The organism is Brenneria tiliae, assembly GCF_023347575.1.
Classification (GTDB): domain Bacteria; phylum Pseudomonadota; class Gammaproteobacteria; order Enterobacterales; family Enterobacteriaceae; genus Brenneria; species Brenneria corticis.
Window position 1 is genome coordinate 169631 of sequence record NZ_JAKPCB010000103.1, and the last position, 230686, is coordinate 400316.

The 230686-nt window shown below is 56.9% G+C and carries 198 protein-coding genes, 1 tRNA gene, 2 pseudogenes and 1 other annotated feature (2 of these 202 cut by a window edge); of the genes and pseudogenes, 122 read left to right on the forward strand and 79 right to left on the reverse strand.

Annotated features, from left to right (window positions below):
- The 3 genes in view from artQ to artP are tightly spaced (at most 20 nt apart) and all read right to left on the reverse strand, a layout consistent with a single transcriptional unit that may run on beyond the window.
- Positions 1-690, reverse strand: partial view of an arginine ABC transporter permease ArtQ gene (artQ, locus tag MFP24_RS21645; protein ID WP_249232579.1) — the 5' portion only. Its footprint begins 27 nt before the window's first position; the window shows 690 of its 717 coding nt (coding positions 1-690); it begins with the start codon at positions 688-690; the stop codon falls past the left edge of the window.
- A gap of 11 nt (positions 691-701) precedes the next feature.
- A complete protein-coding gene (gene artJ / locus MFP24_RS21650) occupies positions 702-1433 on the reverse strand; it encodes an arginine ABC transporter substrate-binding protein (RefSeq protein WP_249232899.1) in 732 nt (243 codons plus the stop codon).
- A gap of 20 nt (positions 1434-1453) precedes the next feature.
- Complete coding sequence (artP, locus tag MFP24_RS21655) at positions 1454-2182, reverse strand: arginine ABC transporter ATP-binding protein ArtP (protein ID WP_249232578.1); 729 nt, start codon at positions 2180-2182, stop codon at positions 1454-1456.
- A gap of 283 nt (positions 2183-2465) precedes the next feature.
- On the opposite strand from artP, the gene MFP24_RS21660 reads away from it, so the two are divergent.
- Together MFP24_RS21660 and MFP24_RS21665 are read left to right on the forward strand one after the other, a co-directional pair.
- Complete coding sequence (locus MFP24_RS21660; RefSeq protein ID WP_249232577.1) at positions 2466-2789, forward strand: heavy metal-binding domain-containing protein; 324 nt, start codon at positions 2466-2468, stop codon at positions 2787-2789.
- A 48-nt stretch (positions 2790-2837) separates the two neighbouring features.
- Positions 2838-3695, forward strand: a complete 858-nt coding sequence (locus MFP24_RS21665; protein WP_283164133.1) for an N-acetylmuramoyl-L-alanine amidase — start codon at positions 2838-2840, stop codon at positions 3693-3695.
- An 18-nt stretch (positions 3696-3713) separates the two neighbouring features.
- On the opposite strand, the gene hcr is transcribed toward MFP24_RS21665, so the two are convergent.
- From hcr to MFP24_RS21680, 3 genes are all read right to left on the reverse strand, one after another.
- The gene (hcr, locus tag MFP24_RS21670) at positions 3714-4721 is read right to left on the reverse strand and encodes an NADH oxidoreductase (protein WP_249232576.1); all 1008 of its coding nucleotides are present in this window, start codon (positions 4719-4721) and stop codon (positions 3714-3716) included.
- A 13-nt stretch (positions 4722-4734) separates the two neighbouring features.
- Positions 4735-6387, reverse strand: a complete 1653-nt coding sequence (hcp, locus tag MFP24_RS21675) for a hydroxylamine reductase (protein ID WP_249232575.1) — start codon at positions 6385-6387, stop codon at positions 4735-4737.
- A gap of 176 nt (positions 6388-6563) precedes the next feature.
- A complete protein-coding gene (locus MFP24_RS21680) occupies positions 6564-7463 on the reverse strand; it encodes a LysO family transporter (RefSeq protein WP_249232897.1) in 900 nt (299 codons plus the stop codon).
- Between the two features lie 174 nt (positions 7464-7637).
- On the opposite strand from MFP24_RS21680, the gene MFP24_RS21685 reads away from it, so the two are divergent.
- Entirely contained in the window at positions 7638-9302 is a 1665-nt protein-coding gene (locus MFP24_RS21685; RefSeq protein WP_249232574.1) for an ATP-dependent endonuclease, read from the forward strand.
- A gap of 206 nt (positions 9303-9508) precedes the next feature.
- Here the strand turns inward: MFP24_RS21685 and cspD are convergent, their stop codons facing one another.
- Complete coding sequence (cspD, locus tag MFP24_RS21690; protein WP_009113240.1) at positions 9509-9730, reverse strand: cold shock-like protein CspD; 222 nt, start codon at positions 9728-9730, stop codon at positions 9509-9511.
- Between the two features lie 344 nt (positions 9731-10074).
- On the opposite strand from cspD, the gene clpS reads away from it, so the two are divergent.
- Entirely contained in the window at positions 10075-10395 is a 321-nt protein-coding gene (gene clpS, locus MFP24_RS21695; RefSeq protein WP_136165806.1) for an ATP-dependent Clp protease adapter ClpS, read from the forward strand.
- Positions 10396-10424: 29 nt separating this feature from the next.
- Positions 10425-12701: an ATP-dependent Clp protease ATP-binding subunit ClpA gene (clpA, locus tag MFP24_RS21700; RefSeq protein WP_136165805.1), complete on the forward strand. Its 2277-nt coding sequence runs from the start codon at positions 10425-10427 to the stop codon at positions 12699-12701.
- Positions 12702-12941: 240 nt separating this feature from the next.
- On the opposite strand, the gene infA is transcribed toward clpA, so the two are convergent.
- From infA to trxB, 5 genes are all read right to left on the reverse strand, one after another.
- Entirely contained in the window at positions 12942-13160 is a 219-nt protein-coding gene (gene infA, locus MFP24_RS21705; RefSeq protein ID WP_002211347.1) for a translation initiation factor IF-1, read from the reverse strand.
- A gap of 116 nt (positions 13161-13276) precedes the next feature.
- Entirely contained in the window at positions 13277-13981 is a 705-nt protein-coding gene (aat, locus tag MFP24_RS21710) for a leucyl/phenylalanyl-tRNA--protein transferase (RefSeq protein ID WP_249232573.1), read from the reverse strand.
- Positions 13982-14072: 91 nt separating this feature from the next.
- Complete coding sequence (gene cydC / locus MFP24_RS21715; RefSeq protein WP_249232572.1) at positions 14073-15812, reverse strand: heme ABC transporter ATP-binding protein/permease CydC; 1740 nt, start codon at positions 15810-15812, stop codon at positions 14073-14075.
- A gap of 1 nt (position 15813) precedes the next feature.
- Positions 15814-17580, reverse strand: a complete 1767-nt coding sequence (gene cydD, locus MFP24_RS21720) for a heme ABC transporter permease/ATP-binding protein CydD (RefSeq protein ID WP_249232571.1) — start codon at positions 17578-17580, stop codon at positions 15814-15816.
- 221 nt (positions 17581-17801) lie between these two features.
- Complete coding sequence (gene trxB, locus MFP24_RS21725) at positions 17802-18764, reverse strand: thioredoxin-disulfide reductase (RefSeq protein WP_249232570.1); 963 nt, start codon at positions 18762-18764, stop codon at positions 17802-17804.
- 527 nt (positions 18765-19291) lie between these two features.
- On the opposite strand from trxB, the gene lrp reads away from it, so the two are divergent.
- From lrp to MFP24_RS21755, 6 genes are all read left to right on the forward strand, one after another.
- Positions 19292-19786, forward strand: a complete 495-nt coding sequence (gene lrp / locus MFP24_RS21730; RefSeq protein ID WP_005967536.1) for a leucine-responsive transcriptional regulator Lrp — start codon at positions 19292-19294, stop codon at positions 19784-19786.
- Positions 19787-19900: 114 nt separating this feature from the next.
- Positions 19901-23158, forward strand: coding sequence for a DNA translocase FtsK 4TM domain-containing protein (locus MFP24_RS21735; RefSeq protein WP_249232569.1), 3258 nt, complete (start codon positions 19901-19903; stop codon positions 23156-23158).
- A gap of 174 nt (positions 23159-23332) precedes the next feature.
- Positions 23333-23944: an outer membrane lipoprotein periplasmic chaperone LolA gene (gene lolA, locus MFP24_RS21740; protein WP_249232896.1), complete on the forward strand. Its 612-nt coding sequence runs from the start codon at positions 23333-23335 to the stop codon at positions 23942-23944.
- Positions 23945-23951: 7 nt separating this feature from the next.
- Entirely contained in the window at positions 23952-25295 is a 1344-nt protein-coding gene (locus MFP24_RS21745; protein ID WP_249232568.1) for a replication-associated recombination protein A, read from the forward strand.
- Positions 25296-25401: 106 nt separating this feature from the next.
- Positions 25402-26697 (forward strand): serine--tRNA ligase, encoded by a 1296-nt coding sequence (gene serS / locus MFP24_RS21750; RefSeq protein ID WP_249232567.1) that lies wholly within the window; start codon positions 25402-25404, stop codon positions 26695-26697.
- 491 nt (positions 26698-27188) lie between these two features.
- A complete protein-coding gene (locus MFP24_RS21755; RefSeq protein ID WP_249232566.1) occupies positions 27189-28340 on the forward strand; it encodes an MFS transporter in 1152 nt (383 codons plus the stop codon).
- A gap of 1 nt (position 28341) precedes the next feature.
- On the opposite strand, the gene MFP24_RS21760 is transcribed toward MFP24_RS21755, so the two are convergent.
- Entirely contained in the window at positions 28342-29265 is a 924-nt protein-coding gene (locus MFP24_RS21760; RefSeq protein ID WP_249232565.1) for a LysR family transcriptional regulator, read from the reverse strand.
- A gap of 273 nt (positions 29266-29538) precedes the next feature.
- Between MFP24_RS21760 and MFP24_RS21765 the strand changes: the two genes are divergently transcribed.
- From MFP24_RS21765 to MFP24_RS21775, 3 genes are read left to right on the forward strand one after another with little or no spacing between them, the layout of a single operon-like run.
- The gene (locus MFP24_RS21765) at positions 29539-30843 is read left to right on the forward strand and encodes a cytosine permease (protein ID WP_249232564.1); all 1305 of its coding nucleotides are present in this window, start codon (positions 29539-29541) and stop codon (positions 30841-30843) included.
- Positions 30844-30889: 46 nt separating this feature from the next.
- Positions 30890-31999, forward strand: coding sequence for an S-methyl thiohydantoin desulfurase family protein (locus MFP24_RS21770; protein WP_249232563.1), 1110 nt, complete (start codon positions 30890-30892; stop codon positions 31997-31999).
- A gap of 8 nt (positions 32000-32007) precedes the next feature.
- Entirely contained in the window at positions 32008-33576 is a 1569-nt protein-coding gene (locus MFP24_RS21775; RefSeq protein WP_249232562.1) for a hydantoinase/oxoprolinase family protein, read from the forward strand.
- Between the two features lie 45 nt (positions 33577-33621).
- Here the strand turns inward: MFP24_RS21775 and pflA are convergent, their stop codons facing one another.
- The 4 genes from pflA to ycaO form a co-directional block, all read right to left on the reverse strand.
- A complete protein-coding gene (gene pflA / locus MFP24_RS21780; RefSeq protein WP_249232561.1) occupies positions 33622-34362 on the reverse strand; it encodes a pyruvate formate lyase 1-activating protein in 741 nt (246 codons plus the stop codon).
- Positions 34363-34625: 263 nt separating this feature from the next.
- Positions 34626-36911 carry a formate C-acetyltransferase gene (gene pflB, locus MFP24_RS21785; protein WP_249232560.1) on the reverse strand — a complete coding sequence of 762 codons (2286 nt, stop codon included), beginning with the start codon at positions 36909-36911 and terminating at the stop codon, positions 34626-34628.
- A 58-nt stretch (positions 36912-36969) separates the two neighbouring features.
- Entirely contained in the window at positions 36970-37827 is an 858-nt protein-coding gene (gene focA, locus MFP24_RS21790) for a formate transporter FocA (protein ID WP_249232559.1), read from the reverse strand.
- Positions 37828-38289: 462 nt separating this feature from the next.
- Positions 38290-40053, reverse strand: a complete 1764-nt coding sequence (gene ycaO / locus MFP24_RS21795; RefSeq protein WP_249232558.1) for a 30S ribosomal protein S12 methylthiotransferase accessory factor YcaO — start codon at positions 40051-40053, stop codon at positions 38290-38292.
- Positions 40054-40300: 247 nt separating this feature from the next.
- Here ycaO and serC point away from each other — a divergent pair, with 247 nt between their 5' ends.
- The 6 genes from serC to MFP24_RS21825 all read left to right on the forward strand — a co-directional run bounded on the left by serC (position 40301) and on the right by MFP24_RS21825 (position 47710).
- Complete coding sequence (gene serC, locus MFP24_RS21800; protein ID WP_249232557.1) at positions 40301-41386, forward strand: 3-phosphoserine/phosphohydroxythreonine transaminase; 1086 nt, start codon at positions 40301-40303, stop codon at positions 41384-41386.
- 115 nt (positions 41387-41501) lie between these two features.
- A complete protein-coding gene (aroA, locus tag MFP24_RS21805; protein WP_249232556.1) occupies positions 41502-42791 on the forward strand; it encodes a 3-phosphoshikimate 1-carboxyvinyltransferase in 1290 nt (429 codons plus the stop codon).
- Positions 42792-42975: 184 nt separating this feature from the next.
- On the forward strand, positions 42976-43662 hold the full coding sequence (gene cmk / locus MFP24_RS21810) for a (d)CMP kinase (protein ID WP_136165786.1): 687 nt from the start codon (positions 42976-42978) through the stop codon (positions 43660-43662).
- 108 nt (positions 43663-43770) lie between these two features.
- Complete coding sequence (rpsA, locus tag MFP24_RS21815) at positions 43771-45444, forward strand: 30S ribosomal protein S1 (RefSeq protein ID WP_136165785.1); 1674 nt, start codon at positions 43771-43773, stop codon at positions 45442-45444.
- A gap of 98 nt (positions 45445-45542) precedes the next feature.
- Positions 45543-45827: an integration host factor subunit beta gene (gene ihfB / locus MFP24_RS21820; protein ID WP_009113215.1), complete on the forward strand. Its 285-nt coding sequence runs from the start codon at positions 45543-45545 to the stop codon at positions 45825-45827.
- 242 nt (positions 45828-46069) lie between these two features.
- The gene (locus MFP24_RS21825; RefSeq protein ID WP_249232555.1) at positions 46070-47710 is read left to right on the forward strand and encodes a methyl-accepting chemotaxis protein; all 1641 of its coding nucleotides are present in this window, start codon (positions 46070-46072) and stop codon (positions 47708-47710) included.
- A gap of 128 nt (positions 47711-47838) precedes the next feature.
- Here MFP24_RS21825 and hisIE read toward each other — a convergent pair whose 3' ends face one another.
- The 8 genes from hisIE to hisG are packed head-to-tail and all read right to left on the reverse strand — an operon-like array spanning position 47839 to position 54919.
- Complete coding sequence (gene hisIE / locus MFP24_RS21830; protein ID WP_249232554.1) at positions 47839-48453, reverse strand: bifunctional phosphoribosyl-AMP cyclohydrolase/phosphoribosyl-ATP diphosphatase HisIE; 615 nt, start codon at positions 48451-48453, stop codon at positions 47839-47841.
- Positions 48447-49223 (reverse strand): imidazole glycerol phosphate synthase subunit HisF, encoded by a 777-nt coding sequence (gene hisF / locus MFP24_RS21835; RefSeq protein ID WP_249232553.1) that lies wholly within the window; start codon positions 49221-49223, stop codon positions 48447-48449. Before hisF ends, hisIE begins: the two co-directional genes overlap by 7 nt.
- Positions 49205-49942 (reverse strand): 1-(5-phosphoribosyl)-5-[(5-phosphoribosylamino)methylideneamino]imidazole-4-carboxamide isomerase, encoded by a 738-nt coding sequence (gene hisA, locus MFP24_RS21840; RefSeq protein ID WP_249232552.1) that lies wholly within the window; start codon positions 49940-49942, stop codon positions 49205-49207. The genes hisF and hisA overlap by 19 nt, the downstream gene beginning before the upstream one ends.
- 6 nt (positions 49943-49948) lie before the next feature.
- Positions 49949-50539: an imidazole glycerol phosphate synthase subunit HisH gene (gene hisH, locus MFP24_RS21845; protein ID WP_249232551.1), complete on the reverse strand. Its 591-nt coding sequence runs from the start codon at positions 50537-50539 to the stop codon at positions 49949-49951.
- Positions 50539-51606 (reverse strand): bifunctional histidinol-phosphatase/imidazoleglycerol-phosphate dehydratase HisB, encoded by a 1068-nt coding sequence (gene hisB / locus MFP24_RS21850; protein ID WP_249232550.1) that lies wholly within the window; start codon positions 51604-51606, stop codon positions 50539-50541. The genes hisH and hisB overlap by 1 nt, the downstream gene beginning before the upstream one ends.
- 15 nt (positions 51607-51621) lie before the next feature.
- Positions 51622-52692 (reverse strand): histidinol-phosphate transaminase, encoded by a 1071-nt coding sequence (gene hisC, locus MFP24_RS21855; RefSeq protein ID WP_249232549.1) that lies wholly within the window; start codon positions 52690-52692, stop codon positions 51622-51624.
- Positions 52689-54014, reverse strand: coding sequence for a histidinol dehydrogenase (gene hisD / locus MFP24_RS21860; protein ID WP_249232548.1), 1326 nt, complete (start codon positions 54012-54014; stop codon positions 52689-52691). Before hisD ends, hisC begins: the two co-directional genes overlap by 4 nt.
- Positions 54015-54019: 5 nt before the next feature.
- A complete protein-coding gene (gene hisG, locus MFP24_RS21865; RefSeq protein WP_009113207.1) occupies positions 54020-54919 on the reverse strand; it encodes an ATP phosphoribosyltransferase in 900 nt (299 codons plus the stop codon).
- A gap of 48 nt (positions 54920-54967) precedes the next feature.
- Positions 54968-55089: a sequence feature (His leader region), on the reverse strand.
- A 192-nt stretch (positions 55090-55281) separates the two neighbouring features.
- On the opposite strand from hisG, the gene MFP24_RS21870 reads away from it, so the two are divergent.
- Positions 55282-56109: an SDR family oxidoreductase gene (locus tag MFP24_RS21870; RefSeq protein WP_249232547.1), complete on the forward strand. Its 828-nt coding sequence runs from the start codon at positions 55282-55284 to the stop codon at positions 56107-56109.
- 76 nt (positions 56110-56185) lie between these two features.
- Here MFP24_RS21870 and MFP24_RS21875 read toward each other — a convergent pair whose 3' ends face one another.
- The 3 genes from MFP24_RS21875 to MFP24_RS21885 all read right to left on the reverse strand — a co-directional run bounded on the left by MFP24_RS21875 (position 56186) and on the right by MFP24_RS21885 (position 60708).
- Positions 56186-58093, reverse strand: a complete 1908-nt coding sequence (locus MFP24_RS21875) for a methyl-accepting chemotaxis protein (RefSeq protein ID WP_249232546.1) — start codon at positions 58091-58093, stop codon at positions 56186-56188.
- A 253-nt stretch (positions 58094-58346) separates the two neighbouring features.
- Positions 58347-59048, reverse strand: coding sequence for a response regulator (locus MFP24_RS21880; protein ID WP_249232545.1), 702 nt, complete (start codon positions 59046-59048; stop codon positions 58347-58349).
- A gap of 40 nt (positions 59049-59088) precedes the next feature.
- Entirely contained in the window at positions 59089-60708 is a 1620-nt protein-coding gene (locus MFP24_RS21885) for an ATP-binding protein (protein ID WP_249232544.1), read from the reverse strand.
- Between the two features lie 418 nt (positions 60709-61126).
- Here MFP24_RS21885 and MFP24_RS21890 point away from each other — a divergent pair, with 418 nt between their 5' ends.
- The 10 genes from MFP24_RS21890 to MFP24_RS21935 all read left to right on the forward strand — a co-directional run bounded on the left by MFP24_RS21890 (position 61127) and on the right by MFP24_RS21935 (position 71259).
- Positions 61127-62497, forward strand: coding sequence for a 2-hydroxycarboxylate transporter family protein (locus tag MFP24_RS21890; protein ID WP_249232543.1), 1371 nt, complete (start codon positions 61127-61129; stop codon positions 62495-62497).
- Between the two features lie 63 nt (positions 62498-62560).
- Positions 62561-63439 (forward strand): fumarylacetoacetate hydrolase family protein, encoded by an 879-nt coding sequence (locus MFP24_RS21895; RefSeq protein ID WP_249232542.1) that lies wholly within the window; start codon positions 62561-62563, stop codon positions 63437-63439.
- A gap of 76 nt (positions 63440-63515) precedes the next feature.
- Positions 63516-64559: a [citrate (pro-3S)-lyase] ligase gene (citC, locus tag MFP24_RS21900; RefSeq protein WP_249232541.1), complete on the forward strand. Its 1044-nt coding sequence runs from the start codon at positions 63516-63518 to the stop codon at positions 64557-64559.
- Positions 64560-64581: 22 nt separating this feature from the next.
- Positions 64582-64875 carry a citrate lyase acyl carrier protein gene (citD, locus tag MFP24_RS21905; protein WP_249232540.1) on the forward strand — a complete coding sequence of 98 codons (294 nt, stop codon included), beginning with the start codon at positions 64582-64584 and terminating at the stop codon, positions 64873-64875.
- Complete coding sequence (citE, locus tag MFP24_RS21910) at positions 64872-65747, forward strand: citrate (pro-3S)-lyase subunit beta (RefSeq protein WP_249232539.1); 876 nt, start codon at positions 64872-64874, stop codon at positions 65745-65747. Before citD ends, citE begins: the two co-directional genes overlap by 4 nt.
- Positions 65748-65788: 41 nt before the next feature.
- Positions 65789-67318: a citrate lyase subunit alpha gene (gene citF / locus MFP24_RS21915; protein WP_249232538.1), complete on the forward strand. Its 1530-nt coding sequence runs from the start codon at positions 65789-65791 to the stop codon at positions 67316-67318.
- Positions 67311-67874 (forward strand): citrate lyase holo-[acyl-carrier protein] synthase, encoded by a 564-nt coding sequence (gene citX, locus MFP24_RS21920; RefSeq protein WP_249232537.1) that lies wholly within the window; start codon positions 67311-67313, stop codon positions 67872-67874. Before citF ends, citX begins: the two co-directional genes overlap by 8 nt.
- Positions 67852-68751, forward strand: a complete 900-nt coding sequence (citG, locus tag MFP24_RS21925) for a triphosphoribosyl-dephospho-CoA synthase CitG (RefSeq protein ID WP_249232536.1) — start codon at positions 67852-67854, stop codon at positions 68749-68751. The genes citX and citG overlap by 23 nt, the downstream gene beginning before the upstream one ends.
- Before the next feature lie 127 nt (positions 68752-68878).
- Positions 68879-69625: a flagellar brake protein gene (locus tag MFP24_RS21930; RefSeq protein ID WP_498366396.1), complete on the forward strand. Its 747-nt coding sequence runs from the start codon at positions 68879-68881 to the stop codon at positions 69623-69625.
- Positions 69626-69891: 266 nt separating this feature from the next.
- A complete protein-coding gene (locus MFP24_RS21935; RefSeq protein WP_249232534.1) occupies positions 69892-71259 on the forward strand; it encodes an APC family permease in 1368 nt (455 codons plus the stop codon).
- Positions 71260-71629: 370 nt separating this feature from the next.
- Here the strand turns inward: MFP24_RS21935 and sbcB are convergent, their stop codons facing one another.
- On the reverse strand, positions 71630-73057 hold the full coding sequence (gene sbcB, locus MFP24_RS21940) for an exodeoxyribonuclease I (protein ID WP_249232533.1): 1428 nt from the start codon (positions 73055-73057) through the stop codon (positions 71630-71632).
- A gap of 266 nt (positions 73058-73323) precedes the next feature.
- Here sbcB and MFP24_RS21945 point away from each other — a divergent pair, with 266 nt between their 5' ends.
- The 11 genes from MFP24_RS21945 (at position 73324) to MFP24_RS21995 (ending at position 84738) form a co-directional block, all read left to right on the forward strand.
- Positions 73324-74271: a siderophore ABC transporter substrate-binding protein gene (locus MFP24_RS21945; RefSeq protein WP_438839195.1), complete on the forward strand. Its 948-nt coding sequence runs from the start codon at positions 73324-73326 to the stop codon at positions 74269-74271.
- Between the two features lie 21 nt (positions 74272-74292).
- Positions 74293-75255 carry an ABC transporter permease gene (locus tag MFP24_RS21950; RefSeq protein ID WP_249232531.1) on the forward strand — a complete coding sequence of 321 codons (963 nt, stop codon included), beginning with the start codon at positions 74293-74295 and terminating at the stop codon, positions 75253-75255.
- Entirely contained in the window at positions 75242-76249 is a 1008-nt protein-coding gene (locus MFP24_RS21955; RefSeq protein ID WP_407062049.1) for an iron chelate uptake ABC transporter family permease subunit, read from the forward strand. Before MFP24_RS21950 ends, MFP24_RS21955 begins: the two co-directional genes overlap by 14 nt.
- Positions 76246-77004 carry an iron ABC transporter ATP-binding protein gene (locus tag MFP24_RS21960; RefSeq protein ID WP_249232530.1) on the forward strand — a complete coding sequence of 253 codons (759 nt, stop codon included), beginning with the start codon at positions 76246-76248 and terminating at the stop codon, positions 77002-77004. Before MFP24_RS21955 ends, MFP24_RS21960 begins: the two co-directional genes overlap by 4 nt.
- A 98-nt stretch (positions 77005-77102) precedes the next feature.
- Positions 77103-77420: a PTS system regulator TmaR gene (tmaR, locus tag MFP24_RS21965; RefSeq protein WP_249232529.1), complete on the forward strand. Its 318-nt coding sequence runs from the start codon at positions 77103-77105 to the stop codon at positions 77418-77420.
- Positions 77421-77671: 251 nt separating this feature from the next.
- Entirely contained in the window at positions 77672-79954 is a 2283-nt protein-coding gene (locus tag MFP24_RS21970; RefSeq protein WP_249232528.1) for a ComEC family protein, read from the forward strand.
- A gap of 37 nt (positions 79955-79991) precedes the next feature.
- On the forward strand, positions 79992-81740 hold the full coding sequence (gene msbA / locus MFP24_RS21975) for a lipid A ABC transporter ATP-binding protein/permease MsbA (RefSeq protein WP_249232894.1): 1749 nt from the start codon (positions 79992-79994) through the stop codon (positions 81738-81740).
- Positions 81737-82726: a tetraacyldisaccharide 4'-kinase gene (lpxK, locus tag MFP24_RS21980; RefSeq protein WP_249232527.1), complete on the forward strand. Its 990-nt coding sequence runs from the start codon at positions 81737-81739 to the stop codon at positions 82724-82726. The genes msbA and lpxK overlap by 4 nt, the downstream gene beginning before the upstream one ends.
- A gap of 47 nt (positions 82727-82773) precedes the next feature.
- On the forward strand, positions 82774-82956 hold the full coding sequence (locus tag MFP24_RS21985) for a Trm112 family protein (RefSeq protein WP_009113194.1): 183 nt from the start codon (positions 82774-82776) through the stop codon (positions 82954-82956).
- On the forward strand, positions 82953-83705 hold the full coding sequence (gene kdsB, locus MFP24_RS21990) for a 3-deoxy-manno-octulosonate cytidylyltransferase (RefSeq protein WP_249232526.1): 753 nt from the start codon (positions 82953-82955) through the stop codon (positions 83703-83705). Before MFP24_RS21985 ends, kdsB begins: the two co-directional genes overlap by 4 nt.
- A gap of 139 nt (positions 83706-83844) precedes the next feature.
- On the forward strand, positions 83845-84738 hold the full coding sequence (locus MFP24_RS21995) for a YcbJ family phosphotransferase (RefSeq protein ID WP_249232525.1): 894 nt from the start codon (positions 83845-83847) through the stop codon (positions 84736-84738).
- A gap of 15 nt (positions 84739-84753) precedes the next feature.
- On the opposite strand, the gene elyC is transcribed toward MFP24_RS21995, so the two are convergent.
- Positions 84754-85539 (reverse strand): envelope biogenesis factor ElyC, encoded by a 786-nt coding sequence (gene elyC, locus MFP24_RS22000; protein WP_249232524.1) that lies wholly within the window; start codon positions 85537-85539, stop codon positions 84754-84756.
- 172 nt (positions 85540-85711) lie between these two features.
- On the opposite strand from elyC, the gene cmoM reads away from it, so the two are divergent.
- The 7 genes from cmoM (at position 85712) to MFP24_RS22035 (ending at position 96750) form a co-directional block, all read left to right on the forward strand.
- Positions 85712-86497 carry a tRNA uridine 5-oxyacetic acid(34) methyltransferase CmoM gene (gene cmoM / locus MFP24_RS22005; RefSeq protein ID WP_249232523.1) on the forward strand — a complete coding sequence of 262 codons (786 nt, stop codon included), beginning with the start codon at positions 85712-85714 and terminating at the stop codon, positions 86495-86497.
- Entirely contained in the window at positions 86494-87819 is a 1326-nt protein-coding gene (mukF, locus tag MFP24_RS22010) for a chromosome partition protein MukF (protein ID WP_249232522.1), read from the forward strand. Before cmoM ends, mukF begins: the two co-directional genes overlap by 4 nt.
- Entirely contained in the window at positions 87800-88528 is a 729-nt protein-coding gene (gene mukE, locus MFP24_RS22015) for a chromosome partition protein MukE (RefSeq protein WP_249232521.1), read from the forward strand. Before mukF ends, mukE begins: the two co-directional genes overlap by 20 nt.
- Positions 88525-92964, forward strand: a complete 4440-nt coding sequence (mukB, locus tag MFP24_RS22020; RefSeq protein ID WP_249232520.1) for a chromosome partition protein MukB — start codon at positions 88525-88527, stop codon at positions 92962-92964. The genes mukE and mukB overlap by 4 nt, the downstream gene beginning before the upstream one ends.
- A gap of 622 nt (positions 92965-93586) precedes the next feature.
- Positions 93587-95335, forward strand: coding sequence for a L,D-transpeptidase (gene ldtD / locus MFP24_RS22025; protein WP_249232519.1), 1749 nt, complete (start codon positions 93587-93589; stop codon positions 95333-95335).
- Positions 95336-95519: 184 nt separating this feature from the next.
- Positions 95520-96068: a peptidoglycan L,D-endopeptidase MepK gene (gene mepK / locus MFP24_RS22030; RefSeq protein WP_249232518.1), complete on the forward strand. Its 549-nt coding sequence runs from the start codon at positions 95520-95522 to the stop codon at positions 96066-96068.
- Between the two features lie 34 nt (positions 96069-96102).
- Entirely contained in the window at positions 96103-96750 is a 648-nt protein-coding gene (locus tag MFP24_RS22035) for an MBL fold metallo-hydrolase (RefSeq protein ID WP_249232517.1), read from the forward strand.
- A 16-nt stretch (positions 96751-96766) separates the two neighbouring features.
- On the opposite strand, the gene MFP24_RS22040 is transcribed toward MFP24_RS22035, so the two are convergent.
- The 6 genes from MFP24_RS22040 to pncB form a co-directional block, all read right to left on the reverse strand.
- Entirely contained in the window at positions 96767-97450 is a 684-nt protein-coding gene (locus tag MFP24_RS22040) for a nucleotidyl transferase AbiEii/AbiGii toxin family protein (protein ID WP_249232516.1), read from the reverse strand.
- Positions 97447-97743 carry a hypothetical protein gene (locus MFP24_RS22045; RefSeq protein WP_249232515.1) on the reverse strand — a complete coding sequence of 99 codons (297 nt, stop codon included), beginning with the start codon at positions 97741-97743 and terminating at the stop codon, positions 97447-97449. Before MFP24_RS22045 ends, MFP24_RS22040 begins: the two co-directional genes overlap by 4 nt.
- Before the next feature lie 126 nt (positions 97744-97869).
- Positions 97870-99060 (reverse strand): amino acid aminotransferase, encoded by a 1191-nt coding sequence (locus tag MFP24_RS22050; RefSeq protein WP_249232514.1) that lies wholly within the window; start codon positions 99058-99060, stop codon positions 97870-97872.
- Positions 99061-99296: 236 nt separating this feature from the next.
- On the reverse strand, positions 99297-100367 hold the full coding sequence (locus MFP24_RS22055) for a porin (RefSeq protein WP_283164132.1): 1071 nt from the start codon (positions 100365-100367) through the stop codon (positions 99297-99299).
- Between the two features lie 314 nt (positions 100368-100681).
- The gene (gene asnS / locus MFP24_RS22060) at positions 100682-102082 is read right to left on the reverse strand and encodes an asparagine--tRNA ligase (protein ID WP_249232513.1); all 1401 of its coding nucleotides are present in this window, start codon (positions 102080-102082) and stop codon (positions 100682-100684) included.
- Between the two features lie 180 nt (positions 102083-102262).
- Entirely contained in the window at positions 102263-103468 is a 1206-nt protein-coding gene (gene pncB, locus MFP24_RS22065; protein ID WP_249232512.1) for a nicotinate phosphoribosyltransferase, read from the reverse strand.
- Between the two features lie 233 nt (positions 103469-103701).
- On the opposite strand from pncB, the gene pepN reads away from it, so the two are divergent.
- From pepN to MFP24_RS22080, 3 genes are all read left to right on the forward strand, one after another.
- The gene (gene pepN / locus MFP24_RS22070; RefSeq protein WP_249232511.1) at positions 103702-106317 is read left to right on the forward strand and encodes an aminopeptidase N; all 2616 of its coding nucleotides are present in this window, start codon (positions 103702-103704) and stop codon (positions 106315-106317) included.
- A gap of 387 nt (positions 106318-106704) precedes the next feature.
- Positions 106705-107715, forward strand: coding sequence for a quinone-dependent dihydroorotate dehydrogenase (gene pyrD, locus MFP24_RS22075; protein WP_249232510.1), 1011 nt, complete (start codon positions 106705-106707; stop codon positions 107713-107715).
- Between the two features lie 171 nt (positions 107716-107886).
- A complete protein-coding gene (locus tag MFP24_RS22080) occupies positions 107887-108456 on the forward strand; it encodes a cell division protein ZapC (protein ID WP_249232509.1) in 570 nt (189 codons plus the stop codon).
- A 16-nt stretch (positions 108457-108472) separates the two neighbouring features.
- Here the strand turns inward: MFP24_RS22080 and MFP24_RS22085 are convergent, their stop codons facing one another.
- Complete coding sequence (locus MFP24_RS22085; protein ID WP_249232508.1) at positions 108473-109576, reverse strand: YcbX family protein; 1104 nt, start codon at positions 109574-109576, stop codon at positions 108473-108475.
- 96 nt (positions 109577-109672) lie between these two features.
- On the opposite strand from MFP24_RS22085, the gene rlmKL reads away from it, so the two are divergent.
- The 6 genes from rlmKL (at position 109673) to rmf (ending at position 117686) form a co-directional block, all read left to right on the forward strand.
- On the forward strand, positions 109673-111790 hold the full coding sequence (rlmKL, locus tag MFP24_RS22090; RefSeq protein ID WP_249232507.1) for a bifunctional 23S rRNA (guanine(2069)-N(7))-methyltransferase RlmK/23S rRNA (guanine(2445)-N(2))-methyltransferase RlmL: 2118 nt from the start codon (positions 109673-109675) through the stop codon (positions 111788-111790).
- Positions 111791-111793: 3 nt separating this feature from the next.
- Entirely contained in the window at positions 111794-113710 is a 1917-nt protein-coding gene (locus tag MFP24_RS22095) for an ABC transporter ATP-binding protein (protein ID WP_249232506.1), read from the forward strand.
- Between the two features lie 74 nt (positions 113711-113784).
- Positions 113785-115053, forward strand: coding sequence for a membrane integrity-associated transporter subunit PqiA (gene pqiA / locus MFP24_RS22100; protein WP_318011356.1), 1269 nt, complete (start codon positions 113785-113787; stop codon positions 115051-115053).
- Positions 115040-116683 (forward strand): intermembrane transport protein PqiB, encoded by a 1644-nt coding sequence (gene pqiB / locus MFP24_RS22105; RefSeq protein WP_249232505.1) that lies wholly within the window; start codon positions 115040-115042, stop codon positions 116681-116683. Before pqiA ends, pqiB begins: the two co-directional genes overlap by 14 nt.
- The gene (pqiC, locus tag MFP24_RS22110) at positions 116683-117246 is read left to right on the forward strand and encodes a membrane integrity-associated transporter subunit PqiC (RefSeq protein ID WP_249232504.1); all 564 of its coding nucleotides are present in this window, start codon (positions 116683-116685) and stop codon (positions 117244-117246) included. Before pqiB ends, pqiC begins: the two co-directional genes overlap by 1 nt.
- Positions 117247-117518: 272 nt before the next feature.
- On the forward strand, positions 117519-117686 hold the full coding sequence (gene rmf, locus MFP24_RS22115) for a ribosome modulation factor (RefSeq protein WP_009113168.1): 168 nt from the start codon (positions 117519-117521) through the stop codon (positions 117684-117686).
- Between the two features lie 95 nt (positions 117687-117781).
- Here the strand turns inward: rmf and uxuR are convergent, their stop codons facing one another.
- The 3 genes from uxuR to uxuA form a co-directional block, all read right to left on the reverse strand.
- A complete protein-coding gene (gene uxuR / locus MFP24_RS22120; RefSeq protein ID WP_249232503.1) occupies positions 117782-118561 on the reverse strand; it encodes a Uxu operon transcriptional regulator in 780 nt (259 codons plus the stop codon).
- Between the two features lie 179 nt (positions 118562-118740).
- Complete coding sequence (locus MFP24_RS22125) at positions 118741-120219, reverse strand: fructuronate reductase (protein WP_249232502.1); 1479 nt, start codon at positions 120217-120219, stop codon at positions 118741-118743.
- A 34-nt stretch (positions 120220-120253) separates the two neighbouring features.
- A complete protein-coding gene (gene uxuA, locus MFP24_RS22130) occupies positions 120254-121435 on the reverse strand; it encodes a mannonate dehydratase (protein ID WP_249232501.1) in 1182 nt (393 codons plus the stop codon).
- 448 nt (positions 121436-121883) lie between these two features.
- Between uxuA and MFP24_RS22135 the strand changes: the two genes are divergently transcribed.
- A complete protein-coding gene (locus MFP24_RS22135; RefSeq protein ID WP_249232500.1) occupies positions 121884-123185 on the forward strand; it encodes an MFS transporter in 1302 nt (433 codons plus the stop codon).
- Between the two features lie 14 nt (positions 123186-123199).
- Positions 123200-125584 carry a glycoside hydrolase family 31 protein gene (locus tag MFP24_RS22140; protein WP_249232499.1) on the forward strand — a complete coding sequence of 795 codons (2385 nt, stop codon included), beginning with the start codon at positions 123200-123202 and terminating at the stop codon, positions 125582-125584.
- A gap of 175 nt (positions 125585-125759) precedes the next feature.
- Here the strand turns inward: MFP24_RS22140 and MFP24_RS22145 are convergent.
- Positions 125760-125849: transfer RNA gene (locus tag MFP24_RS22145), tRNA-Ser, on the reverse strand.
- 271 nt (positions 125850-126120) lie between these two features.
- Between MFP24_RS22145 and MFP24_RS22150 the strand changes: the two genes are divergently transcribed.
- On the forward strand, positions 126121-126858 hold the full coding sequence (locus MFP24_RS22150; RefSeq protein WP_249232498.1) for a phosphatase: 738 nt from the start codon (positions 126121-126123) through the stop codon (positions 126856-126858).
- A 32-nt stretch (positions 126859-126890) separates the two neighbouring features.
- The gene (locus MFP24_RS22155) at positions 126891-127460 is read left to right on the forward strand and encodes a TorD/DmsD family molecular chaperone (RefSeq protein ID WP_249232497.1); all 570 of its coding nucleotides are present in this window, start codon (positions 126891-126893) and stop codon (positions 127458-127460) included.
- A 51-nt stretch (positions 127461-127511) separates the two neighbouring features.
- Here MFP24_RS22155 and MFP24_RS22160 read toward each other — a convergent pair whose 3' ends face one another.
- From MFP24_RS22160 to mdtH, 3 genes are all read right to left on the reverse strand, one after another.
- A complete protein-coding gene (locus MFP24_RS22160; protein ID WP_249232496.1) occupies positions 127512-128075 on the reverse strand; it encodes a lipoprotein in 564 nt (187 codons plus the stop codon).
- Positions 128076-128228: 153 nt separating this feature from the next.
- Complete coding sequence (gene grxB / locus MFP24_RS22165; protein ID WP_249232495.1) at positions 128229-128876, reverse strand: glutaredoxin 2; 648 nt, start codon at positions 128874-128876, stop codon at positions 128229-128231.
- A 157-nt stretch (positions 128877-129033) separates the two neighbouring features.
- Positions 129034-130239 (reverse strand): multidrug efflux MFS transporter MdtH, encoded by a 1206-nt coding sequence (gene mdtH, locus MFP24_RS22170; RefSeq protein WP_249232494.1) that lies wholly within the window; start codon positions 130237-130239, stop codon positions 129034-129036.
- A gap of 315 nt (positions 130240-130554) precedes the next feature.
- On the opposite strand from mdtH, the gene rimJ reads away from it, so the two are divergent.
- The 3 genes from rimJ to murJ all read left to right on the forward strand — a co-directional run bounded on the left by rimJ (position 130555) and on the right by murJ (position 133503).
- A complete protein-coding gene (rimJ, locus tag MFP24_RS22175) occupies positions 130555-131139 on the forward strand; it encodes a ribosomal protein S5-alanine N-acetyltransferase (protein ID WP_249232493.1) in 585 nt (194 codons plus the stop codon).
- 9 nt (positions 131140-131148) lie between these two features.
- On the forward strand, positions 131149-131787 hold the full coding sequence (locus tag MFP24_RS22180) for a YceH family protein (protein ID WP_249232492.1): 639 nt from the start codon (positions 131149-131151) through the stop codon (positions 131785-131787).
- A 177-nt stretch (positions 131788-131964) separates the two neighbouring features.
- Positions 131965-133503, forward strand: a complete 1539-nt coding sequence (gene murJ, locus MFP24_RS22185; RefSeq protein ID WP_249232491.1) for a murein biosynthesis integral membrane protein MurJ — start codon at positions 131965-131967, stop codon at positions 133501-133503.
- Between the two features lie 46 nt (positions 133504-133549).
- Here the strand turns inward: murJ and argS are convergent, their stop codons facing one another.
- Entirely contained in the window at positions 133550-135280 is a 1731-nt protein-coding gene (gene argS, locus MFP24_RS22190; protein WP_249232490.1) for an arginine--tRNA ligase, read from the reverse strand.
- 647 nt (positions 135281-135927) lie between these two features.
- Between argS and MFP24_RS22195 the strand changes: the two genes are divergently transcribed.
- The 3 genes from MFP24_RS22195 to MFP24_RS22205 all read left to right on the forward strand — a co-directional run bounded on the left by MFP24_RS22195 (position 135928) and on the right by MFP24_RS22205 (position 138183).
- Positions 135928-136476, forward strand: a complete 549-nt coding sequence (locus MFP24_RS22195; RefSeq protein WP_249232489.1) for a VOC family protein — start codon at positions 135928-135930, stop codon at positions 136474-136476.
- Positions 136477-136707: 231 nt separating this feature from the next.
- A complete protein-coding gene (gene cutC, locus MFP24_RS22200; RefSeq protein WP_249232488.1) occupies positions 136708-137466 on the forward strand; it encodes a copper homeostasis protein CutC in 759 nt (252 codons plus the stop codon).
- 174 nt (positions 137467-137640) lie between these two features.
- The gene (locus tag MFP24_RS22205) at positions 137641-138183 is read left to right on the forward strand and encodes a flavin reductase family protein (RefSeq protein ID WP_249232487.1); all 543 of its coding nucleotides are present in this window, start codon (positions 137641-137643) and stop codon (positions 138181-138183) included.
- 40 nt (positions 138184-138223) lie between these two features.
- Here MFP24_RS22205 and cmoB read toward each other — a convergent pair whose 3' ends face one another.
- From cmoB to MFP24_RS22225, 4 genes are all read right to left on the reverse strand, one after another.
- The gene (cmoB, locus tag MFP24_RS22210) at positions 138224-139195 is read right to left on the reverse strand and encodes a tRNA 5-methoxyuridine(34)/uridine 5-oxyacetic acid(34) synthase CmoB (protein WP_249232486.1); all 972 of its coding nucleotides are present in this window, start codon (positions 139193-139195) and stop codon (positions 138224-138226) included.
- A gap of 3 nt (positions 139196-139198) precedes the next feature.
- Positions 139199-139936 (reverse strand): carboxy-S-adenosyl-L-methionine synthase CmoA, encoded by a 738-nt coding sequence (gene cmoA, locus MFP24_RS22215; protein WP_249232485.1) that lies wholly within the window; start codon positions 139934-139936, stop codon positions 139199-139201.
- A 159-nt stretch (positions 139937-140095) separates the two neighbouring features.
- On the reverse strand, positions 140096-140491 hold the full coding sequence (locus tag MFP24_RS22220) for an MAPEG family protein (protein WP_249232891.1): 396 nt from the start codon (positions 140489-140491) through the stop codon (positions 140096-140098).
- A gap of 190 nt (positions 140492-140681) precedes the next feature.
- A complete protein-coding gene (locus MFP24_RS22225) occupies positions 140682-141494 on the reverse strand; it encodes a DUF72 domain-containing protein (protein ID WP_249232484.1) in 813 nt (270 codons plus the stop codon).
- 266 nt (positions 141495-141760) lie between these two features.
- Between MFP24_RS22225 and aspS the strand changes: the two genes are divergently transcribed.
- The 6 genes from aspS (at position 141761) to ruvB (ending at position 147074) form a co-directional block, all read left to right on the forward strand.
- Entirely contained in the window at positions 141761-143557 is a 1797-nt protein-coding gene (gene aspS / locus MFP24_RS22230; RefSeq protein ID WP_249232483.1) for an aspartate--tRNA ligase, read from the forward strand.
- Position 143558: 1 nt separating this feature from the next.
- Positions 143559-144002: a dihydroneopterin triphosphate diphosphatase gene (gene nudB, locus MFP24_RS22235; protein WP_249232482.1), complete on the forward strand. Its 444-nt coding sequence runs from the start codon at positions 143559-143561 to the stop codon at positions 144000-144002.
- 23 nt (positions 144003-144025) lie between these two features.
- Complete coding sequence (locus MFP24_RS22240) at positions 144026-144769, forward strand: YebC/PmpR family DNA-binding transcriptional regulator (protein ID WP_249232481.1); 744 nt, start codon at positions 144026-144028, stop codon at positions 144767-144769.
- A gap of 60 nt (positions 144770-144829) precedes the next feature.
- A complete protein-coding gene (gene ruvC, locus MFP24_RS22245; protein ID WP_249232480.1) occupies positions 144830-145351 on the forward strand; it encodes a crossover junction endodeoxyribonuclease RuvC in 522 nt (173 codons plus the stop codon).
- A gap of 93 nt (positions 145352-145444) precedes the next feature.
- Positions 145445-146062, forward strand: coding sequence for a Holliday junction branch migration protein RuvA (gene ruvA / locus MFP24_RS22250; RefSeq protein WP_249232479.1), 618 nt, complete (start codon positions 145445-145447; stop codon positions 146060-146062).
- Between the two features lie 7 nt (positions 146063-146069).
- Entirely contained in the window at positions 146070-147074 is a 1005-nt protein-coding gene (gene ruvB / locus MFP24_RS22255; protein WP_249232478.1) for a Holliday junction branch migration DNA helicase RuvB, read from the forward strand.
- 6 nt (positions 147075-147080) lie between these two features.
- On the opposite strand, the gene znuB is transcribed toward ruvB, so the two are convergent.
- Complete coding sequence (znuB, locus tag MFP24_RS22260; protein WP_249232477.1) at positions 147081-147866, reverse strand: zinc ABC transporter permease subunit ZnuB; 786 nt, start codon at positions 147864-147866, stop codon at positions 147081-147083.
- Positions 147863-148621, reverse strand: coding sequence for a zinc ABC transporter ATP-binding protein ZnuC (znuC, locus tag MFP24_RS22265; protein WP_249232476.1), 759 nt, complete (start codon positions 148619-148621; stop codon positions 147863-147865). The genes znuB and znuC overlap by 4 nt, the downstream gene beginning before the upstream one ends.
- 69 nt (positions 148622-148690) lie before the next feature.
- Between znuC and znuA the strand changes: the two genes are divergently transcribed.
- The 4 genes from znuA to MFP24_RS22285 all read left to right on the forward strand — a co-directional run bounded on the left by znuA (position 148691) and on the right by MFP24_RS22285 (position 153197).
- Positions 148691-149713: a zinc ABC transporter substrate-binding protein ZnuA gene (gene znuA / locus MFP24_RS22270; protein WP_249232475.1), complete on the forward strand. Its 1023-nt coding sequence runs from the start codon at positions 148691-148693 to the stop codon at positions 149711-149713.
- A gap of 12 nt (positions 149714-149725) precedes the next feature.
- A complete protein-coding gene (gene mepM / locus MFP24_RS22275) occupies positions 149726-151051 on the forward strand; it encodes a murein DD-endopeptidase MepM (RefSeq protein ID WP_249232474.1) in 1326 nt (441 codons plus the stop codon).
- 135 nt (positions 151052-151186) lie between these two features.
- Positions 151187-152158, forward strand: a complete 972-nt coding sequence (gene lpxM / locus MFP24_RS22280; protein WP_249232473.1) for a lauroyl-Kdo(2)-lipid IV(A) myristoyltransferase — start codon at positions 151187-151189, stop codon at positions 152156-152158.
- Positions 152159-152426: 268 nt separating this feature from the next.
- Positions 152427-153197, forward strand: a complete 771-nt coding sequence (locus MFP24_RS22285; protein ID WP_249232890.1) for an amino acid ABC transporter ATP-binding protein — start codon at positions 152427-152429, stop codon at positions 153195-153197.
- Between the two features lie 157 nt (positions 153198-153354).
- Here MFP24_RS22285 and pyk read toward each other — a convergent pair whose 3' ends face one another.
- Together pyk and MFP24_RS22295 are read right to left on the reverse strand one after the other, a co-directional pair.
- A complete protein-coding gene (gene pyk, locus MFP24_RS22290) occupies positions 153355-154797 on the reverse strand; it encodes a pyruvate kinase (protein WP_249232472.1) in 1443 nt (480 codons plus the stop codon).
- 194 nt (positions 154798-154991) lie between these two features.
- Positions 154992-155861, reverse strand: coding sequence for a MurR/RpiR family transcriptional regulator (locus MFP24_RS22295; RefSeq protein WP_249232471.1), 870 nt, complete (start codon positions 155859-155861; stop codon positions 154992-154994).
- Between the two features lie 366 nt (positions 155862-156227).
- Between MFP24_RS22295 and zwf the strand changes: the two genes are divergently transcribed.
- Together zwf and MFP24_RS22305 are read left to right on the forward strand one after the other, a co-directional pair.
- Positions 156228-157703, forward strand: a complete 1476-nt coding sequence (gene zwf / locus MFP24_RS22300; RefSeq protein WP_249232470.1) for a glucose-6-phosphate dehydrogenase — start codon at positions 156228-156230, stop codon at positions 157701-157703.
- Between the two features lie 120 nt (positions 157704-157823).
- Entirely contained in the window at positions 157824-158465 is a 642-nt protein-coding gene (locus MFP24_RS22305) for a bifunctional 4-hydroxy-2-oxoglutarate aldolase/2-dehydro-3-deoxy-phosphogluconate aldolase (protein ID WP_249232469.1), read from the forward strand.
- A gap of 66 nt (positions 158466-158531) precedes the next feature.
- Here the strand turns inward: MFP24_RS22305 and purT are convergent, their stop codons facing one another.
- On the reverse strand, positions 158532-159710 hold the full coding sequence (purT, locus tag MFP24_RS22310; RefSeq protein WP_249232468.1) for a formate-dependent phosphoribosylglycinamide formyltransferase: 1179 nt from the start codon (positions 159708-159710) through the stop codon (positions 158532-158534).
- A 162-nt stretch (positions 159711-159872) separates the two neighbouring features.
- Here purT and MFP24_RS22315 point away from each other — a divergent pair, with 162 nt between their 5' ends.
- On the forward strand, positions 159873-161909 hold the full coding sequence (locus tag MFP24_RS22315) for a S9 family peptidase (protein WP_249232467.1): 2037 nt from the start codon (positions 159873-159875) through the stop codon (positions 161907-161909).
- Positions 161910-161961: 52 nt separating this feature from the next.
- On the opposite strand, the gene MFP24_RS22320 is transcribed toward MFP24_RS22315, so the two are convergent.
- Together MFP24_RS22320 and MFP24_RS22325 are read right to left on the reverse strand one after the other, a co-directional pair.
- Complete coding sequence (locus tag MFP24_RS22320) at positions 161962-162114, reverse strand: hypothetical protein (protein ID WP_249232915.1); 153 nt, start codon at positions 162112-162114, stop codon at positions 161962-161964.
- A gap of 76 nt (positions 162115-162190) precedes the next feature.
- On the reverse strand, positions 162191-162421 hold the full coding sequence (locus MFP24_RS22325; RefSeq protein ID WP_009113126.1) for a DNA polymerase III subunit theta: 231 nt from the start codon (positions 162419-162421) through the stop codon (positions 162191-162193).
- 330 nt (positions 162422-162751) lie between these two features.
- Here MFP24_RS22325 and ftnA point away from each other — a divergent pair, with 330 nt between their 5' ends.
- From ftnA to MFP24_RS22355, 6 genes and pseudogenes are all read left to right on the forward strand, one after another.
- Complete coding sequence (gene ftnA / locus MFP24_RS22330) at positions 162752-163267, forward strand: non-heme ferritin (protein ID WP_249232466.1); 516 nt, start codon at positions 162752-162754, stop codon at positions 163265-163267.
- 258 nt (positions 163268-163525) lie between these two features.
- Positions 163526-163882 carry a YebY family protein gene (locus MFP24_RS22335; RefSeq protein ID WP_249232465.1) on the forward strand — a complete coding sequence of 119 codons (357 nt, stop codon included), beginning with the start codon at positions 163526-163528 and terminating at the stop codon, positions 163880-163882.
- 539 nt (positions 163883-164421) lie between these two features.
- On the forward strand, positions 164422-164673 hold the full coding sequence (locus tag MFP24_RS22340) for a type II toxin-antitoxin system Phd/YefM family antitoxin (protein WP_249232464.1): 252 nt from the start codon (positions 164422-164424) through the stop codon (positions 164671-164673).
- Between the two features lie 2 nt (positions 164674-164675).
- Positions 164676-165092 (forward strand): type II toxin-antitoxin system VapC family toxin, encoded by a 417-nt coding sequence (locus MFP24_RS22345; RefSeq protein WP_249232889.1) that lies wholly within the window; start codon positions 164676-164678, stop codon positions 165090-165092.
- A 14-nt stretch (positions 165093-165106) separates the two neighbouring features.
- Positions 165107-165219, forward strand: a pseudogene (locus MFP24_RS22350) (type II toxin-antitoxin system HicA family toxin); the annotation flags it as partial.
- A gap of 23 nt (positions 165220-165242) precedes the next feature.
- Positions 165243-165554, forward strand: coding sequence for a type II toxin-antitoxin system HicB family antitoxin (locus MFP24_RS22355; protein ID WP_249232888.1), 312 nt, complete (start codon positions 165243-165245; stop codon positions 165552-165554).
- A 59-nt stretch (positions 165555-165613) separates the two neighbouring features.
- On the opposite strand, the pseudogene MFP24_RS24300 reads toward MFP24_RS22355, so the two are convergent.
- Together MFP24_RS24300 and yczR are read right to left on the reverse strand one after the other, a co-directional pair.
- Positions 165614-165808 (reverse strand): annotated as a pseudogene (locus MFP24_RS24300) (N-acetyltransferase); the annotation flags it as partial.
- A 46-nt stretch (positions 165809-165854) separates the two neighbouring features.
- Positions 165855-167285 carry a MocR-like transcription factor YczR gene (gene yczR, locus MFP24_RS22360; protein WP_249232463.1) on the reverse strand — a complete coding sequence of 477 codons (1431 nt, stop codon included), beginning with the start codon at positions 167283-167285 and terminating at the stop codon, positions 165855-165857.
- A gap of 96 nt (positions 167286-167381) precedes the next feature.
- On the opposite strand from yczR, the gene yczE reads away from it, so the two are divergent.
- The 3 genes from yczE (at position 167382) to MFP24_RS22375 (ending at position 169969) form a co-directional block, all read left to right on the forward strand.
- Positions 167382-167996 (forward strand): membrane protein YczE, encoded by a 615-nt coding sequence (gene yczE, locus MFP24_RS22365; protein WP_249232462.1) that lies wholly within the window; start codon positions 167382-167384, stop codon positions 167994-167996.
- 129 nt (positions 167997-168125) lie between these two features.
- Complete coding sequence (locus tag MFP24_RS22370; protein WP_249232461.1) at positions 168126-169187, forward strand: malate/lactate/ureidoglycolate dehydrogenase; 1062 nt, start codon at positions 168126-168128, stop codon at positions 169185-169187.
- 86 nt (positions 169188-169273) lie between these two features.
- Positions 169274-169969 carry an extensin-like domain-containing protein gene (locus MFP24_RS22375; protein ID WP_249232460.1) on the forward strand — a complete coding sequence of 232 codons (696 nt, stop codon included), beginning with the start codon at positions 169274-169276 and terminating at the stop codon, positions 169967-169969.
- 18 nt (positions 169970-169987) lie between these two features.
- Here MFP24_RS22375 and MFP24_RS22380 read toward each other — a convergent pair whose 3' ends face one another.
- Entirely contained in the window at positions 169988-170179 is a 192-nt protein-coding gene (locus MFP24_RS22380) for a YdfD/YebW family protein (RefSeq protein ID WP_009113058.1), read from the reverse strand.
- Positions 170180-170340: 161 nt separating this feature from the next.
- The gene (gene rsmF / locus MFP24_RS22385) at positions 170341-171795 is read right to left on the reverse strand and encodes a 16S rRNA (cytosine(1407)-C(5))-methyltransferase RsmF (protein ID WP_249232459.1); all 1455 of its coding nucleotides are present in this window, start codon (positions 171793-171795) and stop codon (positions 170341-170343) included.
- Between the two features lie 372 nt (positions 171796-172167).
- Here rsmF and MFP24_RS22390 point away from each other — a divergent pair, with 372 nt between their 5' ends.
- From MFP24_RS22390 to MFP24_RS22415, 6 genes are read left to right on the forward strand one after another with little or no spacing between them, the layout of a single operon-like run.
- Positions 172168-174291, forward strand: coding sequence for a hydantoinase/oxoprolinase family protein (locus MFP24_RS22390; protein ID WP_249232458.1), 2124 nt, complete (start codon positions 172168-172170; stop codon positions 174289-174291).
- Positions 174288-176285 (forward strand): hydantoinase B/oxoprolinase family protein, encoded by a 1998-nt coding sequence (locus MFP24_RS22395; RefSeq protein ID WP_249232457.1) that lies wholly within the window; start codon positions 174288-174290, stop codon positions 176283-176285. The genes MFP24_RS22390 and MFP24_RS22395 overlap by 4 nt, the downstream gene beginning before the upstream one ends.
- An 18-nt stretch (positions 176286-176303) precedes the next feature.
- Positions 176304-177392, forward strand: coding sequence for an ABC transporter substrate-binding protein (locus MFP24_RS22400; RefSeq protein WP_249232456.1), 1089 nt, complete (start codon positions 176304-176306; stop codon positions 177390-177392).
- Positions 177389-178480 (forward strand): ABC transporter ATP-binding protein, encoded by a 1092-nt coding sequence (locus tag MFP24_RS22405; protein ID WP_249232455.1) that lies wholly within the window; start codon positions 177389-177391, stop codon positions 178478-178480. The genes MFP24_RS22400 and MFP24_RS22405 overlap by 4 nt, the downstream gene beginning before the upstream one ends.
- Positions 178480-179361: an ABC transporter permease gene (locus MFP24_RS22410; RefSeq protein WP_249232454.1), complete on the forward strand. Its 882-nt coding sequence runs from the start codon at positions 178480-178482 to the stop codon at positions 179359-179361. Before MFP24_RS22405 ends, MFP24_RS22410 begins: the two co-directional genes overlap by 1 nt.
- Positions 179351-180166 (forward strand): ABC transporter permease, encoded by an 816-nt coding sequence (locus tag MFP24_RS22415; protein ID WP_249232453.1) that lies wholly within the window; start codon positions 179351-179353, stop codon positions 180164-180166. The genes MFP24_RS22410 and MFP24_RS22415 overlap by 11 nt, the downstream gene beginning before the upstream one ends.
- Before the next feature lie 424 nt (positions 180167-180590).
- Here MFP24_RS22415 and MFP24_RS22420 read toward each other — a convergent pair whose 3' ends face one another.
- Positions 180591-183215 carry a PqiB family protein gene (locus MFP24_RS22420; RefSeq protein ID WP_249232452.1) on the reverse strand — a complete coding sequence of 875 codons (2625 nt, stop codon included), beginning with the start codon at positions 183213-183215 and terminating at the stop codon, positions 180591-180593.
- A complete protein-coding gene (gene yebS, locus MFP24_RS22425; RefSeq protein ID WP_283164129.1) occupies positions 183196-184482 on the reverse strand; it encodes a membrane integrity lipid transport subunit YebS in 1287 nt (428 codons plus the stop codon). The genes MFP24_RS22420 and yebS overlap by 20 nt, the downstream gene beginning before the upstream one ends.
- Positions 184483-184770: 288 nt before the next feature.
- Here yebS and MFP24_RS22430 point away from each other — a divergent pair, with 288 nt between their 5' ends.
- The 7 genes from MFP24_RS22430 (at position 184771) to MFP24_RS22460 (ending at position 191497) form a co-directional block, all read left to right on the forward strand.
- The gene (locus MFP24_RS22430; RefSeq protein WP_249232451.1) at positions 184771-185277 is read left to right on the forward strand and encodes a free L-methionine (R)-S-oxide reductase MsrC; all 507 of its coding nucleotides are present in this window, start codon (positions 184771-184773) and stop codon (positions 185275-185277) included.
- Between the two features lie 84 nt (positions 185278-185361).
- The gene (proQ, locus tag MFP24_RS22435; RefSeq protein WP_249232450.1) at positions 185362-186099 is read left to right on the forward strand and encodes an RNA chaperone ProQ; all 738 of its coding nucleotides are present in this window, start codon (positions 185362-185364) and stop codon (positions 186097-186099) included.
- A 19-nt stretch (positions 186100-186118) separates the two neighbouring features.
- On the forward strand, positions 186119-188134 hold the full coding sequence (gene prc, locus MFP24_RS22440; protein WP_249232449.1) for a carboxy terminal-processing peptidase: 2016 nt from the start codon (positions 186119-186121) through the stop codon (positions 188132-188134).
- Positions 188135-188373: 239 nt separating this feature from the next.
- Positions 188374-188619 carry a FeoA family protein gene (locus MFP24_RS22445; protein ID WP_249232448.1) on the forward strand — a complete coding sequence of 82 codons (246 nt, stop codon included), beginning with the start codon at positions 188374-188376 and terminating at the stop codon, positions 188617-188619.
- Positions 188620-188632: 13 nt separating this feature from the next.
- Positions 188633-188863, forward strand: a complete 231-nt coding sequence (locus MFP24_RS22450) for a FeoA family protein (protein WP_249232447.1) — start codon at positions 188633-188635, stop codon at positions 188861-188863.
- A 26-nt stretch (positions 188864-188889) separates the two neighbouring features.
- The gene (gene feoB, locus MFP24_RS22455; RefSeq protein ID WP_249232446.1) at positions 188890-191223 is read left to right on the forward strand and encodes a Fe(2+) transporter permease subunit FeoB; all 2334 of its coding nucleotides are present in this window, start codon (positions 188890-188892) and stop codon (positions 191221-191223) included.
- Between the two features lie 46 nt (positions 191224-191269).
- Complete coding sequence (locus MFP24_RS22460) at positions 191270-191497, forward strand: FeoC-like transcriptional regulator (protein ID WP_249232445.1); 228 nt, start codon at positions 191270-191272, stop codon at positions 191495-191497.
- A gap of 51 nt (positions 191498-191548) precedes the next feature.
- Here MFP24_RS22460 and potD read toward each other — a convergent pair whose 3' ends face one another.
- Genes potD through potA form a run of 4 tightly spaced genes read right to left on the reverse strand, consistent with a single transcriptional unit; the run spans position 191549 to position 195366 of the window.
- On the reverse strand, positions 191549-192592 hold the full coding sequence (gene potD, locus MFP24_RS22465; RefSeq protein WP_249232444.1) for a spermidine/putrescine ABC transporter substrate-binding protein PotD: 1044 nt from the start codon (positions 192590-192592) through the stop codon (positions 191549-191551).
- Between the two features lie 41 nt (positions 192593-192633).
- Entirely contained in the window at positions 192634-193410 is a 777-nt protein-coding gene (potC, locus tag MFP24_RS22470; protein ID WP_136167779.1) for a spermidine/putrescine ABC transporter permease PotC, read from the reverse strand.
- Positions 193407-194267, reverse strand: a complete 861-nt coding sequence (potB, locus tag MFP24_RS22475; protein ID WP_249232443.1) for a spermidine/putrescine ABC transporter permease PotB — start codon at positions 194265-194267, stop codon at positions 193407-193409. Before potB ends, potC begins: the two co-directional genes overlap by 4 nt.
- Entirely contained in the window at positions 194251-195366 is a 1116-nt protein-coding gene (gene potA / locus MFP24_RS22480; RefSeq protein WP_249232442.1) for a spermidine/putrescine ABC transporter ATP-binding protein PotA, read from the reverse strand. The genes potB and potA overlap by 17 nt, the downstream gene beginning before the upstream one ends.
- Before the next feature lie 409 nt (positions 195367-195775).
- On the opposite strand from potA, the gene pepT reads away from it, so the two are divergent.
- On the forward strand, positions 195776-197008 hold the full coding sequence (gene pepT, locus MFP24_RS22485; protein ID WP_249232441.1) for a peptidase T: 1233 nt from the start codon (positions 195776-195778) through the stop codon (positions 197006-197008).
- A gap of 61 nt (positions 197009-197069) precedes the next feature.
- Here pepT and MFP24_RS22490 read toward each other — a convergent pair whose 3' ends face one another.
- From MFP24_RS22490 to rluE, 9 genes are all read right to left on the reverse strand, one after another.
- Positions 197070-198191 (reverse strand): ribosomal protein uL16 3-hydroxylase, encoded by a 1122-nt coding sequence (locus MFP24_RS22490; protein ID WP_249232440.1) that lies wholly within the window; start codon positions 198189-198191, stop codon positions 197070-197072.
- Positions 198192-198257: 66 nt separating this feature from the next.
- Positions 198258-199712: a two-component system sensor histidine kinase PhoQ gene (gene phoQ, locus MFP24_RS22495; RefSeq protein WP_249232439.1), complete on the reverse strand. Its 1455-nt coding sequence runs from the start codon at positions 199710-199712 to the stop codon at positions 198258-198260.
- Entirely contained in the window at positions 199705-200397 is a 693-nt protein-coding gene (phoP, locus tag MFP24_RS22500) for a two-component system response regulator PhoP (RefSeq protein WP_249232438.1), read from the reverse strand. The genes phoQ and phoP overlap by 8 nt, the downstream gene beginning before the upstream one ends.
- 271 nt (positions 200398-200668) lie before the next feature.
- Positions 200669-202039 (reverse strand): adenylosuccinate lyase, encoded by a 1371-nt coding sequence (gene purB / locus MFP24_RS22505; RefSeq protein WP_249232437.1) that lies wholly within the window; start codon positions 202037-202039, stop codon positions 200669-200671.
- 219 nt (positions 202040-202258) lie between these two features.
- The gene (gene hflD / locus MFP24_RS22510; RefSeq protein WP_249232436.1) at positions 202259-202885 is read right to left on the reverse strand and encodes a high frequency lysogenization protein HflD; all 627 of its coding nucleotides are present in this window, start codon (positions 202883-202885) and stop codon (positions 202259-202261) included.
- Between the two features lie 936 nt (positions 202886-203821).
- On the reverse strand, positions 203822-204304 hold the full coding sequence (locus MFP24_RS22515) for a hypothetical protein (RefSeq protein WP_249232435.1): 483 nt from the start codon (positions 204302-204304) through the stop codon (positions 203822-203824).
- Positions 204305-204720: 416 nt separating this feature from the next.
- Complete coding sequence (gene mnmA, locus MFP24_RS22520) at positions 204721-205833, reverse strand: tRNA 2-thiouridine(34) synthase MnmA (RefSeq protein ID WP_249232434.1); 1113 nt, start codon at positions 205831-205833, stop codon at positions 204721-204723.
- Between the two features lie 95 nt (positions 205834-205928).
- Positions 205929-206375 (reverse strand): NUDIX hydrolase, encoded by a 447-nt coding sequence (locus MFP24_RS22525; protein ID WP_249232433.1) that lies wholly within the window; start codon positions 206373-206375, stop codon positions 205929-205931.
- Positions 206368-206991: a 23S rRNA pseudouridine(2457) synthase RluE gene (gene rluE / locus MFP24_RS22530; protein WP_249232432.1), complete on the reverse strand. Its 624-nt coding sequence runs from the start codon at positions 206989-206991 to the stop codon at positions 206368-206370. Before rluE ends, MFP24_RS22525 begins: the two co-directional genes overlap by 8 nt.
- Before the next feature lie 132 nt (positions 206992-207123).
- On the opposite strand from rluE, the gene icd reads away from it, so the two are divergent.
- From icd to MFP24_RS22605, 15 genes are all read left to right on the forward strand, one after another.
- Positions 207124-208377 carry an NADP-dependent isocitrate dehydrogenase gene (gene icd, locus MFP24_RS22535; RefSeq protein WP_249232431.1) on the forward strand — a complete coding sequence of 418 codons (1254 nt, stop codon included), beginning with the start codon at positions 207124-207126 and terminating at the stop codon, positions 208375-208377.
- A 94-nt stretch (positions 208378-208471) separates the two neighbouring features.
- Positions 208472-208786: a hypothetical protein gene (locus MFP24_RS22540; protein WP_136167856.1), complete on the forward strand. Its 315-nt coding sequence runs from the start codon at positions 208472-208474 to the stop codon at positions 208784-208786.
- Positions 208787-209171: 385 nt separating this feature from the next.
- Positions 209172-210392: a Zn-dependent hydrolase gene (locus tag MFP24_RS22545; protein ID WP_249232430.1), complete on the forward strand. Its 1221-nt coding sequence runs from the start codon at positions 209172-209174 to the stop codon at positions 210390-210392.
- Positions 210393-210750: 358 nt separating this feature from the next.
- Positions 210751-211725, forward strand: a complete 975-nt coding sequence (locus MFP24_RS22550) for a TRAP transporter substrate-binding protein (protein WP_249232429.1) — start codon at positions 210751-210753, stop codon at positions 211723-211725.
- Positions 211697-212200 carry a TRAP transporter small permease gene (locus MFP24_RS22555; protein ID WP_249232428.1) on the forward strand — a complete coding sequence of 168 codons (504 nt, stop codon included), beginning with the start codon at positions 211697-211699 and terminating at the stop codon, positions 212198-212200. Before MFP24_RS22550 ends, MFP24_RS22555 begins: the two co-directional genes overlap by 29 nt.
- Positions 212193-213476, forward strand: a complete 1284-nt coding sequence (locus MFP24_RS22560) for a TRAP transporter large permease (RefSeq protein ID WP_249232427.1) — start codon at positions 212193-212195, stop codon at positions 213474-213476. The genes MFP24_RS22555 and MFP24_RS22560 overlap by 8 nt, the downstream gene beginning before the upstream one ends.
- A gap of 3 nt (positions 213477-213479) precedes the next feature.
- Positions 213480-214235: an aldolase/citrate lyase family protein gene (locus MFP24_RS22565; protein ID WP_249232426.1), complete on the forward strand. Its 756-nt coding sequence runs from the start codon at positions 213480-213482 to the stop codon at positions 214233-214235.
- Positions 214235-215944, forward strand: a complete 1710-nt coding sequence (locus tag MFP24_RS22570) for a thiamine pyrophosphate-binding protein (protein WP_249232425.1) — start codon at positions 214235-214237, stop codon at positions 215942-215944. The genes MFP24_RS22565 and MFP24_RS22570 overlap by 1 nt, the downstream gene beginning before the upstream one ends.
- The gene (locus MFP24_RS22575; RefSeq protein WP_249232424.1) at positions 215941-217428 is read left to right on the forward strand and encodes an aldehyde dehydrogenase; all 1488 of its coding nucleotides are present in this window, start codon (positions 215941-215943) and stop codon (positions 217426-217428) included. The genes MFP24_RS22570 and MFP24_RS22575 overlap by 4 nt, the downstream gene beginning before the upstream one ends.
- Positions 217429-217454: 26 nt before the next feature.
- Positions 217455-218087: an RraA family protein gene (locus tag MFP24_RS22580; RefSeq protein ID WP_249232423.1), complete on the forward strand. Its 633-nt coding sequence runs from the start codon at positions 217455-217457 to the stop codon at positions 218085-218087.
- A 39-nt stretch (positions 218088-218126) separates the two neighbouring features.
- Positions 218127-219644: an ABC transporter substrate-binding protein gene (locus tag MFP24_RS22585; RefSeq protein ID WP_249232422.1), complete on the forward strand. Its 1518-nt coding sequence runs from the start codon at positions 218127-218129 to the stop codon at positions 219642-219644.
- A gap of 58 nt (positions 219645-219702) precedes the next feature.
- The gene (locus tag MFP24_RS22590) at positions 219703-220620 is read left to right on the forward strand and encodes an ABC transporter permease (RefSeq protein ID WP_249232421.1); all 918 of its coding nucleotides are present in this window, start codon (positions 219703-219705) and stop codon (positions 220618-220620) included.
- 1 nt (position 220621) lies between these two features.
- Entirely contained in the window at positions 220622-221509 is an 888-nt protein-coding gene (locus MFP24_RS22595; RefSeq protein ID WP_249232420.1) for an ABC transporter permease, read from the forward strand.
- Positions 221506-222489, forward strand: coding sequence for an ABC transporter ATP-binding protein (locus MFP24_RS22600; protein WP_249232419.1), 984 nt, complete (start codon positions 221506-221508; stop codon positions 222487-222489). Before MFP24_RS22595 ends, MFP24_RS22600 begins: the two co-directional genes overlap by 4 nt.
- Positions 222486-223295 (forward strand): ATP-binding cassette domain-containing protein, encoded by an 810-nt coding sequence (locus MFP24_RS22605; protein ID WP_249232418.1) that lies wholly within the window; start codon positions 222486-222488, stop codon positions 223293-223295. The genes MFP24_RS22600 and MFP24_RS22605 overlap by 4 nt, the downstream gene beginning before the upstream one ends.
- A gap of 8 nt (positions 223296-223303) precedes the next feature.
- On the opposite strand, the gene MFP24_RS22610 is transcribed toward MFP24_RS22605, so the two are convergent.
- Together MFP24_RS22610 and MFP24_RS22615 are read right to left on the reverse strand one after the other, a co-directional pair.
- Positions 223304-224227, reverse strand: a complete 924-nt coding sequence (locus tag MFP24_RS22610; protein ID WP_249232417.1) for a LysR family transcriptional regulator — start codon at positions 224225-224227, stop codon at positions 223304-223306.
- Between the two features lie 197 nt (positions 224228-224424).
- Positions 224425-224685: a hypothetical protein gene (locus MFP24_RS22615; protein WP_249232416.1), complete on the reverse strand. Its 261-nt coding sequence runs from the start codon at positions 224683-224685 to the stop codon at positions 224425-224427.
- Between the two features lie 387 nt (positions 224686-225072).
- On the opposite strand from MFP24_RS22615, the gene MFP24_RS22620 reads away from it, so the two are divergent.
- Entirely contained in the window at positions 225073-225330 is a 258-nt protein-coding gene (locus tag MFP24_RS22620; protein ID WP_249232415.1) for a hypothetical protein, read from the forward strand.
- Between the two features lie 110 nt (positions 225331-225440).
- Here MFP24_RS22620 and MFP24_RS22625 read toward each other — a convergent pair whose 3' ends face one another.
- Positions 225441-225986 carry an NADPH-dependent FMN reductase gene (locus tag MFP24_RS22625; protein WP_249232414.1) on the reverse strand — a complete coding sequence of 182 codons (546 nt, stop codon included), beginning with the start codon at positions 225984-225986 and terminating at the stop codon, positions 225441-225443.
- 104 nt (positions 225987-226090) lie between these two features.
- Positions 226091-227482, reverse strand: a complete 1392-nt coding sequence (locus MFP24_RS22630) for an NAD-dependent succinate-semialdehyde dehydrogenase (RefSeq protein ID WP_249232413.1) — start codon at positions 227480-227482, stop codon at positions 226091-226093.
- A 589-nt stretch (positions 227483-228071) separates the two neighbouring features.
- Between MFP24_RS22630 and MFP24_RS22635 the strand changes: the two genes are divergently transcribed.
- Complete coding sequence (locus MFP24_RS22635; protein WP_249232412.1) at positions 228072-230243, forward strand: sensor domain-containing phosphodiesterase; 2172 nt, start codon at positions 228072-228074, stop codon at positions 230241-230243.
- A 112-nt stretch (positions 230244-230355) separates the two neighbouring features.
- Positions 230356-230686, forward strand: partial view of a LytS/YhcK type 5TM receptor domain-containing protein gene (locus MFP24_RS22640; RefSeq protein ID WP_249232411.1) — the 5' end (the start) only. Its footprint extends 1415 nt past the window's final position; the window shows 331 of its 1746 coding nt (coding positions 1-331); the start codon lies at positions 230356-230358; its stop codon lies off the right edge, out of view.

Consider the following 230686-nt stretch of genomic DNA (forward strand, 5'->3'; position numbering starts at 1 on the left):
GGTTCTCAGTTCAATCCGTTTCAGAACGTACTGGCTGAACAGGGTGATCAGCAGATAAATGGCGGCGGCGATCACGTACCAGGTAAAGGGTTCCTGCGTCCGCGTGGCGATGCTTTTGGTTTGCAGCATCAGGTCATTGACGCTGATCAGCGAAACCAGCGCGGTGTCCTTCAGCAATACCAGCCACTGGTTGCCCAGCCCCGGCAGGGCGTGACGCCACATCTGCGGCATAATCAGGCGGATAAAGATAGCCGACTTGCTTAACCCCAGCGCCTGGCCGGACTCCCATTGCCCCTGCGGCACGGCTTTCAGCGCGCCGCGCAGCGTTTGCGAGGCATAGGCGGCATACAGCAGCGCCAGTGCGATCACGCCGCACAGAAACGGGCTGACTTCAAACATCTCGATATCCGCCTGCACCGGGATCTGCACCAGATACAGATCCAGGGTAAAGCCGTCCGCCAGCATCAGCAGCAGCTGGGAGGAGCCGAAATAGACGAACAGCACCACCAGAATTTCCGGCAGGCCGCGTAATAGCGTTACCAGCGCGGTACCGCACCAGCCGACCGCTTTCCAGCGGGCGGTTTCCCAGATGGCGAACAGCATGGCGAGGACAAGTCCCAGCGCCAGCGCGCAAACGGCAAGGCCGACGGTCATCCCGGCGGCGCTTACAAGAGGGTGAAATTCAATCATTGAGAGTCAGATTACTGCTGGAACCATTTTTGATAGATGGTCTGATAAGTACCATCCTGCTTGATTTTGCTGAGCGCGTCGTTGAATTTCTTCAACAGTTCATCGTTATTCTGACGAACCGCAATTCCCAGACCGACGCCGAAATAGCCTTTATCCGTCACCGGTTGACCGACCGCGGACAGGTTTTCATTCTGTTTCAGCCACTCGTTCACCACCGCGGTATCGCCGAACACCGCATCCAGACGGCCGTTTTTCAGGTCCAGAACGGCATTCTGATAGCTATCGTAAGGCACGGTGGTAATTTCGCTGTGCTTATCCAGCAGGTATTTCTGATGGGTGGTGCCGTTTTGTACCCCGATGCGTTTCCCTTTCAGCGCGCCAAGGTCGGCGGCTTTGCCTTTCTGGGCGATAAACAGCGCCGAGTTGTCATAATAGGGTTGGGTAAAGGCGACCTGTTTCTGACGTTCCGGGGTGATATCCATTCCGGCGATAACCGCTTCAAAGCGGCGGAATTTCAGCCCCGGGATCAGACTGTCGAATGCCTGGTTGCTAAAGGTGCAGGTAGCCTGTATCTCTTGGCACAGCGCGTTGGCCAGATCGATATCAAAGCCCTGGATCTTATTGCCGGCGTCAACGAACTCGAACGGAGGGTAAGAGGCTTCGGTGGCGAAACGGATGGTTTCCGCCGCGCCGGCGGAAACGCTGGCACCGGTGAGTAATAGTACGGCGATCGCTTTTTTCATCATGGTTTTCCTGAAATTAATCAATGTGATAAATAGCTGGCGAAGGCTGACGTCTGCGGCTGGGCAAAATGAGCGGCGTCCCCTTGCTCCACAATACGTCCGTTCTCCATATATACCACTCTGCTGGCCGTTTTCCGCGCGAACTCCACCTCATGGGTGACGATAACCTGGGTAATGCCGGTTTGCGTCAGCTCATGGATGATGCTCACTACCTGAGCGGTAATTTCAGGGTCCAGCGCGGCGGTGGGTTCATCGAATAACAGCACCTGCGGTTCCATCATCAGCGCACGGGCGATGGCGACGCGCTGTTGCTGTCCGCCGGAGAGATGAAGGGGATAGCGATCGGCGAAATCATTCAAACGCAAGCGGGTGAGCAGCTTGTCGGCACGGGCTTTGGCCTGATCTTTATGCAGCCCGAGCACGCGGCAGGGGGCTTCGATCAGGTTTTGCGCCACCGTCAGATGGGGCCAGAGGTTATATTGCTGAAAAACCATGCCCACGTTCTGACGCAGTTCGCGAATGGCGCCCTCGCCGGGAGCATGAGCGAAATCAAACTGATTGCCCGCAATCGCCAGCTTACCGGAACTCGGCATTTCCAGCAGGTTCAGGACGCGCAGCAGGGAGCTTTTCCCCGCGCCGCTCGGCCCAAGCAAAACCAGGGTTTCGCCCGCCGGGCAGGTCAGTGTAATGTCGAACAACGCCTGGTATGCGCCGTAGAAGCAGTTAATGCCGTTTAGTTGAATACTCATGCGTAAGAATTGAATAGCCATTGATGCCGCGAATGTTAACGTCGGCAGAATACTTATGCAATCGCCGTGGGTTAAAATTTGCTGATAAGCGAATTATTGCTTAAATAATAGCATAAAATACTGGCTTGACGGTGAGCGGACCGGGTTTGTCGGGGAGGAAATAAGCCGCGCGGATAATTAGCGTGCGGCAAGCATGGAAACGGACTATTTTAATCCCGCAGTTGCCCTGTAACAGAACGGTGATATAGGGTATTACGCCTATCAATAGTTCAAGGAGTCCACCATGCATTTGTCCACCACCCCCAATCTGGAAGGTTTTACCATTACGGAATACTGCGGCGTCGTCACCGGGGAAGCCATCCTCGGCGCCAACATTTTTCGTGATTTCTTTGCCGGCATTCGCGATATCGTGGGCGGACGCTCCGGCGCTTATGAAAAGGAATTGCGCAAGGCAAGGCAGATTGCGTTTAAAGAATTGCAGGAGCAGGCGGCAGATTTAGGCGCCAATGCCGTGGTCGGGATTGATATCGACTATGAAACCGTGGGTAAAGACAGCAGCATGCTGATGGTGTCCGTCAGCGGGACCGCGGTAAAAGTCGGTCGCTAGTCGCTGTTTAATCACTTCGCACGGAAAACCGACGCTCGCGGGAACATCATGACCAAATGCATCGCTATGCTGATGTTGCTATTGCTGGCCGGGTGCCAGTCAGCCTCCTCCCTGAAGGATCTCGGGCGCTATAAAGTCGATACGGCGCACCGGGCGCAGGCGCAGGAGTCGCGCATCCGTTTTCTGGTGATTCACTATACGGCGGAGGATTTTCCCACCTCGCTAAGCACGCTGACGGACGAACACGTCAGCGCGCATTATCTTATCCCCGCGCATCCGCCCCTTGACCGGGGTAAGCCGGTGGTGTGGCAACTGGTGCCGGAATCGCAGGCGGCATGGCACGCCGGCGCCAGCGGCTGGCGCGGGTTCACGCGTCTTAATAATTCGTCGATCGGTATTGAGCTGGAGAACGCCGGCTACCGGCGTACGCTCACCGGAGTAAAATGGACGCCGTTTCCCGCGGCGCAGATCGCCGTGCTGAGCGATATGGCCCGGCAGATCGTCGCGCGCTATGGGATAGCGCCGCGGGACGTGGTGGCCCACAGCGATATCGCCCCGCTGCGCAAGCAGGATCCCGGTCCGCTGTTTCCCTGGGAGCAGCTGGCGCGGGCCGGCATCGGCGCCTGGCCGGAGGCGGAGCGGGTGAGGTTCCATCTTGACGGCCGCGACCCCGCCCGGCCGGTTGATGCCGACCGTCTGTTGGCGAAGCTGGCGCGCTACGGCTACGAGGTGCGCGGCGATATGAGCGCTCGGCAGAAGCGGCAGGTTATCGCCGCCTTTCAGATGCACTTTCGCCCGCGGGATTACCGGGGAGAGGCGGATGCGCAGACGGAAGCCATCGCCGACGCCCTGCTGGAGAAGTATGCCGCGCCGCGAACGATAACGGCTGCGGTGACGCCGCCCTGACCGGCGGCGCGCGTCGTGTCAGGCCAGCACGGTATCCCCCTGTAACCGGCAGCTACAGGCCAGCACATAGCCCTGGGCGATCTCCTCCGGGGTCAGGGTCATGGTGCTGTCGGCGTGGTAGTCGCCGGACAGAATGCGGGTTTTGCAGCTTCCGCATACGCCCGCGCGGCAGGCGGCCAGCACCGGCGCCTTATTGGCCTCCAGCGCCGCCAGCAGGCTGACGCCCACCGGGACGCGCAGTTTTTGCAACGGACGGCTGATGGTGAGCGTAAGCTGGTCGCCGTCGTCATCCGGGGCGCCGTCGGCCACATGGAATCGCTCTTTAAAGAAACGCTCCGCCGGCACGCCGGCCTGCCGACAGAACCTCTCTACCTGCTCCATATAGGGCGCCGGACCGCAGGTCATCAGGGTGCGGACGGCGATATCCGGCGCCAGTTGCAATAGCCGCTCAGGGGTAATCCGCCCGGCGAGAAAACCCGGCGCCGCATCCTCCTCCGCCATTAGCGTCAGTTGCAGTCGCTCGGGGTAACGCCGCGCCAGTTCCCACCACTCGTCGGCAAAAATAACCTGCTGGGGATTGCGCACGTTAAAAATCACCCGCAGGTCGCTGCGCGGTCGATTGGCGAGCAGCCAGCGGCACATCGACATTATGGGGGTGACGCCGCAGCCCGCGGCCATCATCAGATAACGTTCGCCGGCGGCGCGCGTGCAGGTAAATTCTCCCTGCGCATCCGACAGCCACAGATAATCGCCCGGTTTCAGCTTTTGCGTCAGCCAGCGCGAACCGAGCCCCTTATCCAGCCGGCGCACCGTCAGCGTGATAAAGCGGCTAAGCCCAGGCGATGACGACAGCGTATAGGCCCGCAGCGTTTCAGGACTGTCGGCGATGCTCACCAGGGCATACTGGCCGGGCTGATAGGGATAGAAGTCGTGATTAATCAACGCTATTGTCCATACGTCCGGGGTTTCCTGAACGATCGAATACACCTGCATACGGTTGGGGCAAAGCGGTGTCGGCATGGTCATGACATAATCTCCATCAGGCGGCCAGAATGGCGTTCATATCCTGTTCGACCGTGGTGATGGCGCGCATGCCGAACTTCTCATTCAGGATCGCCAGCAGATTTTCGGTCAGGAATCCCGGCGCCGTCGGGCCGGTATAGATATTCTTCACGCCGAGGGACAGCAGGGTCAGCAGGATGACGATAGCCTTCTGTTCAAACCATGACAACACCAGGCTGAGAGGCAGGTCGTTGACGCCGCAGCCCAGTTTCTCCGCCAGTTTGACCGCCAGAATAATGGCGGCGTAGGCGTCGTTGCACTGGCCGACGTCCAGTAACCGCGGCAGGCCTTCCAGGGTGCCGAAATCCAGCTTATTGAAACGGTACTTGCCGCAGGCCAGCGTCATAATCAGGCAGTCGTCGGGAACCTTGACGGTAAAGTCGGTAAAATAGCTGCGCTCCGCGCGGCTGCCGTCGCAACCGCCCACCAAAAAGACGTGTCGGAGTTTCTTTTGGGCGACCAGGTCGATAACGGTATCGGCGGCGCTCAGCAGGGTTTCCCGGCCGAAACCGACGGTAATCTGATGTTCGATCTCGCTGTAAGGGAACCCGGCCAGCCGCTGCGCCTGGGCGATAACCGGGCTGAAATCATCCCCTTCCAGATGGTTGACGCCCGGCCAGCCGACAATGCTGCGCGTCCAGATGCGATCGCCGTAGTTGCCGACGTTGGGATCGATAATGCAGTTGGACGTCATGACGATGGCGCCGGGGAACTTGGCGAACTCCGTTTGCTGGTTCTGCCAGCCGCTGCCGTAGTTGCCGACCAGATGTTTGAATTTTTTCAGTTCGGGATAACCGTGCGCCGGCAGCATTTCGCCGTGAGTGTAGATATTGATGCCGCTGTCTGCGGTCTGTTCCAGCAGCATGCGCAAATCTTTCAGGTCATGGCCGGAGATCAGAATGGCTTTACCGGCAACGGGGCGCACGTTAACCGCCGTCGGCTGCGGATGACCGTAAGCCTCGGTTTCGCCGCGGTCGAGGATCGCCATAACGTTAAAGTTCATCGCGCCGATGCCCATGGCGTTGTTCAGCAGGGTGTCGACGTCGGTGGGTTGCGTACCCAGCCAGGCCATCAGGGTATGGTATTGCGCATAGATAGCCTCATCATACTGACCGAGAACGTGCGCATGCTCCATATAGGCGGCGGCGCCTTTCAGGCCGTACAGGCACAGCATGCGCAGACCGTGAACGTCGTCGCCCACGGCGCTTTTGTCATGGTCCAGCGCGAAGTCGGCCGCCTGGCGCAGCAGCGTCGGGATATCGTCGCCGGCCAGCCGCAGTTCCGCCATGGGATGCGTGACGGCAACGCGCGCGTCCAGCAAACGGCAGCGCGCGGCCAGCGACTGGCGCAGTACGATGGCTTCCCGGGCGTAGCCGATAATCCGCGGCGAGTCGAAGTTGACGTTGGTCAGCGTGGAGAAAAAGGCGCGCGGGGCGAAGCTGTCGATATCATGATCGACGATACCCAGCTCGCGGGCTTGCAGCGTCCAGGCCGACAGCCCTTGCAATACGGCGACCAGAAGGTCTTGCAGATCGGAGGTTTCCGCGCTTTTACCGCACATGCCCTGCGAGTAAGAGCAGCCATTTCCAGCCGGGGTACGAATGGTTTGTTCACATTGCACACAAAACATAATCACTTCCTTTTAAAGTTGCATTTTAAATGCTTGTTTTGAAGCATAGAGGGTCGCGCCATAGGGAAAAAGGCTTTTTTAACGCAACGTTAGGTAAAGTTGATTTAGCGCAATTTTGACGGCGGGCAATGAAAATGACTCTCAATCACCGCCCGAAAAGGGAAAAGCAAAAGCGGCTATGCGGAAAAAAACGCCATCAGGATCGGCGCGGCCAGGCTCAGCAGAAAACCGTGCACGATGGCGGCCGGCACCATATCCACCCCCGCGCTGCGCTGTAATACCGGCAACGTGAAATCCATCGAGGTGGCGCCGCATAATCCCAGGGCGCAGGCGCGGTTGCGCTGGATCAGCGCCGGGATCAGCATAATGGCCAGCAGTTCACGGGTCAGATCGTTAAAAAAGGCCGCGCTGCCGATAACCGGGCCTAACGCGTCGGTCAGCAGAATGCCCGACAACGAGTACCAGCCGTAGCCGGAGGCCATCGCCAGACCGGTTTTCAGCGGCAAATCGAGCGCCCAGGCCGCCAGCGCGCCGCCGGCAAGGGCGCTGACGCCGACCACCAGCGCGACCATCATGCCGCGCCGATTCAGCACAATCTGGCGCAGCGTCATGCCGCTGTTACGCAACTGTATTCCCACCAGAAACAGCAACAGTATCAGCGCGTACTCGCTGCCCTGACTGGCATGGCTCAGGCCGGACCACTGGGTTAACCCCAGCAGAAATCCGCCGAATACCACGCCGCACAGCCCGAGCGAGTCAAGGAGCATATGCAGCCGGGAGGGGAGCGTCTGCCGTTGATCGGCGCCACGCCACGGATAGCGTTTTTCCAATAACCACAGCGCCGCGATATTCGCCGCGACAATGCACAGGGTGCAGACGACGGCATAACGAAAAATCAGCAGCAGATTGCTGCCGAGATTATCCAGAAACGCCAGACTGATACCCATCAGAAACAGAATGACATACACCATCCAGCTCAGCAGACGGTTAATGGAGCGTAATGTTTTTTTGGCGCGCAGCGGCACCAGATAGCCCAGCATAAGCGGCAATAAAATAATTAATAACCCTGAATACATCACAGAATAGAGGTCCTTAGGAAGAAAAGCCGGTCGCTGGAGGGGAAAATGACATAATCTATTAAAATTAAACAAATTATCATCTTGAGTAAAGTCTTGTCTGGCGGCCTGACATCGGCTGCGGCGGGTTTTATTATTACATCCGGTGCGGCAAGGCGAAAACAGGAGACGTGGATGTACCTTGAAAGCGTAGAGATTCTGGGATTCCGGGGGATTAATCGGCTGTCGCTGGCGCTGGAAGATAATACCTTGCTGATCGGCGAGAACGCCTGGGGCAAGTCCAGCCTGCTGGATGCGCTGTCTCTGCTGCTGGCGCCGACGCTGCCGCTGTATCATTTCGACAGAGAGGATTTTCATTTTACGCCGGGTGATGAAACCAGCCGCGAGCGCCACCTGCAGGTTATCTTCACTTTCTGTGAAGCGGCGCCCGGACGCCATCTGGCGCCGCGTTACCGCACGCTTGAGCGCGTGTGGGTGGCAGGCGCGGAGTCGCTGCAGCGGATTTTTTACCGCCTGGAGGGCGAGGTCGACGAAAGCGAATCGGTCTTTACCTGGCGCAGCTTTCTTGATGCCGAAGGGCGCCCGATACCGCTAAGCGATATTGACGAACTGGCCCGCGAGGTGATCCGCTTGCACCCGGTGCTGCGTCTGCGGGATGCCAGGTTTATGCGACGTCTGCGTTCGGGAACCCTGGACGTCGCCGCGGACAACGGCAATGAAAAGCTGGCGCGGCAGTTTGAACAGCTGATGGGCGAACTGGCGCAAAATCCGCAGAAACTGACCGACAAGGAGCTGCGGCAGGGGCTGGCGGCGATGCGTCAATTGCTTGAGCACTATTTTTCCGAACAAAACGCCACGCTGAATGAGCGGCGGCATCATCGCCATGCGCGGGCGCATAACGGTAAATCCTGGCGCTCGCTGGACAATATCAACCGCCTTATCGCCGATTCGAACAACCGCAGCCGGCGGATTATCCTGCTGGAACTCTTTTCCACGCTGCTACAGGCCAAAGGCGCGGTGACGCTGGACCCGCATTCCCGCCCGCTGTTATTAATCGAAGATCCGGAAACGCGCCTGCATCCGATCATGCTGTCGGTGGCGTGGGGCTTGCTGATGCAGCTGCCGTTGCAGAAAGTCACCACCACCAATTCGGGGGAACTGCTGTCGCTGGTGCCGATGGAGCAGGTTTGCCGTCTGGTGCGCGAATCATCGCGCGTGGCGACCTATCGCATCGGCCGACAGGAGATGAGCGCGGAGGACAGCCGGCGTATTGCCTTCCATATTCGTTTTAATCGCCCTTCGTCGCTGTTTGCCCGCTGCTGGCTGCTGGTGGAGGGGGAAACCGAAGTCTGGATGCTGAATGAGCTGGCCCGGCAGTGCGGCCATCACTTTGCCGCCGAAGGCGTTAAAGTCATTGAGTTTGCCCAGTCGGGGCTGCGGCCGCTGCTGAAATTCGCCCAGCGCATGGGCATTGAATGGCATGTGCTGGCCGATGGCGACGACGCCGGGAAAAAGTATGCCGCCACGGCGCAAAGCCTGCTGGCGAGGCGGGGAGAAAGAGAGCGCGACCACCTGACCGTGTTGCCGGCGCTGGATATGGAGCATTATATGTACCGCGCGGGTTTCGCCCATGTCTATCACCGGGTGGCGCAACTGCCGGAAAAGGTGCCGCTCTCCATGCATAAAATCATTATGAAAGCGGTTCATCGATCGTCAAAGCCGGACCTGGCCATTGAAGTGGCGATGGAAGCCGCAACCATGGGCGGCGACGCCATCCCGCCGTTGATTCGCGGCATGTTTTCCCGGGTGCTGTGGCTGGCTCGCGGGCGCGCCGATTAGCGGTTGAACCACCGGCGGCTAAATACCGATTCAACCGGCGCGAGTCGGAAAAGGGAGCGGGGAAGCGTTGAGGCTTGATTTATTTTTTAGCGCCCCAACCTAGATTTCAAGGCGGTAAAGATAAAATGCCGGTCGAACGATCAGACCAGCATTTTTGTACTAACCTGAATAAAAATCGAAATTTTTTAGTTAAGGCACAGTGTTTATCAGGCGACGGTTTCGCTGACCAGGGGCACGATCAGACTTGCATGATTACCTTTCGGTCCTTGATGAACGTCAAACCTGACAACCTGTCCAGCCTTTAGCGTTCGGTATCCGTCCATTTGAATTGTCGAGTAGTGAGCGAAGATATCTTCACCGCCCCCTTCAGGACAGATAAAACCGAAACCCTTGGCGTTATTGAACCATTTAACAGTACCTGTCTCCATGCTGGACATCCTTCGCAAGAGTATTTTTTAGTAAGGTGAGGTTATTTGGTTAAAGTGAATACGAATTGATTAAAACCTCATCAATTCAACACTACACTGTAGTGAAATCGATCCCGGCGTCAAGCGATCCACATTTTAGCACCGGGGTCTTTGTGTCAAAGTTTGATGCAGATAACGCTATTGCCGGCTTTTATTCAGCGTTGCGTAGTGAATTCGAGGGATATGAGACAGTGGACCGCGCTTTCTGGCAACGATTTTGGTCCCCGGATGGTAAAACGAAAACCAGACGTGCTACTGTAAATACAGTTCGCTCCGATGATATTCAGATGACGTTTGGACAGACAATGGGAAACGATAAAACGTGGTCGCAATCAGAGAGCCTGACCGCCGATCAACATAAAGAAAAACTGCAACCGCCATCGATGTATAAAGTGTTATTGAACAACGATGATTACACGCCGATGGAATTTGTTATTGACGTTCTGCAAAAGTTCTTTTCTTATGATATTGAACGTGCAACGCAACTGATGCTGACGGTTCACTATCAGGGAAAGGCGATTTGCGGCGTGTTCAGCGCCGAGGTGGCTGAAACCAAAGTTGTACAGGTAAACCGTTACGCCAGAGAAAATGAGCACCCGCTGCTCTGTACGCTGGAAAAAGCCTGAAGTCAGGCAATTCATTGGGGGAGGGGCATATGCTCAATCAAGAACTGGAACTCAGTCTCAACATGGCTTTCGCCAGAGCGCGTGAGCACCGACACGAGTTTATGACCGTGGAGCATTTGCTGTTGGCTCTGCTCAGTAATCCGGCCGCACGTGAAGCACTGGAAGCCTGCACGGTGGATTTGACCGCGCTGCGTCAGGAACTGGAAACCTTTATTGAACAGACCACGCCGACGCTGCCGCAAAGCGACGACGAGCGTGAAACGCAGCCGACGCTGAGTTTCCAGCGCGTGTTGCAGCGCGCGGTCTTTCACGTTCAGTCATCGGGGCGCAGCGAAGTTTCCGGGGCGAACGTGCTGGTCGCCATTTTCAGCGAACAGGAGTCTCAGGCGGCGTACCTGCTGCGCAAGCATGACGTCAGCCGTTTGGACGTGGTGAATTTTATTTCGCACGGAACGCGTAAAGAAGAGTCCGGGCAGGCGCCAAACCCGGAAAATCCTGTTAATGAAGAGCAGGCCGGAGGGGAAGACCGTATGGAAAACTTCACCACCAATCTGAATCAGCTGGCGCGCGTTGGCGGCATCGACCCGCTTATCGGCCGGGACAGAGAACTGGAGCGGACCATTCAGGTATTGTGCCGGCGGCGTAAAAACAACCCGCTGCTGGTGGGGGAATCCGGCGTCGGCAAAACGGCCATCGCCGAAGGGCTGGCCTGGCGGATTGTGCAGGGCGACGTGCCGGAGGTGATGGCGGACTGCACGCTCTATTCGCTGGATATCGGTTCTTTGCTGGCCGGAACGAAATATCGCGGCGATTTTGAAAAACGCTTCAAGGCGCTGTTGAAACAGCTGGAACAGGATAAGAACAGCATCCTGTTTATTGATGAAATTCATACGATTATCGGCGCGGGCGCCGCCTCCGGCGGTCAGGTCGACGCGGCCAACCTGATCAAACCGCTGCTTTCCAGCGGCAAGATCCGCGTTATCGGCTCCACCACCTATCAGGAATTCAGCAATATCTTTGAAAAGGATCGGGCGCTGGCGCGCCGTTTCCAGAAAATCGATATCACTGAGCCGAGCGTGGAAGAAACGGTACAGATCATCAACGGCCTGAAGCCGAAGTATGAAGCCCACCATGACGTTCGCTATACGGCGAAAGCGGTGCGCGCGGCGGTGGAGCTGGCGGTGAAATACATCAACGACCGCCATCTGCCCGACAAGGCGATTGACGTGATTGACGAAGCCGGCGCCCGCAGCCGTCTGGTGCCGGTCAGCAAGCGCAAAAAAACGGTCAACGTGGCGGACATCGAATCCGTGGTGGCGCGCATCGCCCGTATTCCGGAAAAAACGGTGTCGTCCAGCGATCGCGACGTGCTGAAAAACCTGAGCGAGCGCCTGAAGATGCTGGTGTTCGGGCAGGATAAGGCGATTGAAGCGCTGTCGGAATCCATCAAGATGAGCCGCGCCGGGTTGGGGCAGGATCGCAAGCCCATCGGCTCCTTCCTGTTCGCCGGGCCGACCGGGGTGGGGAAAACGGAGGTCACGCTGCAGTTGGCGAAAGCGCTGGATATCGAGCTGCTGCGTTTCGATATGTCCGAGTATATGGAGCGCCACACCGTCAGCCGTTTGATCGGCGCGCCTCCGGGCTATGTCGGCTACGATCAGGGCGGCCTGCTGACCGACGCGGTGATTAAGCATCCGCACTCGGTGCTGCTGCTGGATGAGATCGAGAAGGCGCACCCCGATGTGTTTAACCTGCTGTTGCAGGTGATGGATAACGGCACCCTGACGGATAACAACGGCCGCAAAGCCGACTTCCGCAACGTGATCGTGGTGATGACCACCAACGCCGGCGTGCGGGAAACCCAGCGTAACTCTATCGGCATTATCCAGCAGGATAACAGCACCGATGCGATGGAAGAGATCAAGAAGGTGTTTACGCCGGAGTTCCGTAACCGTCTTGACGGCATTATCTGGTTCAACCATCTGTCCACGGACGTTATTCAGCAGGTGGTGGATAAATTCATCGTTGAACTGCAGGCGCAGCTGGATGCGAAGGGCGTATCGCTGGAAGTCAGCGACGAAGCGCGCGATTGGCTGGCGACCAAAGGCTATGATAAAGCCATGGGGGCCCGTCCGATGGCCAGGGTTATGCAGGAAAACCTCAAAAAACCGCTGGCTAATGAACTGCTGTTCGGCTCGCTGGTCGACGGCGGCTCGGTCAAGGTTGAACTGGATAAGGAGACGCAGCAGTTGACCTACGGTTTCCAGAGCGCGCAGAAGCATAAAGCGGAAGGCGCCGTTCACTAGGCCACCCCCTCCCGGCCTCCCCCTTGACAGGGGGAGGAGCTAACTCCCACCCCTGCGAAGGGGAGGGGTGGGGTGGGGTCAGGACACGACGGTTTGTCAGTAACAGCAAGGGTGATGCGCAGGCATCACCCTTTTTTTACGGATTGCCGCCTGAAACGCAAAAGCCCTTGCCGGTAACGGAAAGGGCAGCAGAGGTGGAACATCCTCGGATATCGCTGCGGTCAGCGACGGGCGAACCGGTTAACGGCTGCGGAAGACAATGCGGCCTTTGCTCAGGTCGTACGGGGTCAGCTCTACAGTGACTTTGTCACCCGTCAGGATGCGGATATAGTTTTTACGCATTTTACCGGAGATATGAGCGGTAACCACGTGCCCGTTTTCCAATTCAACGCGGAACATGGTATTGGGCAGCGTATCAAGCACGGTGCCTTGCATTTCAATATTGTCTTCTTTGGCCATCGAATCCTCTAGGTGTAACTACCTTTGTTTTTAACCGGCAAGATAATGCCGAAAAACCCGCATTATGTAAAGAAGCGTTGGTAAACCGGGCATTATTTATCAACGATCGCCATCTATCACGGCATCGGCTGAGCCAGCGTTTGCGGCCGCCAACAGCCATCGGCCACCGGATTGTCCCGCAGCTGAAAAAGCAATTGCAAAAAACGATCGCGGGGAATTTCACACACCCCTAATGAAGCGGTATGGGCGTTCAGTACCTGACAGTCGATCAGGTAACCACCGTGACGAATAAAATGTTGTTGGAATGTCAGCAACGCATATTTGGATGCATTGTCGGTGCGGCTGAACATTGACTCGCCGCAAAACAATCCACCTTGCGCAACGCCGTACAGCCCGCCGACAAGCGTGCCATTCTGCCACACTTCGACGGAATGTGCTTGTCCTGACTGATGAAGTTCGCCATAAGCCAGAATAATTTCCGCGCTGATCCAGGTTCCGCCCCCGCGTTCATCGGCACAGGCGGCGATCACTTCATTAAAAGCGTGGTTGATGGTGACCTGAAAATCGTGCTTGCGCAGAAATCTCCGCATGCTGCGGCTGAGATGAAATCCCCCTGGAAACAGCACCGCCCGCGGGTTGGGCGACCACCATAAAATGGGCTCGCCGGGAGAATACCAGGGAAATATCCCGTGCCGATACGCCGCGCCGAGGCGTTCAACCCTAAGATCGCCCCCTATCGCCAATAAGCCGTTTGGCTCGTCCAGCGCATTAATCGGATCGGGGAAACGCAGTGAGTCGGGGGAGAGTTGATACAGTCGCATAATATTCCGTATTACCTGAAAGTAACTCCCCGCTCGCGCGGGGATAACGGCGCTGGCAAGACGTTGTCGGCAACCTGCCGTTCAATAATCATTAAACATGCTGGTGAAATTGCCAGTAACGACCCTGCCGCGCCATCAGTGCCTGATGACTTCCCTGTTCGATGATCCGGCCGCCATCCATCACGCAAATGCGATCCATCGATGCCAGCTCATACAGCCGATGGGTGATCACGATCAGCGTTTTGCCGCCGCAGTGCCGACGCAGCAACTGCAAAATACGCCGTTCGGTTTCCGCATCCAGTCCTTCGGTCGGCTCATCCAGCAATACCAGCGGGCCCGGGTGCAGCAAGGCCCGCGCCAGGCCGATGCGGCGCTGTTCGCCGCCGGAGAGCTGACGCCCGCCTTCGCCGAACCAGGCGTTCAGCCCTTCATTCTCCAGCAGATTATCCAGGCCGACCTGTCGCAACACCGTCGCCAGTTGCTCATCGCCGGCGTCGGGCGCGGCCAGCAGCAGATTATCGCGCAGCGTGGCGCTGAAAATATGTACGCGCTGCGGCACCACGCTCATCATGCCGCGCAGCTCATCCTCACGCCAGGAAGAGAGCGGAAATCCGTTCAGCGTTATCTCTCCCTCGCGGCAGTCCCACGCGCGGGTAAGCAGTTGCAGCAGGGTGGATTTGCCGCATCCGGTACGCCCGAGCAGGGCCAGATGCTCGCCGGCGCGGATATTGAGCGAGATATCGCTCAGCACCGGCAAGGGCTGATCCGTGTAGGTAAAGCCGACGCCAGTCAAATCCAGCGCCGCCGTGGGCGCCGTGGACGGCCCCTGATCCGGAAAGGTCACCTCGGCCGGCTGACGGATAATCTGATCGACCCGCGCGGCGGAGGCGATAACCTGTCCCATATGCTGGAACGCCCCGGCCACCGGCGCCAGCGCTTCAAAGGCGGCCAGCGCGGCGAAGACGAACAGGGCAATCAGCGCGCCGGGCCGGGCATCGCCGCCAATGCCCGCCGCGGCCAGCCATAACATCAGGGTGACCGTCAGTCCGCTGCATAAAATCATCAGCGCCTGAGACAGTCCGGTGAGATTGGCCTGCTGTCGCTGGCGCGTCAGCCAGCGCGTTTCCAGCTGCGCCAGCCGCTGACGCGCCGCCGACAGCGCGCCGAAGACGGTCAGTTCCGCCTGCCCCTGTAGCCAGGTGGTCAACTGGATGCGATATTGCGCCCGTAACGCCGTCAGATCCTCTCCGATGCGCCGTCCGGCCCGATAAAACGCCACCGGCAGCAGCAGTAACAGCGTCAGCATAATGGCGCATAATGTCAGCGCCAGCGACGGGTCCAGCCAGCTTAGTCCGTAGGTGACGATCAGAATAACCAGCAGGGCGCCGACCATCGGCGAAATCACGCGCAGGTATAAATGGTCGAGCGTATCCACGTCGGCCACCAGCCGGTTCAGCAGCTCCGCCTGGCGAAACCGGGCGATAGCGCCGGGAGAGAGCGGCAGAATACGCGCAAAGGTAAATACGCGCAGCTGTTGCAGCACGCGGAATGTGGCGTCGTGGCTGACCAGCCTTTCCGCATAGCGGCCCGCGGTGCGGGTAATCGCCGCGCCTCTGACGCCCGCCGCCGGCAGCATATAGTTAAAGGTATATAATCCGGCGACGCCCGCCAAAGACGCGGCGGCCAGAAACCACCCGGACAGCGCCAGCAGCCCGATGCTGGCCAGCATCGTGGCAATGGCTAAAATAATGCCCAGACTCAGGCGCCAGATATGGCGCCGATAGAGGCGCAGAAAGGGTTTTAACACCTGTAGCGTTGTTACTCGCGACATCTTATAGCTCTCCCTGACGTTGCGCCATCAGTTGCGCAAAGGCGCCGGATTGCGCGCTGAGCGTGCGGTAATCCCCCCGTTGCACCAGCCGGCCCTGTTGCATCACCCATATGGCGTCGTAATCAAGCGTGTCGTTCAACTGATGGGTGACCAGCAGCGTGGTCTGCCGACGGGACGCGGCGTTTAACGCCGCCATGACCCGCTGCTCGCTGTGCGCATCCAGGCTGGCGGCGGGTTCGTCGAGCAGCAGCAGCCCGCACGGATTGATCAACGCCCGGGCAACCGCCACGCGCTGCGCCTGTCCCACGGAGAGACGCGCCGCGCCGTCGCCGATGGGCGTATCCAGCCCCTGCGGCAGCTGAGACAGAAATTCATGCACGTGCGCCCGCTCAACGGCCTGCTGCAACTCATCCTCGGTTGCCTGAGGTTTCCCCAGTAAGATATTGTCCCGCAGGCTTTGTTCCGGCAAATGGGGGTTTTGGCCCACCCAGCTTAACCGGCGGCGCCATGACGCAGGCGAGAGCGTATTCAGCTCGATATCGTTAACGGTAAGGGAGCCGCGGTAGGGCAGGAAACCAAGCAGCGCATTCAGCAGCGAGCTTTTCCCCGCGCCGCTGACGCCCACCAGGGCGATACGCTGGCCCGCCGCCGCGCTGAACGTCAGCGGCTGAGTCAGCGGGGTGCCGTCGGGCGCCAGGATGACCAGATCGGTCGCCTGGATGGCGATGGCGCCCTGGTCGCTGAATTCACGCTCGCCGGCGCCCACGCTTTCGCCTTGCGCCGTCAGAAAGGCCACCAGCGACTCCGCCGCGCCGACGGCCTGGGCCTTGGCGTGATAAAAGGTGCCGAGTTCGCGCAGCGGCTGGAAGAATTCAGGCGCAAGAATCAGCACCAGGAAGCCGGCGAACAGGGTTACGCCCGCGCCGTAATGGCCGAAATTGAGTTCTCCCAGATAAGAGAAGCCAAAGTAAACCGCCACCACGGCGATGGAAATGGAGGCGAAAAACTCCAGTACCCCGGAGGAAAGGAAAGCCATGCGCAACACTTCCATGGTGCGGCGGCGAAAATCCTCGGACGCCCTGCTGATTTGCTCGGTTTCCGCGCGGCCGCGATTGAACAGACGCAGGGTTTCCAGTCCGCGCAGGCGATCGAGAAAATGTCCGCTCAGGCGCGCCAGCGCCAGGAAATTACGCCGGTTGGCGTCGGCCGCTCCCATGCCGACCAGCGCCATAAACAGGGGGATCAGGGGGGCGGTGAGCAACAGAATAAGACCCGCCGTCCAGTTAATCGGAAAAATGGCGATCAGAATAAGCAGCGGGATCAGCGCGGCCAGATACATCTGGGGAAGATAGCGGGAATAGTAGTCCTGCATATCTTCAACCTGTTCCAGAATGATGGTCGCCCAGCTTCCGGCCGGTTTTCCCTGAATCCAGGCCGGGCCCAGCTGCTGTAGCCTGTCCAGCACCAGCTTGCGGATTTGCTGGCGCACCGCCTGCCCGCACAGAAAACCCACGCGCTCCCGCAGCAGGCTGTTCAACGCCCGCAGCACAAAGGCGGCGATCAGCAGCAGAAACGGCGTGAGCAGGGCTTCGCGCGGCGTATGATCGATAATCAAGGCGTGCAGCAGGGCGGCCAGCAGCCATGCCTGCGCCACAATCAGCACCCCGCTGAGGAAACCGAGCAGCAGCGAAAGCCTTAGCCAGCGCTGCGCCCGTTTGCTTTGTTGCTTCAGCCAATGCGTGAGTTCTTGCTGTCTGGTTTGTTTCATCAGATACCAGGCCGTAATGTGTATGGAGGGTTGCGATGGAAAATAACGCTGACATAACCGGTGGTTAACAATATGCTCTTCCCATGCTCAGAATGCCGACATGTTACCGCGGCGGGAGCAGGGTGCAAACGATAAAGGCGGGGGGCGATCAATTTTTGCGCGACGCAAGGGGGAAAACGCCGATCCGGGACGGCGGGAGCGTCCCGGATGGCAACGGCGCGTTATTTGGCGGCGGTTAACCCGTCCAGATAACGTTCGGCGTCAAGCGCCGCCATGCAGCCCGTTCCGGCGGAGGTGATGGCCTGACGGTAAATGTGATCCATTACATCGCCGGCGGCAAAGACGCCGGGAATGCTGGTCTGGGTGGCATTGCCGTGAATACCGGACTGTACCTTGATATAGCCGTTCTCCAGCTCCAGCTGACCGCCGAAAACCGCGGTGTTGGGGCTATGGCCGATGGCGATAAATACGCCGGCCAGCTCCAGCTCTTCGGCGGCGTCGGTACGGGTATCGCGCAGGCGCACGCCGGTTACGCCCATCTGGTCGCCGAGGACTTCGTCAAGCGTACGGTCGGTATGCAGAATGATATTGCCGTTTTCCACCTTGTCCATCAGCCGGTCGATAAGGATTTTCTCCGAACGGAAACTGTCGCGGCGGTGAATCAGATGCACCTCGGCGGCGATGTTGGAGAGATACAGCGCCTCCTCAACGGCGGTATTGCCGCCGCCGACCACGGCGACTTTCTGGTTGCGATAGAAGAAACCGTCGCAGGTGGCGCAGGCGGACACCCCTTTCCCCTTGAAAGCCTCTTCGGAGGGCAGCCCCAGATAGCGCGCGGACGCGCCGGTGGCGATAATCAACGCATCGCAGGTATATTCGTCGCTGTCGCCGAAAAGACGAAACGGGCGGGTTTGCAGATCGACGCGCTGAATATGGTCGAAGACAATCTCGGTATTGAATTTTTCCGCGTGCGCCTGCATGCGCTCCATCAGCAGCGGCCCGGTCAAGCCTTCCGCATCGCCAGGCCAGTTTTCCACTTCGGTGGTGGTGGTCAACTGACCGCCTTTCTCCATCCCGGTAATGAGCACCGGATGTAAATTCGCCCGTGCGGCATAAACCGCAGCCGTGTAGCCAGCCGGGCCAGAGCCCAGAATCAATAACTTATGGTGTTTAACGGTACTCATGAGTTCCTCATTTCACGATGACGGACATATGGGGGTGATTGTAAGGAAATTACCTGAGTAAAAAAAGCGTGTGGCGAAGTTGTTAGCTATTTGTTTAATCGTTAATGTTTATGGCCGCGGTAAGTTGCTGATAGATCAGTCGCATTGATAAGTAAAATGACTGAAAGCGCCTGAGAATCCGCCTCCGGCTTATTTAATCTGGTACTTTCTTCTGATTTTATTTGTTTTGCTTTGACAATCAGCTGTGCTTTTGCGAAAACATCTGGGTAAGAGGAAATTTTTTGTATGTGAATAGTCAAAAGCTCGGTTTTTTATTCGTCGCCTGTCTGGCTGGTTGCGCCACGGATAAATCGTTTTTGCCTGGTGTAACACGTTTACCACCGCGCAGGACGATGACGGATAGCGACGAAAAGAGCGTGATTTTTGCTATGCAATATAGGCAACGGGTGTTCTTTAGGGCGGCTCTGAGACATTGAAGTTGGTCGGAGTGTAGCAGGTTCAGGGAAGAGTGAAGAGAGACAATAATAATGGTAGATACTAAAAAACGGCCAGGAAAAGATCTCGATCGTATCGATCGCAACATCCTGAACGAACTGCAAAAAGACGGTCGTATTTCCAATGTCGAGCTTTCCAAACGGGTGGGATTATCACCAACGCCCTGTCTGGAGCGCGTGCGTCGTCTGGAGCGACAGGGTTTTATTAACGGCTATACCGCGCTGCTCAATCCGCATTATCTGGATGCCTCGCTGCTGGTTTTCGTTGAAATAACGCTGAACCGCGGAGCGCCCGATGTGTTTGAACAGTTTAATTCGGCGGTGCAGAAGCTGGAAGAAATTCAGGAGTGTCATCTGGTTTCCGGCGATTTTGACTACCTGTTGAAAACCCGGGTGCCGGATATGTCCGCCTATCGCAAGCTGCTGGGCGAGACGCTGCTTCGACTGCCGGGGGTGAACGATACCCGCACCTATGTGGTGATGGAAGAAGTGAAACAAAGCAATCGTCTGGTGATTAAAACCCGATAAACCCATGGGTGCAAAACCCGATAAATTCAGCTACACTCCTGTGAATTTATACAGTTTCAGCGCCGGGAACCCTCGGCGTTTTGTCATAAACCTTTACAGGCCCTGGAGAGACGCTTGAGCCAGGAATATACAGAAGATAAAGAAATTACCCTGAGAAAACTCAGCGGTACCCGTCGTTTGCTAGAAGCGATTTTGATCGTGGTGGCGCTTTTTGCCGTTTATCTTGGCGTCGCGGTACTCAGTTTTAGTCCTTCCGATCCCAGTTGGTCGCAAACCGCGTGGCATGAACCCATTCACAACGTCGGCGGGGTGGCGGGAGCCTGGCTGGCGGATACCCTGTTTTTCATTTTCGGCGTGCTGGCCTATGCCATTCCGCCGATTATGCTATGTCTGTGCTGGTCGGCTTTCCGCCATCGCGATAGCCAAAACGCCATCGACTATTTCACCTTTTCGCTGCGCCTGATCGGCACGCTGGCGTTGATTCTGACCTCCTGCGGCCTGGCGGCGTTGAATATCGACGACCTCTACTATTTTGCCTCCGGCGGCGTATTGGGCAGCCTGTTGAGCAGCTCGATGATTCCCCGTTTTAACAGCATGGGCGCCACGCTGATCCTGCTGTGCGTCTGGGCGGCCGGCTTAACGCTGTTTACCGGCTGGTCGTGGTTGACCATTGCCGAAAAAATCGGCGCCGCGGTGCTGGGCTGCCTGACGTTTATGTCCAATCGCTCGCGCAGCGATAGCGCGCCGGAGGCCGACGCCTTTGACGAGCGGCAGCATCCGTCCGTAACGGCCACGGCGGCGAGCGATGATGACGTCCTATTTTCCGCGCCCTCGATAACCGAAGCCGTTGCCAATACCGCTTCGCCAGGGGAGGAGGGCGATCGGCCGCCGTCCGCTCCGGCGACGGCCGGCCGGCCGGCGGTGCCGGAACAGCCCGCCGCCCCGCAGCAAATCGACGCGGCTTCAACGCTCAACCCGCCGCTCTATTCGTTTGAGGTTCCGGATTCCGTCTCCGCACGTGACGGCAACGCCGATGCGTATCATCCCTCCGGCAGCGCCGACATGCCGCCGATCGCCCAACCGCAGGTGGCGCATCCCATCGATCGGCCATCCCACGGCGGACAGTCCGCCACGCCGGAGGCGACCGAGACGGCGTTCAGGGCCAATACGACGTTTACGCCGGCCTTTAGCGCCGACGGCGACGACAATCCGCAGGTAAAACAGGGCGTCGGGCCGGAGTTGCCGCGTCCGAATCCGGTGCGCATTCCCACTCGGCGCGAGCTGGCCTCATACGGCATCAAACTGCCGTCCCAGCGTCTGGCGGAACAGCAGGCCAGGGCTCAGGAGCAGGGCGATACGGCTAACCAGGATATGGCGCCCGGCGACGAGGATATCGCTCAGCAGGAAGCCGCGTTACAGCGGGCGTATCTCGAACAGCAGCGTCAGCGTTACGGGGAAGAGTATCTTGAGCGGGAAGAGGAAGAAAACCAGTTAATACAGGCGCAGCTGGCGAAAGATTTTGCCGCGCAGCAGCAGGCCCGTTACGGCGCGGCGGATGAGCATATTCCGCAGCCGCATCAGCCGGCGCCGGGCCGCGACGTCTTGTCCGATGCGCCGTCGGGCGGCCAGGCGCTCGGTTTTTCTCCCCTGGCCGATCTGGTTGACGACGGCCCTGTCGAACCCTTATTTACCTTATCGGGGGCCGATGCGCCGTCGCCGGATGATGATGACGCGGCCGATGCCGCCCCGTACCGGCAGCATGCCTCGGCGGCCGGCCCCGAAGCCGCGTCGCAGGAGAAGCGAGCTGAGCCTGCCGCCCGTCAGCCGATAATGGATAGCCTGATCCACCCGTTCCTGATGCGTAACGACCAGCCGCTGCACAAGCCCACCACGCCGTTGCCCACGCTGGATTTATTGACGCCGCCGCCGGAAAGCGAAGCGCCGGTGGATAGTTTCGCGCTGGAGCAGACCGCGCGGCTGATTGAGGCGCGTCTGAGCGATTACCGGGTAAAAGCGGAGGTGGTCGATCATTTTCCCGGACCGGTGATTACCCGCTTTGAGCTGGATCTGGCGCCGGGGGTAAAAGCGGCGCGTATCTCCAATCTGTCGCGCGATCTGGCGCGTTCGCTGTCGGTGGTGGCGGTGCGTATTGTGGAGGTGATCCCGGGCAAACCCTATGTGGGGCTGGAATTACCCAATAAACATCGTCAAACCGTGTATCTGCGGGAGGTGCTGGACTGCGCCAAGTTCCGCGATAATACGTCGCCGCTGGCCATCGTGCTGGGTAAGGATATCGCCGGGCAGCCGGTGGTGGCCGATCTGGCGAAGATGCCCCACCTGCTGGTGGCCGGCACCACCGGCTCCGGTAAATCCGTCGGCGTCAACGCGATGATCATCAGCATGCTGTATAAGGCGACGCCGGACGAAGTGCGCTTTATCATGATCGACCCGAAAATGCTGGAACTCTCCGTCTATGAGGGGATTCCGCATCTGCTGACGGAAGTGGTCACCGATATGAAAGACGCGGCTAACGCCCTGCGCTGGTGCGTGGGCGAAATGGAACGCCGCTATAAGCTGATGTCGGCGCTGGGGGTGCGTAACCTGTCCGGCTATAACGAACGGGTTATGGAAGCGAATGCGATGGGGCGTCCAATCCCCGATCCGTTCTGGAAGCCGGGCGACAGTATGGATATGACGCCGCCGGTGCTGGAAAAACTGCCTTATATCGTGGTCCTGGTGGATGAATTCGCCGATCTGATGATGGCCGTGGGCAAAAAGGTTGAAGAGCTTATCGCCCGTCTGGCGCAGAAAGCGCGCGCCGCCGGCATCCATCTGGTATTGGCGACCCAGCGGCCGTCGGTGGATGTGATTACCGGCCTGATCAAGGCCAATATTCCGACGCGTATCGCCTTTACCGTATCCAGTAAAATCGACTCGCGTACCATTCTTGACCAGGGCGGCGCCGAATCGCTGCTGGGGATGGGGGATATGCTGTATATGGCGCCCAACTCGTCGATACCGGTGCGGGTGCACGGCGCTTTTGTCCGCGATCAGGAAGTTCATGCGGTGGTGCAGGATTGGAAAGCCCGCGGGCGGCCCCAATATATTGATAGCATTGTCAGCGGCGGTGACGACGGCGAAGGGGGAAGCCTCGGGCTGGATGGGGATGAAGAGCTCGATCCGCTGTTCGACCAGGCGGTGGCCTTTGTGGTGGAGAAACGCCGGGCCTCCATTTCCGGCGTGCAGCGCCAGTTCCGCATCGGCTACAACCGCGCGGCGCGCATCGTGGAGCAGATGGAGGCGCAGGGCATCGTCAGCTCTCCCGGTCATAACGGCAACCGCGAGGTGCTGGCTCCGCCGCCCATGGAGTAACCTGATAAGGGCTGCGAGTGCAGCCCTTATGCAAAGAAGCGTAAAAGCCGCAATTAGCAGACAATTCACCTATCGCTCCCGGAGTGGGTTCAGCTACAGTATTCACCATTCGAAGCGTCTATTTTTTTCACAACAACGGCTGTGATATCAGGAAATTCAAAGGATTTTTGTATGATGAAAAAATGGTTGGTAGCCGGTTGTTTACTATCGGGAATAATATCAACGACGGCGCAGGCCGACGCGGCCGGCGATCTGCAGGGCCGGCTCAGCAAAGTGAACAGTTTTCACGCCAGTTTCAGCCAGACGGTGACCAGCGCCGATGGCGCGGCGGTGCAGGAAGGCGAAGGGGAGCTGTGGCTGAAACGCCCCAATTTATTTAACTGGCAAACCACGTCGCCGGACGAAAGCGTGCTGGTGTCCGACGGCAAAACGCTGTGGTTTTACAACCCGTTCGTCGAGCAGGTTACCGCCACCTGGCTAAAAGATGCGACCGGTAATACGCCCTTTATGCTGATTACCCGCAACGACGCCAGCGACTGGCGTCAATATGACGTGAGGCAAAAAGGCGATGACTTTGAGCTGACGCCCAAGTCCGCCAACGGCAATCTTAAACAGTTCGCCATCAGCGTTACCGCCAGCGGTACCATCAAGAAGTTCACCGCCACGGAGCAGGACGGCCAGCGTAGTACCTATGTGCTGAAGAATCAGCAAAACAGCGCGGTTGATTCAGCGAAATTTACGTTTACTCCGCCGCAAGGCGTGGCGTTGGACGATCAGCGTCAGTGAGGTCCGGGTGAGTAATCTGTCGCTTGATTTTTCCCGTAACGAATTCCAGCCGCTGGCCGCGCGTATGCGGCCGGCGACGCTGGATCAGTATATCGGCCAGCAGCACCTTCTGGGCGCCGGCAAGCCTTTGCCGCGCGCGATCGAGGCCGGGCAACTCCACTCCATGATCCTTTGGGGGCCGCCGGGAACCGGGAAAACCACGCTGGCGGAGTTAATCGGCCATTACGGGCAGGCGGACGTCGAGCGGATTTCGGCGGTCACCTCGGGAATTAAGGAAATTCGCGAGGCGATTGAACGGGCGAGGCAAAACCGCAATGCCGGGCGCCGGACGATTTTATTCGTCGATGAAGTCCACCGCTTCAATAAAAGCCAGCAGGATGCGTTTTTACCGCATATTGAAGACGGCACCATCACCTTTATCGGCGCAACCACCGAAAACCCCTCTTTCGAACTCAACTCGGCGCTATTGTCCCGCGCCCGCGTCTATTTGCTGAAAGCGCTGACGGCGGAAGATATTGAGCAGGTGCTGCAACAGGCGATGAATGACCGCGAGCGCGGATATGGCGGGCAAAATATCGTCCTGCCGGACGATACCCGGCGCATGCTGGCGGAGTTGGTCAGCGGTGATGCCCGCCGTGCGCTGAACAGCCTGGAAATGATGGCGGACATGGCCGAGGTCGACGCGCAGGGCGTACGTACGTTAACCTCGGACTTGCTTAAGGAAGTCTCCGGCGAACGCAGCGCCCGCTTTGATAATAAAGGCGACCGCTATTACGACCTGATCTCGGCGCTGCACAAGTCGGTAAGAGGCTCCGCGCCCGATGCCGCGCTGTACTGGTATGCGCGCATCATTACCGCCGGGGGGGATCCGCTCTACGTTGCCCGCCGTCTGCTGGCGATTGCGTCCGAGGACGTCGGCAATGCCGATCCCCGGGGGATGCAGGTGGCGATCGCCGCCTGGGACTGCTTTACCCGCGTCGGTCCGGCGGAGGGGGAGCGGGCGATTGCGCAGGCGATCGTCTATCTGGCCTGCGCGCCGAAAAGCAACGCGGTTTATACCGCCTTTAAGGCCGCCATGCAGGACGCGCGCGACCAGCCCGATTATGACGTTCCCGAGCATCTGCGCAATGCCCCGACCCGCCTGATGAAAGAGATGGGCCTGGGCGCGGAATACCGCTACGCCCATGATGAGCCCAACGCCTACGCGGCCGGCGAGAACTATTTCCCGCCCGAAATGGCCGCGGCGCGCTATTACATTCCATCGGCGCGCGGGCTCGAAGGTAAAATCGGCGAAAAGCTGGCCTGGCTTGCCGACCAGGATAAAAATAGCCCGACAAAACGCTACCGCTGAACTAAGCGTTGCGGTAAGGTTAGCGGGATAATTTCTGACACCCGGCCGCGTAACACGGGCCGCGTACGACAACCTTTCATTTGATAATCATAAGCACAGGATTAGCATGCTCGATCCCAATTTACTGCGTAATGAGCTAGACGCAGTCGCCGAAAAACTACAGGCTCGCAGAGGTTTTACACTGGATGTCGACACCCTGCGTAAGCAGGAAGAACGCCGTAAGGTATTACAGGTAGAAACCGAAAATCTACAGGCGGAACGTAATTCCCGCTCGAAAGAGATCGGCGCGGCAAAAGCCCGCGGTGAAGATATCGAGCCGTTGCGCCGTGAAGTCAACGCGTTGGGCGAGAAACTGGATGCGGCTAAATCCGAGCTGGACCGGTTGCAAAATGAAATCCGCGATGTGGCGCTGACGATCCCCAATTTGCCGGATGATTCCGTACCTCTCGGCAAGGACGAACGCGACAACCAGGAGGTCAGCCGTTGGGGAGAACCCCGCAGGTTCGATTTCCCGGTACGCGACCACGTGGAGATCGGCGAGATGGCCGACGGCGTTGATTTCGCCGCCGGGGCGAAATTGGCCGGCGCGCGTTTTGTGGTGATGAAAGGGCAGATAGCCCGCCTGCATCGCGCGCTCTCCCAGTTTATGCTGGATCTGCACACCCAGCAGCACGGCTACCAGGAAGCCTATGTTCCCTACCTTGTTAACCAGGCGACCCTGTACGGCACCGGCCAACTGCCTAAATTCGGCGAAGACCTGTTTCATACCAAACCGTTAAGCGAGGAAGCGGATACCAGCAACTACGCGCTGATCCCTACCGCGGAGGTTCCGCTGACCAATCTGGTGCGCGACGAAATTCTGGACGAAGCGGCGCTGCCGCTGAAAATGACGGCGCATACGCCGTGTTTCCGTTCGGAAGCGGGCTCCTACGGCCGCGATACCCGCGGTTTGATTCGTATGCACCAGTTCGATAAGGTCGAACTGGTGCAGATTGTTCGTCCGGAAGACTCCATGCAGGCGCTGGAGGAATTAACCACCCACGCTGAAACCGTATTGCAATTGCTGAAATTGCCGTACCGCAAAGTCCTGCTGTGCACCGGCGATATGGGATTTGGTTCCAGCAAGACCTACGATCTGGAAGTGTGGCTGCCGGCGCAGGACACCTACCGCGAGATCTCCTCCTGTTCCAATATGTGGGATTTCCAGGCGCGCCGCATGCAGGCGCGCTGCCGCGGCAAAACGGATAAGAAAACCCGCCTGGTCCATACGTTGAATGGTTCGGGGCTGGCGGTAGGCCGCACCCTGGTGGCGGTGCTGGAAAACTATCAGCAGGCGGACGGTCGCGTGGCGATCCCCGAAGTCCTGCGCCCCTATATGGGCGGCGTGGAATTTATCGGCTGATACCGTAAAAAGCGCCTGAGGGCGCTTCAGAGCGTTGACAAAGTAGCTATTGGTAATAGCCGTCATCCCCGCGCAGGCGGGGATCTCAGCAACACCGAACCGCTTGCGGAAGCAGGTCCCCGCATACTGCCGCGGGGATGACCGGTGGTAGTATTCGGGGATAACTATTTCGATGTGGAGTTCGTCATCACTCTTAAGCGCCTGAGGGCGCTTTTTTTAATGCGTTAGTACGGCAATATTTTTTCATCAAGAAAATACTTTTCCCCTCCTTACGACGGCGTTTTGATTATATTCCCCGACAAAATTTATTTAAAATCATTGTGGTAGGTATCAACCCCGCCAGCGACTTATCCGTTTGGTTTTTTGTTTGATGAATTCTTTAAATCAATAAAGAAATAAACGGAATTAACGCATTTTATGCTGATTGACTTTTAAATACGCAGTGGCATGATGCGCTCATTCTTTCAAGTTGTTTGGTTATCCATTTAATTATGTCTGCTTACTCACGCCCAGTGCTGTTATTGCTCTGCGGCCTCCTGCTGCTGACCGTTAGTATCGCCGTACTGAATACGCTGGTACCGCTTTGGCTAAATTATCAGCAACTTCCGGTCTGGCAGGTGGGGCTTGTCGGGTCGTCCTATTTCGGCGGCAACCTGGTCGGGACTTTATTTGCAGGCAAACTAATCAGGCTCTACGGATTTAATCGCAGCTATTACTGCGCCGCCATTTTATTCGCGATAGCCTCTATTAGCCTGGGGATTTCTGTTGATTTCTGCAGCTGGTTATTCTGGCGTTTTCTCGCCGGCGTGGGGTGCGCGTTAATTTGGGTTACCGTGGAAAGCGCATTGCTGTGTACCGGAACCGCGGCGCAGAGAGGTCAACTTTTAGCCGCTTATATGATGGCGTATTACTTTGGCAGCGTAATAGGACAGTTATTGCTGAGTATATTGCCAACGGCGTTGCTGAGCGTTTTACCCTGGGCCGTGGCGTTGGTCATCCTGGCGATGCTGCCTCTGCTGTTTACTTATATTCCCGCGCCAATGAACCAGGAGAAAAACGTAAGCGTCTGGCAGATGCTGAAATACCGCAGCGCGCGGTTAGGCATCCACGGCTGCGTTATCTCCGGGGTTATTCTGGGATCGCTGTATGGGTTGATGCCGCTCTATCTTTCCCATCAGGGAATGAGCGATGCGCGGGTGGGATACTGGATGGCGCTGCTGATTAGCTCGGGCATTGTCGGTCAGTGGCCCGTCGGACGCCTGGCCGACCGGTATGGCCGTCTGCTGGTGCTGCGGGTGCTGGTTTTCGCCGTTATTGTCGGCTGTCTCGCCATGCTGAGCATCAGCAATTTTGCGCTGGCGCCGGCACTGTTCGTGCTGGGATGCTCAGGTTTTACGCTTTATCCCGTCGCCATGTCGTGGGCGTGTGAAAAAGTTCGCCCCGATGAGTTAATCGCCATGAATCAGGCGCTATTGCTGAGTTATACGCTCGGCAGCCTGTGCGGGCCCGGCCTGGCGGCGGTGTTGATGCAGACCTATTCGGATCGGCTGCTGTTTGTGCTGATCGCCTTGGTTTCATTGTACTATCTGGTCATGCTGCTGAAGAAAGCCGATCACCATCCCAAGCCATTTGCCGCGGCCTGAGTTATGGCTGCAAACCGGCCAGCGAGCTCTCGCCGGCTTCGACCATATCATTCCACAAAGCCTCGGCAACGGGGCTTAACCGCTGTTTGGCATTTCTGATGAGATAAAAAATACTGGTCAGTTTGAGCTCTTGCGGCGCAATAGCCGCAAGTTTTCCTTTCTCTACCCAGGGGGCTGTGTAATGGTCAGGAAGGAAGCCAATATGTGTGCCAGCCAGCAGAAGTAACAAACTTCCCTCAAGATGCCAGGCGGTTTGATGAAATCCCTGTTTTGCTACTGGTCCCAATTGCTTGCATATTTCATTGAAGGCATGTCCGCCAATCAGTAACCTTCGCGGATTAAGTTTTCCGGTTCGCCATTCTTGTTCAATTTTTTCAGCATCTTCTGCTATTGAGTAAAAAAAACTGTGCTCGATAAAAACAGGCTGGTAATAGATGTTTGTAGGGATATCGTCGGGTAATGCACTGAGAACGATATCAAGATTGCCATTTTTCAAACGCTCCATCAGAGGAATGTACTCTGTAATCTCAAGCTCTACATTGACCTCCGGTCCCTGGTCGTAGAGCATAGAGATCGCCTTCGACACGACGTTATTAGGATGGGTAGCTATATTATCCAGGCATCCCAGTTTTACTGTACCAATGAGCTGATGTTTGATTCGTGCCAATCGATGGGCAAAATCATCCAGCGTGGCAATAACCGCCTTGGCTTCCTGATAAACAACTTCCCCTTCGGTGGTCAAAGAGAAACCACCCCGGCCCCGTTCACAGAGCACCAGACCCAGCGTGTCTTCAAGGCGTGAAAGATAGTGGCTAAGTATCGGCTGGCTTAATCCCGTCGCCCCCTGAGCATTTGTAATTCCTTGTTTTTCAACTATTTTGCAGAAAAGTTTTAACCAGCGAATCTCCAGTTTATCCAAGCGCATAATCGTTCCTTCGGACACATAATATCTTTAAATGTTAACATCATAATATATCTGTATTAATCAATATAATTTCCCTTTACCTTATACGCACGTCACATACTAATGTGAGCGCCACGGGAAAAGCGTGGTTTTATGCGTCACACCAGGGTCTCTCTAATAAAAATGGCACCGTCAATTATTTGACCGTGCCATTTTGCTATACGGCATAATATAACCTCTATAAAATAGAATAAAGGCAGAGTAATTATTAGTTTGCTATTTAATGGAGGGTATATGTCGCAAGGGGAAACCGTACCAGAAGATGAATCGCAGACCCGGAAAATCTATGACTATGAATATGAAGCCGTACCGCCCGAGGCACGCAAGCGCTGGTACGTTATCGCCCTGATATGGCTGGCGATTGGTATTGATATTTCAGGTTTATTTCTCGGCGCTTTTTTAAGTTCCGGATTGCCTTTTGTACCGGCGATCGGCGCCACGCTAATTGGCTCGGCCCTGTTGGGAATACTGGCGGCATTATGCGCCAACGTCGGATATGGCTGCGGGCTATCCACCACCTTACTTGGTATCTCGGTATTTGGCCGCCTTGGCGGTAAACTGATTGGTATTTTTTCCGCCGTTTCCCTGCTGGGATGGTTTGCATTTCAGCTCGATTTCTTCGGTGTGATGCTGCAAAAGGCATTGATGCACTATCAATTAGCGCCCGGCCGTTTACCCATATTATTATTCGGTATGGCGCTGATGACGTTTACCGCTATTTGGGGCGTCAGGGCGCTGGGAAAACTGAGCGCATTTAGCGTACCGCTTATGTTGATACTGATTATCACAGGAGTGATGATCGCGGCCACCAGTCATTCCGTAGCGCCGGAGAGGGTAATTAAATCACCGATCGGTATGGGGACGGCCATTTCCTATGTTATCTCTATCTGGATTGTTGCTGCCGTGATGTCCCCGGATATTGCCCGTTATGCTAAAACCCGGAAAGATGCGATATTGGGGGCGGGTGTCGGTTTTTTCCTCGGAAACAGCTCTACGATACTTGTGGCATTGGTGTTGACCCACATGGTCGGCAGTGATGACCTTGTTGAGGTTTTTTTCAGTATAGGGCTGGGATTGTCAGCTATTTTAGTGTTGGTCTTTGCTCAATGGACGACCAACAGCTCTAATCTTATCTCTGCATCTTTAGGGATATCTGTCGTTATCAGGTCGCTTTCTCGCCCTGTGTTGGTTGTTCTAATGGCTATTGTAGGCTTAATCCTTTCTTACAATGGTATGATTAATAACTTCACCAATTTCTTATCGCTACTGGGGGTGCTTATCTCACCTATCGCGGGTGTTTACCTTATCGAATACTATTTTCTCGACTCGCCCAATTTGAAACAAGATGTATCTCTATCTTCGGCCCTTAATCTTCCGGCAGTTATTGCCTGGGGCAGCGGTGGAGTAGTCAGTTTATTCACATCTCCCGATTTTTTAGGCGTGTTTACTATTAGTACTATACCGGCATTAGACGGGACATTCGTCAGTATGGCGGCATACATTTTTTTGCATAAATTTCTACCACAGCACAGAAACTGATGAACCCTGGTTCTGTAAAGTGATGGCCATAGCAACTGGATAAATAATGCTCTGTTATATTGACGATGAAATGATCGATGATATTGCACTTGGTGCGGCTATTCTCGGTACGGGAGGCGGTGGAGATCCTTATATTGGCTCTCTAATCGCTAAACATGCATTGCGACAAGGTATGAAGGTTCCTGTTTTAAGTCTGGATGACGTAGATGATGATGATCTGTTTATTCCATGCAGCACCGTTGGCGCGCCTACCGTTGCAATTGAAAAGATTATTTCACTACGTCAGGTGACGCTGGCATTTGAAAAAATGGAGCAAGCATTAGCGCAATCTGCTGCCGGAACTTTTCCCATTGAAGTCGGCGGTATCAATTCGTTAATACCCTTTATTATTGCTGCTCAAAAAGGTTTACCCGTCATTGACTGCGATGCGATGGGGCGCGCTTTCCCGGAAGCGCAAATGGTGACGTTTTTTCTCGATGGTTTACCCTCGGCGCCCAATACGCTGGCCGATGAGAAAGGCAATTCGGTGATCCTGAATCCTATCGACGGTATCTGGTCCGAGCGTTTATCCCGGGCCATCACCGAACAGATGGGGGCCGCCTGCGCCATGTGCGACTACCCGTTAAGCGGCAGGCAGCTGAAGCAGAGCGCGATTAAAGGAACCCTGACGCTGGCCGAAAATATAGGCAAAACCCTACGCCAGGCTCACCGCTCGGGAAGCAATGCGGTTCAGGCCTTACTTCCGCTATTGCGTGCGCACATTATCGCCGCGGGAAAAATCACTGACGTCGACCGCCGCACCACCGGCGGCTTTGCCCGCGGCAAGGTGGTGCTTGAAGGCATCGGCGGCTCGAAGGGCGAAAGGTTTACCGTGCTTTTTCAGAACGAGCTATTGCTGGCTTATCGCTCCTCCGAGACCGCCGCGCCCACCCAGGATAATCTGCTGGCCGTGGTGCCGGATTTGATTTCGATACTGGACGCTGAAACCGGGCGTCCCATCATTACCGAGCAGCTGCGCTACGGGCAGCGAGTGGCGGTCATTGCCTATCCGTGTAATGAAAAGTGGCGCACGGCCAAAGGGCTGGAGGTTGTCGGACCGGGTTATTTCGGCTATCCGGTACGCTATGTGCCAATCGAGCGGCTTGCGAGTCGCTGAGGTCTATCATGTCTGGTAAAAATGATTACCGCCTCGGCGTTGACGTCGGCGGCACCAACACCGACGCCGCCATTCTGGATGCGGATCTTCGGTGCGTCGCCACGGCCAAGTTCCCTACCAGCGATGATATCTGCAGCGGCATTGTACGGGTTATCGCCCGGGTACTGGAGTTGTCCGGCGTTCGGCCGCGGGACATTCGTTATGCCATGCTTGGCACCACGCAATGCACCAATGCCATCGTCGAGCGCAAAGGGCTGAATCGGGTGGGGCTGTTAAGGCTCAGCTTACCCAGCAGCGACGGCGTTCCTCCGCTGTTTGACTGGAGCGACGAGTGGCATCAAACCCTCGGCCCGCACTTCTACCAGCTGCATGGCGGCTATGAGTTCGACGGCAAAGAAATTCATGGCGTTATTTTTGATGAGGTGATGGCCGCCTGTGAAAAAATGCGCGGGGAGGTCGATAGCGTCGCCGTGTGCGGGGTGTTCTCTCCGGTGAACGGCGCTCAGGAACAGAGGGTCGCCGACTGGATCGGCGCCGCCCTGCCGGATGTTTCGCTGTCGCTCTCCCATCGAATCGGCAATATCGGCCTGCTGGAAAGAGAAAACGCCACTATTCTCAACGCCGCGCTACAGCGCACCGCACGGCGCTTTGTCGATGGTTTTATCCAGGCGCTGTCCCATCATGGCATCAGGGCCACGCCCTTTTTCGGCCAAAACGACGGCACGCTGATGTCTGAAAGCGCGGTCAAGCAGTATCCCATCCTGACGATGGCCTGCGGCCCGACCAACTCTATTCGCGGCGCCTGTCACCTGTCGGGGCTGGACAATGCCTTGATCGTTGATGTCGGCGGCACCACCACGGATATCGGCGTGCTGGTGAATGGCTTTCCGCGCGAGTCGGCCATTGCGGTGGAAGTGGGGGAGATCCGCACCAACTTCAGAATGCCGGATATCGTTTCCATCGGCATCGGGGGCGGCACCTGCGTGCGTCAGGATAGCGCAGGCAATGTCATCCTGGGCCCCGATAGCCTGGGCTACCGTCTGTTACAGCAGGGGGTGAGCTTTGGCGGCGACACCTTGACCTTAAGCGACGTGGCGATGCAACTGGATGCCGGCCGCTGGCCCACGGAGCTTACCGCGGCGCTGCCGGCGCTGGATGCGGCGCTTTGCCGGCAGGCGTACCGGAAAATGATTCAGCGGGTTGAAGACGCCATTGACCGTATGAAATCATCCGCCGGCAGCGTTGCGGCGGTCCTGGTCGGCGGGGGAAGCATTTTGCTGCCGGATACCTTGTCCGGCATCAGCCGGGTGATTCGTCCGCACAACTTTGATGCCGCCAATGCCGTCGGCGTCGCCCTGGGGCTGGTGGGGGCCCAGATCGATAAGGTGGTTAAAATGTCGGAAGGCGACCGCGATCGCATAAGGCTGGAACTACAGCGGCAAACCGTCGCGCTGGCGGAGCAGACGGGCGCGCTGCCGGGCAGCGTGGCGATCGTTGATTATCAGGAGATCCCCCTGGCTTATTTGCCGGGAAACGCGGTGCAGGTGAAGATAAAAGCGGCAGGGCGGCTGGCGTAACGGCCGCCCGTCAGTATGCCGGAGCTTATGGCGCCGCCGGCGGGATCAGTAGATCACTTTATGGCCGTAGCCTTCAAGAATGGACTTCACGCGATCCATGATCTCCGCCGTCGGCGGTTTCACGCCGTCCAGCTTGTATTCCTCGCCCATGGCTATCCACTTATGCTTACCGAGCTCGTGATAAGGGAGCAGTTCGATTTTTTCGATATTCGACATGTCTTTGGTGAACTCGCCGAGCAGATGCGCGGACTTGTCGTCGTCGGACCAGCCGGGAACCACCACGTAGCGAATCCAGGTGCGCTGGTTGCGTTTGGCCAGATAGCGGGCAAAGTCGAGCGTGCGATGATTGGACACGCCGACCAGGTTCTGGTGGACGTCATCATTCATCTGCTTCAGATCGAGCATCACCAGATCGCTGACGTCCAGCAGTTCATCAATCACCGGATCGTAACGGCGCACAAATCCGTTGGTATCGAGACAGGTGTTGATGCCTTCCTGATGGCAGGCGCGGAACCAGTCGCGTACGAATTCGGCCTGTAAAATCGCTTCCCCGCCCGAGGCGGTGACGCCGCCGCCGGAGGCGTTCATAAAATGGCGATAGGTCACCACTTCCTTCATCAATTCTTCCACCGTAATTTCCTTGCCGGCGTGGGTGTCCCAGGTATCGCGATTGTGGCAGTACAGGCAGCGCATCAGACAGCCTTGAAAAAAAACGATAAAGCGAATTCCGGGACCATCGACGGTTCCGCAGGATTCGAAAGAGTGGATGCGACCGATTACTGACATTGCAGGTGTTCTCCCGTTTGACCGAACAATAGCGGTCTTTATAAGCGCAGTCATAAAAACGGGCGGAATACCTGTCACAATCGGTGACAGCGCACACCACCCGGCCGATGCTGCGTCGAATCTGTTTTGCCAGCCATCCACGACGATATGGCGGGCTGGCAAAACAGGTTTACTCTCAGGTTAGCACTCCGCGCCCTGGAGTGAGAAAAAGGCCCCACTTACGTGGAGCCTTCATTTTACGCTTTTTCAGACAGTCAGGGAAATCAGATCGACTGGGTGAAAGTACGGGTGATGACGTCCTGCTGTTGTTCTTTGGTCAGTGAGTTGAAACGCACTGCATAGCCGGATACGCGAATGGTCAACTGCGGATATTTTTCCGGGTTTTCCATGGCGTCAAGCAGCATTTCACGGTTCATCACGTTGACGTTCAGATGCTGGCCGCCTTCAATGTTGGCCGTTTCATGGTGGAAGTAACCATCCATCAGGCCGGCAAGGTTGGCTTTACGCACGTCGTCATCTTTACCCAGCGCGTTCGGAACGATGGAGAAAGTATAGGAAATACCGTCTTTGGCGTAGGCGAACGGCAGTTTCGCCACCGAGGTCAGCGAGGCCACGGCGCCTTTCTGATCGCGTCCGTGCATCGGGTTGGCGCCCGGTCCGAACGGCGCGCCGGCGCGGCGACCGTCAGGCGTATTACCGGTTTTCTTACCATATACCACGTTGGAGGTGATGGTCAGAACCGACTGGGTCGGCGTGGCGCCGCGATAGGTATTCAGCTGCTGAATTTTCTTCATAAAACGTTCAACCAGGTCGCAGGCCAGTTCATCGACGCGCGGGTCGTTGTTGCCGAACTGCGGATATTCGCCTTCGATATCGAAGTCGACGGCCAGGCCGTCTTCGTCACGAATCGGTTTCACCTTGGCGTATTTGATGGCGGACAGGGAGTCGGCGGCAACCGACAGACCGGCGATGCCGCAGGCCATGGTACGGTAAACGTCGCGGTCGTGCAGCGCCATCAGCGACGCTTCGTAGCTGTATTTATCATGCATGTAGTGGATGATGTTCAGCGCGGTGACGTACTGTTTGGCCAGCCAGTCCATGAAGTGATCCATACGCTCCATCACTTCCTCGAAGTCCAGGTATTCGCTCTTGATCGGAGCGGATTTCGGACCCACCTGCATCTTCATTTTTTCATCCACGCCGCCGTTGATGGCATACAGCATGGTTTTCGCCAGGTTGGCGCGGGCGCCGAAGAACTGCATTTGCTTACCAACCACCATCGGGCTGACGCAACAGGCGATGGCATAGTCATCGTTGTTGAAGTCAGGACGCATCAGGTCGTCGTTTTCATACTGCAGGGAAGAAGTATCGATGGAGACTTTCGCGGCGTATTTCTTGAAGTTCAGCGGCAGTCTTTCGGACCACAGAATGGTCATGTTCGGTTCCGGCGACGGCCCCATGGTGTACAGGGTGTTCAGGAAACGGAAGCTGTTTTTGGTAACCAGCGTACGTCCGTCAAGACCCATGCCCGCCAGGGATTCGGTTGCCCAGATCGGGTCGCCGGAGAACAGTTCATCATATTCCGGCGTACGCAGGAAACGGACCATACGCAGTTTCATCACCAGATGGTCGACCAGTTCCTGAGCTTCTTCTTCGGTGATTTTACCGGCTTGCAGATCGCGTTCGAAGTAGATATCCAGGAAGGTGGATACGCGACCGAAGGACATCGCGGCGCCGTTCTGCGATTTAACCGCGGCCAGGTAGCCGAAGTAAGTCCACTGTACCGCTTCCTGCGCAGTGGTGGCGGGACCGGAAATATCGCAGCCGTATTTGGCGGCCATTTCCTTGATCTGGCCCAGCGCACGATGCTGTTCGGCGATCTCTTCGCGCAGACGGATGGTCGCTTCCAGATCTTCGCCGTTTTCCAGTTTGGATTGCAGGGAAGAGAACTGGGCGAACTTGTCTTTCATCAGGTAATCGATACCGTACAGCGCCACGCGGCGATAGTCGCCGATGATGCGGCCGCGGCCGTAGGCGTCGGGCAGACCGGTCAGCACGCCTGATTTACGACAGCGCAGGATGTCAGGGGTATAAACATCGAAAACGCCCTGGTTGTGTGTTTTACGGTATTCGGTGAAGATTTTTTTCAGTTGCGGATCCAACTGGCGATCGTACGCCTTGCAGGAGCTTTCAATCATCTTGATGCCGCCGAAGGGAATAAGCGCGCGTTTCAGCGGAGCTTCGGTTTGCAGACCGACGATTTTTTCCTGGCTTTGATTGATGTAGCCGGCATCGTGGGAGGTGATGGTCGCCGCCACGTTGGTATCGAAATCAACCGGCGCATGGGTGCGGTTTTCCAGTTTGACGCCTTCCATGACTTTATCCCACAGCGCGGTGGTCGCCGGGGTCGCGCCGGCGAGGAAAGATTCGTCACCTTCATACGGCGTGTAGTTTTTCTGAATGAAGTCACGAACGTTGACTCCATCCTGCCATTCACCTTTGCTAAAACCCTGCCATGCGCTGGCTAATTTTTCATTCAGATCGGTCATTTTACACCTACCTTTGATATGGATTTTTTTAAAACCCGACGTTGCGGCTGATTGCACCCTAGTGCTGGTCTCCGCCGCGCAAATAAATTACCCAATACGTTAAACCCACCAGTAAGCCTCCACCAATAATATTCCCTATCGTGACAGGGATAAGATTGCTTGTGATGAAATGACTAACGGTTAAATGTTCAAATTGAGAGGGCACCATTTCTATTGCCTGCCAGAATTCGGGGGCGGCAAAATTCTTGATTACGATCCCCATCGGAACCATAAACATGTTGGCGATACTGTGTTCAAAACCGCTGGCGACAAACATGGCGACCGGCAAAATCATCGCAAACATTTTGTCCGTCAGGGTTCGACCGGAATAACTCATCCACACGGCCAGGCATACCATCAGGTTTGCCAGAATTCCCAGGCACAGTGCCTCAACAAAAGTGTGCTCAAGTTTGTGATTGGCGGTTTGCAGAACGTTGAGTCCCCATGCGCCGTTGGCGACCCTATGCTCGCCGGCAAACCAAATCAGCGCGACAAAGAGCAGGGCGCCGAACAGGTTGCCGATATAGACATTAACCCAATTACAGGCTAGTTGTTTCCAGGTGATACGTCCACTGGCCTTGGCGATGACCGTCAGCACGGTGGAGGTAAATAAATCCGCGCCGCAAACCACCACCAGCATTAGCCCCAGCGAGAAACAGATACCGCCAATCAGCTTGGCGATGCCAAAAGGGATCGTCGCTGTGCCGGTGGTGGCGGTAATATAAAAGACAAATGCAATCGAGATAAAGACGCCCGCGGTGATCGCCAGATAAAACGTGGTCCACGGATGTTTTGTTGCTTTATAGACACCGGCGTCTTCGGCGACTTTCGCCATTGCGGCCGGTAATAGTAGAGTAAAGGGGTTGTCAGCTTTCACACTAACTCTCTCTTAAAATTTATCAGCGTCGAGATACTAGCAAAGCAGTATAAAGCAAAATTTGACGTGGATCATATTGCGCGAAACTAGTACCCGTACAGACCGCTAAAAACCCCCTTGTTTATATATTATCTAATTGATTTTTATATGGAAAAAATATTTTAAACTTTACAAAAAGATTTGAATTCGCCGGCCTTTGCCGCCCGATTAGGCGTTAATAATTATCATGCTTTGTATAATTTAGGGGCGGTATTTATGATGTAATTTAATTTAAATTTCACCGCTTCGTAACAATTCGCTTTTAAGGCGGTGGCGATAAAGGGAAATATTGCTTTCGAATAACGGTACCCCTGCGGATTTAAGGAGTACCGGTGTGTTTATGCCGAAAACAGACTATCGCCGCGTTATGCCGGCAGGGTCGCGCCGCCGATATAGAAGAATATCACTGAGCCGTCGCCGGCATCAATTGGCTTGCCGGTAACGGCTTTTCGCCCGTTGCAGTTTCTCATACGCCGCCAGCAGCGAGCGGTGCGCCGGTAAGGCGGCGAAGGCGTCATCAATGGCAAACAGCCCGTAGAAACTCTGTTCGCCGGCGATGGCCGCGCCGGCCGCATCCACGGTTTCTCGTCCGTACATGCTGACGAAAGCGTCGTAATAGTCGGCGGGGTTGCGTTGCGGCTCCAGCGCCAGCTGCAATAGCGTTTGCAGGCAGCGGTAGTAATTGGCGCGCGGCGCGGGGAAGACCGAACCGTTGAAATCCTGCGTCCATTCCGCCCAGATTAAGGCCTGTTCCAGATCGCCGCCGGCCAATGCCAGCATCGATTTCAACTCGCCGATACGCAACGTGAACCAGGCGTTATCCTTACCCGTGGCGATACCCAGCAGTTCGCGCACCCGGGTGAAGTCGTCAAAGCCTTCGTCATCCAACTGCTGCAACAGGGCGAGATAATCCGCTTTTTCCCAGCGGCTGTCCGGCAACGCCAGCAGCGTATCGCGCAGATGCGCGCCCATGGCGTTATTGGCCAGCAGCAGATCGTCGGCGGGATAAATATCCGACATGCCGGGAACCAGAATGCGGCAGGCGTAAACGGACAGATGCTGGTAGTCCGCGATATACACCTCTTGATCTTCCCGCTGGAAAATCGCCATCAACGTGGCGAACTCCTCTTCCGTGGTGCCGCTGAAGCTCCAGTCGACAAACGGGTAGTCGGCCCGATCCTTAAACATATCCCAGGAGATCAGACCGCTGGAGTCGATGAAATGGGTCTCCAGATTGGCATGCTCGGCGACTTCGTCGACGTCAAAAGTCGGCGCGGTGAAAACGTCCAAATCTTTCAGCCCGCGCCCTTGCAGCAGTTCGGTCACCGTACGCTCCAGCGCCACGCCAAAATCGGGATGCGCGCCAAATGAGGCGAAACAGGTGCCGTTCGCCGGATTAAACAGCACCACGCAGATAACCGGGTATCGACCGCCGAGGGAGGCGTCGTAGGCGAAGATCGGGAAGCCCTCTTTTTCCAGTGTGGCAATGGCTTCAACCACGCCCGGATAGCGGTTCAACACCGCCTGGGGAATGGCAGGCAGGCTGATCGACTGCGCGATAATGCGGTTTTTAATACTGCGTTCAAATACTTCGGATAGCCCCTGCACGCGGGCCTCGCTGGCGGTATTGCCCGCGGACATGCCGTTGGATACGTACAGGTTGCCGATGATGTTCATCGGAATGTAGACCTTTTGCAGATCGCGCTGGCGGATAAACGGCAGCGCGCAGATCCCCCGCTCGGCGTTACCGGACTGCAGGTCGATGAGATCGCTGGCGCCGAGCGCCTGCTCAGGGTCGTAGAATTCGCGCAGGCGCGCATCCAGGATGCCCTCCGGCAGGGTATTATCCGGCGCAATGGCGAACCATTTTTCATCGGGGTAATGCACGAATTCGCTCTGGGCTATGGTTTTGCCGAGGTAAAAATCGGCAAAAAAATAGTTTGTCGACAGGCGTTCGAAATATTCGCCCAGCGCCGAAGCCAGCGCGGCTTTTTTGCTGGCGCCTTTACCGTTGGTGAAGCAGAGCGGACAATCACGATCGCGAATGTGCACCGACCAGACGTGCGGCACCGGATTCAGCCATGAGGCCTCTTCGATGTCGAACCCCAGATCCTGGAGCTGTTGCTGAAAACGGGCGATGGAGTCTTCCAGGGCGGCGTCTTTGCCTGGGATAAAGGTTTGGGTCATGGTTTTACTTATGCAGGTGAGATCGGGACGGGCATGATACGGACTTTTGGCGGCGGACTCTATTTATTCTTAACAGCTCGATAACATGGGATGCGGACACCGCCGCCAAGGCGGCGTTTTGGACGGCAACGCGCAATAAGCATTGCAGCCAGGGTTGACGAGTGATAAAACCGATGGCAGGTAAAACAGTGTGTTTTGAACCATTGTGATAAAATAATCGTTATTTTTTAAGATGTGGTGAGGGGAAATGACTCAGGTTTTTAATTTTAGCGCCGGTCCAGCCATGCTGCCGGTCGAGGTATTACGCCGTGCCGAACAGGAACTATGCAACTGGCATGGCCTGGGTACATCGGTAATGGAGATCAGCCATCGCAGCAAAGAATTTATGCAGGTTGCGGCTGAATCCGAGCAGGATCTGCGCGATTTACTGAAAATCCCTTCCAACTATAAAGTGCTTTTCTGCCACGGCGGCGCCCGGGCGCAGTTCGCGGCGGTGCCGCTCAATCTGCTGGGCGAAAAAACGCAGGCCGACTATATCGACGGCGGCTATTGGGCGCACAGCGCGGTTAAGGAAGCGGAAAAATACTGCGCCCCGAACGTGGTGGATGTGAAAACGCGCGTAGACGGTCTGCGCAGCGTGAAGCCGATGAGCGAGTGGGCGCTGTCCGACGAGTCCGCTTTCGTGCATTACTGCCCGAATGAAACCATTGACGGGCTTGCCATCGAAGAGACCCCCGATTTCGGCGATAAAATCGTGGTGGCCGACTTTTCTTCCAGTATTTTATCCCGTCCTATCGACGTCAGCCGCTATGGCGTGATCTATGCCGGCGCGCAGAAGAACATCGGTCCGGCCGGACTGACGCTGGTTATTGTGCGCGATGATTTGCTGGGTAAGGCGCGCCGCGAACTGCCCTCCATTCTCGATTACCAGGTTCTGGCCGACAACGACTCGATGTTTAACACCCCGCCGACCTTTGCCTGGTATCTTTCCGGCATGGTGTTCAAATGGCTGAAAGAGCAGGGCGGTCTGCTGGAAATGGAAAAACGCAACCAGGATAAAGCCGACTGGCTCTACGGGGCGATTGATAACAGCGATTTTTACAGCAACGACGTGGCCGCGGCTAACCGTTCCCGCATGAACGTGCCTTTCCTGTTGGCGAATGCCGAACTGGACAAGGTTTTTCTGGAAGAAGCTCAGGCTGCCGGTCTCCACGCGCTGAAAGGACACCGCGCCGTGGGCGGTATGCGCGCCTCCATCTATAACGCCATGCCGCTGGCGGGCGTCAAGGCGCTGACGGAATTTATGGCGGATTTCGAGCGCCGCCGCGGGTAATGACAAGGCGTACCGCTTCAGTCATTCCCGTAGCGCATGAATGACGGGTTTGACGATCTGAAAACCCCGGCGCCTGCCGGGGTTTCTGTGTTCACGTTTGGAGAATAAGTTTCACATGCAGGAATCCCTGACCCTACCGCCGGTTAAATTGATTAACGGCACGATTAACCTCCCCGGATCAAAAAGCGTCTCGAACCGGGCGCTCCTGCTGGCGGCCTTGTCCGCCGGGACGACTCGCTTGACCAATCTGCTGGACAGCGATGACGTTCGCCATATGCTTAATGCGCTGCAGGCGCTGGGGGTGAGTTATCAGCTCTCTTCCAGCCGCACCCAGTGCGAAATCGTTGGGGTAGGCGGCGCGTTGCAAGCGCAGAAGCCGCTTGAACTGTTTCTGGGAAATGCCGGAACCGCCATGCGCCCGCTGGCCGCGGCGCTGTGTTTGACCGACGGCGACATCGTTCTGACGGGGGAGCCGCGGATGAAAGAGCGTCCCATCGGTCATCTGGTTGACTCCCTGCGCCAGGGCGGCGCGAAGGTGGATTATCTGGAGCAGGAAAACTATCCGCCCTTGCGCCTGCACGGCGGGTTTCAGGGAGGCGACATCAGCGTCGACGGCAGCGTATCCAGCCAGTTTCTGACCGCGCTGCTGATGGCGGCGCCTCTGGCTCCTCAGGATACCCGTATCCGCATTCAGGGCGATCTGGTTTCCAAACCCTATATCGATATCACCCTGAATATGATGAAAACCTTCGGTATCGAGGTGCGTAACGAGAATTATCAGCAGTTTTACGTCTCAGGCGGTCGGCAATACCGCTCTCCGGGGGATTACCTGGTGGAGGGCGATGCGTCGTCGGCGTCTTATTTCCTGGCGGCGGGGGCCATCAGAGGGGGCACGGTGCGGGTTACCGGCGTCGGGCGCGCCAGCGTGCAGGGCGATATCCGCTTTGCCGACGTATTGGAGAAGATGGGAGCGAAAATCCGCTGGGGCGATGACTATATCGAATGCCAGCGCGGCGAACTGCGGGCGATAGATATGGACATGAACCATATTCCCGATGCCGCCATGACCATCGCCACCACCGCGCTGTTCGCCGCCGGCGGAACCACCACGCTGCGCAATATTTATAACTGGCGGGTAAAAGAGACCGATCGCCTGGCCGCCATGGCGATTGAGTTGCGTAAGGTCGGCGCGCAGGTGGAGGAAGGCGAGGATTATATTCGCATCACGCCCCCGGCAAAGCTGAAAGCCGCCGAAATCGAAACCTATAACGACCATCGGATGGCGATGTGCTTTTCCCTGGTGGCGCTGTCGGATACGCCGGTCACCATTCTCGACCCGAAATGCACCGCCAAAACCTTCCCTGACTATTTCGACCAACTGGCACGCTTAAGCGAACCGGCATAACGGCTTCGTAGGTAAGGCGGGGTGTGAACCCTGCCTTACCCATCGGCAAAAGCGCCGGCCCGCTATCAGGCGCCGTCTTATTTTTCCCGTCGATATAACCTTTCTCGCCATTGATGCGTATAATGAAGCACCGTAATGTCTAAAAACGACATCAACGGGATTTCCCAGTGTAAAGGAGAGAAAGATGGCGGTGACTGCACCGGTCATTACGGTTGACGGACCGAGTGGCGCAGGCAAAGGTACGTTGTGCAAAGCGCTGGCAGAAGCTTTACAGTGGAACCTGCTGGATTCGGGCGCGATTTATCGCGTTCTGGCGCTGGCGGCCCTACATCATCAGGTGGATATCCATTCAGAAGAAGCGCTGGTTCCTCTGGCCTCTCATCTGGATGTGCGTTTTATCTCTGAAGACGGGCAGCTAAAAGTGGTTTTGGAAGGCGAGGACGTCAGTAACGAGATCCGCGCTGAAGAGGTCGGCAATACGGCGTCGCAGGCCGCGGCCTTCCCCCGGGTTCGCGAAGCGTTATTGCGCCGGCAGCGCGCGTTTCGCGAAGCGCCGGGACTGATCGCCGACGGCCGCGATATGGGAACCGTGGTGTTTCCCGATGCGCCGGTGAAGATTTTCCTTGATGCCAGCGCGGAGGAACGCGCCCAGCGACGTATGCTACAGTTGCAGGCGAAGGGCTTTAGTGTTAACTTTGAACGTCTTTTATCCGAGATAAGGGAGCGCGACGATCGCGACCGTAATCGGCCCGTTGCGCCGCTGGTGCCGGCAGCAGATGCGCTGGTGCTGGATTCAACGGCGATGACGATTGACGAAGTGATTGCGCGAGCGCTGGCCTATGCCCGTGAAATTCTGGCCAGGCACGCTTAAAAATGAATTTTTACCTCGCTGTAAGGATGCACAGCGGGGCATGTTAAACAACCCCATCGAGCAGGATGCCGGATGGACGTTAAATTGAAGACTCCTAAGATTATCAACATGACTGAATCTTTTGCTCAACTCTTTGAAGAATCCCTGAAAGAAATCGAAACCCGTCCCGGTTCCATCGTGCGCGGCGTTGTGGTTGCTATTGATAAAGACGTGGTACTGGTTGACGCCGGTCTGAAATCTGAATCCGCCATTCCGGTAGAGCAGTTCAAAAACGCGCAGGGCGAACTGGAAATTCAGGTTGGCGATGAAGTAGACGTAGCGCTGGATGCCGTAGAAGACGGCTTCGGTGAAACGCTGCTGTCTCGTGAGAAAGCCAAACGTCATGAAGCATGGCTGACGCTGGAAAAAGCTTACGAAGAAGCGGCGACCGTTACCGGCGTTATCAACGGTAAAGTGAAGGGTGGTTTCACCGTTGAGCTGAACGGCATTCGCGCGTTCCTGCCGGGTTCGCTGGTAGACGTGCGTCCGGTACGCGACACGCTGCATCTGGAAGGCAAAGAGCTTGAGTTCAAAGTTATCAAGCTGGATCAGAAACGCAACAACGTTGTGGTTTCCCGCCGTGCGGTTATCGAATCCGAAAACAGCGCCGAACGCGATCAACTGCTGGAAAACCTGCAGGAAGGCATGGAAGTCAAAGGTATCGTCAAGAACCTTACCGACTACGGTGCGTTCGTTGATCTGGGCGGCGTCGACGGCCTGCTGCATATCACCGATATGGCTTGGAAACGCGTTAAACATCCGAGCGAAATCGTCAATGTGGGCGACGAAATCACCGTTAAGGTGCTGAAATTCGACCGCGAGCGTACGCGCGTTTCCCTGGGCCTGAAACAGCTGGGCGAAGATCCATGGGTTGCTATCGCCAAACGTTATCCGGAAAGCACCCGCCTGACCGGCCGCGTAACCAATCTGACCGACTACGGCTGCTTCGTTGAAATCGAAGAGGGCGTTGAAGGCCTGGTTCACGTTTCCGAAATGGATTGGACCAACAAAAACATCCATCCGTCCAAAGTGGTCAACGTTGGCGACGTAGTGGAAGTGATGGTTCTGGATATCGACGAAGAACGTCGCCGTATCTCCCTGGGTCTGAAACAGTGCAAAGCCAATCCGTGGCAGCAGTTTGCCGAAACCCACAACAAGGGCGACCGCGTTGAAGGCAAGATCAAATCCATCACCGATTTCGGTATCTTCATCGGTCTGGATGGCGGCATCGACGGTCTGGTTCACCTGTCCGACATCTCCTGGAACGTGGCCGGCGAAGAAGCCGTGCGCGAATACAAGAAAGGCGATGAAATCGCCGCTGTCGTATTGCAGGTTGACGCCGAGCGTGAACGTATCTCCCTGGGCGTGAAGCAACTGGCGGAAGACCCGTTCAATAACTACCTGTCTCTGAACAAGAAAGGTGCTATTGTTACTGGTAAAGTCACCGCGGTTGACGCCAAAGGTGCTACAGTTGAGTTAGCGGACGGCGTGGAAGGTTACCTGCGCGCTTCTGAAGCTTCTCGCGATCGCATTGAAGACGCGACCCTGGTATTGAACGTTGGCGACAGCGTTGAAGCCAAATACACCGGCGTCGATCGTAAAAACCGCGTTGTCAGCCTGTCCGTTCGTGCCAAGGACGAAGCCGACGAGAAAGATGCTATTGCTACTGTTAACAACAAACAGGAAGAAAGCAACTTCTCCAGCGCCATGGCTGAAGCGTTCAAAGCAGCGAAAGGCGAGTAATCGGGTAAAAACGGCGGAGCGGGCGACATTGGTCGCCCGCTCTTGAAACGGTAGTAAGTTATGGTGATTACTTAGCTTATCACCCACTTGGAGGAACCATGACCAAGTCTGAACTTATTGAAAGACTTGCTGGACAGCAATCTCATATCCCGGCCAAAACGGTTGAGGATGCAGTGAAAGAGATGCTCGAGCAGATGGCCACTACGTTGGCCGAAGGCGATCGTATTGAGATCCGTGGGTTCGGCAGTTTTTCACTTCACTACCGTGCACCGCGCGTTGGCCGCAATCCGAAAACGGGTGAAAAAGTCGAGTTGGAAGGCAAGTACGTCCCTCACTTCAAACCGGGTAAGGAACTGCGCGATCGTGCAAATATTTACGGGTAAATTACTACCCCGATAGCACGTGGCGTCTAACGCTATTACTTGCAATAGATTGTTAAATAAGAATTTTAAAACGGCACCTGCAAAGGCGCCGTTTTTTTTCGTCGGCCTTTAACCCCTACTATCTTGTTTTCTTTGGCAAAATTGCGATGTTTCAATCAAAAACGAGATGACGTCATAAATCCCCAAAAAATAACACCGATAACCATCATACGAATAAACGCGCTTTGCTCGATGAGGTTATTATGTTGAAAGCATTATCAATTCGTACCGGAATACTGATTTTATTAGCTTTTATGACCCTGTTGCTATTACTGGTCAGCGGGATGGGAATTATCGCCATTAATAAAAGCTACCAATCGATGAACGTGATTAACCGAATTCAGGGAGTTGAATTAGGGAATCTGGCCAGTAGCAATACCAATATGCAACGGGTACGCGTCGCCGCTTCATTTGCCATACGGGCGTTGGAAACCGGCCAATGGGACGACGCCGCAGCCGCCGCGGGACGTTCCGCCCAGTATGCGAACGCCGCCAAAGAGGATTTGCAGCGCTTCTTCGCCGCGACGAGAGGAACCGGGAAAGGAGAGCAATTGGCGGACGTTATTGCGCAAGCCTACCAAAACTATTATGAGCATGGCATCACACCGATGCTGGATGCCCTGAAAAACAGGGATATCGACCGTTATTATCTCTACCAGGTCACCCAGCTCAGACAGCTGGGAACGATATTTGACAAGGCCAACAAAGATTATTTTGATTACGCGCAGCAGGCGGGGGTGGAACAGTTGGGCTATGCCGCGCTGGAACGTTCACGGATGTTGACGCTGATAGGCGCATGTTGTCTGCTGGTCGTTACGCTGGTTATTTTCTCCTGGGTCATATTGCGTCACATATTGCTTAAACCGCTCAATACGGCGATTCAGCATCTGGAGTTCGTGGCGGCAGGTGATTTGACGCAAACTCTCCCGCCTTGCGGACCCAACGAGCTGGGACGTTTAAATGCGGCGCTCCAGGCCATGCAGCAATCGCTGGCGACTTCCGTTATCCGCGTGCGGGAGGCCAGCGAACAGATTGATGTGGGCAGCAGGGAGCTGGCGCAGGGCAATGAGGATTTATCGCGCCGTACGGAAGAGTCGGCCGCGTCGTTACAGCAAACGGCGGCCAGTATGGAGCAGTTGACGTCCACGGTCAGAAACAATGCGGAAAACGCGCGCCAGGGACATGACCTGACGGAAGATGTCGCCAATACGGCGCAGCAGGGGAGTCGCGTCGTACAAGAGGTGACGGAGAAAATGCAGGAGATCGCCACCAGCGCCGCCAGCATCAGCAATATTCTCAGCGTGATTGACGGCATTGCCTTCCAGACCAATATACTGGCGTTGAACGCGGCGGTGGAAGCCGCGCGTGCCGGGGAACAGGGACGCGGTTTCGCCGTGGTGGCGAACGAAGTCAGAACGCTGGCGCAGCGCAGCGCGCAGGCATCCAAAGAGATTCATGCGCTGATTGCCGATTCCAACCTGCGCGTTGCGGAGGGATCTCAGTTAACCACCAGGGCAAGAGAAACGATGTCGGCCATTTCCGAGCAAATTATCAACGTCAACGTGTTGATGAAAGAGATTTCTCAGGCGTCGCAGGAACAGAGTCATGGCATTGATCAGATCAATATTGCGGTCAATCAGATGGAGGACGTGGCGCAACACAATGCGTCGCTGGTGGAACAGGCGTCGATGGCGACGCGTTCGCTTGCCGAACAATCCAGGGAGCTTATCGTGGCGATGGACGCCTTCAGGGTGAAACGCGAGCGGCAGCTTACTGCGCCCGGGTTAGCCATTGACAAGTTAGCCATTGGTGATGGCAAATCCAAAGCCGTCATTCCTGCGTAGGCAGGAATCTCCGGCCGCTTGCAAAAGCAGATCCCCGCATACTGCCGCGGGGATGACCGGTGGCGGTATTCGGGGAGTGGTTTCGTCTGCAACCTCAAATGGCACCGCAAACGGCGCCATTTCTACGCCTATTTATTATGGCGTTCTTTTAAGCGATTGATAATGGTCGCCAGATCCAAATCCTGATCCTGCAACAGCACCAGCAGGTGGTACATCAGGTCGGCGGCTTCGTTGGTCAACTCTTCCCGGTCGTGCACGGTGGCCGCCAGCGCGGTTTCCAGCCCCTCTTCCCCCACTTTCTGCGCGATGCGCTTGGTGCCGCTGGCGTATAACCGGGCGGTATAGGAGCTGGCGGGATCGGCGTTTTTGCGCGCGCTCAGCAACTGTTCCAACTGGTAGAGAAATTGCCAGTCGCTGGCGGCGGGGGAAAAGCAGCTGCTGCTGCCCAGATGACAGGTCGGCCCAATCGGATTGGCCAGCACCAGCAGCGTATCGTTATCGCAGTCCGGCGTAATAGATACCACATGGAGAAAGTTGCCGGAGGATTCGCCCTTGGTCCACAAACGCCGTTTGGTGCGGGAAAAAAACGTCACCTTACCGCTCTCTTCGGTGGCCTGCAGCGCGTCCTGATTCATATAGCCCAACATCAGAACTTCGCCGGAAACCGCATGTTGTACCACCACAGGCAGCAGACCGTCGGTTTTTTCCCAATCCAGTCGGTTTTTTTGTTCGTCGCTTAACACACTCGAATCTCCACGCCTTGTTGCTTAAGATAGTTTTTCAGTTCACCAATATTGATGATCTGCTTATGAAATACCGACGCCGCCAGCGCGCCGTCAACCGCGGCGTCCTGGAAAGCGGCCAGAAAATGCGCCATGGTGCCGGCGCCGCCGGAGGCGATCAGCGGCACATGGCAGACTTCCCGCACCAGTTTCAGCTGGTGTAAATCGTAACCGTTGCGCACGCCGTCCTGATTCATCATATTCAACACGATTTCTCCGGCGCCGCGTTTCTGTACTTCTTCCACCCAGTCCAGCGTTTCCCAGGTGGTGACCTTGGTGCGCGTTTCATCGCCGGTGTATTGATTGACGTGATAACGGCCGGTTGCCGCATCATGCCAGGTATCGATCCCGACGACGATGCACTGCACGCCGTAACGGTCGGCCAGACGGGTAATCAACTGCGGATCGGCCAGCGCCGGGGAATTGATGGAAATTTTATCCGCGCCGAAAGAGAGGATCTGCCCGGCTTCCTCCACGCTTTTGATGCCGCCGGCCACGCAGAAAGGAATGTCGATCACCTCGGCCACGCGGGATACCCAGCTCTTGTCGACCACGCGGCCGTCCGATGACGCGGTGATATCGTAAAATACCAGTTCATCGGCGCCTTCCTGGGCGTAACGCTGCGCCAGGGGAACGATATCGCCGATAATTTCATGGTTGCGGAACTGTACGCCTTTGACCACCTGCCCGTCACGCACGTCCAGACAGGGAATTATCCGTTTTGCCAGCATGAAATGGCCTCCGCTACGTTGAATTTACCTTCCAGCAGCGCACGCCCGACGATCACGCCCTGTACGCCGCTGCCGCGCAAATTGGCGATATCGGCCAGATTGCCGATGCCGCCGGAAGCCTGAAAGGCGACCTGCGGGTAGCGCTGGCTGATTTCGTGGTAAAGCTCCACGTTGGAGCCGCTCAGGGTGCCGTCGCGCGAAATATCGGTGCACAGCACGTGTTTCAGGCCGAAGGGCAGATAGCGTTCGACGATTTGCTCCAGCGTCGACTCCGAGTTCTCCTGCCAGCCGCTGATCGCCACCCGTTTGACGCCGGCGGCGTCAATGCGCACATCCAGCGCCAGCACCAGCGCTTCCGCGCCGTAGCGGGTGAACCATTGCTGCACCAGCTCCGGCTGTTTTACCGCGGTGGAGCCGATAACCACGCGGCGCGCGCCGGCGTTGAGCAGCGCCTCGACGTCCTGCTCGCTGCGGATGCCGCCGCCGACCTGAACCGGCACGCTTACGCCGGACAGCAGCGTTTTCAGCAACGGGATTTGACGGGCGGACGGATCTTTGGCGCCGGTCAGATCGACCAGATGCAATACCTGCGCCCCCTGCTGCTGGTAGTCCTGCAGCCGGGGCAGGGGATCGCTGCCGTACTGACGCTGCTGACCATAATCGCCCTGATGCAAACGGACCACCTGTCCGTCTATCAGATCCAATGCGGGAATAATCATGACGATCTACATCTCCAGAAAGTTTTTCAGCAACTGCGCCCCGGCCGCGCCGGAACGTTCAGGGTGAAACTGTACGCCGAAGAAATTGTCTTTCTCCAGCGCGGCGGTGAAGGGGTCGCCGTAGTTTGCCTGCGCGATGGTGTGCGGACACACCGGCATGGCGTAGCTGTGGACAAAGTAGAAGTAGGCGTTTTCCGCAATATCGCGGAACAGGCGGTGCCCGGCCTGCGGTATCACCTGGTTCCAACCCATATGGGGCAGGGGCAAACCCTGGTCCTTCATCAGCTTCACCGGCGCATCGACAATGCCCAGCGTGGCGATGCCGCCGTTTTCATCGCTGGCTGTGCCGAGCAGTTGCATCCCGAGGCAGATACCCAGCACCGGCTGGGTACAGGCCTTAATCAGGTCGATCAGTTCGCGTTCGGCCAGTTGGTTCATTGCCGCCTGCGCGGTGCCGACGCCGGGTAAAAACAGCTTGTCGGCGTGCAGAACCACCTCGGCCTCCCGGCTGACCACGGGCTGGTAGCCTAGGCGCCGTACGGCGTAATCGACCGAAGAGAGGTTGGCGCAGCCGGTATCCAGAATGACGACCTTCATTACAACACCCCTTTTGAACTCGGCAGCGTATCGCCCTCGACCCTGATGGCCTGACGCAGCGCCCGGCCGAAAGCCTTGAACAGGCTTTCGACGCGATGGTGGTCGTTGCGCCCCTTGGTTTTCAGGTGCAGCGTGCAGCCCATGGCGTAGGAGAGCGAGCGGAAGAAGTGTTCGACCATTTCGGTGCTCAGATCGCCCACGCGCTGATAGCTGAATTCGGCCTTGTATTCCAGATGCGGCCGCCCGGAAATATCCAGCGCGCAGCGCGCCAGACATTCATCCATCGGCAGCACGAAGCCGAAACGGCCGATGCCGCGTTTATCGCCCAGCGCCTTGCTGAGCGCTTCGCCCAGCGCCAGCCCGGTATCTTCCACCGTGTGGTGATCGTCGATATACAGATCGCCCTTCACCTCTACTTTCAGGCGGAAACCGCCGTGGGTGGCGATCTGATCCAGCATGTGGTCGAAAAAGCCGACGCCGGTATTGATTTTGCTGCCGCCTTCCTGATCCAGCCAGACGTTGACGTCAATGGCCGTTTCGCGCGTAACGCGGTTGACGTGGGCGTGGCGGTTGCGTTTGGTGAGCTGGTCGGCGATGGCGCGCCAGTTCAGGCCGTCGCGCTGATAGCGCAGGCCGCCGATGCCCATGTTTTCCGCCAACTGTATATCGGTTTCCCGATCGCCGATCACATAGCTGTGGGCAACGTCTATGGCGCCGTCGTTCAGATACGCCGTCACCAGCGCCGTTTTCGGCTTGCGGCAGGCGCACTGGTCGGCCGGAAGATGCGGACAGATCAGCACGTCGGCAAAGCGAATGCCCTGGGAGGTGAAAATCTGCATCATCAGATTATGCGGCGGATCGAAGGTCTCCTGCGGGAAGCTGGCGGTGCCGAGGCCGTCCTGATTGGTGATCATCACCAGTTTGAACCCCGCCTTTTGCAGCGCCAGCAGGGAGGGGATCACGTCCGGCTCCAGCGCCAGCTTATCCAACCGGTCAACCTGAAAATCTTCTGGCGGCTCGGCAATCAATGTTCCGTCACGGTCGATAAAGAGATATTTCTGGCTCACATTGGCTCCTTGAGATTAAGCGTTGATGCCGGGTAATGACCGTAATGCTTCGATAACGCGTTCGCATTCATCACGGCTGCCGATGGTGATGCGTAAACAGCCGGACAATCCGGGCTGCTTATTCTGATCGCGCAGGATAATGCCCTGATCCCACAGCGTCTTGAATACCTGGCTGGAAGCGGTAAAACGCACCAGCAGATAGTTGCTTTCGCTGGGGAATACGCTTTCCACGCAGGCCAGCGGCGCCAGGCGTTCGGCCAGCCAGCGGCGGTTTTCCACCACCTCGGCCACGTTGCGGCGCATTTTCGCCACCCCCTGCGCGCTCAACGCCTGCGCGGCGATATCGGCTACCGGCAGGGCGAGCGGATAAGGGGCGATCACTTTCAGCAATAGCGCAATCACCTCCGCGCTGGCCAGGGTAAAGCCGCAGCGCAGGCCGGCCAGCGCATAGGCCTTGGACAGGGTGCGCAGGATGACCAGGTGCGGGTAGTCCGCCAGCCAGCCGACGGTCGACGCCTGCGGGCAGAATTCGATATAGGCTTCGTCCACCACCACCAGCGCCTTGCCCTGGGTCAGATCCAGCAGGCGGCGCAGGTCGTCCTGGTTCACCAGATTGCCGGTCGGGTTATTGGGGCTGCACACATACACCAGTTTTACGCCGTCCAGCTGGCTCTCGATAGAGGCCATATCCAGCTGCCAGTCGTCGGTGCTTTGCGCGGTGCGGCGCTCCACGCCGAAGGTTTCGGCGCTGACCGCGTACATGCCGTAGGTGGGCGGACAGAACAGAATGGCGTCTTTGCCCGGCTCGCAAAACGCGCGGATCAGCAACTCAATACCTTCGTCCGCCCCGCGGCTGACCAGAACCTGGTCGCTGGTTAATCCCGCGTAGTCGGCATAGCGCTCAATCACCTGTTTCGGCTGGCACTCCGGGTAGCGGTTCAGCGTCTGCAGGGTCAACGGGTATTCAGGCGCCCGGGGGAACTCGTTGGCATTGAGCCACACGTCGCCGTTGCCGCCCAGGCGGCGCGCCGACTGATAGGGCGTCAGGGCGCGCACGTTGCCGCGCGCCAGTTGTTCAATGCTCATGCTTGCTCCTTCAGGGCGGCGACGCGCAGGGTGACGGCATTTTTGTGGGCGGTAAGCCGTTCGGCCTGAGCCAGGGTTTCGATGGTCGGCGCCAGCTGCAACAGGCCCTGCGGCGTCAGCTGCTGTACCGTCATCCGCTTCTGGAAGTCGGCCAGCCCCAGGCTGGAGTAGGTGGACGTATAGCCGTAGGTGGGCAGCACGTGGTTGGTGCCGGAGGCGTAATCGCCGGCGGATTCCGGCGACCAGTCGCCGAGAAATACCGAACCGGCGCTGGTGATGGCGTCGACCCATTTTTCCGCGTCGCGCGTCTGGATAATCAGGTGTTCCGGGCCGTACTGGTTGCTGATTTCAACGCACTGCGCCAGATCGCGCGCCACGATAACCCGGCTGGAAGAGAGCGCCTGCCGGGCGATCTCCGCCCGTGAAAGCTGGGCGAGCTGTTGCTCCACCGCCTCGGCGACGGCTTTGGCCAGCGCGGCGTCGGGCGTCAGCAGGATAACCTGCGAGTCGGGACCGTGTTCCGCCTGCGACAGCAGGTCGGCGGCGACGAACGCCGGAGTGGCGCCGCCGTCGGCGATCACCAGCACTTCGGACGGCCCGGCGGGCATATCAATCGCGGCGCCGGCCAGCTGCTGGCTGACCTGACGCTTCGCCTCGGTGACGTAGGCGTTGCCGGGACCGAAAATTTTATCGACCTTGGGGATGCTTTCGCTGCCGAACGCCATGGCGGCGATCGCCTGAGCGCCCCCCAGTTGGAACACTTCGCTGATGCCGCACAGCTGCGCGGCATAGAGGATTTCATCGGCGATGGGCGGCGGCGAGCACAGCACCACGCGCCGGCAGCCGGCGATGCGCGCGGGGGTGCCCAGCATCAGCACGGTTGACGGCAGCGGCGCCGACCCGCCGGGAATATATAACCCGACGGTGGCGATCGGCCGGGTCAACTGCTGGCAGCGCACGCCGGGCTGGGTTTCAACATCGACCACGGGTAATTTCTGCGCGTTGTGAAAGGTTTCAATATTGCGCACCGCAACCGCCATCGCCTGCTTGACCTCGTCGTCAAGGCGCTCGGCCGCGGCGGCAATCTGCGCTTCGCTAATGCGGAGGGTATCGACCTGAACGTTATCAAAGCGGGCGCTGTATTCGCGCAGGGCGCCGTCGCCGCGGCTTTTTACGTTGCGCAGAATCTCTTCCACGATGCCGGTGATGCGGTCTGACGCCGAGATCGCCGGACGGGTCAGCAGTTGGCGCCGCTCCTCGGCGGAGCAGCCTTGCCAGTCGATAATGGTATTGAAGTTGCTAATCGCGTTGCTGTCGGCCATCGCTGTCACTCCATCATTTTTTCAATCGGCAACACCAGAATGGAGCTGGCGCCGAGCGACTTCAGGTTTTCCATGGTTTCCCAGAACAGGGTTTCGCTGCTGACCATATGCATGGCCACCCGGCTCTGATCGCCCGCCAGCGGCAGAATGGTCGGACGTTCCGCGCCCGGCAGCAGGGCGATAACCTCATCCAGACGCTCGCTGGGCGCGTGCAGCATAATATATTTTGACTCACGCGCCTGAATCACGCCCTGCATGCGGGTAAGTAATTTATCGATCAACAGCTGCTTGTCGGCGGGCATTTCTCCGTCGCGCTGAATCAGACAGGCCTTGGAGCGGTAAATGACCTCCACTTCGCGCAGGCCGTTGGCTTCCAGCGTCGCGCCGGTGGAAACCAGATCGCAAATCGCGTCGGCCAGCCCGGCGCGGGGCGCCACTTCCACGGAGCCGTTCAGCAGGCAGGATTTGAAATTGATATTCTGTTTATCCAGATATTGCTTGAGCAGGTGAGGGTAGGAGGTGGCGATACGTTTCTCTTGCAGGCACTGCGGGCCGGTATACTCTTCATCCAGCGGCATCGCCAGCGAGAGGCGACAGCCGCCGAAGTCCAGACGGCGCAGGGTGAAATAGCGCGGGTCTTCCCCTTGCGCCCGGCGATTGAGGAGTTCTTCTTCCAGTACGTTTTCACCGATGATGCCCAGATCGACGACCCCGTCCATCACCAGTCCCGGAATATCGTCATCACGCACGCGCAGAATGTCGATGGGCATATTTTCCGCAAAGGCGATAAGACGCTGTTGCTGCAAATTGATTTTAATACCGCAACGTGCCAGCAGTTCGCGCGAATCGTCGCTCAGGCGGCCTGACTTCTGCATTGCTATCCGTAAACGTGTTTTGTCCAGCATGGAAACCTCATTACCTGTCAAATTAACAACTACTTTTAAAAAGCGGGATAAAAAAAACCCTCGGAAGTCGATCTTCCGAGGGCTCTCTTTACGTTCTGCGCCACTGGAAGATCTGAACGTCTTCCAGCACCAATCGCCTGAAAGACTAGTCAGGGTGATGGTGATGATGGTGGTTAAACAGAACGCTTGTCATAGAATATCTCTGGATTGTGTCAATATATTTACCGTCAGGCGGATAAGCTAAACCATGTGCGGGTATTTGTGCAACACTTTTTTAGCGGATGGGGTCGATTGGCTATGGGCAACGTCTCAGACCATCGGCGGCGGGGTAATTTTGCAGCGTAACAGCGGGGGAGTTGAAAATGAAAAAAGTGGCCATTATCGGGCTGGGTTGGTTAGGTATGCCGCTGGCATGGGCGCTGAACGGTCACGGCTATCAGGTCGTCGGCAGCAAAACCACCATCGACGGCGTTGAAGCCGCCCGGCTGAGCGGTATTGAATGTTATCAGCTCAGGCTTACCCCCGAACTGGAATGCGACGCCGAGGAGCTGAAAGCCCTGTTGCAGGTTGACGCGCTGGTGATCACGCTGCCGGCGAGCCGCACCGCCCAGGGTGGGGAAAGTTATGCTCAGGCGGTGCAGACGTTGGTCAATACGGCGCGGGTGTTTAACGTGCCGCGGATTATTTTCACCAGTTCAACCTCCGTCTATGGCGATAGCGCCGGCACCGTACGGGAAAACACGCCGCTGCGGCCGGTATCCGTCGCCGGCAAGGTGCTGGCGTCGCTTGAACAGTGGTTGAGGCATTTACCGGATACCTCGGTGGATATCCTGCGCCTGGCCGGGCTGGTGGGCATCGATCGCCATCCCGGACGTTTTCTGGCGGGTAAAACGGGGCTGAGCGGCGGTTCTCACGGCGTGAACCTGGTACATCAGGAAGATGTGCTGGAGGCCATTCAGCTATTGCTGAAACTTCCTCAGGGCGGGCATCTGTATAACCTTTGCGCGCCGGGACATCCCGCCAAACGGCGCTATTATGCCGATCGGGCCCGCCAGCTGGGCCTGACCCCGCCGCAGTTCGTTGCCGGGGAAGACGATGCTTCCGGGCGCATCGTCGACGGTCAGCGCATCTGCCGCGAGCTCGGATTCGACTATCTCTACCCGGACCCGATGCTGATGCCGCTGAATTAGCCTCGACTTGATCCGCTACCGGCGGATAAGGCCTACCGTGCGGGTAAAACGCCCGCACGGTAGGCGCGCCGGCGTATTACGCCTGACCGTGAGGCAGCGCCTTGGGTTGCGCAGGGACGCCGTTCACCGCCAGTTGCGGATCGCGGATTTCATGCTCCGATAAACGAAAGTAGGCGACCATTTTTTCCAACAGGGAGGACTGCTCCTCCAGCGAGTTGGCCGAGATGGAAGACTCCATAACCAGCGCCGCATTCTGTTGCGTGGTGGTATCGAGCTCGCTAATCGCCCGCGCTATTTGCTCAATGCCGCGGCTTTGCTCATCTGAAGCGGAGGAGATCTCGCCCATGATGTCGTTCACCCGGGATACCGAGGAGACGATTTGCTGCATGGCCGCACCGGCGTTTGCCGCCAGTTTGCTGCCAATATCAATACGCGTCACGGACTCGGATATCAGGCCGGCAATCTCTTTCGCCGCCTGGGAGCTGCGCTGAGACAAATTGCGCACTTCGCTTGCGACCACCGCGAATCCGCGCCCCTGCTCGCCGGCCCGCGCCGCTTCCACGGCGGCGTTCAGGGCCAGAATATTGGTCTGGAAGGCGATGCTGTTAATCACGGCGGTGATATCCGCGATTTTATTCGAACTGGCGGAGATATCATTCATGGTGCTGACCACCTTCTGCACCACCTCGCCGCCTTTATGGGCGTTTTGCGATGCTTCCGCCGTTATCTGGCTGGCATGTCTGGCATTGTCGGCGTTGTTTTTTACCGTCGAGGTCAACTCTTCCATACTGGCGGCGGTTTCGACCACCGCCGCCGACTGCTGTTCCGTGCGGGATGACAAATCATTATTGCCGATGGCGATTTTGGCGGCTGAATCGGCGACGCTATCCACGCTGTCGCGCACATTGCTAATCATGCCGCGCAGTTTTTCATTCATGCGAGCCATGGCCGCCGTCAATTGTCCTAATTCATCGCGCCGGTCAACCACGATGGAGGCGGAGAGATCGCCGCCGGCGATGCGCTCGGCCAGCGCCAGATTGTAGATGACGGGCCTGGTGATTTGCCGGGTAATGGCGATGGAGGTAATCATGCCGATAATAACGGCTATCAGGCCGATAACGATGGTGATATGGGAGGAATCATTGGCCAGATCGTCATTTTTCTCTTTAACGATATTGATGATGGATTTGATCGCGGCGCTGCTTTTATCTCCCGCGACTTTAACCGCGTCTTCCGCTTTTTTCAGCTCGTTGAGCGCCGCGAAATAATCCTCGTTAAGCTTGCGGTAATTGACGGCATAGGTCCACAATTCGTCGGCGACCGACCTGTCCGCGGGCGATAGGGTCGGCGCCAGGCGCTGATAAAACTGCGCCGCGTTATTAAAGCTTTGCGCCAAATCTTTTAACGCCGCCTCGCTTTCTTTAAGCTGCAGTTCGTAGGCGCGACTTTTTATCTCGGCGATTAAAAAAATCAGGTTATCGAGACCGCCGTTGATATTACCGTCATCTGACGGCAGCGCGGAGCTATTGTCCGATCGGTGAATGATATTTTGCAGATTATGGCTATTTAGACTTTCCCGATTGGCGACGACCTTTTTCATGGCTTCGCCCATCTGGCTAATCGACCCTTGAAATTCATCCAGATGCCGGACGATGTTATCAATATAGGCCGTTTCTTCATCGCTCCAGGAGAGTTGCTGAGCCTGAGCGGTTAATTCCGACGCATGCTTGATATAGTTGGACATGACGTTGCGGGAATCTTCATCTGCGGAGTAGAAATATTTCAACCTGTTGATTTTAGCTTGAAAAACCTCAATGTTGATATTGTATATCAGATTGGTTTTTTCATATATCAGGCGAATTGATTCAAATCGGTTAACGCTAAGCGATGATGCGATGACGACCAGCAATAAAATAACGCCAAATCCAATATAAAGCTTATGCGATATTTTAGTATTGCGGAGACTATTTATCAGGTAATGCATGGTTTTCTCCATTAGAAAAAAACATTCATGATGAATGATGTCAATGTTTTATTAAATTTCTACCGAGGTGGGTTATCGGTATATGTGACGGGAGTTTTAGATTTTAAAGTATAAAGAATGAGATTTTGTGATGCGCTTATTACCGCATTGGGCATGCGTACGGTAAACGTTGGGCAAATAAACGATGGTTATTTCTAGGGGCCGTAATAAACGGCCCGGACCCGATGCTCATGCCGCCAAATAAGCCGCGTCGCTATTCGGCGGCTTTTTTGCGGTACAGCCGTCGCGGATGTCCAATCTTGCCGTAGCGCATCTCGATGTCGAGAAAGTGGCTTTCCACGCAATATTCCAGATAGCGGCGGGCGGTCGTTTTGCTCAATCCGGTTTGCGCCACCACATCGTCAACGGAGTAGAGGCGATCGTTTTCATCATTGAAAAAAATCTGCCGGATCAGCCCCAGGGTATTTTCCTCGATACCTTTGCCCGCGGTACCCGCCGTGGACCCGGCGGATTGCAGCTGGTAGAGAATATCGACGTTTTGCTGGTCGACGATCTTGTAGGTATGCTGCGTTTTGACAAACTGGATAAAACGCTCCAGCGATGAGCGCAGCCGCGGGTAGGATACCGGTTTGATGATGTAGTCAAATGCGCCGCAGCGGATCGCCTGGGCGCAGGTGTGCATATCGCTGGCCGCGGTGATAAAAATCACCGAGCAGTTAAGGCCCTTGAGCCACTCGCTTTCGATAAGAGAAACCCCCTCGCCGTCGGGCAGATAATTATCCAGCAGAATCAGGCGCGGCTTGTGCCGTTGCAGCAGCCTTTTGGCGTCGGAGAGCGTGGTGGCGATATCCACAACGCGCAGGCCGAAATTTTTTTCAATAAATTCAGCGTGAATATTTGCCAGCCTCTTCTCATCTTCCACGATTAAGACATCGAAATTATCAGTATGCGTCATTCTCGGAATCTCCGTTGGTATCCTGTGGTCGTCATCCCCGTCAGCCGGTGAGCGTATGGGGATGAACGGAAGATTTTTTAGGTATAAAAATGGAAAACACGCTGCCGTGCGGCTGATTGGCCGAGACTTCGATAAGCCCCTGGGCCTGATTGACGTAGCTGGTGACCAGATGCAGGCCGAGTCCGTGGTCGCCCTGCGTTTTGCTGGTCACGCCCATCTCGAACAGCCGGTCGGCGATGGCCGAATCGATGCCGATGCCCCGATCGGCTATCTCTATCACCAGCTCCTGTTCGCCATCGTAAATATAAATCTCTATCGGGTCGTGCGGCGCTTGACCGGCGAGGGTCGCCTCCACCGCGTTGTCCAGCAGGTTGCCGATGATGGACATCAGCTCGGTTTCGCTCAGCGCGGCGGGGATGTCGGCAAGCTGACAGCGGGGATCGAAGATCATCTCAATCCCTTTCTCTTTGGCGGCGGCGTATTTACCCAGCAGTAGCCCGCACAGAGCGGGCGAACGGAAGCGCCGGGAAACAAAATCCAGCACCACCTGCGCGCTTTCCGACTGGGCTTCAATGTAGCGGATTGCCTCATCATAACGTTTCAAATGCAGCAGCCCGGCCAGCGTGGCCGTCCAGTTCAACTGCTCGTGGCGCAGGATGCGCAGGCTGTTGGCATAACGCTTCACCTGGCTGAGCTGCATACTGAGGGTATGAATATCATTTTTGCCGCGAAAGCTGATAACCCACCCCTGCAGCTGGTCTTCCAGCAGGATACGCACGCGGCTGGCGATCACCGTGGCGTGATTAAAGCGGCAGATTTCGTCGTGGGTATCGCTGATCCACATCTCCTGACCGGAGAAAAAGGGAACCGGCTTGATCACCTCTTCAATGGGCCGGCCCCGCAGTTGCTTGGACGGCTCTGCGAGGGCCAGAATCTCTTTGGCCGCATGGTTGATCGCCGCGATGCGATGCTGCTTGTCAATGGCGATCACCCCTTCATAAATGGATTCCAGCAGGGCTTTCTGTTGCCGAACCAGCAGGCGGATCTCATGGGGTTCCAGACCGAACATCTGTTTTTTCAGATTACGGGAGAACCACCAGGAAAAAATGAACAGCGCCACAAACATAACCAGGATAACCAGTAAAATATGCGCCAGCTTGCTGAAGGTAAGGTTATCGATATGCGTTTTCAGATAACCGACCGACACAATGCCGATAACCTTGTCGCCATCCATAATCGGCGCTTTACTGCGCAGCGAAATACCAATCCCGCCGCGGCGCACGGAGATAATGCTTTTCCCGGCCAGAACCTCAAGATTATCGCCGCCCACCATGGCCGTACCTATTTGCCGGCCGTCTTCCGAATGAAAAAGGTGACGGCCGTGGTTATCGCCGATAACGATATAACTGGCGTCGCTGCGCTGTTTTAGCTGACGCGCGAGGGCATCGATCTGTTTGACGTCCCGGCTTTTCACCGACTCGATCAGTGAAGGAATAACGGCAATTTCTCTCGCCTGTACCTGCGCACGGGTCCCCAGTTCGGAATAAAGCTGTTGGTCGATATCATGCCAGTAATAAACGCCGGTTAATATCAGCAACAGAGAGAAGAAAATAATCAAATAGATAAACAATTTGATATGAAAAGAAATTCTCAATGCCATGATACAAACAACCCGTCTGGTTAGCGGAAAACAGTCGGCTAATTTAGCATGAATAAAAATAGTTAGGCACAAGGAGCTAGAAACTTGTGAGCAGCTACACGTTTATAATTTAACCATTAGATGTTTCAATAATTACATATTATAAAAATTACGTTTAAATATATTTTTGGCAAACATCTCAATTACTTTTTATCAACATAACGTTTTTTAGGAAATAAAAACCATAAAAAACATAGAAACCATAAAATTTACACCCGGCGCCGGGTGTTAATAACAATATGTTTTTTATATACTTTATTTATTTAAACCATAAAAACCATAAGTGCCTTTAAAACTCATTTTTTAATTTGAAGCTAATCACATAATAATGATCTCCGTTCCCTATGATGTGCGGACAAAATAAAACGGGGATAGGGTTATGAGTACGACTGAAGATTCATATGTTGTGGCGGGTAATGAAGCAACCAGGAAGACCTCATTAAAGGAAAAATGGTGGCACATTCTTGATACTTACAAAGTGGGTATTATTCCGGTGCCGCTCTTTTTACTGGCGGGGGTATTAATCGGCATTGACTGTCTGAATGGCAAATTGCCGAGTGATATTGTGGTGATGGTCGCCACGCTGGCCTTCTTCGGTTTTGCCTGCGGCGAGTTTGGCAAACGCCTGCCGATTATCGGCAAAATGGGGGCGGCGGCAATTTGCGCCACCTTTATTCCGTCGGCGATGGTTTATTACGGACTGCTGCCGGATGTGGTGGTTGAATCAACGACCAAATTCTATAAAAGCACCAATATTCTCTATCTCTATATCTGCTGCATTATCGTCGGCAGCATTATGAGCATGAATCGGCAAACGCTGATTCAGGGCTTTATGCGTATTTTCTTTCCAATGCTGTGCGGCGAAGTGGTCGGCATGGTCGTCGGTATGGCGGTCGGCATCGCGCTCGGCATGGATCCGTTCCAAATCTTCTTCTTCCTGATTCTGCCCATCATGGCCGGCGGCGTGGGCGAGGGGGCAATTCCGCTGTCGATAGGCTATGCTACCATTCTACATATGGAACAAGGAGTTGCATTGGGACGAATTCTTCCTATCGTGATGCTGGGCAGCCTGACCGCGATTATTATCGCCGGCATGCTGAACCAGCTTGGCAAACGTTATCCGCACCTGACCGGCGAAGGCGAACTGATGCCGAACAAGGGCAACAACCTGAACAACCCCGACGGCGGTACGCCGGTAACCGGCTTCAGCAGCAAGGCCGATGTGACCGCCATCGCCTCCGGCGCGCTGCTGGCCGTCCTGCTTTATATGATCGGCATGCTGGGGCACAAGCTGATCGGCCTGCCCGCGCCGGTCGGTATGCTGTTTGTCGCGGTGCTGGTGAAACTGGTTCACGGCGTGTCGCCGAAAATGCTCGAAGGTTCGCAGGTTGTCTACAAATTCTTCCAGACCTCGGTGACCTACCCGATTCTGTTCGCGGTCGGCGTGGCGATTACGCCATGGCAGGAACTGGTGAACGCCTTCACGCTGCAAAATCTGCTGGTGATTATCAGCACCGTCGTCGCCCTGGTGGCCACCGGCTTCTTTGTCGGCAGAAAGATCGGGATGCACCCCATTGACGTCGCCATTGTTTCCTGCTGCCAGAGCGGGCAAGGCGGTACGGGGGACGTGGCGATACTGACCGCGGGCAACCGGATGGTGCTGATGCCGTTCGCGCAGATCGCCACGCGCATCGGCGGGGCGATTAACGTATCGATTTCGCTCCTGGTGCTGGGCAACTTCCTGGTCTGAACATATTGAGCAAAAGAAATAACACCGCAGGTTATCGCAGGTCTATTTTAAACGGGAAATATTATGAAACTGGCAAGCTATCGCTATAACGACAAAAACAGCTTCGGTATTTATACGCCGACCGGCCTGATCGATCTCGGCGCCAAAATCGGCCATCGCTACCCCGATTTAAAATCGCTGCTCGCCCAGGATGCGTTGCCCGCGGCGCGGGAATTTACCCATGCCGCGCCGGACGTCGCGCTGTCCGAGGTCACCTTTCTGCCGGTTATTGCCGAACCGGGAAAAATATTGTGCGTCGGCATGAACTATGCGGCGAAACGCCAGGAGTTTAACCAGGAGGATCCGGCGCCGACGTTATTCGTCCGTTTCGCCGACTCGCAAACCGGGCATGGCACGCCGGTGATCAAACCGCTCTATTCCAGCGAGTTTGACTATGAAGGGGAACTGGCGGTGGTGATCGGCAAGGGCGGACAAAATATTTCCCGCGATGCGGCGCTCTCGCACGTCGCCGGTTACAGCTGCTACATGGACGGCTCGGCGCGCGACTGGCAGCACAGCTGGTTTACCGCGGGCAAAAACTGGCGCCGGACGGGGGCGTTCGGCCCCTATCTGACCACGGCGGATGAAATCCCCGACCCGCAGGCGTTGGCGATTCATACCTATCTGAATGGCCGGATGGTGCAGGACGACAATACCGGCAGCATGATCCACCCGGTCGCGGAGCTGATTGAATATATCAGCACCTTCACCGCGCTGAGCGCGGGCGACGTCATTATCACCGGTTCGCCGGGCGGCGTGGGCAAAAAGCGCAATCCGCCGCTGTTTATGCAGGCGGGCGACCGTATTGAGGTCGAGATTGAGAACGTCGGCCATCTGCGCAACCTGGTGGTTGACGCCAATCAGCAACGGCAGCCGACGCCGGCCGCGGCCGCCGCGCACTAAGCGATACGCCTCCGGGTTGCCCGGAGGTATACCAATCTATGTTGAACAACAGAAGTCAGATGCAGGATTAATCGTTATGCATGCCAATGATTCCGTCTTTTTCGATACCTTGGATATGCGCATGCAGCCTCAGGCAATCCCCGAGATTCGCCGGTTGCTGGCGCAGTGCCGGCTCGGTATGGATGATGATATCGACACCTTTGTCACCGGCCGCCTGGGCGGCGAATTGGCGGCCTGCGCGGGCATGGCGGCAAACATCATCAAGTGCGTCGCGGTGGCCCCGCGGTACCGCGATCGGAACCTGGGCGTTCGGGTGATCAATGAGGTGGTGCAGCAGGCGGCGCAGCGCGGCCATTTTCATCTATTCCTCTATACCAAACCGCAAAACATCGCCATTTTCCGCGCCTGCGGCTTTTATCCGCTGGCGCAGTATCAGGATAGCGCCGTGCTGATGGAAAATACCCCCATCGGCATCACGCAGTACTGCCGCTCGCTGGCGGCGTATCGCCGGCCGGGCACGCCTATCGGGGCCATCGTGATGAACGCCAATCCGTTCACGCTGGGGCATCGCTATCTGGCGGAACGCGCGGCGCAGTCGTGCGACTGGCTGCACCTTTTCGTGGTGCGCGAAGACGCGTCGCTATTTCCCTTTGACGAACGGCTGGAAATGGTGCGCCGGGGCGTGACCCATATCGACAATCTGACGGTACACGCCGGATCGGAATATATGATCTCCAAAGCCACCTTCCCCGGTTATTTTCTGAAAGAGGAAAAATTGATTACCCGCGCGCATGCCGCGCTGGATTTGATTATTTTCAGAAAATATATCGCGCCGGCGTTGGGCATTACCCGGCGCTTCGTCGGCACGGAGCCGTTTTGCGCGCTGACGCGGCAGTATAACCAGGATATGCATTTCCGGCTGGAGAACGCGTCGGCCGTGGATGCGCCCGCGCTGGCGGTGATGGAAATCGAGCGTAAACGGGAAAGCGCCGGCGTGGCGATCTCCGCCTCTGAAGTGAGAAAGTTATTAAAACTGCGGCAATACCGCCGTATTCAGGAATTAGTGCCGGCCTCGACGCTGGAGCATTTACAGCGCTATTACCAGGCCGAATACGCTTAATTAAATTAATCAGGACAGCCCTATGAAGATTATTAAGGAGTCTCTGGCCGGAACCCTGGAATCCAGCGATCTGCTGGTCAAGGTCGCGCCGGCGCAGGGAGAGCTCACCGTGGTGATTAACAGCGAAGTGATAAAGCAGTTCGGCCATCGGATAAGACAGGTGGTGAATGAGACGCTGCAAGCGCTGGAGATCACCGCGGGCACGATCGTTGTTGAAGATAAGGGCGCGCTGGACTGCGTGATTCGCGCCAGGGTGCAGAGCGCGGTGTTGCGCGCGGCGGACGTTCAGCAGGTGGAATGGGAGAAACTGCAATGAAAAAATTGCGCCGCAGCATGTTATTTCTGCCGGGAGCGAATGCCGCCATGTTGTCCAATTCGTTTATTTATAAACCCGACTCCATCATGTTCGACCTGGAGGATGCGGTTTCCCTGCGCGAAAAAGATACCGCCCGCCTGCTGGTTTTCCATGCGTTGCAGCACCCGATGTACCGCGATATTGAAACCGTGGTGCGCATCAATCAGCTGAGCACTCCGTTCGGCCTGCTGGATCTGGAGGCCGCGGTGCGCGGCGGCGCCGACGTTATCCGCCTGCCGAAAACCGACTCCACCGACGACGTGGATGAACTGGAAGGGCATCTGGCGCGCATCGAGAAAGCCTGCGGGCGGGAAGTGGGCTCCACCCGCATTATGGCGGCCATCGAGTCGGCGCTGGGCGTGATTAACGCCGTCTCCATCGCCCGCTCGTCGCCGCGGATGATCGGCATTGCGCTGGCGGCCTTCGACTATGTGATTGATATGCAGACCGAACGCGGCGACGGCACCGAACTGTTCTACGCCCGTTGCGCGGTGCTGCACGCCGCGCGCGCGGCCGGCATCGACGCTTTCGACGTGGTCTATTCCAACGTCAACGACGACGCCGGCTTCCTGCGGGAAGTCGAGCTGATCCGCAAACTGGGTTTTAACGGCAAATCGCTGATTAATCCCCGCCAGATTGAGCTGCTGCATAACGCCTATGCGCCGACGCAGGACGAAGTGGATTACTCCCACCGGGTGCTGCAGGCCGCGGAAGAGGGGGAGCGCGCGGGACTGGGGGTGATTTCCCTGAATGGGAAAATGATCGACGCGCCGATTATCGACCACGCGCGCATGGTTCTGGAACGCGCTCAGGCTTCCGGCGTGCGTAAATAAGACCCGGCAATGATAGATCTCAGGAATCACAGGATTAGACCATGAGCAACTTTATTGAAGCGCTGCAACGGCAGTACCCGCAAACGCGCAATCTGTCCCCCTTTGTCGATGCGAATCACCAGACTCCCTGGCTAAACGACGTCAAACGGAAGCATGAACGCAAACTGTGCGCCGATCTGGCCGAGGCCATCGCTAAAAGCGGCCTGAAAGACGGCATGACCATCTCTTTCCACCACCATTTCCGCGAAGGCGACAAGGTGATTAATAGGGTGGTGGACACGCTGGCGCAGCTGGGATTCAAAAACCTGACGCTGGCCTCCAGCTCGCTGATGAGCTGCAACGCGCCGCTGATTGAACATATTCGCGCCGGGGTGATCGCCCGCATCTACACCTCCGGCATGCGCGGCGAACTGGCGGACGCCATTTCCCACGGCCTGATGAAAGAGCCGGTGAACATCCATTCGCACGGCGGCCGGGTGCACCTGCTGCAAAGCGGCGAACTGAAGGTGGACGTGGCGTTTCTCGGCGTGCCGTGCAGCGATGAATTCGGCAACGCCAACGGCACGGCGGGGAGATCGCGCTGCGGCTCGCTGGGCTATGCCATGGTGGACGCCCAGTACGCGCGCAAAGTGGTGCTGCTGACGGAAAGCCTGGCGCCGTTTCCCAATATGCCCGCCAGCATCGTGCAGGATCGGGTGGACTACGTGGTGCAGGTGGCGGAAGTGGGCGACCCGGCCAGGATCAGCGTCGGGGCGGCTCGCGTCACCAGCAACCCGCGTGAGCTGCTGATCGCCCGCCGCGCCGCGGACGTTATCGAACATTCCGGCTATTTTAAAAACGGCTTCTCCATTCAGACCGGCTCCGGCGCGGCCTCCACCGCCTGCACCCGCTTTCTGGAAGACAAAATGCGCCAGCAGAATATCGTGGCGAGCTTTGCCCTGGGCGGCATTACCGGCAGCATCGTCGATTTGCATGAAAAAGGGCTGATTGAAAAACTGCTCGACACCCAGTGCTTCGACGCCAACGCGGCGGAATCGCTGGCCAGGAACCCGAACCATGTGGAAATCTCCACCAATGTCTACGCCAATCCGAGCGCGAAAGCGGCCTGCTGCGACCAACTGGATGTGGTGATCCTCAGCGCGCTGGAAATCGACACCGATTTTAACGTTAACGTGATCACCGGTTCGGACGGGGTCATGCGCGGCGCGTCGGGCGGCCACTGCGACGTCGCCACGGCGGCGAACCTGACTATTGTCGTCGCGCCGCTGATCCGCAGCCGTATTCCGACGGTGGTTCGCCAGGTCACCACCTGCGTCACGCCGGGAGAGAGCATCGACGTGCTGGTGACCGATCACGGCATCGCCGTGAATCCCCGGCGCCCGGAAGTCGCGCAGCGCCTGCAACAGGCGGGGTTGCCGCTGCTGTCGATTGAAGCGCTGTATCAACGGGCCATCGAACTGGTGGGCGAACCCAGGGCGATTGAGTTTCATGAGCGCATTGTCGGGGTGATCCGCTATCGGGACGGCAGCGTGATCGACGTGGTGCGCCAGGTGAAAGAAAGCGATGAGTAAAACGGACCAACCAATCAGGCAGCGGACCGTGGACGACCCCGTTCCCGTTACCCTGAAAGCGTTGCTCGCGGCGAAGGAGCGCCGCGCCGCGCGGCAGCGCGCGTGGCTGACGGAGTATCGCGCCACGCTGGTTTCGCTGACGCTGGTTACGCCGGGGCCGGTAAAGGATAGCGCGCCGTACCGCCTTGCCATGGGCGAAGCGATCGAGGCGCTGAATACGCTCTGCCGGCGGCGCGGCTGGCCGGTGCTGGCGCAGCAAACCCAGTGGCTGGCGACCGGCGCCGAAGGCTTTTGGGCGATCGGCAAAGACGCGCCGACGGTCAAAGCCGCCGCCATCGCGCTGGAAGAGCGCCACCCGTTGGGCCGGCTGTGGGATATCGATGTGATCTGCCCGCGGGAAGGGGCGATCGGCCGCGCAATGCTGGCGCATGAGGCTCGCCGCTGCCTGCTGTGCCAACGGGCGGCTCACGCCTGCGGGCGCTCGCGGAACCACCCGTTGCCGGAGCTGGTGCGGCACGTTGAGGGAATGCTTAATGCCTATTTCAATCCGGCCTGAGCCATTGACGCCGCGCGCGCCGTCCGCTCGGCGGGATGGCGTATCGCCTGCGGCGCTGCCGGATATTGACCTTTGGGTGACGCGGGCGCTGACGGCGGAGGTGATGCTGACGCCCAAACCGGGGCTGGTGGACCGGGCGAACAACGGCGCGCACCGCGATATGGACGTCGCTCTGTTTCACGACAGCATCCGCGCCATATCCCCCTGGTTTCGCCGCTTTACCGCCGCCGGCTGGCGCTATGCCTATCTGCCTTTGCCGCAGTTGCTTCCCCAGATCCGGCCCATCGGGCTGGCCTGCGAGCAGGCGATGTTCGCGGCGACAAAGGGCGTCAACGCCCACAAAGGCGGGATCTTCGCCTTTGGTCTGCTTTGCGCCGCGGCCGGGTGGCTGGCGGCTCAGGGACGGCGCGTGACCCGCCGGGATCTGTGCCGCAGCGTAGCGGAAATATGCCGCGATATGGTGCGCCGGGAGCTGGCGCACGGCGGCGGCGCGGCAACCGCCGGGGAACATCTCTATCGTCGCTACGGCCTGACCGGCGCAAGGGGGGAGGCGGCCAGCGGATTCAATACCGTGCGCCGGTTTTCATTACCGGCATTAACGCGGGCCGTCGCCGCGGGGGCCGACGAGGAAACGGCGCTACTGCACACGCTGCTGGTGCTGATGGCGCACAACCCGGATACCAACCTGGTTTCCCGGGGCGGTATGCAGGGGCTGGACTTTGTACAGCGCTACGCCGGAAAACTGCTCGCCGCGCCGCTGGATCGGCAGGCGCTGATTACCATGGATAAGGCGCTGATCGCCAGAAACCTCAGCCCCGGCGGCAGCGCGGACTTGCTGGCGCTGACCTGGCTGTTATTTCACTATCCTGAAGCCTGAGCCGTTATACCTGATTCCCTAAAGTTATAGATGATATGTGTCGATACCGTTTGAAGCGATTTGCATCATGTGGTTCATTAGATAAAGGCATTAATAAGACTATGGCTATAGGATGAGGATAACAGCGGTGGATGAAAATTTGAAAGAGCAGTTCGTCAAGCGTAATAAACTGGCTATCTGTGCAACACTGCGTGAATTAAAGAAAAACGATACCAGCGTTATGGTTCATCATTCTCGCGGCCAGTTCATCAGTAAAATCCTTGATGTGATATCCGACGATGATATTTTCGTATTTGACCTGGGCGGCGTTGAGCATGAAAACAGCCGGGCGTTGTATGCGGGGAAATTATCTTTCGTGGCGGAACCGACGGGGGCTAAAGTGGAGTTTAGCGCCAAAATAGCCAGAACCATCGATTTTCAGGGCCTGCCGGCGTTCACGGCGTCTATTCCGGAACGGCTCTATCTGATTCAGCGCAGGACCTATTTCCGCATCAACACGCCGCTTTGGCCGCCGCTGTTGTGCCGCGGCGAATTACCGGACGACACCCGCTTTCAGTTTACCATTAAGGATCTCTCCCTCGGCGGGCTGAGTCTGTATACCGATCGCGATACCACGGGGCTATTGACGGAAGGGGATATCATCCGCGACGTCGAGCTGGATCTCGATGAGTATGGCTTTTTCTGCCTGGACTTGCAGTTTGTCGGCCAGTCAACGATGAAAGACGTCGATAACAAAGGCGAGGTGAGGATCACCCAGCGGCTGAGCTTCAAGTTTCCGGCGCTGTCCGCGGTTCAGGAGCGCGACCTGCAGCAGGTTATTTTCGAGTTGGAACGATTACAGAACGAAAAGAAGAAAAAATTTCAGGATTGGTGATTTTTCAGTAAAATTTTTCCATACGGCAACAGAATAATTTGTAATAAAACAAAGAAAAGCAGCGCGATAGCCAACAAAATTATTTCCCGTCCGCGCAATATCTTGTCAGATGGAAATGAGTGGTGCAGAATACGCGCCTTGCAAAATAACCGACGTCTTAGCGCGTCGGTTATTTTTTTGCATTTATGTTTTCAACCAGAGGCCGGACTGCGCGCCGGAGAGATAAATTGTTTGAGTGCCAGAGAGCACGGTAGAGGAAAGGAAAGATGGGGCAACTTGATACCAGCACGGCGTCCGGCAAACGCGTCCAGCTAAGAAGAACGCTCACGCTATGGCCGGTTGTTATGATGGGGCTGGCTTATATGCAGCCGATGACCATTTTTGACACCTTTGGTATCGTCTCCGGTCTGACCGACGGACACGTTGCGACGGCTTACGCTTTCGCCCTGACGGGCATCCTGTTTACCGCCTTAAGCTACGGCAAGCTGGTGCGTCGCTTCCCGTCAGCCGGTTCCGCTTACACCTATGCGCAAAAAGCCATCAGTCCGCACGTCGGCTTTATGGTCGGCTGGTCGTCGCTGCTGGACTACCTGTTTATGCCGATGATCAATATCCTGCTGGCGAAAATCTACCTTGAAGCGATTTTCCCCGGCGTGCCGTCATGGATTTTCGTCGCCGCGCTGGTCGGGCTGATGACGCTGTTTAATCTGCGCGGCATCAATGTGGTGGCGAATCTCAACTCGGTCATCGTCGTGGTTCAGGTGGCGATTATGGCGGTGTTTCTGGCATTGGTGATTTACGGCGTTTATCAGGGCGAAGGCGCGGGAACGCTGGTCAGCGCCCGGCCTTTCTGGTCGGATAACGCCCACGTGGTGCCGATGATCACCGGCGCCACCATACTCTGCTTCTCTTTCCTCGGTTTTGACGGCATCAGCTCCCTGTCGGAGGAAACGCGGGACGCCGGCAACGTGATCCCGAAAGCCATCTTTCTGACCGCGCTGATTGGCGGGGTGATCTTTATTGCCGTCGCCTATTTCCTGCAACTGTACTTTCCGGATATTTCGCGTTTTAAACAGCCGGACGCCTCGCAGCCGGAAATCATGCTGTACGTCGCCGGGAAGTTCTTCCAGTCGATTATTCTGGTGTTCTCCTGCGTGACCGTGCTGGCGTCAGGCATGGCCGCCCATGCCGGGGTGTCGCGTCTGATGTACGTGATGGGCCGCGACGGCGTATTCCCCGAGCGTTTCTTCGGCTATATCCATCCGCAATGGCGTACGCCGGCGCTGAACGTGCTGCTGGTCGGGGCGGTCGCCTTGTCGGCGGTCTCTTTCGATCTGGTTACGGCGACCGCGCTGATTAACTTCGGCGCGCTGGTGGCCTTTACCTTCGTCAACCTGTCGGTGATTTCCCAGTTTTATATCCGTGAGCGCCGTAACCGTACGCTGAAAGATACCTTTAACTATCTTGTCCTGCCGGTGCTGGGGGCGCTGACCGTCGGCGCGCTGTGGGTCAACCTGGAAGAGAGCTCCATGACGCTGGGGCTGATTTGGGGAACCATCGGCCTGCTGTATCTGGCTTTGGTGACGCGCCGTTTCCGTCAGCCGGTGCCGCAGTGCCGTGAAGAGCCGATGTAATCAGCTAAAAAGCGGGGATAGGCTTCTCCGCTTCAGAGCATTGACGAAGTAGCCATTGGTGATGGCTAATCCAAATCCGTCATTCCGCGAATACCCCCAGCGGTCCCGCGGTAGTCACCTCCGTCGTCCCCGCGGTAGTCACCTCCGTCGTCCCCGCGGCAGTCACCTCCGTCGTCCCTTGCGGTAGTCACCTCCGTCGTCCCTTGCGGCAGTCACCTCCGTCGTCCCTTGCGGCAGTCACCTCCGTCCTCCCCGCGGCAGTAGGCGGGGATCTGCTTGCGCTGGCGGTTCGGTGTACCAGAGATCCCTCCTCGCGAAGGCGGGGACCTGCGGGGATGACTAAGGCGGAATGCGGTTGCCGCAGAGGCCGTTAGCTGGTCAGCGCCTGAACGTATGCCAGCAGCGCCTTGATCAGATCGGTTTTTGGCTTATCCCCTTCGTAGCGCTGATACAGCGCGTCCAGTTCGGTAACGTATTGCTGCAGGCGTTCGGCGGTAAACACCTCCTGGCGATGCTGCAGCCAGCGTTGTTGTTCGCCGTCGTCCAGCGTGTTGGGAAAATTGCGCGCGCGATAGCGGAATAGCAGCGGCTCCAGGCGGTCGTCGACGAATTTAACGTCCAGGGCGGGCAGGTTCTGCGGCGCGGTTTGCTGAATAATCTTCATCGTCATGCGGTCGGCGTCGCCGAAAAAGCCGTCGTAAATCCGCAGGTCGACGTCGCTCTCGGCCGCGAATGCCGGCGACTCGGCGAACAGCGCGACGACTTTCTCGCGGACCTGGCTGTTTTGCCGCAGCAGCGCCAGATTGTCCCGGCAACGCTGGCGGTCGAGCCCCAGCCGGTCGGCGTCTTCCGGGCGCAGCGTATTGACGGGCGCCAGCACCGGGCACTTATTGATATGCACCAGTTTGATGGGAACCGCGCTCTGCCCGGCGCTTAACCGATCGCGGCGGGTATACAGGCGTTCGCGCAGCGTATCGGCATCCAGCTCCAGCAGCGGCGTCATATCGCCGGCAAGGTCGCACATAATGACGGCGTTGCGGTTATCGGGGTGCCACGCCAGAGGCGCCACCAGGCTGGTGTTGCCGCGCGCCGCGCCGAACATGCCGGAGACATGGACCAGCGGCTTCATCTGCGCAATATCAATCAGCGCGCTGACTTTATTCTTGTTGCGCAGTTGGAACAGATAATCAAACAGCCTGGGCTGCGCCTGCTTCAGCAACTGCGCCATGGCGATGGTGGCGTAGACGTCGGACATGGCGTCATGGGCATGCTCATGGGAGATGCCGTTGGCGCGGGTTAAATGTTCAAGCCTGAAGCTGGGCAGTCCCTCATCGTTTTCCGGCCAGACGATTCCCTCCGGGCGCAGCGCATGGCAGGCGCGTAACGCATCCAGCAGGTCCCAGCGGGAGCTGCCGTGCTGCCAGCTGTAGGCGTAGGGATCGTAGAAATTGCGGTAAAAGATATTACGGCTGACTTCGTCATCGAAACGGATATTGTTGTAGCCCATGATGCAGGTTCCGGGCACGCTGAACGCCTCATGGATCCGGCGCGCGAACTCCGCTTCATTCACCCCTTTGGCCGCGGCCAGCTGCGGCGTGATGCCGGTAATCAATACCGCTTCGGGTTCCGGCAGATAATCATCCGTCGGCTTGCAATAGATGACCAGCGGTTCGTCGATAATATTGAAGTCCGCATCGGTGCGTACCCCGGCAAACTGCGCGGGCCGATCGCGGGCCGGATGTTTACCGAAGGTCTCATAATCATGAATGAAAAACGTAGGTTGTGTTTTATCGGCCATAGTGACATTACGCTACATGATTGATCTGAACGCCATATCTGGCGGAAACAGGTAAATAAACCGCAAGGATATCATTGAATGCGTTTTCTGTGGCGCTTTCCTGATTCCGCTCACATCCGCCGCGGGCATAATTGCTAGGCAGGGGAACTATCCTCGGTTACAATTTCTCGCCTTTTAATACGAATGATAATTAAATTCTTTACCGTCTGAGACATTTTGCTCTGGGTAATCATCTGAAGGAGAAAACAATGCGGGTGAACGTAGCTTTGACGATAAGGTGGGCGCTATTGGCATTGGCGTCAATAGCGGTGCTGGCGGGTTGCGATCGGGCGGAGTCTTCATCCGAACAGGCTGAAACCATCAGCATTGAACATGCCCAGGGCACCACTAAGGTGCCGCTGCACCCGAAAAAAGTCGTCGTGTTCGCTCCCGCCGTGCTGGATACGCTGGATGCCCTGCAAATCGAGGTCGCCGGCGTGCCGCAGACCAGTTCGCATCTGCCCGAATTCCTCGCCAAATACCGCGGCGGCGAATACCTGAACGCCGGGACGTTATTCGAGCCCGATTATGAAGCGCTCAGCAGCGCCAAACCTGACCTGATCATTGCCGGCGGGCGAGCCGCCGACGCCTACGATAAGCTGAGCGCCATTGCGCCCACCATCTCGCTGGACGTCGACCCAACCCAGTTTATGCCCAGCTTTACCCAGCGCGTGGAACAGCTGGGGGACATTTTCGGCAAACAGGACGAAGCGAAAAAACAGCTGGAAGAGTTTAACCAGCAGATTGCCCGCACCCACGAAAAAGCCGCCAACGCCGGTACGGCGATGGTGCTGATGGTTTCGGGCGGCAAAATGTCGGCCTACGGTCCGAAATCCCGCTTTGGCTTTATTTTTGAACAGCTGGGCTTTAAGCCGGCGGTGGAGTTTCCCACCTCCGGAACCGGGCGCCACGGTAATGTGGTGACCTCGGAGTTTTTGCTGAGCGTCAACCCCGAGTGGCTGTTTGTGCTGGATCGCGATAGCGCCATCGGCAGATCCGGCACGGGGGGGGAGTCCGCGCGGCAGGTGCTGGATAATCCGCTGATCCATAAAACCAGCGCCTGGCAAAACGATCGCGTCGTCTATCTGGATTCCTCATCGCTGTATATCGCCGGCGGCCTGCAAACTTATAAAAATCTGATTGCGGACGTCAATAACGCGTTGGATAAGCAATAGCGGTTAGGCGTGGCAGGAATAATGAAATATCTCTACATTGCGCTCGGCATTATGCTGCTGGGCGGCATGATCGTCGCCAGCCTATTTCTTGGGGCCGGCAGGGTAACCATGCAGGCGATCTGGACCGATCAGGCGATGCGCGACATTTTCTTTATCAGCCGCGTTCCCCGCACGCTGGCGCTGCTTTTGGCGGGCAGCGCCATGAGCGTCGCCGGGTTGATTATGCAACTGCTGACCCAGAACCGTTTCGTCGAGCCGTCGCTGGCCGGCACCACTCAGTCCGCCGGGCTGGGGCTGCTGGTGATGATGGTGCTGGCGCCGTCTTCCCCGGTGTTCGTCAAAATGATCGTCGCCAGCCTGTTCGCCATGGGCGGCACGCTGCTGTTTATGCTGCTGCTGCGCCGCATCGTGCTGAAATCGGCGTTGGTGGTGCCGCTGGTGGGAATTATGCTCGGCGCCGTCATCAGCGCCATTACCACCTTCGGCGCCATGTATTTTGATCTATTGCAGGCGCTGGGCAGCTGGGAGTCGGGCGATTTTTCCGGCGTGTTGCAGGGGCGCTATGAGTTGCTATGGCTGGTCGGTTTGCTGACGCTGCTCGCCTGCTGGATCGCCGACCGTTTTACCGTCGCCGGCATGGGGCGCGAATTTTCGGTCAACGTCGGGCTTAACTACCGGCAGGTGATGCTGATGGGGCTGGCGATTGTGGCGGTGACCAGCGGCGTCGTCGTGGTGGTGGTGGGCGCGCTGCCGTTTCTCGGCCTTATCGTTCCCAATCTCGTCAGCATGCTATTAGGTGACAACGTACGCAGAACTATTCCGTGGGTTTGCCTGCTGGGCGGCGGGTTGGTCCTGTTGTGCGACATTATAGGCCGAGCGATCCGCTATCCGTTCGAGATACCGGTCAGCGTTATTCTGGGCGTTATCGGGGCTATGGTTTTTCTTCTCCTGATGCTGAGTCAAAAACGTCATGTCGGCCAATAAAGCGAATACGGCAATGCCCGCCGCGACGTACCAAAATAAATACGCGCTATCTCCCCGGCGGCGCTTGTGGCTGCTGGGCGCCCTGGCGCTGGCGGCGATGGCGATATTTATGACCATCAACCTCGGCAGTAATTTGCGCTATATCCTGACCCACCGCGGATTGATGCTGGGCACCATGCTGCTGGTGGCGTTTGCCGCCAGCGCCTCGACGGTGCTGTTTCAGACGGTAACCAATAACCGCATTCTGACGCCCTCGATCATGGGGTTCGAAGCGCTGTTTGTTCTGATTCAAACCGTACTGGTGTTTGTTTTCGGCGTCCGGGGCCTGCCCGCGTTGGGTATTCAGGGGAAGTTTTTCATGGAAGCGCTGCTGCTGGTGCTGTTTTCCGCCGTGCTGTATCGCTGGCTGTTTACCGGGAACCGCAACAATCTGCATCTGGTGTTATTGGTGGGCATTATCTGCGGCACGCTGTTTCGCAGTATGTCCAACCTGATGCAGCGCTTGCTCGACCCCAGCGAGTTTGCGATTGTGCAGGGGCGGATGTTCGCCACCTTTACCCGCGCCGCGCCGGAGCTGATTGGGCTGTCGGCGGCGATTGCGGCCCTGGTGGCGGTGATGATATGGCGGATGCGTTTCCGCTTCGACGTGCTGGCGCTGGGACGCAGCACCGCGATTAATCTGGGGCTGGATTACAAACGCAGCGTGACGGTGATATTGCTTTTGGTCTCGGTGCTGGTGGCGATATCGACGGCGCTGGTCGGGCCGCTGACCTTTCTGGGATTTATGGTGGCCAACCTGGCGTATATGATTATCGGCACCAGCCAGCACCGTTTTCTGCTGCCGGCGGCGTTTCTGCTGGGCATTATTGCGCTGGTCGGCGGACAGCTGATTCTGGAGCATCTGCTGGATATGTCCGGCGCGCTGTCCGTGGTGATTGAATTTATCGGTGGTTCACTGTTTATTCTGTTGTTACTTAAAAAGGTTTCCGTGTGATTGAGATCGGCAATGTAACTAAAACCTATAATAATGTGGCGGTATTAAAAGAGGTTACCGCCACCATTCCCCGCGGCGGCGTTACCTCGATTATCGGCCCTAACGGCGCGGGGAAATCGACGCTGTTATCTATTATCAGCCGCTTGCTGGACGCCGATCGGGGGCAGGTGCGGGTAAACGGCATGGATGTCACCACCACGCCGAGCAATAAACTGGCGACCTGTTTATCCGTGCTACGCCAGGAGAATCAGTTTACCAGCCGGCTAACCGTCGCCGAACTGGTCGGTTTCGGCCGCTATCCCTACACCCACGGACGGCTGAATGCCGACGATCGCCGGCGTATTGACGCGGCGCTGGCGTTTCTCCACCTGACCGAACTGAAAGATCGCTTTTTGGACCAGCTTTCCGGCGGGCAACGGCAGCGCGCCTACGTGGCGATGGTATTATGCCAGGATACCGAATACGTGCTGCTGGACGAACCGCTGAATAATCTGGATATGAAACACGCGGTGGCGATGATGAAGCAGATCCGCCGCGCCGCGGATGAACTGGGAAAAACCATCGTTCTGGTTATCCACGACATCAATTTCGCCTCCGCCTATTCCGACCATATTATCGCCATGCGCCACGGTGAGATTATCTACAGCGGTAAGCCGGAAGAGATCATGGTGCCCGCGATACTGGAAGATATCTTCGATACCGAGGTGGCCATCGAGCTGGTGCGTAATCAACGTATCGCCGTGTATTATCGATAATTAATCGATTCAGAGAAAACCATCTTGTCGCCGATAGCTGCTAACCTGTATGGTTAGCATATAGAGAATTTGTGTTTGACTTAAGTAAGGGTAGAGAAATGGATAAGGATACTAAGCCTTGTTTCCAGGATGTTCTGGAGTTTGTACGCACGTTTCGTCGTAAAAATAAACTGCAACGCGAAATCATTGATAACGAAAAGAAAATTCGTGATAACCAAAAACGCGTTCTGCTGCTCGACAACCTGAGCGAGTATATCAAGCCCGGCATGACCATTGAGGACATTCAGGGAATTATCGCCAGCATGCGCAGCGATTATGAAGACCGGGTTGACGATTACATCATTAAAAATGCCGACCTGTCGAAAGAGCGTCGCGAATTGTCCAAGAAACTGAAAGCCATGGGTGAAGTGAAATAACCCATCTCCGCTGGAAAACAGGGATCGCTCCGGCGGTTCCTGGTCGTTTTACCCCCCGATCTTCACTCTTTTATCAACGCCGACGGCGCATCTTCATCGCCCAAAGCCGGATATGCCTCCTATGCCGGGTGCAATTTTCTGCAACGGCCAACATTGGCTGCGCGTCCCGTTCCGCGGATTGATTTTTGAGCTGCGCGGCAGGCCGATAATGTAGCAAGATCCCTGCTCGCAAATAGTGCCAGGCCGGCGGGATGATGAGCAGACTATCCGTAAGTACCCTCGCGATGGCGGCGATCCTCGGTATTTTGCCCTTGCTGATCCTGCCGCAAATTCCTCCCCGCCCGCTGCTTTATGGCGGGGGACTCCTGGCGGTGATAACGGCGCTGAAATGCCCGGGTTATGCGCTGCGGCTGACGGCGATTACGCTTCTCGGCTTTTGCTGGGCCGGGTTGGCGGCGCAAACGGTATTGCAACAGATCGAGCACGCGACCCAGCGTACGGTGAGCGCCGTGGTAACCATCACCAGTATCCGCTTCACCGAATTAGATGAACCGCGGGCGGTGGTGAGAGTGGAAAAAATCAATCAGCGCCGGGTATTTCCGCCGCTTTACGCGCAGGTGACGTTGTCACATGGCATGCGCGACTGGTGCGGCGGCCAGCGCTGGTCGGTCGCCGCCCGTTTTCGCCCAGTCCACGGTCGCCTGAATCAGGGGGGATTCGACAGCCAACGCTGGGCGATAGCCAAACGTCAGCCGCTGTCCGGGAAAATAGTCTCGGCGCAGGCGATAACGCCATCCTGCGATCTGCGCCAGCGCATTATTTCCCAGGCGGAGCAACAGGTCATCACGCTGCCGTGGCGCGCTATTTTACTGGCGCTGACTTTCGGCGAAATGAAAACCGTCAGCCCCGAGACAAAAATCACGCTGCAAAAAACCGGCACCATGCACCTGATGGCCATTTCCGGTCTGCATATTGCGCTCGCCGCCTTATTTGGCTGGGGCGCGGCGCGCGGAGCGCAATATCTTTTGCCCGCGCGGTGGATTGGTTATCGGTTTCCCTTATTGGCCGGCGGGATGGTGGCGTGGGGATATGTGTGGCTGGCCGGCGGAAATCCGCCGGCGGTGCGAGCCGCATTGGCGCTCAGCCTGTGGATTGCGCTGCGCCTGCGCGGCGTACTCTGTTCACCCTGGCAGGTATGGCTGTGGTGCGTGGCGCTTATTCTGCTCGGCGATCCGCTCAGCGTGCTGTCCGACAGCTTCTGGCTCTCCTGCCTGGCGGTGGCGTCGCTGATTTTCTGGTTTCAGTGGGCGCCGTTACCCAAACGGTGCCGGAGCGGGTTCGGCTGGCTCTGGCTGCGCTGGCTGCATCTGCAAGCCGGGATCACGCTGCTGTTGATGCCGCTGCAACTAAGCATATTTCACGGCGTCAGTCTGACGTCGCTGCCGGCAAATCTGTGGGCGGTGCCGATCGTATCCTTTATCACCACGCCCTTGGTGCTACTGGCGCTGCCGGCGATGTATCTCACCGCGCTGAATTACTGGCTGTGGTGGCTGGCGGACCTGTCGCTGCGAGCGGTATTTATGCCGCTGACCGCCATGGAGGCGGGATGGGTGAATCTGGACGCCACGCTGCTTATCGGCAGCCTGGCCGGATGGCTGAGCGTGGTGATCTGGCGCTTTGCCTGGTGGCGATATTATCCGGTCGGCGTGGCGACGCTGATCGTTCTGCTGGCGGCGTCGCGCCTAAAAACCGACGAGCCGAACTGGCGCGTCGATATGCTGGACGTCGGTCACGGGCTGGCGGTGGTGATTGAGCGCAACGGAAAAGCGGTGCTGTACGATACCGGCAACCGCTGGGACGGCGGCGACATGGCGACCAGGGAAATACTGCCTTATCTGCGCTGGCGCGGGCTGGTGGCAGAAAAAATCATTCTCAGCCATAGCCATATGGATCATATCGGCGGACTGGCGTCGCTAAAAGCGGCATACCCGCAGGCGGAAATTTACAGCTCGTTCCGCCAGGCGGGGCATCTGCCGTGCCGGCGGGGAGTCGGCTGGCGCTGGCAGGGGCTGACTTTTACCGTACTGTGGCCGCTATCCCAGGTAGCGCGGGCGGAGAATAATGACTCCTGCGTGGTGCGCGTCGATGACGGCAAATACCGCGTTTTATTGACCGGGGATATTGAAGCCGAAGCGGAGCGGGCGCTAATAAAATGGCATAGAAATGAACTGGCTGCGGATTTGTTACAAATTCCCCATCACGGCAGCGGCACGTCTTCCACTCCGCCTTTTATACGGGCGGTCGCCGCGCCGCGCGCCGCCGCCTCCGTCGCCCGCTATAACCAGTGGCGGCTCCCTGCCGCCAGAGTGGTGAAACGCTATCGCCGGCATGGTCATACCTGGTTCGATACGGCGACCTCCGGGCAGCTGAGTGCGCGTTTTTTCAACGATTCATGGCAAATACTGCGCTTTAGAGAGCAAATATCGCCGCGTTGGTATCATCGGTGGTTTGGCGTATGGCGGGATAATGAGTAAAATAGGCGGCTATTTCTTTCTGGCTCAGGTTTATTGCATGCTGAATGATAAAGATCTCTCCACCTGGCAGACGTTTCGTCGCCTATGGCCGATGATCTCTCCTTTTAAAGCGGGGCTGATTGTAGCCGCGATCGCGCTGGTGATTAATGCGGCCGGCGACACGCTAATGCTGTCTCTGCTTAAGCCCCTGCTGGATGAAGGATTTGGTAAAGCCGATCGTTCCGTTCTGGTATGGATGCCGCTGGTGGTCATCGGACTGATGCTGATGCGCGGCGCCTCGGGTTTTGTTTCCAGTTACTGCGTGGCCTGGGTGTCGGGTAAAGTGGTTATGGGCATGCGTCGCCGCCTGTTCAGCCACATTATGGGCATGCCGGTGACCTTTTTCGACCAGCAGTCCACCGGAACGCTGTTGTCCCGTATTACCTACGACTCCGAACAGGTTGCGGCCTCGTCGTCGAACGCCTTGATTACCGTGGTCAGGGAAGGGGCGTCGATAATCGGCCTCTTTATCCTGATGTTCTATTACAGCTGGCAGCTGTCGCTGATCCTGATTGTGATTGCGCCGATTGTCTCGATGGCTATCCGGCTGGTCTCCAAACGTTTCCGTAATATCAGCAAAAATATGCAGGATACGATGGGGCTGGTGACGACCAGCGCGGAGCAGATGTTGAAAGGGCATAAGGAAGTGCTGATTTTCGGCGGTCAGGATGTGGAAGTGCAGCGTTTCAACAAGGTCAGCAACCGCATGCGCCAGCAGGGGATGAAACTGGTCTCCGCCTCCTCCATTTCCGATCCCATCATCCAGTTGATCGCTTCGCTGGCGCTGGCCTTTGTGCTGTACGCCGCCAGCTTCCCCAGCGTGATGGATACCCTGACCGCGGGGACGATTACCGTGGTCTTCTCCTCCATGATTGCGCTGATGCGGCCGTTAAAGTCGCTGACCAACGTCAACGCCCAGTTCCAGCGCGGCATGGCGGCCTGTCAGACGCTGTTCGCCATTCTGGATATGGAGCAGGAAAAAGATACCGGCAAGCTGGAGATCGAGCGGGCCAAGGGGGATCTTGAATTCCGCAACGTGGATTTCGCCTATGCGGGAAGGGAAAACCTGGCGCTGAAAAATATCAGCCTGCATATTCCGCCCGGCAAAACCGTGGCGCTGGTCGGCCGCTCGGGATCGGGCAAATCCACCATTGCCAATCTGATCACCCGATTTTACGACATTCAGTCCGGCGAAATTCTGCTGGACGGGCATGACCTGCGGGAATACAAGCTGTCGTCCCTGCGTAACCAGGTGGCGCTGGTGTCGCAGAATGTACACCTGTTCAATGATACCATCGCCAACAATATCGCCTACGCCTGCAGCGATCGCTATAGCCGGGAAGAGGTGGAGCGCGCGGCGAAAATGGCTCACGCCATGGATTTCATCAGCAAGATGGAGAACGGGCTGGACACCATGATCGGCGAAAATGGCGTCCTGCTTTCCGGCGGGCAGCGTCAGCGTATCGCCATCGCCCGCGCATTGCTGCGCGACTGTCCTATTCTGGTATTGGATGAGGCGACCTCGGCGCTGGATACCGAGTCGGAGCGGGCGATTCAGGCGGCGCTGGATGAGCTGCAGCGCGATCGCACCGCGCTGGTTATCGCCCACCGGCTGTCCACCATCGAGAAAGCCGATGAGATTCTGGTGGTTGAAGACGGGCGTATTATCGAGCGTGGCGAACATGCCGCGCTGTTGGCGAAAAACGGCGCCTACTCCCAATTACATAAAATGCAGTTCGGCGAATGATTGAGCGCATCTGGTCGGGACGCTCGCCGCTTTACCGGCTGTTAATCCCCTTATCGCTGCTCTACGGGCTGATCGCTTTTCTGATCCGCCAAAGTTATCGCCGGGGATGGCGTAAAAGCTGGCGAGCGCCGGTGCCGGTGGTGGTGGTGGGAAATCTGACCGCCGGGGGGAACGGCAAAACCCCGGTGGTTATCTGGCTGGTGGAGCAGTTACGGCGCCAAGGCTTGCGGGCCGGCGTGGTGTCCCGCGGCTACGGCGGCAGAGCGCAACGCTATCCGCTGGTGGTGGATGATAACGTCACCACCGACCAGGCCGGCGATGAGCCGGTGCTGATTTATCAACGCACCGGCGCGCCGGTGGCGGTGGCGCCCAAACGTCGTCTGGCGGTGGAGGCCCTGCTGGCGCGCTATCCGCTGGACGTGGTGATCACCGACGACGGCTTGCAGCATTACGCGCTGGCCCGCGATATCGAGCTGGTGGTGGTTGACGGTGTGCGGCGCTTTGGCAACGGCTGGTGGCTGCCCGCCGGCCCGATGCGCGAGCGTGAAAGCCGCCTGCGCACGGTGGATGCGGTTATCGTCAATGGCGGCAGCGCGCGGCCCGGCGAGATCGCCATGCGGCTGACGGCCGGCATGGCGGTCAATCTCGCTTCCGGGGAAACACGCCCGGTCAATCAGTTGCAGAACGCGGTGGCGATGGCGGGCATCGGCCACCCGCAGCGTTTTTTTGCTACGCTACGTGATGCCGGGGTAACTATTTCGCGCGAGGTGGCGTTTGCCGATCACCAAGGCTATCGGCTGGAACAGCTGCAACCGCTGACCGATGATGAAAGACAGCCCTTGCTGATGACGGAAAAGGATGCGGTCAAGTGCCGGGCGTTTGCCCGCCGCAACTGGTGGTATCTGCCGGTGGACGCCACGCTGGCGGAACCGGCGGCCGCCCGGCTGCTCGACCGATTGGAGACGTTGCTGGCCAGTCGGCGGTGACGATTAATTTGTTCTACTCTAAATAATGGCTTCTTGATGGAGGAAGCATGGATCACCGCTTGCTGGAAATTGTTGCCTGTCCGGTATGTAACGGACGCTTATACTTCAATAAAGAAAAACAGGAACTGATCTGCAAGGTTGACGGGCTGGCCTATCCGGTGCGCGACGGCATTCCGGTACTGCTGGATCACGAAGCGCGTACCTTAGGGGCTGACGAGATCACACAATGAATTTCAACGTTATTATCCCGGCTCGCTTTGCTTCCAGCCGCTTGCCGGGTAAGCCGCTGGCGGATATCAACGGTAAGCCGATGGTGGTGCATGTGATGGAGCGTGCGCAGGAGTCGGGGGCGCGGCGGGTTATTGTGGCCACCGATCACCCCGACGTCGAGGCGGCGGTGCGCAAGTCGGGCGGGGAAGTTTGCCTCACCAGCCCCGATCACCATTCCGGCACCGAGCGCCTGGCCGAAGTGATTGAACGCTATGGGTTTTCCGATGATGAAATCATCGTCAACGTGCAGGGCGACGAACCGATGATTCCACCGGTGATCGTTCGTCAGGTGGCGGATAATCTGGCCGCCTGCCGGGCCGGCATGGCCACGCTGGCGGTGCCGATTGAAAGCAGCGAAGAGGCGTTCAATCCCAACGCGGTTAAAGTGGTGACGGATGCCGAAGGCTACGCGCTCTACTTTTCCCGGGCGCCGATCCCCTGGGAACGCGAGCGTTTTAGCCACTCGAAAGAGAGCATCGGCGACCACTTTTTGCGCCATATCGGCATCTACGCCTATCGGGCGGGTTTTGTGCGCCGCTATGTCGGCTGGGCGCCCAGCCAGCTGGAGCAAATCGAGCTGCTGGAACAGCTTCGTGTATTGTGGTACGGCGAAAAAATCCACGTCGCGGTGGCGAAATCGGTCCCCAGCGTGGGCGTCGATACCCCGGAAGATCTGGCCCGGGTGCGCATCGCGATGGCCGGCGGCTGAATTGACGGCATCCATCGGGCCGCGGCGCTGCCGAATCGCGGCCGATCTATCCTATCTTTGATCTGTATTGAGGAAATTGTCATGCGCTGACCGCATGATGGCATGCGGAGCGATCCTGCTCTGCCGAGGTTAGCCGTTTATGGAACAGTTGAAAGCTGAATTAAGCACGGTACTGGGTGAAAGCCTGAGCCGGCTGGAGTGCGTAAGCGAACAACCTTACGCCCATCTCTATGCGCTGTATGATAAAGAAGGCCACGCCATTCCGCTGCTGGCCAAAGGCTACGTCTGCCAGGGCGTGGCGCAGCAGGAGGCCTACAAGCTTTCCATGCTGGCGCGCGAAGGGGATGTCCGGCTGCCGACGGTATACGGTTTGGTGATTAGCCAGCAGGCGCCCTACAAAGAGCTGTTGCTGATCGAGCGCCTGCGCGGGGTTTCCGTCGAGGCGCCTTGCCGCACGGCGCAACGCTGGACGCTGCTGATGGATCAAATCGTGGAGAGCGTGCTGGCCTGGCACCGTATCGACAGCCACGGCTGCGTCGGTTCCGTCGACAGCACCCAGGAAAACGACTGGTTTAGCTGGTATCGGCAGCGGCTGGAAGTGCTGTGGGCCACCCTTCTTAATGTCAACGCGCCGCTGTTGACCCAACGGGATCGCAGCCTGCTATACCGTTCCCGTCAGTGCTTGCCGGCGTTATTCGATGACTTCAACGATAGCTGCGTGCTGATGCACGGCAATCTCTCGTTACGCAGCATGCTGAAAGATGCGCGCAGCGATCAGCTGCTGGCGATGATTAATCCGGGCATGATGCTCTGGGCGCCCAGAGAGTACGAACTGCTGCGGCTGTGCGAATCGGGGATGCCGGAACAGCTGCTCTATCGCTATCTCAATAAGGCGCCGGTGGCCGAGTCGTTCGTTTACCGCCGCTGGCTGTACGTTATCTGGGAAGCGGTCTCGCGCTATATTCATACCGGGCAGTTGGATCGCCAACTGTTTGACACCGCGTCGCACGAGCTGTCTCCCTGGCTGGAATAGCGCTCCCGGCCTGGTTTATCCGGCCGCGTCCGGCGCCGGTTCGCCGCCTTTCAGGCGTTGCCACAGGCGTCCCAATGTTTCATACCAGGCCCGTTCGCTGTGCGACAGGTAGTAGGCCGACGGAAATACCTTCTCCCACGGATTCAGCGCCGAGGTAATCGCCATCTGATTGGCGGGCGCGGGAATGGGGTTCAGCCCCTGCGCCTGGAAGAAACGCATGGCGCGGGGTAAATGATTCGCCGATGTCACCAGCAAAAACGGCTGTTTGCCGATGATATTTGCGCTGCTGGCGGCTTCTTCTTCCGTATCCCGCGGCGTGTCCAGTGTCAAAATATCCTCAGCCGGGACGCCCAGGCTTTCGGCCACCAGCGCCGCGGTTTTCGCGCTGCTCACCGGGTTGCCCTGCGCCGCGGCGCCGGTGAAAATCATTTTGGCGCCCGGATTGGCGTGATAAAGCCGTACCCCCTCGGTAACGCGCGGCAGGCTGTTGCCGATAAGGTTGGAGCTTGGCGCCCAGTCGGGGTTATAGGTATATCCGCCGCCCAGCACCACGATATAGTTCGCATGAATGCGCCCCGGCTGCCAGGTGGGATAGTGTTTTTCCAACGGCGATAACAGCCGATCGGCGATGGGCTGAACGCTGATCAGTACCAGCGTGAGCCAGCTCAGTAGAATCAGCGTCTTGCCGCCGCGCTGCCAGCGCGTGAAGCACAGCAGCAACAGACCGGCGCCCATCATCAGCAGCAGCAGCGGAAGCGGCTGCAACAGGCCGCCAATAAACTTTTTTGCTATGAACAACATAAAATCATCTTCCTTTTGGGTGAAAAAACCGCATCCGGGCAAATATCCTGGGGCAAGACGATTTATTCTAAGCCAGCCTGTGCCAGAATAGCAGTTTCAATAAATCCCGGCGCGCTGGATTGCCAGGCCTTTTTTATTCGCCGTAACCATCATGAAGCGGAACCTTCGACCGATGCAGGATCGCAATTTTAACGACATTGCTGAAAAGTTCGCCCAGAATATTTATGGCACCACCAAGGGTCAACTGCGACAGGCGGTATTATGGCAGGATCTCGGCGGTCTGCTGGCGCAGCTTCCCGACGGGCCGTTAAACGTGCTGGATGCGGGCGGCGGCGAGGGGCAGATGGCCTGCCGCCTGGCCGCTTTAGGACATCAGGTCTTGTTGTGCGATCTGTCAGATGAGATGATTCAGCGCGCCAAAGATGCCGCCGCCGCGCAAGGGGTGATCCACAATATGCGTTTCGTGCACGGCGCCGCGCAGGATATCGGGCGGTATATGTCTCGGCCCGCCGATCTGATATTGTTTCACGCGGTGCTGGAATGGGTGGCGCAACCTCGGCAGGCGCTTGATATACTGTATGATTGTCTGGCGCCGGGCGGCGTGTTATCCCTGATGTTCTATAACCGGCATGGCCTGTTGATGCGTAACATGGTATTGGGTAATTTCGCCTACGTGCAGGCCGGTATGCCGAAGCGTAAACGGCGGTCGCTGTCGCCCGACCATCCGCTGGATCCGCAGCAGGTGTATGGCTGGCTTGATGAGATGGGGCTCGCCATCCTGGGTAAAACGGGCGTCCGGGTGTTTCATGACTATTTGCAGAATAAGCAGCAACAGAATGATAATTTTGCCGAGATTCTGGAGTTGGAACAGCGTTATTGCCGGCAGGAACCCTTTGTGAGCCTGGGGCGTTATATCCATGTCATGGCGCAAAAAAACCATTTGAAGGATGCATTATGAGTGATTTTTCCCAGACTGTACCCGAACTGGTCGCCTGGGCACGAAAAAATGATTTTTCCCTTTCCCTTCCCACCGAGCGTCTGGCTTTTTTGCTGGCGATAGCGACGCTCAACGGTGAGCGCATGGACGGTGAAATGAGCGAAGGCGAACTGGTGGATGCCTTTCGCCACGTCAGTCAGGGATTTGATCAAACCAATGAAACCATCAGCGTGCGCGCCAACAATGCGATTAACGATCTGGTGCGCCAGCGCCTGCTCAACCGGTTTATCAGCGAACTGGCGGACGGCAATGCCATCTATCGCCTGACGCCGCTGGGCATCGGCATTACGGATTACTATATTCGCCAGCGCGAGTTCTCGACGCTGCGTCTTTCCATGCAGCTCTCGATCGTGGCCCAGGAGCTGAAACACGCGGCGGACGCGGCGGAAGAGGGCGGCGATGAGTTTCACTGGCACCGCAACGTCTTTGCGCCGCTGAAATATTCGGTGGCGGAAATATTCGACAGCATCGATCTCTCCCAGCGGGTGATGGATGAACAGCAGCAGGGGGTAAAAGACGATATCGCCGCCCTGCTGAATCAGGATTGGCGCGCGGCGATCGTCAGCTGCGAACAGCTGTTGACCGAAACCTCGGACACCCTGCGCGAGTTGCAGGATACGCTGGAGGCCGCCGGCGACAAGCTGCAGGCCAGCCTGCTGAGTATTCAGGATGCGATTCTGCATAACCCCCACAATCTGGAATTCGTCGATAAGCTGGTATTCGATCTGCAAAGCAAACTCGACCGCATCGTCAGCTGGGGCCAGCAAACCATCGATTTATGGATCGGCTACGATCGCCACGTGCATAAATTTATCCGTACCGCCATCGATATGGATAAAAACCGCGTGTTTTCACAACGGCTGCGCCAGTCGGTGCAAAGCTATTTTGAGAGTCCCTGGGCGTTGACCTTCGCCAACGCCGATCGCCTGCTGGATATGCGCGATGAGGAGCTGGCGCTGCGCAGCGACGAGGTGACCGGGGAACTGCCGCCGGAACTGGAATATGAAGAGTTCAGCGAGATGCGCGAGCAGCTGATAGCGCTGGTGGAACAGGCGCTGCATAGATATAAAGAGCAACGAATACCGCTGAATCTGGGCGACGTGATGCGCGACTATCTGGCGCAGTATCCTCGCTCCCGGCATTTTGACGTTGCCCGAATCGTGGTCGACCAGGCGGTCCGTCTGGGTGTGGCCGAATCAGATTTCACCGGATTGCCCGCGTTATGGCAGGTAATCAATGATTACGGAGCCAAGGTACAGGCCCATGTCATCGACAAATATTGAACAAATCATGCCAGCCAGGCTGGCGACCGCGCTGTCGAATACGTTATTTCCCGCGCTGGACAGCCAACTGCGCGCGGGTCGTCATATCGGCATGGAAGAGCTGGAAAATCACGCCTTTCTGATGGATTTTCAAGAACAGCTGGAGGAGTTTTACAGCCGCTACAACGTAGAGCTGATCCGGGCGCCGGAGGGTTTCTTCTACCTGCGTCCGCGCTCCACCACGCTGATCCCCCGTTCGGTTTTGTCCGAGCTGGATATGATGGTGGGGAAAATTCTCTGCTATCTGTACCTCAGCCCGGAGCGCCTTGCCCATGAAGGCATCTTCAGCCAGCAGGAGCTGTACGAAGAGTTGCTCGGCCTGGCGGATGAAAACAAACTGCTGAAGCTGGTTAACCAGCGTTCGACCGGTTCCGATCTGGACCGTCAGAAACTGCAGGAAAAAGTGCGCACCTCGCTTAACCGGCTGCGTCGCCTGGGAATGATTTACTTTATGGGCAGCGACAGCAGCAAATTTCGTATTACCGAATCCGTATTCCGCTTCGGCGCCGACGTGCGCAGCGGCGACGACGCCCGCGAAGCGCAGCTGCGGATGATTCGCGACGGCGAGGCGATGCCCGTTGAGGGCGGCCTGTCGCTGAAGGATGAAAGTGATGAAAACGATCGCACCGACGATACCCCGCCAGAGAGTGCTGAGGATGAACAGGAATGATTGAACGCGGTAAATTTCGCTCGCTGACGCTGGTTAACTGGAATGGTTTTTTCGCCCGCACCTTTGATCTGGATGAGCTGGTCACCACCTTGTCCGGCGGCAACGGCGCCGGTAAATCCACCACCATGGCGGCATTTATTACGGCGCTGATCCCCGATCTGACGCTGCTGCATTTCCGCAACACCACCGAGGCCGGGGCCACCAGCGGTTCACGGGATAAAGGCCTGCACGGCAAGCTGCGCGCCGGGGTGTGCTACTCCACCCTGGACGTGGTCAATTCCCGCCATCAGCGCGTGCTGGTGGGCGTTCGCCTGCAACAGGTCGCCGGGCGCGACCGCAAGGTGGATATCAAACCCTTCACCATCCAGGGGCTGCCCACCGCCATTCAGCCGACGCAGCTTCTCACCCAGACGGTGGGCGACCGTCAGGCCCGCGTGCTTTCGCTGGCGGAGCTGAAAGAGCGGGTGGAGGAGATGGAAGGCGTACAGTTCAAACAGTTCAACTCCATCACCGACTATCATTCGCTGATGTTCGACCTGGGCGTGGTTCCGCGCCGGCTGCGTTCGTCGGCCGATCGCAGCAAGTTCTACCGGCTGATTGAAGCGTCGCTGTATGGCGGCATCTCCAGCGCCATTACCCGCTCGCTGCGGGATTATCTACTGCCGGAAAACAGCGGGGTGCGCAAAGCCTTCCAGGATATGGAAGCGGCGCTGCGTGAGAACCGCATGACGCTGGAGGCGATTCGCGTCACCCAGTCCGATCGCGATCTGTTCAAGCATTTGATCTCCGAAGCCACTTCTTATGTGGCGGCGGACTATATGCGCCATGCCAACGAGCGGCGTATTCATCTGGATAGCGCGCTGGAGCTGCGCCGCGAGCTGTTCGGCGGCCGCAAGCAGCTGTCCGGCGAGCAATATCGTCATGTGGAAATGGCGCGCGAACTGGAAGAGCAAAGCGGCGCGGAAGGGGATCTGGAGACGGATTACCAGGCCGCCAGCGACCACCTGAACCTGGTGCAGACGGCCATGCGCCAGCAGGAAAAAATCGAGCGCTACAACGCCGATCTGGAAGAGCTGAGCTATCGGCTCGAAGAGCAGAACGAGGTCGTTGGAGAGGCGCGTGAACAGCAGGCGGAAAACGAAGCGCGGGCCGACGCCGCGGAGCTGGAAGTGGATGAGCTGAAAAGCCAGCTGGCCGACTACCAGCAGGCGCTGGACGTTCAGCAAACCCGCGCCATTCAGTATCAACAGGCGCAGCAGGTCCTGGAGCGCGCCCGGACGTTATGCCAACTGCCGGATCTGACCGCGGATAACGCCCACGAGTGGCTGGAAAGCTATCAGGCCAAAGCGCAGGAAACCACCGACGTTCTGCTGATGCTGGAGCAGAAGCTGAGCGTCGCCGATGCGGCCCACGGCCAGTTTGAGCAAGCCTATCAGCTGGTGACGCGCATTGCCGGCGCGGTCAGCCGCGGCGACGCCTGGCAGGTGGCGCGCGATCTGCTGCGCGACAGTTCGTCGCAGCGCTATCAGGCCGAGCGGGTGCAGCCGCTGCGTATGCGCCTGGCGGAAGTGGAGCAGCGCCTGCGCGAACAGCAGGATGCCGAGCGGCTGTTGCAGGACTTCTGCAAGCGCAGCGGAAAGGATTATCAGCCGGAAGACCTGGAGTCGCTGCAGCAGGAGCTTGAGGCGCGCATCGAGTCGCTCTCGACGCTGGTGGCGGAGGCCGGAGAACGCCGCATGGCGCTGCGGCAGGAGCTGGAGCAGGTTCAGCGGCGTATTCAGCAATTGACGGCGCGCGCGCCGGTCTGGCTGGCGGCGCAGGAAGCGCTGACGCAGCTGAGCGAACAGAGCGGCGAAACCTTTGAAGACAGCCGGCAGATTACGGAATATATGCAGCAACTGCTGGAGCGCGAGCGGGAAACCTCGGTTGAGCGTGACGAGCTCGCCGCCCGCAAACGGCATATTGAAGCGCAGATTGAGCGCCTCAGCCAGCCCGGCGGTTCGGAAGACCCGCGGCTGAATGCGCTGGCGGAGCGTTTTGGCGGCGTATTGCTGTCGGAAATCTATGATGACGTGACGCTGGATGATGCGCCTTACTTCTCGGCGCTGTACGGTCCTTCCCGTCATGGAATTGTGGTCGCGGATCTTTCTCTGGTGCGCGAACAGCTGGCGGGGCTGGAGGATTGTCCCGAAGATCTCTATCTGATTGAGGGCGACCCGCAGTCGTTCGACGACAGCGTGTTTGCGGTCGAGGAGCTGGAAAAGGCGGTGGTGGTTAAAGTCGCCGATCGCCAGTGGCGCTACTCGCGTTTCCCGCAGGTGCCGTTGTTCGGCCGCGCCGCGCGGGAAGCGCGCCTCGAAGCCCTGCGCGACGAACGTGAAACCCTGGCGGAGCACTACGCCACGCTGTCGTTCGACGTACAGAAAACGCAGCGCCTGCATCAGTCTTTCAGCCGCTTTATCGGCACGCATCTGGCCGTGGCGTTTGATGAAGACCCTGAGGCGGAAATTCGCGCCCTGCATTCGCGCCGCGGCGAGCTGGAACGGGCGATCGTTAATTTCGATGGCGAAAACCAGCAGCAGCGCCAGCAGTACGAACAGGCCAAAGAGGGCAGCGCCCAGCTTAACAAACTGATCCCGCGCATCAGCCTGTTATGCGACGACAGCCTGCAGGATCGCGGCGAAGAAATTCGGGCGGAGCTGGAAGAGGCCGAAGAGTCGGTGCGTTTTATCCAGCAGCATGGCGCCACGCTGGCAAAACTGGAGCCGCTGGCGGCGGTGTTGCAAAGCGATCCGCAGCAGCATGAGCAGCTGCAGGAAGATTATACCCAGGCGCAAAACGCCCAGCGTCAGGCCCAGCAGCAGGCGTTTGCCTTGACCGAGGTGGTGCAGCGCCGCGCGCACTTCAGCTATACCGACGCCGCCGGCATGCTGGGCGAAAACGCCGATCTTAACGACAGGCTGCGTCATCGTCTGGAACAGGCGGAAGCCGAACGCAGTAAAGCGCGTGAACAGCTGCGCCAGCATCAGGCGCAGCTAACGCAGTTCAGCCAGGTTCAGGCTTCGCTGAAAAGCGCCTACGACGCCAAGCTCGATATGCTGAAGGAGCTGACGCAAGAGTTGCAGGATATCGGCGTGCGCGCCGATGCGGATGCCGAATCCCGCGCCCGTCAGCGCCGTGATGAACTGCATGCGGCGTTAAGCGCCAACCGGTCGCGCCGCAACCAGCTGGAAAAACAGCTTACCTTCTGCGAAGCGGAAATGGACGGCCTGCAGAAAAAACTGCGCAAGCTGGAACGGGATTACCACCAGATGCGCGAGCAGGTGGTGACCGCCAAAGCGGGCTGGTGCGCGGTGATGCGGCTGGTGAAGGATAACGGCGTCGAGCGGCGTCTGCACCGCCGCGAGCTGGCCTATATGGACGGCGACGAACTGCGATCCATGTCGGATAAGGCGCTGGGGGCGCTGCGTCTGGCGGTGGCGGATAACGAACATCTGCGCGACGTGCTGCGGCTTTCCGAAGATCCCAAGCGTCCGGAGCGCAAGATTCAGTTCTATATCGCCGTCTATCAGCATCTGCGCGAACGCATCCGTCAGGATATCATCCGCACCGACGACCCGGTGGAAGCCATCGAGCAGATGGAGATCGAGCTGAACCGGCTGACCGAAGAGCTGACCGCCCGCGAGCAGACGCTGGCCATCAGTTCGCGCAGCGTGGCGAATATCATTCGCAAAACCATTCAGCGCGAGCAAAACCGCATTCGGATGCTCAACCAGGGGCTGCAATCCGTGGCTTTCGGGCAGGTGAAAAGCGTGCGGCTCAATGTGAATGTGCGCGAGACCCATACCACCTTGCTTAACGTACTGTCCGAGCAGCAGGAAGTGCATCAGGATCTGTTTAACAGTAACCGGCTGACCTTCTCCGAGGCGTTGGCGAAACTGTATCAGCGGCTGAACCCTGAAATTGATATGGGGCAGCGCACGCCGCAAACCATCGGCGAGGAGCTGCTGGACTACCGCAACTACCTGGAGATGGAAGTGGAGGTCAACCGCGGCGCGGACGGCTGGCTGCGGGCCGAAAGCGGCGCCTTGTCCACCGGGGAGGCGATCGGCACCGGGATGTCGATTTTGGTGATGGTGGTCCAGAGCTGGGAAGAGGAGTCCAAGCGTTTGCGCGGCAAGGATATATCCCCCTGCCGCCTGCTGTTCCTTGATGAAGCCGCCCGTCTGGACGCCAAATCCATCGCCACGCTGTTCGAACTGTGCGACCGGCTGGAAATGCAGTTGATCATCGCCGCGCCGGAAAATATCAGCCCTGAAAAGGGTACGACCTATAAACTGGTGCGCAAGGTTTATCAGAACAACGAGCATGTTCACGTGGTCGGGCTGCGGGGCTTTGCGGGAAGCGACGCCGAGCTTCAGGCTCCGGTCTCCTAGCCTTTACCATACCGCCATCGTCATCCCCGCGCAGGCGGGGATCTACTTTCAGCTAGTGCGTTGATATCAGGAAGATTCCTGCCTACGCAGGAATGACGGGGTTGGATTTGCTATCATCAATGGCTACTTTGTCAACGCTCTGAGCCGCTTTTTTAAAGCGGCTTTAGTTTTGCAGCGGCGGATTATTAATAAATCATTCGTCAGGCCGGTAAAATAATCACGCGACAATAGAAGCAAAAATATTTTTCTCTTTATATACTGACGGTAACACCGATGAAATAGGTTAGTCCGGCAAGGCAAATATCAATACATAAAAGCACAATTATTTTTCTCTGCAATATATATACCCTAAATAATTCGAGTTGCAGGAAGGCGGCGACGCAACGAATCCCCGGGAGCTTACACCAGTAAGTGACCGGGGTGAGTGACAAATCTGCCTGGAGCAGATTTGAACGCTGTTCACAGCGGTCCCGTAGGGACGAGGCCCATGGAAGGGCCGAGTAACACAGCCAACGCACCTGTAGCTTGAAGTATGACGGGTATAAGCTGGGTTATTTTATTTTTGCCAACAAAGGGCTGGTTGTGGAAGGCATTGTGGTTAATGGGTACAGGGGATGAATGGATGTTGTTAGATAAACGAAAAGCGCAGAGGCTGCTGTGGAGTGCTGGTTGTATTTGGGTATGTAGCCTGTCACCTTCGTTTTCAGCGCTGGCGGCATTACCCGCGGTGTTGCCGGGCGAATCCCAATCTGCGGGATTCGTTGACGTGGAAAACAGCAGAGCGACCTTGCTGGCCGCCTTGCCTAAAGGCGTGACGCTTCACTATCTTGCCGATCTGTCATCATTATATGCCCAGCATTATATGCAGCCGATGTGGACGGACGCTCAGGCGGTGCGGCAGTTGCAACAGCAATTGGCCGAACTGGCGATTGCCGGCGTACAGCCGCAGTTTACCAGATGGGTGACCTGGCTTACCGATCCGCAGATAACGGGTCTGGCGCGCGATATCGTCTTATCCGATGCCATGCTGGGCTATTTGCAGTTCGTTTCCGGCGTCGAGCGCAATGGCAACAGCTGGTTGTACGGTAATGTGCCTTACCGTTTGCAGTCGCCCGCCGCCAACGTGGTCGGCCAGTGGCAGCAGGCGGTGAAGTCGGGCGGTAGCGCCGCCTATGTCGCATCACTGGCGCCGCAGCATTCGCAGTATGCCAAAATGCATCAAGCCTTGAAGGCGATGCTGGCGGATAATCGTCCCTGGCCGACATTGAGTTTGTCGGAAAGTTTACGTCCGGGGCAGTCGAGCCAGGCCATTCCGGCGCTGCGTGAAATTCTACTGCGCAGCGGGATGCTGGAGCCGAGTGGGGATATCACGCTGTTTAATGAACCGACCGCCACGGTTCCCCCGGCGGCCAGCCAAGCGGCGGATGATCCGCTGGCCGAGGATAGGCTCTCTGCCGCTGAAAACCTTTACAGCGATGAGCTGGTGGCGGCGGTAAAACGTTTCCAGCATTGGCAGGGACTGGCAGATGACGGCGTAATAGGCAAACGCACCCGCGACTGGCTGAATGTCTCGCCGCAGGTGCGCGCCACGCTGCTGGCGCTCAATATCCAGCGCCTGCGCTTGCTGCAGGATAATGTTCATACCGGAATTATGGTCAACATTCCTGATTACTCGCTGATTTATTATCAGGATGGCGCGCAAAGGCTGTCATCGCGGGTTATCGTTGGCCAGCCGAAGCGAAAAACGCCGCTAATGAGCAGCTCGCTGTATAACGTGGTGGTCAATCCGCCGTGGAATGTGCCTACCACGCTGACGCGGCAGGATATTATTCCCAAGGTTATTCAGGACCCTGGGTATCTGCAGCGCCACGGCTACACCGTTCTGGCGGACTGGAGTCAGGATGCGGAAATCATCGATCCTCTGATGATTGATTGGTCGATGGTATCGCCAGGCCGTTTTCCCTATCGCCTACGTCAGGCTCCGGGGGCCAATAACTCGCTGGGGCGCTATAAGTTCAATATGCCCAATTCTGAAGCGATCTATCTGCACGACACGCCGAACCATAATCTGTTTCAGAGGGATATCCGCGCGTTGAGTTCCGGCTGCGTTCGCGTCAATAAAGCGTCCGAACTTGCCGGTATGTTATTGCAGGATACCGGCTGGAATAATCAACGCATCTCTTCAACGCTGGCGCAGGGCAATACCACCTATGTGCCGATGAAGCACCGCATCCCGGTAAGCCTTTATTATTTAACCGCCTGGGTGGCGGATGACGGCAGGCCGCGGTTCCGCACAGATATTTACAATTATGACGACAGGGCGCGCTCGGGGGCGCAGATTCTGCCCCAAGCCGGGCTGTTGTTGCAATAATTATCGAAAAATTCGGGATTTAACAAAACGGACCGGGAATCCGCCATGGGGGGAATCATTGCGATCCCCCGCAAGCCCTTGAATAAAGCGGGTTGACTCACTTTTCATAGGCGGTTATGGTGCAAGACGGTGCGTTTGGCGCGCCTCCGTTTACACCGTTCTTTTAGCCTGGGTAATCCGCTCTATGGAAGACATCGACAATCATCGCCGTAAATGGCTTGCGCTGGGTGGTGCGGCATTAGGTATTGCCCTCCTTCCCGGTCAGGCAATGGCGACCTTATCTACGCCCCGACCACGAATTTTGACGCTTAATAATCTTAATACCGGAGAACGCCTCAAAACCGAGTTTTTTGACGGCAGACGGTATAATAAAGAAGAGCTATCGCGGCTGAATCATTTTTTCCGTGATTACCGGGCGAATAAAATCAAAACCATCGACCCGCAGCTTTTTGATCAGCTTTACCGCCTGCAGGTTATGCTGGGAACCAACAAACCGGTGCAGCTGATTTCCGGCTATCGCGCCATCGATACCAATAACGAACTGCGCGCGCACCGCAAAGGCGTGGCGAAGCAAAGCTACCATACCAAAGGACAGGCGATGGACTTCCATATCGAAGGCGTCCAGCTTGCCAACCTGCGTAAAGCGGCGATGAAAATGCGCGCCGGCGGCGTCGGATATTATCCGCGCAGTAACTTTGTCCATATCGATACCGGTCCGGTGCGCACCTGGTAAACTGACTGGCTGTTATTATGTTGTTTGGAGCGGTATGAAATATCAAATTATCCCCGTTACGGCCTTTAGCCAGAACTGCACATTGCTATGGTGCGAGCATACCAATGAGGCGGCCATCGTCGATCCCGGCGGCGATGCGGATAAGATAAAACGGGCGGTCGCCGATGCGGGCGTTACCGTTAAGCAAATCCTGCTGACCCACGGACATTTGGATCACGTCGGCGCCGCCGCCGAACTGGGCGCGTATTATCAGGCGCCGATTATCGGTCCGCAGATTGAAGACGCGTTCTGGCTGGAAGGCTTGCCGGCGCAGAGCCGAATGTTCGGGCTGGATGAATGTAAAGCCTTGACGCCTTCCCGCTGGTTAACAGAGGGTGACAAGGTCAAGGTCGGGGATATTACCCTGGAGGTATTCCATTGTCCCGGCCATACGCCCGGACATATCGTCTTTTTTGACGCGGTATCTCGTCTGGCGCAGGTGGGTGACGTCATTTTTAACGGCGGCGTGGGGCGCAGCGATTTTCCCCAGGGCGATCACCAGGCGTTGATCGCCTCAATACGTAATAAACTGCTGCCGCTGGGGGATGACGTGACCTTTATTCCAGGCCATGGGCCGATATCCACCTTCGGCCGGGAGCGCCAGACCAATCCGTTTATTCGCGACGAGCCGGCGGTGTGGTAAAACGCTGGCCGCTGCGTCAGTCGGCGGTGAGCCGTGTGGAGAGCAGCATGGTTACAGGCAGGTCCCGTACGCTTTTCGCTGCGTTCACTAGCGTTCTTTTTTCCGCAGAAGTCAGGGATTGCAGATCGCCATCGTCGAAGTAAACCAGTGCTTTCAGGCTTTCGCTAGGTTGAAAATTAGCGCCAAACATCAATCTGGCGGCGGCAAGCCCATATGCAAGACTGACTCCCGCGTTTATCATGGCCGCAATATCGCGATAATCTTTAGCTTCGGCTCGTTGAAGTATGACTTTTACTTTGGTCGCCATCAGGTCGTTAAATGAGGCGACCTGTAATACGCGATCGTCTGTAACATCAGGGTTACCCACTCGGCCAAATCCTATTGGTCCAAAAAATGAAACTTTAACGGACTGCGTTTCTTCGGCTTCATTATCGGGTACTAATAGCGTCCAGGTGTTTTCTTGATCGTGCAGAGTAGTCGAGTGAGCGACAAATGAAAACGCCGATCTGATCGCCTCGCGGTCAAGCGGCCTGTCAGAAAAGAAATCAAAATCAACGGATTGCCTATGGCCTAAGCGTAGGGCAATAGCCGTGCCGCCATATAGTACGAATCCAAGCCTGGCGGCATTGCCCAGACTGGGCCAGAGTCGCTGCTGTGCGAGCGGCAACGCATCCATACGAGGTTTGAAAACCGGCTTCATGCCAATCTCCGTACGGGCAGCGGCGGCACCTGATCGAATGCGCAAACATCCAGACGGTAGTGCCAGTATGCCCATGAGCGCGCGTTGAACTGCCCGGCTTCCGCATGCGTCAACACATCCCTCAGCGTATCGTCGTTGACGTGAGCGACCAGCGTTTGCACGTCGGAATAGTCGCCGATATTCATTACCTGAGCAATAATCCGCTGGGGATAAGCGATAGCTTCATCCGGTGATTTCCACCATATATATTTGCGTGCCAACGTTTTCAATATTTTCTGGTTGATGGATGCCATATCATATATCCATATGCCCGTTTGATAGCACGATTCTATAGTTGCGTTGAACGTTAGACAACTGGTGGGGAGAAGTGAACCGGGTCACTTTTAATTACTGATTCGGTGACCCGGTTAAGAAGAGAATTAAAGTACGGCGACGATGGCTTCGCACAGCGGCGCCATATTTTCCGGCGTCATGCCCGCCACGTTGATACGACCGGAGTTAACGGCGTAAACGCCGAATTCATCACGCAGGCGCAGTACCTGGTCTTTAGTCAGTCCGCTGAATGAGAACATGCCGTTCTGGTCGATAATGAAAGAGAAGTCCTGCCTGGCGCCTTTCTCCTGCAAGGTATTGACAAACAGCTGACGCATGCGCTGAATGCGTTCGCGCATCGCCGTCAGTTCCTGTTCCCAGATGGCCCGCAGGGCATCGTCAGCCAGAATGGTCGCCACCACGGCGGCGCCGTGAGCCGGCGGATTGGAGTAGTTGGCGCGGATGGTCGCCTTTACCTGGCTGAAGGCTTTATCGGCGGTCGCGGTATCGGCGGCAACCAGCGTACAGGCGCCCACGCGCTCATTGTACAGGCCGAAGTTTTTGGAATAGGAACTGCAAACGATCAGTTCCTTATGCCTGGCGGCAAAGATGCGCAGGCCTTCCGCGTCCTCTTCCAGCCCGCGGGCAAAACCCTGATAGGCGAAGTCAAACAGCGGCAGCCAGCCTTTTGCTACCGAAAGCTCGGCCAACTGGGCCCACTGCTCGGCCGTGGGGTCAATGCCGGTAGGGTTGTGACAACAGCCGTGGAACAGCACCACATCGCCGGCCTGCGCCGCATTGAGGCTGCTTAACAGTCCGTCGAAGTCCAGGGCATGGTTGGCGGCGTCGTAGTAAGCATATTCGCGCACTTCGAGACCGGCGGCAGAGAATACGCCTTTATGGTTCGGCCAGCTCGGGTTGCTTATCCAGATACGTTTCGCCGCGGTCTGCTTGGCGATAAAGTCAGCGGCAACGCGCAGACCGCCCGTTCCGCCCGGCGTTTGCGCGGTACGCGCCCGCTTGTCGGCGATAATGTCGCTTTGTTTACCGAACAGCAATTCCTGAGTGTATTGACTGAATGCCGGCAGACCGTCAATGCCCAGATAGTTTTTGGTGATTTCGTTTTCCAGCAAAAATTGTTCTGCTTTTTTTACGCTGGTTAATACCGGCGTTTTACCGGTTTCATCTTTATAGACGCCGATGCCCAGATTGATTTTATGCGGACGTTCATCGGCGCGGAAAAGATCGGTCAGCCCAAGAATAGGGTCGGCGGGGGCGGCAGTGATATTTTCAAACATGAGTAGGGTGTTCCATGGCAGAGATTAAGCAAGAATTCTCAGAGTAACGCCAGTAAAAGGCTTTGCCAACCTTTGGGTTAAAAAAGAAAGAGAAATAATCGGGGGAATCTGAGATACAAAATAAAAGACTGGCTAACGGGGTAATACGGGACTTTAGCAGCAAAAAAGACAGAGCCGAAGCCCTGTCTTTTTTATACGCTGCGCACGGTTAACCCGCTGCGCGATGCGGTATCAGCTTAGAACTGATAAGTCAGACCAACAGCAACGATGTCATCATCGCTGATGCCATAGTCATTATCGCTGTCGAGCAGGTTGATTTGGTAATCAACATAGGTAGAAAAGTTTTTGTTGAACGCGTAAGTACCGCCAACGCTGACATACTTGGTGACATAGTCATTAATGCCGTTTTGCTCGTCTTTTCCTTTAGCGGAAACGTAAGCCAAGGAAGGCGTCAGACCGAAATCAAAGGTATATTGAGCAACAGCTTCAAAAACTTTGGTTTTGTCAGCAAATCCGCCGTAAGTGTCGGTGCTGGTGTAGGTCAGGTTACGGTATTGACCGTAAGTCGCAGCAAGGTAAAGGCTGTTGGCATCATATTTCAAGCCGGTAGCCCAAGCATCTGCATCCTGGCCTTTACCGTCAGCAGTTTGACGGTTAGTACGGTCGTATTTTGCATAAGAACCAGCAACGCTTACGCCGATGTCGGTGTTATACTCCAGAGAAGTACCCCAGCCGTCGCCGTTTTGTTTGCCAAGAGCGGTACGGCCACTGGCATTTTCGTCATTTTTACCCTGATACTGCAAGCCGAAGTTCAAGCCATCAACCAGGCCGAAGAAACCGGTGTTGCGGTAGGTGGCTACGCCGCCAACGCGCTGGGTCAGGTTATCGGTGTAAGCGGAGTCGCCGCCGAATTCCGGCAGTACGTCGGTATATGCGAGACCATCGTAAGCGATACCCAGATTACGGCCATAGTCGAAAGAACCGTAGTCGCTGAATTTCAGACCGACGAATGCATAACGGGTTTTATCTCCGCCTTGCTCTGATTCGGCTCTGTTACCTTTGAATTCATATTCGAAACGGCCATAACCAGTGAGGTCGCTGGTGATCTGAGTTTCGCCTTTAAAACCCAGACGAACGTAGGTGTTGTCGCCGTTGTCGCCGTCGTTATCGGAGAAGTAATGCAAGCCGTTAACTTTACCAGTCAGATCCAGCTTATTGCCGTCTTTGTTATAGATTTCTGCCGCGTTTGCTGCACCAGCAGCCAACAGAGCCGGGATTACCACTGCAAGAATATTGCGCTTCATCATTATTACCCTCATTGGTGTTATTCAGACACCTGCCACTGCCAAAAACAATTCCTTACGCAACTATACGAACTATACGGAACCATTACTGAAAGTTTGGTGTCGTCCTGTGTCTGAACGCAGTTTTCCATTCACCAGCCGGTTAATCTACCCCGAAAATGATACTAACTTCGTAATCGGGTAACAAATGGAAAAATTGTATTGCTAAATGTAAATTTCAGGGAACTTTGTGAGCTATAACCAAAATTAAAAAAAAAGAACCGGGAGACCCGGCTCTTCTTTTCTACATATTTGTTTTACTTATATTAAATTTTTATTTAGAAACTGGCGTTCCTTGGCGTACGCGGGAAAGGGATAACGTCGCGCACATTTTGTACTCCGGTAACATAGGCGATCAGCCGTTCGAAGCCCAAACCGAAACCAGAATGCGGAATGGTGCCGTAACGGCGCAGATCCCGATACCACCAGTAGTCTTCTTTTTTCAGTCCCATCTCTTCCAGACGGCTATCCAACTGCTCCAGACGCTCTTCGCGCTGGGACCCGCCGATAATTTCACCGATTCCCGGCGCCAGCACATCCATGGCGGCGACGGTTTTACCGTCGCTGTTCATGCGCATATAGAATGCCTTGATATCTTTCGGATAGTTTTTAACCACCACCGGCGCTTTAAAATGTTGCTCCGCCAGATAGCGTTCGTGCTCGGAAGAGAGGTCGACGCCCCAGTAAACCGGGTTTTCAAACCCTTGACCGCAGTTTTGCAGGATTTCCACGGCGTCGGTGTAGTCGACCTGGGCAAAATCAGCGGTGATAAAGTTTTCCAGACGGCTGACCGCTTCCTTATCCACGCGCTGGGCGAAAAACGCCATATCGTCCGCGCGCTCATCCAGCACCGCCTGGAACACGTATTTCAACAGTTTTTCCGCCAGGCCGGCGATATCATCCAGCGAAGCAAAGGCCACTTCAGGCTCGATCATCCAGAACTCGGCCAGATGGCGGCTGGTATTGGAGTTTTCCGCGCGGAACGTCGGCCCGAAGGTATACACCTTGGAAAGGGCGCAGGCGTAGGTTTCGCCGTTCAACTGGCCGGATACGGTAAGAAAGGCTTCTTTACCGAAAAAGTCTTCGCTGAAATCCACCTTGCCCTGTTCGGTGCGCGGCAGATTTTCCAGATCGAGGGTGGAAACGCGGAACATTTCGCCGGCGCCTTCGGTGTCGGAAGCGGTGATCAGCGGGGTGGAGACCCAGAAGTAACCGTTTTCATGGAAGAAACGGTGAATGGCCTGAGCCAGCGTATGACGAACGCGGGCCACGGCGCCGATCAGATTGGTGCGCGGACGCAAATGCGCCACTTCGCGCAGATATTCGATGCTGTGGCGTTTGGCCGCCATCGGGTAGGTATCGGGATCGTCCACCCAGCCGACAACCTTGACCGCGGATGCCTGCAGCTCAAAGCTCTGGCCTTCGCCCGGAGAGGCCACGACCTTACCGGTAATTTCCACCGAGCAGCCGGTGGTCAGGCGCAGCACGTCATCCTGATAATTGGAGAGATTATTATTCACCACCGCCTGTAACGGATTAAAGCAGGAGCCGTCATAAACGGCAACAAAGGAGATACCGGCTTTAGAATCTCTCCGGGTACGTACCCAGCCGCGCACGGTGACTTCGCTGTCAACGGCAACACGGCCTTGCAGTACGTCGACTACAGGCACTACGCTCATAAAATTCTCTCTTCAATCAAATATTGTTTAGAAACAGTGGATGACCCTGAAAAGGGTAATTCGTTATGTTACTTGCCGTCGAGCAGGACACAAGCAGAAATCGCCGGAATGCCATAAGTTTTATGCATTCCGGCGCGGGTGGGTTAAAGATCGGGCAATCATCGGGGGACGAAGCGGCGGTCAACTGGCTTTTTTAACGCGGGGCAGGTCGAACGCCTTGCGTAATTCACTGACGAAGGCCTGGTCCTGACAAATCGTTTTACCGGGGCTGTCGGAAAGTTTGGCGACGGGCTTACCGTTGCACTCCACCAGCTTGATAACGATATTCAATGGCTTAACGCCGGGTATATCGCAGGTCAGACGCGTTCCTATGCCGAATACCAGATTGATGCGCCGCTGGAAATGGCGGTAAAGATGCAGCGCCTTATCGAGATTCAGATTATCGGAGAACACCAGCGTCTTGCTTAGCGGGTCGATATCCAGACGCTGATAGTGGGCGATGGCCTTTTCACCCCAGTCGATGGGATCGCCGGAGTCATGCCGCAGTCCCTGATAAGCGGCGGCGAACGGGCGGTCGAAGTCGCGCAGAAAGGCGTCCATGGTAATACAGTCGGTTAGCGCGATGCCCAACTGGTCGGGATATTCGCGCAGCCACATCTGTAACGCCGCGCGCTGGCTGTTGGCAAGCTCCGGGCTGATTTGCTGGTGCGCCTGAAACCATTCATGCGCCTGGGTGCCAACCGGCGTCAAATTTAAACGGCGGGCCAAATCATAGTTGCTGGTGCCGATTAAATAGGGAAACTCGCTCTGCAACGTCGCGACGATCATCCGCTGCACTTCACGGGAAAAGCGCCGGCGGGTGCCGAAATCCATCAGTCTGAAACCGCCGGTATCCACGTCCGCGCTGATTTTACGGAAGTGATCCAGCGTCTTGTGCAGTTGATCAACCGCCTGAAGCGGCACGATCCGCGGCGAGCGGTTGCGGTGGACGACCTCGCTGATTACCGCCAGCAGCGGGACTTCCCATAGGATCACTTCGCGCCACGGCCCGGCAATGCGGATATCCAGCCTGCCGTGGTGATTTTTGATACTGACCTGCCGGGGATTGAAACGAAATTTCCGCAGCCAGTCGAGATAATCCGCTTTGAAAAAAGGTAAAGAAGAGAGATAGCTGAATTCTTCGTCGCTCAAGACCAGGTGTTGCATAAAATTAACCTGTTCGGCGATCTCTTCAGCATAGATCCCTAACAGCTCATCATCGCGGCAGCGGAATTCAGCCGCCACGTCGACATGATAATAGTGATGATACACCGCCTGTTGCATATGCAGCTTATAGGCATCGGTATCCAGCACTGAGGTCAGGATCGGGGGAGTGTGTAAAGTCATAATGCGTTACAGCATCCTCGTTAGACGCGTGTCCGTTAGCGGGACTATCGGCAAGGTCTGAGTAGTATACCCTGCTTGGCCAAATATTACCTTATCACAACATATGGGGGTGCCCGAGGCGAGATTCAAACGTGCTATGGCATGATTATTATTCGCATTATTTTATCATGGTAACATTGATGCAACAGGCATAGACTTGATGGATAAAGCTTATAACGAGGTGAAAACTTTATATGAATCAACAGCCGCAAGTGAAATATCGCCACGACTACCGGGCGCCGGATTATACCATCACCGAGATCGCGCTGGATTTCGACCTGCACGCCGAGCAAACCCGGGTAAAGGCGGTGAGCCAGGTGGTGCTGCAGGGCGAGCAGGGAGCGCCGCTAAAGCTGGATGGCGAAGGCCTGAAGCTGGTGAGCCTGAGCGTGGACGGCGCGTCATGGCCGCATTACCAGCAGCAGGATGGCGGGTTGACACTGACGCAGTTGCCGGCCGAATTTACGCTGAGCATTGAAACCGAGATCAACCCGGCGGCCAATAGCGCCCTGGAAGGGTTGTACCAGTCCGGCGACGCGCTGTGCACGCAGTGCGAGGCGGAAGGTTTCCGCCATATTACCTACTACCTGGATCGCCCGGACGTGCTGGCGAAATTCACCACGCGCATCACCGCCGACAGGTCGCGCTATCCCTATCTGCTTTCCAACGGCAACCGGATTGCCCAGGGTGAGCTGGCCGACGGCCGGCATTGGATCGAATGGCAGGATCCCTTCCCCAAGCCCTGTTATCTGTTTGCGCTGGTCGCCGGGGATTTTGATCTTCTGGAGGATCGTTTTACCACTCGCTCCGGCCGCGAGGTGGCGCTTGAGCTGTACGTCGATCGCGGCAATCTGGACCGCGCCGACTGGGCCATGGCCTCGTTGAAGAACGCCATGAAGTGGGACGAAACCCGCTTCGGACTGGAGTATGACCTCGACATCTATATGATTGTCGCGGTGGATTTCTTCAATATGGGGGCGATGGAAAATAAGGGGCTAAACGTATTCAACTCCAAATATGTGCTGGCCAAGGCCGAAACCGCCACCGATAAAGATTATCTGAATATTGAAGCGGTGATCGGCCATGAATATTTCCATAACTGGACCGGCAACCGCGTGACCTGCCGCGACTGGTTCCAACTTAGCCTGAAAGAAGGGCTGACGGTGTTCCGCGATCAGGAGTTCAGCTCCGATCTGGGTTCCCGCGCGGTTAACCGCATTGATAATGTGCGGGTGATGAGAGGAGCGCAGTTTGCCGAGGACGCCAGCCCGATGTCGCACCCGATTCGTCCCGATCAGGTGATAGAAATGAACAACTTCTATACGCTGACCGTATACGAAAAAGGATCGGAAGTGATCCGCATGCTGCACACCCTGCTGGGCGAGGAAAAATTCCAGGCGGGCATGCGGCTCTACTTTGAGCGCCATGACGGCAGCGCGGCGACCTGCGACGATTTTGTTCAGGCGATGGAAGACGCCTCCGGCGTGGATCTGAGACAGTTCCGCCGCTGGTACAGCCAGTCGGGCACCCCGGTGCTGACCATCCGCGACGATTACGATGCGCAATCCCAGCAGTATGTGCTGCACGTCGCCCAGGCGACGCCGGTAGGCGCCGACAAGCAGCCGAAGCTGCCGCTGCATATTCCGCTGGATATTGAACTGTACGATGCTCAAGGAGAGGCGATCCCGCTGCAAAGAAACGGGCAGCCGGTGTCCTCGGTATTGAACGTTACCGAAGCTGAACAGACCTTTATTTTCGATCGGGTTCCCTGCCAGCCGGTTCCCTCTCTATTGCGTGAGTTCTCCGCGCCGGTAAAACTGAACTACGCCTGGAGCGACGCGCAGCTGACCTTTCTGATGCGCCACGCCAGCAACGCGTTTTCCCGCTGGGACGCGGCGCAGAGCCTGCTGGCCAATTACCTGCGGCTGAATGTTTCCCGCTATCAGCAACAGCAGGCGCTTTCATTGCCCATGCATGTGGTTGACGCGTTCCGCGCCATTTTGCTGGACGATAAGCTGGATCCCATGCTGGCGTCGCAGATCCTGACGCTGCCGAGCGAAAATGAGATCGCCGAACTGTTCGAAACCATCGATCCGACGGCCATCGCCGCCGTGCGCGACGGCCTGGTTCGGGCGCTGGCGAAAGAAATGGCGGATGAGTGGCTGGCGGTTTATCGCGCCAACCTGACGCCGCAATACCGTATTGAGCACGGCGATATCGGTAAACGCGCCCTGCGTAATATTTGCCTGTACTATCTGGCGTTTGGCGATGAGGCCGAGGCGGATAAGCTGGTGAACGCGCAGTATCGGCAGGCTGATAACATGACCGACTCGCTGGCGGCGCTGTCCGCCGCGGTAAGCGCCCGGTTGCCGGTGCGTGATGCGTTGCTGGCCGACTTTGACGAGCGCTGGCATCAGGACGGCCTGGTGATGGATAAATGGTTTACCCTTCAGGCCACCAGCCCGGCGGCGGATGTGCTTGAGCGGGTGCGCGAACTACAGCGGCATCGTTCATTCAGCCTGAATAATCCCAACCGTCTGCGCGCGCTGATCGGCGCTTTTACCGCCTCCAATCCCGCCGCCTTTCACGCGCCAGACGGCAGCGGTTATCGCTTCCTGACCGAGATCCTGACCGATCTCAATACCCGCAACCCGCAGGTCGCGGCGCGATTAATCGAGCCTTTAATTCGTTTAAAACGCTACGACGCCAAACGGCAGGCGCTGATGCGTCAGGCGCTGGAGCAGTTAAAATCGCTGGAAAATCTGTCCGGCGATCTGTTCGAGAAGATCGGCAAAGCGTTGCAGGATTAAAGCCGGGTTCGCTAGTGATCTATGCGCAGGCCGTTTGGCCTGCGTCAGACCATTGACAAAGTAACCATTGGTAATAGCGAAGCCAAATCCGTTATTCCCCACCAACTTACACCCCCGTCATTCCCGCGCAGGCGGGAATCAGCCGATGGCTGTCAACGGTTTCAGAGGGAGATCCCCGCCTGCGCGGGGATGACTGCTGGTGGTGTTCGGGATGACTATGGCGGAGTGGGTTTATCAGCAACCTGCACTTTCCATGTGAGCTATTCCTGCCTGAGAAGGAATAGCGCCGGTCTCCGCGCGCAAACGTTTTACTTTCCGCAGTGATGGCACTACCATTTCGCCGTATTCCGACTTTGTTTATTTGCAATGGGGATCTCAGGAGACGATATGTTCTATCCCGTTATCAGGAAAGCTTTATTTCAGCTCGATCCAGAACGAGCGCATGAACTGACCTTCCAGCAATTACGCCGTATCACCAATACCCCTCTCGAATTTCTCGTCCGTCAGTCCGTTCCCACCAAGCCGGTCAACTGCATGGGGCTGTCGTTTAAAAACCCGCTCGGCCTGGCCGCCGGGCTGGATAAAGACGGCGACTGTATTGATGCGCTGGGCGCGATGGGGTTCGGGTTTATTGAAGTGGGCACCGTAACGCCGCGTCCGCAACCCGGAAATGACAAGCCGAGACTGTTCCGTATCGTCGAAGCGGAAGGGCTGATTAACCGCATGGGATTTAATAATCAGGGCGTCGACTATCTGGTTGAGCAGGTAAAAAAATCACGTTTCGGCGGCGTATTAGGGATCAATATCGGTAAAAATAAAGATACGCCGGTAGAGCAGGGGAAAGAGGATTATCTGATCTGCATGGATAAGATCTATCCTTATGCCGGCTATATTGCGATAAATATCTCTTCGCCTAATACGCCGGGATTACGCAGCCTGCAATATGGCGAGGCGCTGGACGATCTTTTACTGGCTATAAAAAACAAGCAGGCCGAGTTAAATGAGAAATATCAGAAATATGTTCCGGTCGCGGTAAAGATCGCGCCGGATCTTTCCGAGGAAGAATTGATCCAGATAGCGGATAGCCTGGTGCGTCATAACATCGACGGGGTGATCGCCACCAATACCACGCTCGATCGAAAATTGATCCAGGGATTAAATTACTGCGGTCAGGCCGGGGGATTAAGCGGTCGTCCTTTACAGCAGTCCAGTACGGAAATTATCCGTCGGTTATCGCGGGAATTAGACGGACGCCTGCCGATTATCGGCGTAGGCGGTATTGATTCTCTGATTGCCGCTCGGGAAAAGCTGGATGCCGGCGCCACCCTGATTCAGATATATTCCGGCTTTATTTTCCGCGGTCCGCGACTGATTAAAGATATCGTGACACATATTTAATCATTTCTGCCTTTCATTTATCTCCGGGGGGTTTATTTATTCCCCCGGCTAGTCTATATTTTACTCGTTTGCATAAATAAGCTATCAACAACTGCCGGTTTTTTTATTGCAAGGTTTTGCAATCAGCCATTTCCTATTAATAGGTGTAACAAAAGGCGAAGGGTAAATAATATGAAGTTGAAACCTGACGATAACTGGCGCTGGTATTTTGATACCGAACACGATCGGCTGATGCTGGATCTCGCCAACGGCATGTTATTCCGTTCGCGTTTCCCGTCTAAAATGCTAACCCCGGATGCTTTTAATGAATGCGCATTCTGCGTTGAAGACGCGGCTTTATTTTTTACCTATAACGAAAAATGCCAAAAGATGGCATTGAGCCGCGACCTTCAGGGCGAATTAATATTGAACGCGCTGGTCGCCAGCCGTTTTCTCAAACCGCTGATGCCCAAAAGCTGGCATTTTGTGCAGCAGCCTTCAGGCGCTGCGCCCGCGCCGCAAACCGGCGATATTGTTCAGGTTCGCCTGACGGAAAATAATGACGCGGCGTATTTTCTGGTCGCCGAGGCCGGCGATAAAGCCAGCCTGTGTCTGCTGGCTCAGGAACAGCTGATGCTGAATGGCAAAATGATGGCGCTGGGGGATGCGATAAAAATCATGCACGACAGGTTATTGCCCGTCGCCCTTCAGGATGCGGACGAACAGACGCCGTCTCCTTTTCAGTTCGCCAACGTGGTCTAACGCCCGGCGTCTTTATTTATTGCAGGCTGATATCGCTTTGCGGAATGCAACTGCAGGCGAGAATGGCGCCGTTTTCGCCGACGGCGCTTTCCTTGAGTGCCGCAACCTCTCCGCTGACCAACGTCAGCTTACAGCAGCCGCATATGCCGGCCCGGCAGGAATAGGGGATACGCACCCCTTGCTGCTCCAACTGCTCCAGCAGGATTTGCTGATTGTTTCCCTTCAGCCTTTGTCCCCGATATTCAATGGTTATCGCCCGTTCGCCTTGCGGTTTGAGCGCGACGCTCTCCACGACTTTGCCTGAACCATAAGGGCGCGGCGGTTTGGTCGCCAGCACTTCCAGCGTATCGCCGACCCGGATAATGCCGCCGTTGCGGGCAATAAGATTGAGGCCGAAATCGACGTCGCCGTTTTCCGCGCTGCGGAAGGATTGCAGGGTCGCCAGCGGCTCGGCCGTCGGGTGTTTTCTGCCGCGTTCAATACTCACCGTGGTCAGCACGCAGCGGCTACAGGGTTTGGCGACGTCGAAAATCACCTCGCCGACCCGCAGGGTTTGCCAGCTGTCTTCGGCAAACGCCGCGGCGCCGGCCACCACCAGATTAGGGCGGAACTGCTCCAGCCTGACGCCTGCCGGGCAGCGTTGGCGCAGCGCCTGCAAAGAGGCTTCATTGATTAATAAGAAAGGGTATCCGTCGGCGAAAGAGAGCGCGACGTCGGGATGTTTTTTAACCCGGCGTGATGGATTGTCGCCCACCCAGCGCAGCTGGACCTGCCGCCGGAAATAGCGGCTTAGCCAGCTATTGACGGCGTCGGGGGCCACTCGCGCCGTAAAGTGGCTGCCCCAGACTTCCGTTGGCTGCGGCGTGCCGGCGAAATCGCTAAAGCGTACGCTGGCGGTTTGCCCGTCGGGGGCGCGGATAAACAGGCCGTCCGGCAGCAGGGCCGGGGTAAACAGCACCATTTGCGGATACTGGCGGGCGGTAATAAAGGTTCCGTCCGGTTGCGTCACCATAAAGCTGCGATCCTGCGCCAGACCGCTTGCCGACGCCACGGCGTGTGATAACTGTAAGCCGCGCATGGATTTTACCGGATGGATATAAAGCCGCGTTACGCCGATCACCGCTGATTCCTTGTGGAAGTAAAACGGCAACTTTATGACAAGCGTCGCGGATTAGCTATAATGCGCCTCAATTTTCTTTTTGGTGATATCGAAGATATGAATGCTCTGTTTGCCAGCACGGCTCGTGGTCTGGAAGAATTGTTAAAAAATGAGCTTGAAGCGCTGGGCGCGCAGGCCTGTGCCGTGGTGCAAGGAGGCGTGCATTTTCAGGGCGATAATCGTCTGTTGTATCAAAGCCTGCTGTGGAGCCGCCTGGCGTCGCGCATTTTGCTGCCGCTGAACGAGTTCAAGGTGCATAGCGATCTGGATTTGTACCTCGGCGTACAGGCCATCGACTGGTCGACGATATTCAGCGTCGACAAAACCTTCGCCGTGCATTTTACCGGCACCAACGACGATATCCGCAATAGCCAGTATGGCGCGCTAAAGGTCAAAGACGCCGTTGTGGACAGCTTCACCCGTAAAACGGGGCAGCGCCCGGACGTGGCGAAACAGCAGCCGGATATCCGCATCAACGTCTTTTTACAGCGCGATACCGCCAGCGTGGCGTTGGACCTGAGCGGCGAAGGGCTGCATCAGCGCGGTTATCGCCAGCAGGCCGGCATGGCGCCGCTGAAAGAAAACCTGGCGGCGGCGATCGTGCTGCGTTCCGGCTGGCAAAAAGAGACTCCGCTGCTCGACCCGATGTGCGGTTCCGGCACGCTGCTGATTGAAGCGGCGATGATCGCCGCCGATCGCGCGCCCGGTCTGCATCGCACCCATTGGGGCTTTAACGCCTGGCTGCGGCACGACGCCGAACTGTGGCGCGAATTGCTGACGGAGGCGCAGCAGCGCGCGCGACGGGGATTGCAGCAAACCTCCGCGCGCTTTTTTGGTTCCGACAACGACCGCCGGGTGATCGAGATAGCCAGGGCTAACGCCCGGCGCGCCGGCGTCGCCGAATTAATCACCCTGACGGTGCAGGATGCCGCCCAGCTACAGAATCCGTTGCCGCAGGGTCCGGTCGGCACGGTGGTGAGCAATCCGCCGTACGGCGAGCGGCTGGATAGCGAACCGGCATTGATTGCGCTGCACAACCTGCTGGGACGCAAGATGAAAAGCGAGTTCGGCGGCTGGCAACTGTCGTTGTTCAGCGCCTCGCCGGAACTGCTCAGCTGTCTGCAACTGCGCGCCGAACGCCAGTTCAAGGCGAAAAACGGTCCGCTGGACTGCGTGCAGAAGAACTATCAGCTTGCCGCCGGCCAGGGTGAAAACAGCGGCCGCATCGCCGAGGATTTCGCCAACCGTCTGCGCAAGAATCTGCGCAAGCTGGATAAATGGGCCAGGCAGCAGGGCATTGAATGCTACCGCCTGTACGATGCCGATCTGCCCGACTATAACGTGGCGGTCGACCGCTACGGCAGTTGGGTGGTGGTGCAGGAGTACGCGCCGCCGAAAACCGTGGATGCGCAGAAAGCGCGCCAGCGTTTGTTTGATGTGATTAACGCCACGCTGAGCGTGCTGGATATCCCGTCGAACCAGCTGATTTTGAAAACCCGCGAGCGTCAGAAAGGCAAAAGCCAGTATGAAAAACTGGCGCAAAAGGGCGAATTTTTGCTGGTAACGGAGTATAACGCCAAGCTGTGGGTCAATCTGACCGATTATCTGGACACCGGCCTGTTTCTCGATCACCGCGTAGCCCGCAAAACGCTGGGTGAAATGAGTCAGGGCAAGGATTTTCTCAACCTGTTCGCCTATACCGGCAGCGCCAGCGTCCATGCGGGGCTGGGCGGGGCGCGCAGCACCACCACGGTGGATATGTCGCGCACCTATCTGGAGTGGGCGGAAAAAAATCTGCGGGTCAACGGCCTGACCGGGCGCCAGCACCGTCTGATCCATGCTGACTGCCTGTCGTGGCTGCGCGAGGCCAACGAACAGTTTGACGTGATTTTTATCGATCCTCCCACGTTCTCCAACTCGAAACGGATGGAGGAGTCGTTTGACGTACAGCGCGATCATCTGGCGTTGATGAAGGATCTTAAGCGGCTGCTGCGTCGCGGCGGCACCATCATGTTTTCCAACAATAAGCGCGGATTCCGCATGGATACGCCGGGCCTGGCGGCGCTGGGTCTGGCGGCGCGCGAGATTACCGCCGCGACGCAATCGGCGGATTTTGCCCGCAATCGTCAGATTCACAACTGCTGGCTGCTGACGCACGCCGGCGAGGAAAAGTAACAGATGTCATTAATCAGCGTATCGGGCGCATGGCTGTCATTCAGCGATGCCCCGCTGTTAGATAACACAGAACTGCATATTGAAGAAAACGAGCGCGTCTGTCTGGTGGGCCGCAACGGCGCCGGCAAGTCGACGCTGCTGAAAATTCTGGCGCGGGAAGTTCCGCTGGATGACGGGCGGATCGTCTACGAGCAGGACCTGATCGTGGCGCGCCTGCAACAGGATCCGCCGCGCGATATCGCCGGCACGGTATTCGATTTTGTGGCGGAAGGCGTCGCCGCTCAGGCTGATTACCTGAAGAATTATCACGCGACGCTGCGCCTGGTGGAGACCGATCCCAGTGAAAAGAACCTGAATCAGCTGGCGAAATTGCAGGATATTCTTGAACATCAGGGGCTGTGGCAGTTGGAAAGCCGCATCCACGAAGTGCTGGAGCAGCTCGGTCTGAGCGCCGACGCGCCGCTGGCCTCGCTGTCCGGCGGCTGGCTGCGTAAAGCGGCGCTGGGGCGCGCGCTGGTCAGTTCGCCCAGAGTGCTGCTGCTGGATGAGCCCACCAACCATCTGGATATTGAAACCATCGACTGGCTGGAAACCTTTCTGAAAACCTTCCAGGGCAGCATCGTATTTATCTCGCACGACCGCTCCTTTATTCGCAATATGGCGACCCGCATTGTCGATCTGGATCGCGGCAAGCTGGTTTCCTGGCCGGGCAACTACGATAAGTATCTGCAGGGGAAAGAGGAAGCCCTGCGGGTGGAAGATCTGCAAAATGCCGAGTTCGATCGCAAACTGGCGCAGGAAGAAGTGTGGATCCGCCAGGGCATCAAGGCGAGGCGTACGCGCAACGAAGGGCGGGTGCGGGCGCTGAAAGCCATGCGTCAGGAGCGTTCCCAGCGCCGGGAAGTGATGGGCTCCGCGAAAATGCAGGTGGAAGAGGCGGCGCGCTCCGGTAAAATTGTTTTCGAACTGGAAGCGGTTAACTACCAGATTGATGACAAAATTCTGGCCCGTAATTTCTCCGCTCAGGTGCAGCGCGGCGATAAAATCGCCCTGGTGGGGCCGAACGGCTGCGGTAAAACCACGCTGTTGAAACTGATGCTGGGGGAACTGACGCCCACCGGCGGACGGGTTCACTGCGGCACCAAACTGGAAGTGGCTTATTTCGATCAGCACCGCGCCGAGCTGGATCCGGAACGTACCGTGATGGATAACCTGGCGGAAGGGAAACAGGAGGTGATGGTCAACGGCCGTCCGCGTCATATACTGGGATACCTGCAGGACTTCCTGTTCCACCCCAAACGGGCGATGACGCCGGTTAAAGCCCTCTCCGGCGGCGAGCGCAACCGTTTATTGCTGGCGCGTCTGTTTCTGAAACCCAGTAATCTGCTGATTCTCGATGAGCCGACCAACGATCTGGATGTGGAAACGCTGGAGCTGCTGGAAGAGCTGATCGACAGCTACCAGGGAACCGTGCTGCTGGTCAGTCACGATCGCCAGTTTGTCGATAATTCGGTAACGGAATGCTGGATCTTCGAAGGCGACGGGGAGATCTCCCGTTATGTCGGCGGTTACTACGACGCCCGGAAGCAGCGCGCCGAGTCGATACCGCTGCGTAGCGCGCCGGCGGCGTCCGCGCCGAATCACTCATCCGCGGCCGGCAGCACTTCCGCACAGCCCGCTAAACGCAATTCGGCAAAACTGAGCTATAACCAACAGCGTGAGTTGGATCAACTGCCGTTGCAAATCGAGCAGCTGGAGCAGCGGATTGACGCGCTGCAAACACAAATGAGCGACGCCGGTTTTTACAGCCGTCCGTATGAAGAGACCCAGCCGGTGCTGACGGCTTTGGCGGAAGCGGAAAAAAACCTGGAGTCCTGCTTTGCACGTTGGGAAGAACTTGAGGCGCAAAGGAACGGCTAATATTTAGCAACAGATGGCCTGATGTCATCGCGATGGCGACATCAGGCGTATTTCTTTAAGGAGATTGGCTAATAGTGTGTTCCCACCAGCATCACCATGATGACTACATGCTCTGCCCGCACTGTGATTTGCTGGTGCAGCTGCCGGCGCTGTCCCATGGGCAAAAAGCGGTCTGTCCCCGTTGTAAAGCGGCATTGACCGGTCATCAGGCGGAGCCCGGTAAACGCCCGCTCGGTTATGCGATCAGCGCATTAATTATGCTGCTGCTGGCAAACCTTTTTCCGTTCGTGAGTATGCGGGTGGCGGGAATCACCAGTGAAATCAACCTGGTGGAAATCGCCAAAGTGATGGTGGCGGAAGATTATGCCAGCGTCGCCACGCTGTTTATGCTCTTTGTGCAGCTGGTTCCCGCCTTTTGTATGCTAACGGCGATTCTGCTTTGTCTGGGGGTCGCTTTGCCGTTGCCGTTGAAAAAAGTGATGGGCAAGGTGCTGTTTCAGCTAAAAAGCTGGGGCATGGCGGAAATTTTTCTCGCCGGCGTATTGGTCAGCTTCGTCAAACTGATGGCCTACGGGGACATCGGCATCGGCACCAGCTTTATGCCTTTTGTGCTGTTTTGCATATTGCAGTTGCTGGCGTTTCAAAGCCTGGATCGCCGCTGGCTGTGGAATGAGATCGCCCCGCCGCCGGATTTGGCTGCGGCGCCGCAAACGGGCGTCAGCGGGTTGTCGCAGGGATTGCGCTCCTGTACGTGCTGTACGGCGATATTGCCTGCCGGCCGCCTGGTCTGCCCGCGCTGTCACAGCCGCGGGCATGCGCGCAGGAAGCACAGTTTGCAGTGGACGATGGCGCTATTGATAACCTCGATAATGCTGTATATCCCCTCGAATCTGATGCCCATCATGATCACCGAATCCCTGGGCAATCAAATGGGATCGACCATTATGTCCGGCGTTATCCTGCTGTGGGGAAGCGGCTCATATCCGGTGGCGCTGGTGATTTTTATCGCCAGTATCATGGTGCCGACGCTGAAGATGCTGGCGCTGGGGTGGTTATGCTGGAGCGTGCATGGCAGGGAAAAACGGGATCGCGAACGTTTGCATGTGGTGTACGAAATCGTTGAATTTGTCGGACGCTGGTCAATGATCGATGTGTTTGTGATTGCCGTGCTGTCGGCGCTGGTGCGAATCGGGCGGTTGATGAGCATTTATCCCGCTATTGGCGCGCTGTTGTTTGCTTCCGTGGTGATTTTGACTATGGTTGCCGCCATGACCTTTGATCCCCGGTTACTGTGGGATCGCCGTGAAGTTTTTCATAAGGAGTCCTCCGTTGACGAAAGATAAATACGCCGTTGCGGATGTAGAAACCATTAAACGCTGGTCGCCGGTGTGGATTGTTCCCATTGTTACGGTGCTGATCGGAGCGTGGATATTATTTTATCATTTCAGCCATCAGGGGCCGCAAATCACCCTGTTGACCAAAAATGCCGAGGGCATCGAGGCCGGAAAAACCACCATCAAGAGCCGCAGCGTTGACGTCGGCGTGGTGGAGAGCGTGACGCTGAGCGACAATCTTCATCAGGTGGAAATCAAGGCGCGCCTGCACGATGGCATGGATAAGCTGCTGAAGGAGGATTCGGCGTTCTGGGTGGTTAAACCGCAGGTCGGACGCGCGGGGATCTCCGGTTTGGGCACCCTGCTGTCGGGCGTTTATATCGAGATTCAGCCCGGGGCGCACGGCGAGGAAAAAAAGGAATTCACCCTGCTTGATACCCCGCCTCTGGCATCCCCCGACGCCAAAGGCATTCGCATTGCCCTTGATAGCGAGCAGTCCGGCCAGCTAAACGTCGGCGACCCGGTGCTGTTTCGCGGTTACCGCGTCGGCTCGGTCGAAACCAGCGAGTTTGATCCCAAGGCGCGCAAAATTCGCTATCAGCTGTTTATCTCCGCGCCTTACGACACCCTGGTGACCACCAACGTTCGCTTCTGGAAAGACAGCGGCGTGGCGTTCGATATGTCCGCCCAGGGGATGCGGGTGGAGATGGGATCGTTAGCCACGCTGTTCAGCGGCGGCGTCAGCTTTGACGTGCCGGCCGGCTGGGAGCTGGGCGATGCCGCCACGCCGTTGGCCGAATATAAGCTCTTTGACGACCAGCGCAGCATTCAGGATTCCCTGTACACTGAATACAAGGAGTACCTGATGTTCTTCAACGAATCGGTGCGCGGTTTGCAGGCGGGGGCGCCGGTTGAATTCCGCGGCATTCGGTTGGGAACGGTGGCCCAGGTGCCGTTTTTCACCAAGGACCTGAAACAGGATATTGATAACGATTACCGGATTCCGGTGCTTATCCGCATCGAGCCGGGCCGTTTCGCCAAGGATCTGGGGGACGACTTCAACTTCGAACAGCACCTGTCCGAGTCCCAACCGCTGGGATTGCGGGCGGCGTTAAAAAGCGCCAATCTTCTTACCGGCTCGCTGTTTATCGATATTGATTTCTATCCGCAGGAAAAAACCAACGGTAAGCTGGTGACCATCGACGGCTATCCGGTATTGCCGACCGTTGGCGGCGGCCTGTCGCAAATTCAGCAAAAACTGATGGCGGTCCTGGATAAGATCAACGGTCTGCCGCTCGATCCCATGGTTAATGAGGCTACCCAGACGCTGGCGGAAAGTCAGGCTACGCTGCGGGAAATGCAAAAAACCCTGGCTTCGCTCAACAAGATCACCGCCAGCAAGGCGATGCAGGATCTGCCGCAGGATATGCAGCAAACCCTGCGTGAGCTGAACCGCAGCATGAAGGGCTTCCAGCCGGGTTCTCCGGCGTATAACAAGATGCTGGGCGATATGCAGCGCCTGGATCAGGTACTGCGCGAGCTGCAGCCGGTGCTGCGTACCCTGAATGAGAAGAGCAACGCCCTGGTGTTTGAGGCATCGGGCAGCGAAGATCCTCAACCGAAGAAGGCGAAAAAATAATGATGAAAGGATGGACTCTGGCGTTGGCGCTGCTGCTGACCGCCTGCAGCGGCGGCTCGCAAAAGACCTACTATCAGTTACCGGCTGCCCCGGAGGCGGCGACGCCGGTTGAGAAGACGCAAAACGGCGGGCAACTGTGGCTGGAACACGTCAGCGTGGCGGACTATCTGGCTAACGCCGGTCTGGTCTACCAGACCAACGACGTGCAGTATGTCATTGCCAGCAATAATCTCTGGGCCAGTCCGCTGGACCAGCAGCTTCAGCAGTCGCTGGTGGCGAACCTGGGGCGTAGCATGCCGGGATGGCTGGTGACGACGCAGCCGCAAGGCGGCGAGCAGTCGGTGCTGAATATCTCGGTGACCGCTTTTCACGGCCGCTACGACGGTAACGTGGTGATCGGCGGGGAATGGGTGCTGAACCATCAGGGGCAGGTGCGTAAACAGCCGTTTAACGTGGTGCTGCCGCAGTCCGAAGACGGTTACGATGCGCTGGTCAGAACACTGGCGCAGGGATGGCGGCAGGTCGCTCAATCCATCGCCCGGCAGGCCGCTGCCGCCGACTGACATCCGTCATCACCGAGCCTCTGGAGGGGATATGCGCCGCGGCATATCGCTTGCAGAGGCTTTATTTTTGCCCCCTTGCGCGCCTCTCTCAGGCGTTCCGTCGCGCCTTTCTTTTCCGTTACGGAAAACTCCCATTCTGGCTCACAAATGTGACATTGGCGTGAATTTTGCGCCTTGACCTTTGACCGCATAATGGCTATTCATAATCTGTGGTTGCTTATTAAGTAATCACTGTTTTCTTTCCACCAGATTAATAATGAGGGAAATAAGGCATGAAGAGACAGAAACGCGATCGCCTTGAAAGGGCTCATTCACGTGGTTATCAAGCGGGTATTTCAGGCAGACCGAGGGAGCTTTGTCCGTATCAATCGATAAATGCCCGGTCTTACTGGTTGGGAGGCTGGCGACAGGCCATGGAGGATAAGGCCGTTACCGCTTAACGTGCCTTGTCATTAATGAGGGAGCAGCCTCCGCATTGCGCGGGGGCTTTTTTATAGGGAGCGGGCGTTACGGGCGACAGCCCGCCGCCGAACGCCTAACGCACTTCCTGGCTATTGGCGACATCCAGCGGCCAGGATTCAAACAGGTAGCCATCGAAGTCGATATCATCGACATTGGAGAACTCCAGCAGTCGCTGCTTCACATTCTCCAAATGCTGCCACATGGCGAATTTCGCCGCCCGCGCGTCTTTTTTAATCAGCGCGGCGAGGATTTTTTTATGATCCTCCAGCCACTGTTTGCGATAGTGGGTATTCACCAGATGACGATGCAGCTGGTTCCACATCACGTTATCTTCACGCCACTGCCATGACTGTTTAAACAGCTCGACCAGCATGCTGTTATGCGTCGCTTCGGCGATTGCCAGATGGAAATTACGGTCGCCGTTTTCGGTTTCATTCACCGCGCCGGAAGCCAGCTCTTTCTCTTCCAGCGCCAGCGCCTGACGCATTTTGATAATATCTTCGCGCGTCGCCTGTAGCGCGGCGAACTCGGCGATATTGCTCTCCAGCAACTGGCGCGCCTGCAACATTTCAAAGGGTCCGGCGTCATTGCAGCCGGCCGGCGGGGTTGTCGGCTGCGCCGGGCCGTCGCGAATCACAAAGATCCCTGCGCCGCGCCGCACCTCAATCAAACCTTCCAGTTCCAGCATAATCAGCGCTTCACGCACCAGCGTACGGGTGACGTCCAGCAGCGCGGCGATTTCACGTTCCGGCGGCAGCCGTTCGCCCACAGCATACCGTTTTTGCGTAATCATATTACGGATCATTTCCCCCACTTCCTGGTAAGGGCGCTGTGGTGAGGTCGGTGTTTTCATCTTGTTGTTTATCTGCTGGTTAATGGATTAATAAGTTCGGTTACTTTCGCCAGACTATAGCATACCGGGCGTGACGGATATCTGCCCTGGCCGCCGCATTTTACTGCATAAGGCGGCCGGAACGGACTTATGCCGTCGGTAAGGCAAAGTAGCGTTCTGCGGTGGTAGCATAAATGGGATCATAAGGACGGGCTCAGTGATTCGACGGCCGCGCGCGCGCCGGACTGGCACAGCTGTTGATAAGCCTGCTGCAGCGCGGCGACGAAGTCCGTATTAGCCGGCAGGTCCGCGCCGAAAACGGCGCTGATGGCGAGCAGGGCGCCGACGCGTTCGTCACCCGCCGGATAGCGCTGGTTAATGGCGTCGAACCGGGCGGATAATGGGTCAACCACCTCAATCGCCTTATCCTGCTCGTCCGTGCCCAGCACATAGCGCATCCAGCCCGCGACGCCCAGCGCCAGATGACGCCAGTCTGTGCCGTCCGCCAGATGGCGACGGATCGAGTCCAGCATACGCTGCGGCAGTTTCTGGCTGCCGTCCATGGCGATTTGCCAGGTGCGGTGATGCAACGCCGGGTTGCTAAAACGTTCAATTAACCGATGGGCATAAGCCTCAAGATCGGTGCCTGGCGGCATTATCAGCGTTGGCGCCTGTTCCGTCATCATCAGGGTAAATGCCGCCCGGCGGTACGCCGGATTGCTCATGGTTTCAGCGATGGTCTGATAGCCGCCGAGATAACCGAGATAGGCGAGGAATGAGTGGCTGCCATTCAGCATACGCAGTTTCATCAGCTCGAACGGCGCGACATCCGCAACAAACTGCGCACCGACCCGATCCCAGTCCGGACGGCCATTGACGAAATTGTCTTCAATCACCCACTGGCGAAACGGCTCGCAGGCGATGGCGCAGGGATCGTATACGCCGAGCAGCGCGGCGATCTCCCGCAGGCTCTCTTCCGTGGCGGCGGGCACAATGCGGTCCACCATGGTGCAGGGGAAGGTCGCCTGGCTGGCGATCCACTCCGCCAGCGCGGCGTCACGCTGATGGGCGAGACCGAGCACGGCGGCGCGCGCCACACGGCCGTTGTCGCGCAGGTTGTCGCAGGAGAGCACCGTAAACGGGATCAGCCCTCGTTCGCGCCGCAGTCGCAGCGCCTCGACAATATAGCCGATAGCGGATTTCGGCTCGCCAGGGTGGGCAAGATCGTGCTGAATCAGCGCGTTATTGAGATCCAGTTCACCGCTGGCCGCATCGCTGCAGTAGCCTTTTTCCGTCACGGTGAGGGAGACAATCGTCGTCTGCTCTCGCGTCAGCGCCTGCAGAATGCCGTCGCAGCCGTCCAGCGCCGGATGCAGCGCCTCGGTTATCGCGCCGATAATTTTCAGTTCGGTCTGCTCTGCGCCTTTCTCCGCCACGGTATACAGCAGCCGTTGTCGGCGCAGCTTTTCCATCAGCAACTTGCTGCTGGCCGACATCAGGTTGACCTCGCAGATGCCCCAGTCGCCGTCGCTGATTTCCAGCAGATGATGGGTGTACAACGCCTGATGGGCGCGATGAAACGCGCCGCAGCCAAGGTGGACGATACGCGGTTGTAGTCGCGCGCGCTCCCAGTGCGGACGGGCCACCGTTAACGGCACGGCGGCAATAGTGTTTTCCATATCAGACTCCAGTCACAGGAAAGGCGGAACGGCGCTAGCGGAAAAACGCGCGGTGAACCGCCAGCTCAACGCCGCGGATTTCCGCCAGACCTTTCAGACGGCCAATCGCCGAATAGCCCGGATTGGTTTTCTTTTTCAGGTCATCCAGCATCTGGTGGCCGTGGTCCGGACGCATGGGGATCAGATCTGGCTGTCCGGCCGCCGCGCGGCGATGCTCCTCGGCGGCGATAGCTTTGATCACTTCATACATATCGACATCGCCCGCCAGATGGGGGGCTTCATGGAAGCTGTTCGGATTCTCTTCGCGCAGGATGGAGCGCAGATGGGCGAAGTAAATCCGCGGGCCGAACTCCTTGATCATACCGACCAGATCGTTATCGGCACGCACGCCGTAGGAGCCGGTGCACATGGTGAAACCGTTGGCGGTGCTGCTGACGGTTTCCACCATCCATTGCAGATCTTCGGCGGTGGAGACGATACGCGGCAGGCCGAGAATCGGGCGCGGCGGATCGTCAGGATGCACCGCCATACGCACGCCGACCTCTTCCGCCACCGGGATAATGCCGCGCAGGAAGCGGGCGAAGGTTTTACGCAGTTCGGCTTTGCCAATCCCTTCGTAGCGCGCCAACTGGGCACGAAACTGATCCAGCGTATAGCCCTCTTCCGCGCCGGGAAGGCCAGCGATGATATTGCGCGTCAGACGCGTTTTGCTCTCTTCACTCATGCTGGCGAAACGCCGGCCGGCTTGCGCAATCTCCTCGCCGCTGTAGTCGTTTTCCGCGCCGGGACGCTGCAGGATATGCAGCTCAAATACCGCAAATTCAATCTGGTCGAAGCGCAGCGCTTTGGCGCCATCCGGCAATGAGTACTCCAGGTCGGTGCGCGTCCAGTCGAGGATCGGCATAAAATTGTAGCACACGGTGGTGATGCCGCACTGCGCCAGGTTGCGCAGCGACTGCTGGTAGTTGCCAATCCATTTCTCACACTGGCCGCCGCCGGTTTTTATCTCTTCGTGGACCGGCACGCTTTCCACTACCGACCAGACCAAGCCGGCGGCTTCAACCGTCGCTTTGCGCTTCAGGATCTCTTCTACCGTCCAGACTTCGCCGTTCGGGATATGGTGCAGGGCGGTGACAATGCCGCTAGCGCCGGCCTGCCGGGCATCGGCGAGGGAGACGGGATCATTGGGGCCATACCAGCGCCAGGTCTGCTTCATGTTGTTACCTCCAGTAATATCTCGCACCGGATACAGCCGCGCCATATCGGGTTACCATTTTGCAAATTGGTTGACTTATATAAATGAGACAGGCCAATTTAGCGCGCTTACGTCTTTCTTTAACGCTGAATTTCAGCTAATTAGCTATTCATGTCAACCAAATTAACTAATTTGGTTAACCAGATCACAAATGCAGCATCATGCAGGCGACCAAAATTAGCAACTATGTTTCACTCCAGCCGGATGGTCAGAAACGATTCGCGGCGAATCTTCCTGCCTGCGCGCCTCTCTGACTGCGTTGCCGTTCAGTCAAACAAGTTGATTCAAGCAACACGACACGACAATTCCTGCGTCTGGCTCCGGTCGTACTCCTGCATTCCACCGGTGACCGGGCATCCGCGATGGAGCAGGAGTTGTTCTCTAATGTCAATAATAAGTGGAGAATCAGATGAACCGCAGTTTGAACACGGGGATAGGCGCAGTTGGCAGTAAACGCGCCTGGCGTAATTTGCGCTGGTGGATGCTGGTGCTGTTTTTAACGGGTGTGACGGTGAACTATATCACCCGTAACTCATTAGGCATTCTGGCGCCTGAGCTAAAGACCAGCCTCGGCATTACCACCGAACAATATTCATGGATCGTCGGCGCGTTTCAGCTGGCCTACACCTTCTTTCAGCCGATTTGCGGCTGGTTGATCGACGTGATTGGCCTGAAGGTCGGCTTCCTGGTTTGCGCCACGATCTGGGCGTTAGCCTGTCTGTTCCATGCCGGAGCCGCCAGTTGGCTGCATCTGGCGATCCTGCGCTTTGTAATGGGCAGCGCCGAAGCGGCGGCCACCCCGGCCAATGCCAAAATGCTCGGCGAATGGTTCCCGAAAAAGGAGCGTCCGATTGCCGCAGGCTGGGCGGGCGTTGGTTTTTCCATTGGCGCGATGCTGGCGCCGCCGATCATCTATTTTGCCCACGCCTCATTTGGCTGGCAGGGCGCGTTTCTGTTTAGCGGTTTTCTGGCGCTGGCATGGGTAGTGCTGTGGTGGCTGTTTTATCACAACCCGGAAAAGCATCCGAACCTGAGCGCCGCCGAGCTGGAGTTTATCAATCAGGACAACGAACCGCCTGCGGTGAAGCTGGGTTTCTTTAAGGCGCTGAAAACGGTATCGAAAAATAAACGTTTCTACGGTATTGCCATTCCGGCGTTTATGGCGGAACCGGCATGGGGCGTGCTGAGTTTCTGGGTGCCGCTCTATCTGGCGAAAGAGATGGGCATGGACTTAAAACAGATCGCCATGTTCGCCTGGCTGCCGTTCCTCGCGGCGGATATAGGCAGTGCGGCGAGTGGTTATCTGACGCGCATCTATACCCGCCTGTTCGGCTGCAGCCGGGTGAACTCGGTGGTCGCCAGTTCGGTGACCGGGGCATTCCTGATGCTGTCGCTGGCGCTGGTCGCCTTCACCAAAAACCCTTATGTCGCCATTGCCTTAATTTCCATCGGCGGTTTTGGTCATCAGATTATCTCCTGCATGCTGAGCGCGCTGGTGGTGGAGAAGTTTGATAAAGGCCAGATGGCGACAGTGAACGGGATGCGCGGCTCTTTCGCCTGGATCTCCAGCTTCCTGTTCTCGCTGATCATTGGCGTCACCGCCGATAAAATTGGTTTTAATCCGCTGTTTGTCGCCATGGGCTTCTTTGACCTGATTGGCGCGCTATTCCTGATCGCTTTTATTGCTGAACGTCGCGCGAAACGCGCCTGAAAAAGAAGGTAACGATGAAAACCTTAAAACATTGGTCCTTGGCGGGCTCGGATAATCACCATGTGGCATTAACGGTTGATGGTAAACATACGCTGTGCCTGTACGTCCTTGAGCAGACGCTGTTCCGCGTCGCCATCAAACGGCACGGACAGTTCACCCTCGACAGAACCTGGAGTATTGCGCCGGAAAGCGACGTGCCGTGGGAAGGGCGTCAGCGTGACAGTCTGGCGGGTTTCGCTTTGCCTGCTTTTACCGTTGAGCGGCAGGGCGATGCGCTGGTGGTCGCCACGCAACGGCTGCGGGCGATCGTACATCAGCCGTTATGGCTGGAGTGGCAATACCGCAACGGCGCGGGCGAGTGGCAACCGCTGACCAGCGACCGTCCTACCAGCGCTTATCTGATTAATGCGCACGGTGATGGCGTCGCCCATTATCAGCGCCGGATGAGTGGCGATCGCTATTATGGCCTGGGCGAGAAAGCGGGCGACCTGCAGCGCAACGGCAAACGCTACGAAATGCGCAATCTGGACGCCATGGGCTATAACGCCGCGTCAACCGATCCGCTGTATAAACATATCCCGTTCACCATTACCCGCCGTGGCGAGGTAAGTTTCGGACTCTACTACGATAACCTGAGCAGCAGCTGGTTCGATCTGGGCAATGAGCTGGATAATTACCATCAGCCCTACCGCCGCTGGCAGGCAGAAAGCGGCGATATCGACTACTACATCTTTACCGGCGCGCGCGTGCTGGATGTCACCAAGGCGTTTGTGCGCCTGACCGGCAAAACGCTGTTTGGTCCGAAATGGAGTCTCGGCTACAGTGGTTCCACCATGCACTACACCGATGCGCCGGATGCGCAGAATCAGCTGATGAATTTTATCCGTCTCTGCCAGCAGCATGAGATCCCGTGCGATTCGTTCCAGCTCTCTTCCGGCTATACCTCGATTAACAATAAGCGCTATGTGTTTCACTGGAACTACGACAAAGTGCCGCAACCGGAGGCGATGAGTCAGGCGTTCCACGATGCCGGTCTGCGCCTTGCCGCCAACATTAAGCCTTGTCTGCTGCAGGATCATCCGCGCTATGAAGAGGTGGCGGCGCAAGGGCTGTTTATCCGCGATTCGGAAAACGATACGCCGGAGCGTTCCATTTTCTGGGACGACGAAGGTTCGCACCTCGATTTTACCCATCCGCAGGCGGTGGCCTGGTGGCAGGAGAATGTCGCCCGCCAACTGCTGGAGAAGGGGATCGATTGCACCTGGAATGATAACAACGAGTATGAAGTGTGGGACGGCGAAGCGCGCTGTCACGGCTTCGGCAAAAGCATTGCGATTAAACATATTCGTCCGGTGATGCCGTTGCTGATGATGCGCGCATCCATGGAAGCGCAGCAGCGCTTCGCACCGGAAAAGCGGCCTTATCTGATCTCCCGTTCCGGTTGTGCCGGGATGCAGCGTTATGTGCAAACGTGGAGCGGCGATAACCGCACCAACTGGACCTCGCTGCGCTACAACATCCGTATGGGACTGGGGATGAGCCTGTCGGGCCTGTACAATATCGGCCACGATGTCGGCGGTTTCGCCGGCGATAAACCCGATGCGGAACTGTTTGTACGCTGGGTGCAGAATGGCGTGATGAATCCGCGTTTTACCATCCATTCATGGAATGACGATCGCACCGTTAATGAACCCTGGATGTATCCGTCCGTTACTCCGGCGATCCGCGCCGCCATTGAGCTGCGCTACCGTCTGCTGCCCTATCTTTATACGCTGCTGTGGCAGGCGCACGCCGATGATGAGCCCATGCTGCGTCCGACCTTCCTCGACCATGAGCATGATGCGCAGACCTTGGTCGAATGTGATGAGTTTCTGCTCGGACGCGATCTGCTGGTGGCCAGCGTGGTGGAGCCAGGGGCGCGCGAGCGCAGTTTTTGGCTGCCGGATAATCAGCATGGCTGGTATGACTTTTCGACCCACCAGTGGTACAGCGGCGGCCAGTGGATCACGCTGGATGCGCCACTGGAAAAACTGCCGCTGCTGGTACGTGCCGGCGCCGGGCTGCCATTAAGCCAGCGTCTGCGCCATGTCGATGCGCAGGCCGATGATCAGCGCGAACTGCTGCTGTTTCCGCCGCGGGGCCGAGGGGTGACGCATGGCGTGCTGTTTGAAGATGACGGCGAATCCTGGGGCTATCGGCAGGGCGACGCGCTGTGGCTGAACTGGCAGATGAAGAGCGATGCGGAGGCCATTCGCGTCAGTTTTAACGCGGAAGGCAACTATCGGCCGGCATGGCGTCAGCTGAAAATATCCCTGCCGGCAGGTGAACGGCGGCGGCTGTTTGTTGATGGCGTGGAGGCGAACGCGGGTCAGGCGGAGTATGCGTTAGCCCGCGTGTAACGTCGCTGGGCGGGATTGACTCGCGCCTTCCATGGCGCTCGCCCTGCGGGCCGCCGTTGGCGGTCCAAAACGGCAGTCCTGCCGTTTTGTCGAACCCTGGCGAGGCTTCTCGTCAGTCCCGTCAACGTATAAAAGAAAACGCCCTTAGCGAAAGCTAAGGGCGTTTTCTTTTATATGGCGGTGAGGGAGGGATTCGAACCCTCGATACGTTTTCACGTATACACACTTTCCAGGCGTGCTCCTTCAGCCTCTCGGACACCTCACCGGGGGTCGCCTTGGCGGCGGACGGCGCTAATGTAGGTAAATTGCCGAACAGCGTCAATAAACTTCTGCCGCCGCGGCGTGCGTTTAGCTAAAGTTAACGCAATTTGTTGCTTTACTCGCCGTTTTCCCCCTTTGCCCGGTTAAAATCGCTGCCGATGCGCTCAGCAGCAATGTTTGCTTATTGTTAAATTAAAGTTACTTGATGGTTCGACGGCTGCGCGCAAAGCGCTAAAATGTTATGCTGCCCGCTAAACGCTGACTGAGGAGAAATCATGTATCCCGTCGATTTACATATGCATACCGTTGCCAGCACTCACGCCTACAGTACGCTGCATGACTATATCGCCGAGGCGAAGCAAAAGCAGATTCGCCTGTTCGCCATTACCGATCATGGCCCCGATATGGCCGATGCGCCGCACTACTGGCACTTTATGAACATGCGGGTCTGGCCGCGGCTGGTGGATGGCGTGGGCATTTTGCGCGGAATCGAGGCCAATATTAAAAACGTGGCGGGGGAGATTGATTGTACCGGACCGATGCTGGACCAGGTGGATTTAATTATCGCCGGTTTTCATGAGCCGGTATTTCCGCCTCAGGATAAAGACACCCATACCGCCGCGATGATCGCCACGATGGCCAACGGCGATGCGCATATTATCAGCCATCCCGGCAACCCTAAATTTCCCGTCGATATTCGCGCCATCGCCGAAGCCGCCGCCCAATATAATGTGGCTCTGGAGCTGAATAACTCCTCCTTTATGCATTCGCGCAAAGGCAGCGAACCCAACTGCCGGGCCATTGCCGCCGCGGTGCGCGATGCCGGCGGCTGGCTGTCTTTAGGTTCCGACTCCCATATCGCTTTTTCCCTGGGCGATTTCACCCACTGCGCGCGTATTTTGCAGGAAGTGGATTTCCCGCCGGAGCGGGTGTTAAACGTGAGTCCCCGGCGGGTGTTGGACTTCCTCGAACAGCGGGGAAGGCCGGCCATCGCCGAATTTGCTGATTTGTGACAATGTCACTTAATAATTGACGGGTTTTTTAAATGAATGAGTTCTCGATTGTCTGCCGCATCCTGGGCACCCTGTTTTATCGCCACCCTGAGGACCCGCTGGTGGCGCCGCTGTTTACGCTGCTCAAAGAGGGCAAGCTCCAGCAGCATTGGCCGCTGGAACAGGATGCGCTGCTGGCGCGTTTGCAAAAGGGGTATGACCTTGACGCCATGGCGGCGGATTACCAGGCCCTGTTTGTCGGCGCGGATTGCGCGGTATCCCCCTGGCGTTCGGCGTATGAAACGGCGTCAGACGCGGCGCAGGTGCGGACCTTTTTGCAACAGCGCGGTATGCCGCTGAACGACGGGGCCGTCGACCACTTCGGCGGACTGCTGCTGGCGGCGTCGTGGCTGGAAGATCAGGCGCAGGAGGATGAAACCGCCGCGCAGATCGCCCTGTTTGACGAGTATCTGCTGCCCTGGAGCAGCCGCTTTTTAGGGAAAGTGGAAAGCCATGCCGCCACGGCGTTTTACCGCACCCTGGCGGTGGTGTGCCGTGAAGCGCTTGAAGCCATGCGGGATGAACTGCAAGAAGCCGACGAAGCGTCGGATAGCGTCGAGTAACGAGTTCAGGCGGGGATCGGGTGACGGCGCGGCCGTCACCTGAAGCGCGCGTCAGTCGGTAAACAGAATAACGATTTGCCCCGGTTTAATCTCGATGCCTTTGGCCATTTTCTTCGCCAACGCCTCGGTGGTGCTGTTATCCGCATTCAGAATATAGGCCGGTTTCTGTTCGAAATAGCTTTTCAGCGACTGGTTCAGGTAGGGACTCAGGGTCTTGATGATGGTCTGCATCTTTTCGGGTTGCACGCTGTAATCCACCAGCTCCATCTCTTTGAGGTAGATAGCCCCCTGGGCTTTATCAAACACCGGCTGCGCCTTCAGCGTCAGCTTCATGTCGGCGGTCTGGTTGCCCAGCAGGGAGGCGATATCCACCTTGGCGTTGCCGGAGAGGGTGATTTTTCCCGGTTCGGCTCTGCCGATTTGGCTGACCAGATCGGTTAACACGATATTGGCGTCCACCACGCCCGGCATGCCCAGCTGCTTCTGGTAGTCGTTATGCTTTTGCAGATATTGGTTGATTTCCTGCTCATTGAGCGTGTACTGCGTCAGCTTGTTGCAGCCGCCCAGGGTAAATGCCAGCAACAATGCCGCGGCCGCGAATCCCAACTTCTTCATTCTTATGACCTCAATTTATTTCTCGATGTATAATCTCGCCAGTGCAGTGTGTACCGCCAGAGATGGGTTCACCAATCGGATAGCCCTGAAAGTGAATAATGGCGATGAGTCGTTTCGGCGCTAAACGGCTCATCGGGTTGCCTGCCGTTTTATTTATTGCGCCAGGCTGCTTAGCAAGGTGATCTGCGTTTGTTTGGCCATATTGTCACGGTAGGCGGCGACGCGTGACGGCGGGGTGACGCCGGCGACAATGGACAGGGAACGCAACAGCGGGAACAGATGAATATCGTCGGTGGATAATTCTCCGTTACAGGCGTTGGGCTGGACAATCAGCGGATCCAGATCCGTCAGATCGTTATTCAGCTTTTTAATCAGCCCCGCGGAGTGGCTGAGATGATCTGCAAAGCTGCCCAGCTGCGCCTCTTTCTTATTGATAAAGTACTGCCGGGCCGACGCGGAGGCGAATTCCTCAAACGCCGCGCGGGCAAAACGCGGAATAATCAGGCGAGGGGTATAGTCGGATACCTTACGCAGCCAGGCGTCGATCGCCGGATTCGTCGGACCGGTCAACAGCGGCTGTTTGTCGTAGTTATCAATGTAGTGAACGATATCCATACTTTCAGGCATATAGCTGCCATCGTCTTTCTGCAGGATCGGCACCATTTTCTGACCGATCAGTCTCTTAGGCGTCGCTTCATCGTCATTGGCTAAAATTTGCAGTTCGACAGGGATATTCTTCAGGCCGAAAATCATGCGCGCTTTTACGCAGTAAGGGCAGTGATCGTAAACATATAATTTCATACTTTCTATCCTCTGGTCCATTGAGAAGACAATGGCCGCCAACGCGGCCGCAAACGGCGTTTGCCGTCCCGCGACGGCATAACAATCGATTGAATGTATGGGGAAAGTATGGGGTGCAATACCCGCGAGATCAAATGCGCCGCCAAAACGGAGGCAATCAGTGACCGCCGAGCATGGCCGGTTCAATACGGCGCTGGTTGAACTGCCAGTAGAGCGCGCCCAGGGTCAGCAGGCCGATAACGCCCAAAATGAACCAGGGCAATTCCGGCTGCTCCAGGGCATGTCCGGCGTCGAACAGCCAGCCGCCGCCGCTATAGCCGATGGCTCCCCCCAGCGCCAGCCCCAGACGGCTGAACCCCATATAGCTGCCTCTTGCCCGGGCATCCGCCAGAGAGGCGCTCAGCGTTTCGCGCGCCGGTTCGGCGATAATCGCGCCGATATAAAACAGACTGATTAACATCAGCAGGGATTGCAGGCCGGTCGTCAAACCGATGGGGAAAAGACTGACGGTCATAATCAGCAACCCGGCCATCAGGCGTTGTTCCAGGCGGTAGCGTTTTTCGCTCCAGCGCGCGATGGGGTAAAGCAGGGTCAGCGACAGGGCGGCTTCAATGGCGTACATCCATTTTATCGCCGTTGGCGTACCGGCGATTTCATTGACCATGATCGGCAGCATCAGCAATACCTGCACGGAGAGCATGTAATAGCCGGTCAGCGTTAACACATAGGTCAGGAAACGACGATCGCGGATAACGCGCGTCATGCCTTCCAGCATCGGCGTTCTGATCGTCGAGGTGCGATACGCCGGCAACAGCCATCCGTTCAGCGCCGCCGCCAGCACGAAAATAACCGCGCCGACCCAGCAAACCACCTCGAAGTCGTACTTGAGCAGCCAACTGCCGATCAGCGCGCCGAGCACCGCCCCGGCGCTGTCCTGCATCATCAGCAGGGAGTAGAAACGGCCGCGCTCCTGGGGGCGGACCAGCTTAACCACCAGCGCCGTTCGCGGCGGATCGAATAGCGTGCCGCCCAGCCCGGAAAGGGCGCAGGACAGCCATAAAATCCAGGGCTGGTCGGCAATCGCCATAAAAACGAAACCCGCGGCGCGTAATAGCATGCCGGTGATAATCATCGGTTTCGCGCCGAAGCGGTCGGCGATGGCGCCGGAGAAAATTCCCAGTCCTTGCTGAATCAGCTGGCGTAATCCCAGCGCAATACCGACTAATAGCGCGGCCCACCCCAACTGATCGACAAAGCGAATGGAAATAAGGGGAAATACCACAAAGAATCCCAGCACCACCAGCATATTATCGAGTAAGAGAAAATATTTACCCAAGCTCCGAGCTTGCGACATCAGAGGCATGTTTCACCACGAGGAATAAGGGAGAAAAATAACGGACGTGACTATTTTGTACTCTATTTCCGGTTTCGGGTAGCCTATTGTTGGATAATATTTTTTTATCGTCCGAGCGCTATCCGGGTAGGTATTGAGTAAAAAAATCAGCTCTAGCGAACCGATCGAACAATAACTCAGCGACGGGGGTTTTACGGCAGCGAATTTATCCGGTTATAGTAAGCTTACCGACGGTATACGATATTTTCTGCTTACAGGAAGTCTTGTTCTGTCTATATCCGATGAATTTTACTTATCGAACAACCCGCAACCCAGGGGGGAGGAATGTTTGGCTATCGTTCTACGCCGGCAAAGGTTCATTTAACGACCGAGCGGCTGGTGGTGCGTTTGGCTTATGAGCGAGATGCCTGGCGTCTTGCTGAATACTATGCGGAGAATCGTGATTTTCTTAAGCCCTGGGAGCCGGTGCGGGATGTCAGCCATTGCTACCCCTCTGGCTGGCAGGCGCGCCTGAGCGTGATTAATGATATGCACAAGCAGGGCAGCGCCTACTATTTTCTGCTGCTCGATCCGAATGAAAACGAGGTCTGGGGGGTGGCGAATTTCAGTAATGTGCTGCGGGGATCGTTCCATGCCTGCTATCTGGGGTACTCTCTGGGCGAAAAATGGCAAGGGAAGGGGCTGATGTACGAGGCGCTCCAGCCCGCTTTGCGTTATATGCTGCGTCAACAGCGCATGCACCGAATTATGGCTAACTATATGCCGCATAATCATCGCAGCGGAAATTTACTGTCCCGTCTGGGATTTGTGCGCGAGGGGTATGCGAAAAATTATCTGCTTATTGACGGCAAATGGCAGGACCACGTTCTGACCGCCCTCACTAACAATGACTGGACGCCGCAGCGCTAAGGAATTGTGATGAAATATCAGCTAACGGCCCGAGAGGCCAGAGTGATCGGCTGCATGTTGGAAAAGCAGATCACCACGCCGGAACAGTATCCGATGTCGTTAAACGGCGTGACGGCCGCCTGCAATCAGAAAACCAACCGCGAACCGGTGATGGATCTGAGCGAAAGCGACGTCCAGCAAACGCTCGATTTACTGGTAAAAAAACATTTCCTGCGCACCCTCAGCGGTTTCGGCAATCGGGTGATGAAATATGAGCATCGCTTTTGCAATTCTGAGTTCGGCGATCTGAAGTTTTCCCCGGCAGAGGTGGCGCTGGTGGCGACGCTGCTGCTGCGCGGCGCGCAAACGCCCGGCGAGTTGCGCACGCGCGCCGCCCGTCTGCATGAGTTTGCCGACGTCAATGAAGTGGAAACCGTGCTGGCGCAGCTACAGCAGCGGGAAGACGGGCCGTTCGTGGTGCGTCTGGCGCGTGAATCCGGTAAGCGGGAAAGCCGCTATATGCATCTTTTCAGCGGCGAACCGAGTGAAGAGACGGCGCCGGCGACGGATGACCGCGCGGCTGAAGAGCACCCGCTGGCCGCCAGGGTGGAGGTATTGGAGAAAGAGGTCGCCGAGCTTAAGCGCCAACTGGCGGAGTTGTTGGCCTGAACGCCCGATGACCCGGCGCGGCATTAACGGATGGCTGAGAAAGCGCTGAAAAGTTCGGCGCTTATCGCAATACCTGGTGGCTATTGGGCGCGCAATGCGTAGACTAGTCGCACCGCGCAATCAGGATGACCGCAGAACGGTCGATAATAGTCCCCGGACATTTCAGAATATAATCGGATGAATTTACTTAAATCACTGGCGGCCGTCAGTTCAATGACCATGCTTTCGCGCCTGTTGGGTTTCGTGCGTGATGCGATAGTGGCGCGGGTTTTCGGCGCGGGCATGGCGACGGACGCCTTTTTCGTCGCCTTTAAGCTGCCTAATCTGCTGCGCCGCATTTTTGCCGAGGGCGCGTTCTCTCAGGCTTTTGTTCCTATTCTGGCCGAATATAAAAGCCAGCAGGGCGACGAGGCGACCCGCACCTTTCTGGCTTACGTTTCCGGCATGTTGACGTTGATTCTGGCGTTGGTCACCGTTGCGGGTATGCTGGCGGCGCCGTGGGTGATTATGGTCACCGCGCCGGGTTTCGCGGCGACGCCCGAGCGCTTTGAACTCACATCGGCGCTGCTGCGGGTGACGTTCCCCTACATCCTGCTGATCTCCCTGACGTCGATGGTGGGGTCGGTGTTGAATACCTGGAACCGCTTCTCGGTTCCGGCGTTTGCGCCGACGCTGTTAAACGTCAGCATGATCGGTTTCGCCCTGTTTGGCGCGCCCTATTTTGATCCGCCGGTGATGGCGCTGGCCTGGGCGGTGCTGGTGGGGGGGATACTTCAGCTCGGCTACCAGCTGCCGCATCTGAAAAAGATCGGCATGCTGGTATTGCCGCGCCTCAAATGGCGCGATCCCCGCGTCTGGCGGGTGATGAAACTGATGGGCCCGGCGGTTCTCGGGGTTTCCGTCAGCCAGATATCGCTGATCATCAATACCATTTTCGCCTCTTTTCTCAGCGAGGGGGCGGTGTCGTGGATGTACTACGCCGATCGGCTAATGGAGTTTCCATCGGGGGTGCTGGGCGTGGCGTTGGGCACCATTCTGCTGCCTTCGCTGGCGAAAAGCTTCGCCAGCGGCAACCATGATGAATACTCGCGGCTGATGGACTGGGGGTTGCGTCTGTGCTTTTTACTGGCGCTCCCCAGCGCGGTCGCCTTGGGTATTCTGGCGCAGCCGTTGACGGTGTCGCTGTTCCAATATGGGAAATTCAGCGCCTTTGATGCGGCGATGACGCAGCGTGCGTTAATTGCCTATTCCGTGGGGCTGATGGGGCTTATCGTCGTCAAGGTGCTGGTACCCGGTTTTTATTCGCGACAGGATATCAAGACGCCGGTAAAGATCGCCTTGGTAACGCTGGTGATGACGCAGGTCATGAACCTGATCTTTATCGGTCCGCTGCAACACGCGGGGCTGGCGCTTTCCATCGGTCTGGCGTCCTGTCTGAATGCCGGACTGCTGTTCTGGCAACTGCGCAAGCAGGATATTTTCCATCCCCAACCCGGCTGGCGCCGTTTTCTGCTGAAGCTGGCCGCGGCGGTTGTGGTTATGTCGCTGGTGTTGATCGGCATGCTGTGGTGGATGCCCGCCTGGGACAGCGGCAGTATGGCTTTCAGGCTGCTGCGGCTGATGGCGCTGGTGATTGTCGGCGCGGGGGCCTACTTCGCCACGCTGGCCCTGCTGGGGTTCCGCCCGCGGGATTTCGCCCGGCGCGGCGTGAAATAACAAACGCCCGGAATTCGGGCGTTTGTCACGCTTGCGCGGCAAAAGATTACATCTTCTCTACGGTATCAATGCCCAGAGTATCCAAACCCTGCTTCAGCGTTTTGGCCGTCAGCAGCGCCAGTTTCAGGCGGCTTTGACGCAGTTCGTCATTTTCCGCATTCAAAACCGGGCAATGCTCGTAAAAACCGGAGAACAGGCCCGCTAAATCATACAGATAGGCGCACATCACATGCGGAGTGCCGTCGCGGGCGACGGTGGTGACGGTTTCTTCGAATTGCAGCAGGCGAGTGGCGAGAACAAATTCACGCTCATCATGCAGGGTAATGGGCTGAGTCAGGCTGTCTTCCTGAATGCCGGCGCGTTTAAAAATCGAGATAACGCGGGTATAGGCATATTGCATATAAGGCGCGGTATTGCCTTCGAATGCCAGCATGTTATCCCAGTCAAAAATGTAATCGGTGGTGCGGTTTTTGGACAGATCGGCATATTTTACCGCGCCGATGGAAACCACGTTGGCGAGCTGTTGCAGCTCATCGCTCTCCATTTGCGGATTTTTTTCGGCGATAAGCTGGCAAGCGCGCTCATACGCCTCGTCCAGCAGGTCGGAAAGCTTGATGGTGCCGCCGGCGCGGGTTTTAAACGGTTTGCCGTCCTTGCCCAGCATCATGCCGAACATATGGTGTTCCAGGCTGACGGAATCCGGTACGTAACCGGCCTTGCGCACAATGGCCCAGGCCTGCATCAGATGCTGGTGCTGGCGTGAGTCGATATAGTAAAGCACGCGGTCGGCATTCAGCGTCTCATAGCGGTATTTCGCACAGGCGATATCGGTGGTGGTGTAGAGGTAGCCGCCATCCTTCTTCTGGATGATAACGCCCATCGGCTCGCCTTCCTTGTTCTTGAACTCATCCAGGAAAACCACCGTCGCGCCTTCACTCTCCACCGCCAGACCTTTCGCTTTCAGGTCGGCGACAATCTCCGGCAGCATGCTGTTATACAAACTTTCGCCCATAACGTCATCTTTGGTCAGCGTGACGTTGAGACGATCGTAAGTGAGCTGATTTTGCGTCATGGTGATGTCGATAAGTTTGCGCCACAGTTGGCGGCAATATTCATCTCCCCCCTGTAGCTTGACCACATAGCCTCTGGCGCGTTCGGCAAATGCGGCATCGTCGTCGTAGTGCTTCTTCGCTTCACGGTAGAACGCTTCGAGATCGGCCAGCGCCATCTCGCCGGCGTTGTCATTCTGCACTTTTTCGAGATAGGCGATCAGCATGCCGAACTGCGTGCCCCAGTCGCCGACGTGGTTGGCGCGAATAACATGGTGGCCGAGAAATTCCAGGGTACGAACGGCCGCATCGCCAATAATGGTGGAACGCAGGTGACCGACGTGCATTTCTTTCGCGACGTTGGGAGCGGAATAATCGACAACGATAGTTTGCGGTTCAACCGGTGTTACGCCCAGTTTCGGGGCATTCAGCGCATTCTCTGCCTGGCTGGCGACCCATTGTTTATCAAGGAAGATATTGATAAAGCCCGGGCCGGCGATTTCTGTTTTTGTAGCGATGCCGTCCAGCGTCAAAAGCTGGACCACTTTTTCAGCCAACTGACGCGGCGGCATGCCGAGTTTTTTGGCAACGGCCATCACGCCGTTGGCCTGATAATCGCCAAACTGTACTTTTGCCGACTGGCGGACCTGTGCCTCGCTGCCTACAGGGGCACCCGCCGCAGCCAATGCCTGGCTGACTTTTTCGGAGAGAAGAGCCTGAATATTCACCGGTTTACCTTAAATAAAAAATCAAGCCCTGCTTATACCATATTTGCCTTTACGAGTCAGCAGATGGCATACCGCGGCGGGTGACATGCTTACATTGAAAGTGGGGGGAGGGTAAGGTAAAACAGGATGATATTCGCGAGGGTTGCTGGCAATTTTTTATGTATAGTAAGGGGAACCGCTAAGCGCGCCCGGTTAACGTTTCCTGGTTCTGGAGTTCACGCCGATTTTGTGCTCATTTTTGATTTTAAAATGACGAAAAATAGCGTACGCCGCGATGACGATCAGCAGAATTGAAATGATTAATAGCACCATGATGATAACTCGACCTTATTATTAAGAAGTTTAAATTATCCTTTTTCGTTTCTTCATTCAATGGACATTTTTTTATTTAAGACAACTCTCAAGAAAAGTTGCGTAGAGTAGCCAATGCCAACTACCGCCAGGTTTGTTTGTTAATCCATCTGATTACTTTACTTTCTTTAGATTTTACTATGGCGTTTAGTGCTTAAAGCACGAATAACTAAAAGAACCAATAACTAAAAAAAGAATCGAAATAGAACTGCGTTAAAAAAACATGGATGCGATATTATCACCATGTAAATTATTCCCTGACGGTTTGCGTGGATAGTGAGGAGTTCATACCCGGTATGTTGCCAGAAGAGTTAGCGGTGGATTTAGTTCGTTTTGAGCGGGAATTAAATGAGTTTGCAGCGGTACTTCAGCTGGATTTGAGCAGGTTCAGCGCCGATCATATTTCGTTGCGCTGCCATCAGGATTCGACCGCTGAGCGCTGGAAGGCAGAAATATTGCGCATCGGCACGCTGCTCGCCGAAAACCTGATTAACGGGCGTACTATCTGCTTGTTTATATTAGACTCGGCGATAAAAGTCGGTCCCTGGCGGATTGACTGCATCGAGCTGCCCTGGCCGGGAAAGAAACGTTATCCCCATGAAGGATGGGAGCATGTGGAGTTGCTATTGCCGGGCGATGCGGATTCGCTGCATCAGAGAGCGCTGGCCTGCTTATCCGACCAGGCTCTGCGTACCTCCGGCGTCAAACTTCATTTCAGTGCGCCGCGAGGTGAAAAGGAACGAATACCTAATCCGACAACGGCTGTAACCAATGGAAAGGTAACCATAAAGTTTCATCCGTTTGATATTCGGGATATTGTAGCGGATGAAAACCGTGACGATTGAGTTGTTGGCGTTGCATGGTTTTTCAACCGGTTTAATACATTAATAGAACTATGGTTTATGTCATATTTATTTCAGTTATATCGCGTTCATTGTGACCGTCATCTCCTCACGATGCGCGCTTGAATGTCATAGTGATTAGCTATTCCCGTAATTAAGAATGGTCCGGCGATCTTCATATAATTAGGGGAAATGTAATTGAGTGATATTCAGCGGTTTTAAATGGAGGTGGTTATGCCCAAGCTGGAGGTATGTTGCTATAGCATTGAATGCGCAATAACCGCCGAGCAGGCCGGCGCAGATCGGATTGAGCTCTGTTCCGGGCTGCGCGACGGCGGGTTAACGCCGGGATACGGCGTCTTGCGTCTGGCGAACGAAAAAATAGCGATTCCCGTTCATCCTATCGTTCGGCCGCGCGGCGGTGATTTTTGCTACGATGCAACGGAGTTCGCGGCGATTAAATATGATATCGAGCAAATACGCGATATGGGATTCCCTGGCGTGGTGGTAGGCATTCTTGATGCCGAAGGACATATCGATTTACTGCGGATGAAAGAAATCATGTCGCTGACGCAGGGTATGGCGGTGACCTTTCACCGCGCCTTCGATCTGTGTCTGAACCCTTATCTGGCGCTGGAACAGCTGACCGATCTGGGCGTTTCCAGGATCCTGACCTCCGGGCAGCAGCAGACCGCGGAAAACGGATTGCTATTATTGCGTGAACTAACTCAGGCCAGCCGTGGTCCAATCATTATGGCCGGATCCGGTGTGCGATTAACCAATCTCCATAAGTTCCGACAAAGCGGTATTCAGGAGCTGCACAGCTCCGCCGGACAGTGGTCTTCATCCGTTATGCGGTATCGCAAAATTGGCGTCTCCATGTGTTCGGATAGCGATATGGATGAGTTCAGCCAGTATGGCGTTGACGGCGATATCGTGGCCGCGATGAAACGGGCATTGAGTTCGGACTATGAAATCTCATCGGTTTCATAACAGTTTTCAGGTTGAGTCATACTCGGCCTGCCAGAGCACCCTTGCCGCGCAGCATACCTACAGGTTGCTTGCGAGTACCAAGCCCCGGCGTGTTGCCGGGGCTTTTTTTATGGTGCGCCCGGCGGTTTGTATCATTCATGCACCAGGGGCGCAAAATAAAAGGTGGAGGCAAATATGCAAAGTCTTCCTATCGGGAAAGCGTTCACTCTGCTGGAGCCGGGACCGGCTGTGCTGGTTACCACGAACGATGGCCGGAAAGATAACCTGATGACCATCACCTGGACGATGGTGATGGATTTCTCGGCATCATTCGCCATAACGACCGGCCCCTGGAACTACTCTTATGCCGCACTGCAAACCACAAAAGAATGTGTGATTTCAATCCCCACCGTCGATATGATCGATACGGTTGTCGGTATTGGGACATGCTCGGGGCAAGACACCGACAAGTTTGACCGGTTCGGCCTTACGCCATTACCGGGCCGGCACGTCCGGGCGCCGCTTATCAAGGAGAGTCTCGCCAACATAGAGTGCCGGATTATCGATATCATCGATCAATACGGCATCATCGTGCTCAACGGCATTGCGGCGTACTACGATGACACGCGTACCGAAAAGAGAACCATCCACGCCGTCGGCGATGGTACGTTTATCGTCGATGGCCGCAGGATTGACAGAAAGGAGATGATGCGCTCCAAGCTCCCGGACGGGGTCTAGCGCTCCATCCGGCTCCCTTTGGCACCATTTCTGCGCCGAGTCAGGGCTTGCGGGCGACCAATACCGCGCGTACCGGCGCCGGGTAGCCCTCCACGGTTTTACTTTGATCGTGCGGATCGAGAAAATCGGCCAGCGATTCGCTGATCATCCAGTCGGTTCTGCGCTGTTCCTGGGACGTGGTGGCGCAGATATCCACCACCCGAACATCGGCAAATCCGCATTTTCTCAGCCACTGGGTCAGCGCGGCGGCGGAAGGGATAAAGTAGACGTTACGCATCTGGGCGTAGCGTTCTCCCGGCACCAGTACCTGATTTTCATCGCCTTCGACGACCAGCGTCTCCAGCACCAGTTCGCCGTCGGACACCAGTTGGTTTTTCAACTGCCATAGATGGTCGAGCGGCGAGCGGCGGTGGTACAGCACGCCCATGGAAAAAACCGTGTCGAACGCCGCCAGTTCCGGCAACTGTTCGATACCGAGGGGCAGGACGTGGGCGCGCTGGTCGTCGCCCAACAGTTTTCGCACCGCTTCGAACTGGCATAAAAACAGCTGCATGGGATCGATACCGACCGCCAGGCGCGCGCCCGCGCCCACCATGCGCCACAGGTGGTAGCCGCTGCCGCAGCCGACGTCGAGAACCAGGCGATCGCGCAGCGGACTGATATGGGGGAGCACGCGCCGCCACTTCCAGTCAGAGCGCCATTCTGTGTCGATATTTACCCCATAAAGCGAAAACGGCCCTTTGCGCCACGGCATCAGGTTGCGCAGCAGCATTTCTATCCCTTCGCGCTGGCCGGCGGAAATATCCGGCGCCATGCCGGCGGTGACGCCGTCGGCCAGATCCAGGTGGGTGGGGGACAGGGCGGGAAGATGTTCCAGGGTGTTGAACCACAGTTTGAACTTACCGTGCAGCGACTCCTGCTGCCAGCGGCTCAACTGCGGGGGCAGGGTATCAAGCCAGTGGCTCAGCGGGCCTTTGGCGATTTGCTGATAAAAATTGCCGAAATCGATCACAACCTATCCTTCCGTCTTGAGCGCCAGTAATGAACCGAAGTTAAAACATTGGAACCACAGATCGACGTGCTCAAAGCCCGCCTGTTTGAGCCGATTTTTATGCGTGTCCACGGTATCCGTCAGCATGACGTTTTCCAGCATGCTGCGTTTCTGGCTGATTTCCAATTCGCTGTAGCCGTTGGCGCGTTTGAAGTCGTGGTGCATGTTGAACAGCAACTCATCCACTCTGTCATCGGCAAAGCTGAATTTTTCGGACAGCACCAGTACGCCGCCCGGTTTTAATCCCTGGTAGACCCGGTCGATCAACAGCTGGCGGTCGGCCGGCTCCAGAAACTGAATGGTGAAGTTCAGCACCGCCATGGAGGCGTTTGCTATTTCAATATCCAGAATGTCGGCTTCAAGCACCTCTACCGGCGTGTCGGAGCGGAAAGCTTCGATATGATTGCGACAGCGTTTTATCATCGCCGGCGAATTATCCACCGCGATAATTGTACAGCCCGGCACGCGAATATTGCGGCGCATCGACAAGGTGGCGGCACCCAGCGCACAGCCCAGATCGTAAACCTGGCTATGGGGTTGCACGAAACGTTCCGCCAGCATGCCAATCATCGAAATGATGTTGGAATAACCGGGAACGGAGCGCTGAATCATATCGGGAAAGACTTCAGCAACGCGTTCATCGAATGTCCAGTCGCCCAGATTGGCGATAGGAGCGGAAAAAAGCAGGTCGCGGTTTGGCATGATAAAAATAATGGCTGAGATAGGTAATCAAGGGGGCGTATTCTAGCAGAATGACGCGATAAAGCATGTATCCCCTTCACCTTTCGAGCTACGGGGCTTCAGCGAGAGAGCGGATGAAGCCGGCGCCGTCATCCTTTCCGTCCCATCACCCGCCGCGTCTTAATACAGGGTAAAAACCATTTCCCACGGCAGATAATAGAGATTGGCCAGGGACATCAGGATCAGCGAGGCGTAGGTCGCCGCCATGCCCGAGCGTCGCCAGCGAAATTCACGTTGTCGCAGGCCGTAGTAATGAAACAGGCGCCCGACGATCAACAGTATGCCGCACAGGTGGAGCATCGCGGCGATGGCGCCGTTCATTTCCATCAAAACCAGCAGAATAGCGCCGATAGGAATATATTCCACCGCATTGCCATGAACCCGAATGGCCGTCTGAAGTTCATAAAACCCGCCGTCGCCATAGGCTACGCGGTACTGCATTCTGAGTTTAACTACGTCGACAGACAACTTTATCAACAACAATGCGCCAAACACCACATAGAGCGCGCTTACCATGTTTAACTCCGTGACCTGACCGAAAACGGCTTGCAGAATAATAGCTTCCCGCAGCACAACTGTCGCCTGTACAAGGCAACTTTTTTTATCTGAAATGAGTCGGGGTAAGGCATTGTTTATAAGAAAAGGGACTAATGCATGGCGGCGGCGCAGTGGGCGGCATTATTCGCCGGCCGCAAGCAGACGGCCGTTAAAATAGCGACTCCTGTCTGGGCCAGTCCGGCTGCGGCGGCATAGCGGGAATAATGTCGCTCAGCAGCGGCCACAGCCGTTGCGCCAGCGCCGGCGCATCGCCGATATCGGGGGTGTGAATGAACAGAAAAGGCTCGGCGTGCGACCATTGCGGCAGTTTTTTCAGCCACGGCTGAAACCAGTGCCGATTCTCCTGCAGATTTTCACTGCCGATAAAGCGAATCAAAGGCTGGTCGGCGGTCAATAGCGCATGAACCGGCAGGCGCGGCTTTTTGCGTTGCGCTTCGCGCATGGCCTGGCTGTCCGGCGCGGCATGATGCACCGGGCGGCTGTCCATGATGACGCGGTTAATCCCGCGCTGCTGTAAACCCTGATTCAAGGCGCGTTCGCTGTCGCCTTTGGCAAAAAACTGCGGGTGGCGAACCTCCACGCCATAGCTGAATCCCTGCGGCAGCGCATCGAGAAAGCGCCACAGAACCGCAAGCTGAGGCGGACCGAAAGCGGCGGGCAGTTGCACCCAGAGTTGCCCGATGCGCCCCGCCAGCGGTTCCAGACAGTGAAAGAAGGCGGCTACCTCCTGTTCACAGTGCTGCAAGGCGGCCTGATGGCTGATGGCGGAGGGAAATTTAAAGCAGAAGCGGAATTCGTCCGTGGTCATATCGCGCCAGCGCGTCACCAGCTCGCGGCCGGGTAAGGCGTAAAACGTGGTATTCCCTTCCACGCAGTTAAAGTAGCGGGAATAATCAGCCAGATCGTGCAATCCTAAACGACTCCAGGCAGGATGTTGCCATTGAGGTAATCCGATATACATTATTCTGTTCCGGTAACAAATTAAGGCTATATTAGCGATCATTTCATTAACCGATAATGAAAATTGTCAAAAAGAGTGTGCGGGCAAACCGCAGAGCGTTACCTTCATACTTATCGTCCGGGGGAATTTCCTTTATAATAGCCGCCTTTTTTCACCGGACAGTAATCCAGAAAAACCATGCCGTTCAGCAAAGAGACCACGGCTTTTTCCGTTGCCAGACGCGGCGAAAAAGGGTGGGTTGTGCGGCTGAGTAAAAGGAAATAGTGATGCGTACTGAATATTGCGGACAGTTGAATTTGTCCCACGTGGGCCAGGAAGTGACATTGTGCGGTTGGGTTAACCGCCGCCGCGATCTGGGTGGTTTGATTTTTATCGATATGCGCGACCGCGAAGGTCTGGCGCAGGTGTTCTTTGATCCGGACCGCCAGGACGTACTGAAACAGGCGTCCGAACTGCGCAACGAATTCTGTATTCAACTGAAGGGCGTCGTCCGTGCCCGTCCAGACAGTCAAATCAACAAAGATATGGCTACCGGTGAAATCGAGGTGCTGGCGACGGCGCTGACCATCATCAACCGCGCCGAGCCGCTGCCGCTGGATTCCAACCAGACCAACACCGAAGAGGCGCGCCTCAAGTACCGTTATCTCGATCTGCGCCGCCCGGAAATGGCCCGGCGTCTGAAAACCCGCGCGCGCATCACCAGTTTTGTCCGCCGCTTTATGGACGGGCACGGTTTTCTGGATATTGAAACGCCGATGCTGACCAAGGCGACGCCGGAAGGCGCGCGCGACTATCTGGTGCCGAGCCGGGTGCATAAAGGTAAATTCTACGCATTGCCGCAGTCGCCTCAGCTGTTCAAACAGCTGCTGATGATGTCCGGTTTCGATCGCTACTATCAAATCGTCAAATGTTTCCGCGATGAAGATTTGCGCGCCGATCGTCAACCGGAGTTTACCCAGATCGATGTGGAAACCTCGTTCATGACCGCGCCGCAGGTGCGTGAAGTGATGGAAAAACTGGTGCGCGAGCTGTGGCTGGAGATCAAAGGCGTGGATCTGGGGAATTTCCCGATCATGACCTTTGCCGAAGCCATGCGCCGTTTCGGTTCCGACAAACCGGATCTGCGTAACCCGCTGGAGCTGGTGGACGTGGCCGATCTGGTGAAAGATATCGAATTCAAGGTGTTCTCCGGCCCGGCAAACGACGCCAAAGGCCGCGTAGCGGCGATCCGCGTTCCGGGCGGCGCGCAGCTGAGCCGCAAGCAGATCGACGAGTACGCCAGGTTTATCGAAATCTATGGCGCCAAAGGGCTGGCCTATATCAAGGTCAACGAGCGCGCCAAAGGTCTTGACGGCGTACAGAGCCCGGTCGCCAAATTCCTCAGCGCGGACCTGCTGTCCGCGCTGCTGGATCGCGTCGGCGCCGCCGATGGCGACATTCTGTTCTTCGGTGCGGATCGCGCCGGCGTGGTGACGGATGCCCTCGGCGCGCTGCGTCTGAAGCTGGGACGCGATCTGAAACTGACCAGCGAAGATAGCTGGCGGCCGCTGTGGGTTATCGACTTCCCGATGTTTGAAGAGGACGGCGAAGGCGGCCTGAGCGCCATGCACCATCCGTTCACCGCGCCGCGCGATATGACGCCCGCCGAACTGGCGGCCAATCCGGCATCCGCCATCGCCAACGCCTATGACATGGTGTTGAACGGTTATGAAGTGGGCGGCGGCTCGGTGCGTATTCATAACGGCGATATGCAGCAAACGGTGTTCGGCATCCTGGGCATCAATGAACGGGACCAGCGCGAAAAATTCGGCTTCCTGCTGGATGCGCTGAAATTCGGCACGCCGCCGCACGCCGGTCTGGCTTTCGGTCTGGATCGTCTGGTGATGTTGCTGACCGGCACCGATAATATTCGAGACGTCATCGCCTTCCCGAAAACCACGGCCGCGGCCTGTCTGATGACCGAAGCCCCCAGCTTCGCCAATCCCGTCGCGCTGGAGGATCTGTCGATTGCGGTGGTGGGAAAAGGGAAAGCGGCGCAGGACGATAAATTCGAGAATCAGTGAGATGGCATACAAGCGACCCGTCTCGGTTCTGGTGGTGATTTACGCCCGCGACACCGGGCGGGTGCTGATGCTGCAACGGCGTGACGACCCCGACTTCTGGCAATCCGTTACCGGCAGCCTGGAGGACGGGGAAAGCACGGCGTGCGCCGCACAGCGTGAAGTCAAAGAAGAGGTTAATATTGATATATCCGCCGAGGCATTATCACTCTTTGACTGTCAGCGCTGTATTGAGTTTGAGCTTTTTGCTCATTTAAGACGTCGCTACGCGCCGGGGGTGACGCGCAACACGGAACACTGGTTCTGTCTGGCGCTGCCCGAGGAACGCGAGGTGGTCATTACCGAACATCTCGCATACCAGTGGCTGGATGCGCCCGATGCGGCGCAGCTTACCAAGTCGTGGAGTAACCGGCAGGCGATTGAGGAATTTGTTATTTATCCGGCCTGAACAGGCTTTTTTCGGAGATTTTTATGGCAGGTCATAGTAAGTGGGCCAATACCAAACATCGTAAAGCAGCACAGGACGCAAAACGCGGCAAAATCTTTACCAAAATTATCCGCGAATTGGTTACCGCCGCCCGGCTGGGCGGCGGCGATCCGGGGGCCAACCCGCGTCTGCGCGCCGCCATCGATAAGGCCCTGTCCAACAACATGACGCGCGATACCCTGAACCGCGCCATCGCCCGCGGCGTGGGCGGCGATGACGACAGCAATATGGAAACCATCATTTATGAAGGCTACGGCCCCGGCGGCACGGCGGTGATGGTGGAATGCCTGAGCGACAACCGCAACCGCACCGTTTCCGAGGTGCGCCATGCTTTCACCAAGAGCGGCGGCAACCTGGGCACCGATGGTTCGGTGGCTTATCTGTTCAGCAAAAAGGGCGTGATCTCTTACGCGCCGGGTCTGGATGAAGATAGGGTGATGGATGCTGCGCTGGAAGCGGGAGCGGACGACGTGGTGACCTATGACGACGGCGCCATTGACGTTTTCACGCCGTGGGAAACCTTTGGCGAAGTCAAGGATGCGCTGGATGCGGCGGGCCTGGTGGCCGAAGCGGCGGAAGTTTCCATGGTGCCTTCAACCAAAGCGGACATGGACGCGGAAACCGCGCCGAAGCTGATGCGCCTGATCGATATGCTGGAAGACTGCGACGACGTGCAGGAGGTTTACCACAACGGTGAGATCTCCGATGAGGTGGCGGCATTACTATAATGGCGGCACGGTGATGGAAAGGGCGCGCCTTTCCGTCCGGCGAACCGGCGGAGGGTTACGATGACAATCATACTCGGCATCGACCCCGGTTCGCGCGTGACGGGTTACGGCATCATCCGCCAGCAGGGGCGTCAGTTGGCTTATCTCGGCAGCGGCTGCATTCGCACCGTGGTCGACGATTTGCCCACGCGCCTCAAGCTGATTTACGCCGGGGTGAGTGAAATCATCACCCAGTTTCACCCGGATTGTTTCGCCATTGAGCAGGTGTTTATGGCCAAGAATCCCGACTCGGCGCTTAAACTGGGGCAGGCGCGCGGCGCGGCGATCGTGGCGGCGGTGAATCAGGAACTGCCGGTGTATGAGTACGCCGCCCGGCTGGTAAAGCAGACCGTGGTGGGCACCGGCGCGGCGGATAAAAAACAGGTGCAGCATATGGTTCGCTCGCTGCTCAAGTTATCCGCCAGCCCGCAGGCGGATGCCGCCGATGCGCTGGCGATAGCCATCACCCACTGTCATTTCAATCAGAAGCTGATCCGCCTTGGCGTTGAGAAACGTTATCCGGCGCCGGGGCGCTTGCGCTGAAACTTAAGGCTGGATATTCATCCAGCTTTTTTTATGTTATAAGCTATACAATATTCTTGGTTGATAAAACGTAAAACGCAAAAGGAAGAGAAGGTGATAGGTCGTCTCAGAGGCATTATTCTGGAAAAACAACCGCCGCAGGTGCTGATAGAAGCCAACGGCGTTGGCTATGAAGTTCACATGCCGATGACTTGCTTTTACGAACTTCCTGCGCTTTCTCAGGAAGCCGTCATCTTCACGCATTTTGTGGTGCGCGAAGACGCGCAGCTGCTGTTCGGCTTTAATGATAAGCAGGAGAGGGCGCTGTTCCGTGAGCTGATTAAGGTCAACGGCGTGGGGCCGAAGCTGGCGCTGGCCATTCTTTCCGGTATGTCCGCCGCGCAGTTTGTCAGCGCGGTGGAGCGGGAAGAGATCGGCGCGTTGATCAAGCTGCCCGGCGTCGGCAAAAAAACGGCCGAACGTCTGGTGGTTGAAATGAAAGACCGCTTTAAAGGATTGAGCGGCGAACTGTTTAATTTGACGGGCGATGTTGTCCCGACGCCTTCTTCCTCCGCCGATAGCGAAGTCGGCGATCCCGAGGCGGAGGCCGCATCGGCGCTGATTGCCCTGGGCTATAAGCCGCAGGAGGCCAGCCGCCTGATCGCCAAAGTCGTCCGTCCGGATTCAGACTGCGAAACCCTGATCAGGGACGCACTACGCGCTGCGCTGTGAGGTATGCATGATTGAAGCAGATCGTTTGATTTCCGCCGAGGCCGTCCCCGAAGAGGAATTTATCGACCGCGCCATTCGCCCGAAACTGTTGGCGGAATATGTCGGTCAGCCCCAGGTCTGCGAACAGATGGAAATTTTCATTCAGGCGGCGCGCCAACGCGGGGACGCTCTGGATCATCTGCTGATTTTCGGCCCTCCCGGTTTGGGGAAAACCACGCTGGCAAACATCGTGGCCAACGAAATGGGGGTTAATCTGCGCACCACCTCCGGCCCGATACTGGAAAAAGCCGGGGATCTGGCCGCGTTGCTCACCAATCTGGAACCTCACGACGTTTTGTTTATCGATGAAATCCATCGGTTGTCGCCGGTGGTGGAGGAAATCCTGTATCCGGCGATGGAAGATTACCAACTGGATATCATGATTGGCGAGGGGCCGGCCGCCCGTTCGATCAAGCTTGATTTGCCGCCGTTTACCCTGATTGGCGCCACCACCCGCGCCGGTTCGCTCACCTCGCCGCTGCGCGATCGTTTTGGCATCGTCCAGCGGCTGGAGTTTTATAAAGTCGCCGATCTGCAACATATCGTCAGCCGCAGCGCGCAGTGCCTGGGGCTGGATCTCACCTATGACGGAGCGCTGGAAGTCGCCCGGCGCGCGCGCGGCACGCCGCGTATCGCCAACCGGCTGCTGCGCCGCGTGCGTGACTTCTCCGAGGTCAAATCCGCCGGGGCGATCACCGCCGAAGTCGCCACGCTGGCGCTGGATATGCTGGCGGTGGATACCGAAGGCTTCGACTATATGGACCGGAAACTGCTGCTGGCGATTATCGATAAATTTATGGGCGGCCCGGTCGGGCTGGATAATCTGGCGGCGGCCATCGGCGAAGAGCGGGAAACCATTGAGGATGTACTGGAGCCTTATCTGATCCAGCAAGGCTTTATTCAACGCACCCCGCGGGGCAGAATGGCGACGCAGCACGCCTACCGCCATTTCGGCCTGACGCGGGAGGAATAGCCTGCTCTACGCAGGCTGTTTCTTGATTAAACTGGCGATAAACAGCAGCGACGCGCAAAGTACCACCGACGGTCCGGCGGGGGTATTGTAAGCGGCGGAAAAGGCCAGACCGCCGGTAATGGCGATCATACCGGCGCCGATGGCGAAACCGGCCATCTGCTCCGGCGTGCGCGCAAAGCGGCGGGCGCTGGCGGCGGGAATAATCAGCAGCGAGGTGATGATTAACGCCCCGACAAACTTCATGGCGATGCCAATGGTCAAGGCGGTCACCAGCATCAGGATAAGCTTGCTGCGCTGCAGGTTAACGCCGTCCACATGCGCCAGTTCGGGGCTGATGGTCATGGACAATAACGGCCGCCATTGCCAGCTCAGTACCGCAACCACCACGGCGACGCCGCCGCCGATAATCCACAAATCGTCGCTGGTGACGGAAAGCAAATCCCCGAACAGATACGCCATCAAATCCACTCGCACGTTATTCATCAGGCTGACCACCACCAGACCGAGCGACAGGGCGCTGTGCGCCATAATGCCCAGCAGGGTATCGATCGCCAGATAGGGGCGACGCTCCAGCCAGACCAGTCCAAGCGCCAGCGCCAGGGTAACGGCGATAACGGCATAGAACAGATTGACGTCCAGCAGCAGGCCGAAGGCCACGCCCAGCAGGGAGGCATGCGCCAGGGTATCGCCGAAATAGGACATGCGCCGCCAGACGACGAACGACCCCAGCGGGCCGGCGGCCGCGGCGAGGAATATACCGGCCAGCCAGCCAGGAAACAGAAGTTCAATCATGCGTCGTTTCCACCTTGTCTTTTCAGGATGATACGTCCGTTCAAGTCGTGACGATGATTATGATGATGCCGGTAAACCGCCAACTGCTCGGCGCCGCGCTGGCCGAACATGGCTAAGAATTCGGGATGCAGGGACACCACTTCCGGGGTGCCGGAACAACAGACGTGCTGGTTGAGACACAGCACTTCATCGGTTTTGGCCATCACCAGGTGGAGATCGTGGGAAACCATCAGCACGCCGCAGTTAAACTCCTGACGCAGCTGATTGATCAGGTCATAAAGCGCCAACTGACCGTTGACGTCCACCCCCTGCGTCGGTTCGTCCAGTACCAGCAGCTGCGGATGGTTCATCAACGCGCGCGCCAGCAGAACCCGCTGATTTTCGCCGCCGGACAGTTTCTGCATCGGCTGTTGCAGCAGGTGCGCCGCCTGCACGCGTTTCAGCGCCGGTAATATATCCTGCTGCTTAATGCCGGGGCGCAGGCGCATAAAGCGGCTGACGGTCAGCGGCAGCGTAGGGTCCAGATGGAGCTTTTGCGGGACGTAGCCGATACGCAACCCCGGCGTTTTCTGCAAGGTGCCGGCGGTGGGCGACAGCAGGCCCAAAACAACCCGCACCAGCGTTGATTTTCCCGCGCCGTTGGGGCCCAGAAGCGTAAGAATGCGCCCCGCCTGGAGAGACAGGGAGATATCCGACAGGACTTTCCTGCTGCCAAACGACACTGAAATATTATTGAGTGATACCAATGTGGACATAGAATTCGGTTTGCAGAGATTCTGTAATGTTATAATATAACAAACTACACGTTAAATCGATGAGATGACATGCAAATGCCTATTCAACAATATAAATGGTTAAAAAGTGTGTTTGTTGCCAGCGCACTGATGGTTTCCGGTGCGTCGATTAACACCGCTGGCGCCGCGGTGGTGGCCTCAATCCGTCCGCTGGGTTTTATCGCCTCGGCGATAACGGAAGGGATTACGCCAACTGAAGTGCTGTTGCCCAACGGTGCTTCGCCCCATGATTATGCCCTGCGCCCGACTGATGTCCAGCGTTTACAATCCGCCGAGCTGATTATTTGGGTGGGGCCGGAAATGGAAGCTTTCCTCGGCAAGCCGCTATCGCAGATTGATCCGGCCAGGAAGATTACCCTGGCGGAATTACCGGCGGTAAAAGCGCAGCTGGTAAAAGAGGCCGGGCATGGGCACGAAGAGGGCGACGACCATGATGATGCGCATCACCATGATGGTGAATCGCACGCGGCCGAGCACCATCATACGGCCGATGCGGCGCATGAGGAAGAGAGCGAAGGGCATCACCATGGCGAGCACAATATGCACATTTGGCTGTCGCCGGAGATGGCAAAACAGGCCGCGATCGCTATTCATGAAAAATTATTGGAACTTATGCCTCAAAATAAAGACAAACTAGACGCGAATCTGCTTTATTTCACAGATAAAATCGCGCAAACAGATGAAAAAATTGCTAACATGCTAGCGCCTGTGCGGGGTAAGGGTTATTTTGTTTTTCATGACGCCTATGGTTACTTTGAGCAACGCTATGGTTTAAGCCCATTAGGCTATTTTACCATCAACCCGGCGATTCAACCCGGCGCACAGCGCTTACATCAAATTCGAACACAGTTGGTTGAGCATAAAGCCGTATGTGTTTTTGCTGAGCCACAATTCAGGCCGGCCGTTATTAATGCTGTCGCCAAGGGAACTGACGTGCGCTCGGGCGTGCTGGATCCATTGGGAAGCGATATCGCACTGGGTAAAGACAGCTATGTGGATTTCCTGTCACGGCTGTCGAGCCAGTATCTGAGCTGCCTGGAGGAAAAATCATGAGGATACGAATAAGTGCAGCAGATAGTCCGAACTATCGCTCTGGCGTATAACAGCTTACCTAGACCCCACCGCGTCATGCTGGGGTCGCTTACCGTTATCACATTGGCCGTTGCTGTTTGGCGGCCTTTTGTTTATGCCCCCGTTAATGATGCCCCGGTGATAGTGAAAGATATCGCTCTGGAAACCAGCCAGCAGTTGCGCACGCTGACGCCGGAGGCCAGCGAGCCTATCGATCAGCCCACGCCGGATGATGAAATTCCGCAGGATGAGCTGGATGATAAAGTCGCTGACGACGGCGGGGTGCATGAATATGTGGTTTCAACCGGTGATACGTTAAGCAGCATTCTCACCCAGTACGGCATCGATATCGCGGACGTCACCCGGCTTGCCGAACAGAACCGCGATTTGCGTAATCTCAAGATCGGTCAGCAAATATCCTGGGTGCTGGGGGAGAATGGCGAATTGCAGAGCCTGACCTGGCAGATGTCCCGTCGTGAAACCCGGATTTATGAACGCGCCGGCTCTGATTTTAAAGAACGGATTGAAACGCTGAAGGGAGAATGGCGCAACAGCGTGCTGAATGGCAGGCTGAATGGCAGTTTCGTCAATAGCGCCAGAAACGCAGGTTTAACCAACAGTGAAGTCAGTTCGGTTATCAAGGCGTTGCAATGGCAACTGGATTTTCGCAAGCTGCGCAAAGATGATACCTTCTCCGTGCTGCTGTCGCGCGAGATACTGGACGGCCGCAGTGAACAGAGTGAATTACTCGGCGTTCGCCTGAATACCGGCGGTAAGGATTATTTTGCCATCCGCGCCGAGGACGGTAAATTCTACGATCGTGAAGGTTCCGGCCTGACGCGCGGGTTTATGCGTTTCCCCACCATTAAACAGTTCCGCATCTCTTCGAATTTCAATCCGCGTCGTCTTAATCCCGTTACCGGTCGCGTCGCGCCGCATAAAGGCGTTGATTTCGCGATGCCGGTAGGGTCGCCGGTGCTGGCGGTGGGCGATGGGGAAGTGGTCATCGCCAAGCGCAGCGGCGCGGCGGGTAACTATGTCGCGATCCGCCACGGTCGCCAGTACACCACGCGCTATATGCACCTGAACCGCATCCTGGTGAAACCGGGGCAAAAGGTCAAGCGCGGCGATCGCATTGGTTTATCCGGCAATACCGGGCGCTCTACCGGGCCGCACCTGCACTATGAATTCTGGGTAAACCAGCAGGCGGTCAACCCATTAACGGCTAAACTGCCGCGCTCTGAAGGCCTGAGCGGTAAAGAGCGCAGTGATTATCTGGCGCAGGTAAAAGAGGTTGTTCCGCAGCTTCGGTTTGATTAATTTCTGCTGCGAGTTTTCAGCCGGTGGCCTGCGCCGCCGGCGTTTTTATTTATGGGTTATGCTCTTTTTTGCCTTCGGTGACACGATGGCGATGACAATGGCGAGCTATCCATAATTTATCTGAAGAGTTGATGTATGGAAAAAGAAAAAAAAACGCACGCTGAGTTTATTCCTCAGTTCCAAAAGGCTTTTTATCATCCACGCTACTGGGGCACCTGGCTGGGTATCGGAGTCATGGCGCTCATCGCGTATGTGCCTGCCGGTTTGAGAAATCCTGTTCTGGGCGGATTAGGCCGTTTGGTCGGGCGATTGGCCAAGGGCGCTCGCCGGCGCGCCCGCATTAACCTGCTGTACTGCATGCCCGAGTTAAGCGAGTCGCAGCGCGAAGCCATTATCGACAATATGTTTGCCACCGCCCTGCAGGCGATGGTCATGATGGTGGAAGTAGGGCTACGCGCCCCCGAAGCGGTGGGAAAACACGTCCGCTGGCACGGCGAAGAGATTTTGCAGCAGTTGAAGGAGCAGGGCCGCAACGTGATTTTTCTGGTGCCGCACGGTTGGGCGGTGGATATTCCGGCAATGCTGCTTAGTTCTCGCGGACAGCTTATGGCCGCCATGTTCCACAATCAGAAAAACGCGCTGGTGGACTACTGGTGGAACAAACTGCGTCGCCGCTTTGGCGGACATATGCACGCCCGTAACGATGGCATCAAACCCTTTATCAGCTCTGTGCGGCAGGGATATTGGGGATATTATCTTCCCGATCAGGATCATGGCGAAGAGCACAGCGAATTTGTCGACTTTTTTGCCACCTATAAGGCGACGCTACCCGTGGTCGGCCGCCTGATGAAAGTGTGTCGTGCGGATATTGTGCCGCTGTTCCCGGTATATAATGCCAAGGAGTGCCGTCTGGAGGTGTTTATCCGCCCGCCGATGAACGATCTGGCCGACGCCGGGGATGACTATATTGCCCGGCGCATGAACGAGGAAATAGAAATCTTCGTCGGACCGCACCCCGAGCAATACACCTGGATTTTAAAATTGCTGAAAACCCGCAAGCCGGGAGAAATTGAACCTTATCGCCGGGACGATCTTTACCGCGATTAGTTTCCCCCGCTTTATCCGCCAGGCATTGAAAGGCGCGGGCAGGGATAGCCCGCCAATCACGGCAAAATGCAGCCATGCTCGCCGCCTTAAAAATAGAGTTTCCCCTGTATCTTCAATAGCAAAATTATATATGCATTGGAGAAAAACATCGTTTTGTTTTTTCTTATTTTATTCTAGTTTAAAACGATATTGGAAGGTTATTTCGTCGGCGATTATTTCCGGTTATGGGGTTCGATGCGTTTCCTTAATAAAAGGGGCGGTGAGAAATATGATAGAGGTAAAGAATCTACGTAAATCATTCGGCAATAAAGAAATATTGCGCGGCGTCGATCTCTCTGTTTCCCAAGGTGATGTCGTCGCCATTATCGGCGGCAGCGGCGCCGGTAAAACCACCCTGTTGCGCTGCATTAATTATCTTGAACAACCCACCAGCGGCGAGATCCGCGTGGGAGACATTACCGTTAAAGCCGGTGCGAAAATGAAATCAATATTGGCGTTGCGCCGCAAAACGGCCATGGTGTTTCAACATTATAATCTTTTCGCTCATCAAACCGCGCTGGGAAATATCACCGAAGGTCTTGTTACCGTTCAGGGGTATGCCAAAAGCGAAGCCAAGGAGCTGGCCCTTAGTCATCTGGATAATGTCGGATTGGGCGCTTTCGCCCACTACTACCCGTCCCAGCTATCCGGAGGGCAGCAACAGCGGGTGGGTATTGCCAGGGCTATGGCGTTGAAGCCGGAAGTTATTTTGTTCGATGAACCTACCTCGGCCCTCGATCCCGAACTGGTGGACGACGTATTGAAGGCGATGCGCAAGGTGGCCGAATCGGGTATTACCATGGTGGTTGTCACCCATGAGATGGGTTTCGCCAGCGATGTTGCAACCCGCGTCGCGTTTATGGATCAGGGCGTTATTCTGGAACAAGGCAAGCCGGAAGATATTTTCTTTAATCCCCGGGAAGCGCGCACCATACAATTTCTTTCCCGGCATTTGAAGGGCAGCGGGCTATTGGATAGGGTGATTGACTACAATATTTGATAAGGCGCGCTCGATCCTGTATATAACGACGCCTATGTCAGTTACTGAATCGCGGGATTATATCCAGCCGCTAGAATATGGCCGCAATGAAAAAACCGGACGGTGCGAACCGTCCGGTTTTTATCTAAACGCGTATCGGCATCACGCGCGCCGTCGGTTATTCCACGCGCAGAATGCGGATGGTGTTGGTGGTGCCAACCGTGCCCATCACGTCACCCTGGGTGACGATAACCAGATCCCCGGACATCAGGAACCCCTTGTCGCGCAGCCGGATCACCGCGTCGTTGGCGGCGGCGACGCCGTCGGTATAGCTATCGAAATGAACCGGCGTAACGCCGCGATAAAGCGCGGCCAGATTCAGCGTGTGCTCATGGCGCGACATGGCGAAAATGGGCAGGCCGGAACTGATGCGCGACATCATCAGCGCGGTGCGCCCCGATTCCGTCATGGCGATCAGCGCCGTCACGCCTTTCAGATGGTTAGCGGCGTACATCGCCGACATGGCGATTGACTCTTCGGTATTATCGAACTGCGTATCAAGACGATGTTTGGAGACGTTGATGCTGGGGATCTTTTCCGCGCCAAGACACACCTTGGCCATCGCCGCCACCGTTTCGGCCGGATACTGTCCCGCGGCGGTTTCGGCGGAAAGCATCACCGCATCGGTGCCGTCCAGCACGGCGTTGGCCACGTCCATAACCTCGGCGCGCGTCGGCATCGGGTTGGTGATCATCGACTCCATCATCTGCGTGGCGGTGATCACCGCGCGGTTGAGCTTACGGGCGCGGCGGATAAGTTTCTTCTGAATACCAACCAGTTCGGGATCGCCGATTTCAACGCCCAAATCACCGCGGGCCACCATAACCACGTCGGAAGCCAGAATGATGTCGTCCATGGCCTCATCGGAGGCAACCGCTTCCGCGCGTTCAACCTTGGAGACGATTTTCGCATGACAGCCGGCGTCGCGCGCCAGTCGGCGGGCGTAATTCAGATCCTCGCCGGTGCGGGGAAAGGAGATCGCCAGATAGTCAACGCCGATTTTTGCCGCGGTAAGGATATCTTGCTTATCTTTTTCCGTCAGCGCTTCGGCGGAAAGCCCGCCGCCGAGCTTGTTTATCCCTTTGTTGTTGGACAACGGCCCGCCGACGGTAACTTCGGTATAAACCTTCATGCCTTCAACCTGAAGGACTTTCAATTGTACGCGGCCGTCGTCCAGCAGCAGAATATCGCCGGTAACCACGTCGCCGGGCAGACCTTTATAATCGATACCGACTTTTTCTTTATCGCCTTCGCCTTTGGACAAATTGGCGTCCAGCAGGAATTTATCCCCGATATTGAGGAAAATTTTACCTTCCTTGAAGGTGGAAACGCGGATTTTGGGTCCCTGCAAATCGCCAAGAATGGCAACATGGCGGCCTAATTTTGCCGCAATTTCACGCACTTTATCGGCACGTAATTGATGGTCTTCTGCTGTGCCGTGAGAAAAATTCAGGCGTACTACGTTAGCGCCTGCGGCAATGATCTTTTCCAGATTATTGTCGCGGTCCGTAGCTGGCCCCAGGGTAGTAACGATTTTGGTTCTTCTGAGCCGTCTGGACATGTATAACTCCGTTGACTGGTGAAGCAGTAGTGGTGCGAATAATGTCAGGTAACAGGGTAAAGTGTAACTTTACAACCAAACTATTTCATCTGAGTTACCCGGATTCCGTATTGAGCCTGGTCCGTTTATGGTTATTATATCTCTTATGCCAATCGATTATAACTTGATAATAAAATACGTTAAGCGTTAAAAAATCAGCCGAAAGGGTTGCTAAAACCTTCCCCTTTATCAAAGCGTGATTCCCGCAGCGCTTCTTTGACTCGCTTCAAGTTATCTCTGAATTTTGCTCCGCGCCGTAGCGTGAAGCCGGTGGCCAGCACGTCGATCAGCGTAAGTTGCGCAATACGGGATACCATCGGCATATAAACGTCCGTATCTTCCGGAACATCGACCCGCAGAACCAGAGAGGCTTCATGGGCCAAGGGCGTTGCCGCGGAGGTGATGGCGATCACCGTCGCGTCGTTCTCGCGCGCCAGTCGCGCCATCTCAACCAGGCCCTTGGTTCTCCCGGTGTGTGAAATAAGCACCACGACATCCCCATCGCTGGAATTCATGCAGCTCATGCGTTGCATCACGATGTCGTCAAAGTAGACCACGGGAATATTGAAGCGAAAGAATTTGTTCATGGCGTCATGGGCGACCGCCGCCGAGGCGCCAAAACCAAAGAAGGAGATCTTTTTCGCCTGGGTAAGCAGGTCCACCGCCCGGTTAACCGCGGCAATATCCAGACAGGATTTCACATGCTCCAGACCGGCCATCGTCGATTCAAAAATTTTGCTGGTATAGGCATCGACACTATCATCTTCTTCGACGTTACGATTCACATAAGGTGTGCCGTTCGCCAGACTTTGCGCCAGATGCAGTTTAAAATCAGGGAAACCTTTGGTTTCAAGACGGCGGCAAAAACGGTTGACGGTGGGCTCGCTCACCACCGCCATTCTGGCCAGGGTTGCAATACTCGAATGGATTGCCGTTTGCGGCGCGCTCAGGATCACTTCAGCGACTTTTCTTTCCGATTTGCTCAGAATTTCCAGGCGACTCTGAATTTTTTCCAGCATATTCATATAACAAAGTCCATGTAAGTTTTCCCGATTTCAACTATAAGCAGCAATCGATGCGGATTTCGTGAAAATATACTACGACCCTGTAAAGGTTGGCAGAGGGCAAAACGTGAAGTTGCGCGTTTTTTTTGCCAGAACATGACATGTGTCTAACTTTCAGAAAAGTAATCCGTTGTCAGAAACGGTGAAAAATTTCTCTTACAGCCATAGGCGGCATGCGCTTTCGTCCTGGTTACAAGCTAGCTTTTATGTGGCGCTTAGTCAGTTTAGACCTAATTTTGCCGTGGGGGACGGGTTTACTGGCCGGAGTTAAAAAGAGTACATTACTGCTGTAATAAAATTACAGTATCCTGCAACGAGGAGATGAACATGGCGGTAACTTCAACAGCCCAGGCGTGCGACCTGGTTATTTTCGGCGCGAAGGGCGATTTGGCGCGCCGTAAATTGCTGCCTTCCCTGTACCAGTTGGAAAAAGCGGGTCATATCCATCCGGAAACGCGGATTATTGGCGTCGGGCGAGCCGAATGGGATAAAGCGGAATATACCCGCATCATCCGCGATGCGCTGGATACGTTTATGAAAGAACCCATTGACGAGGGGTTGTGGCAAACCTTAAGCGCGCGGCTGGAATTCTGCAATCTCGATGTTGAAGATACGCCGGGTTTTAGCAAACTGGGCAAAATGCTCGATCAGAAAAATCGCACCACCATTAACTACTTCGCCATGCCGCCCAGTACGTTTGGGGCTATCTGCCGGGGATTGGGCACCGCGGGGCTGAACAAAGAGCCGTCGCGCGTGGTGATGGAGAAACCGCTGGGGACGGATTTGGCCTCCTCGCGGGTGATTAACGATCGGGTCGCCGAGTATTTTGACGAGTGCCAGGTTTACCGTATCGACCACTATTTAGGCAAAGAGACGGTGCTGAACCTGCTGGCGCTGCGTTTTGCCAACTCGCTGTTCTCCGCCAACTGGGATAACCGGACGATCGACCACGTACAAATCACGGTGGCCGAAGAGGTGGGTATTGAAGGGCGCTGGGGCTATTTTGATAAAGCGGGTCAGATGCGCGATATGATCCAGAACCATCTGCTGCAGATTCTGACCATGATCGCCATGTCGCCGCCTTCCGACCTGACCACCGATCGCATCCGCGATGAAAAAGTGAAAGTATTGCGCTCATTGCGCCGCATCGATCGCAGCAACGTGCATGAAACCACGGTGCGCGGCCAGTATACGGCGGGGTTTGTTCAGGGCAAAAAAGTGCCGGGCTATCTGGAAGAGGAAGGGGCGAATAAAATCAGCGATACGGAAACCTTTGTCTCGATCCGTGTCGATATCGATGACTGGCGCTGGTCCGGCGTGCCTTTTTACCTGCGTACCGGTAAACGCCTGCCAACCAAATGTTCCGAAGTGGTGGTGTACTTTAAAAACCCGGCGCTGAACCTGTTCCGCGACTCCTATCAGCAACTGCCGCAGAATAAGCTGATTATCCGCCTGCAGCCGGATGAGGGCATTGAAATTCAGATCCTGAATAAAATCCCCGGCCTGGAGCACAAACACCGTTTGCAGACGGTGAAGCTGGATCTGAGCTTCTCCGAGACGTTTAATCAGCAGCATCTGGCGGACGCCTACGAGCGGCTGCTGCTGGAAACCATGCGCGGCATCCAGGCGCTGTTCGTGCGCCGTGATGAGGTTGAGGAAGCCTGGAAATGGGTTGATTCGATTATGGACGCCTGGTCGATGGACAACGATGCGCCCAAGCCTTATCAGGCCGGCACCTGGGGGCCGGTGGCGTCGGTGGCGATGATCACCCGCGACGGGCGTTCCTGGAACGAATTTGAATAGCGGTTTTATATCTGTGTGACTAACGGTGCGGTCGGATGTCTGCTGCTAATGCAGACCCCTGTGGCAGGGGCGCGCTATATCGTTAATGGTGCCTGCGGGCATGACTGGAGATAACTCTTGATGAAAAACTGGCAAACGAGCGCGGAACAAATTTTGACGTCGGGTCCCGTGGTTCCCGTTATTGTGGTCAATAAACTGGAATATGCGGTGCCGATGGCAAAAGCCCTGGTTGCCGGCGGCGTTCGCGTTCTGGAACTGACATTGCGCACCGACTGCGCCGTAGACGCTATTCGCGCCATTGCTAAAGCGGTGCCGGAAGCGATCGTCGGCGCGGGTACGGTAACCAATCCGCAACAGCTGGCCGCGGTAACCGAGGCCGGCGCGCAATTCGCCATCAGCCCAGGGCTGACGGAACCTTTGCTGCGGGCGGCAACGGCAGGCAGCATCCCGCTGATCCCGGGGATCAGCACCGTCTCTGAACTGATGCTGGGGATGGATTACGGTTTACGCGAGTTTAAATTCTTCCCGGCGGAAGCCAACGGCGGCGTTAAAGCGTTACAGGCGATCGCCGGGCCGTTCGCGCAAATTCGTTTCTGCCCGACCGGGGGGATTACTCCCAACAACTACCGTGATTATCTGGCGCTGAAAAGCGTACTGTGCGTCGGCGGCTCCTGGCTGGTGCCGAACGATGCGCTGGAAAGCGGCGATTATGCGCGTATCACCGAACTGGCGCGCGCAGCGGTAGCCGGGGCGAAAGGGTAGTAAGCCAAGGTTGACGACGGTCCGAAGCCATCCACGCGGATGGCTTTTTTACCGACTCGGCGGTGCTTAACCGCTGACCTTCACCGCCGCCGCGGTTTCTTTCGCCAGCAGGACGGCCTCTTCGATGGTTTGCGCGCTTGCCAGCGCCACGCCCATGCGTCGCTTGCCGCCGATTTCCGGTTTGCCGAACAGGCGGATCTGGGTGTGTGGACGCAAGGCGCCCTCCAGCCCCTGATAGCGTACGTTCCGGCTATCCAGATCAGGAAGAATCACCGCGGAGGCCGCGGCGCCGTATTGACGAATGGCGCCGATCGGCAACCCGAGAAACGCGCGGACATGCAGCGCGAACTCTGACAGGTCCTGCGAGATCATCGTCACCATCCCGGTATCATGCGGGCGCGGCGAGACTTCGCTGAAAATAACCTCGTCGCCGCAGACAAACAGCTCCACGCCAAACAGCCCGTGGCCACCCAGCGCTTTTACCACCTCGGCGGCTATTTTTTGCGCCCGCTCCAGCGCCAGTGGGCTCATTTGCTGCGGCTGCCAGGATTCGCGGTAATCGCCGTCCTCCTGGCGGTGGCCGATGGGGTCGCAGAAGTGAATACCGTCCACCGCGTGGATGGTCAGCAGGGTGATTTCGAAATCAAAATCGACCAATCCCTCAACGATAACCCGCCCGCCGCCGGCGCGCCCGCCCTGCTGGGCATAGCGCCAGGCCTTATCCAACTGCCCGGGGTCCCGCAGCAGACTCTGTCCTTTGCCTGATGAACTCATCACCGGCTTGACGATGCAGGGGTAGCCAATCTCCGCCACCGCCTGATGAAAGTCGGTTTCGTCGTCGGCAAAGCGGTAGCTTGAGGTCGGCACGCCCAGCGTTTCGGCCGCCAGGCGGCGAATGCCTTCGCGATTCATCGTCAGGCGGGTTGCCTGCGCGCAGGGCACCACTCGATTGCCTTGCCGTTCGAGCGTCACCAGCATATCGGTGGCGATGGCCTCAATCTCGGGCACGATATAGTCAGGGCGTTCGGATTCAACCAACGTTTTTAACGCTTCGCCGTCCAGCATATTAATGACATGGCTGCGATGGGCGACCTGCATGGCAGGCGCATCGGCGTAGCGATCGACGGCGATAACCTCGATACCCAAGCGTTGACACTCAATGGCGACTTCCTTGCCCAACTCACCGGAGCCCAGCAGCATCACGCGCGTGGCGTCGGCGCGCAGGGCTGTTCCAATCGTTAACATAGCCTATACCCGATCTGGTTGTGAAAAATGGGCGCAGTATAAACGAAAACGTTTGCGTGCGCATCCGAGGCCATGCGCGCCGCAGGGAAAACGCCGCCGTGACTTGGCATCGGACGGGAATCGTGCCACTCTTTTTATTCCCGAACCAAGGACCTGAACACCATGACAGCACCGCAAGCAGCAAAAAGACCCCATCCGTTGACCGTTCATAATGATACCCGCATCGATAACTACTACTGGCTGCGCGACGACCAGCGCAGCGATCCTGACGTGCTGGCCTATCTGCAGCAGGAGAACCGCTACAGCCGCGAGGTGATGGAGCCTTATGACGGGCTGAAACAGGCGCTGTATGGCGAAATGGTCAACCGGATACCGTCGGAGGATATGTCGGTTCCCTACGTTAGAAAAGGTTACCGCTATCAGAGCCGCTATGAGACGGGCAAAGAATATCCCATCTATCGTCGCCAGCCCGAGAGCGTGACGGATGAATGGGAAACGCTGCTGGACGGCAATCAGCGGGCGGAGAATCATGAGTTTTATAGTCTGGGGACGCTGCAGGTCAGCCCGGATAATCAGCTGTTGGCGTTGTCGGAGGATTTTCTGTCCCGCCGGCAGTACGACATTCGGTTCCGCGATCTGCGCAGCGGCGAGTGGTTGCCCGACGTTATTGAAAAGGTCTCTTCCGGGGCGGAATGGTCGGCTGACTCCGGCATGCTTTATTACGTACGCAAACATCCGCAAACCTTATTGCCGTATCAGGTCTATCGCCATCAACTGGGAAACGATCCGGCGGCCGACGAGCTGGTGTATGAGGAGAAGGATGATACCTTTTACGTCAGCCTGGGCAAGACGACCTCGGAAAGTTACATCATCATTTACCTTAGCAGCACTACCACTACCGAGGTGCTGTTGATCGACGCGGCGCGCCATGATGCCGCACCGCAGGTGTTTATCCCCCGGCGTAAAGATCACGAGTATGGCGTCGACCACTATCGGGACGCCTTTTACCTGCGCTCCAACCGGGAAGGAAAAAACTTTGGCCTGTATCGCACGCAGGAAGTCGGGGAAGGTAGTCTGGAAACGCTGATTGCGCCGCGGGAACAGCGCGTGCTTGAAGGTTTCGAGCTGTTTCGCGACTGGCTGGTGGTGGAGGAAAGGGAGCGGGGGCTCACCAGCCTGCGGCAAATTCACTGGCAGACGCGGGAAGAGAAAAATATTACCTTCAATGACGCCAGCTACGTGACCTGGCTGTCGTATAACCCAACGCCGGAAACCGCGCTGTTGCGCTACGGCTACGCGTCCATGACCACCCCGAGTTCGCTCTTTGAGTTGAATATGGATACCGGCCGGCAACGGTTGCTCAAGCAGGCGGAAGTGAAGGACTTTCGCGCGGATAATTATTGCAGCGAACGCTTATGGATTACCGCCCGCGACGGTGTTGAAGTCCCGGTCTCCCTGGTCTATCATCGCGAACATTTCAAACCCGGTCAAAATCCCATTCTGGTCTACGGCTATGGCGCCTATGGCAGCAGCATGGACGCGGATTTCAGCGTCAGCCGGCTTAGCCTGCTGGACCGGGGGTTTGTCTTTGCGCTGACCCATATTCGCGGCGGCGGCGAACTGGGGCAGCAGTGGTATGACGACGGACGATTGCTGAATAAAATGCATTCGTTTACCGACTTTATCGATATATCGCAGGCGCTGGCCGAAAAGGGTTATGGCGATCGGCAAAAAATGTTCGCCATGGGCGGCAGCGCGGGGGGATTATTGATGGGCGCGGTGGTGAATTTGGCGCCGGATCTGTTTAAAGGCGTCGTCGCCCAGGTGCCGTTTGTCGACGTGCTGACCACCATGCTGGACGAGTCCATCCCGCTGACCACCGGCGAGTATGAAGAGTGGGGGGATCCGAACGATCGCCGCTATTATGACTATATCAGGCAATACAGCCCGTACGACGGGGTAACCGCTCAGGCTTATCCGCATATGCTGGTCACCACCGGATTGCATGACTCGCAGGTTCAGTATTGGGAACCGGCAAAATGGGTGGCCAAGCTGCGGGAACTAAAAACCGATAAGCGTTTTTTGCTGCTGTATACCGATATGGATGCCGGGCACGGCGGAAAGTCGGGACGCTTCAAACATTATGAGGATATTGCGCTGGAATATGCGTTCTTGCTGATGGTGCTTGAAATCGATTGAAGTGATGAGAGTAAACCCGCTGATGCGGGTTTACCGATCAGCATTGTTGGCTTTAAGTGATATCCGCCTGAGGCTGCGCTTTCTTGGCCTTTTTATCCGCGCGCTTTTCAACGGCGGTTTTCAGGGGTTTTTTCTTGCTGTTCTTTTTGCTGTCCATTCCTTTACTCATTTCTGACCTCGCTTGGTAAAAGGTTGGGTTGCTCACCCATTAACCGCTTGTTTGTTGCGATATGCAAGGAGAAAATATTTTTTATCACGATGAAATATGTCGCCGGCAGACGCTATTTGGATTTAGGCTCATAGGGCAGGCGTGAGAACTGTAGCGACCGCTGGCGGTAAAATCCGACGCGCTCACGGAAATAACCGCGCAGATGCTCCGGTTGTTCCCGCTCTACCACCTCAGGAATAACCGGCATATTATAGCGTTCTTTAAAGGCAACGCCCGACGCGGCCAGATCCACATTAATCTTGTCCATCTCTTCTTTGGGCAGATCGGCCAAATTATGTCCCATGTGGTCTTCTCCTGCATATCGATTACCGTATTCTGTGCGTCAAGGTAAAACAGAGCCGGGGAAATGGCAAGACGCTGCCCCGGCTGCGGTGGGTATAAAACGGGTTCAATTATATTTCCCATTTTCTTTGATAATAAAAATAATTCTCAATCACGATAACGAATTATTTATTGAAAATGAAAATTAGTATCAATTATGTAAAATGTAATTATATGATTTAAAACATAAAAATAATTATTTGTTAATTTAGTTAATGAGATGTTTTTATTTTTATTATTCAGGCATAATAAGCCGCGATGCATTTACCTGCCTGAGAAATAAGGAATGACTATGTTAAAAAAAGAAATGATCGAAAAATTGAACGAGCAGCTTAACCTGGAGTTTTATTCCGCTAATTTATATTTACAGATGAGCGCCTGGTGTGGCGATAAAGGCTTTGAAGGTGCTTCCGCTTTTCTGAAAACCCATTCTCAGGAAGAGATGGAGCATATGCAGCGCCTGTTCAACTATCTGGATGATACCGGCAGTATGCCGATATTAGGCGCCATTGCCGCGCCGCCGGTGGAGTTTGCGTCGCTGGCGGACGTATTCAAACTCACCTATGAACATGAGCAACTGATTACCGACAAAATTAACCAGCTGGCCCACGCCGCAATGGCGCAACAGGATTATTCAACGTTCAACTTCCTGCAATGGTATGTGGCCGAGCAGCATGAAGAAGAAAAACTGTTCAGATCTATCCTGGATAAACTGGCCCTGGTCAACACCAGCGAAGGCGGCCTGTTCTTTATCGATCAGGATCTGAAAAAAATGGCGGCAAATGTGTCCGGTGGCGCAACGTCCTGAGTCCTTCAGACTGACTGAAACCCCGGCATAGCGGCAATGCGCATCGGTTGAACGAGCGCATTGTCCTGCCGTAACGGAACCTTGCCTTTACTACTTTCCCCCCTCGACTTCATCCGGCACTATCGTTATGATCGCCGCTAGCGGCTAATATAGTAACCCTCTGTTTTATATGGTATGAAGCCTGCCTTCGAGCTGGATAATAGTGCCGCTGCAACGGAACGGGGCGTAAGCGCCTGAATAATCATGCTCAGGAACAACATGATGAAGAAAATATTGTTATTGCTGATTCTCGCTTCACTGTCTGTTAATGCCTTTTCCGCCGCCAAGCTGGCGAATATAAGCCGTCTGCAATACGGAGAAACCTGGGCGTTTACGCGGGAAGAGGTTCAGCTTATTTGCCGGCCCGGCAACGCACTGTATGCCCTGCATACCGGGACGTTGATGCAATATCCACTTAACGACGTCGCTACCGCCCAGATGAAGTCCGGACAGGTTAATGCCCAGCCGATAGACGCCATCTGGTTGGACGACCCCAAGCATCCGGGGCAGAAGAAAAGTTTACAGCCTTTTATCGAACGCGCAGAACAGCTTTGCGATCCGGATGCTAAACCATAAAGTGATTGATTCCTTAATTGAATGTTAATTTACCAGCCTTTAATGGTTACAATAAAGTGTGAATTCTGTTCCATTTGTGATAATTGCAAATGCAAGAAAACTGGAAAACGCAAGGGAGTTGGCTACGCTTAGGTGACAAGGCTTGTTCAGCTTGTATAAATGCCAACTTTTAGCGCACGGCTCTCTCCCAAGAGCCATTTCCCTAGACCGGATACAGGAATCGTATTCGGTCTTTTTTTTAAATCATTGATTTATAACTATTTATTTTTTTGATCCACGAAAATTCCACGAAAATCGATATTCGGTCTTTTATAGATAAGTATATTTCTTGCCCCTTGTATTCAGATAGTTATCTGTCATTTTGGCCGATTTATGGCCGAGTAACTTCTGGGCAAACTCCTTTCCTCGTTTTTACAAAACCTTTTGTGAGGCTGTCAGGATTTATCATCCCGTCGAAAGTGCATCAGCAGCCTATTATTGCACCTCTATTTATTTTGTAGTAACGTTACTACAAATCGCATCGGGCAGGAGGTACTGCTATGACCATTACGACTTTATCCAGTAGAGAACTCAATCAGGACGTTACCCGCGCCAAAAAGGCGGCATTGAATGGCCCGGTATTCATTACGGATCGCGGCCGGCCGGCGCATGTGCTACTAAGCATCGAGGAATATCAACGGCTGACAAAGCAACGTCGCAACATTTCTGATGCGTTGGCTATGCCGGGTATTGCGGACATCGAATTTGAGCCGCCTCAAGCGAACATCGGAGCTAAGGCGGCTGATTTCTAATGATGTTCGTTCTTGACACGAATGTGGTATCCGAACTGCGAAAAGTGCGGGCTGGCAAGGCCGATGCGAAGGTGGCGGCCTGGACGGAAAGCGTTGATGCCGCCGATCTCTTTGTTTCGTCCATCACCATCATGGAACTGGAGATGGGCATTCTGTCGGTTGAGCGCCGGGACGCCACGCAGGGGGCCATGCTGCGTTCGTGGCTGGAGCAGCACGTACTGCCGGAGTTCGTCGGGCGTACGTTGCCTGTCGATACCGCCGTGGCGTTACGGTGTGCTCGCCTTCATGTCCCCGACAAGCGCGGCGATCGTGATGCGCTAATCGCGGCAACCGCCCTTGTTCACGGCATGACGGTAGTCACCCGTAATGTGGCTGATTTCGAGCCGACGGGCGTACCTATTGTCAATCCCTGGGGGTAGGGGGGTTACGGGAGAGTCATCAGATATGGTGGTCACCCATAACGGGAAAAACGTTTCCGGTGCCGCATCCGAAAAAAATTTACCGCTCGGTACGGTCAAATCCATCAAAAAAATGGCGGGGATCTAATTTCCGCTTTTCTGGAGGTGAATATGTTTTTCTCTGTGGGTGTAGAGACGCCAAAAGATGAACGCACCGCATACGGTCTGATTGTTCCGGCACTGTGCACTGATGATTACGGGTGTTTCTCTGCCGCTGACAGCCAGAAAGAGATTGCGCGTATGGCGCGTGAGGCGATTTTAGCCATCGTGGATGAAATGGTGACGCTCGGTAACGTGGATATCGAACAGAGTAATGATGCCGGGCACCTGGTCTATGCGGGGCAGCCCGACTATGCCGATTATGATAGCTGGTTTGTGTTGGATGTGGATTTGTCGGCTCGACCGATTAAAACGCCCACCTAAAAACGATGGGCCGAGCATGAAACCCTTCTTAATATTGATTCCACGATTGCCGGGCAATCTCAATATCCTACCGCGGAAAGCGGAAGATACATGACCACGCTCGAATAGTTTGTATAGGGCCGCCAGTCGCACTCGGCGACAATCCGATACCCCCAGTGTTCGTAGAGCGCGATTAATCGCTCGGCGGGTTTGGCCGTATCCAGGGCAATCCCTTTGGCCCCACGGCCACGCGCATAATCCTCGACATATTGGTGAAGGCGACGTCCGTTCGCAAAGCGTTATCCGGCGCTTTTTTGCGCTTTATACCACCGTTGCGCGTCCGCCATCGCTCCGGGTCTGCGCCAGGTGCCGCCACAGCGGCTGTAGGCGTTGCAGCGCGGCGCGCATCTGCGGCGCTTCCAGCGCGAACGGCAGGCGCAGAAAGCGCTCGAAAGCGCCCTCGGTGCCGAAGCGCGGACCGGCGCCGATGCGGATGCCGATGGTTTCGGCGCTGGCGGCGAACATGGTGGCCAGCGGTTTGGGGAGCTCTATCCACCAGGATAGTCCGCCTTCCGGCGGGCGCGACCGCCAGTCCGGGAACAGTTCCTCAATCGCCGCGCCGCAGGCGTCGCGTTGCCGCCGCAGGGTTTCCCGCCGCTGCGGCAAAAAATTGTCCGCCTCGTTAAACAGCGCGATGGCGGCCAGTTGTTCCAGTACCGGCGAACCCAAATCCAGCGTATTCCGTATCTGTACCAACGACGCGATGGTGCGGGCGGGCGCGCGGATCCAGCCCAGGCGCAGACCGCCCCAGAAACTTTTCCCGGCGGAGCCCAGCGTAATGACCCGATCGGCATCGTCGAACGCCGCCAGCGGCGGTGGCGGCGGGGCGTCAAACCACAGATTGACCATGGTTTCATCCACCACGATGGCGGTGCGCGTCCGGGCGGCGATATCCGCTACCGTTTGGCGGGTCGCCGCATCCATACAGCGCCCGGTAGGGTTATGAAAATCGGGGATCAGGTAGACGAGGCGCGGGGCGGTCTGGGCGATCGTCGTCGCCAGCCCGGCGGTGTCCCAGCCCCGTTCGGGCAGGCTTACCGATACCGGCCGGCAGGAGGCGCCGGTAATGGCCGCCAACGCCAGCGGATAAGTGGGATGATCAATCACCACCCGGTCGCCGGGACCGGTGAGCAGCCGCAGAATCAGGCTGAAACCGCTAACCGCGCCGTTCACCACCATAATTTGCTCCGCGCTGGTCGGCAATCCGCGCGCGGCATAATGCCGGGCGATAACCTGGCGCAGCTCCGGCAGCCCCTGCTGGCCGTAACCGGTGGTGCCAAGGTGTTCGGGCAGGGCGATCAGCGCGCTGGCATAGGCCTGATGAATTTCCGGGCCGGCGCGCAGCGCGGCGGTGGAGAGGTCCAGCGTAGGCGCCGCACCGGCGGGCAACGGAGCGGCGCCCGAGCCGTTTTCCGGCAGCATCGTCACCGAGCCGGACCCATGGCGACTGGCCAGATATCCCTCCTCGCGCAGCTGCGCCAGCGCCGTCGCCACCGTGGTACGGCTGATCTCGAGGGCTGAGGCCAGCTCCCGTTCGCCGGGCAGACGGCTCTCCAACGGCAGACGACCGTCAAGAATTAACAGCCGCAGTCCGTCCGCCAACTGGCGATAGACCGGGGTACGCGGTAGATCCTGACGCCAGCGTCCCAGTAACCGAAGCAGCGACGGGGCGCCTATTCTGCGCTGTGCCATATATACTGGTCCACTTTATAAAAACTGGACCTTAATACTAAGTCCATTTTGCGTAAAGGTATAGCCACAACACGGTGGCGTATTAAGGATAAGAGAATGGTTCGTCGGTTGGTTCAGCTTTATATAGGTCTGGTGTTATACGGGGTTTCCACCGCCATGTTGGTGCGCGCCAACCTGGGGGCGGACCCGTGGAATGTGTTCCATCTCGGCGCGGCGGCGATCTTCTCGCTGGATATCGGCATGGTGATGATCATCGTCGGCGCGCTGGTATTGCTGTTGTGGATCCCGCTGCGCCAGCGGCCCGGACTGGGAACCGTCAGCAACGTGATTGTGCTGGGGCTGGCGGCGGACGCGACGTTGGCGCTGATGCCGCCGCTGACCTCGTTGATGGCCCGCAGCGCATTGTTAATCGCCGCGGTGGTGGTTAACGCGCTGGCCACGGGAATGTATATCGGCGCCGGTTTCGGCGCCGGCCCGCGGGACGGTCTGATGACCGGCATCAACGCCCGTACCGGCTGGCCGGTGCGGCGCGTGCGTACCGCCATCGAGGTCAGCGTATTGCTGGCGGGCTGGTTGATGGGCGGCACGGTCGGCGTGGGGACGGTGCTGTACGCATTGACCATCGGGCCATTGATCCAGCTCTGCCTGCCGTGGTTTATCGCCGGGCCGCCGGCGGGAAAAGCGCGGGTACGGACGACGGCGCGGCCTTAAGTGCGCCATCGTTTGATTTTTCCGCCCGGATCCATTTGTTTATTTAAAAGTTTTAACGCCGATAAATTCAGCAGTAGGATAAACGTCGGCAGATAACCTACTTATTTAAACAGGGTGAAGGGAAGAGAGATGCAGATTTCAGAAGGTCGCTTATTGGATATTACCCGGGCGCTGTTGCGGCAGGCGGGGTGTGACGCGGCGGAGGCCGCCTGCGTGGCGCAACATCTGGTCGCCGCCAACCTGAAAGGGCACGACAGCCACGGCGTGGGCATGCTGCCGCATTACGTAAACTTTATCGCGCAGGGCCAGATGCATCCCAACACCCCGGCGCGCAAGATCCGCGACGGCGGCGCGGTGTTGCAGTTCTCCGGCGATCGGGGTTTTGGGCAGCGTACCGGCAAAGAGGCGATGGAGGCGGCGATCGAACGCGTCAAGACCACCGGGGTGTGTTTGATGACGCTGTCGTCAACCTGCCATCTGGGACGTATCGGCACCTACGGCGAAATGGCGGCCGAGGCGGGGCTGGTGTCGATTCATTTCGTCAACGTCAACGATCACGATCCGATTGTGGCGCCCTGGTGCGGCAGCGAAGCGCGTTTTGGCACCAACCCGATCTGCATCGCTTTTCCGAAAAGCGAAAATAACGCCGCCTTTGTGCTCGATTTCGCCACCAGCATCGTGGCGCTGGGCAAAACCCGCGTCGCCTATCTGGCGGGCAAAAAGTTTGATGAAGAGGTGATGATCGACGGCGACGGCGTCTCCACCAACGATCCGCGAGTGATGTGGGAAGGCGAAAAACAGGGCGCGCTAAAGCCCATTGCCCGGCATAAAGGCGGCGGGCTGGTGCTTGCCGCGGAGCTGCTGGCCGGGGTGTTATCGGGCGGCGGCACCATTCAGCCGGAGAATCCGCGCCAGGGGGTGATTGTGAATAATATGACCACCATTGTGATCGATCCCGCCAGTCTGGTGTCGATGGCGTGGTTGCAGAAGGAGTACGACGCGATGCTGGACTATGTCCGCTCGTCGCGGGCGCCGGACCCCGCGCAGCCGATCCTGATTGCCGGCGAGCCGGAACTCAACGCCAGAGCGCAACGGCGGGCCGCCGGCATCGTGATTTCCGATGCGGAGTGGCAAAAAATTGTCGATGCGGGCATATCGCTTGGCATGGCGCCGCAGGCGTTTGCCCTGTAGCGTTCCAGCCCGGAATAAAAAGGGCGCCATCTGGTTGATATGACCTACTATTGCATAAGGCGCGTAATAACGGGGCGGCGGAATATATGCGGGGACTGCTGGTTGTACTGGTGATTCTGGGGGCTTTGATTGCGCTGGCGCCCTGGATCCAGGGCCATCTTCCCCCCGGCTACGATCCCTTTTCTCCATTGTCGGTCGACGACCCGCCGACGCTGGTAACCCGCTTTAAGCTGCGGCGCCTGGCGGACGATCCCGCCGCCTGTCTGGCGGCGCTGCGCCAGGCGCAGGATAAGGGGCGCGTCACCTTCAGCCTGCCGGGGGATATTGACGGGCAGTGTCCGCTCTCTTCCCCGGTGCGCGTGCAGCGTTTTGGAACCGTGACCCTCAGCTCGGGCTTCTTGGCCAGCTGTCCGCTGGCGCTGAGCAGCACCATGTTCGTCACCCAGGCGGCGATACCGCAGGCGCAGCGGCTGGGCGCGACGCTGGCGCGCATTGATCATCTCGGCAGCTTCGCCTGCCGCAATATTTATCATCGCCCTGAAGGGCGGCTGAGCGAACACGCCACCGCGGACGCCTGGGATATTTCCGCCTTTCGCCTGGCGGACGGGCGGCGTATCAGCGTGTTGAATCAGTGGCGGGCGACGGACGAGCGCGGCGATTATCTGCGCGCCACCTTTGAACAGAGCTGCGCTTTCTTTGGCAATGCGCTGGGACCGGAATACAACGCCGCCCATGCCAACCATTTTCATCTGGGCATGCGCGGCTTTGGCGTGTGTCGGTAACGGCGGGGCGGAAGCGGATTAAAAGTCGGCGTATTCCTGGGCTGGCAACCAGAAACCATCAATAAATTCTTCGATAGGATAACACCCGGCGCGGCGTAAGCGCTGTTCCTTCATGGCCTTGAGACACTGGGTTTCGGTGTTATACGCGCCGATCACCAGTTCATCGCAGCCATTGCCGAGATAACAAACAAATATCACCAGTGCGAACATAACGTCCTCAATTTTTCGTAACCCTCAAATTTTGCTTAATAGCGCTGCGGTTTTATTTTCGCTCTGTAGGCAATTGTAGATGAGAATCAGCGAGAAGTGAGGCGGAGCGGTCCGTCAGGTGGTTTTATCGCCACCTGACGGCGTTGCAAGCGGAATCTGTTTTAGCGCTTATCCGCTGCGGCGCAGCAGGCGCCGTCGCGCACCAGATCGCGCGGCAGACTGTTTTTTATCCGGCTGCCGATGCGTTTGGCCAGGCCCACCGGGCAGTGGCGGTAGGTGAGCAACAGTTCGTCGGTCGAGGGCGCCGGCTCCGGGTAGCTGTCCTTCCCCTGAAACCATTCGCAGGCCAGCCGATCGCTGAGCGCGTAGGCGTGGCCGGCGTCGGCGTTTGCCAGCGCGATAACGGCTTCATGCTGCCAGCGATAGCCCTTGGCGAAGCGTTCCGCCAGTTTGATCCCGATACGCGAGAATCTGATTTTTCCCAGCGCGGAGGCCAGCGCAGCGGGAAAAAGCCAGATCTCGTTGTCGCGCTGCCACAGCTGCAAGCGGTCGTTTTGCCATTCAAGCCCGTGCTGTTGCGCCGCCTGAACGACCGCCGCCCGGTCTTTGGCGCTCAGCGGCGAGAACGGGAATTTCCCCACCTGGTAACCGGGGGCGGGAAGCGGCGTAACGCTGGCCGTTTTACGCAGGCGCGCCACGAAAAACCCCTCGCTGTCATAAATTTGCGGAAAGACGTGTAAAAATCCTTCCTCCGTCGCCGCCAGCGCGGCGTCAGGGAACAGGTCGGTGAGGGGTTCGAATTCGCAGGCGTCGGGAAAGGTTTGCCGCAGCCAGTGGCATACCTGCTGATTTTCCTGCGCGTTCAGCGTGCAGGTGGAGTAAATCAGCACTCCGCCGGGCTTTAAGGCGTGAAAGGCGCTGAGGATCAGCTCGCGCTGGGTGGCGGCGATGCCGGCGATACTTTCCGGCGACCAGTGGTTCATCGCGGAGGGATCTTTACGCACCACGCCTTCGCCGGAGCAGGGGGCGTCAAGCAGGATCGCATCGAAATACTCGGGCAGCGCCGCGCCGAATACCCGTCCGTCGAAGTGGGTCAGCGCCGTATTGGCGACGCCGCAGCGGCTGATATTGGCGTGCAGCACCTTCACCCGGCTGGCTGAGTATTCATTGGCGATAATCGCTCCCTGATTATCCATGGCGGCGGCGATTTGCGTGGTTTTGGAACCGGGGGCCGCCGCCACGTCCAGCACGCGCTGCGGCGCGGCGTCATGGTGAAAAAGGGCGCTGACCGGCAGCATGGAACTGGCTTCCTGAATGTAAAACAGGCCGCTCAGATGCTCCAGCGTATTGCCAAGACGCAGGGTTTCATCATCATCCGCGTTCAGCAGCCAGAAACCGTCGCGACACCAGGGAATGGGTTCCAGGCGCCATTGGTAGGGTTCCACCAGCTTTAAAAACGCCGCGCTGTCGATTTTTAACGTATTGACGCGGATGCTGCGGCGTAACGGCCGCCGACAGGCGGCAATAAACTCATCCATGGAGAGATGAGCGGGCATAACGGCCTGAATGGCGGAGAGAAACTCAGGAGGTAAAGGGGTCGGCGTCGGTTTAGCCACGATAGAAAGTCTCGTTGCAAGGGGAAAAATTGTCAGCGCGCAGTGTAGCATAATGCGCCGCCGAGCGTGCGGCGACGCACGGCAACCCAAGTTCTCCCGTCAGGTTCGGCCCGCAGCGGCAGAGGCTATTATTGGGCCGTAATGGTTAATTCTATTTCCAATAAGTTAATAGCTATTATCATTTTTGTTATTTAGATTTAACTTTTCCTGCTGTTAGCATCCTCTGTCGTCACCAACCGTATTGGTTTAGCGATCCGCCGATATCGTTATCAGGCCCCGTCAGGATCCCGCTCACCGCTCATTAAACGATAAAAATTATTTGTCAGGCGATGAATGCCATTACCTGTCTTTCAAACCAGGAGAAAGGGTACTGTGAGTCTTAACCAGCCCCTGCAAGGGGTGCGCATCGGCATCGATGTCGGCGGCACCTTTACTGATTTCGTGTTGTTCAATCCCGCCGGCGATCGCTTCTTCTATCATAAGCAGCCCAGCGTGCCGCAGGATCCCGCGCTGGCGGTCAGCCAGGGGCTGTGCCAGCTGCTGAGCCAAAGCCGCCTGCAGGCGCGCGACGTCGCGCTGCTGCTGCACGGCACCACGCTGGGGCTTAACGCCATTATCCAGCGCCAGGGCGCGCCCATAGCCCTGGCGGTCAGCCGCGGCTTCCGCGATGTGCTGGAGATCGGCCGCGCCCGTATGCCCTCATCCTTTGATTTCCATGCCGGACGCGAGCCCCCGTTTGTGGCGCGCGACCGGGTGCTGGAAATCAACGCCCGCTTCAATCCCGCCGGCGAGGTGACCGACTGGCCGGGCGAGCCTGAGCTGGATGCGTTGGCCGGGCGGATCCGTGGTCTTAACGTCAGCGCCGTCGCCCTGATGCTGATTAACGGTTACGCCAATCCGCAGCAGGAACAGCGCCTGGCCGACATTCTGAGGCGGAAATTGCACGACGCGGATATCAATATTCTGTCGGCGGCAGCGCTCTGGCCGGAAATCCGCGAATATGAACGCACGCTGGTCGCCGGGCTGAATGCCTATATTCAGCCGCTGATGAGCCGTTACTTTACCCGTCTGGCGTCCCTGATCGAGGAGTTGGGCATCGCGGCGCCGCTGCTGGTGAGCGCATCGAACGGCGGCGTTCTGCCGCTGGATTCCGCCCTGAGCCGCCCGGTGGACACGCTGCTTTCCGGCCCGGCTTCCGGCGTGACGGCGGCGCTGCAGCTGGCGGCGGATTGCGGCGCCGGCGACATTATCAGCTTCGATATGGGGGGCACCAGCAGCGATATCGCCATCGCGCAGGGCGGGGAGGCGGAAATGGTCACGCGCACCGAAATCGGCGGTTTACCGCTGGTGCTGCCGGTGGTCGGCGTGTCGGCCATCGGCGCCGGCGGCGGCTCCATTGTCTCGGTGGATGACTACGGGGTGCTGAAAGTCGGCCCGTTAAGCGCCGGCGCCGATCCCGGACCGGCGGCCTACGGGCGCGGCGGAACGCAGGCGACCTTGACCGACGGCTACCTGGCGTGCGGCATTGTCGATGCGGCGTCGTTTCTCGGCGGCGCGATGCCGCTTAGCGCGGAAAAGGCGCGGGCCGCGCTGGCGAGGGTGGCGGAGCGGCTTGCATTCAGCGGGGAGGATGCCGTCGCCCGCGCCGCCAGCGGCGCGCTGGCCGTGGCCACCGCGCAAATGGCCGCCGAAATGCTAAAAGCGCTGGCGCAGCGCGGGCTGGAGCCCGCGGCGCTCACGCTGGTGCCGTTTGGCGGCGCCGGTCCGACCCACGCCAATTTTCTGGCGCAAGAGGCCGGCATCAGGCGCATTCTTATCCCCCCGCGCCCCGGAACCTTCTGCGCCCAGGGGGCGGCCACCGCCAGCCTGCGCCGCGATTTCGTGCGCAGCTTACGGGTGAGCGTCACCGCGCACCGTCTGCCGCAAATCAACGCCACCCTGCGGCAACTGGTTACCCAGGCGGAGCAATGGTTCAGCGCCAGCGCCCGTCATCTGACGCAAACCGTCCGGGTGAATATCGCCGCCGATATGCGCTATGCCGGGCAGGCCTATGAGCTGAAGATCGCGCTGGCCGACACGCAGGCCGCCTTGGCGTCGTTGACCGTGGCGGAACTGACGGTGGAGCGACTGCGTCAGGCATTCCACCGCCGGCATCAGCGGAGCTATGGTTTTCGCGACGACGAGGCGGAGATTGAGCTCACCACGCTGCGGCTGTCGCTGATCGGCCAACTGCCCGCCCTGCCGGCGATGGCGGCCGCCGACGCCGGCGATGCCCCGGCGGTTTCTCATCGGCCGGTGTTTTTGCAGCAGCGCTGGCTGAACGCCCGCGTCTATCAGCGGGCGGCGCTGCGCCCCGGCGACCGCTTTAGCGGTCCGGCCATCGTTGAGCAGCAAGACACCACCGTACTGGTGTTGCCGCACTGGGAAGCCACTACCGACCGGCTGGGCAATTTACATCTTTCCCGCCTGGCGCCGCCGGAGGAGCACGCGCTATGAAACTCGATCCGGTGACGCTCGAAATACTCAACAACAAACTGACCGCCTTAACCGAGGAGATGTGCCATACGCTGCAACGCACCGGCAGAACCCTGTACGTGAAAGAGACCGCCGATTTCTGCTGCGCGCTGGCCGACCGCGACGGGCGTTTTTTCGCCTATCCGCGCGGCATCGGCGTGTCGGGCTTTGTGGGGCTGAACTGCCTGGCCGCCATTCAGGCGGTGGGCGAGCTGCAGCCGGGCGACGTCATCCTTACCAACGATCCCTATCGCTCCCGCGGGTTGGCGACCCATCTGCCCGACCTGCAGGTTATCGAACCCTATTTTCATCAGGGCGAGATTATCGCCTACGGCTGGGCGTTTCTGCATGCCTCCGACGTGGGCGGCAACGTTCCCAGCAGTATTTCGCCGACCAACAGCGATCTGTTTCAGGAAGGGCTGCAAATCCCGCCGGTCAAACTGGTGCGCGGCGGCGAGCTCAATCAGGATATTATTCTGCTGCTGCGCGCCAACAGCCGCACGCCGGATGCCAACCATGGCGATCTTCAGGCGCTGCTGGCGGCGCTGGCCGCGGGGCGCCGGCGTCTCGCCGGCATCGTCGCCCGGCATGGGGCAGACGGCGTTCTGGCGGCGCAGCAGGATTTGCCGGCCTATTCCGCCAGCCGGGCGCGCCAGGCGTTACGGCGCATCCCCGACGGCCATTACCAATTCTCGGACTATCTCGACGATGAGGCCGGCAGCGGCCTGCCGGTCAGACTGGCGCTGAAAATCGCGGTGGATGACGGGAACATCCACCTGGATTTCCGCGGCACCGATCCGCAGGTGGCCGCCGCCATCAATATTCCCAGCCACGGCGAGGTGCATAGCTGGCTGACCCTGCGCATCCTGGCGCTGGTGTGTACGCTGGACAAAACCGTGCCGCTCAACGTCGGTCTGCTGGCGCCGGTTACGCTCTTCGCGCCGCCCGGTTCACTGGTCAACCCGCTCTATCCCGCCGCCGTCGGCGTCCGCCATGCCGCGGCGGTGCGCATCAATGACGTGCTCAACGGCGTGCTGGGACAGGCGCTGCCCGACATTATGCCGGCGGCCAGCGGCGGCGCCATTATTCCGCTGGTGGTGGCGCAGCGCAGCGAACGGGGGCAGAACGTGCAGGTTATCGAACCCATGGTGGGCGGCGGAGGGGGACGCTTTGGCTGCGACGGCGTGGACGGCCGCGATAACAGTATCTCCAATCTGGCGAACAATCCCGTCGAAATGGTGGAAGCGGAAACGGCGGTCGAGATCCGCGAATACGCCCTGCGCGCCGATTCCGCCGGGGCCGGACGGTGGCGCGGCGGCTGCGGGCAACAAATCCGCGTGCGGATTTTACAGGATGACACCCTGATTCTGGCGCGCGGCATGGAGCGCCTGCGCTTCCAGCCCTGGGGGGCGCAGGGCGGCTTGCCGGGCGGCGCGACGCGCCTGACTCTCAATCCGCAGCGCGACGATGCGCGGACGCTGGGAAAAATCGATCTGCTGCCGGTCAAGCGCGGGGATGAAATTCTGCTGCAAACCGCCGGCGGCGGCGGCTGGGGCGATCCCTTTTTGCGCGATGCCGAGCTGGTGAAGCGCGACGTGGCGTTGGGACTGGTCAGCGCCGCCGCCGCCCGCGAGCAGTACGGCGTGGTGCTGAATGACCTGCGGATCGACGTCGCCGCGACGGCGCGGGCGCGCCGGTCAATACGTCAGATCTCTTCACGCGGCGCGCACTGGGACAACTGGCAGCAGATCTTCGACAGCGACTCCCTCGACCGGCTCAACGCGGCGCTTTACGCCCATCCGCCTTCCCGGCGCAGCCGGCTGCGCCGGGAGTTTTACGCCGCCATTCTGGCGCAATTGCCGGCGGATTTTCCCCAGGTCGCGCCCGATCCGCAGACGCGCGAGCGCATTCGGCGACAGTGGCCGCAGCGGCTGCTGGCGCTACAACAAGCCAATAACAGGTTATCTACCGACTAATCAGCCAGGAGTAATGCTATGCGTAAACTGCCCTTTAAACGGTTACTGCTTTCCCTTGCCATCGGCCTGGCGTCGTTTGCCGGCCAGGCGGCGTCCGACGACGCCCCGGCGCCGACCGACAGCGTGGTGATCGGGGTGTATGGCGGCGACTGGGAAAAGAATATCCGCAGCGCCGGACTCGATCGGTTCGCGCAGGAAAACAATATCAAAGTCACCGTGGTGGCCGGGGCGGATGCCGAGTGGTTCGCCAAACTGCGCGCCGCCAAAGGCCGCCGCGCCCCGTACGATATCGTGGTGTTTCAGCCCGATACCATTCAGCGGGCGATAGCCGCCGGTCTGCTGCAGCCGCTGGACGCGCGGCATATCGCCAATCTGGACAAGCTGTACGCCTCGGTGCAGCAGCGCTTCGTCAGCGAGGGCAAAACCTACGCCGCCGCTTTCAGCCTCGGCCAGTTGGGGCTGGCGTACCGCAGCGATCTGGTGCCGCATGCGCCGAAAAGCTGGCTGGATCTGTGGGACCCGGCCTATAAAGGCCACGTCGCCATCTCCTCGCCCACCTACGCCGCCGGGCTGCAATTTTTCGCCGGACTGGTGCACGCCCTCGGCGGCAAGCTGGAAAACGGCGCCGACGTGGATAAAGCGTTCGCCAAGCTGGCCGAACTGAAAGGCCAGGCGGTGGCTTTCCCGGATAGTCCCGGCGCCATTCAGACGCTGCTGGAGCGCGGCGATGCCTGGGTGGTGCCCTACTGGGACGGCCGCGTTTTCGCCCTGAAACAGCAGGGGCTGAAAATCGACTTTGTGTATCCGTCGGACGGTCCGGTGGTGGGGGCGGCGAACTGGGCGATCCCCAAAGGCGCGCCCAATCTGGCCAACGCCTATAAGCTGGTGAATTACCTCTCCGGCGCCGAGGTGCAAAAAGCCTTCTCCGACAAATCGCTCTACGGCATGACCAACAAAGAGGTGCAATACAGCGATAGCCTGAAGAGCCAGGTGCAGGTGGGGGAGGAAGCCTATAACCAGCTGATCTGGATCGACTACGCCACGGCGACGCCGAAGCTGGCGGAGTGGACCGCCCGCTGGAGCAAGGCGCTCGGAGGAGGGCAATGAGTTGGTTGTATCTCGAGGATATTGAACGCCGTTTCGCCGAGCACGTGGCGCTGGACGGCGTGAGCCTGCAGATTGAGCAGGGGGAATTTTTCTCCCTTCTCGGCCCCAGCGGCTGCGGCAAAACCACCCTGTTGAATATTATCGCCGGTTTTCTCGCCCCCAGCCGCGGGGCGGTGCTGCTCGGCGGCCGGGATATTACGCCGCTGCCGCCGTATCAGCGCGCCATCGGGATGGTGTTTCAGAACTACGCGCTGTTTCCGCACCTGTCGGTGTTTGATAACGTGGCGTACGGCCTGAAGGTGAAAAAGCTGCCGCGCAAGGCTATCGCCGACCGGGTGAAACAGGTTTTGGAACTGGTCAGGCTCGAAGCCCTCGGCGGACGCATGCCCCATCAGCTTTCCGGCGGTCAGCAGCAGCGGGTGGCGATCGCCCGCGCGCTCGCTATCGAACCGCAGGTGCTGTTGCTGGATGAGCCCTTGTCGAATCTCGACGCCAAACTGCGTAAAGAGATGCAGGATGAACTGCGCGCCTTGCAGCGGCGCGTGGGCATCACCACCATTCTGGTCACTCACGATCAGGAAGAGGCGCTGGCGCTTTCCGATCGCATCGGCATTCTCGGCCAGGGACGCCTGCAACAGGTGGGCACGCCGCTGGCGCTGTACCGGCAACCCGCCAACCGGTTCGTCGCCGAGTTTATCGGTCAGGCGAATCTTTTTGACGTGCATGCGGCGGGCGGCGAGGGCGACTTTGCGGCGCAGCGGCATTTTTCCGCCGCCGATCGGCCGCTGCGTCTGCGGGTCAAGCAGACTCCGGCCGATGCGCCGTCCGGACTGATGCTGCGCCCCGAGCGTATCCGGATAACGACGGAACCGTCGGCGGAAGCGGTCAATCAGACGCCGGCCATCCTGCGGGAGGCCAGCTATACCGGCGCCGTTATGCGGCTGCGGCTGGCACTGCCCGGCGGCGGCGAGCTGCTGGCGCATAGCGCCGACGGGCAGTTCGACGCCATCCCCGCGCCGGGCACGCCGTTTACCCTGAGCTGGCGCAGCGATGACGTGATCGCCTTGCCCAATGCGGCGGAGGCGTGATGAGCGTAAGGTCATACTCCCGCGACGCCGGGCGATTCTCCTGGGCGTTACTGACGCCGGCGCTGATCTTCCTGCTGCTGTTTCTGCTGGCCCCGCTGGCGCTGCTGGCGGTGCAGAGCCTCGGCAACGTCGACAGCCTGCTCGAACCGCTGCCCGGCTACGGTCTGTCGCAGTACCTGATCGTATTCACCTCGCCCGACTACCTGCACGCCTTATGGACCACCCTGTGGGTTGCGGTCTTTACCGCGCTGCTGTGCCTGTTGCTGGCCTATCCGGCGGCGTGGCTGCTGGTGTCGGTGCGCGGCCGGGGATGGCGCACCCTGCTGTATGTGGTGCTGGTTTCGCCCCTGCTGACCAGCGTGGTGATCCGCACCTTTGCCTGGATTGTGCTGCTGGCCCAGAACGGATTGATCAACGATCTGCTGGTGTCCGCGGGCGTCGTTCCCCGGCCGCTGGCGCTGCTGTGGAATATGCCCGCGGTGATCATCGCCTACGTGCAGGTGATGCTGCCGTTCGCCGTCTTGCCGCTGGTCACCTCGCTCAATGAGATCGCCCCCAATCTCAAACTGGCGTCGATGAGCCTTGGCGCGGGGCGGATTGAAACCTTTCGGCGCATTGTCCTGCCGCTGACGATTCCGGGCATGCTGACCGGCTTTATCATCGTCTTTGCGCTGGCGGCCGGCAGCTACATCACGCCGCTGCTGATTGGCGGACGTTTACAGCCGCTGCTGCCGATCGCCATCTACCAGCAGGCGTTGCAGATCGCCAATCTGCCGCTGGCCGCCGCGCTGTCGCTGACCCTGCTGTTCGCCACGCTGCTGGTGGCGTTTTTAGCCGGGGGAATACTGAAACGCTGGGAAAGAAAAACCTATGGTCACTAACAATAGGCGCGCCGCCGCGCACGGCCGCTGGCTCACCCTGCTGGCGGGGGCGACGGCGGTGATTATTTATCTGTTTATGGCGCTGCCGGTGCTGGTTATCGCCCTGTCGGCGTTCAGTCCCGACGCCTATCCGCAATTTCCGCCGCGGGGATTTTCGCTGCGCTGGTTCTACGCCCTGGCGGAAAATCCCGGCTGGGGAGAGGCGCTTAGCGCCAGCGTTATGCTGCTGTTGATCGTCACGCCGGTCACCGTGCTGCTGGGAACCGGCGCGGCCTATGCGCTGGCGCGGCTGCAATTCAGGTTTCGCGACGCCTTGCAGGCTTTTATCCTTTCGCCGCTGATGATCCCGCAGGTGGTGCTGGGCATCGCGCTGCTCTATGTGCTCACCGCGGCGGGCATGGCGGGCACGATTGCCGGGCTGGCGGTGGGGCACGTTATCGTCGCGCTGCCCTATACGGTACGCACGGCCAGCGTCAGCCTGGCCTCCATGGATCGCCGTCTGGAAGACGCGTCGATGAGTCTCGGGGCGGGGCGGCTGTATACCTTTTGGCACGTTACGCTGCCCTTGATCAAACCCGGCATGGTGGCGGGGGCCGTGTTCGCCGCCGTGACCTCGTTTGGCGAGGTGTCGGTCAGCCTGTTTCTCACCGCGCCGCAGACGGTCACCATGCCGGTCAGGATTTTCAATTATATCGACCAGACCTTCGATCCCGCGGTCAACGCCATTTCGGTGATATTTATTTTCGTCGCGATAATTACCCTGGTGGTGATTGAAAAGAGTATCGGTTTGACCAAGGTGTTGTAATCTCCCCCTTTGCTCTGTCTCTTATACACAAATCCAAGGAACCTCTAGAGACCATGTGTATTCTGGTCTTGGGTTCATTCTTGGTTCTTTGTTTTTTGCTTTTCGTCGGCGTAAAAAATTATGCTGAGGAATGGGAGGTCTCCCGAATGAGCCGCACGGACGCGGCGAAAGCCAGTGCCGCGGCGGGAGCGCGTCAATGGCGGTTCGACAGGAGACCTCCGATTCCGAAGGCACCGCGAAGCGGCATAATTTCAGCCGATAGCCAGGGTTCGCAGGGCTGCGGCGACTGAGCGCCCTGCGTCGGGCGCGTGCTTCGACGTGGCATAAAAATCCCTTTCTTTTCGCGCACGAAATAGCGCTGAACTCACATATACCGTTAACAGTATATGTGACTAAGAGACAGCCCTTCGCAGGGGGAGGGGATTTAGTTGGCGGGGATCGCCGTGCCCCATTGCCGCCACTCTTTCGGCTCTTCGTTATGCAACAGGAAATGTTTTCCTTCCTGCGCCCGCGGGGAGAGCGGGGTGGCGGCCGGGGTGGCGAAGGCGATGCCGCCGCGGATAAACTGCTGGAAGGTGCCGCTTTTTATCACTCCGCCGGTAAGGCCGAACTCCAGGTTATAGCCGGACGCCAGCCAGAATACCGAGTTGTTTCTCACCAGATGCTGGTAGCGTTTACTGATGCGCAGGGCGACGGAGATGCGGTCGGACAAAACGCCCAGCGACAGCCCGGTCACGGTGCCCACTTCAATCCCGCGGAACAGCACCGGCGTGCCCACCTGTAACGTACCCGCTTCCGGCGCGTCCACGCTGATGTTTAATCCATCCTGATAGCGGGAGTCCGAAATGGAAGCCTGCTGCAGCTCAAAACTGCGGGTAACCCCGCCGCCGCCGGGTTCGACGTTGATATAGGGCTGGAACAGGGTTTCCAGATGATTGACCCCCGCCGCTGAAATCTCCGGCGTCACCACCGAAAAGCGCGTTCCGGCGCGGGCGAAGCCGCTTACGTATTCGGGATAAAGCACCGCCTGCACCAACACTTCATTGCGCCGCTCCGCCAGCTTCAGCGATTCAAGCTGGCCGATATCGATTCCCAGATAGCGGATCGGCATGCCCGGCGCCAGTTTGCCGGCGTCGAAGGTTCGCAGAGTAATGCGGCTGCCGACGGCGCGCGCGGCGGTTTCCGTGCCGTAAAGCACCCGCCTGCCGCCTTTGATTTCCGGCGCGCCCGCCAGATTGTCAAAGCTGATGGCGCCCCTGAGGGCGCGGTTAAGCGGCGATGCCTGCACGGTCAGCCCGGAGGTGTTTAACTGGATGCGGGCGCCGCCTTCGGCCCAGAAGACGCTGTTATCCGTCAGCAATTTGCGGTGTTCCGGGCGAATATAGACGTCCACCTCGAAATAATCCGCTTTCGGGCGCACGTGCATGATTTCGCCGACCTGAAACTTGCGGTACAGCACGATGGAGCCGTCCTGGATATCGGGCAGACTATCGGTCACCAGCGTCAATGTCGGAGAGGGGGCGGCGCCGCGAACGCCTTCCTGCGCCTTTTCGAGGTCGCTGTAGAGCGGATAACGTTGCAGCACCTCCCCTTTGCCGCCGGGCAACACCTGGACGCCGCCGCTGATCCACTCCTGCGCGCTGGCCCCCTGCATTTGAATGCCGTCCAGCCCCAGTTTGACGTCCAGACGGCTGTTGGCGACGAATTTGCTGTCGCTATGCAGCAACTGCCGGTACTGCGGCTCTATCGCCAGCACAAAGCCGACGCCTTTTTCGTCCAGCGAGCGCTTGACCACCTGACCGATCTGCACGCCGTGCAGCAACACCGGCTGTCCGCTATCGATACCGTAGCTTTGCGCGGCGTTAAGCTGGATCGACAGGGCGCCGGGCTGTTGCGGGCCGCCGTCCGCCACGGTGAAGTGGTGGCGCGGCTCGCCCTCGCCGGGGATCAGCGTCAGCGTCGGACCGCTTAGCAGGCGGGGAATATTCAGATCGCTGAATGACAGGCGCGGTTTGCTCAGCTCGATACGCGTCCCTTCACGCATTAACGCGATCACCGCCGGGTCGATAATCAGCTCGCCTTTGACTTTATCGCCGTTGGGGATAAGGGTTATCTTCTCCAGCGTTCCCACTTCCAGCCCCTGATACATCAGCGGCGTACTGCCCGCCGTCAGATTATCGCCGGACGGCAGGTCGAGCGTGATCACCACCCCGCGCTGGCTTTGCGCCAGATTGGGGTAGAGACGATAGGATTGCTCCGCGCCGGCCTTTTCGCCGTCGTCGGGGGAGTCAAACGCCACGGCGCCGTTGACCAGCGCCGCCAGATTTTCCATTTCGATTTTGGCGCCGCTGAAGCCGACGTCGGCGTTAAGGCCGGAGACGTTCCAGAAGCGGCTGTTCTTCTTGACCAGATGGGTAAAGCGCCGTTCGATCAGCACGTCGATCATCACGCCATGGTGGTCCGGCGAGACGGTGTAGTCGTAGATTTTGCCCACCGGGAGTTTGCGGTAATAGACCAGCGAGCCGTTACTGAGCGAGCCTAAATCATCGGCGTGCAGATGGATCAGCAGTTCGCCGGTATTGACCCGGTATTTGGGCTGGGTATCCAGCGCGGAGAAATGGTCCTGCGGTTCGCCTTCGCCGGGCATCATACCGATATAGTTGCCGCCCACCAGCGCGTCCAGGCCGGAAACGCCGGCCAGCGACGCTTTCGGGGTTACCAGCCAGAACTGGGTGCCGCTGCGCAACGCCTCTTGCATATCGTTTTTTATGCTGGCCTCGACCTGGATGGTGCGTAAATCGTCGCTGAGCTTAATGTCCTGCACGGTGCCGACTTCGACCCCCTGGTAGCGTACCGGCGTACGGCCGGCGACGATGCCGTCGGCGGAGATGAAATCAATGGTGACGGTGGTGCCGCGCTCCTGTTGATTGGTGTACACCAGCCAGCCGGCGATCAGCAGGGCAATCAACGGCAGCAGCCAAAACGGCGACAGGCGGCGTTTGTTTTTCACCGTGGCCGCGGTTGGTGTCTCAGGTGTTTTGTCTTGCATCGTTATCCCACATCAGTCGGCTATCCAGCCATTCAACGGCCAGAATCGTTAGAATCACCGCGGCGCCGAAATAGAACGCCGCGGGCCCCATGGTAAAAGCGAGTAATTGATCGCGGTTGACCAGCGACATCGTCAGCGCTATGACAAACAGGTCCAGCATCGACCAACGGCCGATCCAGCGCATCATGCGCAGCATCTTCATCCGGGCGGAGAGGCCGTCCTCAATGCGCAGATGAATACTTAACAGCAAGCCGCACAGCACAATCACTTTAGTAAACGGCACCAGAATGCTGGCGATAAACACCACCAGCGCCACAGGAATATTGCCCGAGCCCAACGACAAAATACCGGAGAAAATGGTGTCTTCGGTACGCACGCCGTTGACGTAAATAATGGAGATCGGCAGCAGGTTGGCCGGCAGCAGTAGGACCACGGAGGCGATCAGCGCCGCCCAGGATTTTTGCAGGCTGTGTCTGCGCCGCGGGCGTAGCGGCACATGGCAGCGCGGGCAGCGTCCCCGGTTATCGGGCGCGCTGGTAAAATGGCAGGCGAGGCATATCCGGTAGCGTTGCGGCGAGATAATCGGCCGCAGACGGGGATAAAACCGCTGCCATAGCTGATCGGTATTCAGGTGGATGATGGTCAGTACGCTCAGCGTCATTAACACCAGATAGGCAATCAGGCCGCCGCCGGGCTGCACGTCGGCGAACTCCCGCACCTTGATGGCGGCCACCGCCATGCCGACCAGATAAATATCCAGCATCATCCACTCTTTCAGCTTCCCCAGCATTAGCAGAATCGGGCGCAGATTCATGCCGATGCGCGGCGCAAAAAACAGATACAGCAGCGAAAACACCAGCGTCAGCGGCGCGCCGACGGTGCAGAAAGCCACCATGCTGGCGGTTATCGGATGCCCCTGGCGCGTCATTTGCCAGATGCCTTCAAACAGGCTGGCGTTAATGGAGACGCCCAGCAGGCGGATACTGATCAACGGTTCGGTATAGGCGAACGGCATCAGCACCAGCATGGCGACGGCCATGGCCGCCAGCCGGGAGATGGACCAGTCGCGCCCGGAACTGACTCTGGCGTTGCAGCGCGGGCAGTTTGCCGTCTGATTGCGTTTAACGATCGGCAACGTGAAACAGGCATCGCACTCGGGACAGCGGTGATAGCGCAGCGCTTTCCCGGCGGGCATGTCGGCGCCGTCGGCATAGGGCGGCCTGGCCGACGGGAATGGCGCAGGGCTCATTATGTTGACTATTTTCATATTCCCTGCTGTCGGATTGACTCGCCTTCTAGTATATCAGGTGCCGGTCACCACGGTAGCAGAACCATGGCGCATAACGGGATGCGGCGTCAGGCAAAACGGGACTACACTTGGTATGCGACAGGATTAAATGACAAATAGCACGATATGCGCGGTCCCGCTATTTAAAGAGAATGATTCTGCGCGCTAATGAAGAAATCTTGTGGCATGCTGTAGCGGATCCTCATATATGGCTATTGCGGTGCATGCATATGGCTGGGTAGATTCAAAAAGATAGAATAGTATTTTATGAGCAAACAACAATTTTATAGCGACCTGATCGGCGATTTATCCGCGCTGATTGCGGGCGAAAATCGTTTTATCACCATCCTGGCGAATAGCAGTGCGTTACTGTTTGAACGTTTGGCTGAAGTTAACTGGGCCGGATTTTACCTGCTGGAACGGGACTCGCTGTTTCTGGGGCCGTTTCAGGGGCGGGTCGCCTGCGTGCGTATTCCGCTGGGTAAAGGCGTATGCGGTCGGGCGATCGCAGAAAACCGGATTCAACGCGTCGGCGACGTACATGCGTTTCCCGGCCATATTGCCTGTGACGCCGCCAGTAACGCCGAAATTGTACTGCCGTTGACGGTTAGCGGCCGTCCGATCGGCGTTTTAGATATTGATAGCACTGTTTATCAACGGTTTGACGCAGACGATGAGGAAGGGCTTAAGGCTGTGGTGACGGCACTTTGTACGCAACTGGCAGAGAGCGATGTGCTGACTTTTATCAATTCTCCCTCGTTGAGGCAAGGATAACGTAGCATTTGCCGATGGCGTCATTATAATGACGCCTGTTCATGCCTGCGCCGGTTGGCAAACCCGTTGTAATCAGGAAATTTCATGGAAAATCAACCTAAGTTGAACAGTAGCAAAGAAGTCATTGCCCTTTTGGCAGAGCGGTTCCCGCTTTGTTTCACCGCCGAAGGTGAAACACGTCCGTTAAAGATCGGTATTTTTCAAGATCTTGTAGAGCGCGTATCTGAAACGGATAACCTTAGCAAAACGCAATTGCGTTCCGCATTGAGGCTCTACACCTCTAGCTGGCGTTATCTGTACGGTGTGAAACTGGGCGTACAGCGTGTGGATCTGGACGGCAATCCCTGCGGGGAGCTGGAACAGCAGCACGTCGACCATGCCCGTAAACAGCTGGAAGAAGCGAAAGCCAGGGTTCAGGCCCAGCGCGCCGAGCAACAGGCGAAGAAACGTGAAGCCGGAGAAAAGGCCGACCCCGCGCGTACTCGTCCGGCAAACGGAAAAAATGCGCCGCGCCGCGAGCGTGACGCCGCGAACGCCTCGCCGCGTAAACCTCGCCAGCCGTCTTCCCGCCAGTCGCCGTCCTCCACTCAGCAAGCCGCCAGCGCGCAGTCCCGTCAGGCAAAACCCGCCGGCAACGAGCCTCAGCAGCAGCGGGTCGCGGTTACGGACGTCACCAAACTGCAAATCGGTCAGGAAATCAAAGTCAGAGCTGGCAGAGACGCCATGGATGCCACTGTGCTTGAGATTGCCAAAGGCGAAGTCAGGGTTCAGCTGGCTTCGGGAATGGCGATGATTGTACGCGCAGAACATTTGCAGTTCTGATACGGAGGCCAACCTGGGCATGAACAAATTAGCCAGAATGACCGCCATCGCAGGACTACTGCTGGCGGGCGCGAGTTTTGCCAATGAGAATATTACGCGTGTTGAACAGATTCCTCAGCTGCATCAGGAGCCTCAGCATGCCACGGTGAGCGACAGGGTCGCGTCGCGTTTTCTGCGCTCGCACTATCGCCAGTTTATGCTGGATGAGCAGTTCTCCGAGAAGATTTTTACCCGCTATCTCAATATGCTGGACTACAGCCATAACGTGCTGCTGGCCTCCGACGTCGCGCAGTTTGCCGATAAGAAAACGAAGCTGGGCGACGAACTGAAGTCCGGCCGGCTGGATCTTCCCTATGCGCTGTATAATCTGGCGCAGAAACGGCGTTTTGAGCGTTTTCAGTATGCGTTGTCGGTACTGGACAAGCCGGTGGATCTGACCGGCAACGACACCTTCGAGCTGGAGCGCGACAAGGCGCCCTGGCCGCAAAATACCGGCGAGCTGAACCGCCTGTGGGATGCCAAAGTCAAATATGACTGGCTGACCCTGAAGCTGACCGGTAAAGAAGATAAGGACATCAAGGAAACGCTGACCAAGCGCTATCAGTTTGCCATTCGCCGTCTGGCGCAGAGCAACAGCGAAGATGTCTTCCAACTGATCATGAACGCCTTCGCGCGGGAAATCGATCCGCATACCAGCTATCTGTCGCCAAGAAATACCGAACAGTTCAATACCGAAATGAGCCTGTCGCTCGAAGGGATTGGCGCGGTATTGCAGATGGATGACGACTACACCGTGATTAATTCCATGGTGCCCGGCGGCCCGGCGGCGAAAAGCAAAAACATCACGGTGGGCGATCGCGTCGTCGGCGTCGGTCAGAATGGAAAACCGATGGTGGATGTCATCGGCTGGCGGCTGGATGACGTGGTGGCGCTGATTAAAGGACCGAAAGGCAGCAAGGTGCGGCTGGAAATTCTGCCGGCGGGCAAGGGCACCAAAACCCGTATCGTTACGCTGACGCGCGAGCGCATCCGTCTGGAAGACCGGGCGGTCAAGATGTCGGTGAAAAACGTCGGCCAGGCGAAAGTCGGCGTGCTGGATATTCCGGGATTCTACGTCGGGCTGACGGATGACGTGAAAGTACAGTTGCAGAAGCTGGAAAAACAGCACGTCAGCAGCGTGGTCATCGACCTGCGCAGCAACGGCGGCGGCGCGCTGACCGAAGCGGTAGCGCTGTCCGGCCTGTTTATCCCCAGCGGACCGGTGGTGCAGATCCGCGATAATAACGGCAAAATCCGCGAAGACAGCGACACTGACGGCACCCTGTACTACAAAGGACCGCTGGTGGTGCTGGTAGACCGTTTCAGCGCCTCGGCGTCGGAAATCTTTGCCGCGGCGATGCAGGATTACGGCCGGGCGCTGATTGTCGGCGAGCCTACCTTTGGTAAAGGCACCGTACAGCAGTACCGCTCCCTGAATCGTATTTACGATCAGATGCTGCGCCCCGACTGGCCGGCATTGGGCTCCGTTCAGTACACCATCCAGAAGTTTTATCGCATCGATGGCGGCAGCACCCAGATGAAGGGGGTAACGCCTGACGTGATGATGCCGACCGGAACCGAAACGGTGGACACCGGCGAGAAATTCGAGGACAACGCGCTGCCGTGGGATAGCATAAAAGCGGCCAGCTACGCCAAAAGCGGCGACCTGAAGCCGCTTATCGGCACGCTGAATGAGCTTCATCAGCAGCGCATTGCCAAGGATCCGGAGTTTCAATATATCGCCGAGGATATCGCTCGCTATAACGCGTTGAAAGATAAACGTAATATAGTATCGCTCAATCTTGCCCAGCGCGAGAAAGAGAACGACGACGACGAAGCGATGCGTCTGAACCGGATTAACGACCGGCTGGCCAGAGAAGGCAAGAAGCCGCTGAAGTCGCTGGAAGATTTGCCGAAAGACTATCAGGGTCCCGATCCCTATCTGGACGAAACGGTGCATATCGCCCAGGATCTGGCGCAGCAGGAAAAACGCTGACCTGACTCCACCCCAACGCCTCCCCTTCGCCGGGGAGGTCGCAAATCCAGCTATCGATGGCCTGTCCCAAAGGGACGGGCCATTTTTTTTACTTTGCTTGATATGAGTCAAGGGCGCATATCGGGTCGGGAATATGATTGAAAATAATTATTAGTCATATTCACCCCCGGTGCCGGATGACGATATTAAATATAATTATTTGATTTTAATTTTATTTTATAGAAGCAAAGGAAATATAAATGGCGTTACTACTGCAAACATTACTGGATATTCCTCTTAACGCCAACGCCGTGGTCGCGCGTATTCGGCTGAGCGGGGAAAGCCAGCAGCGCCTGACCGAGTTGGGCATCCGCGTGGGCGGTAACGTGCGCGTTATTCAGCGGGAAGAAAATCAGCCGCTGATGCTGGCCGCCGGCGACGGACGCATCGCCATTAATTGGGATATGGGAAAACAGGTGTGGGTTTCCCCACAGCAGGCGCACTAACAGAAGGTGAGTGATGATGTCTCTGGATGAATTAACGGTCGCGACCAAATGGCGCGTTATTGGCTTTCAAAAAGGCTCGCCCGATTATCGCAAGCGCTTGCTGGCATTGGGCGTGACTCCCGGCGTGGAGTTCGCCGTATCGCGCATTGCTCCGTTGGGCGACCCGATCGAATTGCGCTTGCGCGGCGCGGCAATCAGCGTGCGTAAGGGCGAAGCGCAAATACTTATTCTCGAAAAATGCTGAATCAATAAAATCAGGTAGGAAAACTTATGGATGCGCAACCGGTTATTTGTGTTGTCGGCAACCCTAATTGCGGTAAAACGACGCTGTTCAATGTGCTTACCGGCGGTAAGCAGACGGTAGGCAACTGGCCGGGAGTGACGGTAGAGAAAAAGGTCGGCCGCTATCGTTATCAAAACCAGTTCACTACGCTGGTCGACCTTCCCGGCGTCTACTCGCTTAACCCCTCGTCGGAAAGCTCGGAAGATGAACGCGTCGCCAGAGATTATATTTTATCCGGCGCGGCGGATCTGGTATTGAATATCGTCGATGCCTCCAATCTGGAGCGAAATCTTTATTTAACCGCGCAGCTGCTGGATATGAATGTCCCGATGGTGGTCGCCGTTAATATGATGGATATCGCCGCGTCGCGTAAATTGGACATCGATATTGCGGCGCTCCAGCAGCGTCTGGGGTGTCCGGTCATTCCGATTACCGCCAGCCGGAAAAAAGGCATCGAAAACCTGCGCCGGACCTGTGCCGCGGCGGTAGCCCATCCGGTAACTCCCGACGTCGCCATTCCTTACGATGAGCCGCTGCAGCTGGCGGCCAAAGAGATGGCGCAACGGCTGTCTGAAGAGGCCGGCGTAAAAAATCCCTACTGGCTGGCGCTGCAGCTGCTTGAGGGCGACGCCACGGTGCGCGCCGCTGTTCCCGCCGCGCAGCTGGCGATGGCGGACGCCAGGGTAGCGGAGCTGATCGAACGCTATGAGGACGAGCTGGATATTTTCCTCGCCGATGCCCGCTATCGGTTTGTCTCGGCGATCGCCTCGGCGGTAATTACCCGCCGCGGCGAAATGTCGGCCACGCTGACGGATAAAATCGATCGCATCGTACTGCACCGTTTTCTGGGCATCCCGATATTCCTGCTGGTGATGTACCTGATGTTTGTTTTCACCATCAATATCGGCAGCGCCTTTATCGATTTCTTCGATCAGTTCTTCGGCACTATTTTTGTCGACGGTCTGGGGGAACTGCTGCTTGCCGTCCATACCCCCGCCTGGCTGAAAACGCTTATCGCCGACGGCATCGGCGGCGGTATTCAGACCGTATCGACGTTTATTCCGGTGATTGGCTGCCTGTATCTGTTCCTGTCCTATCTGGAAGACTCCGGCTATATGGCGCGGGCCGCGTTCGTTATGGACCGTTTTATGCGCAGCATCGGCCTTCCCGGCAAGGCGTTTGTGCCGTTGATTGTCGGCTTCGGCTGCAATGTCCCGGCGGTGATGGCCACCCGCACCATGGAAAAACAGAGCGACCGCATCGTCACCGTGATGATGGCGCCCTTTATGTCGTGCGGCGCGCGTCTGCCGGTCTATGTGCTGTTCGCCACCGCGCTGTTTACCAGCGGCGGGCAGAATCTGGTGTTCGGCCTGTATCTGGTGGGGATTATCGCCGCGGTCGCCACCGGGTTTATGCTGAAAAACACCGCGCTGCAGGGCGAGGCATCCACCTTCGTTATGGAGATCCCGCCCTACCATCTGCCGGGGTTGCGCAGCGTGCTGATCCGCACCTGGGACCGGCTGAAAAACTTTATCTTCCGGGCCGGGAAGCTGATTGTCATCGTGGTCACCGTATTGGGTTTTCTCAATTCGATGGGGACGGACGGCAGCTTCGGCAATCAGGACAGCGATAAATCCGTGCTGTCGGCCGTCGGGCAAAAAATCGTTCCGCTATTCGCGCCGATGGGCATAAAACAGGAAAACTGGCCGGCGGCGGTCGGCGTATTTACCGGCATCTTCGCCAAGGAAGCGGTGGTGGGGACGCTGGATTCGCTCTATGGCGCCATGGCGGAAGCGCAGAGCGAGGACGCCGCGCAGCCGGAAGAGCCGTTCAGCCTGCAGGCGGGGATAGTCGGCGCGCTGGCGACCATTCCTGAAAATCTTAGCGGGCTGGGCGGCGCCTTGCTGGATCCGCTGGGCATTGAGGTCGGCGATTTAAGCGATAGCGCGGCGGTGGCCGAGGAAAACGAATTTTCGGTAACGTCGCTGACGGTGATAAGCCAGCTGTTTGACGGCCGGCTGGGGGCGTTCGCCTACCTGCTGATGGTGCTGCTGTATGTTCCCTGCGTGGCGGCGGTAGCCGCTATCTGGCGCGAGGTCGGCACGGCGTGGACGCTGTTTTGCGTGGTCTGGACCATTGAACTGGGTTACGGCGCGGCGGTGCTGGTTTATCAGATCGGACGCTTTGCCCAGCATCCGGCGTATTCAACATTGGCGATCGCCGGCGTGCTGTTGGCGTTGCTGATAACCGTGCTTTGCCTGCGGCGCAGTGCCGGCGCCAACCCGCGGGTCGCGGCGCATAACCTGAACGAAAGCGCCTGAGTGGTGAATTCCGCAGGCGGGGGCATGCCGCCTGTTCGGAGGATATATGAGCTTAATTGAATTACGCGATTATGTGCGACAGCAAAAGCGGGCGTCATTGCAGGATATCAGCCGCGCGTTTCGCGCCGATCCGGGCGTTATCGAAGGGATGCTGGCGGTCTGGGTGCAGAAAGGAAAAATACGCCTTTATCAGGCCGAGGTCGGTGAAACGTGCGGCAGCTGCTGTTCGTGCGATAAAAGCCTGGGTCAGTATTATGAGTGGGCCGGCCGGTAGTTTTGTTCTCCCGAACGGCAGGGCATCCGCCTGCCGTTCGGGGAATAGCGGTTAGCGTCCCGCCTTTAACTGCTGGAAATAGGTTTCATACAGCGTGCTGGCGCCGCCGACGTCGTTCTGCCATTCGCCGTTGTTAATCACCGCTTCATCGGGATACAGCGTCTTGTCGCCGGAAACGTCCGGCGGCAGCAGTTTCTTCGCCGCCAGGTTCGGCGTCGGGTAGCCGATGGTCTCCGCCACCTGCGCGGCTATTTCCGGGCGCAGCAGGAAGTCGATCATTTTCATCGCCCCTTCGACGTTTTTAGCGTTGGCCGGAATAGCCAGGCTATCCATCCAGAAAATCCCGCCCTCCCGCGGCCATATGATATCCAGCGGCGTGCCGGCCTGGCGCGCCACGTAGGCCGAGCCGTTCCACACCATTCCCAGGTTTACTTCGCCTTCCATAAACGGGTTTCCAGGGTTGTCCGAATTGAACGTCAGCACGTTGGGCATCAGCTTCCGGAGCTCTTTGTAGGCGGCTTCTATCTGCTGCGGATCGGTGGTGTTGGCGGAATAGCCCAGCTTGCGCAGGGCGATCTGGAACACCTCGCGCGCGTCGTCGGTCAGCAGCAGGCTGTTTTTATACTGCGGATCCCACAGGTCGGCCCAGCTGTCGACGCTGGCCGGATCGATGACCTCACGGTTAATGCCGATGGCGGTGGCGCCCCAGATATAGGGGACCGAATAGTCGTTATGGGGATCGAACGACTTGTGCAGCAGGTTGGGGTCGAGATGATGGAAGTTGCCGAGCTTGCTGGTATCTATTTTTTGCAGCATGCCTTCCTTACTCATTTTGGAAATAAAGTAGGTCGAAGGCACCACCAGATCGTAAGCGCTGTCCTGATAGGTTTTCAGCTTGGCGTACATGCTCTCGTTGGATTCATAGGTGGAGTAAATCACCTTGATGCCGGTTTCTTTGCTGAACTGTTCCAGCAGGCCGGGGGGAACATATTCAGTCCAGTTGTAGAAATAGAGCGTTTTACCGGCGTCGGCCTGCGCCGCGTTAAGGCTGAATGCCATGGCGCAGGCCGCCAGCAGATGTGGCCACTTCTTCATTGCGTCGATCTCCTTATAGGTCCCAAAGGTTATACCCGTTATTATTTACCGCTGCGGTCGCGCAGCACCCACTGGCTGCCGAGCACCAGCAATAAGGATAGCATCAGCAGAATCGTCGCCAGCGCATTCACTTCCGGCGATACGCCCACTTTGACCATCGAATAAATTTTCAGCGGCAGGATTTCATAGGCCGGCCCGGTGACGAAAGAGGACACCACCACATCGTCCATCGACAGGGTAAAGCTGAGCAGCCAGCCGGCCGCCACCGCGGGCATCGCCAGCGGCAGAATGATTTTGCGCAGAATGGTCGCCTCGCCGGCGCCCAGATCGCGGGCGGCTTCCAGCATTCGCACATCAAACCCTTTCAGGCGCGAATAGACGGTGACCACTACAAAGGGCAGACAAAAGGTAACGTGGGAAAACAGCAGCGACCAGAATCCCAGCGATATCCCCAGCAGCATAAACAGCACCAGCAGGGAGATGGCCATCACGATATCCGGCGACATCATCACCACGAACAGCATGCCGCTGACGAAAGGCTTACCGCGAAAGCGATAGCGATAGAGCGCCACGGCGGTCAGCGAACCGATCAGCGTGGCGAAGGTGGCGGAAAATACCGCCATGGTCAGCGAATGCTGCGCGGCCTGCAACAGGCTGTCGTTATTCAGCAGCAGCCGATACCAGTCGAGGGTAAACCCCTGCCAGTTGATGCCGAAACGCGCCTGATTAAACGAGTTCACAATCAGGATGATGATGGGGATATACAAATAGGCGTAAATAACGGACATAAATCCGCCGCGCAGCAGACGTCCTATCATTCCAGCTCCCCCTTTTTGTTCAGCATGCGGGCGGTGCGATAGTAAACCAGCAGCAGCAGCCCCATGATCAAGGTCAGGCAGATGCTGGTGGCGGCGCCGAACGGCCAGTCGCGGATATTCAGGAATTGGCTTTTAATTACGTTGCCGATAAGCAGGTTTTTGGCGCCGCCCATTAAATCCGCCACGAAAAACAACCCCATCGCCGGCAGCAGCACCAGCAGGCAGCCGGCGATAATGCCGGGCATGGTGAGCGGAATAATGATTTTTACAAAGCGCTGCCATTTGCCGGCGCCTAGATCGCGGGCGGCCTCAAGGTAGGATTTATCCAGCTTTTCAATGCTGGAGTAGAGCGGCAGAACCATAAACGGCAGCAGTATGTAGATAAGACCGAGAATCACCGCCTGCGAGGTGTACATGATGCGCAAAGGCGACTCGATAAGGCCGATCCACAGTAAAAACTCGTTCAGGTAGCCGCGGGTGCTCAGAAACAGCTTTAGCCCGTAAATGCGGATCAGCGAGTTGGTCCAGAACGGGACAATCAGTAAAAACATCAGCAGCGGGCGCACCTTTTGCGGCAGGCGCGCCAGAATAAAGGCGAAAGGATAACCCAGCAGCAGGCAGCACAGCGTCGCAATGGCCGCCATATTCAGCGAATGCAGCAAGACCGAGGCGTACAGCGGATCGGCCAGCCGCGCGTAGTTATCCAGGGTAAACGCCAGGCTGATAAAGTTCGCATCGTCGCGGGTTAAAAAACTGGTGCCGATAATCATCAGATTGGGCATGAAAACGAACAGCACCAGCCAGGCGACGATAATGGTGATAATGGTGTTCTGAAAGCGTTTACGCGGCTTCTTCATCGTGCAGAACGACCTCCCAGCTTTCTACCCAGGTGACCGCCACTTTCTGATCCAGCGAGTGGTCCACGTCGGGATCGTCCTCGTTAAAGAATTCGCTGACCATCACCATTTTGCCGCTTTCCAGCTCGATACTGGACTCCAGCGTCATGCCCTTATAGTTACGTTCGCGCACATAGCCGACGATGCCGTCCGTCTGCGCTCCCTCGTCGATCTCTTTTACCCGCAGATCTTCCGGGCGCAGCAGCACATTAAGGTGCTGCCCGGCATGCACCGGGAAACCGACGGCGATGACGCACTCGCAGCCTTCAACCCGGGCGCGCACGCGCTGGTCGTCAATCCGTTCGATAACGGTCGCGTCGAATATATTGATTTCACCGATAAAACTGGCCACGAACAGGTTACGCGGCTCTTCGTAGATTTCACGCGGCGTGCCGTCCTGTTCGATGCGCCCGTCGCGCATCACCACGATGCGGTCGGACATCGTCAGGGCTTCTTCCTGATCGTGGGTGACGAAAATAAAGGTGATGCCCAGGGTACGTTGCAGCGCCTTCAGCTCGTTTTGCATCTGCTTGCGCAGTTTGTAGTCCAGCGCCGAGAGCGACTCGTCCAGCAGCAGAACCTTGGGCTTGTTCACCACGGCTCTGGCGATCGCCACGCGCTGCTGCTGTCCGCCGGACAACTGGTGCGGCCGGCGCGGCGCCAGCTCGTCCAACTGCACCATTTTCAGCGCTTCCAGCACGCGCGGGGCAATTTGCGCCTCGGGGGTTTTTTGCATCCGTAATCCGAAGGCGACATTGTCAAAAACGCTGAGGTGGGGGAATAGCGCGTAGCTCTGGAATACGGTGTTGATATACCTATGCTCGGCAGGCTGGTGGGTAATATCCTCGTTATCCAGGATGACATTGCCGCCGTCCACGTTTTCCAGACCGGCGATCAGGCGCAGCACCGTGGTTTTCCCGCAGCCGGAAGGGCCGAGTATGGTAAGAAACTCACCATTATTAATGGTGAGATTAAAGTGGGAAATGATCTCTTTGCCATCAAAACTTTTATGGACGTCGAGCAGTTCAACGACCGGAGTAGCAGGACGATTATCTTTCATTTAGGGTTATTGCTCTATTTCCTGGTATGACGCATCTACGCGGGTATTCGGCGCGATCTATGTCAAGGGTTATCACCTTTCAGCCTACGAGCTCAGTTAAGGGTCGGCATTCTACGGGAAAGCGCGCCGAACGCCAACTTGTGCCGCGATACTTAGCGATAACCAGCACAAATCCCGTGCCGAGCGGATAATACGCCGGATCATTATGTTGTATGCTTGTTGTTTTATTGAGTGAACTTTGTAAGTTACAGTCGGTGCGCCGCCGGGTTTATGCCGTTATTTGAGCGCCGCGGCGGATAAACATCAAGGTTTTCCCTGCGCGTGCTAACACGGTAAAAACTGACCTGACGCAATATTTGCCTTAGGTGCCGTCCCCATAATGAAACGCAGGGTTCAAGAGGCAATAGCGATGGATAAATTACTCGATCGATTTTTAAATTACGTTTCTTTTGATACGCAATCAAAAGCGAGTGTCCGGCAGGTGCCAAGTACCGAAGGTCAGTTGAAGCTTGCCCGCGCATTACAACAGGAACTGCTCGAACTGGGGTTTGAGCAGGTCACGCTAAGCCAGCATGGCTGCGTTATGGCCACGCTGCCCGCCAACGTTGCCTGGTCGGTGCCGACCATCGGTTTTATTTCCCATATGGATACTTCTCCCGACTATTCCGGGAAGCACGTTAATCCGCAGATTGTGGAAAACTATCGCGGCGGCGATATCGCGCTGGGCATCGGCGACGAAGTGCTTTCGCCGGTGATGTTTCCGGTACTGCATCGGCTGCTGGGACATACGCTGATCACCACCGACGGCAAAACGCTGCTCGGCGCGGATGACAAGGCCGGCATCGCGGAAATTATCACCGCGCTGGTGCGGTTGCGAAAACGCCAGGTGCCGCACGGGGAGATACGCATCGCCTTTACGCCGGATGAAGAGGTCGGCAAAGGCGCGCAATTCTTTGACGTGCCGGCGTTCAATGCGCAATGGGCGTATACCGTCGACGGCGGCGGCGTGGGGGAGCTTGAGTATGAAAACTTTAACGCCGCCTCGGTGACGGTGAAAATCGTCGGCAATAACGTCCACCCCGGCAGCGCCAAAGGGGTGATGGTCAACGCGCTTAATCTGGCCGCACGCTATCATCAGGAGGTGCCCGCCGATGAGACGCCGGAAAACACCGACGGCTATCAGGGCTTTTATCATCTGCACAGCATCAAAGGCGTGGTCGAGCGGGCGGAAATGCACTATATCGTGCGCGACTTTGATCGCAACGGGTTTGAACAGCGCAAGAAAAAAATGCTGGATATTGCGGAAAAAGTGGGAAAAGGACTGCATCCCGACTGCTATATCGAGGTGACGATAACCGACAGCTACTACAATATGCGCGAGCAGGTTGAGCAGCATCCGCATATTATCGCGCTGGCGCAGCAGGCCATGCGCGATTGCGATATCGAACCGGTGCTTAAGCCCATCCGCGGCGGCACCGACGGCGCCCATCTGTCGTTCCTGGGGCTGCCTTGTCCCAATCTGTTTACCGGCGGCTACAATTATCACGGCAAACATGAGTTCGTCACGCTGGAAGGCATGGAGCAGTCGGTGGCGGTGATTATGCGTATCGCCGAACTCACCGCATTACGCGCCAAAGGCTAAAAATAAAAACCGCCGGAAAAGCCGCCCTCCCCGATGAACGGGAGGGCTGGTTCACCGCGGCCTAGTCGGCGAAATACCAATAGCCGCTGTTAATCAATATGGTCAGCAGCGCCAGAAACGCCGGATCGTCCAGCGCTTCCGACAGCATGGCGGCATCAACCACGTGATGCTCGGCCAGCGCCGACAGCGCCGGCTTATGCGGGCTGTCGATTAGCTCACCGTTGACAAAGCAGTTTTCGCCGATGAGCAGCACGCGTAATCCGCCCAGACGGTGCAGTTGCTCCCCCTGTTGCAGAAAATCATAGACTTCGCCGGCCTGATAGGGCGGTTCCGGCGGCGCCAGGTCGAGCTCATGGCGCGATTGGGTAATAAATTCGCCAAACCAGTTCTGGAAATGCTCCGGCCGCTGCGCCAGTTCCAGCATCATATGCTGTAAATGGTCCAGCTCCTGCGGCAGAACGGCGGCCGGATGTTGGCGCGCGGGAATATCCGGATCGCTATAGCGATGGCTGCCGAGTTCGCGGGATAACACATAATCGGCGAAGCTGCTCAACAACTCGCGGGCGTTCGGCGCGCGGAAGCCCACCGAGTAGTTGAGCGAGTTTTCCAGGGAATAGCCGTCGTGCGGGAATCCGGGCGGAATATACAGAACATCGCCCGGCTCCATCTCTTCATCGATGATGGCGTCGAACGGTTCGACCTGAAGCAGGTCCGGGTGAGGGCAGTGCTGTTTCATCGGCACCTTTTCCCCCACGCGCCAGCGGCGGCGGCCGGTTCCCTGAATAATGAAAACGTCGTACTGATCCAGGTGCGGACCGACGCCGCCGCCGGGAACGGAAAACGAGATCATCAGGTCGTCCAGCCGCCAGTCCGGCAGTTGGCGGAACGGACGCATCAGCGCCAGAGAGGGTTCATGCCAGTGGTCGACGGCCTGGACCAGCAGCGACCAGTTGTTCTCGCCCAGGTGATCGAAGCTGTCGAACGGCCCGTGGCTGACCTGCCAGCGGCCGTCATTGTGGCTGACCAGACGGCTGTCGACCTCATTTTCCAATGCCAGACCGGCCAACTCATCCGGTGAGATGGGATCGATAAAGTGATTAAAGCCGCGTTTGATGATAACCGGCTGCTTTTGCCAGTAGCGGGCCAGGAAATCCGGCCAGTCGAGATTGAGTTGATAGTCCATACCATGTTTTCCTGAAAGCGGGGGCTGCAGCAATTATAGCGGAAGCGCCGTTGGCTGTACCGACTTTCATGCCTCATGCGGACCGGGGTTCTGGCGGGAGAATATCGCCTCTACCCGGGCGCCGCCCAACTTGCTGTCGCTGATGATGATCTCGCCCTGATACTGCTCGATAATTTCCGCCGCCACCGACAGGCCGATCCCCTGGCCGGGACGCAGTCTGTCGGCGCGCTGGCCGCGCTGGAAAATAAGCGCCCGTTTGCCTGCCGGGATGCCGGGGCCGTCGTCATCGATAATCAAATGCAGTTTGTGATCGGAATGCTGGGCGCTGATTTCCACAAATTCCAGACAGTATTTGCAGGCGTTATCCAGCACGTTGCCCAATACTTCCATAAAGTCGTTCTTTTCGCCGATAAAGGTGAGCTCCGGCGAAATGTCGAGCGTCAGCTCCACCCCTTTGCGCTGGTAAACTTTATTCAGCGCCGAGCACAGCCCGTCCAACATGGCGGGTACGGAATGCACTTCGCGCATCAGCATATGGTGTTCGGAGCGCACGCTGGCCCGGTGCAGGTAATAGCCAATTTGCTGCGAGATGCGGCTTATCTGCGCCAGCATAATGGGTTCCGCCTGATCGATATTGGTCTCCTTGCCGGTGCGCAGCGCCCGCAGCGTGGTCTGCAACACCGCCAGCGGCGTTTTCAGGCTGTGGGTGAGGTCGGTCAGGGTGGTTCGGTATTTGTGATAACGCTGGCGCTCGTTGTTCAATAAAATGTTTAGATTTCTCACCAGGCTGAACAGTTCGCGCGGCGGGTTTTCATCCAGCTGTTCGCGGGTGCCGTTTTCCAGTTCGGCAATCTGCCTGACCAGATTTTTGATCGGCCGCAGGCTCCAGTGCGCGGCCAGCCACAGCAGGGGAAGAACCAGAATAAGATTGGCGATAACCACGTAGCTGAACCATTCCCAGACGATATCCTCCTGCTGCAGCTCCTGCGGGATGCGGTCCACCACCACGATGGTCAACGGCGGAAGGTGCTCGGTGTGCGGATAGACATTCACGGCGATGGAGTGCGTCAGCGTATTGGCGTGGATGCCGTTAAGCGCTTTGAGGCTATTCAGCACCAGCGTATTTCCTTTCAGCACGGCGTTGCTGGTATCGGTATCGGTATCCAGTTCATGGTAGGCGGTTTTTTTCAGCCAGTCGGGGTTGATCAGCGCTTCCAGTTCGGGCACGTCTTTTTCCCGCCACAGTATTTTCCCCTGTTGGTCGTAAATTAAAACCAGCGTGGGAAAATTGATATCGATATCCGGCGGCGTGGCGATGGTCAACTGGTTATCCCGCCACTGCGCCAGACTATAAAACAGGTTGCTTTCACCGCGCAGCAGGCGGAAGGAGGTTTTATCGAAGTTGACGCTGTAGCCGATAATCGCCACCACGCCGTAAGAGAGGGACAGCGCCAGAACAATGGCGACCGTGGCTAACAGAAAGCGGACGCGCAGTGAGAAAGGCGATCTTCCGTTACTCATTCGGCGCCTGAACGGTGGCAATGTCGAAACGATAGCCCTGGCCGCGCACGGTGGTAATCACATCCGGTGAACCGGCGCTCTGTATTTTTTTGCGCAGGCGCCCCATCAGTACATCGATGGTATGGCTTTCGCGCAGCTCCGCATCGGGGTATAGCTGCAGCATCAGCGACTCCTTGCTGACCACTTTGCCGCTGTTGCGGATCAGGGTTTCGATGATGGTGTATTCAAATGCCGTCAGCTTTATCGCCGCCCCTGTAATCATCACTTCTCGGCGCGACAGGTCGATTTCAAACGGCGGGATGCTGATAATCTGCGACGCCAGTCCGCTATTGCGGCGCATCAGGGCCTGCAAACGGGCGACGACCTCCTCCATATGGAAAGGTTTGGTGACGTAGTCATCCGCGCCCGCTTCCAGCACCGCCACTTTGTCCTGCCAGCCTTCGCGCGCCGTCAGCACCAGAATGGGTAATTTGACCTGCTGCGAACGCCAGCGGCGGATAACGCTCATCCCGTCTTCATCCGGCAGCCCGAGGTCGACAATCGCGATATCCGGGGCGTGTTCGCGCAGGAAATAATCGGCTTCTTTGGCATCTGCGGCGGCATCGACCTGATGCCCCATTTCATTCATTTGCACGGTAAGGTGATGGCGTAATAAAACGTTATCTTCGACAACCAGAATGCGCATCGCTGTTTCCTCTGTCACACTGGCAAAACGGTCCATAGGCAAACTCTGTTTGCGTATCATAGTCATCCGCAATCGGAATTAATCGTATTATACCCGTCATACTTCAAGTTGCATGCGCGTCGGCTTTTCTGCAGCTCGAATTATTCAGACTATATGCAATATTAATCCAGCAAATTATCCACATAGATAATAAACGGCGGATAAACGGGACCGGCGGAAAAGGGGAAGGGCTGCGGGGTAACCGGCGGGCGGCCCGCCGGTGGTGTCGCGCTTATTTCAGGTCGTCGACCATTTTAATAGCCCGGCCGATGTAATTCGCCGGCGTCAGGGCTTTCAGCCGGGTTTTTTCGGCTTCTGGCAGGTCCAGCCCGTCGATAAATACCTGAATGCCGGCGGCGTCGACGCGTTTGCCGCGCGTCAGCTCTTTCAGTTTTTCATATGGTTTTTCAATGCCGTAGCGGCGCATCACCGTTTGAATCGGTTCCGCCAGCACCTCCCAGTTGTGATCCAGTTCGTCACTCAGGTGGTCGCGGTTGACTTCCAGTTTACTGATGCCCTTAAGCGTCGCCTGATAAGCGATCAGCGCATAGCCAATTCCCACGCCCAGATTACGCAGTACCGTGGAGTCGGTCAGATCGCGCTGCCAGCGGGAGATCGGCAGTTTGCCGGCCAAATGTCCCAATACGGCGTTGGCTAACCCCAGGTTGCCTTCCGAATTCTCAAAATCGATCGGATTGACCTTATGCGGCATGGTGGAAGAGCCGATTTCACCGGCGATGGTTCTCTGCTTGAAATGATTCAGGGCGATGTAACCCCAGATATCGCGGTCGAAGTCGATCAAAATGGTGTTAAAGCGGGCAATGCAGTCAAACAGTTCCGCGATATAGTCGTGGGGTTCGATCTGGGTGGTGTACGGGTTCCAGACAATCCCCAGCGAGTTGACGAAACTCTCGCTGAACCGGTGCCAGTCGACGTCGGGATAGGCCGCGATATGCGCGTTGTAGTTACCCACGGCGCCGTTGATTTTACCCAGAATCTCGACCTGTTGCAGTTGACGGTACTGCCGCTCCATACGGTAGGTGACGTTGGCGAACTCTTTACCGATGGTGGAGGGGGTGGCCGGTTGGCCGTGGGTGCGCGACAGCAGCGGAATATCGCGATATAGCTGGGCCAGATCGGCCAATGCATCAATGATCTTGCGCCAGTGGGGCAGAATGACTTCGCGGCGCGCGGTGTCCAGCATCAGCGCATGAGACAGGTTATTGATGTCTTCCGAGGTGCAGGCGAAGTGGATAAATTCATTGACGGCGTGCAGCGCCGGCACGGAGGCGACTTTTTCCTTCAGGAAATACTCAACGGCCTTAACGTCATGGTTGGTGGTGCGCTCAATGGTTTTAATGCGCTCGGCGTCCTGTTCGTCAAATTCCGCCACAATCCGGTCGAGGAAAGCGTTTGCGTCGGCGTCAAATGCAGGAACTTCCCGGATTTCGGCACAGGCCGCCAATTTTTGCAGCCAACGCACTTCAACCTGTACGCGGAACTTCAGCAAACCGAATTCGCTGAAAATAGCGCGTAACGTGCTGACTTTATCGCCGTAGCGGCCATCTACCGGGGAAACGGCGGTCAGTGAGGATAATTCCATCGCAAGCAACTCCTGGATCGGTTTTAATAAAAATAAATATAACACTGTCGGCCCATCGCTCGTCATCCCCGCGCAGGCGGGACGTCATCCCCGCGTAGGTGAAACGTCATCCCCGCGTAGGCGAAACGTCATCCCCGCGTAGGCGGGGATCTGCCGAGAGCATCTCTTTCTTTCGCCGACCGGCGATTCGCGCGCCTGGCTCCGCAGCTTAATCGCTGCTCAGCAGCGCGCCAATATCTGTTTCGCTTCTTTTATCAGATGACCGCGGGAGAACATCAGCTGCAGGCGTCCGCCGCCCACCTGTTGCCACAGCACCGCGGAACGAATACCGGCTAATAGCGCCGCGCGCACCCTGGCCTGGATCTGGCTGTTTTTCAGTATCTCCGGCGAGCCGGTCACCTGAATCCGCGGCCCCAGGGTACTGATCACATCGACATAAATACCGGCCAGCGCGCCGACGATCGTATCAGAGAGCAGTTCAAAATGCTCCAACTGACGTTCCAACTGGCCGATGCGATTACCCAGTTCGTCAAGCGCCGCGCTTTTGGCGTGCAGCTTGCGCTCAAGGGCGATCAGGCTGAAGGCATAGCGCGACAGCTCGGCGCCCGGACCTTTGCCGCTGGTATTCAATATTCCCAGCAGGGTTTCCAGCCCGGTTTTCAGATTGCTTTCCGCATCGCCGTATACCGCCAGCGTCGACGCCGGATTCACCACCAGAATGCTGTTGAGCGATGTGCGCAGAATGTCGTTATCGCAGTTGCCGCTATGGGCCAGCTGCTGCACCAGATGGGCGGCCTGGCAGATACCCGCCAGCGCCAGGGTAATATCATGATAATTCTTGGCCACGATCACTCCTGTAAACGTTCTTAATGGTATTTTTCTTATGAGTAAACACTAAGGGCGTCAACATTTGAAAAGTTTTCTGTATCTTCGGGTATCGAGTGATAACCACGGGTGATGGGGATGATCTCATGCTTCAACAACAATGACTGGAACAATATGCTGTAGATGATGCCACAAATGGCGGTATAAACCCAGCGAATTGAGCACCATATCCACAATCTATAACACGCCGTATTACCATGATTATTCAATGCCATGAGGATGGAAAATATTGCATCCCGAGGCTATTGTTGCCAAGCGCGATAGTTACAATGCTGACAATGGTTCAGGCGGCGGGCGGGACCAGCGGTAACGTTAATCAAGCGTTTTTTTACTTTTGATTTTTTTGATAACGATAAAAATTATTTTTATCGTTATCAGGGATAACAACACGGAAAAAAACAGCATTATTGTTATTAACGTATTATACGTTCCTATTATGCGTGCGAGAAAAATTGAATCAGTAGTATTGATTATCTGATTCGAAGTGAATTTTTTAAAGATAAAGCCAAATATATATTGAAAATAAAAAAACATAAATGCTAAAAATAAAATAATATTCCTTAACGTGATGATTATTTTTCTCATAAAATATCCCATTGATTTAAAAGGTTAATTTCACTATTCGCCTTGTTTTGTGATTTCAGGTCATACTGTTGCAGATAATATGGAATCCGCTTTAATCAGAGGTGTTTTTATCACGTTTCCTCCGTTCTTTATGCCAGATAAAAATCCCGAGAAAAATGCATGCGAAAATAATGAACCCGAATGTCAACCCCAATGAATGCTCTGGATAAAAATGGTCGGCGAGAATAGCGAATAATATTATCACCACGATCGGGATATGAGTGTACAAAATGTACTCATAAAAATCTGCCAGCCGTTTTTTAAGAAAATTTCTCATCGGACTAACTCGTCAATTATTGAGATTAATCTATCAGAAGTAGATGCATTCCCTCCCAAATAAACACTCTTTGATATATGTGGTTCAATAATAAAATAGAGCATTTCTAGTTGGGCAGCATAAAGAACACTATAGTAAGTAAAATTCATTGTTTTCAACCGTTCTGCTGCCTCAGCAGCATATTGAACTCGTCCATACAAACCTAATCCCATTACAGCAAAGTTAGAATATTTGTTTATTATTCTTTCTACCGAAAACCTAAAACTAAAATTATAACAAATTGCTCTTGATACAGTATATGCAACTGTTTGATTTGTAAGGATTGTTCCTGCATATGTGCTGGAGATTTTCAATAAGATTTTTTGTATTTTCTTTATGTCTTCATCCGTTACATGGCGGAGTAATATATCTATATACATTTTCACCATGTCAAAGATGACGTCTGGATGTTCAAACACCTGTCTGATGGATTTAATCATTCGGTGATCTTCATTTTTTAAATTTTCGCATACGTCCTGATAATTATCAAAAAAACACGACGTATACCATGTTAAACGTTTCATCCCGTTATATAAGGCTTCACCTTGTTCTCCAGTTAGACTCTGAAGGTCTCAGAGCCAACTCTCTGTCAGATTGCATTTTTGCTTTTAAATATGAGCTTTCAATCATAGTACTTTCCTTGTCTTTAATAGAACACTAAGTGCCACTATCTCAAACGTCACGATTGGCTGTTGTTGTAATTATATATGATGTAGTGATGGAACTGCTCAAGATTTATATACCGGAATACTTCACCTGGCGGGGCCGTCGCTCACCCCGGGATAGATCTTGCTAGCCGGAATAGATTAATTGAGTAAGCGGCGGTTTTCCACTGCCGCTTACTGTTAAATGGCGATCAACTTATAAACGGTAAACGTTCTTCAATAATGCCGCCGCCCAGGCAAACCTCGTCCTGATAGAAAACGGCGGACTGTCCTGGGGTTACCGCAGCCACCGGTTTATCAAAACGAACGGTAATGCGATCTGCGCCAAGCGGGGTGACGGTGCAGGGAATATCGGCTTGCCGATAGCGGGTTTTCACCACGCAGCGTAATTCCGTGGTTAACGCTTGACGGTCAACCCAGTGCAGCTGCTGGGCGATTAATCCGCCAGACATCAGGCGCGGGTGCTCATGTCCCTGGGCGACGTAGAGGATATTATTTTCCACGTCCTTATCCACCACATACCAGGGGTCTTCGCCGCCGTCCTTGACGCCGCCGATACCCAGCCCTTTACGCTGTCCCAGGGTGTGATACATCAGCCCCTGATGCTGTCCCATGGGTTTGCCGTCGTCAACGGACAGTATCGGGCCCGGTTGCGCCGGCAGATAGCGGGCCAGGAAATCGCTGAACTTGCGTTCGCCGATAAAGCAGATGCCGGTGGAGTCTTTCTTTTTGGCCGTGGCTAAATCCAATTGCGCGGCGATTTCGCGCACCCGCGGTTTTTCCAGGTCGCCCACCGGGAACAGGCTCTGCGCAATCTGTTCATGGCTGAGCGTATAGAGGAAATAGCTCTGATCTTTATTGCCGTCCAGCCCGCGCAGTAAACGGCTTTTGCCGTCGACGTCGCGACGACGCACATAGTGACCGGTGGCGATATAATCGGCGCCCAGATCTTCGGCGGCGAACTCAAGGAAGGCTTTGAATTTTATCTCTTTATTGCACAGGATATCAGGGTTCGGCGTGCGGCCCGCCTGGTATTCCGCCAGGAACAGTTCGAAGACGTTATCCCAGTATTCGGCGGCGAAATTAACCGTATGCAGCTCAATGCCGAGTTTGTCGCAGACGGCCTGAGCGTCGGCAAGGTCGGTTGCCGCGGAGCAATACTCGGTGTCGTCGTCCTCTTCCCAGTTTTTCATAAACAGGCCTTCAACATGATAGCCCTGTTGCTGCAACAGGTAAGCGGAAACCGATGAATCAACACCGCCGGACATACCGACAATCACTTTTTTCTGGCTGTTATCTGACATGGGAGTCTCACGAACTGAATTTGAAGCGAAAAACGAGCGGCGCATTTTATCATGTTGCGCCGGGGCCTGCACCGCTATTCCCGCGGCGCTATACGCTAAAAAGGCCAGTTAAAGGCGCCCAGCAGGGTTAATGGATAGCGTTGCGGGCGTTGATAGCAGCGAATACTCTCCGCCACCAGCGGCGAGCGCAGCTGATTGGAATGCAGGATCTCTTCCGCCGTCAGCCAGCGGCAGCATTCAATATCGCTGTCATGCGGCTGCGTCGCCAGCCGCTGCGGCAGGTCGAGAGCAAAGCAAAAGCGCAGAAACGGCGTCCGGTCAGGGGCGATCCACTGGTGCAGCTGCAGAAAACTCTGCGGCGCGGCCTGAATGCCGGTTTCTTCCCATAACTCCCGGGTGGCGGCCTGAATCAGCGTTTCATCGGCCTCTAAATGGCCGGCGGGCTGGTTCCATAACAATTTATCGTTAATTAACTCTTCGACCACCAGAAAATGGTTCTCCGCCTGAACAACGCAGGCTACGGTAACGTGTGGCTTAAACATCAGCGATCTCCTTCCATTCTCCGGGTAACAGGTTTTCCACGTTCTGATTCGCCATGCCATAGCGGATCAGGCGCAACGTGGGGTAACCGATATGTGCCGTCATACGCCGAACCTGACGGTTGCGCCCCTCATACAGGGTGATTTTCAGCCAGCAGACGGGAATGTTTTTTCGTTCCCGAATCGGGGGGTGGCGTGGCCACAGCCAGTCGGGTTCGGGAACGATGGCAACGCCCGCCGGCAGGGTTTTACCGTCTTTAAGCTCCAGGCCGCGGCGAAACCGGGCCAGCGCCGCTTCATCAGGAACGCCTTCAACCTGAACGTAATAGGTTTTTGCCGTCTTTTGCGACGGCTGGGTAAGCCTGGCCTGAAGCCTGCCGTCATTGGTGAGGATCATCAGCCCTTCGCTGTCACGGTCCAGACGCCCGGCGGCGTAGACATCGCCGAGCGGAATATAGTCTTTCAGGGTGGCGCGTCCGGCCTCGTCGGTGAACTGGGGCAGTACGTCAAAGGGTTTATTGAACAACAGCACGCGCCGCGGCCCCACGGCGCCGCGTTTTTTCGTCGCCTGTGAGCTGAATCGTTTAACTTGGTGATTTTTAACAGAGAATTTATTCATCATCTTTATAGCCGCGAATAACAAAAGCATTATACTCGAAATGGTTTACGATTGGCGCGGGCTAAATATTCAAGTAGTATCGACACACGTCTTACAAGTCATTAACAAATATAGCGCTCGAAGGAGAGGTTAATGGAAAGCAAAGTAGTGGTACCGCAAGAGGGTCAAAAGATTACCGTTGATGCTCAAGGCAAGCTGAACGTCCCCCAGAATCCGATTATTCCCTTTATTGAAGGGGACGGCATTGGCGTCGACGTAACGCCGGCGATGATCAAGGTTGTTGATGCCGCAGTAGAAAAAGCCTATCAGGGCAAGCGCGCTATCTCCTGGATGGAAATCTACACCGGCGAAAAATCAACGCAGATTTACGGCAAAGACGTGTGGCTGCCGGAAGAAACGCTGGACCTGATCCGCGAATATCGCGTGGCGATTAAAGGCCCGCTGACCACGCCGGTGGGCGGCGGGATTCGTTCGCTGAACGTGGCCCTGCGCCAACAGCTGGATCTGTATGTCTGTCTGCGCCCGGTGCGCTACTACGAAGGCACGCCAAGCCCGGTCAAGCACCCGGAGCTGACCGATATGGTGATCTTCCGTGAAAACGCGGAAGATATTTATGCGGGCATCGAGTGGAAAGCGGGCTCAGCGGAAGCCGATAAGGTCATCAAGTTTCTGCGCGAAGAGCTGGGCGTAAATAAAATCCGTTTCCCGGAACAGTGCGGCATTGGCATCAAGCCGTGTTCCGAGCAGGGCACCAAACGGCTGGTGCGTGCGGCGATTGAATATGCCATTACCAACGATCGCGATTCCGTCACGCTGGTACACAAAGGCAACATCATGAAATTCACCGAAGGCGCCTTTAAAGACTGGGGTTACCAGTTGGCGCGTGAAGAATTCGGCGGTGAACTGATTGACGGCGGCCCGTGGGTTAAAATCAAAAACCCCAATACCGGCAAAGATATCGTAGTAAAAGACGTGATTGCCGATGCGTTTTTGCAGCAGATCCTGCTGCGTCCCGCGGAGTATGACGTTATCGCCTGTATGAACCTGAACGGCGACTACATTTCCGATGCGCTGGCCGCGCAGGTTGGCGGTATCGGTATTGCGCCGGGCGCCAATATCGGCGACGAATGCGCGCTGTTCGAAGCGACTCACGGCACGGCGCCGAAATATGCCGGTCAGGATAAAGTAAACCCGGGCTCCGTTATTCTGTCCGCTGAAATGATGCTGCGTCACCTGCAATGGTTCGAAGCGGCGGATTTAATTGTTAAAGGCGTTGAGGGCGCGATCCGCAACAAGACCGTGACCTACGATTTCGAACGTCTGATGGAAGGCGCTAAACTGCGGAAATGTAGCGAGTTCGCGCAGGACATTATCGATAATATGTAAGTGGCTTCGTCACTTGCATGTTTTACGGGAGCCGGGTGCTCCCGTTTGCGTATTTGTCTACCGTTACGAGATGGCCGAGTTAATTGAGGTAAAAATGATTGTAAGAACCTGGCATGGGTGTGTGCCCGTAGGTAAAGCGGAAGCCTTTTCTAATCATTTGCAAATTACCGGCGTTGAGCACGCGCGGAGCATCGCCGGCAATCTGGCGGCGTTTGTGCGCCAGGAAACGCAGGGAGACTACGAACATTTTTTTCTGGCTACCTATTGGCAAGATATTGCGGCCGTTCGGCAATTTGCCGGTGACGACTATCATGTGGCCGTCACCTATCCCGATGATGAAAAATTTGAATTAATCTCCGATCCCTATGTTTTTCAGCATAAGGTTAATTCCATTCAATCTTTTGAATAATAAAGCGCTAATGTTGTATCGGGTCGCCTTGCGTGGCCCTGTCTATCTGAAATGTCCATTAGCGGGCCAACTGGATACCCCCGTAAGAACCGGATTATTATTTACCCGATAGAAACAAAGAACCGCCGCAAAGATCATCGCGAGGCGTTATGTGATGATCTGCCCGGCCGCGTAACGTTTTTCCCTGCAACTCGAATTATTTAGGGTATAGAGTATGTGGGGAATATTTATGAAGTAAGGTTATTAATAATATTAATGTCGGCTATTAAAAATAATAGATTGACACCGGCAGTGTCAGAAAGAGATAAAATAAAAAGTAAATGGCGAATATTTTTATTATTGAAAAATAATATTGATGAATAATAACGGGGTTAAGGAGCCGGGAATGTTGCAAGCGAATGGCGAGCGTCTGTGGAACAGCCTGATGGAGATGGCGAAAATCGGCGCGACGGCCGCGGGGGGAAATACGCGTCTGGCATTGAGCGTGGAAGATAAACAGGGACGGGAGTTATTTATTCGATGGTGCCGGGATGCCGGAATGAGTATTTATTTTGACGCCATTGGCAATCTTTTTTCCCGGCGCGCAGGGAAAAATCCGCAGGCGAATCCGATAGTGATGGGCAGTCATCTTGATACGCAACCGAAGGGCGGCCGGTTTGACGGGATTTACGGCGTATTGGCGGGGCTGGAGGTGATCCGAACCCTGAACGACAACCAGATTGCCACCGAACAGCCGCTGGAGATTGCCGTCTGGACCAACGAAGAAGGAGCGCGATTCACGCCGGCGATGCTGGGATCGGCGGTGTTTACCGGGGCGCTGGCGCTGGAAAACGCGTTGGAAATCACCGATCGCGACGGCGTCAGCATTCGCCAGTCGCTCGCCGATATCGGCCATGCCGGGAATACGCCGCTGGCCCGCACGTTCGATGCCTACTACGAGGCGCATATTGAACAGGGCCCGGTGCTGGAAGAGGAGGGCATTCCCATCGGCGTGGTGACCGGGGGGCAGGGGATCTGCTGGCTGGATATCGATGTGGTCGGCGTTTCCGCGCATGCGGGCACGACGCCGATGAAATCGCGCTTTGACCCGCTGTTCGGCGTGGGGGAAATGCTGACGTCGCTGGAGCCGTCGCTGCGCAAAAACTTTCCTGGCGGGCTGTTCACCATCGGCCAGGTGGAGATCCCAGGATCGTCGCGTAATACCATTCCCAGCCGGGTGAAATTTACCCTGGATTTGCGCAATCCCGACGATCGGGTCCTGGCGGCGATGGAAACCAGCGTGCGCCGGCGGTTAACCGATATTGCCGCGGCACGGGGATTGACGCTCCATATTGAACGGCACTGGCTAAGCCCCGCCACGCATTTCGATCGCGACTGTATTGCTACCGTGCGTAGCGCGGTACAGGCGTTGGGCTATCCCTGGCGGGAGATTATCAGCGGCGCCGGGCATGATGCGATCAATATCTCGAAACATTGCCCGACCACCATGATTTTCATTCCCTGCGTCGGCGGCATCAGCCATAACGAGAGTGAAGCCGCATTACCGGATGATGTGACCAAAGGGTGTGACGTCCTGCTTAATGCCGTGCTGCTGCGCGCGATGTAATCATTTTGTCCCGCAACCCGTATATCCGCAGTAAGTAAAAAAAGAAATACGCGCCCGTGTTTACTCTCCGGAGTAAACATCTTTTTCGCTATTCTAATTAGCCTGGCTAATATCCAAAATGGGTTGTTCGATTGTGGTGCAATAAAATATTCAATCAACCTATCGCAAAGATATTTAATGGTGCAATCGTTGCACATTATTGGGGTGATTGTTGAATTAATGCATTGCGATAGGGAAAGTAACCTTGTTTTTTATATAAATGGGAATTATACGCGCTATTAAATCGTTAAAATTGACTAATTTTCCTCGCGGGAAGACTCTGTCAATGAATTAAAAATAAATTGATACCGGAGGTGATATGAAAAGTAATCACAAAGTAGCCGCGCTAATTGTATCCGCATTATTATTTTCGTGGCATGCCAATGCCATTGAATTAAAACTGGGACATGTTTTACCAACCAGCCATAACTGGAATATCGCCGCTTCCGGTTTTGCCGACGATGTGCAAAAGCAAACCGACGGTCGGGTAAGCATAAAACTTTTTCCTAACGGGCAATTAGGCAATGAGAAAAACCTGGTCGAAGGTTTACAAATAGGCAGTCTGCAAGCCGGAATAATCGGCTGTGGTTCGCTTCAGCCTATTGATGCCAAATTCGGCATTGTCGAACTGCCTTATTCCTGGCCGAATCGTCAGGCGGCCTATGCGGCCTATGATGGCGAATTAGGCAATAAACTGGAAACGCTGGCTGAAAAATACCATTTAAAAATCCTGTCCTGGTGGGAAAACGGTTATCGCCACGTCACCAATAACCGTGCTCCGATCGCGGGTCCTGACGACTTGGCGGGCCTGAAGATTCGCGTCACGCCGGATAAAATGCGTCTGGACAGTTTTACCGCGCTGGGCGCCAGCCCCGCCCCGCTGGCGTTTGGCGAGCTTTACTCAGCGTTGCAACAGCGGGTGTTCGATGCGCAGGAAAACCCGCTCTCCATTATCGATTCCTCATCACTGTTTGAAGTGCAGAAATACCTTTCCCTGACCGGCCATGTGTGGGCGCCCGCTTGTCTGGTGATGTCTGAATCCAGTTGGAAACGGATTTCTCCGCAGGATCAGGCCAGGTTGCAGGCGCTGGCCGATAAGTGGCGCGATGAGCAGCGGCGGCTGACCCGGCAGGACGACAAGGATCTGATCGACAAACTGCAAGAGAAAGGCATGCAGATCAATGAAGTCGATCCCAAACCTTTCGCCGCGCGCGTACAGAGCGTCTGGCAAACCTATCAGCAGGTGTTCGGGCCGGAATTGATCGATGAAGTCAAACGTTATAGCGCGCAGTGATGCGGGAGGGGTGATGATCAACCGTATCTCAAGCTTGTTTATCGTTATCGCGGCCATCGGCATCGCGTCGCTGGCAATATTGATGGGCTGGGCGATCTGCATGCGTTGGTTCTGGGGCAGCACGCCGCAATGGGCGGAGGAACTGCCGGAAATCGTACTGGTATGGGCCACCATGCTGGGGATGGCCTATTGCAGCCAGCGCCGCAGTCATCTCAATGCGGGGCTGTTGGGGCTGTGGCTGCGTAACCGCAATCGGCAGCACGCCGTTCACCAGCTTATGCAGGTGGTGCTGGTGGTATTTATGCTGCTCCTGGCGAAAGCCGGCTGGGATTTAACCGTGCTGACGATGGAGCAAAAAACCACCGCGCTGCAATGGCCGGTCGGGGTGGTGTATGGCAGCGTACCGCTGAGTTGCCTTGCGGTCGTGCTGATTAATCTCGGCCAGCTTTTCAGAACAAGGGGGCGTCATGAGTGATGGCGCCTGGGTATTGATTGGCATGTTCGCCCTGATGTTGCTGCTGGATATGCCGGTCGCCTTCGGATTGCTGGTCGCTGCGATGAGCTACCTGCTGATTTTCGACGGCGCGCCGTTGATGGTGGCGGCCCAGCAGTATGTGGCGGGTATGCAGAGCTTCACGCTGCTGGCCATCCCGATGTTTATTCTGGCGGCGCAGCTAATGAACCATGCCGGTTTGACGACCCGTATCGTTAAATTGTGCATGGCCAGCGTCGGCGATATTCGCGGCGGTCTGGCGGTGGTCGCCGTATTGGCCTGCATGCTGTTCGGTTCTCTGTCCGGTTCGGGCGTCGCCGACGTGGTGGCGGTTGGCGGCATGTTGCTGCCCGCGATGCGCAAAGAAGGCTACGCGCCGGGCTTCAGCAGCGCGCTTATCGGCACGTCAAGCTCCATTGCCACGGTGTTGCCGCCCAGTATCGTGATGATCGTCTACGGCACCACTTCCAATACCTCCATCGGCAAACTGTTTATGGGCGGGGTGATCCCCGGTCTGATGCTGGCCGCCGCGCTGGTCGTCGCCGCGCTCTATCTGTCGCGCAAACATAACTGGGCCGGCGGCCGCCGCTACTCCGGCAGGGAAAAAATCCGCGCCTGGCTCGATGCGCTGCCGGCCTTGATGGTGCCGGTACTGATCATCGGCGGTATCCGCATGGGGGTATTCACCGCCACCGAGGCGGCGATCTCCGCCATTGCCTATGCCCTGGTTCTGGGGGTTTTCTTTTACCGCTGTATTTCATGGCGGGAGATCTGGCTTTCGCTGCGGGAAACGGCGGAAATCAGCGCCGCGATTTTAACCATCATCGCCGCGGCGGGGCTGTTTGGCTGGGGACTGAGCTATGAACAGGTTCCCCAGGCGATAGCCTCGCTTATCGGCAATATCACCGATAGCAAATATACCGTGTTGCTGATGCTGATGAGCTTGCTGCTGGTTTTGGGAACCTTTATGGAAACCATCGCCATCATCATTATCATCACGCCGATCGTCATGCCTCTGCTACAGCAGTACGGCATCGATCCGGTTCACTTCGGCATCCTGCTCACCGTCAATATGGCGATTGGCGCGAATACCCCGCCGCTGGGCATCGATCTGATGGCCGCCTGCCGCGTATCCGGCATCACGGTCACCGAAACCTTTAAGCCCCTGCTGGTGATGCTCTTTGCCATGCTGGCGGTATTGCTGCTGCTGGTGTTTATTCCCGAGCTGGTGCTGTATCTCCCTTCGCGGATGGACTAACCGATGAACAAACAAGCGGGAAGCAAAGCGGTAAGCTGGCTATTCGTCGCCGGACAGGATAGGCCGAAGCTGGCGCAGGCCATTGATGCTCGGCCGGGCGTGCTGGTGGTGGATTTGGAAGAGTTTACCCCACCGGGCGAAAAAGACGCGGCCTGCCGACTGTTTGCCGAGACGGCGGAGATGTGCCGCCGCCGCGCCATCGGCTGCGCCATCCGGCTGGATCGCCTGGCGCGGGGCGGAGAGGCGCAACTGGCGGCGATTGCCGCCGCCGCGCCGGATGCGGTCTTCCTGCCGCAGATCGAGGACGCGCGGCAGCTGATTGAACTGGATGAACTGATGACGCGCCACGGCTTAACCGACGGCGCCATCGTGCCGACCATCGAAAGCCGGCAGGGATTAAGCCGACTGGAGTCGATTCTGACGGCGACGAGCCGGGTCAGGGCCGCGCTGTTGGGCAGCGGCGATTTATCGCTGGATATGGGCATTGCCGACGATCCGCGCCGTATGGCGCATTTATTGCCGCTGCGCCGTCAGTTTATCGAGCGCTGCCGGCGCCACGGCGCGGAGGCGATCGACGGCCCCTGGCCGAAAAATATCGGCGAAGACGGCTTTGCCGATGATTGTGAACAGTCCCTGCGCGCCGGCTATCGCTCACGCTGCGCCATCGCGCCTGAGCAAACACGGTATTGGCAGTCGCAGAATATCCGCACGGACCATACGGACCATAACAAAGATTATTTAACACCCTGGAGCAAATAATGCCGAACCCCTCTCAAGTTTCCCGTAATGGCGGTCAGATCCTGTTGGAACAACTGCGTGAGCAGGGCGCCAGACGCATATTTCTGGTGCCGGGCGAGAGTTTTCTTCCCTGTATTGACGCGTTTAATGAACATACCGGCAGCATCCAGTCGGTGGTTTGCCGCCAGGAGGGCGGCGCGGCCTATATGGCGGAAGCCTATGGAAAAATGACCGGCGAGCCGGGTATATGCATGGTGACGCGCGGGCCGGGCGCCACCAACGCCTCGATCGGCGTGCATACCGCCTATCAGGATTCAACGCCGATGATCCTGTTCGTGGGGCAGGTGGGCAACGATTTTATCGAACGCGAAGCGTTTCAGGAGGTCGACTACCGCCGCATGTTCGGCCAGATGGCGAAATGGGTGGCGCAGATAGATCGTACCGAGCGCATTCCTGAATATGTGGCGCGCGCCTGGGCGGTTGCCACCAGCGGCCGCCCGGGACCGGTGGTGCTGGCGCTGCCGGAGGATGTGCTGTGGGGGGAATCGGACGCCGCCATCGTGGCGGCCCGCCCGCGGCTGGAGAGCTATCCCGGAGACGAGCAGATGGCGGAGCTGGAAGCGCGGTTGAAGCAGGCGCGGCGTCCTTTCCTGCTGGTGGGCGGCAGCGGCTGGAGCGCACAGGCGCAGCAGCAGTTGCAACGGTTCGCCCGCCGTTTTGATCTACCGGTCGGCGTGGCCTGGCGGCGTCTGGAGTGCTACGACCAGCGCGACGAGCAGTTTGTCGGCCATGTGGGTTACGCCATGCACGACGCCCTGCGCCGGCAGCTGCGCGACAGCGATCTGATCGTTGCCGTCGGTACGCGTATCGGCGAAGCCACCAGCGAAGGCTATAGCTGGATCGCCTCGCCGACGCCGCGGCAGACGCTGGTTCATATTTATCCCGATCCTGAAGAACTGGGGCACGTTTACCGGCCGGCGCTGGCCATCAATGCCAGCGTCAACGCCTTTGCCGCCGCGTTGCAAGGGCTGTCGCCGGCGGCCGAGCCGGTCTGGAAGCAACTGCGCGCTCAGGCCCGCGACGCCTATCTGGCGACCCTCAATCCGCTGCCGTCGCCGGGGGCGCTGAGCCTTGACCGGGTGGCGAATATCGTCGGCTCGGTGCTGGACGGCCAGGGCTGCATCACCGTCGGCGCCGGCAACTATGCGCTGTACCCGCACCGTTACGTTCCCTTCGCCGGGCTGGGCAGTTCGCTGGCGCCGACGGTGGGCGCGATGGGCTACGGGCTGCCGGCGGCCATCTCCTACAAGCTGGAGCACCCGGATAGTCCGGCGGTCTGTTTTGCCGGCGACGGCTGTTTTCAGATGAACATGCAGGAGCTGGGCGTGGCGCTGCAATATCAGCTTGGCGTGGTGGTGCTGGTGTTTAACAACGGTATGTGGGGCACCATCCGCGCCCATCAGGAACATCACTTCCCCGGCCGTGAAGTGGCGCTGCGCTTTACTAATCCGGCGTTCGCCCGTCTGGCGGAAGCCTATGACGGGCTGGGCATAGTGGTTGAGGATACAGGCGCGTTCGAGGCGGCGTTCCGTGAGGCGCTGCGCTTTGCCGCGCAGAAACGGCGTCCGGCGATCGTCGAACTGCGTTATGACGGCAACGGCATCGCGCCCGGCGTGCTGCTCAGTGAGATACAACAACAGGCTATGGTGAAACAGGGGGAAGAGGCATGAGCGACTATTCTCTGGCGTACTGGCGGCAGGCCGCGGCGGAACTGACTTACGAAGGGCGCGCCTGGATCGGCGCGGGCTACACCGACGCGGAAAACGGCGCGGTGCTGCCCAGCATCAATCCGGCGACCGGCGACAAGCTGACGGACATCGCCGATTGCGGCGAGGCCGATGTGGATCGCGCGGTGCGCCATGCGCGTCAGGCGTTCGACGGCGGCGTCTGGTCGCGCAGTTCGCCCGCCCAGCGGCGTAAAACGCTGGAGCGGCTGGCGCAGCTGATGGAGGAGAACAGCGAAACGCTGGCGCTGCTGGAGACGCTGGATATGGGTAAGCCCATCGGCGACAGCATGGCGTTTGATATCCCCGAATCCATTCGCTGCCTGCGTTTTTATGCCGGCGCCATTGAAACCGCCACCGATGACGTGCTGCCGACGCCGGAAGATGTGCTGGCCACGGTGGTGCGCGAGCCGGTGGGCGTGGTGGCGGCGGTGGTGCCGTGGAATTTTCCGCTGATGATCGCCTGCTGGAAACTGGCGCCCGCGCTGGCGGCGGGAAACAGCGTGATTGTGAAACCGGCGGAACAGTCCAGCCTCAGCGTGTTGAAGCTGGCCGAACTGGCGCAGCGGGCCGGACTTCCCGACGGCGTCTTGCAGGTGGTGACGGGACGCGGTGCGGTGGCGGGGCGGGCGCTCGGCCTGCATATGGCGGTGGACTGTCTGGCCTTTACCGGCTCCACCGCCACCGGCAAGCATTTTATGCGTTACGCGGCGGACTCCAATCTGAAGCGTGTCTGGCTGGAGTGCGGCGGCAAATCGCCGCATCTGGTATTCGCCAACTGCCGGCGGCTGGAACAGGCGGCGGCGGTCGCGGCGGCGGCGATCTTCATCAATCAGGGCGAGGTGTGCATCGCCGGTTCACGGCTGTATGTGGAAGACGCCATTTACGACCGTTTTATGGAACAGCTATTGCTTGAAGCGGGGAACTATCTGCCGGGCGATCCGCTGGACCCGCAAACAAGGGTGGGGGCGATGGTGGATGGCGCGCAGTATCAGCGGGTGGTTGACGGCATCAACGAGGCGCTGGCCGCGGGAGCGCACCGCCTTACGCCGCAGCCGGCGCAGGCCGGCGGGTTGTTCCTCAATCCCACCATTTTGGCCTGCGACAACGGCAATATCGCCATGCGCCGCGAAATTTTCGGCCCGGTGCTGGGCGTATGCCGCTTCAGCGGTGAAGAAGAAGCGCTGGCGTTGGCCAACGATACGGATTACGGCCTGGGAGCCGGTCTGTGGACCGACGATCTTAGTCAGGCGCACCGCGTTGCCCGCCGCCTTAACAGCGGCATGGTATGGGTTAACTGTTATGCCGACGGCGCCATCACCATGCCGTTCGGCGGGCGCAAGCAGTCAGGCTTCGGGCGCGATAAGTCCGTGCACGCGCTGGATAAATATACCGACCCGAAATCAACCTGGATCCAGCTTGCCCGCTGAACCGGCGCCGACAGAGGAGAAAGCGCATGTCTTTACCGCATGATGTGACGGCGTCACTGATTGAACGGTTATTACAGGTGGAAACGGCCACGCTGGGCCACCTGCTGGATCAGGGATTTATGCCTCCCCGGCTACAGTGCGTACTGCCGGTCAGCGTACGCTGCTGCGGCCCGGCGCTGACCGTGTCGCTGCCGGAGGACGATGGCTACAGCCTGCCGCTGGCGCTGGCGGCCGCGCATGTGGGGGACATATTGGTGATTGAGCGCGTCAACGACGATCGCCACGCCTGCTGGGGGGCGGTGATGACGGCGGCGGCGCGGCAGGCGGGAATTGCCGCGGTGATCCTGGACGGTTACATCACCGACCTGTCCGCCATTTGCGCCGACGGCTTTCCCGTCTGGTGCAAGGGGCGTTCGCCGCTGACCACCAAACGGGGTAAAACCGGCGGTACGGTCAACCGGCCGGTGACCTGCGGCGGCGTCCGCGTCTGTCCCGGCGACCTGGTGCTGGCGGATGAAAATGGGGTTATCGCACTGCCGGCGGCGCAGATGGCGCGCTACGCGGAGGAGGCGATCCGCATTCAGCGGCAGGAGCCGCTGATTATCGAGAAATTGCGGCAGGGCGTTAGCCTGGCCGAGATTTACCGCCATCAACACTGATGTTTTTACATTTACCAACACCTTATGGGGATCGCGAATATGACGCTGAAAAAAACGCTGCTGGCTTCACTGCTTGGCACCACGCTGGCCTTTTCCGCACTGCACGGCGCGCCGGCGCTGGCCGGGAAAGCGGACGATACGCTGAACGTGGCCTTTTCCGACGAGCCAGAGCCGCTGGATTCCTACAAAATCGCCGGACGGCAAGGGCTGATCATTGCCCGCCACATCTATGACGGCCTGTTGTACAAGGATCTGAGCAGCGGCGAAATCAAACCGGCGCTGGCGGAGTCCTGGAAATTCACCGACGACAAAACCCTCGAATTTGTGCTGCGCAAAGGAGTGAAATTCCATAACGGCGCGGATTTCAGCGCCGATGACGTGATCGCCACGCTAAATACCGTGATCAAGCCAGAGTACGGCACCCGTTTCCAAATCTCCGTGGACTGGATCGCCGGCGTGGAGAAAGTGGATGACTATACCGTGCGTATCCATATGGCCAAGCCGTTTGCCGGCGCGCTAGAGATGCTGGCCGACGCGCTGCCCGTCTACCCGCACGCCTATTTTGCCGAGAAAGGGTCGGCGGGTATGGCGGAGCGGCCGGTCGGCTCCGGGCCGTACAAGCTGGTTGAGCAGACGCCGGGCGTGCGTTATGTGCTGGAGCGTTTCGACGGCCACTACGCCGGCAGTCCGAAAGGCAAACCGGCGATTAAACGTATTGTGATCCGCACCATCCCGGAGATGAACACCCAATACGCGGAACTGATGTCCGGCAAGCTGGACTGGATCTGGCGCGTACCGCCCGATCAGGCCAAACGGCTGGCGAACCGGGTGAGCATCATCAATGCGCCGATTATGCGTATCGGCTATATCAGCCTGGCTACCGGCGGCGACACGCCAATCGCCCAGCCGCTGGTGCGCAAAGCCATGCTGCATGCGATTAACCGCCAGCAGATCGCCAACGTGTTCGGCGGAGAGTCTTCACAGGTGCTGAATTCCGCCTGTAATCCGTTGCAGTTCGGCTGTGAGCAGGATGTCGCCGTCTATGGCTACGATCCGCAAAAAGCCAGGGATTTGCTGAAAGAAGCGGGCTATCCGAACGGTTTTGAACTGGAGATGGTGTTTGCCGCCATGCCGCGGCCGGTGGCGGAAGCGGTATCCTCCGATCTGGCCAAAGTGGGCATTCGCGTGCGTTTGAATGAAAACCAGTTCGCGGCGGCGGTGCAGAAATGGCGCGCCGGGACGTTGCCGGCGCTGATGTCCAACTGGGGCAGCTACGGTATTGGCGACGTGGCCTTCATTCTGTCCAACTATTTCGGCGGCGGCGATGACGACATGATCAAGGATGACGAATTGGCGGAGTGGCTGAAAGTGGCGGACGGCTCGCCGGACAGCGACGTGCGCAAGCAGAACTACAGTCTGGCGCTGAAAAAGATCGCCGACCAGGCCTACTGGATACCGCTGTATAATTACAATATCAACTACGGCCTGTCGAAGGATTTGAATTTTACGCCGCAGCCCGATGAGTTCGCCCGCTGGTGGCTGTCAAGCTGGAAGTAATATGGTGCCCGCGCTGGCGGGCAGTGGTCCATGTTCACACTGCAATGAGCGCATCGAGATGCTGAGATTCGCACTAAAAAGATTGCTGGTCGCCGTGCTGGTCGCGCTGGCGGTATCGGCAATCAGTTTCGCGCTGGCCTATCTGGCCGGCGATCCGGCCATCGCTATTGCCGGATCGGGAGCCAGCGCCAGAGACGCCGAGCTGGTGCGCCGGCTTTATGGTTTCGACCGCCCGCTGCCGGAACAGTATCTGCGCTGGATTGGCGGCATACTGCAAGGCAATCTGGGCAACAGTTACTACTTCAACATGCCGGTCGGCCAGATTATCGGCGAACGTATTCCGGTCACGCTGCTGCTGGGCGTCAGCGCGTTTCTGCTGGCGCTGGCGGTTTCCATTCCGCTGGGGGTGCTGGGGGCGCTGAAGCCCGGCGGCATCGTCGATCGGCTGGCGCTGCTGATTGCGGTGACCGGGCAGGCGATCCCCAGCTTCTGGCTCGGTTTGATCCTGATCGTGATTTTCGGCGTCTGGCTGGGCGTGGTGCCGATTTCCGGCGCCGATAGCTGGCAGGGCTATCTGCTGCCGGTGATTGTGCTGAGCTACTACGCGACGCCGGCGCTGATGCGGCTGATGCGGGCCAGCATGATGGACGTGATGCAGGCCGATTACATCCGTACGGCGCGCTCCAAGGGGATCGGCATGCGGGCCGTGGTGACGCGCCACGCCATGCGTAACGCCATTCTGGCGCTGGTTTCCGTCGCGGCGGTTCAGCTCGGCATCCTGCTATCCGGTTCGATTGTCATTGAAAGCGTGTTTGCCCTCAACGGCTTGGGGCGTCTGGCCTGGGAATCACTGTTGCGCAGCGATTTACCGGTGGTACAGGGGATTATTCTGATCCTGTCGTTAATCTATGTGGTGCTGACCACGCTGGCCGACTTGATTAATGCCTGGCTTGACCCGCGGATTAGGGAGTCCTGAGATGTCACAGTTAGATTCTTCACCGGCGGCGGAAAACCAGCCTGCGCGCCGTAGTCTGAAGCGTTTTCGCAAGACCGGCATTATTATCGGCGGCGGCATCCTGCTGCTGATGATCGCCATTGCGCTGCTGGCGCCGTGGCTGGCGCCATACGACCCCATCGCCCAGGATCTCGACAACCGGCTGGCGCTGCCGTTCTGGCAGGCGGCGGAGAGCGGCGGCCACTGGCTCGGTACCGACCAGCTCGGGCGCGACTATTTGTCGCGTCTGATTTACGGCACCCGCATCTCGCTGGGTATCGGCATTGGCGTGGTGATGGTCGCCGGGGTTATCGGCACCTCGCTGGGGGTGCTGGCCGGCTATTTCGGCGGCCGCGTCGATATGCTGATCAGCTTTCTGATCACCACGCGTCTGTCGCTGCCGATTGTACTGGTGGCGCTGGCGGCGGTGGCGCTGAAAGGGGCGTCGATCATGACGCTGGTGACCATTCTCGGCCTGCTGGTGTGGGATCAGTTCGCCATCGTCACCCGCGCCAGAACCCAGTCGCTGCGCAACGAGGCGTTTGTGCGCGCGGCGCGGGCGGTGGGCGCGTCCCATGCGTTTATCATGCTGCGGGAAATTCTGCCGAACCTGCGCAATACCATTATCGTTATCGCCACGCTGGAAGTGGCCAATGTGATCCTGCTGGAGTCCGCGCTCTCCTTTCTCGGTCTGGGCGTCAGGCCGCCCACGCCCTCCTGGGGATTAATGATCGCCGAAGGGCGCGATAATATTTTGTTCGAGCCGTGGCTGATTGCGTTGCCGGGCGGGGCGCTCTGCCTGCTGGTGCTGGCGGTCAATCTGTTCGGCGACGGTCTGCGCGATGTGATGGGGACGGGGGTGAAACGATGAATAATGAACCGATACTGAGGGTACGCGATTTACGCATCGCCATTCCCACCGAACAGGGGGAATTCAATGTGGTGCGCGGGGTGGATTTCGACCTGCGGGCCGGGGAAACGCTGTGTCTGGTGGGCGAATCCGGCTGCGGCAAGTCGATTAGCGCTCTGTCGCTGATTGGCCTACAAACCAGCAAGGCGAAAATCAACGCCCGGCAGATGACCTTTCAGGGGAAAGCGCTGGACAAGCTGTCGCAGCGGGAGCTGGATGCGCTGCGCGGGCGCGATATCGCGTTCATTTTTCAGGACCCGATGACTACGCTCAATCCGACGCTGTCCATCGAAAGACAGATGATCGAAGGGGTGATGCGGCATGAGAAAATTGACCGCCGGCAGGCGCGAGAGCGGGCGGTGCAACTGCTGGAGCAGGTGGGAATTCCCCAGCCCGCCGAGCGCATTCGCCAGTATCCGCACCAGTTTTCCGGCGGGCAGCGCCAGCGCATTGTTATTGCCATGGCGCTGATGGGCAAACCGTCGCTGTTGATCGCCGATGAACCGACCACCGCGCTGGACGTGACGATCCAGGCGCAGATTCTGGCGCTGATTCGCGATCTGGCGCGGCAGCACAATTTTGCGCTGCTGCTGATCACCCATGATTTTGGCGTGGTGGCGGCGATGGCGGACAAAGTAAGCGTGATGTATGCCGGACGCATTGTCGAATCCGCGCCGGCCGGGGAGTTGCTGCAACGGCCGATGCACCCCTATACGCGCGGATTGATCGCCAGCATTCCGGTTCCGGGTAAAACGCAACCCGGCTCCGATCTGCCGGTGATTGAAGGGCGGGTGCCGGAATTGCTGGGAGAGATGGACGGCTGCGCGTTCCGCTGGCGCTGCGCCTGGCGGCAGCCGGTGTGCCGGCAGACGCTGCCGGTTCGGCAAACCGGCGAGGAACATCGCTATGAGTGCGTTCGCACCGCGGAGGAGCCGCTATGAATCGTGAAACAGAAAGCGGCCCGCTGTTGCAGGTGAACGGCGTCAGCCAGTCGTTCAGCATCGGCGGCGGGCTGATGAAGCCGGCCAGACGGGTACAGGCGCTGGATAACGTCTCGCTGACGCTGAACGCCGGGGAGACGCTTGGACTGGTGGGAGAGTCAGGCTGCGGCAAAAGCACGCTGGCCAATATTATGCTGGGGCTGAACCTGCCGGAAAGCGGCGAGGTGCTGCTGCGCGGCACACCGGTGCGCGACATGGAGCGTCTGGCGCGCGCCAGCCTGTTGCAGCCGGTATTTCAGGATCCCTATTCGTCGCTGAACCCGTCCTACACCATTTATGAAACCGTGTTGCAGCCGCTGCGTATTCACTGGCGCGGCGGCGAGTGGCGGCGCGAGGTGCTGGATATGCTGGACCGCGTCGGGTTTCCCCGCCGGCTGGCCTATGCCTATCCCGGCGAGCTGTCCGGCGGGCAGCGGCAGCGGGTAGCGATCGCCAGGGCGCTGATACTCAACCCGGCGGCGCTGATCTGCGACGAGCCGACCAGCGCGCTGGATGTCTCGGTGCAGGCGCAAATCATCAACCTGCTCTTGTCGCTGAAGCGGGAGTTCAATCTGGCCATGGTGTTCATCAGCCATAATCTGGCGGTGGTGGAGCACTTGTCGGATCGGGTGTGCGTGATGTATCAGGGCAAGGCAGTGGAGCAGGGCGAGTGCGCGGCGACGTTCGCCAACCCGCGCCATGACTACACCCGCAAGCTGCTGGCGGCTACGCTGCTGCCGAAAAGCGATACCCGTTTACTGATTTAACGCATTTGTTAATAGCCCGCCAGTTGCAGCGCCTCAAGCAGACGGTGGTGGAACGCTTCTTCGGCCTGGTTGTGTTTCGGCGCCTGATTCCACATCAGGTACAGGGTGATGCGCGCGATGCCGTCGTCGGGGGGCAGTTTCCACAAATGCCCCGCCTCCACTTCCGAATTCACCACATGTTCGGGTAGCGCGCCGATCCCCAGCCCGGCGCGCACCATGCGCCGCACTTCGTCGAGACTGGCGCTGGTGCCGATAATCCGTCCCTCCAGCGCCTGCTGCGCCCGGAACAGCGCCAGCGGCGCCAGTACGCCGTCCAGTTGCTCGCTGGCGAAAGAGACAAAATCCTCATTATGCAGATCGCTGACATTCAGATGCGGTTGCCCGAACAGCGGATGCGGTTTCCCACAGTAGAGAAAGTATCGCTGGTGGAGCAACGGCGTATCCAACAGCCCCTGTATACTTTTGTTTTTCAAGCAGATACCCAGCCCGGCCTGATAATGCAGCAGGGCGTGCTGCACGTCGGCGCTTGAACCGCTGGTTATATCAAAATTGACGCGCGGGTGGTGGTGGTGGAACTCGCATATCACGCTATCCAGAATGTCGCTATTGACGCCGGAAACCAACGCCAGGCGCACCACGCCGCTGAGGTCGTGCGGCGTATTCTGCACCGTCATCGACAGCCGGGCGATACTGCCGTAAATCGCCAGCGCCTCGTGATACACCAGTTCTCCGGCTGAGGTCAGATCGAAAGTGTTGCCGTTACGGGCGATCAGGTTTTGTCCGAGCCGCTCCTCCAGACGTTTCAGCGCCAGACTGACCGCCGGCTGCGTCAGATGCAGCCGGGTGGCCGCCCGACTGATGTTCCCTTCCTGCACAATCGCCAGAAATGTGCGCAGCAGATTCCAGTCAAGCCGGTCATGAATACGGGACATGCAAATTTTCCTCTGATGCTTTGCCGGATAAATGGCAACGCATTAACGCATAAAGCTATTTTCAGGGTTGATTATCGTCGATTCCGGTTCGCCAGGGAAAAATGATTCCATAGCTTTTTCCGATGTGTAAGGTGATATTGTATAGGGTCACCTTGCGTGGCCCTGTCTATCTCAAATATCCATTAGCGGGCCAATAATTAAAATGAAGCCAGCGGCCGCCGGAAATCCGCCGGTTCAGGCGATATGGCTACCGTGCGCAGATGGCGGTTGCAGATAAACCACACTTCGTCCCTATCGTTGGAGAATATGTAATAGGCGTCTGACGTTTCCGACGGATTAAACACGCCAATGGCTCGGTAGGCGGTCTCGCAGTTAAATCCGCTGTTAAGCGGCAAGGGAGTCGGGCCGTTGTCCAACTGTTTTATTCTCAGATATAAACCTTCCTCAAACCAAAGCATACAAGCCTCTGCAATTTCACTATGACCATAAAAGTATAGGCCGCAGATTTTCAAGTAGCGCGTTTTGTGCGTTGAGTTCAGCATCAAAATTGGTGGAAAACGCTATTTACCGGCTTGCGACGCATTTTATTCTGTGAAATTCCCCTCGTGGCGCGTTGATTATATTGTTTATCGCGGTTATGAAGAATTATCAAAAAACCTAATAAGACGCTGCCTGGCATAGGTTCATCTTATTCCAGCGGCCATTGGTGGGAAACGTGGAATTAATTTGATCTAAATCACAATCGGTCGGTATACATTTTGTTGTTATGAAAATCCCGTTGTGGGAAATGATCGATAGATTGGCTTTATAAAGGCATGCTAATGGCGGTGTGCCGCGGAGGATGTATGTCTGTGATTCGCACGTGTTTGAGTCTTTTTGGCGGTGATACGGTAATTGTTCGATGTGCTAATACCTTTGATCTTCAGATGATTAATGGCTCGCCGGTCACGAACCCTCAGCATAAAACAGCAGAAAAAGACGCTATTAGCGTAAGTGCTGAAGGGGAGGTTTATTTAACGGTTCCTTACACTGGCGAGTGGGATTTAATCATCAATGCAAAGAATGATACGCCCGAGCACTCGATATCCTATTTCCCGGCCTGATGCCATCATGGTCGGCATACTTGATTAGCGCCGTCGCCTATTATCTCCGCCAGGCGGCGCTTTTCGGATTAATGCTGACCATTCAGGTTATTAGGGTAACAGAGTCGTGGTTAGGCGTTATTCTTGACGGCGTCTGTCAATGCCGCTATCTGCTGTGATATTAACGCTTTGATTTTCTCATCAATCAGGTTGCCGTCCGCGTCGAAACTGCCGCTAAAGGCGTTGGAAAAAACCTCTGGTTTATTCAACGGCTGTAATTCAAGAAATACGCACACCTGACGCAAATGGTACTGCGCGCGTGACGTTCCCATACCGCCGCCGGCCCCCATTATTGCTAATGGCTTTCCTGCTAATAATGTTTTATCCGCATCACGGGATATCCAGTCCAGAATATTTTTCAACGCCGGAGCGATGGAGTAATTATATTCCGTACAGGCGATAACCAGACCGTGCGCTTTTTTGACCTGCTGTATTATGTGCTGCACCGCATCGGGTACGGAGGTTATATCCGCGTTATAAAACGGCACCTGGCTTAAATCGGCGATATCCAGCGATACGTTGTCGGGCAATAGCGATTGCGCCGCCCGTAGTAAGCCTTTATTGGTTGATTTTTGGCGTAGACTGCCCGCAATCCCCACAAGATTAATCGTTGCCATAATAGTTACTTCTCTAGCTAAAAGTCGCGTTTAAATAAAGACCCGTATTAAGTTTCCACTGCGGAAATATCTTATACGGGTCGTCCTGCTACGAAACCGCAGAATCAGAATTCAGCATCGATATCAACAATGTTGACCAGTTTATGGTTAACGAATTCTTTGATGCCTAATCCGATTAATTCACGTCCGTACCCTGAACGGCGGACGCCGCCAAAGGGGAGGTCGGCTTTGACCATGGTCGGGTGGTTGACAAAAATCATCCCGGTCGAGACTTTCTTCGCCACTTCCGCTCCATGCTGAGCATCCTGGGTGAAGACGGAGCCGCCTAAACCGAAAGGCGAGTCGTTGGCGATGCGGATCGCGTCGTCTTCGTCCTTGGCGCGGAAAATCATCGATACCGGTCCGAAGAACTCCATATAATAGGCCGGGTTGTCCGGTGAAATATCGGTCAGAATGGTCGGCTGGACGAATGCCCCTTGCTGCGGCACTTTGGGGCCGACTTCCGTTGCGGTTGCCCCATGATCCACGGCGAACTGAATTTTCTCTCTCACTTCATCGGCGGCTTTCTGTGAAGAGAGCGGCGCCAGCGTGGTGGCTGGATCGAGCGGATCGCCCGCGCGTAATGCCGCAACGCCTGCGGTATAGCGTTCAAGGAAGTCATCGTAGACTTCATCGACAATAATCATCCGTTTGGAGGATACGCATACCTGTCCGCCGTTCCAGTGGCGGCCAAACACCGCCCACTTGGCGGTTTTGTCCAGCTCAGCGTCAGCCAGCACGATAAAGGCGTCGGCGCCGCCGAGTTCAAGCGTCGATTTTTTGAGCGCTTTAGCCGCCTGCTGGGCAACCAGCGCGCCGGCGTCTTCCGAACCGGTGAGCGCCACGCCGTGAACCCGCGTATCGTTAAGAATAAGTTCAATCTGAGAGCGGGTGGCGTACAGGTTTTTGAACCCGCCTTGCGGTAAACCCGCCTCAAGCATCAGTCGTTCAAAAAGCGCGGCGCTCTGCGGCACGTTTGAGGCATGTTTCAGCAGGATGGTATTACCCGCCGACAGCTGCGGCGCAATAATGCGGGCAATCTGATAGTAGGGGAAGTTCCAGGGTTCGATAGCCAGCAGTACGCCCAGCGGGTCATGGTATATGACCGCTTCACCCTCAGCGGGATCGGCCACCGGCAGTTTTTCCGGCGCCAGAAGCGACTCTGCGTATTTTGCATAATATTCAAAAATCTGCGCGGACAATTCCACTTCGGCTTTCGCTTCGGTAAACAGCTTACCCATCTCAAGGGTCAATAATTTCGCGTGGTTGTCGCTATCTTTGCGCAGCAAATCGGCCGCACGCTGCATGATGGCGCGTCGTTCGGCGAACGAGGTGTTTTTCCATGTCTGGAATGTCGCGTGCGCGTGTTCTATCGCCGATGCCACTTCAGCATCTGTCGCATCAGGGAAGGTTTTGATCAGTTCCCCTGTGTAAGGGTTCGTGGTGGCGTATGCCATATTATTTCTCCTTGTCGAGGTGAAAATACGCTGGTTCAGCTTAGGGGAAACGTATTTCCACATGGTTGCGCTCAGACGCCGTCGCATGGTCGGATGCCGCCCTGGATAAACCGCGTCTGCTTTTGCGGAAGATACTTTTCCGCAAAGGTAAATTCATGCTTCTCTAACGAATATTTAACATAGTTAGCATACATCGTTTGATCAACTTGTGCATTATTGATGTGTCGCCGGCAAAGAGTTTACCGGCTATCGGTATGTCGGCGGCAAGGTCAGGTATGAGGGGCCTGACCGGTCGGTCTGTTTTTGTACTATCCTGAAAGGTTAATACATCATCAGATTTTAATATTCACATTTGTTATTATTTTACCGGCCCGGGGATGATAGATCGGCGATGTTTTGCCATAATTCTATAAAAGGTTATGGGATTTCGTTACGTTATAACTGAAAATGTTACTCATTTATTTTGCTTTCCAGCGCTGATTTTCAGTGCGTGTCCGTTTTGTACCGTTGCGCAACTAGTTAGATTTATATCTGAATAATTGCGGATTAATCTGCATATAGAAACGACAGATAGTATAGGGGGAAACCCATGAGGCATGCGCCAACAGTAGGTGATGAAGCCAGTCGTCTTGCCGCTCTCCATGAATATGGCATTAAAAATGCCTTGGCCGATCCCGGCCTTGATAATCTGGTCAATCTGGCGGCGAACGTTTTTAACGTACCTATTGTTTTGGTTTCGCTATTAGAATCCGAACGGCAGCTCCTTGCCGCAGGCGTTGGTGCTTCCTTCAGTGAAACGCCAATAGATATTGCCTTCTGTCTGCATACCGTTCTGAAAAAGAGAATTCTGGTGGTTCCCGATACGCATAAGGATCCGAACTTCAGCAATAATCCGTTGGTCACCGGCGCTCCCTATATTCGATTTTATGCCGGCATCCCGTTACGGGCGCAATCCGGCCATGCCATCGGCGCGCTGTGCATCATTGATATCAAGCCTCGCTCCACTCTCAACGGCAGGGATAAGCACAATTTGCGGGATCTGGCTACGCTGGTTATGGATAGACTGGAGATGCGCAGGTTGACGCTGGCGCGCAAGGCGAGCCAGGTGCGTTTTGAAAATATTTCCACTACCTCTCCCGATGCCATTATCTGTGCCGATGAAAAGGGCATGATTACGTTCTGCAATGCCGCGGCGCAGCAGATGCTCGGGTATACGGGCAGCGAGGTCGTCGGACAGGAGATTCGCGCCATCATCCCTGATCCTTTTCTCGATCAGCTAAATATGCTGATTGCGGATAGCGATTCTCTGGCTAAGGGCGTTACGCTGGAATTAAAGGTACGGACCAAAGGCGGGGCGCTGGTTCCCGTCGAGCTCTCCATCTCTACGTGGCAGGATCGTGCGCATGTCAGCTATGGCGCCATCCTGCGTGATATTACCGAGCGCCGCCGCAATGAGGAACGGTTATTTCTGCTGGCGCATATGGATCCGCTGACCGGTCTGGCCAACCGCACCTTATTGACTTCAAATCTGGTGCAGGCGCTGAAGAATGAAGCGTCGGTTTGCATAATGATGGTCGATCTGGATGGTTTTAAAGATGTTAACGACAGCCTGGGGCACGCCAGCGGCGACGCTATTCTGGTGAACGTGGCTAAAAAAATCCGGTCCAGCGTACGTACCGGCGATCTGGTGGCGCGCATGGGCGGAGACGAATTCGCATTATTATTCCCGGGTCTGGATAATCAGCAGGCGGCGGCCCAAATTGCCGAGCATATTATTGACGAAATTTCCCAGCCTATGGTTATTGACGACCAGCAAATCAATATCAGCGCCAGTATTGGTACGGTGCTTTACCCCACGGACGGCATTACCGCCCAGGACCTGTTGACCAGCGCGGATCTGGCGCTTTATCAGGCCAAATCCGAAGGCCGCAACTGCCACCGCTTTTTTACTCAGCAACTGCGGGATATTTTTCAGGCAAAGCATGCCTTTCAGCTCGAGTTCGCCCGTGCATATGAGCAGCATGAGTTCGAGGTGTTTTACCAGCCCCAGGTTAGGCTGTCGAATAATGAAATTGTGGGGGCGGAAGCGCTGCTTCGCTGGCGTCATCCGCATAAGGGGTTACTCGGTCCGGCGGCGTTTCTTGCGGCGCTGGAACATGGCACCTGGGCCGAAAGTATCGGCGACTGGGTGGTGCAGACGGCCTGCGAGCAGGCCGCCGCCTGGCGGCATGCCGGCGCCGAAAATTTTCGTATCAGCATTAATCTGTTTAGCGCCCAGTTTCGCTCGGGTACGCTGGCGCAGAAGATTATGGATGTGCTGCAGCGGACCGGTTTGCCGCCTGAGTCGCTGGAGCTGGAAATTACCGAGAATATCATTCTGCGTTACGATGAAAATATGTTGCAGCCGCTCAATGAACTACGGAGTGCGGGTATCGGCATCGCGTTTGATGACTACGGTACCGGTTACGCTTCGCTCAGCATGTTGAAAAACTATCCGGTAACGCGCCTTAAAATCGATCAAACCTTTGTTCGCACCATGTGCGAGTCGCCTTCGGATGCGGCGATTGTCCGGGCGATACTCTATCTTGGAAAAAGTTTCGGGCTGGCGGTTATTGCCGAAGGCGTCGAGACGCTGGAACAGTGTGAGCGGCTAAGAAGCAAAGGCTGCGAAGAGGCTCAGGGATACTTATTCGGCCATCCGATGTCCGCGCGGGATTTCACCCGGCGGCTCAAGTTGCATAAATCGTCGGCAAACGGGTGATTCACCGTCTCGGCGTACGGAGCGATGCCAGGGGGTAAGTGCAGTTAAAAGTGGAATACGGATCACATTTTTTCTATAGTGACCAGCCATTCTCTTGCTGCTGGAATGCTCCGTGAGCGAAATATTTGAGATGCTGCTGGCGGTATTCGATCGCGCCGCGCTGATGCTGATTTGTCTGTTCCTCCTTACCCGGACGCGGCAGTTTCGTCAGCTGCTGCAAAAAGATCGGCATTCTCTCGGCGAGCGCATCACGGTTACGGCCATTTTTTCTCTGTTCGCGCTGTTCGGCACTTACTCCGGCATTAACGTTGAGGGCTCGCTGGTCAACGTACGCGTGATTGCGGTAATGTCCGGCGGTATTCTGTTTGGCCCCTGGGTCGGCGTCGCCACCGGGGCGATCGCCGGGGTTCATCGTTATTTAATTGATGTTGATGGCATTACCT

What these genes read in the sequence shown, in the direction of transcription:
- artJ (WP_249232899.1), bottom strand. Translation starts at nt 1,433, where the DNA reads ATGAAAAAAGCGATCGCCGTACTATTACTCACCGGTGCCAGCGTTTCC.
- artP (WP_249232578.1), bottom strand. Translation starts at nt 2,182, where the DNA reads ATGAGTATTCAACTAAACGGCATTAACTGCTTCTACGGCGCATACCAG.
- MFP24_RS21660 (WP_249232577.1), top strand. Translation starts at nt 2,466, where the DNA reads ATGCATTTGTCCACCACCCCCAATCTGGAAGGTTTTACCATTACGGAA.
- MFP24_RS21665 (WP_283164133.1), top strand. Translation starts at nt 2,838, where the DNA reads ATGACCAAATGCATCGCTATGCTGATGTTGCTATTGCTGGCCGGGTGC.
- hcr (WP_249232576.1), bottom strand. Translation starts at nt 4,721, where the DNA reads ATGACCATGCCGACACCGCTTTGCCCCAACCGTATGCAGGTGTATTCG.
- hcp (WP_249232575.1), bottom strand. Translation starts at nt 6,387, where the DNA reads ATGTTTTGTGTGCAATGTGAACAAACCATTCGTACCCCGGCTGGAAAT.
- MFP24_RS21680 (WP_249232897.1), bottom strand. Translation starts at nt 7,463, where the DNA reads ATGTATTCAGGGTTATTAATTATTTTATTGCCGCTTATGCTGGGCTAT.
- MFP24_RS21685 (WP_249232574.1), top strand. Translation starts at nt 7,638, where the DNA reads ATGTACCTTGAAAGCGTAGAGATTCTGGGATTCCGGGGGATTAATCGG.
- cspD (WP_009113240.1), bottom strand. Translation starts at nt 9,730, where the DNA reads ATGGAGACAGGTACTGTTAAATGGTTCAATAACGCCAAGGGTTTCGGT.
- clpS (WP_136165806.1), top strand. Translation starts at nt 10,075, where the DNA reads ATGGGAAACGATAAAACGTGGTCGCAATCAGAGAGCCTGACCGCCGAT.
- clpA (WP_136165805.1), top strand. Translation starts at nt 10,425, where the DNA reads ATGCTCAATCAAGAACTGGAACTCAGTCTCAACATGGCTTTCGCCAGA.
- infA (WP_002211347.1), bottom strand. Translation starts at nt 13,160, where the DNA reads ATGGCCAAAGAAGACAATATTGAAATGCAAGGCACCGTGCTTGATACG.
- aat (WP_249232573.1), bottom strand. Translation starts at nt 13,981, where the DNA reads ATGCGACTGTATCAACTCTCCCCCGACTCACTGCGTTTCCCCGATCCG.
- cydC (WP_249232572.1), bottom strand. Translation starts at nt 15,812, where the DNA reads ATGTCGCGAGTAACAACGCTACAGGTGTTAAAACCCTTTCTGCGCCTC.
- cydD (WP_249232571.1), bottom strand. Translation starts at nt 17,580, where the DNA reads ATGAAACAAACCAGACAGCAAGAACTCACGCATTGGCTGAAGCAACAA.
- trxB (WP_249232570.1), bottom strand. Translation starts at nt 18,764, where the DNA reads ATGAGTACCGTTAAACACCATAAGTTATTGATTCTGGGCTCTGGCCCG.
- lrp (WP_005967536.1), top strand. Translation starts at nt 19,292, where the DNA reads ATGGTAGATACTAAAAAACGGCCAGGAAAAGATCTCGATCGTATCGAT.
- lolA (WP_249232896.1), top strand. Translation starts at nt 23,333, where the DNA reads ATGAAAAAATGGTTGGTAGCCGGTTGTTTACTATCGGGAATAATATCA.
- serS (WP_249232567.1), top strand. Translation starts at nt 25,402, where the DNA reads ATGCTCGATCCCAATTTACTGCGTAATGAGCTAGACGCAGTCGCCGAA.
- MFP24_RS21755 (WP_249232566.1), top strand. Translation starts at nt 27,189, where the DNA reads ATGTCTGCTTACTCACGCCCAGTGCTGTTATTGCTCTGCGGCCTCCTG.
- MFP24_RS21760 (WP_249232565.1), bottom strand. Translation starts at nt 29,265, where the DNA reads ATGCGCTTGGATAAACTGGAGATTCGCTGGTTAAAACTTTTCTGCAAA.
- MFP24_RS21765 (WP_249232564.1), top strand. Translation starts at nt 29,539, where the DNA reads ATGTCGCAAGGGGAAACCGTACCAGAAGATGAATCGCAGACCCGGAAA.
- MFP24_RS21770 (WP_249232563.1), top strand. Translation starts at nt 30,890, where the DNA reads ATGCTCTGTTATATTGACGATGAAATGATCGATGATATTGCACTTGGT.
- MFP24_RS21775 (WP_249232562.1), top strand. Translation starts at nt 32,008, where the DNA reads ATGTCTGGTAAAAATGATTACCGCCTCGGCGTTGACGTCGGCGGCACC.
- pflA (WP_249232561.1), bottom strand. Translation starts at nt 34,362, where the DNA reads ATGTCAGTAATCGGTCGCATCCACTCTTTCGAATCCTGCGGAACCGTC.
- pflB (WP_249232560.1), bottom strand. Translation starts at nt 36,911, where the DNA reads ATGACCGATCTGAATGAAAAATTAGCCAGCGCATGGCAGGGTTTTAGC.
- ycaO (WP_249232558.1), bottom strand. Translation starts at nt 40,053, where the DNA reads ATGACCCAAACCTTTATCCCAGGCAAAGACGCCGCCCTGGAAGACTCC.
- serC (WP_249232557.1), top strand. Translation starts at nt 40,301, where the DNA reads ATGACTCAGGTTTTTAATTTTAGCGCCGGTCCAGCCATGCTGCCGGTC.
- aroA (WP_249232556.1), top strand. Translation starts at nt 41,502, where the DNA reads ATGCAGGAATCCCTGACCCTACCGCCGGTTAAATTGATTAACGGCACG.
- cmk (WP_136165786.1), top strand. Translation starts at nt 42,976, where the DNA reads ATGGCGGTGACTGCACCGGTCATTACGGTTGACGGACCGAGTGGCGCA.
- rpsA (WP_136165785.1), top strand. Translation starts at nt 43,771, where the DNA reads ATGACTGAATCTTTTGCTCAACTCTTTGAAGAATCCCTGAAAGAAATC.
- ihfB (WP_009113215.1), top strand. Translation starts at nt 45,543, where the DNA reads ATGACCAAGTCTGAACTTATTGAAAGACTTGCTGGACAGCAATCTCAT.
- MFP24_RS21825 (WP_249232555.1), top strand. Translation starts at nt 46,070, where the DNA reads ATGTTGAAAGCATTATCAATTCGTACCGGAATACTGATTTTATTAGCT.
- hisF (WP_249232553.1), bottom strand. Translation starts at nt 49,223, where the DNA reads ATGCTGGCAAAACGGATAATTCCCTGTCTGGACGTGCGTGACGGGCAG.
- hisA (WP_249232552.1), bottom strand. Translation starts at nt 49,942, where the DNA reads ATGATTATTCCCGCATTGGATCTGATAGACGGACAGGTGGTCCGTTTG.
- hisH (WP_249232551.1), bottom strand. Translation starts at nt 50,539, where the DNA reads ATGAAGGTCGTCATTCTGGATACCGGCTGCGCCAACCTCTCTTCGGTC.
- hisC (WP_249232549.1), bottom strand. Translation starts at nt 52,692, where the DNA reads ATGAGCATTGAACAACTGGCGCGCGGCAACGTGCGCGCCCTGACGCCC.
- hisD (WP_249232548.1), bottom strand. Translation starts at nt 54,014, where the DNA reads ATGGCCGACAGCAACGCGATTAGCAACTTCAATACCATTATCGACTGG.
- hisG (WP_009113207.1), bottom strand. Translation starts at nt 54,919, where the DNA reads ATGCTGGACAAAACACGTTTACGGATAGCAATGCAGAAGTCAGGCCGC.
- MFP24_RS21870 (WP_249232547.1), top strand. Translation starts at nt 55,282, where the DNA reads ATGAAAAAAGTGGCCATTATCGGGCTGGGTTGGTTAGGTATGCCGCTG.
- MFP24_RS21875 (WP_249232546.1), bottom strand. Translation starts at nt 58,093, where the DNA reads ATGCATTACCTGATAAATAGTCTCCGCAATACTAAAATATCGCATAAG.
- MFP24_RS21880 (WP_249232545.1), bottom strand. Translation starts at nt 59,048, where the DNA reads ATGACGCATACTGATAATTTCGATGTCTTAATCGTGGAAGATGAGAAG.
- MFP24_RS21885 (WP_249232544.1), bottom strand. Translation starts at nt 60,708, where the DNA reads ATGGCATTGAGAATTTCTTTTCATATCAAATTGTTTATCTATTTGATT.
- MFP24_RS21890 (WP_249232543.1), top strand. Translation starts at nt 61,127, where the DNA reads ATGAGTACGACTGAAGATTCATATGTTGTGGCGGGTAATGAAGCAACC.
- MFP24_RS21895 (WP_249232542.1), top strand. Translation starts at nt 62,561, where the DNA reads ATGAAACTGGCAAGCTATCGCTATAACGACAAAAACAGCTTCGGTATT.
- citC (WP_249232541.1), top strand. Translation starts at nt 63,516, where the DNA reads ATGCATGCCAATGATTCCGTCTTTTTCGATACCTTGGATATGCGCATG.
- citD (WP_249232540.1), top strand. Translation starts at nt 64,582, where the DNA reads ATGAAGATTATTAAGGAGTCTCTGGCCGGAACCCTGGAATCCAGCGAT.
- citE (WP_249232539.1), top strand. Translation starts at nt 64,872, where the DNA reads ATGAAAAAATTGCGCCGCAGCATGTTATTTCTGCCGGGAGCGAATGCC.
- citF (WP_249232538.1), top strand. Translation starts at nt 65,789, where the DNA reads ATGAGCAACTTTATTGAAGCGCTGCAACGGCAGTACCCGCAAACGCGC.
- citX (WP_249232537.1), top strand. Translation starts at nt 67,311, where the DNA reads ATGAGTAAAACGGACCAACCAATCAGGCAGCGGACCGTGGACGACCCC.
- citG (WP_249232536.1), top strand. Translation starts at nt 67,852, where the DNA reads ATGCCTATTTCAATCCGGCCTGAGCCATTGACGCCGCGCGCGCCGTCC.
- MFP24_RS21935 (WP_249232534.1), top strand. Translation starts at nt 69,892, where the DNA reads ATGGGGCAACTTGATACCAGCACGGCGTCCGGCAAACGCGTCCAGCTA.
- sbcB (WP_249232533.1), bottom strand. Translation starts at nt 73,057, where the DNA reads ATGGCCGATAAAACACAACCTACGTTTTTCATTCATGATTATGAGACC.
- MFP24_RS21950 (WP_249232531.1), top strand. Translation starts at nt 74,293, where the DNA reads ATGAAATATCTCTACATTGCGCTCGGCATTATGCTGCTGGGCGGCATG.
- MFP24_RS21955 (WP_407062049.1), top strand. Translation starts at nt 75,242, where the DNA reads ATGTCGGCCAATAAAGCGAATACGGCAATGCCCGCCGCGACGTACCAA.
- tmaR (WP_249232529.1), top strand. Translation starts at nt 77,103, where the DNA reads ATGGATAAGGATACTAAGCCTTGTTTCCAGGATGTTCTGGAGTTTGTA.
- MFP24_RS21970 (WP_249232528.1), top strand. Translation starts at nt 77,672, where the DNA reads ATGATGAGCAGACTATCCGTAAGTACCCTCGCGATGGCGGCGATCCTC.
- msbA (WP_249232894.1), top strand. Translation starts at nt 79,992, where the DNA reads ATGCTGAATGATAAAGATCTCTCCACCTGGCAGACGTTTCGTCGCCTA.
- lpxK (WP_249232527.1), top strand. Translation starts at nt 81,737, where the DNA reads ATGATTGAGCGCATCTGGTCGGGACGCTCGCCGCTTTACCGGCTGTTA.
- MFP24_RS21985 (WP_009113194.1), top strand. Translation starts at nt 82,774, where the DNA reads ATGGATCACCGCTTGCTGGAAATTGTTGCCTGTCCGGTATGTAACGGA.
- kdsB (WP_249232526.1), top strand. Translation starts at nt 82,953, where the DNA reads ATGAATTTCAACGTTATTATCCCGGCTCGCTTTGCTTCCAGCCGCTTG.
- MFP24_RS21995 (WP_249232525.1), top strand. Translation starts at nt 83,845, where the DNA reads ATGGAACAGTTGAAAGCTGAATTAAGCACGGTACTGGGTGAAAGCCTG.
- elyC (WP_249232524.1), bottom strand. Translation starts at nt 85,539, where the DNA reads ATGTTGTTCATAGCAAAAAAGTTTATTGGCGGCCTGTTGCAGCCGCTT.
- cmoM (WP_249232523.1), top strand. Translation starts at nt 85,712, where the DNA reads ATGCAGGATCGCAATTTTAACGACATTGCTGAAAAGTTCGCCCAGAAT.
- mukF (WP_249232522.1), top strand. Translation starts at nt 86,494, where the DNA reads ATGAGTGATTTTTCCCAGACTGTACCCGAACTGGTCGCCTGGGCACGA.
- mukE (WP_249232521.1), top strand. Translation starts at nt 87,800, where the DNA reads ATGTCATCGACAAATATTGAACAAATCATGCCAGCCAGGCTGGCGACC.
- mukB (WP_249232520.1), top strand. Translation starts at nt 88,525, where the DNA reads ATGATTGAACGCGGTAAATTTCGCTCGCTGACGCTGGTTAACTGGAAT.
- ldtD (WP_249232519.1), top strand. Translation starts at nt 93,587, where the DNA reads ATGTTGTTAGATAAACGAAAAGCGCAGAGGCTGCTGTGGAGTGCTGGT.
- mepK (WP_249232518.1), top strand. Translation starts at nt 95,520, where the DNA reads ATGGAAGACATCGACAATCATCGCCGTAAATGGCTTGCGCTGGGTGGT.
- MFP24_RS22035 (WP_249232517.1), top strand. Translation starts at nt 96,103, where the DNA reads ATGAAATATCAAATTATCCCCGTTACGGCCTTTAGCCAGAACTGCACA.
- MFP24_RS22040 (WP_249232516.1), bottom strand. Translation starts at nt 97,450, where the DNA reads ATGAAGCCGGTTTTCAAACCTCGTATGGATGCGTTGCCGCTCGCACAG.
- MFP24_RS22045 (WP_249232515.1), bottom strand. Translation starts at nt 97,743, where the DNA reads ATGGCATCCATCAACCAGAAAATATTGAAAACGTTGGCACGCAAATAT.
- MFP24_RS22050 (WP_249232514.1), bottom strand. Translation starts at nt 99,060, where the DNA reads ATGTTTGAAAATATCACTGCCGCCCCCGCCGACCCTATTCTTGGGCTG.
- MFP24_RS22055 (WP_283164132.1), bottom strand. Translation starts at nt 100,367, where the DNA reads ATGATGAAGCGCAATATTCTTGCAGTGGTAATCCCGGCTCTGTTGGCT.
- asnS (WP_249232513.1), bottom strand. Translation starts at nt 102,082, where the DNA reads ATGAGCGTAGTGCCTGTAGTCGACGTACTGCAAGGCCGTGTTGCCGTT.
- pncB (WP_249232512.1), bottom strand. Translation starts at nt 103,468, where the DNA reads ATGACTTTACACACTCCCCCGATCCTGACCTCAGTGCTGGATACCGAT.
- pepN (WP_249232511.1), top strand. Translation starts at nt 103,702, where the DNA reads ATGAATCAACAGCCGCAAGTGAAATATCGCCACGACTACCGGGCGCCG.
- pyrD (WP_249232510.1), top strand. Translation starts at nt 106,705, where the DNA reads ATGTTCTATCCCGTTATCAGGAAAGCTTTATTTCAGCTCGATCCAGAA.
- MFP24_RS22080 (WP_249232509.1), top strand. Translation starts at nt 107,887, where the DNA reads ATGAAGTTGAAACCTGACGATAACTGGCGCTGGTATTTTGATACCGAA.
- rlmKL (WP_249232507.1), top strand. Translation starts at nt 109,673, where the DNA reads ATGAATGCTCTGTTTGCCAGCACGGCTCGTGGTCTGGAAGAATTGTTA.
- MFP24_RS22095 (WP_249232506.1), top strand. Translation starts at nt 111,794, where the DNA reads ATGTCATTAATCAGCGTATCGGGCGCATGGCTGTCATTCAGCGATGCC.
- pqiC (WP_249232504.1), top strand. Translation starts at nt 116,683, where the DNA reads ATGATGAAAGGATGGACTCTGGCGTTGGCGCTGCTGCTGACCGCCTGC.
- rmf (WP_009113168.1), top strand. Translation starts at nt 117,519, where the DNA reads ATGAAGAGACAGAAACGCGATCGCCTTGAAAGGGCTCATTCACGTGGT.
- uxuR (WP_249232503.1), bottom strand. Translation starts at nt 118,561, where the DNA reads ATGAAAACACCGACCTCACCACAGCGCCCTTACCAGGAAGTGGGGGAA.
- MFP24_RS22125 (WP_249232502.1), bottom strand. Translation starts at nt 120,219, where the DNA reads ATGGAAAACACTATTGCCGCCGTGCCGTTAACGGTGGCCCGTCCGCAC.
- uxuA (WP_249232501.1), bottom strand. Translation starts at nt 121,435, where the DNA reads ATGAAGCAGACCTGGCGCTGGTATGGCCCCAATGATCCCGTCTCCCTC.
- MFP24_RS22135 (WP_249232500.1), top strand. Translation starts at nt 121,884, where the DNA reads ATGAACCGCAGTTTGAACACGGGGATAGGCGCAGTTGGCAGTAAACGC.
- MFP24_RS22140 (WP_249232499.1), top strand. Translation starts at nt 123,200, where the DNA reads ATGAAAACCTTAAAACATTGGTCCTTGGCGGGCTCGGATAATCACCAT.
- MFP24_RS22150 (WP_249232498.1), top strand. Translation starts at nt 126,121, where the DNA reads ATGTATCCCGTCGATTTACATATGCATACCGTTGCCAGCACTCACGCC.
- MFP24_RS22155 (WP_249232497.1), top strand. Translation starts at nt 126,891, where the DNA reads ATGAATGAGTTCTCGATTGTCTGCCGCATCCTGGGCACCCTGTTTTAT.
- MFP24_RS22160 (WP_249232496.1), bottom strand. Translation starts at nt 128,075, where the DNA reads ATGAAGAAGTTGGGATTCGCGGCCGCGGCATTGTTGCTGGCATTTACC.
- grxB (WP_249232495.1), bottom strand. Translation starts at nt 128,876, where the DNA reads ATGAAATTATATGTTTACGATCACTGCCCTTACTGCGTAAAAGCGCGC.
- mdtH (WP_249232494.1), bottom strand. Translation starts at nt 130,239, where the DNA reads ATGCCTCTGATGTCGCAAGCTCGGAGCTTGGGTAAATATTTTCTCTTA.
- rimJ (WP_249232493.1), top strand. Translation starts at nt 130,555, where the DNA reads ATGTTTGGCTATCGTTCTACGCCGGCAAAGGTTCATTTAACGACCGAG.
- MFP24_RS22180 (WP_249232492.1), top strand. Translation starts at nt 131,149, where the DNA reads ATGAAATATCAGCTAACGGCCCGAGAGGCCAGAGTGATCGGCTGCATG.
- murJ (WP_249232491.1), top strand. Translation starts at nt 131,965, where the DNA reads ATGAATTTACTTAAATCACTGGCGGCCGTCAGTTCAATGACCATGCTT.
- MFP24_RS22195 (WP_249232489.1), top strand. Translation starts at nt 135,928, where the DNA reads ATGTTGCCAGAAGAGTTAGCGGTGGATTTAGTTCGTTTTGAGCGGGAA.
- cutC (WP_249232488.1), top strand. Translation starts at nt 136,708, where the DNA reads ATGCCCAAGCTGGAGGTATGTTGCTATAGCATTGAATGCGCAATAACC.
- MFP24_RS22205 (WP_249232487.1), top strand. Translation starts at nt 137,641, where the DNA reads ATGCAAAGTCTTCCTATCGGGAAAGCGTTCACTCTGCTGGAGCCGGGA.
- cmoA (WP_249232485.1), bottom strand. Translation starts at nt 139,936, where the DNA reads ATGCCAAACCGCGACCTGCTTTTTTCCGCTCCTATCGCCAATCTGGGC.
- MFP24_RS22220 (WP_249232891.1), bottom strand. Translation starts at nt 140,491, where the DNA reads ATGGTAAGCGCGCTCTATGTGGTGTTTGGCGCATTGTTGTTGATAAAG.
- MFP24_RS22225 (WP_249232484.1), bottom strand. Translation starts at nt 141,494, where the DNA reads ATGTATATCGGATTACCTCAATGGCAACATCCTGCCTGGAGTCGTTTA.
- aspS (WP_249232483.1), top strand. Translation starts at nt 141,761, where the DNA reads ATGCGTACTGAATATTGCGGACAGTTGAATTTGTCCCACGTGGGCCAG.
- nudB (WP_249232482.1), top strand. Translation starts at nt 143,559, where the DNA reads ATGGCATACAAGCGACCCGTCTCGGTTCTGGTGGTGATTTACGCCCGC.
- MFP24_RS22240 (WP_249232481.1), top strand. Translation starts at nt 144,026, where the DNA reads ATGGCAGGTCATAGTAAGTGGGCCAATACCAAACATCGTAAAGCAGCA.
- ruvC (WP_249232480.1), top strand. Translation starts at nt 144,830, where the DNA reads ATGACAATCATACTCGGCATCGACCCCGGTTCGCGCGTGACGGGTTAC.
- ruvB (WP_249232478.1), top strand. Translation starts at nt 146,070, where the DNA reads ATGATTGAAGCAGATCGTTTGATTTCCGCCGAGGCCGTCCCCGAAGAG.
- znuB (WP_249232477.1), bottom strand. Translation starts at nt 147,866, where the DNA reads ATGATTGAACTTCTGTTTCCTGGCTGGCTGGCCGGTATATTCCTCGCC.
- znuC (WP_249232476.1), bottom strand. Translation starts at nt 148,621, where the DNA reads ATGTCCACATTGGTATCACTCAATAATATTTCAGTGTCGTTTGGCAGC.
- znuA (WP_249232475.1), top strand. Translation starts at nt 148,691, where the DNA reads ATGCAAATGCCTATTCAACAATATAAATGGTTAAAAAGTGTGTTTGTT.
- lpxM (WP_249232473.1), top strand. Translation starts at nt 151,187, where the DNA reads ATGGAAAAAGAAAAAAAAACGCACGCTGAGTTTATTCCTCAGTTCCAA.
- MFP24_RS22285 (WP_249232890.1), top strand. Translation starts at nt 152,427, where the DNA reads ATGATAGAGGTAAAGAATCTACGTAAATCATTCGGCAATAAAGAAATA.
- pyk (WP_249232472.1), bottom strand. Translation starts at nt 154,797, where the DNA reads ATGTCCAGACGGCTCAGAAGAACCAAAATCGTTACTACCCTGGGGCCA.
- MFP24_RS22295 (WP_249232471.1), bottom strand. Translation starts at nt 155,861, where the DNA reads ATGAATATGCTGGAAAAAATTCAGAGTCGCCTGGAAATTCTGAGCAAA.
- zwf (WP_249232470.1), top strand. Translation starts at nt 156,228, where the DNA reads ATGGCGGTAACTTCAACAGCCCAGGCGTGCGACCTGGTTATTTTCGGC.
- MFP24_RS22305 (WP_249232469.1), top strand. Translation starts at nt 157,824, where the DNA reads ATGAAAAACTGGCAAACGAGCGCGGAACAAATTTTGACGTCGGGTCCC.
- purT (WP_249232468.1), bottom strand. Translation starts at nt 159,710, where the DNA reads ATGTTAACGATTGGAACAGCCCTGCGCGCCGACGCCACGCGCGTGATG.
- MFP24_RS22315 (WP_249232467.1), top strand. Translation starts at nt 159,873, where the DNA reads ATGACAGCACCGCAAGCAGCAAAAAGACCCCATCCGTTGACCGTTCAT.
- MFP24_RS22325 (WP_009113126.1), bottom strand. Translation starts at nt 162,421, where the DNA reads ATGGGACATAATTTGGCCGATCTGCCCAAAGAAGAGATGGACAAGATT.
- ftnA (WP_249232466.1), top strand. Translation starts at nt 162,752, where the DNA reads ATGTTAAAAAAAGAAATGATCGAAAAATTGAACGAGCAGCTTAACCTG.
- MFP24_RS22335 (WP_249232465.1), top strand. Translation starts at nt 163,526, where the DNA reads ATGATGAAGAAAATATTGTTATTGCTGATTCTCGCTTCACTGTCTGTT.
- MFP24_RS22340 (WP_249232464.1), top strand. Translation starts at nt 164,422, where the DNA reads ATGACCATTACGACTTTATCCAGTAGAGAACTCAATCAGGACGTTACC.
- MFP24_RS22345 (WP_249232889.1), top strand. Translation starts at nt 164,676, where the DNA reads ATGTTCGTTCTTGACACGAATGTGGTATCCGAACTGCGAAAAGTGCGG.
- MFP24_RS22355 (WP_249232888.1), top strand. Translation starts at nt 165,243, where the DNA reads ATGTTTTTCTCTGTGGGTGTAGAGACGCCAAAAGATGAACGCACCGCA.
- yczR (WP_249232463.1), bottom strand. Translation starts at nt 167,285, where the DNA reads ATGGCACAGCGCAGAATAGGCGCCCCGTCGCTGCTTCGGTTACTGGGA.
- yczE (WP_249232462.1), top strand. Translation starts at nt 167,382, where the DNA reads ATGGTTCGTCGGTTGGTTCAGCTTTATATAGGTCTGGTGTTATACGGG.
- MFP24_RS22370 (WP_249232461.1), top strand. Translation starts at nt 168,126, where the DNA reads ATGCAGATTTCAGAAGGTCGCTTATTGGATATTACCCGGGCGCTGTTG.
- MFP24_RS22375 (WP_249232460.1), top strand. Translation starts at nt 169,274, where the DNA reads ATGCGGGGACTGCTGGTTGTACTGGTGATTCTGGGGGCTTTGATTGCG.
- MFP24_RS22380 (WP_009113058.1), bottom strand. Translation starts at nt 170,179, where the DNA reads ATGTTCGCACTGGTGATATTTGTTTGTTATCTCGGCAATGGCTGCGAT.
- MFP24_RS22395 (WP_249232457.1), top strand. Translation starts at nt 174,288, where the DNA reads ATGAAACTCGATCCGGTGACGCTCGAAATACTCAACAACAAACTGACC.
- MFP24_RS22400 (WP_249232456.1), top strand. Translation starts at nt 176,304, where the DNA reads ATGCGTAAACTGCCCTTTAAACGGTTACTGCTTTCCCTTGCCATCGGC.
- MFP24_RS22405 (WP_249232455.1), top strand. Translation starts at nt 177,389, where the DNA reads ATGAGTTGGTTGTATCTCGAGGATATTGAACGCCGTTTCGCCGAGCAC.
- MFP24_RS22410 (WP_249232454.1), top strand. Translation starts at nt 178,480, where the DNA reads ATGAGCGTAAGGTCATACTCCCGCGACGCCGGGCGATTCTCCTGGGCG.
- MFP24_RS22415 (WP_249232453.1), top strand. Translation starts at nt 179,351, where the DNA reads ATGGTCACTAACAATAGGCGCGCCGCCGCGCACGGCCGCTGGCTCACC.
- MFP24_RS22420 (WP_249232452.1), bottom strand. Translation starts at nt 183,215, where the DNA reads ATGCAAGACAAAACACCTGAGACACCAACCGCGGCCACGGTGAAAAAC.
- yebS (WP_283164129.1), bottom strand. Translation starts at nt 184,482, where the DNA reads ATGAAAATAGTCAACATAATGAGCCCTGCGCCATTCCCGTCGGCCAGG.
- MFP24_RS22430 (WP_249232451.1), top strand. Translation starts at nt 184,771, where the DNA reads ATGAGCAAACAACAATTTTATAGCGACCTGATCGGCGATTTATCCGCG.
- proQ (WP_249232450.1), top strand. Translation starts at nt 185,362, where the DNA reads ATGGAAAATCAACCTAAGTTGAACAGTAGCAAAGAAGTCATTGCCCTT.
- prc (WP_249232449.1), top strand. Translation starts at nt 186,119, where the DNA reads ATGAACAAATTAGCCAGAATGACCGCCATCGCAGGACTACTGCTGGCG.
- MFP24_RS22445 (WP_249232448.1), top strand. Translation starts at nt 188,374, where the DNA reads ATGGCGTTACTACTGCAAACATTACTGGATATTCCTCTTAACGCCAAC.
- MFP24_RS22450 (WP_249232447.1), top strand. Translation starts at nt 188,633, where the DNA reads ATGATGTCTCTGGATGAATTAACGGTCGCGACCAAATGGCGCGTTATT.
- feoB (WP_249232446.1), top strand. Translation starts at nt 188,890, where the DNA reads ATGGATGCGCAACCGGTTATTTGTGTTGTCGGCAACCCTAATTGCGGT.
- MFP24_RS22460 (WP_249232445.1), top strand. Translation starts at nt 191,270, where the DNA reads ATGAGCTTAATTGAATTACGCGATTATGTGCGACAGCAAAAGCGGGCG.
- potD (WP_249232444.1), bottom strand. Translation starts at nt 192,592, where the DNA reads ATGAAGAAGTGGCCACATCTGCTGGCGGCCTGCGCCATGGCATTCAGC.
- potC (WP_136167779.1), bottom strand. Translation starts at nt 193,410, where the DNA reads ATGATAGGACGTCTGCTGCGCGGCGGATTTATGTCCGTTATTTACGCC.
- potB (WP_249232443.1), bottom strand. Translation starts at nt 194,267, where the DNA reads ATGAAGAAGCCGCGTAAACGCTTTCAGAACACCATTATCACCATTATC.
- potA (WP_249232442.1), bottom strand. Translation starts at nt 195,366, where the DNA reads ATGAAAGATAATCGTCCTGCTACTCCGGTCGTTGAACTGCTCGACGTC.
- pepT (WP_249232441.1), top strand. Translation starts at nt 195,776, where the DNA reads ATGGATAAATTACTCGATCGATTTTTAAATTACGTTTCTTTTGATACG.
- MFP24_RS22490 (WP_249232440.1), bottom strand. Translation starts at nt 198,191, where the DNA reads ATGGACTATCAACTCAATCTCGACTGGCCGGATTTCCTGGCCCGCTAC.
- phoQ (WP_249232439.1), bottom strand. Translation starts at nt 199,712, where the DNA reads ATGAGTAACGGAAGATCGCCTTTCTCACTGCGCGTCCGCTTTCTGTTA.
- phoP (WP_249232438.1), bottom strand. Translation starts at nt 200,397, where the DNA reads ATGCGCATTCTGGTTGTCGAAGATAACGTTTTATTACGCCATCACCTT.
- purB (WP_249232437.1), bottom strand. Translation starts at nt 202,039, where the DNA reads ATGGAATTATCCTCACTGACCGCCGTTTCCCCGGTAGATGGCCGCTAC.
- MFP24_RS22515 (WP_249232435.1), bottom strand. Translation starts at nt 204,304, where the DNA reads ATGATTAAATCCATCAGACAGGTGTTTGAACATCCAGACGTCATCTTT.
- mnmA (WP_249232434.1), bottom strand. Translation starts at nt 205,833, where the DNA reads ATGTCAGATAACAGCCAGAAAAAAGTGATTGTCGGTATGTCCGGCGGT.
- MFP24_RS22525 (WP_249232433.1), bottom strand. Translation starts at nt 206,375, where the DNA reads ATGTTTAAGCCACACGTTACCGTAGCCTGCGTTGTTCAGGCGGAGAAC.
- rluE (WP_249232432.1), bottom strand. Translation starts at nt 206,991, where the DNA reads ATGAATAAATTCTCTGTTAAAAATCACCAAGTTAAACGATTCAGCTCA.
- icd (WP_249232431.1), top strand. Translation starts at nt 207,124, where the DNA reads ATGGAAAGCAAAGTAGTGGTACCGCAAGAGGGTCAAAAGATTACCGTT.
- MFP24_RS22540 (WP_136167856.1), top strand. Translation starts at nt 208,472, where the DNA reads ATGATTGTAAGAACCTGGCATGGGTGTGTGCCCGTAGGTAAAGCGGAA.
- MFP24_RS22545 (WP_249232430.1), top strand. Translation starts at nt 209,172, where the DNA reads ATGTTGCAAGCGAATGGCGAGCGTCTGTGGAACAGCCTGATGGAGATG.
- MFP24_RS22550 (WP_249232429.1), top strand. Translation starts at nt 210,751, where the DNA reads ATGAAAAGTAATCACAAAGTAGCCGCGCTAATTGTATCCGCATTATTA.
- MFP24_RS22555 (WP_249232428.1), top strand. Translation starts at nt 211,697, where the DNA reads ATGAAGTCAAACGTTATAGCGCGCAGTGATGCGGGAGGGGTGATGATC.
- MFP24_RS22560 (WP_249232427.1), top strand. Translation starts at nt 212,193, where the DNA reads ATGAGTGATGGCGCCTGGGTATTGATTGGCATGTTCGCCCTGATGTTG.
- MFP24_RS22565 (WP_249232426.1), top strand. Translation starts at nt 213,480, where the DNA reads ATGAACAAACAAGCGGGAAGCAAAGCGGTAAGCTGGCTATTCGTCGCC.
- MFP24_RS22570 (WP_249232425.1), top strand. Translation starts at nt 214,235, where the DNA reads ATGCCGAACCCCTCTCAAGTTTCCCGTAATGGCGGTCAGATCCTGTTG.
- MFP24_RS22575 (WP_249232424.1), top strand. Translation starts at nt 215,941, where the DNA reads ATGAGCGACTATTCTCTGGCGTACTGGCGGCAGGCCGCGGCGGAACTG.
- MFP24_RS22580 (WP_249232423.1), top strand. Translation starts at nt 217,455, where the DNA reads ATGTCTTTACCGCATGATGTGACGGCGTCACTGATTGAACGGTTATTA.
- MFP24_RS22585 (WP_249232422.1), top strand. Translation starts at nt 218,127, where the DNA reads ATGACGCTGAAAAAAACGCTGCTGGCTTCACTGCTTGGCACCACGCTG.
- MFP24_RS22590 (WP_249232421.1), top strand. Translation starts at nt 219,703, where the DNA reads ATGCTGAGATTCGCACTAAAAAGATTGCTGGTCGCCGTGCTGGTCGCG.
- MFP24_RS22595 (WP_249232420.1), top strand. Translation starts at nt 220,622, where the DNA reads ATGTCACAGTTAGATTCTTCACCGGCGGCGGAAAACCAGCCTGCGCGC.
- MFP24_RS22600 (WP_249232419.1), top strand. Translation starts at nt 221,506, where the DNA reads ATGAATAATGAACCGATACTGAGGGTACGCGATTTACGCATCGCCATT.
- MFP24_RS22605 (WP_249232418.1), top strand. Translation starts at nt 222,486, where the DNA reads ATGAATCGTGAAACAGAAAGCGGCCCGCTGTTGCAGGTGAACGGCGTC.
- MFP24_RS22610 (WP_249232417.1), bottom strand. Translation starts at nt 224,227, where the DNA reads ATGTCCCGTATTCATGACCGGCTTGACTGGAATCTGCTGCGCACATTT.
- MFP24_RS22615 (WP_249232416.1), bottom strand. Translation starts at nt 224,685, where the DNA reads ATGCTTTGGTTTGAGGAAGGTTTATATCTGAGAATAAAACAGTTGGAC.
- MFP24_RS22620 (WP_249232415.1), top strand. Translation starts at nt 225,073, where the DNA reads ATGTCTGTGATTCGCACGTGTTTGAGTCTTTTTGGCGGTGATACGGTA.
- MFP24_RS22625 (WP_249232414.1), bottom strand. Translation starts at nt 225,986, where the DNA reads ATGGCAACGATTAATCTTGTGGGGATTGCGGGCAGTCTACGCCAAAAA.
- MFP24_RS22630 (WP_249232413.1), bottom strand. Translation starts at nt 227,482, where the DNA reads ATGGCATACGCCACCACGAACCCTTACACAGGGGAACTGATCAAAACC.
- MFP24_RS22635 (WP_249232412.1), top strand. Translation starts at nt 228,072, where the DNA reads ATGAGGCATGCGCCAACAGTAGGTGATGAAGCCAGTCGTCTTGCCGCT.